214 protein-coding genes, 1 tRNA gene, 1 other RNA gene and 2 pseudogenes (1 of these 218 cut by a window edge) are annotated in these 226,447 nt (G+C 60.8%); 115 read left to right on the forward strand and 103 right to left on the reverse strand.

Annotated features, from left to right (window positions below):
- Positions 1–29: 29 nt before the first annotated feature.
- From tolB to ybgC, 6 genes are all read right to left on the reverse strand, one after another.
- Positions 30–1,334 (reverse strand): Tol-Pal system beta propeller repeat protein TolB, encoded by a 1,305-nt coding sequence (gene tolB / locus AB8B29_RS12505; RefSeq protein WP_037196610.1) that lies wholly within the window; start codon positions 1,332–1,334, stop codon positions 30–32.
- Positions 1,335–1,354: 20 nt separating this feature from the next.
- Positions 1,355–1,795, reverse strand: a complete 441-nt coding sequence (locus tag AB8B29_RS12510; RefSeq protein WP_051963446.1) for a cell envelope integrity protein TolA — start codon at positions 1,793–1,795, stop codon at positions 1,355–1,357.
- Positions 1,795–3,054 carry a hypothetical protein gene (locus AB8B29_RS12515; protein WP_037196509.1) on the reverse strand — a complete coding sequence of 420 codons (1,260 nt, stop codon included), beginning with the start codon at positions 3,052–3,054 and terminating at the stop codon, positions 1,795–1,797. Before AB8B29_RS12515 ends, AB8B29_RS12510 begins: the two co-directional genes overlap by 1 nt.
- Before the next feature lie 9 nt (positions 3,055–3,063).
- Positions 3,064–3,522, reverse strand: a complete 459-nt coding sequence (tolR, locus tag AB8B29_RS12520; RefSeq protein ID WP_037196507.1) for a protein TolR — start codon at positions 3,520–3,522, stop codon at positions 3,064–3,066.
- A gap of 26 nt (positions 3,523–3,548) precedes the next feature.
- Positions 3,549–4,271, reverse strand: a complete 723-nt coding sequence (gene tolQ, locus AB8B29_RS12525) for a protein TolQ (RefSeq protein ID WP_034476136.1) — start codon at positions 4,269–4,271, stop codon at positions 3,549–3,551.
- A 416-nt stretch (positions 4,272–4,687) separates the two neighbouring features.
- Positions 4,688–5,143 (reverse strand): tol-pal system-associated acyl-CoA thioesterase, encoded by a 456-nt coding sequence (ybgC, locus tag AB8B29_RS12530; RefSeq protein ID WP_037196608.1) that lies wholly within the window; start codon positions 5,141–5,143, stop codon positions 4,688–4,690.
- 136 nt (positions 5,144–5,279) lie between these two features.
- Between ybgC and AB8B29_RS12535 the strand changes: the two genes are divergently transcribed.
- The 3 genes from AB8B29_RS12535 to AB8B29_RS12545 are packed head-to-tail and all read left to right on the forward strand — an operon-like array spanning position 5,280 to position 8,292.
- Positions 5,280–6,500 (forward strand): NAD-dependent epimerase/dehydratase family protein, encoded by a 1,221-nt coding sequence (locus tag AB8B29_RS12535; protein ID WP_037196505.1) that lies wholly within the window; start codon positions 5,280–5,282, stop codon positions 6,498–6,500.
- Between the two features lie 14 nt (positions 6,501–6,514).
- Positions 6,515–7,363 (forward strand): glycosyltransferase, encoded by an 849-nt coding sequence (locus AB8B29_RS12540; RefSeq protein ID WP_051963462.1) that lies wholly within the window; start codon positions 6,515–6,517, stop codon positions 7,361–7,363.
- Positions 7,360–8,292 (forward strand): NAD-dependent epimerase/dehydratase family protein, encoded by a 933-nt coding sequence (locus AB8B29_RS12545; RefSeq protein WP_439006552.1) that lies wholly within the window; start codon positions 7,360–7,362, stop codon positions 8,290–8,292. The genes AB8B29_RS12540 and AB8B29_RS12545 overlap by 4 nt, the downstream gene beginning before the upstream one ends.
- Here the strand turns inward: AB8B29_RS12545 and AB8B29_RS12550 are convergent.
- The 8 genes from AB8B29_RS12550 to ruvC all read right to left on the reverse strand — a co-directional run bounded on the left by AB8B29_RS12550 (position 8,261) and on the right by ruvC (position 13,304).
- Positions 8,261–8,824 (reverse strand): DinB family protein, encoded by a 564-nt coding sequence (locus AB8B29_RS12550; RefSeq protein WP_113118525.1) that lies wholly within the window; start codon positions 8,822–8,824, stop codon positions 8,261–8,263. The genes AB8B29_RS12545 and AB8B29_RS12550 overlap by 32 nt on opposite strands.
- Before the next feature lie 12 nt (positions 8,825–8,836).
- The gene (locus AB8B29_RS12555) at positions 8,837–9,346 is read right to left on the reverse strand and encodes an NUDIX hydrolase (protein ID WP_173411176.1); all 510 of its coding nucleotides are present in this window, start codon (positions 9,344–9,346) and stop codon (positions 8,837–8,839) included.
- A gap of 5 nt (positions 9,347–9,351) precedes the next feature.
- Positions 9,352–10,254, reverse strand: a complete 903-nt coding sequence (locus AB8B29_RS12560; protein ID WP_037196501.1) for a metallophosphoesterase — start codon at positions 10,252–10,254, stop codon at positions 9,352–9,354.
- The gene (gene ruvB / locus AB8B29_RS12565; protein WP_037196500.1) at positions 10,255–11,295 is read right to left on the reverse strand and encodes a Holliday junction branch migration DNA helicase RuvB; all 1,041 of its coding nucleotides are present in this window, start codon (positions 11,293–11,295) and stop codon (positions 10,255–10,257) included.
- 153 nt (positions 11,296–11,448) lie between these two features.
- Complete coding sequence (gene ruvA / locus AB8B29_RS12570; RefSeq protein WP_037196499.1) at positions 11,449–12,063, reverse strand: Holliday junction branch migration protein RuvA; 615 nt, start codon at positions 12,061–12,063, stop codon at positions 11,449–11,451.
- A 12-nt stretch (positions 12,064–12,075) separates the two neighbouring features.
- Positions 12,076–12,495: a type II toxin-antitoxin system VapC family toxin gene (locus AB8B29_RS12575; RefSeq protein ID WP_037196497.1), complete on the reverse strand. Its 420-nt coding sequence runs from the start codon at positions 12,493–12,495 to the stop codon at positions 12,076–12,078.
- On the reverse strand, positions 12,473–12,736 hold the full coding sequence (locus AB8B29_RS12580) for an AbrB/MazE/SpoVT family DNA-binding domain-containing protein (RefSeq protein ID WP_037196495.1): 264 nt from the start codon (positions 12,734–12,736) through the stop codon (positions 12,473–12,475). The genes AB8B29_RS12575 and AB8B29_RS12580 overlap by 23 nt, the downstream gene beginning before the upstream one ends.
- 55 nt (positions 12,737–12,791) lie before the next feature.
- Entirely contained in the window at positions 12,792–13,304 is a 513-nt protein-coding gene (ruvC, locus tag AB8B29_RS12585; RefSeq protein WP_034503625.1) for a crossover junction endodeoxyribonuclease RuvC, read from the reverse strand.
- A gap of 194 nt (positions 13,305–13,498) precedes the next feature.
- Here ruvC and AB8B29_RS12590 point away from each other — a divergent pair, with 194 nt between their 5' ends.
- Positions 13,499–14,497, forward strand: a complete 999-nt coding sequence (locus tag AB8B29_RS12590; RefSeq protein ID WP_037196494.1) for an LLM class flavin-dependent oxidoreductase — start codon at positions 13,499–13,501, stop codon at positions 14,495–14,497.
- A 65-nt stretch (positions 14,498–14,562) separates the two neighbouring features.
- Here AB8B29_RS12590 and AB8B29_RS12595 read toward each other — a convergent pair whose 3' ends face one another.
- The 3 genes from AB8B29_RS12595 to AB8B29_RS12605 all read right to left on the reverse strand — a co-directional run bounded on the left by AB8B29_RS12595 (position 14,563) and on the right by AB8B29_RS12605 (position 16,561).
- Entirely contained in the window at positions 14,563–15,000 is a 438-nt protein-coding gene (locus AB8B29_RS12595; RefSeq protein ID WP_037196493.1) for a DoxX family protein, read from the reverse strand.
- A gap of 102 nt (positions 15,001–15,102) precedes the next feature.
- On the reverse strand, positions 15,103–15,564 hold the full coding sequence (locus AB8B29_RS12600; protein ID WP_037196492.1) for a tetratricopeptide repeat protein: 462 nt from the start codon (positions 15,562–15,564) through the stop codon (positions 15,103–15,105).
- A 22-nt stretch (positions 15,565–15,586) separates the two neighbouring features.
- Entirely contained in the window at positions 15,587–16,561 is a 975-nt protein-coding gene (locus tag AB8B29_RS12605; protein ID WP_037196491.1) for an MBL fold metallo-hydrolase, read from the reverse strand.
- 387 nt (positions 16,562–16,948) lie between these two features.
- Here AB8B29_RS12605 and AB8B29_RS12610 point away from each other — a divergent pair, with 387 nt between their 5' ends.
- Entirely contained in the window at positions 16,949–17,683 is a 735-nt protein-coding gene (locus tag AB8B29_RS12610) for a sigma-70 family RNA polymerase sigma factor (protein WP_081938724.1), read from the forward strand.
- A complete protein-coding gene (locus AB8B29_RS12615; RefSeq protein ID WP_047555372.1) occupies positions 17,680–18,483 on the forward strand; it encodes an anti-sigma factor family protein in 804 nt (267 codons plus the stop codon). Before AB8B29_RS12610 ends, AB8B29_RS12615 begins: the two co-directional genes overlap by 4 nt.
- Before the next feature lie 125 nt (positions 18,484–18,608).
- On the opposite strand, the gene AB8B29_RS12620 is transcribed toward AB8B29_RS12615, so the two are convergent.
- The 9 genes from AB8B29_RS12620 to AB8B29_RS12660 all read right to left on the reverse strand — a co-directional run bounded on the left by AB8B29_RS12620 (position 18,609) and on the right by AB8B29_RS12660 (position 28,920).
- On the reverse strand, positions 18,609–19,355 hold the full coding sequence (locus AB8B29_RS12620; RefSeq protein ID WP_037196489.1) for a YebC/PmpR family DNA-binding transcriptional regulator: 747 nt from the start codon (positions 19,353–19,355) through the stop codon (positions 18,609–18,611).
- A gap of 113 nt (positions 19,356–19,468) precedes the next feature.
- Complete coding sequence (locus tag AB8B29_RS12625) at positions 19,469–20,020, reverse strand: hypothetical protein (RefSeq protein WP_141694054.1); 552 nt, start codon at positions 20,018–20,020, stop codon at positions 19,469–19,471.
- 85 nt (positions 20,021–20,105) lie between these two features.
- Positions 20,106–20,948 (reverse strand): MBL fold metallo-hydrolase, encoded by an 843-nt coding sequence (locus AB8B29_RS12630; RefSeq protein ID WP_113118527.1) that lies wholly within the window; start codon positions 20,946–20,948, stop codon positions 20,106–20,108.
- A 238-nt stretch (positions 20,949–21,186) separates the two neighbouring features.
- Positions 21,187–22,011, reverse strand: coding sequence for a TIGR00282 family metallophosphoesterase (locus AB8B29_RS12635; RefSeq protein ID WP_034503611.1), 825 nt, complete (start codon positions 22,009–22,011; stop codon positions 21,187–21,189).
- 3 nt (positions 22,012–22,014) lie between these two features.
- Entirely contained in the window at positions 22,015–22,602 is a 588-nt protein-coding gene (locus AB8B29_RS12640; protein ID WP_037196600.1) for a 5-formyltetrahydrofolate cyclo-ligase, read from the reverse strand.
- 103 nt (positions 22,603–22,705) lie between these two features.
- Positions 22,706–23,383, reverse strand: a complete 678-nt coding sequence (locus tag AB8B29_RS12645; RefSeq protein WP_037196484.1) for an HAD family hydrolase — start codon at positions 23,381–23,383, stop codon at positions 22,706–22,708.
- 241 nt (positions 23,384–23,624) lie between these two features.
- Positions 23,625–25,022 carry a virulence factor gene (locus AB8B29_RS12650; protein ID WP_037196481.1) on the reverse strand — a complete coding sequence of 466 codons (1,398 nt, stop codon included), beginning with the start codon at positions 25,020–25,022 and terminating at the stop codon, positions 23,625–23,627.
- Positions 25,019–27,628, reverse strand: a complete 2,610-nt coding sequence (mprF, locus tag AB8B29_RS12655) for a bifunctional lysylphosphatidylglycerol flippase/synthetase MprF (RefSeq protein ID WP_037196479.1) — start codon at positions 27,626–27,628, stop codon at positions 25,019–25,021. Before mprF ends, AB8B29_RS12650 begins: the two co-directional genes overlap by 4 nt.
- A gap of 440 nt (positions 27,629–28,068) precedes the next feature.
- Complete coding sequence (locus tag AB8B29_RS12660; protein ID WP_037196478.1) at positions 28,069–28,920, reverse strand: helix-turn-helix transcriptional regulator; 852 nt, start codon at positions 28,918–28,920, stop codon at positions 28,069–28,071.
- A gap of 102 nt (positions 28,921–29,022) precedes the next feature.
- Between AB8B29_RS12660 and AB8B29_RS12665 the strand changes: the two genes are divergently transcribed.
- Together AB8B29_RS12665 and AB8B29_RS12670 are read left to right on the forward strand one after the other, a co-directional pair.
- Positions 29,023–29,841, forward strand: coding sequence for an SDR family NAD(P)-dependent oxidoreductase (locus AB8B29_RS12665; RefSeq protein WP_037196599.1), 819 nt, complete (start codon positions 29,023–29,025; stop codon positions 29,839–29,841).
- A 43-nt stretch (positions 29,842–29,884) separates the two neighbouring features.
- A complete protein-coding gene (locus tag AB8B29_RS12670; RefSeq protein WP_037196476.1) occupies positions 29,885–30,601 on the forward strand; it encodes an SDR family oxidoreductase in 717 nt (238 codons plus the stop codon).
- Between the two features lie 42 nt (positions 30,602–30,643).
- Here AB8B29_RS12670 and AB8B29_RS12675 read toward each other — a convergent pair whose 3' ends face one another.
- On the reverse strand, positions 30,644–31,081 hold the full coding sequence (locus AB8B29_RS12675) for a MarR family winged helix-turn-helix transcriptional regulator (RefSeq protein WP_037196475.1): 438 nt from the start codon (positions 31,079–31,081) through the stop codon (positions 30,644–30,646).
- 127 nt (positions 31,082–31,208) lie between these two features.
- Here AB8B29_RS12675 and AB8B29_RS12680 point away from each other — a divergent pair, with 127 nt between their 5' ends.
- Complete coding sequence (locus tag AB8B29_RS12680) at positions 31,209–33,008, forward strand: chloride channel protein (RefSeq protein WP_037196473.1); 1,800 nt, start codon at positions 31,209–31,211, stop codon at positions 33,006–33,008.
- A 71-nt stretch (positions 33,009–33,079) separates the two neighbouring features.
- Here the strand turns inward: AB8B29_RS12680 and ssrS are convergent.
- The 3 genes from ssrS to AB8B29_RS12695 all read right to left on the reverse strand — a co-directional run bounded on the left by ssrS (position 33,080) and on the right by AB8B29_RS12695 (position 34,012).
- A non-coding RNA gene (gene ssrS, locus AB8B29_RS12685) (6S RNA) lies at positions 33,080–33,238 on the reverse strand.
- Between the two features lie 69 nt (positions 33,239–33,307).
- Positions 33,308–33,685, reverse strand: coding sequence for a cell division protein ZapA (locus AB8B29_RS12690; protein WP_037196472.1), 378 nt, complete (start codon positions 33,683–33,685; stop codon positions 33,308–33,310).
- 51 nt (positions 33,686–33,736) lie between these two features.
- Complete coding sequence (locus tag AB8B29_RS12695; RefSeq protein ID WP_015341018.1) at positions 33,737–34,012, reverse strand: DUF4164 domain-containing protein; 276 nt, start codon at positions 34,010–34,012, stop codon at positions 33,737–33,739.
- Positions 34,013–34,412: 400 nt separating this feature from the next.
- On the opposite strand from AB8B29_RS12695, the gene tkt reads away from it, so the two are divergent.
- The 8 genes from tkt (at position 34,413) to AB8B29_RS12735 (ending at position 45,320) form a co-directional block, all read left to right on the forward strand.
- Positions 34,413–36,395: a transketolase gene (tkt, locus tag AB8B29_RS12700; protein WP_037196469.1), complete on the forward strand. Its 1,983-nt coding sequence runs from the start codon at positions 34,413–34,415 to the stop codon at positions 36,393–36,395.
- A 65-nt stretch (positions 36,396–36,460) separates the two neighbouring features.
- The gene (gene gap, locus AB8B29_RS12705) at positions 36,461–37,471 is read left to right on the forward strand and encodes a type I glyceraldehyde-3-phosphate dehydrogenase (RefSeq protein ID WP_037196468.1); all 1,011 of its coding nucleotides are present in this window, start codon (positions 36,461–36,463) and stop codon (positions 37,469–37,471) included.
- Between the two features lie 2 nt (positions 37,472–37,473).
- Positions 37,474–38,061, forward strand: coding sequence for a putative glycolipid-binding domain-containing protein (locus AB8B29_RS12710; protein ID WP_037196466.1), 588 nt, complete (start codon positions 37,474–37,476; stop codon positions 38,059–38,061).
- Between the two features lie 321 nt (positions 38,062–38,382).
- Positions 38,383–40,233: a potassium/proton antiporter gene (locus AB8B29_RS12715; protein ID WP_037196465.1), complete on the forward strand. Its 1,851-nt coding sequence runs from the start codon at positions 38,383–38,385 to the stop codon at positions 40,231–40,233.
- A 72-nt stretch (positions 40,234–40,305) separates the two neighbouring features.
- Entirely contained in the window at positions 40,306–41,508 is a 1,203-nt protein-coding gene (locus AB8B29_RS12720; RefSeq protein WP_037196464.1) for a phosphoglycerate kinase, read from the forward strand.
- Between the two features lie 212 nt (positions 41,509–41,720).
- Positions 41,721–42,746, forward strand: coding sequence for a class I fructose-bisphosphate aldolase (locus tag AB8B29_RS12725; RefSeq protein WP_037196462.1), 1,026 nt, complete (start codon positions 41,721–41,723; stop codon positions 42,744–42,746).
- A 233-nt stretch (positions 42,747–42,979) separates the two neighbouring features.
- Positions 42,980–44,242: a serine hydrolase domain-containing protein gene (locus tag AB8B29_RS12730; protein WP_047638950.1), complete on the forward strand. Its 1,263-nt coding sequence runs from the start codon at positions 42,980–42,982 to the stop codon at positions 44,240–44,242.
- A gap of 160 nt (positions 44,243–44,402) precedes the next feature.
- Positions 44,403–45,320 carry a PhzF family phenazine biosynthesis protein gene (locus AB8B29_RS12735; protein WP_113118529.1) on the forward strand — a complete coding sequence of 306 codons (918 nt, stop codon included), beginning with the start codon at positions 44,403–44,405 and terminating at the stop codon, positions 45,318–45,320.
- A gap of 48 nt (positions 45,321–45,368) precedes the next feature.
- Here the strand turns inward: AB8B29_RS12735 and AB8B29_RS12740 are convergent, their stop codons facing one another.
- A complete protein-coding gene (locus tag AB8B29_RS12740; protein WP_037196458.1) occupies positions 45,369–45,602 on the reverse strand; it encodes a hypothetical protein in 234 nt (77 codons plus the stop codon).
- A gap of 154 nt (positions 45,603–45,756) precedes the next feature.
- On the opposite strand from AB8B29_RS12740, the gene AB8B29_RS12745 reads away from it, so the two are divergent.
- The 3 genes from AB8B29_RS12745 to rcdA all read left to right on the forward strand — a co-directional run bounded on the left by AB8B29_RS12745 (position 45,757) and on the right by rcdA (position 48,133).
- Complete coding sequence (locus tag AB8B29_RS12745) at positions 45,757–47,031, forward strand: MFS transporter (protein ID WP_037196456.1); 1,275 nt, start codon at positions 45,757–45,759, stop codon at positions 47,029–47,031.
- A gap of 28 nt (positions 47,032–47,059) precedes the next feature.
- Positions 47,060–47,251: a DUF1192 domain-containing protein gene (locus AB8B29_RS12750; RefSeq protein ID WP_037196455.1), complete on the forward strand. Its 192-nt coding sequence runs from the start codon at positions 47,060–47,062 to the stop codon at positions 47,249–47,251.
- A 366-nt stretch (positions 47,252–47,617) separates the two neighbouring features.
- Positions 47,618–48,133 carry a protease adaptor protein RcdA gene (rcdA, locus tag AB8B29_RS12755; RefSeq protein ID WP_047638952.1) on the forward strand — a complete coding sequence of 172 codons (516 nt, stop codon included), beginning with the start codon at positions 47,618–47,620 and terminating at the stop codon, positions 48,131–48,133.
- Between the two features lie 164 nt (positions 48,134–48,297).
- Here rcdA and rpmE read toward each other — a convergent pair whose 3' ends face one another.
- On the reverse strand, positions 48,298–48,519 hold the full coding sequence (gene rpmE, locus AB8B29_RS12760; RefSeq protein WP_037196451.1) for a 50S ribosomal protein L31: 222 nt from the start codon (positions 48,517–48,519) through the stop codon (positions 48,298–48,300).
- A 123-nt stretch (positions 48,520–48,642) separates the two neighbouring features.
- Here rpmE and AB8B29_RS12765 point away from each other — a divergent pair, with 123 nt between their 5' ends.
- From AB8B29_RS12765 to AB8B29_RS12785, 5 genes are all read left to right on the forward strand, one after another.
- Positions 48,643–50,514: an ABC transporter transmembrane domain-containing protein gene (locus tag AB8B29_RS12765; RefSeq protein WP_376774234.1), complete on the forward strand. Its 1,872-nt coding sequence runs from the start codon at positions 48,643–48,645 to the stop codon at positions 50,512–50,514.
- A 109-nt stretch (positions 50,515–50,623) separates the two neighbouring features.
- Positions 50,624–50,812: a YegP family protein gene (locus AB8B29_RS12770; protein ID WP_037196448.1), complete on the forward strand. Its 189-nt coding sequence runs from the start codon at positions 50,624–50,626 to the stop codon at positions 50,810–50,812.
- Positions 50,813–51,054: 242 nt separating this feature from the next.
- Complete coding sequence (locus AB8B29_RS12775; protein WP_037196447.1) at positions 51,055–51,393, forward strand: YciI family protein; 339 nt, start codon at positions 51,055–51,057, stop codon at positions 51,391–51,393.
- Positions 51,394–51,398: 5 nt separating this feature from the next.
- Positions 51,399–52,631, forward strand: a complete 1,233-nt coding sequence (locus tag AB8B29_RS12780) for an RNA polymerase sigma factor (protein ID WP_037196446.1) — start codon at positions 51,399–51,401, stop codon at positions 52,629–52,631.
- A 94-nt stretch (positions 52,632–52,725) separates the two neighbouring features.
- Positions 52,726–53,298, forward strand: a complete 573-nt coding sequence (locus tag AB8B29_RS12785) for a hypothetical protein (protein ID WP_113118530.1) — start codon at positions 52,726–52,728, stop codon at positions 53,296–53,298.
- 26 nt (positions 53,299–53,324) lie between these two features.
- Here the strand turns inward: AB8B29_RS12785 and AB8B29_RS12790 are convergent, their stop codons facing one another.
- The 5 genes from AB8B29_RS12790 to AB8B29_RS12810 form a co-directional block, all read right to left on the reverse strand.
- Positions 53,325–54,356 (reverse strand): peptidoglycan -binding protein, encoded by a 1,032-nt coding sequence (locus AB8B29_RS12790; protein ID WP_037196444.1) that lies wholly within the window; start codon positions 54,354–54,356, stop codon positions 53,325–53,327.
- Between the two features lie 3 nt (positions 54,357–54,359).
- Positions 54,360–55,406 carry a MotA/TolQ/ExbB proton channel family protein gene (locus AB8B29_RS12795; protein ID WP_037196443.1) on the reverse strand — a complete coding sequence of 349 codons (1,047 nt, stop codon included), beginning with the start codon at positions 55,404–55,406 and terminating at the stop codon, positions 54,360–54,362.
- A gap of 130 nt (positions 55,407–55,536) precedes the next feature.
- Positions 55,537–56,337, reverse strand: coding sequence for an inositol monophosphatase family protein (locus AB8B29_RS12800; RefSeq protein ID WP_037196442.1), 801 nt, complete (start codon positions 56,335–56,337; stop codon positions 55,537–55,539).
- Between the two features lie 193 nt (positions 56,338–56,530).
- Positions 56,531–57,757, reverse strand: a complete 1,227-nt coding sequence (locus tag AB8B29_RS12805; RefSeq protein ID WP_037196441.1) for a tetratricopeptide repeat protein — start codon at positions 57,755–57,757, stop codon at positions 56,531–56,533.
- Between the two features lie 9 nt (positions 57,758–57,766).
- Positions 57,767–58,420: a thiamine phosphate synthase gene (locus tag AB8B29_RS12810; protein WP_037196598.1), complete on the reverse strand. Its 654-nt coding sequence runs from the start codon at positions 58,418–58,420 to the stop codon at positions 57,767–57,769.
- A 235-nt stretch (positions 58,421–58,655) separates the two neighbouring features.
- Between AB8B29_RS12810 and AB8B29_RS12815 the strand changes: the two genes are divergently transcribed.
- Positions 58,656–58,916, forward strand: coding sequence for an ArsR/SmtB family transcription factor (locus tag AB8B29_RS12815; protein WP_004117412.1), 261 nt, complete (start codon positions 58,656–58,658; stop codon positions 58,914–58,916).
- A 188-nt stretch (positions 58,917–59,104) separates the two neighbouring features.
- Here AB8B29_RS12815 and AB8B29_RS12820 read toward each other — a convergent pair whose 3' ends face one another.
- Positions 59,105–59,278 (reverse strand): YdcH family protein, encoded by a 174-nt coding sequence (locus AB8B29_RS12820; RefSeq protein WP_034503556.1) that lies wholly within the window; start codon positions 59,276–59,278, stop codon positions 59,105–59,107.
- A gap of 231 nt (positions 59,279–59,509) precedes the next feature.
- Here AB8B29_RS12820 and AB8B29_RS12825 point away from each other — a divergent pair, with 231 nt between their 5' ends.
- The 6 genes from AB8B29_RS12825 to AB8B29_RS12850 all read left to right on the forward strand — a co-directional run bounded on the left by AB8B29_RS12825 (position 59,510) and on the right by AB8B29_RS12850 (position 63,428).
- On the forward strand, positions 59,510–59,713 hold the full coding sequence (locus AB8B29_RS12825; protein ID WP_037196437.1) for a YdcH family protein: 204 nt from the start codon (positions 59,510–59,512) through the stop codon (positions 59,711–59,713).
- A gap of 19 nt (positions 59,714–59,732) precedes the next feature.
- The gene (purE, locus tag AB8B29_RS12830; protein ID WP_037196597.1) at positions 59,733–60,227 is read left to right on the forward strand and encodes a 5-(carboxyamino)imidazole ribonucleotide mutase; all 495 of its coding nucleotides are present in this window, start codon (positions 59,733–59,735) and stop codon (positions 60,225–60,227) included.
- A complete protein-coding gene (locus AB8B29_RS12835) occupies positions 60,224–61,282 on the forward strand; it encodes a 5-(carboxyamino)imidazole ribonucleotide synthase (protein ID WP_113118532.1) in 1,059 nt (352 codons plus the stop codon). The genes purE and AB8B29_RS12835 overlap by 4 nt, the downstream gene beginning before the upstream one ends.
- A gap of 152 nt (positions 61,283–61,434) precedes the next feature.
- The gene (gene ykgO, locus AB8B29_RS12840) at positions 61,435–61,560 is read left to right on the forward strand and encodes a type B 50S ribosomal protein L36 (protein ID WP_003542835.1); all 126 of its coding nucleotides are present in this window, start codon (positions 61,435–61,437) and stop codon (positions 61,558–61,560) included.
- 91 nt (positions 61,561–61,651) lie between these two features.
- The gene (locus tag AB8B29_RS12845) at positions 61,652–62,281 is read left to right on the forward strand and encodes a hypothetical protein (protein ID WP_047638954.1); all 630 of its coding nucleotides are present in this window, start codon (positions 61,652–61,654) and stop codon (positions 62,279–62,281) included.
- 106 nt (positions 62,282–62,387) lie between these two features.
- Entirely contained in the window at positions 62,388–63,428 is a 1,041-nt protein-coding gene (locus AB8B29_RS12850) for an alpha/beta fold hydrolase (RefSeq protein ID WP_052224184.1), read from the forward strand.
- Here the strand turns inward: AB8B29_RS12850 and AB8B29_RS12855 are convergent.
- Positions 63,394–64,347, reverse strand: coding sequence for a LysR substrate-binding domain-containing protein (locus AB8B29_RS12855; RefSeq protein WP_092573442.1), 954 nt, complete (start codon positions 64,345–64,347; stop codon positions 63,394–63,396). The two genes, AB8B29_RS12850 and AB8B29_RS12855, sit on opposite strands and share 35 nt — an antisense overlap.
- A gap of 114 nt (positions 64,348–64,461) precedes the next feature.
- Between AB8B29_RS12855 and AB8B29_RS12860 the strand changes: the two genes are divergently transcribed.
- The 4 genes from AB8B29_RS12860 to AB8B29_RS12875 all read left to right on the forward strand — a co-directional run bounded on the left by AB8B29_RS12860 (position 64,462) and on the right by AB8B29_RS12875 (position 66,892).
- Positions 64,462–64,854, forward strand: coding sequence for a tautomerase family protein (locus AB8B29_RS12860; RefSeq protein ID WP_037196427.1), 393 nt, complete (start codon positions 64,462–64,464; stop codon positions 64,852–64,854).
- A 5-nt stretch (positions 64,855–64,859) separates the two neighbouring features.
- A complete protein-coding gene (locus AB8B29_RS12865; RefSeq protein ID WP_047638957.1) occupies positions 64,860–65,255 on the forward strand; it encodes a cupin domain-containing protein in 396 nt (131 codons plus the stop codon).
- A gap of 2 nt (positions 65,256–65,257) precedes the next feature.
- Positions 65,258–65,830 carry a DUF4865 family protein gene (locus AB8B29_RS12870; RefSeq protein ID WP_113118533.1) on the forward strand — a complete coding sequence of 191 codons (573 nt, stop codon included), beginning with the start codon at positions 65,258–65,260 and terminating at the stop codon, positions 65,828–65,830.
- Between the two features lie 90 nt (positions 65,831–65,920).
- Positions 65,921–66,892 carry a threonine ammonia-lyase gene (locus AB8B29_RS12875; protein ID WP_037196595.1) on the forward strand — a complete coding sequence of 324 codons (972 nt, stop codon included), beginning with the start codon at positions 65,921–65,923 and terminating at the stop codon, positions 66,890–66,892.
- A 4-nt stretch (positions 66,893–66,896) separates the two neighbouring features.
- Here AB8B29_RS12875 and AB8B29_RS12880 read toward each other — a convergent pair whose 3' ends face one another.
- The 4 genes from AB8B29_RS12880 to AB8B29_RS12895 all read right to left on the reverse strand — a co-directional run bounded on the left by AB8B29_RS12880 (position 66,897) and on the right by AB8B29_RS12895 (position 70,616).
- On the reverse strand, positions 66,897–67,532 hold the full coding sequence (locus AB8B29_RS12880; protein ID WP_113118534.1) for a LysE family translocator: 636 nt from the start codon (positions 67,530–67,532) through the stop codon (positions 66,897–66,899).
- A 145-nt stretch (positions 67,533–67,677) separates the two neighbouring features.
- Entirely contained in the window at positions 67,678–68,559 is an 882-nt protein-coding gene (locus AB8B29_RS12885) for an NAD(P)-dependent oxidoreductase (RefSeq protein WP_037196420.1), read from the reverse strand.
- Between the two features lie 129 nt (positions 68,560–68,688).
- Positions 68,689–70,128: a pyruvate kinase gene (pyk, locus tag AB8B29_RS12890; protein ID WP_047555350.1), complete on the reverse strand. Its 1,440-nt coding sequence runs from the start codon at positions 70,126–70,128 to the stop codon at positions 68,689–68,691.
- On the reverse strand, positions 70,128–70,616 hold the full coding sequence (locus AB8B29_RS12895) for a DUF1036 domain-containing protein (protein ID WP_037196594.1): 489 nt from the start codon (positions 70,614–70,616) through the stop codon (positions 70,128–70,130). Before AB8B29_RS12895 ends, pyk begins: the two co-directional genes overlap by 1 nt.
- Before the next feature lie 202 nt (positions 70,617–70,818).
- Between AB8B29_RS12895 and AB8B29_RS12900 the strand changes: the two genes are divergently transcribed.
- The 3 genes from AB8B29_RS12900 to AB8B29_RS12910 all read left to right on the forward strand — a co-directional run bounded on the left by AB8B29_RS12900 (position 70,819) and on the right by AB8B29_RS12910 (position 72,370).
- Positions 70,819–71,613, forward strand: coding sequence for an N-formylglutamate amidohydrolase (locus AB8B29_RS12900; protein WP_113118536.1), 795 nt, complete (start codon positions 70,819–70,821; stop codon positions 71,611–71,613).
- A 28-nt stretch (positions 71,614–71,641) separates the two neighbouring features.
- Positions 71,642–71,947 carry a DUF1244 domain-containing protein gene (locus tag AB8B29_RS12905; RefSeq protein WP_037196416.1) on the forward strand — a complete coding sequence of 102 codons (306 nt, stop codon included), beginning with the start codon at positions 71,642–71,644 and terminating at the stop codon, positions 71,945–71,947.
- Between the two features lie 171 nt (positions 71,948–72,118).
- The gene (locus AB8B29_RS12910) at positions 72,119–72,370 is read left to right on the forward strand and encodes a DUF2312 domain-containing protein (protein WP_015341059.1); all 252 of its coding nucleotides are present in this window, start codon (positions 72,119–72,121) and stop codon (positions 72,368–72,370) included.
- A gap of 92 nt (positions 72,371–72,462) precedes the next feature.
- Here AB8B29_RS12910 and AB8B29_RS12915 read toward each other — a convergent pair whose 3' ends face one another.
- From AB8B29_RS12915 to AB8B29_RS12930, 4 genes are all read right to left on the reverse strand, one after another.
- Entirely contained in the window at positions 72,463–73,515 is a 1,053-nt protein-coding gene (locus AB8B29_RS12915; protein ID WP_167669536.1) for an NAD(P)H-dependent flavin oxidoreductase, read from the reverse strand.
- A gap of 66 nt (positions 73,516–73,581) precedes the next feature.
- Positions 73,582–73,842 (reverse strand): NAD(P)-binding domain-containing protein, encoded by a 261-nt coding sequence (locus AB8B29_RS12920; RefSeq protein ID WP_439006553.1) that lies wholly within the window; start codon positions 73,840–73,842, stop codon positions 73,582–73,584.
- Positions 73,843–73,974: 132 nt separating this feature from the next.
- Complete coding sequence (locus AB8B29_RS12925; protein ID WP_092573450.1) at positions 73,975–75,072, reverse strand: branched-chain amino acid aminotransferase; 1,098 nt, start codon at positions 75,070–75,072, stop codon at positions 73,975–73,977.
- A 191-nt stretch (positions 75,073–75,263) separates the two neighbouring features.
- Complete coding sequence (locus AB8B29_RS12930; RefSeq protein ID WP_439006554.1) at positions 75,264–76,526, reverse strand: flavin monoamine oxidase family protein; 1,263 nt, start codon at positions 76,524–76,526, stop codon at positions 75,264–75,266.
- A gap of 203 nt (positions 76,527–76,729) precedes the next feature.
- Here AB8B29_RS12930 and AB8B29_RS12935 point away from each other — a divergent pair, with 203 nt between their 5' ends.
- From AB8B29_RS12935 to copC, 5 genes are all read left to right on the forward strand, one after another.
- Positions 76,730–77,146 (forward strand): hypothetical protein, encoded by a 417-nt coding sequence (locus tag AB8B29_RS12935; protein WP_113118538.1) that lies wholly within the window; start codon positions 76,730–76,732, stop codon positions 77,144–77,146.
- Between the two features lie 232 nt (positions 77,147–77,378).
- On the forward strand, positions 77,379–78,746 hold the full coding sequence (locus AB8B29_RS12940; RefSeq protein ID WP_113118569.1) for a PepSY-associated TM helix domain-containing protein: 1,368 nt from the start codon (positions 77,379–77,381) through the stop codon (positions 78,744–78,746).
- 59 nt (positions 78,747–78,805) lie between these two features.
- Positions 78,806–79,303 (forward strand): copper chaperone PCu(A)C, encoded by a 498-nt coding sequence (locus AB8B29_RS12945; protein WP_051963438.1) that lies wholly within the window; start codon positions 78,806–78,808, stop codon positions 79,301–79,303.
- A gap of 49 nt (positions 79,304–79,352) precedes the next feature.
- Positions 79,353–79,946 (forward strand): SCO family protein, encoded by a 594-nt coding sequence (locus AB8B29_RS12950; RefSeq protein ID WP_113118570.1) that lies wholly within the window; start codon positions 79,353–79,355, stop codon positions 79,944–79,946.
- Between the two features lie 127 nt (positions 79,947–80,073).
- Positions 80,074–80,442 (forward strand): copper homeostasis periplasmic binding protein CopC, encoded by a 369-nt coding sequence (gene copC / locus AB8B29_RS12955; protein ID WP_113118539.1) that lies wholly within the window; start codon positions 80,074–80,076, stop codon positions 80,440–80,442.
- 82 nt (positions 80,443–80,524) lie between these two features.
- Here copC and AB8B29_RS12960 read toward each other — a convergent pair whose 3' ends face one another.
- The 6 genes and pseudogenes from AB8B29_RS12960 to AB8B29_RS12985 all read right to left on the reverse strand — a co-directional run.
- A complete protein-coding gene (locus AB8B29_RS12960; RefSeq protein WP_047555344.1) occupies positions 80,525–81,226 on the reverse strand; it encodes a polysaccharide deacetylase family protein in 702 nt (233 codons plus the stop codon).
- A gap of 11 nt (positions 81,227–81,237) precedes the next feature.
- The gene (locus AB8B29_RS12965; RefSeq protein ID WP_113118540.1) at positions 81,238–82,080 is read right to left on the reverse strand and encodes a glycosyltransferase family 25 protein; all 843 of its coding nucleotides are present in this window, start codon (positions 82,078–82,080) and stop codon (positions 81,238–81,240) included.
- 122 nt (positions 82,081–82,202) lie between these two features.
- Positions 82,203–82,820 carry a hypothetical protein gene (locus AB8B29_RS12970; RefSeq protein ID WP_052224186.1) on the reverse strand — a complete coding sequence of 206 codons (618 nt, stop codon included), beginning with the start codon at positions 82,818–82,820 and terminating at the stop codon, positions 82,203–82,205.
- 286 nt (positions 82,821–83,106) lie between these two features.
- Positions 83,107–85,050 carry a DUF882 domain-containing protein gene (locus AB8B29_RS12975; RefSeq protein ID WP_113118541.1) on the reverse strand — a complete coding sequence of 648 codons (1,944 nt, stop codon included), beginning with the start codon at positions 85,048–85,050 and terminating at the stop codon, positions 83,107–83,109.
- 175 nt (positions 85,051–85,225) lie between these two features.
- A pseudogene (locus AB8B29_RS12980) lies at positions 85,226–85,438 on the reverse strand (helix-turn-helix domain-containing protein); the annotation flags it as partial.
- Between the two features lie 104 nt (positions 85,439–85,542).
- Positions 85,543–86,794: pseudogene (locus tag AB8B29_RS12985) on the reverse strand (sigma-54-dependent transcriptional regulator); the annotation flags it as partial.
- Between the two features lie 218 nt (positions 86,795–87,012).
- Here AB8B29_RS12985 and AB8B29_RS12990 point away from each other — a divergent pair.
- The 9 genes from AB8B29_RS12990 to hemH all read left to right on the forward strand — a co-directional run bounded on the left by AB8B29_RS12990 (position 87,013) and on the right by hemH (position 97,142).
- Positions 87,013–88,860 (forward strand): M3 family oligoendopeptidase, encoded by a 1,848-nt coding sequence (locus tag AB8B29_RS12990; protein ID WP_112440676.1) that lies wholly within the window; start codon positions 87,013–87,015, stop codon positions 88,858–88,860.
- 280 nt (positions 88,861–89,140) lie between these two features.
- Positions 89,141–90,301, forward strand: a complete 1,161-nt coding sequence (locus AB8B29_RS12995; protein WP_037196401.1) for an aminodeoxychorismate synthase component I — start codon at positions 89,141–89,143, stop codon at positions 90,299–90,301.
- Entirely contained in the window at positions 90,286–90,927 is a 642-nt protein-coding gene (locus AB8B29_RS13000; protein WP_113118543.1) for an aminotransferase class IV family protein, read from the forward strand. The genes AB8B29_RS12995 and AB8B29_RS13000 overlap by 16 nt, the downstream gene beginning before the upstream one ends.
- Before the next feature lie 3 nt (positions 90,928–90,930).
- Entirely contained in the window at positions 90,931–91,215 is a 285-nt protein-coding gene (locus AB8B29_RS13005) for a YciI family protein (RefSeq protein WP_113118544.1), read from the forward strand.
- 190 nt (positions 91,216–91,405) lie between these two features.
- Positions 91,406–92,857, forward strand: coding sequence for a homospermidine synthase (locus AB8B29_RS13010; RefSeq protein WP_037196398.1), 1,452 nt, complete (start codon positions 91,406–91,408; stop codon positions 92,855–92,857).
- Between the two features lie 180 nt (positions 92,858–93,037).
- Positions 93,038–93,424, forward strand: a complete 387-nt coding sequence (locus AB8B29_RS13015; RefSeq protein WP_037196397.1) for a hypothetical protein — start codon at positions 93,038–93,040, stop codon at positions 93,422–93,424.
- 27 nt (positions 93,425–93,451) lie between these two features.
- A complete protein-coding gene (locus tag AB8B29_RS13020; protein ID WP_092573455.1) occupies positions 93,452–93,775 on the forward strand; it encodes a hypothetical protein in 324 nt (107 codons plus the stop codon).
- A 147-nt stretch (positions 93,776–93,922) separates the two neighbouring features.
- Entirely contained in the window at positions 93,923–96,010 is a 2,088-nt protein-coding gene (locus AB8B29_RS13025) for a 5'-nucleotidase C-terminal domain-containing protein (protein ID WP_113118545.1), read from the forward strand.
- 97 nt (positions 96,011–96,107) lie between these two features.
- Entirely contained in the window at positions 96,108–97,142 is a 1,035-nt protein-coding gene (hemH, locus tag AB8B29_RS13030) for a ferrochelatase (RefSeq protein ID WP_092573457.1), read from the forward strand.
- A 30-nt stretch (positions 97,143–97,172) separates the two neighbouring features.
- On the opposite strand, the gene AB8B29_RS13035 is transcribed toward hemH, so the two are convergent.
- Complete coding sequence (locus AB8B29_RS13035; RefSeq protein WP_047638973.1) at positions 97,173–98,081, reverse strand: S1C family serine protease; 909 nt, start codon at positions 98,079–98,081, stop codon at positions 97,173–97,175.
- A gap of 322 nt (positions 98,082–98,403) precedes the next feature.
- Here AB8B29_RS13035 and AB8B29_RS13040 point away from each other — a divergent pair, with 322 nt between their 5' ends.
- Positions 98,404–99,420 (forward strand): SPFH domain-containing protein, encoded by a 1,017-nt coding sequence (locus AB8B29_RS13040; RefSeq protein WP_037196393.1) that lies wholly within the window; start codon positions 98,404–98,406, stop codon positions 99,418–99,420.
- A 1-nt stretch (position 99,421) separates the two neighbouring features.
- Entirely contained in the window at positions 99,422–99,880 is a 459-nt protein-coding gene (locus AB8B29_RS13045; RefSeq protein ID WP_037196392.1) for an NfeD family protein, read from the forward strand.
- On the opposite strand, the gene AB8B29_RS13050 is transcribed toward AB8B29_RS13045, so the two are convergent.
- A complete protein-coding gene (locus AB8B29_RS13050; protein ID WP_037196391.1) occupies positions 99,881–100,876 on the reverse strand; it encodes a KpsF/GutQ family sugar-phosphate isomerase in 996 nt (331 codons plus the stop codon).
- 197 nt (positions 100,877–101,073) lie between these two features.
- Between AB8B29_RS13050 and AB8B29_RS13055 the strand changes: the two genes are divergently transcribed.
- Complete coding sequence (locus tag AB8B29_RS13055) at positions 101,074–102,606, forward strand: outer membrane beta-barrel protein (RefSeq protein ID WP_047638974.1); 1,533 nt, start codon at positions 101,074–101,076, stop codon at positions 102,604–102,606.
- A 119-nt stretch (positions 102,607–102,725) separates the two neighbouring features.
- On the opposite strand, the gene galU is transcribed toward AB8B29_RS13055, so the two are convergent.
- A complete protein-coding gene (gene galU / locus AB8B29_RS13060) occupies positions 102,726–103,613 on the reverse strand; it encodes a UTP--glucose-1-phosphate uridylyltransferase GalU (RefSeq protein ID WP_037196387.1) in 888 nt (295 codons plus the stop codon).
- 203 nt (positions 103,614–103,816) lie between these two features.
- Between galU and AB8B29_RS13065 the strand changes: the two genes are divergently transcribed.
- Together AB8B29_RS13065 and AB8B29_RS13070 are read left to right on the forward strand one after the other, a co-directional pair.
- Complete coding sequence (locus AB8B29_RS13065; protein ID WP_037196386.1) at positions 103,817–105,040, forward strand: lytic murein transglycosylase; 1,224 nt, start codon at positions 103,817–103,819, stop codon at positions 105,038–105,040.
- Between the two features lie 83 nt (positions 105,041–105,123).
- The gene (locus AB8B29_RS13070) at positions 105,124–106,317 is read left to right on the forward strand and encodes an SGNH/GDSL hydrolase family protein (RefSeq protein WP_037196385.1); all 1,194 of its coding nucleotides are present in this window, start codon (positions 105,124–105,126) and stop codon (positions 106,315–106,317) included.
- A gap of 27 nt (positions 106,318–106,344) precedes the next feature.
- Here AB8B29_RS13070 and AB8B29_RS13075 read toward each other — a convergent pair whose 3' ends face one another.
- Entirely contained in the window at positions 106,345–106,563 is a 219-nt protein-coding gene (locus tag AB8B29_RS13075) for a hypothetical protein (protein ID WP_047638975.1), read from the reverse strand.
- 12 nt (positions 106,564–106,575) lie between these two features.
- Here AB8B29_RS13075 and AB8B29_RS13080 point away from each other — a divergent pair, with 12 nt between their 5' ends.
- Entirely contained in the window at positions 106,576–107,325 is a 750-nt protein-coding gene (locus tag AB8B29_RS13080) for an aminoacyl--tRNA ligase-related protein (protein ID WP_113118546.1), read from the forward strand.
- 64 nt (positions 107,326–107,389) lie between these two features.
- On the opposite strand, the gene AB8B29_RS13085 is transcribed toward AB8B29_RS13080, so the two are convergent.
- Both AB8B29_RS13085 and gltB read right to left on the reverse strand, forming a co-directional pair.
- On the reverse strand, positions 107,390–108,844 hold the full coding sequence (locus AB8B29_RS13085; protein ID WP_037196383.1) for a glutamate synthase subunit beta: 1,455 nt from the start codon (positions 108,842–108,844) through the stop codon (positions 107,390–107,392).
- A gap of 177 nt (positions 108,845–109,021) precedes the next feature.
- Positions 109,022–113,746 carry a glutamate synthase large subunit gene (gene gltB / locus AB8B29_RS13090; protein ID WP_037196382.1) on the reverse strand — a complete coding sequence of 1,575 codons (4,725 nt, stop codon included), beginning with the start codon at positions 113,744–113,746 and terminating at the stop codon, positions 109,022–109,024.
- Between the two features lie 566 nt (positions 113,747–114,312).
- On the opposite strand from gltB, the gene AB8B29_RS13095 reads away from it, so the two are divergent.
- Positions 114,313–115,359, forward strand: a complete 1,047-nt coding sequence (locus AB8B29_RS13095; protein WP_037196381.1) for a threonine aldolase family protein — start codon at positions 114,313–114,315, stop codon at positions 115,357–115,359.
- A gap of 396 nt (positions 115,360–115,755) precedes the next feature.
- Here the strand turns inward: AB8B29_RS13095 and AB8B29_RS13100 are convergent, their stop codons facing one another.
- The gene (locus AB8B29_RS13100; RefSeq protein ID WP_047555326.1) at positions 115,756–116,613 is read right to left on the reverse strand and encodes a LysR family transcriptional regulator; all 858 of its coding nucleotides are present in this window, start codon (positions 116,611–116,613) and stop codon (positions 115,756–115,758) included.
- Between the two features lie 110 nt (positions 116,614–116,723).
- Between AB8B29_RS13100 and AB8B29_RS13105 the strand changes: the two genes are divergently transcribed.
- Complete coding sequence (locus AB8B29_RS13105; protein WP_047638978.1) at positions 116,724–117,734, forward strand: bile acid:sodium symporter family protein; 1,011 nt, start codon at positions 116,724–116,726, stop codon at positions 117,732–117,734.
- 137 nt (positions 117,735–117,871) lie between these two features.
- On the opposite strand, the gene AB8B29_RS13110 is transcribed toward AB8B29_RS13105, so the two are convergent.
- Together AB8B29_RS13110 and AB8B29_RS13115 are read right to left on the reverse strand one after the other, a co-directional pair.
- Positions 117,872–118,336, reverse strand: coding sequence for an Hsp20 family protein (locus AB8B29_RS13110; protein ID WP_037196378.1), 465 nt, complete (start codon positions 118,334–118,336; stop codon positions 117,872–117,874).
- A 350-nt stretch (positions 118,337–118,686) separates the two neighbouring features.
- Entirely contained in the window at positions 118,687–119,103 is a 417-nt protein-coding gene (locus AB8B29_RS13115) for a DUF2000 domain-containing protein (protein ID WP_037196377.1), read from the reverse strand.
- 132 nt (positions 119,104–119,235) lie between these two features.
- On the opposite strand from AB8B29_RS13115, the gene AB8B29_RS13120 reads away from it, so the two are divergent.
- The 3 genes from AB8B29_RS13120 (at position 119,236) to AB8B29_RS13130 (ending at position 122,232) form a co-directional block, all read left to right on the forward strand.
- Positions 119,236–119,715, forward strand: coding sequence for an Lrp/AsnC family transcriptional regulator (locus AB8B29_RS13120; RefSeq protein ID WP_037196376.1), 480 nt, complete (start codon positions 119,236–119,238; stop codon positions 119,713–119,715).
- 297 nt (positions 119,716–120,012) lie between these two features.
- Positions 120,013–121,080 carry a cyclic nucleotide-gated ion channel gene (locus tag AB8B29_RS13125; protein WP_113118547.1) on the forward strand — a complete coding sequence of 356 codons (1,068 nt, stop codon included), beginning with the start codon at positions 120,013–120,015 and terminating at the stop codon, positions 121,078–121,080.
- A 213-nt stretch (positions 121,081–121,293) separates the two neighbouring features.
- Positions 121,294–122,232 (forward strand): LysR family transcriptional regulator, encoded by a 939-nt coding sequence (locus AB8B29_RS13130; RefSeq protein ID WP_047555322.1) that lies wholly within the window; start codon positions 121,294–121,296, stop codon positions 122,230–122,232.
- Here AB8B29_RS13130 and AB8B29_RS13135 read toward each other — a convergent pair.
- On the reverse strand, positions 122,183–122,917 hold the full coding sequence (locus tag AB8B29_RS13135; RefSeq protein ID WP_047555442.1) for an SDR family oxidoreductase: 735 nt from the start codon (positions 122,915–122,917) through the stop codon (positions 122,183–122,185). The genes AB8B29_RS13130 and AB8B29_RS13135 overlap by 50 nt on opposite strands.
- A gap of 193 nt (positions 122,918–123,110) precedes the next feature.
- Here AB8B29_RS13135 and AB8B29_RS13140 point away from each other — a divergent pair, with 193 nt between their 5' ends.
- Positions 123,111–124,085: an alpha/beta hydrolase gene (locus tag AB8B29_RS13140; RefSeq protein WP_047555321.1), complete on the forward strand. Its 975-nt coding sequence runs from the start codon at positions 123,111–123,113 to the stop codon at positions 124,083–124,085.
- A 3-nt stretch (positions 124,086–124,088) separates the two neighbouring features.
- Here the strand turns inward: AB8B29_RS13140 and hisN are convergent, their stop codons facing one another.
- Both hisN and AB8B29_RS13150 read right to left on the reverse strand, forming a co-directional pair.
- On the reverse strand, positions 124,089–124,862 hold the full coding sequence (gene hisN / locus AB8B29_RS13145; protein ID WP_037196371.1) for a histidinol-phosphatase: 774 nt from the start codon (positions 124,860–124,862) through the stop codon (positions 124,089–124,091).
- Positions 124,863–125,214: 352 nt separating this feature from the next.
- The gene (locus AB8B29_RS13150) at positions 125,215–126,099 is read right to left on the reverse strand and encodes an N-formylglutamate amidohydrolase (protein ID WP_037196586.1); all 885 of its coding nucleotides are present in this window, start codon (positions 126,097–126,099) and stop codon (positions 125,215–125,217) included.
- A 284-nt stretch (positions 126,100–126,383) separates the two neighbouring features.
- On the opposite strand from AB8B29_RS13150, the gene cpdR1 reads away from it, so the two are divergent.
- The gene (gene cpdR1, locus AB8B29_RS13155) at positions 126,384–126,746 is read left to right on the forward strand and encodes a response regulator CpdR1 (protein ID WP_004117561.1); all 363 of its coding nucleotides are present in this window, start codon (positions 126,384–126,386) and stop codon (positions 126,744–126,746) included.
- Between the two features lie 84 nt (positions 126,747–126,830).
- Positions 126,831–126,905: transfer RNA gene (locus AB8B29_RS13160), tRNA-Val, on the forward strand.
- Between the two features lie 138 nt (positions 126,906–127,043).
- On the opposite strand, the gene AB8B29_RS13165 is transcribed toward AB8B29_RS13160, so the two are convergent.
- Positions 127,044–127,352 (reverse strand): hypothetical protein, encoded by a 309-nt coding sequence (locus tag AB8B29_RS13165; protein ID WP_037196369.1) that lies wholly within the window; start codon positions 127,350–127,352, stop codon positions 127,044–127,046.
- Positions 127,353–127,565: 213 nt separating this feature from the next.
- Here AB8B29_RS13165 and AB8B29_RS13170 point away from each other — a divergent pair, with 213 nt between their 5' ends.
- A complete protein-coding gene (locus AB8B29_RS13170) occupies positions 127,566–127,796 on the forward strand; it encodes a hypothetical protein (protein ID WP_037196367.1) in 231 nt (76 codons plus the stop codon).
- A gap of 85 nt (positions 127,797–127,881) precedes the next feature.
- Entirely contained in the window at positions 127,882–128,352 is a 471-nt protein-coding gene (locus AB8B29_RS13175) for a hypothetical protein (protein ID WP_037196365.1), read from the forward strand.
- 18 nt (positions 128,353–128,370) lie between these two features.
- On the opposite strand, the gene AB8B29_RS13180 is transcribed toward AB8B29_RS13175, so the two are convergent.
- Complete coding sequence (locus AB8B29_RS13180) at positions 128,371–128,619, reverse strand: hypothetical protein (protein ID WP_037196364.1); 249 nt, start codon at positions 128,617–128,619, stop codon at positions 128,371–128,373.
- Between the two features lie 407 nt (positions 128,620–129,026).
- Here AB8B29_RS13180 and AB8B29_RS13185 point away from each other — a divergent pair, with 407 nt between their 5' ends.
- The 13 genes from AB8B29_RS13185 to AB8B29_RS13245 all read left to right on the forward strand — a co-directional run bounded on the left by AB8B29_RS13185 (position 129,027) and on the right by AB8B29_RS13245 (position 152,036).
- Complete coding sequence (locus tag AB8B29_RS13185; protein ID WP_037196363.1) at positions 129,027–130,115, forward strand: DUF475 domain-containing protein; 1,089 nt, start codon at positions 129,027–129,029, stop codon at positions 130,113–130,115.
- A 294-nt stretch (positions 130,116–130,409) separates the two neighbouring features.
- The gene (locus AB8B29_RS13190; RefSeq protein WP_037196362.1) at positions 130,410–131,837 is read left to right on the forward strand and encodes a mannose-1-phosphate guanylyltransferase/mannose-6-phosphate isomerase; all 1,428 of its coding nucleotides are present in this window, start codon (positions 130,410–130,412) and stop codon (positions 131,835–131,837) included.
- A 181-nt stretch (positions 131,838–132,018) separates the two neighbouring features.
- Positions 132,019–135,339: a DUF2126 domain-containing protein gene (locus tag AB8B29_RS13195; RefSeq protein ID WP_047639034.1), complete on the forward strand. Its 3,321-nt coding sequence runs from the start codon at positions 132,019–132,021 to the stop codon at positions 135,337–135,339.
- 13 nt (positions 135,340–135,352) lie between these two features.
- On the forward strand, positions 135,353–137,770 hold the full coding sequence (locus AB8B29_RS13200; protein WP_047555317.1) for a circularly permuted type 2 ATP-grasp protein: 2,418 nt from the start codon (positions 135,353–135,355) through the stop codon (positions 137,768–137,770).
- Between the two features lie 4 nt (positions 137,771–137,774).
- Positions 137,775–138,656: a transglutaminase family protein gene (locus AB8B29_RS13205; protein WP_037196359.1), complete on the forward strand. Its 882-nt coding sequence runs from the start codon at positions 137,775–137,777 to the stop codon at positions 138,654–138,656.
- A 134-nt stretch (positions 138,657–138,790) separates the two neighbouring features.
- A complete protein-coding gene (locus AB8B29_RS13210) occupies positions 138,791–139,990 on the forward strand; it encodes a vWA domain-containing protein (RefSeq protein ID WP_037196358.1) in 1,200 nt (399 codons plus the stop codon).
- Between the two features lie 274 nt (positions 139,991–140,264).
- A complete protein-coding gene (locus AB8B29_RS13215) occupies positions 140,265–142,727 on the forward strand; it encodes a glycogen/starch/alpha-glucan phosphorylase (RefSeq protein WP_037196357.1) in 2,463 nt (820 codons plus the stop codon).
- Positions 142,724–144,931, forward strand: a complete 2,208-nt coding sequence (gene glgB / locus AB8B29_RS13220; RefSeq protein ID WP_037196355.1) for a 1,4-alpha-glucan branching protein GlgB — start codon at positions 142,724–142,726, stop codon at positions 144,929–144,931. Before AB8B29_RS13215 ends, glgB begins: the two co-directional genes overlap by 4 nt.
- A 26-nt stretch (positions 144,932–144,957) precedes the next feature.
- The gene (gene glgC / locus AB8B29_RS13225; protein ID WP_034503413.1) at positions 144,958–146,220 is read left to right on the forward strand and encodes a glucose-1-phosphate adenylyltransferase; all 1,263 of its coding nucleotides are present in this window, start codon (positions 144,958–144,960) and stop codon (positions 146,218–146,220) included.
- 3 nt (positions 146,221–146,223) lie between these two features.
- On the forward strand, positions 146,224–147,666 hold the full coding sequence (gene glgA, locus AB8B29_RS13230) for a glycogen synthase GlgA (protein ID WP_113118548.1): 1,443 nt from the start codon (positions 146,224–146,226) through the stop codon (positions 147,664–147,666).
- Positions 147,667–147,670: 4 nt separating this feature from the next.
- Positions 147,671–149,299 carry an alpha-D-glucose phosphate-specific phosphoglucomutase gene (locus tag AB8B29_RS13235; RefSeq protein ID WP_439006555.1) on the forward strand — a complete coding sequence of 543 codons (1,629 nt, stop codon included), beginning with the start codon at positions 147,671–147,673 and terminating at the stop codon, positions 149,297–149,299.
- Positions 149,300–149,509: 210 nt separating this feature from the next.
- Positions 149,510–151,480 carry a glycogen debranching protein GlgX gene (glgX, locus tag AB8B29_RS13240; protein ID WP_113118549.1) on the forward strand — a complete coding sequence of 657 codons (1,971 nt, stop codon included), beginning with the start codon at positions 149,510–149,512 and terminating at the stop codon, positions 151,478–151,480.
- Positions 151,481–151,547: 67 nt separating this feature from the next.
- Entirely contained in the window at positions 151,548–152,036 is a 489-nt protein-coding gene (locus AB8B29_RS13245; protein ID WP_113118550.1) for a MaoC family dehydratase, read from the forward strand.
- A 20-nt stretch (positions 152,037–152,056) separates the two neighbouring features.
- Here the strand turns inward: AB8B29_RS13245 and AB8B29_RS13250 are convergent, their stop codons facing one another.
- From AB8B29_RS13250 to AB8B29_RS13270, 5 genes are read right to left on the reverse strand one after another with little or no spacing between them, the layout of a single operon-like run.
- The gene (locus tag AB8B29_RS13250) at positions 152,057–152,605 is read right to left on the reverse strand and encodes a sarcosine oxidase subunit gamma (RefSeq protein ID WP_113118551.1); all 549 of its coding nucleotides are present in this window, start codon (positions 152,603–152,605) and stop codon (positions 152,057–152,059) included.
- On the reverse strand, positions 152,598–155,591 hold the full coding sequence (locus tag AB8B29_RS13255; RefSeq protein WP_113118552.1) for a sarcosine oxidase subunit alpha: 2,994 nt from the start codon (positions 155,589–155,591) through the stop codon (positions 152,598–152,600). The genes AB8B29_RS13250 and AB8B29_RS13255 overlap by 8 nt, the downstream gene beginning before the upstream one ends.
- Positions 155,588–155,953 carry a sarcosine oxidase subunit delta gene (locus AB8B29_RS13260; RefSeq protein ID WP_047638985.1) on the reverse strand — a complete coding sequence of 122 codons (366 nt, stop codon included), beginning with the start codon at positions 155,951–155,953 and terminating at the stop codon, positions 155,588–155,590. The genes AB8B29_RS13255 and AB8B29_RS13260 overlap by 4 nt, the downstream gene beginning before the upstream one ends.
- 15 nt (positions 155,954–155,968) lie before the next feature.
- A complete protein-coding gene (locus AB8B29_RS13265; protein ID WP_037196346.1) occupies positions 155,969–156,388 on the reverse strand; it encodes a hypothetical protein in 420 nt (139 codons plus the stop codon).
- Entirely contained in the window at positions 156,388–157,641 is a 1,254-nt protein-coding gene (locus AB8B29_RS13270; RefSeq protein ID WP_047638986.1) for a sarcosine oxidase subunit beta family protein, read from the reverse strand. Before AB8B29_RS13270 ends, AB8B29_RS13265 begins: the two co-directional genes overlap by 1 nt.
- Before the next feature lie 269 nt (positions 157,642–157,910).
- Here AB8B29_RS13270 and AB8B29_RS13275 point away from each other — a divergent pair, with 269 nt between their 5' ends.
- The 5 genes from AB8B29_RS13275 to AB8B29_RS13295 all read left to right on the forward strand — a co-directional run bounded on the left by AB8B29_RS13275 (position 157,911) and on the right by AB8B29_RS13295 (position 162,750).
- Complete coding sequence (locus tag AB8B29_RS13275) at positions 157,911–158,144, forward strand: hypothetical protein (RefSeq protein ID WP_156143635.1); 234 nt, start codon at positions 157,911–157,913, stop codon at positions 158,142–158,144.
- Positions 158,145–158,428: 284 nt separating this feature from the next.
- Positions 158,429–158,641, forward strand: coding sequence for a 30S ribosomal protein S21 (gene rpsU / locus AB8B29_RS13280; protein WP_003585885.1), 213 nt, complete (start codon positions 158,429–158,431; stop codon positions 158,639–158,641).
- Between the two features lie 137 nt (positions 158,642–158,778).
- Positions 158,779–159,654 (forward strand): tetratricopeptide repeat protein, encoded by an 876-nt coding sequence (locus tag AB8B29_RS13285; protein WP_037196343.1) that lies wholly within the window; start codon positions 158,779–158,781, stop codon positions 159,652–159,654.
- Between the two features lie 115 nt (positions 159,655–159,769).
- Positions 159,770–160,840 (forward strand): NAD(P)/FAD-dependent oxidoreductase, encoded by a 1,071-nt coding sequence (locus AB8B29_RS13290; protein ID WP_037196342.1) that lies wholly within the window; start codon positions 159,770–159,772, stop codon positions 160,838–160,840.
- 254 nt (positions 160,841–161,094) lie between these two features.
- Positions 161,095–162,750 carry a sensor histidine kinase gene (locus tag AB8B29_RS13295; protein ID WP_037196585.1) on the forward strand — a complete coding sequence of 552 codons (1,656 nt, stop codon included), beginning with the start codon at positions 161,095–161,097 and terminating at the stop codon, positions 162,748–162,750.
- Positions 162,751–162,782: 32 nt separating this feature from the next.
- Here the strand turns inward: AB8B29_RS13295 and AB8B29_RS13300 are convergent, their stop codons facing one another.
- From AB8B29_RS13300 to AB8B29_RS13330, 7 genes are all read right to left on the reverse strand, one after another.
- Positions 162,783–164,177: an NAD(P)(+) transhydrogenase (Re/Si-specific) subunit beta gene (locus AB8B29_RS13300; protein ID WP_037196584.1), complete on the reverse strand. Its 1,395-nt coding sequence runs from the start codon at positions 164,175–164,177 to the stop codon at positions 162,783–162,785.
- A gap of 10 nt (positions 164,178–164,187) precedes the next feature.
- Positions 164,188–164,586, reverse strand: a complete 399-nt coding sequence (locus AB8B29_RS13305) for a proton-translocating transhydrogenase family protein (RefSeq protein ID WP_037196341.1) — start codon at positions 164,584–164,586, stop codon at positions 164,188–164,190.
- Position 164,587: 1 nt separating this feature from the next.
- On the reverse strand, positions 164,588–165,751 hold the full coding sequence (locus AB8B29_RS13310; RefSeq protein ID WP_037196340.1) for a Re/Si-specific NAD(P)(+) transhydrogenase subunit alpha: 1,164 nt from the start codon (positions 165,749–165,751) through the stop codon (positions 164,588–164,590).
- A 112-nt stretch (positions 165,752–165,863) separates the two neighbouring features.
- Positions 165,864–166,088 carry an aa3-type cytochrome c oxidase subunit IV gene (locus AB8B29_RS13315; protein WP_113118553.1) on the reverse strand — a complete coding sequence of 75 codons (225 nt, stop codon included), beginning with the start codon at positions 166,086–166,088 and terminating at the stop codon, positions 165,864–165,866.
- 180 nt (positions 166,089–166,268) lie between these two features.
- Positions 166,269–167,024, reverse strand: a complete 756-nt coding sequence (locus AB8B29_RS13320) for an N-acyl amino acid synthase FeeM domain-containing protein (protein ID WP_037196338.1) — start codon at positions 167,022–167,024, stop codon at positions 166,269–166,271.
- 376 nt (positions 167,025–167,400) lie between these two features.
- A complete protein-coding gene (locus tag AB8B29_RS13325) occupies positions 167,401–169,704 on the reverse strand; it encodes an EAL domain-containing protein (RefSeq protein ID WP_113118554.1) in 2,304 nt (767 codons plus the stop codon).
- A gap of 229 nt (positions 169,705–169,933) precedes the next feature.
- A complete protein-coding gene (locus tag AB8B29_RS13330; RefSeq protein ID WP_037196336.1) occupies positions 169,934–171,040 on the reverse strand; it encodes a TRAP transporter substrate-binding protein in 1,107 nt (368 codons plus the stop codon).
- 292 nt (positions 171,041–171,332) lie between these two features.
- On the opposite strand from AB8B29_RS13330, the gene AB8B29_RS13335 reads away from it, so the two are divergent.
- Positions 171,333–172,121, forward strand: a complete 789-nt coding sequence (locus AB8B29_RS13335) for a gamma-glutamyl-gamma-aminobutyrate hydrolase family protein (protein ID WP_113118555.1) — start codon at positions 171,333–171,335, stop codon at positions 172,119–172,121.
- On the opposite strand, the gene AB8B29_RS13340 is transcribed toward AB8B29_RS13335, so the two are convergent.
- The 3 genes from AB8B29_RS13340 to AB8B29_RS13350 all read right to left on the reverse strand — a co-directional run bounded on the left by AB8B29_RS13340 (position 172,122) and on the right by AB8B29_RS13350 (position 174,773).
- Positions 172,122–173,090: a 2-hydroxyacid dehydrogenase gene (locus AB8B29_RS13340; protein ID WP_037196334.1), complete on the reverse strand. Its 969-nt coding sequence runs from the start codon at positions 173,088–173,090 to the stop codon at positions 172,122–172,124.
- 29 nt (positions 173,091–173,119) lie between these two features.
- A complete protein-coding gene (locus AB8B29_RS13345) occupies positions 173,120–174,142 on the reverse strand; it encodes a LacI family DNA-binding transcriptional regulator (RefSeq protein ID WP_037196333.1) in 1,023 nt (340 codons plus the stop codon).
- 118 nt (positions 174,143–174,260) lie between these two features.
- Positions 174,261–174,773, reverse strand: coding sequence for a MarR family winged helix-turn-helix transcriptional regulator (locus AB8B29_RS13350; RefSeq protein WP_037196332.1), 513 nt, complete (start codon positions 174,771–174,773; stop codon positions 174,261–174,263).
- Positions 174,774–174,859: 86 nt separating this feature from the next.
- On the opposite strand from AB8B29_RS13350, the gene AB8B29_RS13355 reads away from it, so the two are divergent.
- The 6 genes from AB8B29_RS13355 to AB8B29_RS13380 all read left to right on the forward strand — a co-directional run bounded on the left by AB8B29_RS13355 (position 174,860) and on the right by AB8B29_RS13380 (position 182,191).
- On the forward strand, positions 174,860–175,651 hold the full coding sequence (locus tag AB8B29_RS13355; protein WP_047555303.1) for a creatininase family protein: 792 nt from the start codon (positions 174,860–174,862) through the stop codon (positions 175,649–175,651).
- A gap of 141 nt (positions 175,652–175,792) precedes the next feature.
- Entirely contained in the window at positions 175,793–176,890 is a 1,098-nt protein-coding gene (locus AB8B29_RS13360) for a CobW family GTP-binding protein (protein WP_047555302.1), read from the forward strand.
- Positions 176,890–177,879 carry a WD40 repeat domain-containing protein gene (locus tag AB8B29_RS13365; protein ID WP_037196330.1) on the forward strand — a complete coding sequence of 330 codons (990 nt, stop codon included), beginning with the start codon at positions 176,890–176,892 and terminating at the stop codon, positions 177,877–177,879. Before AB8B29_RS13360 ends, AB8B29_RS13365 begins: the two co-directional genes overlap by 1 nt.
- A gap of 13 nt (positions 177,880–177,892) precedes the next feature.
- Positions 177,893–178,711: a serine O-acetyltransferase gene (gene cysE, locus AB8B29_RS13370; RefSeq protein WP_376774238.1), complete on the forward strand. Its 819-nt coding sequence runs from the start codon at positions 177,893–177,895 to the stop codon at positions 178,709–178,711.
- A 444-nt stretch (positions 178,712–179,155) separates the two neighbouring features.
- Complete coding sequence (locus AB8B29_RS13375) at positions 179,156–180,787, forward strand: phospholipase C (RefSeq protein ID WP_037196582.1); 1,632 nt, start codon at positions 179,156–179,158, stop codon at positions 180,785–180,787.
- Positions 180,788–180,808: 21 nt separating this feature from the next.
- Positions 180,809–182,191 carry a cytochrome-c peroxidase gene (locus AB8B29_RS13380; protein WP_037196328.1) on the forward strand — a complete coding sequence of 461 codons (1,383 nt, stop codon included), beginning with the start codon at positions 180,809–180,811 and terminating at the stop codon, positions 182,189–182,191.
- Here AB8B29_RS13380 and AB8B29_RS13385 read toward each other — a convergent pair.
- From AB8B29_RS13385 to odc2, 3 genes are all read right to left on the reverse strand, one after another.
- Positions 182,188–183,351 (reverse strand): GGDEF domain-containing protein, encoded by a 1,164-nt coding sequence (locus tag AB8B29_RS13385; protein WP_037196327.1) that lies wholly within the window; start codon positions 183,349–183,351, stop codon positions 182,188–182,190. The two genes, AB8B29_RS13380 and AB8B29_RS13385, sit on opposite strands and share 4 nt — an antisense overlap.
- A gap of 123 nt (positions 183,352–183,474) precedes the next feature.
- Positions 183,475–184,065, reverse strand: a complete 591-nt coding sequence (locus tag AB8B29_RS13390) for a GNAT family N-acetyltransferase (RefSeq protein WP_037196326.1) — start codon at positions 184,063–184,065, stop codon at positions 183,475–183,477.
- 96 nt (positions 184,066–184,161) lie between these two features.
- Positions 184,162–185,295: an ornithine/lysine decarboxylase gene (gene odc2, locus AB8B29_RS13395; RefSeq protein WP_037196325.1), complete on the reverse strand. Its 1,134-nt coding sequence runs from the start codon at positions 185,293–185,295 to the stop codon at positions 184,162–184,164.
- A gap of 528 nt (positions 185,296–185,823) precedes the next feature.
- Between odc2 and AB8B29_RS13400 the strand changes: the two genes are divergently transcribed.
- From AB8B29_RS13400 to AB8B29_RS13410, 3 genes are all read left to right on the forward strand, one after another.
- Positions 185,824–186,717 (forward strand): LysR family transcriptional regulator, encoded by an 894-nt coding sequence (locus AB8B29_RS13400; RefSeq protein WP_037196324.1) that lies wholly within the window; start codon positions 185,824–185,826, stop codon positions 186,715–186,717.
- A 90-nt stretch (positions 186,718–186,807) separates the two neighbouring features.
- Positions 186,808–187,467 (forward strand): DUF1007 family protein, encoded by a 660-nt coding sequence (locus AB8B29_RS13405; RefSeq protein ID WP_037196581.1) that lies wholly within the window; start codon positions 186,808–186,810, stop codon positions 187,465–187,467.
- Entirely contained in the window at positions 187,461–188,576 is a 1,116-nt protein-coding gene (locus AB8B29_RS13410) for a nickel/cobalt transporter (RefSeq protein WP_047555299.1), read from the forward strand. The genes AB8B29_RS13405 and AB8B29_RS13410 overlap by 7 nt, the downstream gene beginning before the upstream one ends.
- A gap of 12 nt (positions 188,577–188,588) precedes the next feature.
- On the opposite strand, the gene AB8B29_RS13415 is transcribed toward AB8B29_RS13410, so the two are convergent.
- From AB8B29_RS13415 to AB8B29_RS13425, 3 genes are all read right to left on the reverse strand, one after another.
- Complete coding sequence (locus tag AB8B29_RS13415; RefSeq protein ID WP_034505356.1) at positions 188,589–188,804, reverse strand: hypothetical protein; 216 nt, start codon at positions 188,802–188,804, stop codon at positions 188,589–188,591.
- A gap of 183 nt (positions 188,805–188,987) precedes the next feature.
- Positions 188,988–189,701 (reverse strand): tellurite resistance TerB family protein, encoded by a 714-nt coding sequence (locus tag AB8B29_RS13420; RefSeq protein WP_047555298.1) that lies wholly within the window; start codon positions 189,699–189,701, stop codon positions 188,988–188,990.
- A 130-nt stretch (positions 189,702–189,831) separates the two neighbouring features.
- A complete protein-coding gene (locus AB8B29_RS13425) occupies positions 189,832–190,470 on the reverse strand; it encodes a 2-dehydro-3-deoxy-phosphogluconate aldolase (protein ID WP_037196320.1) in 639 nt (212 codons plus the stop codon).
- A 159-nt stretch (positions 190,471–190,629) separates the two neighbouring features.
- Between AB8B29_RS13425 and AB8B29_RS13430 the strand changes: the two genes are divergently transcribed.
- The 3 genes from AB8B29_RS13430 (at position 190,630) to trhO (ending at position 193,037) form a co-directional block, all read left to right on the forward strand.
- On the forward strand, positions 190,630–191,115 hold the full coding sequence (locus AB8B29_RS13430; protein WP_037196580.1) for a CYTH domain-containing protein: 486 nt from the start codon (positions 190,630–190,632) through the stop codon (positions 191,113–191,115).
- Positions 191,093–192,004, forward strand: a complete 912-nt coding sequence (locus AB8B29_RS13435) for a CHAD domain-containing protein (protein WP_037196319.1) — start codon at positions 191,093–191,095, stop codon at positions 192,002–192,004. Before AB8B29_RS13430 ends, AB8B29_RS13435 begins: the two co-directional genes overlap by 23 nt.
- Positions 192,005–192,092: 88 nt before the next feature.
- A complete protein-coding gene (trhO, locus tag AB8B29_RS13440; RefSeq protein ID WP_047638992.1) occupies positions 192,093–193,037 on the forward strand; it encodes an oxygen-dependent tRNA uridine(34) hydroxylase TrhO in 945 nt (314 codons plus the stop codon).
- A 5-nt stretch (positions 193,038–193,042) separates the two neighbouring features.
- On the opposite strand, the gene AB8B29_RS13445 is transcribed toward trhO, so the two are convergent.
- The 3 genes from AB8B29_RS13445 to AB8B29_RS13455 form a co-directional block, all read right to left on the reverse strand.
- Positions 193,043–195,256 carry an EAL domain-containing protein gene (locus tag AB8B29_RS13445; RefSeq protein WP_047638994.1) on the reverse strand — a complete coding sequence of 738 codons (2,214 nt, stop codon included), beginning with the start codon at positions 195,254–195,256 and terminating at the stop codon, positions 193,043–193,045.
- Positions 195,257–195,366: 110 nt separating this feature from the next.
- On the reverse strand, positions 195,367–195,915 hold the full coding sequence (locus AB8B29_RS13450; RefSeq protein ID WP_047638997.1) for an NADPH-dependent FMN reductase: 549 nt from the start codon (positions 195,913–195,915) through the stop codon (positions 195,367–195,369).
- 160 nt (positions 195,916–196,075) lie between these two features.
- Positions 196,076–197,449 carry a GH1 family beta-glucosidase gene (locus AB8B29_RS13455; protein ID WP_047555294.1) on the reverse strand — a complete coding sequence of 458 codons (1,374 nt, stop codon included), beginning with the start codon at positions 197,447–197,449 and terminating at the stop codon, positions 196,076–196,078.
- Between the two features lie 259 nt (positions 197,450–197,708).
- Here AB8B29_RS13455 and AB8B29_RS13460 point away from each other — a divergent pair, with 259 nt between their 5' ends.
- Positions 197,709–198,113 (forward strand): DoxX family protein, encoded by a 405-nt coding sequence (locus tag AB8B29_RS13460; protein ID WP_037196311.1) that lies wholly within the window; start codon positions 197,709–197,711, stop codon positions 198,111–198,113.
- Positions 198,114–198,173: 60 nt separating this feature from the next.
- Here the strand turns inward: AB8B29_RS13460 and AB8B29_RS13465 are convergent, their stop codons facing one another.
- The 5 genes from AB8B29_RS13465 to AB8B29_RS13485 all read right to left on the reverse strand — a co-directional run bounded on the left by AB8B29_RS13465 (position 198,174) and on the right by AB8B29_RS13485 (position 204,511).
- A complete protein-coding gene (locus AB8B29_RS13465) occupies positions 198,174–199,361 on the reverse strand; it encodes a Gfo/Idh/MocA family protein (protein ID WP_047555293.1) in 1,188 nt (395 codons plus the stop codon).
- Between the two features lie 227 nt (positions 199,362–199,588).
- Positions 199,589–200,641, reverse strand: coding sequence for a sugar phosphate isomerase/epimerase family protein (locus tag AB8B29_RS13470; protein WP_047555292.1), 1,053 nt, complete (start codon positions 200,639–200,641; stop codon positions 199,589–199,591).
- Between the two features lie 258 nt (positions 200,642–200,899).
- Entirely contained in the window at positions 200,900–201,847 is a 948-nt protein-coding gene (locus AB8B29_RS13475; protein ID WP_037196308.1) for a substrate-binding domain-containing protein, read from the reverse strand.
- A 65-nt stretch (positions 201,848–201,912) separates the two neighbouring features.
- A complete protein-coding gene (locus AB8B29_RS13480) occupies positions 201,913–202,926 on the reverse strand; it encodes an ABC transporter permease (protein WP_037196579.1) in 1,014 nt (337 codons plus the stop codon).
- A gap of 61 nt (positions 202,927–202,987) precedes the next feature.
- Positions 202,988–204,511, reverse strand: a complete 1,524-nt coding sequence (locus AB8B29_RS13485; protein ID WP_092573478.1) for a sugar ABC transporter ATP-binding protein — start codon at positions 204,509–204,511, stop codon at positions 202,988–202,990.
- Positions 204,512–204,678: 167 nt separating this feature from the next.
- On the opposite strand from AB8B29_RS13485, the gene AB8B29_RS13490 reads away from it, so the two are divergent.
- Both AB8B29_RS13490 and AB8B29_RS13495 read left to right on the forward strand, forming a co-directional pair.
- Positions 204,679–205,704 carry a LacI family DNA-binding transcriptional regulator gene (locus AB8B29_RS13490; RefSeq protein WP_113118557.1) on the forward strand — a complete coding sequence of 342 codons (1,026 nt, stop codon included), beginning with the start codon at positions 204,679–204,681 and terminating at the stop codon, positions 205,702–205,704.
- A 12-nt stretch (positions 205,705–205,716) separates the two neighbouring features.
- Positions 205,717–206,073 (forward strand): VOC family protein, encoded by a 357-nt coding sequence (locus tag AB8B29_RS13495; protein WP_113118558.1) that lies wholly within the window; start codon positions 205,717–205,719, stop codon positions 206,071–206,073.
- Between the two features lie 40 nt (positions 206,074–206,113).
- Here the strand turns inward: AB8B29_RS13495 and xylA are convergent, their stop codons facing one another.
- The 5 genes from xylA to AB8B29_RS13520 form a co-directional block, all read right to left on the reverse strand.
- The gene (gene xylA, locus AB8B29_RS13500) at positions 206,114–207,424 is read right to left on the reverse strand and encodes a xylose isomerase (protein WP_047555288.1); all 1,311 of its coding nucleotides are present in this window, start codon (positions 207,422–207,424) and stop codon (positions 206,114–206,116) included.
- 222 nt (positions 207,425–207,646) lie between these two features.
- Positions 207,647–209,104 (reverse strand): xylulokinase, encoded by a 1,458-nt coding sequence (gene xylB / locus AB8B29_RS13505; protein ID WP_113118559.1) that lies wholly within the window; start codon positions 209,102–209,104, stop codon positions 207,647–207,649.
- A gap of 37 nt (positions 209,105–209,141) precedes the next feature.
- Positions 209,142–210,167: a LacI family DNA-binding transcriptional regulator gene (locus tag AB8B29_RS13510; protein ID WP_037196301.1), complete on the reverse strand. Its 1,026-nt coding sequence runs from the start codon at positions 210,165–210,167 to the stop codon at positions 209,142–209,144.
- A 152-nt stretch (positions 210,168–210,319) separates the two neighbouring features.
- Positions 210,320–211,927 carry a DHA2 family efflux MFS transporter permease subunit gene (locus AB8B29_RS13515; RefSeq protein ID WP_037196300.1) on the reverse strand — a complete coding sequence of 536 codons (1,608 nt, stop codon included), beginning with the start codon at positions 211,925–211,927 and terminating at the stop codon, positions 210,320–210,322.
- Between the two features lie 26 nt (positions 211,928–211,953).
- Entirely contained in the window at positions 211,954–213,174 is a 1,221-nt protein-coding gene (locus AB8B29_RS13520; RefSeq protein WP_037196299.1) for an HlyD family secretion protein, read from the reverse strand.
- Positions 213,175–213,335: 161 nt separating this feature from the next.
- Between AB8B29_RS13520 and AB8B29_RS13525 the strand changes: the two genes are divergently transcribed.
- The 3 genes from AB8B29_RS13525 (at position 213,336) to AB8B29_RS13535 (ending at position 215,849) form a co-directional block, all read left to right on the forward strand.
- A complete protein-coding gene (locus AB8B29_RS13525) occupies positions 213,336–214,022 on the forward strand; it encodes a TetR/AcrR family transcriptional regulator (RefSeq protein ID WP_037196298.1) in 687 nt (228 codons plus the stop codon).
- Between the two features lie 109 nt (positions 214,023–214,131).
- Positions 214,132–214,971: an AraC family transcriptional regulator gene (locus AB8B29_RS13530; RefSeq protein WP_439006556.1), complete on the forward strand. Its 840-nt coding sequence runs from the start codon at positions 214,132–214,134 to the stop codon at positions 214,969–214,971.
- 134 nt (positions 214,972–215,105) lie between these two features.
- A complete protein-coding gene (locus tag AB8B29_RS13535) occupies positions 215,106–215,849 on the forward strand; it encodes a TerC family protein (RefSeq protein WP_037196296.1) in 744 nt (247 codons plus the stop codon).
- Between the two features lie 34 nt (positions 215,850–215,883).
- Here AB8B29_RS13535 and AB8B29_RS13540 read toward each other — a convergent pair whose 3' ends face one another.
- The gene (locus AB8B29_RS13540) at positions 215,884–216,294 is read right to left on the reverse strand and encodes a hypothetical protein (RefSeq protein ID WP_047639002.1); all 411 of its coding nucleotides are present in this window, start codon (positions 216,292–216,294) and stop codon (positions 215,884–215,886) included.
- A gap of 364 nt (positions 216,295–216,658) precedes the next feature.
- Between AB8B29_RS13540 and gltX the strand changes: the two genes are divergently transcribed.
- Genes gltX through AB8B29_RS13555 form a run of 3 tightly spaced genes read left to right on the forward strand, consistent with a single transcriptional unit; the run spans position 216,659 to position 219,948 of the window.
- Entirely contained in the window at positions 216,659–218,116 is a 1,458-nt protein-coding gene (gene gltX / locus AB8B29_RS13545; RefSeq protein WP_037196294.1) for a glutamate--tRNA ligase, read from the forward strand.
- Positions 218,117–218,132: 16 nt separating this feature from the next.
- Positions 218,133–219,629 (forward strand): lysine--tRNA ligase, encoded by a 1,497-nt coding sequence (gene lysS, locus AB8B29_RS13550; protein WP_047555281.1) that lies wholly within the window; start codon positions 218,133–218,135, stop codon positions 219,627–219,629.
- A 34-nt stretch (positions 219,630–219,663) separates the two neighbouring features.
- Positions 219,664–219,948, forward strand: coding sequence for a hypothetical protein (locus AB8B29_RS13555; protein ID WP_037196292.1), 285 nt, complete (start codon positions 219,664–219,666; stop codon positions 219,946–219,948).
- Positions 219,949–219,989: 41 nt separating this feature from the next.
- Here the strand turns inward: AB8B29_RS13555 and AB8B29_RS13560 are convergent, their stop codons facing one another.
- Positions 219,990–220,829, reverse strand: coding sequence for a hypothetical protein (locus AB8B29_RS13560; RefSeq protein WP_047639003.1), 840 nt, complete (start codon positions 220,827–220,829; stop codon positions 219,990–219,992).
- Between the two features lie 193 nt (positions 220,830–221,022).
- Here AB8B29_RS13560 and AB8B29_RS13565 point away from each other — a divergent pair, with 193 nt between their 5' ends.
- From AB8B29_RS13565 to AB8B29_RS13590, 6 genes are all read left to right on the forward strand, one after another.
- Entirely contained in the window at positions 221,023–221,931 is a 909-nt protein-coding gene (locus tag AB8B29_RS13565) for a LysR substrate-binding domain-containing protein (RefSeq protein ID WP_037196290.1), read from the forward strand.
- 36 nt (positions 221,932–221,967) lie between these two features.
- Entirely contained in the window at positions 221,968–222,582 is a 615-nt protein-coding gene (locus AB8B29_RS13570) for a 3'-5' exonuclease (RefSeq protein WP_047639004.1), read from the forward strand.
- Between the two features lie 223 nt (positions 222,583–222,805).
- On the forward strand, positions 222,806–223,966 hold the full coding sequence (locus tag AB8B29_RS13575) for an ABC transporter substrate-binding protein (protein WP_037196286.1): 1,161 nt from the start codon (positions 222,806–222,808) through the stop codon (positions 223,964–223,966).
- A 229-nt stretch (positions 223,967–224,195) separates the two neighbouring features.
- Positions 224,196–225,182: an ABC transporter ATP-binding protein gene (locus tag AB8B29_RS13580; RefSeq protein ID WP_037196284.1), complete on the forward strand. Its 987-nt coding sequence runs from the start codon at positions 224,196–224,198 to the stop codon at positions 225,180–225,182.
- A complete protein-coding gene (locus tag AB8B29_RS13585; protein ID WP_037196283.1) occupies positions 225,179–226,153 on the forward strand; it encodes an ABC transporter permease in 975 nt (324 codons plus the stop codon). The genes AB8B29_RS13580 and AB8B29_RS13585 overlap by 4 nt, the downstream gene beginning before the upstream one ends.
- Positions 226,143–226,447 carry the start of an ABC transporter permease gene (locus tag AB8B29_RS13590; protein WP_037196281.1) on the forward strand. Its footprint extends 511 nt past the window's final position, so only the first 305 of its 816 coding nucleotides appear in the window; it begins with the start codon at positions 226,143–226,145; its stop codon lies off the right edge, out of view. The genes AB8B29_RS13585 and AB8B29_RS13590 overlap by 11 nt, the downstream gene beginning before the upstream one ends.

Here is a 226,447-nt window from a genome sequence, read left to right on the forward strand (position 1 = left end):
TTTGCGGCGATAACGTGGCAAGCGCCCCGTTACTCGAGAAGCGGCGACCAGGCCGGGTCGGAAGCAAAGCCCGAGGTCGGGATCTTCTGCTCGTTATAACCTGTCAGATCGATGGAATAGAGTTGCGGACCGCTGGAGCCGGCCGGTTCGCGGAAGAACATGATGACACGGCCGTTCGGCGCCCAGGTCGGGCCCTCATTGTGGAAGCCGGTAGTCAACAGACGCTCGCCCGAACCGTCCGTCTTCATGACACCGATCGAGAAGCTTCCACCGGCCTGCTTGGTGAAGGCGATGAGATCGCCCCGCGGCGACCAGACCGGAGTGGAATAGGAGCCATCGCCGAAGGAGATGCGGTGCTGGTTGGAACCGTCAGCATTCATCACGTAAATCTGCTGCTTGCCGCCGCGGTCGCTTTCAAAGACGATCTGGGTGCCGTCGGGCGAATAGGACGGCGAAGTGTCGATCGCAGCCGTCGACGTCAGACGAGTCGTGGTGCGCGAGCGCAGGTCCATCGTATAGATGTTGGCGTTGCCTTCCTGCTGCAGGCTCATGATCACGCGCTGCCCGTCCGGCGAGAAGCGCGGCGAGAAGGTCATGCCGGGGAAATTGCCGACCAGTTCGCGCTGGCCCGTCTGCAACTGCAGCAGATAGACGCGCGGCTGCTGGTTGGCAAAGGACATGTAGGTGACTTCCTGCCGGTTCGGCGAGAAGCGCGGCGTCAGCACCAGGTCGCTGCCATCGGTCAGCATGCGCGCATTGGCGCCGTCCTGATCCATGATGCCGAGCTGCGTCTTGCGGGCCGTCTTCGGGCCGCTTTCCGCAACGAAGACGACGCGGGTATCGAAATAGCCCTTCTCGCCGGTGATCTTCTCGTAGATCCCGTCGGCGATGATATGGGCGACACGGCGCCAATTGTCCGGCTGGGCATAGAATTGCTGGCCGACCATTTGACTATTGCCAAACGTATCCCACAGACGGAATTCGGCGCGAAGGCGGCCGCCTTCCTGCGTGACGCGACCCGTCACCAGCGCCTGGGCGTTGATGGCCGTCCAGTCCGGGAAGCGCGGCGTCGAGTCCGGATTGCTGATCTTCTCGATGAAGGCCTGCTTGTTGATCGGCGCGAACAGGCCCGAACGCTGCAGGTCGGCCGCAATCACACCCGAGATCTGCTGGCCGAGGCTATCATTCGACAGAAGGTCGGTGATGGCGATCGGCATGGGCTGGACATTGCCCTTGTTGATGTTGAGCTCGACCACGGCATAGGCCGGAGTGGCGAGTGCTGCCGTCAGGCCCGCCAGCACCAGCAGGAGACGAACGAGGGAGTTTCTGATCATATGTGCCAAGCCTTTCAGCATTAAAGCGCCATGTCGCCGGGTTCGAAGTTCAAGATAACTTCGACCGAACTAGTTTCATTGTCGAATTGAGCCCGTGGCAAACCCGTGAAAGGCGCCGCCCTGAGGACGGCACGCACCGCACTTGCCGCCACAATTTTTTGGGTCTTCTCCGGACCGCCACGCGCGACGACTTCCGGTTGACCCATAATCTTTCCATCGCGATCGAGCTTCATGCGGACCTCGACATGAACCGCATTCATACTAGGCAGGTCCGTCGGGCGGAGCCAATTCCTCGTAATCTTGTCGCGGATACTATCTGCAGCCGCATGCTCAAGCTGATGTTCACCAGCGCCGTTCGCAGACTGGGCCGATGCTGTCCCCGAGAACACGACAGCCAGAGCCATGAGCAAAGACGGAGCGATATGCGGACAGTGGTTCGTCGAATGCTGCAGTTCCTGCATCAGAGCCCCAAGTCCCTCGGATCGAAGTTGAGCACCAACTCGTTCCAACCATCCGCGCCGTCATACTTATCCGGTGGCAACAATCCTCCGGCATTCACTTCCTTTTGCAGATCAGATCGGCTTTTCATCACCGCACGCTCAGCCGCCCCTCTCAGGGCATTCTGCGTCGTGGCCGGTCCACCGCTGACGGAAACTTCAGGCGCGCCGATAATCTGTCCTGATTTGTCGAGACGAACGTGAACCTTGATCGTGACATCGCTCGCCCCTTCCATGCCTGGGATGACGTTCCAGTTTTTACCGATCAGATCGCGCAAACCGTCCTTCTGGCTCTGGCTAAGCTTACCACCGCCGAGCGACTTCATCCCGCCGCGCGAGGCAACCTGAGTTTCTGCCCCGGCAGAAGCCTGCTTGGACGACCTTGCAGCACCGCCCTTCGACGATGTGTTGTTCAGCATGGCCGCAATATCATTCTCGTTGAAATCGCTCTGGGTCGACTTGGATCCCTTGGCGGACTCACGCTTCTTGTCCGCGTCCTTCTTGCCGTCGTCAGCTGATTTTTCCTTGCTGATACTCTGGGTTGCGGTCTTGTCCGTCGGCTTGGCTTCGGCCACCTTCACGTCCGGCTTCGGCGTCGGCTTGACTTCCGGCTTCTGCTCAGCGGTCTTCGGCGGCGTCGGTTGCGGCTTTATGTCCGGTACGGGAACATTATTCGGCAGTTGGATCTCGGCCTGCTGCGTAGGCTGTTGGGCCGGCGGCGGTGTCGGCGTCGCATCCGCTTTCGGGGTCGGCGGCGTCGGATCGGTCTTCGGCGTGGGAGTAGGCGTCACATCCGGCTTTTGTTGCGGAACGGCGGCCACTTCCTTGGGCGCAGCCTCGGTTTCCTTCTGCTCAATCGTCTTGGCATCGTTCGGGCGTGGATCGTCCTGTGGAACGGGCGTGTCCACCTTCTTGGGCGCCAATGCCGCGGTATCGCTTTCCGGCCGCTTGGTCGGCACGACCGGATTCTTGATGTCGACGTTGTTCTCGCCAACGTTCTGGGCGTTAGCGACCTGGTCCTGCCTCGTCGTCTGTTTGCGCGAGACGTGATCGGTTACCGGTGCCTTCTTCTCGCCCTGCTGGAGCTGTTCTGCCGGCACGATATCGACATCCATCGCCGTGCTTTCCGGCGTCGCCAACGGCGCCGGTGCACTCAGCGTCACCATGGCGCCGATGAGCACCAGGATGTGAACTACCGCAGATGTGGCAAGACTGCGCTTCATGGCGATTGATCAGTGATCCGTTATCTGCTGCGTGACGAGGCCGATATTCTTGTAACCGGCTTCCTGGATGCGTGACATGACGTCGGCGATGACGCCGTAAGGCGCCTTGCCGTCGCCACGCACGAAGATGCGCTCGTTGTAGCCTGTCGTCGCGATCGCCTGCAGCTTGGCGGCAATGTCTGCTGCCTGGATCTGCGTTTCCTGCAAGAAGACCTGGCCGTCGGCCTTGATCGAAATGGTGATCGGCTGGGTCTGCGCGTTCAGCGCGCCTGCCTGCGTCTGCGGCAGGTCGATCGGCACGCCCGACGTCATCATCGGCGCCGCCACCATGAAGATGATGAGCAGCACGAGCATGACGTCGACCAGCGGCGTCACGTTGATATCGGAAATGGGGCCGCCCCGACCGCTGCCGCGACGGCTGCCCCGGCGGCCACCGCCGCCACCCTTGCCTCCAACAGACATTGCCATATGAGTTCTCCGGTTCTGTCCGCTACTTATTGTGCCGCTTGACGAGGCTGCAGCTTCTCATCGATCTGGCGCGAAAGAATGGCGGAGAATTCATCCGCGAAGCCTTCCATGCGCCCCGAAAGCTTGCCGGCATCGCCAGAGAACTTGTTGTAAGCGATAACGGCGGGAATAGCCGCGACCAGACCGATGGCGGTCGCCAGCAGCGCTTCGGCGATACCAGGCGCGACAACCGCAAGATTGGTCGATTTGGAACCGGCGATGGCCTGGAACGAGGTCATGATACCGACGACCGTGCCGAACAGACCGATGAACGGACCGGCCGAACCGATGGTGGCCAGAGATCCGAGGCGAGCCATCAGATGTTCCGATTCACGCGCCAAGGTAACGTCCATGGCCCGGTCGATACGCATCTGCAGGCCGATCGGCGACCGCGCGCCGCGCTCGAACGATTTCTTCCATTCCCGCATCGCCGCGACGAAGATGGCGCTGAGGCCCGTATTATTGCGCTCCGAAAGCGTCCGGTAAAGCTCTTCGAGCGATTGGCCCGACCAGAAGACCTGCTCGAAATGATCGAACTGCCGGCGCGCTCTCGCGTAGCTCAGATACTTGTCGATGACGATTGCCCACGTCCACACGGATGCGGCCAGAAGGCCGATCATGACAAGCTTGACCACCAGGCCCGCCTGCATGAATAGCGACCAGAGGGTGATGTCCGGTGTGGTGGCCGCTGCCAATGCTACTTGTTCCATTGATCCAAAATCCCCGAATCCAAACGCCCGGCGCTAGACCGGGCGGCTAAAAGTGATCTCACAAGAAATGTTTGGCAGCCGCCGCTGAACGCCCTGGTCAAGCCTTCCAAGCTTACAATTGCCTTCTTGCCGTCAAATTTGGTCAAAGGAAGGCGTGCACCGCACAAACTCCGACTTAACTAGTAAGACACTATTATGGTTAAAAGAATGTTAGCGTCGAAACATGAAGGATTTAACGGCGACGAAGGCTTATTCTAGCTCCTGGGAAGAAATGACAGGGCGAAACCGCCGGCAAACGCAGACAGATCTTGCGCCGCGAATTCCTTCACACAAAACTCAAGTTTTTGCAAGCACCGGCAGACAGTGGTCATATCTTTGCGTGCAGCCGCTTGCCCCACGAGACGTTGACTGCCTTGCTAGCCAGCGGATTGCGATGCCGAGAGCATCTGTGCCGCCAGCTTTTCCGGCAGCCGCCGCGGTCGCCCCTTCGCGTTGATTACGGCAATGATGACCTTGGCGGCGATCAGCAGCGTGTCGCCGCGGCGTATTTCCTGGGAGAGCACCATCTTCGCGCCGCCGGCTTTCTCGGTGACGGTGCGAATGAGCAGCACATCATCCATGCGGGCGGGCCCCTTGAAGTCGATCTCCATACGATGGACCACGAAAACAAGCCCTTCCTCGTCGGCACTCAAAAGCTCGCGCTGTTCCACACCGAGACAGCGCAGGTAGTCCGTACGGCCGCGCTCGAGGAAATGCAGATACCGCGCGTGATAGACGAGGCCGGAAAAATCCGTATCTTCGTAATAGACTCGCTGCACCAGCCGGTGGCTTCCGGCTTCCAGTTCCCCAGCTATCAGAAAGGGGCTGTTCATCGTTGCCGCATCTCCTTGTATGTCCGGCATCTCTTTGGCCGAAGTTCTGCCATCAAGCAAGCTTTGAACAATTGTCATAAACTCCGACTATCCGGAATGGTGCCGGCTAGCGGTTCGGCGCAGAAGGAAAAATCTCATGAAAATAGCGGTAATGGGTGGCGACGGATTCATCGGTTGGCCAACCTCGCTCCATCTCTCCGATGCCGGTCATGAGGTCCATATCCTCGACAATCTCTCTCGCCGATGGATCGATACGGAACTGGGCGTCCAATCCCTGACGCCGATGGATTCGATCCAGGAACGCACCCGCATCTGGCACGCCGAAACCGGCCGCCGCATCCACTTCAATCTCATCGACCTCGCCAAGGACTACGAGCTCCTGAAAACGTGGCTGGCCGAGCATCGCCCCGATGCGATCGTGCATTTCGCCGAGCAGCGCGCCGCCCCCTATTCGATGAAGAGCGACCGCCACAAGAATTACACGGTCAACAACAATGTCAGCGCCACGCATAATCTGCTGAACGCGCTCGTGGAACTCAATCTCGATGCCCATCTCGTGCATCTCGGAACCATGGGCGTCTATGGCTATTCCACGGTCGGCGCCGCCATTCCGGAGGGCTATCTGCCTGTTGGTATCGAGACGGCCGACGGGCGGTCCGTCAGCCAGGAGATCCTCTATCCGGCCAATCCCGGCTCGATCTATCACATGACGAAATGCCTCGATCAGCTTCTCTTCCAGTTCTACGCCAAGAACGACGGCCTCAGGATCACCGATCTGCACCAGGGCATCGTCTGGGGCACACATACGGAGCAAACCCGCAGGCATCAGCAGCTGATCAACCGTTTCGACTATGACGGCGACTACGGCACGGTGCTCAACCGCTTCCTCATCCAGGCGGCGATCGGCTATCCCCTGACCGTACACGGCACCGGCGGCCAGACGCGTGCCTTCATCCACATCCAGGACTCGGTGCGCTGCATCGAGCTTGCGCTGAAGAACCCGCCCCAACGCAACGCCCGCGTCGAGATCTTCAACCAGATGACGGAAACACATCGCGTCCGCGATCTCGCCGAGATGATCGCGAAAATAAGCGGCGCCGAAGTCGTCCGCCTGCCCAATCCGCGCAAGGAAGCCCCCGAGAACGATCTGATTGTCAACAACGACAAGTTCCTCAATCTCGGGTTGGCACCCATCACGCTCGAAGCCGGCCTTCTGAGCGAAATCGTCGATGTCGCCAAGAAGTACGCCTATCGCGTCGATCGCTCGCGTGTCCCGGCCGTCTCCGCCTGGACCAAGGATATCGCGGCGACTGTCAACCACGATCCCGAGGGCAAGAGATTGAAGTCCGTGTCATGATGCCGGGAAGCGAAATGCTGCAGGGACTTCGCTCGCAGACCCGCCCCCGCTCCGGCCAAGCATTCGTGACCCTCGTCACGAATGCCGACTACGCCGTGGGCGCTACGGCGCTGGCGCGGTCGATTGTTCGGACGCGCACGAAGGCCGATATCGTCGTCCTGCACACGGCAGGCGTCCACGAAGGCGATCTTGCCCCGCTCATCGCGCTCGACTGCCGGCTGATCGAGGTCGAACACCTGCCTCTGTCCGATACTTTCAACGAACGGCATGCGCGCGGCAATCTTCATGCCGCCGCTCCCTTCACCAAGGGCCGCAAGCCTTCCTTTCACACGCCGCTCGACAATTTCTGCAAGCTACGGCTCTGGCAGCTCATTGAATACGACACTTGTGTCTTCATCGACGCGGACGCCCTCGTGCTGAAGAATATCGACAGGCTTTTCGATTACCCTGAGTTTTCCGCCGCGCCGAATGTCTATGAAAGCCTCTCCGATTTTCATCGGCTGAACTCCGGCGTCTTCGTCGCCAAGCCGTCGCTTGCGACGTTTCAGGACATGCTGCAGCGGCTCGACCGCCCCGACGTCTTCTGGCGGCGCACCGATCAGACCTTTCTCGAGGCATTCTTCCCGGATTGGCACGGCCTGCCGATCTTCATGAACATGCTGCAATATGTATGGTTCACCATGCCGGCGCTCTGGGACTGGAACAGCATTTCGATCCTGCATTACCAGTATGAAAAGCCTTGGGAGGAGAACCATCCGAAGGCCGCGCTGCTGAGACCCTTGATCGACTTGTGGCATGGCTTCCATACCGGGCTGGATATGCCCGATATCGCGACGCTCGCAAATCCCAAAGAGGCTGCATGAAGGTTCTCATATCGGGCGGAACGGGTCTTGTCGGCCGATATATCGCCGAGGAGCTGCTGGCAGCCGGATACAAGGTTGCGGTCGCCGGACGAAGCGCGCCGCAGGCAGGTCTCTTTCCCCATGCTGTTTCCTTCGTGCCGCTGAGCCTCGACCCCACCGAAGACCATAGCCATGCTTTCGACGATGCCTATTTCTTCGTGCATGCGGCTTTCAGTCACGCGCCCGGCAAGTATCGCGGTGGCGAAGGAGAAGACCCCGAGGGGTTCCGGCAGCTCAATCTGGACGGCACGGTGAAGCTGTTCGAAACGGCGAGAAAGGCTGGCATTCGACGCTGCGTCTTCCTGTCGTCTCGTGCTGTCTATGGCGATCGGCTGGAGGGCGAGGTGCTGACGGAGGCAAGCAAACCGGCGCCGAATACGCTTTATGGGGAAGTGAAGCGCGATGCCGAACATGCGCTTTTCTCCCTCTCCGCTCCCGGTTTCGCGACGGCAAGCCTGAGGGCGACCGGCGTCTATGGCGACCTGCGTCCGAACAAGTGGGACGCTCTGTTTGACGATTATCTGAACGGCAAGCAGGTTCCCTCGCGCGCGGGAACGGAGGTCCACGGCCGCGACCTCGGCCGCGCCGTTCGGCTGCTGCTGGAGACCGAAAAAGGACGGATCGACGGCGAAGCCTTCAATCTGTCGGATATACTGACCGACACGCGCGAGATCCTCGGGCATCTGCAGCGGGCAACGAATTGTCCTCAGGCCCTCCCGGCCCCGGCGCCCGAGGGCGTCATAAGCGCCATGGATACGTCGAGAATTCGTGCGCTTGGATGGCAGAGCGGCGGAAAGGTGTTGCTTCGGCAAACGATCGAGACCTTGGCGAAGGCAATACCGCCGCGCCATGCCGCCATCAACGCATCAGCTTCGTCTCGTCCCAGCTGAGCTCCGTCAATTCCGCGCCCCTGAACCTCGCATCGTCGGCAACGATGAATTCATCGAGCTGCGGCGGCGCGACACTGGTTCCGGCCAGCATCGCATGCACCTGGCCGCGGTGATGAGTCTGATGCTGCAGCAGATGGCTCAGCACATCGTCGGCCCGCTCGCGCTGAATACGATCGCTGCGTTGAATGGCGACCGTCCGCGTCGCCGTCTCCGGCGTCAGGCCCTCGCAAAGCACCACCAGCCGGCGATCGACATCCGCCTGCTGCCTGGACAAGTCTTCAAGCTTGTCGAACGGCTCCTCGATGTCGAAGGCCCGCAGCCCCAGGGTGCCGCCTTCCAGCGCATCGACATAGAACCAGTCCACGGTCAGGATGTGATTGAGGGTCGATTTGATCGACGGAAAGAAGCTCGTCCGCTTCGCCTCGAACTCGCCCGGCTGCAGCGCCGCGCAGGCTCGATGCAACCGGATATTCGCCAACGCATTGTTGTAGGCGAGCTTGCGAAACACACGAACCGCATCGAAAGCGGACATCGGATATCTCCCCTAGGCCTTGTCGAGATCGCCGTCCCGCCAGACGAGATGACGCGGCGTCAGCGGCAGATCTTCGATTTCCTCGGCAATGAAATAGGGCGGAATATCGAGCGCCACCAGCGCCTCCCGCGTTGCCCGCACCCATTTGAATTCGAGATCGTTATCGCCGTCCCGTATGCGATGCACGATTTTATCCGGCTCGAACGGGAAGCCGTGGGGTAGGTCCATCAGGTAGTAGAGACCGAGTTCGTGCCAGTCGCGCTGCTCGTAGTGAAAGAAATTCTCCACGGACCAGAGAAGGCGCCCGACTGTCACATCGACGCCCAGCTCCTCGACCATTTCTCGCTGCAAGGTTTCCTCCGACGTCTCGCCGATCTCGGCGCGACCGCCAGGAAAGGTCCAGAATGTCTCGTGCTCGGCCCGGTGGACAAGCACATGCCCGTCACGAAAGCCGAGGCCCGCCACGCGCATCTGGAATCGCGAGCGGCCCGCATTCAGTCTGATAAGCTTGCGTTTCGACACGATCTTCATCCCACATCGATCACGACAATTTCCGGCGGCACGCCGAAGCGAACCGGCGCAATGGAGCAGCCAAGGCCGCCGGAAACGATGATATGACGCTCTTCCTCTGTAATATGGCCATGGACATATCTGTCGCCATACCGCGACGGCGTATAGGGTGACCAGCCGAAAATCCTCACCTGGCCGCCATGCGTATGTCCCGACAAGGTCAGCGACACACGCGAAGGCACATTGGGAAAGATATCGGGCTCATGAGCAAGAAGGATCACGGGCGCATCGTCTGCGACTTCCGCCAGGGTGCCGCCGAGATCATCCAGCCCTTTCGTATATGGGCGCTTCCAGCGCATGCTCCGTCGCAGGGCCAGCTGATCCTCGACGCCGGCAAGCCAGAACCCTTGCCCGTTCTTTTCCAGGCGCGCGGAACGATTGGAATAGACCTCGATGCCGACGCTGGCCAAGGCCCGGTGGCTGAAGGTTGGCCCATGACCCTTTCTCTGGGCGGCCGCGTCATGCCACCAGTCGTGATTGCCGATGACAGCATGAACCCCGAGCGGCGCCTTTAGCTTCGCCAGCTCTGCCGCCCAGGCCTGATGATCGACGCGAGCGGTGATGAGATCGGTCCCTGACGTGTAATCGCCGAGCAGGACGATGATGTCACCGCCGAGTTCATTGGCCCGAGTGCAGATCGCTGCAATGCGCTCGGCTGACATCCACGGTTCGCAGGCATGGAAATCGGCGAGCGCCACGATCCGCAGTTTGAGCCCCGGCGTCCATCGTGGCGGGGTCAACGCATAGCGGGTCACATTCAGGCGGACGACAGGCTCATATCCAAAGGCGTATCCCCCGAGTGCAATCAAACCGAATATGCTGCCGCTGAAGAGCTTCAGAAAGGCGCGACGGCCGAGCATTCAATCTCCCTCCTGGAACAACCGGAACTGCGCGGCCTCAAGGTCCTTGGGCGGCTGCATGCCGAGATGTTTCCAGGCGATCGCGGTCAAAACACGGCCGCGCGGTGTACGTTGTATGAAACCCTGCTGGATCATGTAGGGCTCGATAATATCCTCAATCGCATCGCGCGGCTCGGAAAGGCCGGCAGCGATGGTTTCGATGCCGACCGGCCCGCCACCGAAATTGACGGCAATCATATTGAGATAACGCTTGTCGAGCTGATCGAAGCCGACATTGTCGACGAGAAGCCGCGTCAAAGCCTCGTCGGCGATCTCCCGTGTCACCGCTTCGACCTTGGCCACTTCGGCAAAATCGCGCACGCGGCGCAGCAGGCGGCCGGCGATGCGCGGCGTTCCGCGCCCGCGCCGCGCAATCTCGCGTGCCCCTTCGTCGGTCATGCCGAGCCCCATCAGTCTCGCGCCACGCCGGACGATGAACTCAAGCTCCTCGACGGTGTAGAAACTCAAACGGACCGGAATGCCGAAACGATCCCGCAGCGGCGTCGTCAGCAGGCCGAGACGCGTGGTGGCGGCAACCAGCGTGAATTTGGCAAGATCGATCTTCACCGAGCGCGCTGCCGGGCCCTCGCCGATGATCAGGTCCAGCTGGAAGTCCTCCATGGCCGGATAGAGGATTTCCTCGACTGCCGGATTGAGGCGGTGAATCTCGTCGATGAAGAGCACGTCGCGCTCCTCGAGATTGGTGAGCAATGCTGCAAGATCGCCCGCCTTGGCGATGACGGGGCCGGAGGTCGAGCGGAAATTGACGCCGAGCTCCTTCGCCATGATCTGCGCCAGCGTCGTCTTGCCGAGGCCCGGCGGGCCGACAAAAAGCACATGATCCAGCGCCTCACCGCGTCCCTTGGCCGCCTCGATAAAGACCTTCAGATTGGCGCGCGCCTCCGCCTGACCGGTAAATTCGTCCAGCGATTGCGGCCTGAGCGTCGCATCAATGTCTTCGCCCCGCTTCTCCGGCGATATCAGGCGTGCGGCTTCACTCATGTCAGAGGTTCCATTCCCCATATGCGTTTCGCGGCTCTTTCGCCGATGCGGCATCAAGGCTTGCCGCGTTCAAAATAGTCCCGCACGAAAGAGCGTCGCAAGTCGATCTCCCGACTTTGAGACAATAGTAAGGAACGCGGAAGGTGCAAAGCCTCACCGCGCCAGTTCCTTGAGGCCGAACCGGATCAGCTTGGCGCTGTCGGCGCCCTCGCCGGCCAGTTTCATCGCGGCCGCAACGGCGTTGGCGGCCTGGTCGCGGGAATAGCCGAGGTTGGTCAGCGCAGAAACGGCGTCGGCAACGGGTGCGGCGGCAACTCCTTCGCCCAATTCCTGCTTCAAGCCGATATTTGCCGCCTCGCCGGCAAAGGCCGGCGCCTTGTTCTTCAGCTCGGTCATGATACGCACTGCAACCTTCGGGCCGACGCCCGGCGCGCGCGAAACGGCGGCGCGATCCTGCAGCGCGATCGCATTGGCAAGCTCGGCTGGCGTTAAGGTCGACAACAGCGCCAGTGCCACTTTCGCGCCCACGCCCTGCACTGTCTGGAGTATGTTGAACCACTCCCGCTCCAGTGCCGTCGTGAAGCCGAAGAGCCGGATCTGGTCTTCGCGGACATAGGTCTCGATGAAGAGAATGCAGGCTTCGCCGACAGAGCCGAGCTTCGACAGTGTGCGGCCCGAGCAGTAGGCGACATAGCAGACGCCGTGCACGTCCACGAGCACATAATCCTCGCCGAGCTCTTCGATTGTGCCTTTCAGCTTGCCGATCATGAATGATGTCCGTCAGGGATGGGTTTCAGGGGAGATGAGGTCGAGCGAAGGAAAGTGGGAACGGTAGCGCGAGGCATCCCGTGTCAGCAGCCTGTGTCTTCGCCACTCGGCATGGGCACCGATGAGAAAGTCCGGAAGGGTTCTCTCCCTTTGGCCACCGGCGAGCCGATAGAGACGATGCGCCTTGCCGGCTCGAAACGCAGCCTCGAAGGGTATGGCTTCGCGCTTCATGTCGAGCCAGGACAAGGCGACCGTCAAGTCCTCCTCGCTCAAAGGCGAAGCAGCGAGTTCCGACCAGACCACCGGGCTGATAACGAGATCACCCTCTCCGATACATTGTTTCAGCAACTTTGCCGACCATTGCCGCTGGGCCGATGCCGGACCGAGGATATCGATGAAGATGTTGGTATCAACGAGGGTCGACGTCGTCACGCGGACCTCTCAGAAACTCCATAAATTCGTCGGTTGTCATGCCGCCAAGGTCCATCGTACCCCCGACGCGCCCCAGCCAGTCGTCGAAATCGCGAATAGCCGGATCCGATGCCTCGGCGATCTTGACGAGCATCGCGCCGCTGCCCGAGGCGATAAAATCAACCTCCGAGCCCGGGCCGATGCCGAGCCTGTCTCGAATTTCCTTCGGGATGGTCACCTGACCCTTTTCCGTCACACGCATGGTAATACCTCTTCAGTAATACTTAGCGGCCAACCCGGAACAGGTCAAGAACAAACTACCCTGCCAATGCCGCCTGCCGCAGCCGGTTGGTGCCGCGATTGTGGGCGTGGCAAATGGCAATAGCGAGTGCGTCGGCCGCGTCATTGCCCTTGAACTCGACCTTGGGCATCAGGATCTTCAGCATCATATGGATCTGCTGCTTCTCGCCATGCCCCACGCCGATGACGGCTTTCTTGACAGCATTCGGCGCATATTCGGATACCGGCAAACCCGCGCGCGCCGGCACCAGCATGACGACGCCGCGCGCCTGCCCGAGCTTCAGCGTCGCCACCGCATCCTTGTTGACGAAGGTCTGCTCGACGGCAGCTTCATCCGGCTTGTAACTATGAACGATCTCCGCAAGCCCGTCGTGAAGCTGGCAAAGGCGAGAGGCGAGATCCATATCGCCGTCCGAGGTCACCGTTCCCGATGCTACGAAACGCAGAGAATTGCCAAGTATATCGATAACCCCCCAGCCGGTGCGGCGCAGGCCCGGATCGATACCGATGATGCGAATCGTGTTTTGCATGGGTCAACCTATCTTTCAGGCCGAAGATGTGCCAGCAAAATGTGAACAAAACAAAAACAAGCCACAGATTGCCGGCGGTTCCCGCCACGCTGAAAGCATCGTGACGAAATCGTGGCGGCAGGGTTTGGAATGAGGCCCCGGCGCTCCTACATGGTGGAAACACATCCTCCCTTTCACCACGCAGGTTTCTTGCCATGGTTCCCTTTTCAATCCTCGATCTTTCGCCCGTTGCCGAAGGCAGCACCATCCGCCAGTCCTTCGACGGTTCGAAGCGAATGGCGCAGAAGGCGGAGGAGCTCGGTTACAACAGGTTCTGGCTGGCCGAGCACCACGGCATGCCGGGCGTCGCCAGTGCCGCGACGGCTGTCGTTATCGGCCATGTCGGCGCGGCAACCTCGCGCATCCGCATCGGTTCGGGCGGCGTCATGCTGCCGAACCATTCCCCGCTTGTCATCGCCGAGCAATTCGGCACGCTGGAAGCCCTGTTTCCCGGCCGTGTCGATCTCGGCCTCGGCCGGGCGCCGGGCACCGACATGCGCACGGCGCAGGCCCTACGCCGCAACATCGATGCCGGCGCGCAAAGCTTCCCCAACGATATCGTCGAGCTGCAGCATCTGTTCAGCCCGGCCGACGAGAACCAGATCATTCTCGCCGTTCCCGGCCATGGCGCCAACGTGCCGATCTGGCTGCTCGGCTCCAGTCTCTACAGCGCCCATCTCGCCGCCATGCTCGGCCTTCCCTATGCCTTCGCCTCGCATTTCGCGCCGGAAGCCCTGCTTGACGCGGTCGCCATCTACCGGGAGCGTTTCACGCCATCGGCAACGCTCGACAAGCCCTATGTCATGGTCGGCGTCATGGGCTCGACGGCAGATACGGATGAGGAGGCGCAATACCATTTCACCTCTGCACAGCAGCAATTCGTCAACCTGCGCCGCAATGTGCGCGGCCCCTTCCCTCGCCCGCGCAAGGACATGGACGATTTCTGGACACCGATGGAAAAGCTGAATGTGGAAAACACGCTGCGCTATGCCGTGGTCGGTTCCCCGGCGACCGCCGAGGCGAAACTCCGGCAATTCATTAGGGATACCGAGGCTGACGAGGTCATCATTTCGATGCCGATCCACGATATCGAGGCGCGATTGAGATCGGTTGAGCTGTTCGCTACGCTTCCGAGCTTCAAGAAGGTGTCCTGACTTTCGAATGCGAACTATCCGGTGAGCCGATCTTCTGTGAGCGGCTCACCACGCGATCGACGAGGTCAGGATACGAGCCTCGTCTTCCAGTGGCGTCTGATCAACATATCCAACGACAGCTTGCCGGCGCCGGCGACGATCAGCACGAACATTCCACCCGAGATCGCCAGGTCCTTTTCGAAGTGCAAGAGTTCATTGTGACTGGCGAAGTTCGTGTGAAACAACAGCGCTGTCAGCAAGCAGAACAGGCCGAGACCGAATGCCGCCAATCGGGTCGTGAACCCGAGCGCAATGGCAAGGCCTGCAGCAAGCTGCACGGCGATGGTTGCAGTCGCGATAGGTGCGGCGACGCCGAGCTTTGCCATGGCTTCCAATGCATTATCGAAATGGCTGGCGAGTTCGATACCCTCTTCCAGAAAGAGTAACGACAGCAGCATGCGGCCGAACAGCAGTGCCATGTCCGCCATATTGACGAGAGCGGCACTCTCCTCTTCGTATTCCATGGATTTCCTCCTTCACAGCAACATCCGGGCGGTTTCCGCTCTCGGCGGCATCTCCACGACTTGGTCGAATGGAAATGCCGCCGGGTCAGTTGGGGCCGAGTTCTAGTTGCTTGCCTTCGCGGCGATCGCCTTGGTCAGATCATCCAGCTCCTCGCAGCCGCCGGGGCAAAGTTTGGTGAGTGTGGCAAGCTGTTCGCGAGCCTTGGGCATGTCGCCGGTTTCGACATAGAGTTCGCCGAGATATTCATGCGCGCCCTTGTGATCCGGCTGCAATTCCAACGCCTTGGTGTAGTAGGTCAGCGACGTTCGATAGTCCCCGGTCTTGCGCAGGGTAAAGCCCATCAGATTGTAGACATCGGCCTGCTGATGCTCCTCGGCGATATCGCGAAGCTCGGCAAGCGCGCCGGCATAATTCTTCGCATCGATCTTGGCGCGCACCGACGTCAGATCCGGCGCGTCGGTGGCCTCCATATTGTCGACGGCGAAGGCGACGCCGGCCGTTGCGGCGGGAATGACGATCACGGCGCACAGGCCGGCAATTCCGAGAATGGCATGTTTCAACATGGTCTTGCTCCTTCTTGGCCGCTCAGGCCTGGATGGTGGGGGTGAATCCGTAAGCGTTGCCGTCCTTTACGAAGGTACCGGAGCCGGGGAACGGAAAATGCGAGCCGCAAATCCTGATCTTGTCGGCAATAACGCGGTCGATCAGCTTGCGGCGGGTACCGACGGCCATCGGGCCGTCCTGGTCGTAGGCTCCCTGCCATTCGGGATGGGGGGCGAGCAGCGCCGGCACGTACATGATGTCGGCCGAGACCATCAGCTGCTCGTTGCCGCCATCGACGAGGAAGACCGAGTGACCGGGGGTGTGACCAGGCGCGGCCATGATGCGCACGCCCGGCGCGACCTCGGCGCCATCATCGACCAGCCGCCAGTTCTTCCACGTCGGAAAGACGGAAGCGATGCGCCTGCCCGCTTCCTTGCGCCCCTCCGCCAGCTTGTCGACGCGGCCTGGATCGGTCCACCAGTTGTACTCGGTGGCATTGACCACAAGCTCGGCATTGGCGAACACCGGCGCATTCGTTCCTTTTTCCATCAGGCCCCAGACATGGTCCGGATGGAAATGCGAGATCATGATCGTGTCGATTTTCTTGTAGTCGATGCCGGCGGCGGCCATGTTGGCCGGAAGATGCGTGGCATTGGTCTGCCACTGCCCGACGCCCGACCCGGCATCCATCATGATCTTTCGGCCACCGATATCGAGGACGACGACGGTCAACGGAATGGGCATGAACTCCGTCGTCAGGCCGGCCTTGGAAAGCGCCTCCTTGGTGTCATCGACGGAGGCGTTCTTGATGAAGGCCGGATCGTGCGGCTTGCGCCAGATGCCGTCATAGACGGCCGTGACGTCGATCGAGCCGACCTTGTATTTGTAGAAGCCCGTCGTCGGCTCCAGTGGGGTCGCGGCAAAGGCTTGCGGAATGAATTCGAGCTTCGACGACAGTCCGAAGGCTGCCGCAGCGGCGGCCGTCCCGAGCACGGCACGGCGGGTCATGTCAAACATCGCGATATCTCCTCAAGGTTATGGCTTTGGGGCCAGGCGGAGGGCGCTGCAGATTGCCGCCCCCGCTGAGGAAGAAGATCAGCGACTGCGGGCACTTATTCCCTGCAGCACGGAAGATTCATTCAAATAATTGAATTTAATAGGCTATTTTGGCTGGATGCCGAAAGCCCGGATCGCAATCCGCTGGGTGCAGAGCGCCCGAGTGCATGTCTTCGACTTTTTCGCATCCGATCGGGAATAAAACCCGAGCAAGTGCGATCTACGTCTTTAGGCAAGATTGCAAGCGCCGGACCCGAGGCTTACAGTCAACATCGGCGTTTCGCGGGGACCATGATGACAGACGCCCAGATTATAAGCGCGATTTCATTCGACCGCCGGTTTCACGCGATGAACTGGAGTCGCCCGCAAGCAAGCGTGATGCGCAGCCTGAAGCGGCTTCTCATCCGGTTGGTTGGCCCGTTTGCCGGACCGAAGGCGCACGGAACGAAGGAGGCTAGCTACTCCAGCCTCATGATGGTGGCCGAGACAGCAGCAAATGACGAACCGCGCCTGCATACAATCTCATCGTCGGACGAAACCATGCGCCGCTTCCAGCGCACGATCGTTCCGCATCTGGATGCCGCCTATAATTTCGCGCGCTTCTTGAGCAGGGATGCCGATGCCGCCCAGGATATCGTGCAGGAGGCATTCCTGCGCGCCTATCGCGGCTTTGGCGGCTTTCGCAATGGCGATGCCCGGGCCTGGACATTCACCATCGTCCGCAACTGCTATCACGCTTGGCTGCAGGAAGGGCGACGCAAGACCCGTTACGAACAGCCGATGACCGATGGCAATGACTCACCGGAGGATCCGCCGTCGTCCGACCCGGCCTCCGAGGAAGACACCCCTGAGGCGGCGTTAATCCGCAAGGCGGAAACGCTGCGGGTGCGCCAGGTCATCAACATGCTGCCCGATGCCATGCGCGAAGTCCTCGTCCTGCGTGAGCTCGAAGATCTTTCCTATAAGGAGATCGCCGAAATCATCGATGCGCCGATCGGCACAGTCATGTCGCGCCTTGCCCGCGCTCGCCGCGATTTCGGCGAAGCCTGGCGCAGCCTCGACGCGAAAGGGGCGGCGCGGTGAGCAACGGGGAACACAGTGATCACGGCGAATGGAGCGACCTACTGCATGGCTTCATTGATGGCGAACTCGATCCGGCCCACACCGCAAGTTTCGAGACGCATCTTGCGACCTGCCGAGAATGTGCCCACGAGATGGAAGAGGCTCTTATGGTAAAACGCCTTGCCGGCCGCGAAGGAGTGAAATGGCAGGCACCGGACGCCGTCCATGCACGCGTCCAGGCCGCGTTGGCGCTGGAACAGGTCATGATGGCACGCGCCGTGGCGGCAACGATCCAAACGGAGAACCCATGGCGTAGCTTCTGGCGGTTTGTCCGGCAATGGAGCTTTATACCATCGCTCGCAGCCCTGGCAGCCAGCCTCATGCTGGTTTTGAACATGCCGCAGCAGAGCCAAACGATCGAAGATCAGCTTCTTGCGAGCCACGTGCGCTCGATGCTCGCCGATCACCTGACCGACGTGCTGACCTCGGATCAGCATACCGTCAAGCCGTGGTTCAGCGGCAAGATCGATTTTTCTCCACCGGTGGTCGATCTGGCGGCACAGGGTTTTCCCCTTGTCGGCGGCCGCGTGGACTATCTGAACGGTCGGGTCGTGGCGGCGCTGATCTACCACCGGCACGGCCATATCATCAATCTCTTCATCTGGCCCGGCACGGCCACCACTCGCAGCAGCGCCGAGAAGGAGGGCTACAATTTCGCCGAATGGTATGCGGACGGGCTGGTCTTCTGGGCAGTATCCGATGTCAGCGCCACCGACCTTTCTGCCTTTCGTGATGATTTCTCGCGCGCCACCACACCCTAGAGCGTTTTGTTTCTTTACGCATTCCAGACGGAAAACCGCTTCGCATTTTTCCTGGAAATGCTCTAAGGCGCAAAAAAGCCAGCCGCATGGGCTGCGGCCGGCTTTTTGCAAGCAGTTTATCCGTATCAGGCCGAGAGCTTCGCCATCACTTCCTCGGAAACCTCGAAGTTCGAATAGACGTTCTGTACGTCGTCGTCGTCTTCGAGGCTGTCGATAAGCTTCATCAGCGACTGAGCCTTTTCTTCATCGACCGGCACATTGTTCTGCGCGCGCCAGATCGCCTTGACCGTTTCGGCCTCGCCGAGCGTCGCTTCGAGCGCCTTGGCGACTTCGTTCATCGCTTCGAAGCCGCAGATGATGGTGTGGCCCTCTTCGTCGCTCTCGACGTCATCGGCGCCGGCTTCGATCGCTGCTTCCATCACCTTGTCGGCGTCGCCGACTGTCGGCTTGTAGGTGATCTCGCCGACATGGTCGAAGGAGAAGGAGACCGAGCCGGTTTCACCGAGCGCGCCGCCTGCCTTGGTGAAGATCGAGCGGACGTTGGAAGCCGTGCGGTTGCGGTTGTCTGTCAGCGCTTCGACGATGATCGCCGTGCCGCCGGGGCCGTAGCCCTCGTAGCGGACTGCATCGTAGTTTTCGCCGTCATTGCCGGCCGCCTTCTTGATGGCGCGGTCGATATTATCCTTGGGCATCGACTGGGCCTTGGCGTTCTGGATCGCGAGGCGCAGACTTGCGTTCATGGTCGGGTCAGGCAGACCCGCCTTGGCGGCGACGGTGATTTCACGCGCCAGCTTCGAGAACATTTTCGAACGCACCGAATCCTGACGACCCTTGCGGTGCATGATGTTTTTAAACTGTGAATGGCCAGCCATGGCACCCCTGTTCACGTCTTTTGTTGGGAATGGCCGCCTTATAAGAGCGAAGCGGCCTTCATTCAAGCAAAAAGCCGGATAATGGCGTCGGTCGAGGCCTTCCGCCACTATTCCTACGGTTTGACGGCAAGCTTGCCTGCCCGAATATCCGCAACGGTTTCCATGGCCTTGTTCAATCCCTCGAGCGACGCGCGTTCGTCCTTGATTACGGGTCGCAGATCGGGCGACCAGTCATTGATGGCGCCAACGCGCGCTAGGAAAGTGCTACCGCTTCTCATCTGGTGAATGATCCGGCTTGCCGGAACGCAGCCCTGTGCATCCGTAGCAACCGCCGGATGGCTATCAACTCTGATCAAGGCAGTCATGCCCGGCGCATCATGCGACAAGAGGCAGACGCGTTGCGGTGTTGGTGAACTTCCGTAGTCGATGAACAAAGCCCCCGACAGGGACGTAATGCTGCAATTGCGTTTGTCAGTCATTGCATCGGTTGGGCATGACACGCTCCAACTGCCAGCGGCTAACAGATTTGCGCTTTTGCCGACAGAAACAGTTCCCTGACTGAATTTTTGGAGGCGATAGCCATCGGGCGTCGTGTTGACCGGGTTTGATGAGACGCAGCCCGATAGCGCTGCAGCTATTATTGTAGTCAAAAGAACCCGATTCATGCGCTTCCCCCAATGGTATGGCGCAATCAATCACGGCCAGCGGAAGTTGCATAGGTGAGTAGGATACATATCCCAACGAAAATCGTCACAGCCCCTTGAGCACATAGATCAGCGGCTTGCGCGGCAAGGTCTTCACCGACACCGTGACGCTCGGGGTCGGCGCGTAGGCGACGTCGAAGTCGGGACCGAACAGGGCCAGGAACTGATCGACCGGTGGACCCCAGCGATGCATGGGCAGGATCAGCGACGAACGCAGCCTTTTCACCACCCGGCTCATGCTGTCAGCCCCCATGGTCAAGCCGCCGTCGACCGGCACCATCACGACATCGAGCCGGCCGATCTCGGCATATTGCTGGTCGGTAAGCTCGAAATGCAGATGCCCCAGATGGCCGATGCAGAGACCGGCGACCTCGAAGATGAAGATCGAATTGCCGTTGGGCTCGATGCCGCCGCCCCAGGAGCGGATATCGGTCACCACGTTGCGGATCAGCGTGTCACCGACGGTCAGGTGGATCTTTGCCGGTTCGCCAGGCGTGTCGCTCCAGCCATGCAGCACATATTTGATCGTCGAGTCCGGCGTCAGCGTGTAGTGGCTCGGATGCGCCTTGTTCATCGTGACGACCTCAGGCGTATAGGGCGGCGGATAAGCGCCGCTATAATCCGTGGCGATGGAAACGCCGCCGGGCGTCTCGATGAAAAGCGTGGCGTGGCCGAGGAAGGTAATCTTCACATCGCCATTCACAGGATCGTCGGCGAGCGTCGGACCGGGAGGAGAAAAGCTGGCGAATGTCGCCTTGGGCAAGGATTGCGCGATCGCCTGGCACTGACTGGGCTGCGGGCGCGAAGGTTTTTGCTGAGCATTTGCCGTGCTCCAGCAGAAAACCAACGATAGGAAAAACGCGGCAAGGACAGGAAATCGCTGTAACATGCCATCCCCTCAAGCCAGATAGTAGCCGAAGGATGCGGCACGACCCGAAACAGGTCCAGCAACATTCAGGCACGATTGCTCACAATCGCGTCATCATATGCCGACGATGAATTATAGAGCGTGATGCCGAAAAGTGTATGCGGTTTTCGGATGACATCACGCTCTACTTCTTTGATTCTAGAGCGGATTCAGATTTTAGGTCGACCTGACCTAAAATCATCTGGCTCTAGTGCAGCGATCAGCGCCAGAAATCCGGAATGGTCTCCGCAAGCCGCGGGCCGAGCCGCAGCGGCGCGATCTTCTCAGCCAATCCCGTCGCGTCGGAAATCTCGACGCCGACGCCGCAGATGGTGGCAGGCCCGGAAGCCGCTTCGAACCGTCCCTTCGGCATCTTCGAGATGAAGCGGTTGAGCGGCTCTTCCTTTTCCATGCCGAGCGAGGAATCATAATCGCCGCACATGCCGGCATCCGACATGTAGGCCGTGCCACCGTTCAGGATCTGCGCATCGGCGGTCGGCACATGTGTATGCGTGCCAACCACGAAGCTGGCGCGGCCGTCAACGAAATGGCCGAAGCATTGCTTCTCGCTGGTCGCCTCCGCATGAAAGTCGAAGATGATGGCGTCCGCCTGCTCCTTCAGCGGGCAGGCATCGAGGATGACCTCTGCCGATTTAAAGGGATCGTCGAGCTCCGGATGCATGAAGACGCGGCCCATGATATTGGCAACGAGCACGCGGGCGCCATTGCGCGCATAGTAGATACCGGAGCCGCGGCCGGGCGTGCCGGCCGGATAGTTGGCGGGACGCAGGAACTGATCGTGGCGCTCGCAGAAAACGACAGCCTCCTTCTGATCCCAGACATGGTTGCCCGTCGTCACCACATCGGCGCCGGCATTGATTGTTTCGAGGAAGATGTCCTCGGTGATGCCGAACCCGCCGGCAGCATTCTCGCCATTGACGATGACGAAATCGAGCTTCAGATCGGACACGAGCCCCGGAAGGCGGTCCCATACCGCAGTTCGTCCGGTCTTGCCGACCATGTCACCCAGAAAAAGCAGCCGCATTCGCTATCCAATCGCTTCCGAAACGAAATTGAGTCCGCTCTCGGTCAAAATCGCGTCAAGACGGACATCATGCGGCTCAGCCGGTACTGATGGCACTTCTTGGCAATCGAATGCAATGCCGATGAGCCTCGGATTCAAGCCTTTTTGATGCAGACGGGTGATGGCGCGGTCGTAATGGCCGGCTCCGTAGCCGATACGATGGCCGGTACTGTCGAATGCCGAGAGCGGCACCAGCATGATATCGGGATCGAGCACTGCCGCATCAGGCCCCGGCCCGGAGGTGCCGAACCCGGTCGCAATGAGCGCTGCACCCGGCACGAGCTCGCGAAAGACGATGGTGCTCCGGTTGAGGATCGCGGGCACGCAAAGCCGCGCACCGCGCTCCCTGAGTCGCGCCATTAACGGCCTTATATCCACCTCGGACCGGATCGGCAGAAAACCGGAAACGATCGCTCCCGGCGCGACATCGATGGCATCGCCGCCATGGGCAGCCATGGCCAGTCCCATCTCGATGCGTTCATCGGCTGGAATGGCGTCACGCGCCGCCAGACGCTCGTTGCGATATTGGGCTTTCAGCTCTTTGGGGGTCATCGGATCTTCGCGATTTTCCATGATATCACGAAAACATAATGAGCCGGCGGCCTAATGCAATGCGCGAAAACGACATCTGGCGATGGTATGAGGCGAGCCGCAATCAACCACTCGTGCGCACGACGGACATCTTTCCGTCGCCATCCGGATGCGCGCGGACATTTTCATAGTTCAGCAGCGTCGAGTGGCCGGTTTCCACCGGATGGGAATGCGTGGCGGTGATCACCATCACATCGGCGCCGGCGGCTTCGCCTGCCTTGATGCCGGCCATCACATCCTCGAACACTAGGCAATCGGAAGTGCGCAGGCCAAGACGTTCCGCCCCGAGAATGTAGCACTGCGGGTCCGGCTTGCCGACCTTGACGTCCTCGGCGGTCACGATGAAGCGCGGCACCGGGATGCCGGCAGCGTCAAGTCGGGCCATCGCCAGGCGGTACGGGGAAGAGGTCACGATCGCCCACCGCTCCGGCGGCAGGGACGCGAGGAAATCGATGGCTCCCGGCAGTGCGACCACGCCCTCGACGTCGGCAATCTCCGCCTCCACGATGCCAGCCGACTCGGCAACCGGATCGACGCCGGGCAGGTTCAACTGGCCGATCGTATCGACACCGCGTTTGCCATGCATGGTCGGCATGAACTTTTCAACGTCCAGACCCTTGCTGCGAGCCCAATTGCCCCAGACGCGTTCGGCGGCTGCGATCGAATTGATGATCGTGCCATCCATGTCGAACAGGAAGCCGGAATAGGCTTTGGTGAAGGCGGAAGAGGATGCAGCGGACAAGGCAGGCCCTTTCTGGACGTGAAAACGAGCGGCCGGCGCAGCCGCGCCACTCGCAATATGTGCTTCATCCGCCTAACGACAGCCGCGGCAAGAAGCAAATGATTGCTGAGCAACGGGCGCAGGAAAAGCCCGTTCATTCGTTTCAACCGATGCGACATCGGAAGAAAGCGCTTGCATCACCATCGGCAGATGGCGAAACGGAAGCGTGCGACTGAAGAGATCAGCCGCACGCCTCGATCAGTTATTCGCCGAGGCGGCTCTTCAGACCATTGATGATATGGTTCGCCAGCGCCTCGTAGTCGTCATCGAAATGGTGACCGCCATTCATGGCAATGACTTCGGCGCCGGTGCCCTTCAGCAGCGGGCATCCGACATCCTCGTCGTCGTCCTTGCCGTAGACGCATTGCACCATCTTCGGATTGATCGACTTGAGGTCATTGATGGGATCGCCACCCTTGCCCTCGCTCGAAGCACCGAGCCAGCCCATGACCGAAATCACGTAATCGACCTTCTTCGACAGCGACAACAGGGACATCTGCACGATCTTGTCCTTGTCTGGCTGCTGCAGGCGGTTGTAGCTCGCCGGCAGCACATCGGCACCGAACGAATAGCCGATCAGCACGACATGCTTGACCTTGAAGCGCTTGGTATAGAACTGGATCATGCGCGCGAGATCGTTGGCAGTCTGTTGCGGATCCCGCTCCGACCAGAAATAGTGCAGCGAGTCCACACCCACGACCGGAATGCCCTGATCCTGCAGATAGCTGCCGACTTCCTTGTCGATGTCGCGCCAGCCGCCGTCGCCGGAATAGACGATCGCAAGCGTGTCCTCCGTCGGCGTGGTTTCCATGACATCAACGGGCAGGCCGAGCGGCGATTTCGCGCTGTCGATCGACTTCATCAGGTCCGCCAGCGAAGCCTCGAGCGTCGCATAGGTATCGTCGATCCCGGAATCCGTGGTCTGGACCTCGGGATGATCCTTCTGGATCTCCTCGACGTGATCGCGTCCATCCTTCGGAGCATTCGGCGTGAAGGTCACGAGAATCGGGTTCGGCAAAGCACCTTCCTGCAGGCCGAAGGACACCATGTCGCCATCGGTCTTCTTCTCGGCCGGCGTGCAAAGCTCTTGCTTCAGCCCGATGCCGGATGTCGGATCCACGGCAACCGTTCCGGCAACCGTGGCATCCGGGGTCTGCGCGGCTATCGTCAGTGCCATGGCGCCGCCTGCGCCGACGCCGGCGATGATCGGCAGCTGATAGGTGCTGTCGGCAAAGGAACGCTGCACCTGCTGGCTCAGTGATTCCAGATCCGAGACCATGTAGATGCAGCCATCGTTCTGGCTGACGTCATATTTGTTCAGCGAAGCCAGGAAGGACGGATAATCGATGCCGATGACCAGCGAGCCACTGGCGACGAGCTTGTCGGCAACCGCCTTCTCCTTGTCGCCCCAGCCTGCAACGTCGGAGATTAGAACAACCTCGCTCGTCACCTTGCCTTGCGGGCGCAGGATATGCGGCGGCGAAATCATGCCCAGATCGTATTTGGTATCGTCTTCGTCGGCCCGCGCCGAGCCTGAAGCAAGCAGACCCATCGTCAGCATGCATGTGAAAACCAATGATATTGCGTATTTCAAGATCATTTCCTCACGACCCCCTTTAGTCCGCCCCCGATGAGGAATGTGGCATCCATCAACGCGATCATGGGACTCACACCTCCCGAAACAGCCAGATAGCGGGGCTGCCATTCGGGATGGAATTTGGATTTGAAGGCACGAAGCCCTTTGAAATTGTAGAAACGTTCGCCGTGCTCGAACACGGTCCCTCCGACCCTGTCCCAAACCGGCGCCGACTCCCGTCTCGACATGCCCGAAAGCGGCGCCATGCCCAGATTGAATCGATAAAACCCCTGCTCCTTGAGGTATTCGAGGATCTTCACGAACAGAAAATCCATCGATCCCTTCGGAGCATCGGGCGAAAAACGCATCAGATCGACGGACCCCTCCTCCTTGGTTTCCGTCATCAGAATATTCGCAAAAGCGACGATCTTACCATCCTTTTTCAACACGCCGACCGGCTGCGAGCTCACGTAGTCCGGATCGAAAGCGCCCAGCGAAAAACCCTTTTCCTTGGCATTGTGATCTGCGAGCCACGTATCCGAAACATGCTCAAGCTGATCCATGATTTCGGGCACATGTTGAGGGTCGATAACGGCAAATTCTAGTCCGTCACGCACTGCTCTGCTCGCTGTTTGCCGAAGATTGGCCCATTTGCCGCCCTTCAGCTCGAAATTTGCGAGCTGAACCACCGCCAGTTCGCCAAGCTTGAAGGCACGCAGGCCGGCATCCGCGCAATAGGACAACAGCGCTGGCGAGATCTGATAGAAGACCGAGCGGCAACCGGCGGCACGGGCAGCCTCGACAAATCGCCAGATGAGATCGGGGAGTGCCTGACGTGGGCCGACGGGATCGAACAGCGCGATCCACGAACGGCCCTGCTTGCCATACATGATGAAGGCATCGCCCTTTTCGGAGAACATGATGCTCTTATCGCCCATGCGCACCAGATTGGCGTCGGCGACCCCCTGTTTCCGGACGATTTCGACGGCCCGTTCGACCGCATGGTCCGTAACCGGTTCCAGCCGCTTCGTCGCCGGACGCAACAGGCTGAAGATCGCGATCGCCGATGAAACAATGGAAATGCCGAGCACGGCGCGAAGGCCGCGCGGGGCCTCGTCTGCGAATTCAAATTGCCACCAGAGCTGATTGCTGTAGCCGACATCGCGGTAGACGAAGAACAGGATGACGACGGCGCCGATGCAGATGACGGCAATGGCCGTCAACCATCCGGCCGTGAGCGCTTGGCTCAGCAGAGATGCCGGGCGGGTGAACAACCGGCGGCTGACGACGAGGCTGAAGACGAGAAACGCCAGCAACCCGGCCTCGACGATGGCAATGGCCTTCAAGAGCGATAGCAGCAGTGCAAACACCGCCGAGAAGATCGACACCCACCAGGCACCGTCGAGACGCTGGCTGAGACCGCGCGCGGCAACGATCATGGCCACGCCCAGAATGCTGGAAAGGAAATGCGCGCTTTCGACGAGCGGCAGGGGCACATAGTCGGAAAGGACGATCAGGTTCTGGTCGGGCGTTGGTGTCACGCTCGAAAATACCAGCATCATGCCGAGCAGCAGCCCGAAAGCCGACAGCAGCTGTGGCATCAGCCTGCCACCGACACGGCGCATGCTGGAGGCAACCGGATGATCGACGAAACGGCGCAATTCCGCCACCGAGATCGCCGCGATCGCGATGACGAGCGGAATGACGTTGTAGATGACGCGATAGAGAACCAGCGAACTCAGAACGGCGTCCTCATTCACCGAGCTCCCGAGCCAGGCGATGATGATCGTCTCGAAAACGCCGAAGCCGGCTGGAACGTGACTCAGCACGCCGAGACCGACAGCGATGGCATAGATGGCCAGAAAGGCCGGCCAGGCGATCGCCGTTTCAGGCAACAACACGTAGAGCACAGAGGCCGATGCCGCGATATCGAATGCGGTCACCAGGAATTGCCGCGACCAGGTGCGCGAATCCGGCAGACGAACGGCGATCGGCCCAATGCGCACTTCCCGGCCGTTGCGGCCGATAAAGACGACGAAGGCAAGTGCCGCAAGAATGGCGACGGCAATCAGACGAAGCCACAGGCCGTCGACATTGATCAGCGGTCCGATCTCGTCGGCGATGACCAACAATGCGATGGCGCCGACGGCGGCAAGGCCGAGGCCGAAGGCAAGTGTTACGAAAGCGATGACGCGGGTGATATCGTCAGGCGACAGGCCGAGCCGCGTATAGGCGCGGTAGCGGATCGCGCCGGCGCTGAGCGCGCCGAAGCCAGCGGTATTGCCGACCGCGTAGGCGCTGAAAGAGGTCAGCGCCACATGCGGAAATGGCAGCCGCTTGCCGATATATTCCAGCGCGTTCTGGTCGTAATAGATCAGGGAGACGAAGCTCAGCCCCGTAAACAGCAGGGCGAGCAGGATGGAGGAAATCTTCGTCGTCGTCAGGGCATGCACGACGTCGTCGTAGCGCACTTCATTGGTGAGATCGAAGATTGCATAGGCGGCAATACAGAAGACGGCGACGGTCAGAACGGCGACGATCAGCGTGCGGTAGCGGTTCAGAAAGCCGCTGATACCGCCACGCTCTTCCAATTCTTCATCGGCTTTTTCCAAATCGATCGGCGTCGACATGTTCTACCTGTTTATCTTGACTTTCGCCCGGCCCGATTGCTCGGATATTCAGTAACAGCGACGATGCATCTTCGTATTGCCGTCTACACTTCTTTCGACAGGCCCGTTGTCACGCGAGCTCCCATCATTCTGAATTTAGGCAATTTTGGCGCAGGCCCCATTCCACCAGCGCTGGATCGGCCATTATTTAAAGGAATTTGTCATTCATCCCGAATTTTAGCTTATCCACACACAAAAGTGATCGTTGCATCCCACCTTAGGCGCAGCTCCCTATCAGGAAATTATAACAAGGTCACCTCTCCCCACGCGCCTTTCGAACGAACATATCGTCCCACCCTCACTCGCGCCCGCAACGCAAGTTTGCTTGAGCGTTTCAGGCTGATCATATGCAGCGCTGCCGAGCGACGCAGCCAGCCGAGATAAATGCGGGATCAGGCCTTCTAGTTCAGCCGCAGCAGCTCCTTCAGCTTCTCGTCGGTCCCGCCCTCAAGGGGTGTGTAGACGACCAGCTTCATATCCGTTCGATCGATAACGGCAAGCGCGGTATATTCAAACGTCATCATGCCCCCGTGCGGGTGGCACAAGCGCTTGTGGCCGGCCAGCGGCCGCTGCACCTCCTGCCTGGGCCACCAGGCGCGAAACTCCGGGCTATCTCGCATCAAGGTCGTTACCAGCCGCTCGAAATCAGGATCGCCGGCATAGCGGGCGCTATCGGCACGGAACATCGCCAGAGAGGTCGCCGCAACGCTCTCCCAATCGACCAGAAGCTGCCGATGCGTGGGATCGGTGAATACGCGATGTATTGTATTACGGGCATCGCCCTGCAACAGGCCATAATCCCCGAAAAGTGCCACAGCAGCCGAATTCCAGGCCAGCACGTCCCAGCGTCGGCCGAGGATATAGGCCGGCTGGCCGCTCAGGCTTGACAGCATCCGCCGCAAAGATTCGGGAACTTGTTCCGGTCCCTGCGATATCGTCTCTGTCGGCGGTCGATCGCTCAGGGCAAAGAGATGCCGCCGCTCGGCAGCATCAAGCCTCAAAGCGTCGGCGAGCGCCGACAGTACTTCAGCCGATGCGCGTACGTCCCGCCCCTGCTCCAGCCAGGTGTACCAGGTGGCCCCGACGCCGGCGAGAAGCGCCACCTCCTCCCGCCTGAGCCCCGGCGTCCGCCGGCGGAACCCGCCCGGCAGCCCGACGCCGGCCGGCGTCAGCTTCTCCCGGCGCGAGCGCAGGAAAGCACCGAATTCGCGGCGTCTGGCGGTGAGGACCGCCTCGTTCTGATGGATGTTCATCCATGCATCATAGCAGGATCGATACTAGGATAAAGCCGCAACTGTTTATCGCCTTCTCAAGCTGTCAAATATCGTCGCGGAAACGAAATGGAGGCGCCGGCGATGGACATGAGCGACAAGACGATACTGATCACCGGCTCGACTGATGGCGTCGGCAGGCGGGTCGCAGAACGGCTAGCCCTGACGGGGGCGATGGTGCTGGTGCACGGCCGCGACAAGCCGCGCGCAGAGCATCTGCTGTCCACCATTCGCGATGCGGGCGGCAAGGCGGCCTTCTACCCGGCCGACCTTTCGTCGCTGGATGATGTGCGCAGCCTGGCGGATGCGATCGAACGCGACCACACTCGGCTCGACGTTCTGATCAACAATGCCGGCATCGGCACCGGCGGCGGTAACGCAAAACGCGAGCTCAGCCGTGACGGGCATGAACTGCGCTTTGCGGTGAACTATCTCGCCGGCTTCCTGCTGACACGCCGCTTGTTGCCGCTGTTGAAGGCAAGCGGCCATGCACGCATCGTCAATGTATCCTCCGCAGGACAGCAACCGATAGACTTCCGTGACGTCATGCTGACCCGCGACTACAGCGGCGCGCGTGCCTATTGCCAGAGCAAATTGGCGCAGGTCATGTTCACCCTCGACCTTGCCGAGGAACTGGCCGGCTCGGGCGTTACCGCCAATTGCCTGCACCCGGCAACCTATATGGATACCACCATGGTGCGACAGGCCGGCGCAGCGCCGATCAGCACCGTCGATCAAGGTGCAGACGCCATTCTCAATCTCGTTGCCGGTTCCGACACCGAAGGCTCCTCCGGTCTCTATTACGATGGGCGACGGCCCTCCCGCGCCAATGCCCAAGCCTATGATGCAAGCGCCCGCGCGCGCCTGCGCACCCTCAGCCGGGATATTACCGGCCTCGCCTGACCTCATCAATTCCATCATCCACATTCAAAAAAGGAAACACGACATGTCCCACCAACATGCCGTCATTATCGGCGGCTCGTCCGGTATCGGCCTTGCAACCGCAGCCGATCTTCTCGAAAAGGGCTATCGCGTCACAATCACGGGTCGCGACGAGACCAAACTGCAGACGGCGGCGCAAAGCCTTGCGGGCGCGGTCGCGACCATCGTCATGGATGCCGCCGATCTCGACACTCTTCCCGAAGCCTTCAAGACAATAGGCCCTCTCGATCATCTCCTTCTGGCGCTCGGCGGCGGCAATGGCGGCGGCCCCTTCGCCACGGTCGATCTCGCCGACCTCAGGAAGGGCTTCGAGCAAAAGACATTGGCACATTTTGCCTGCGCTCAGGCCTGCCTTCCCTTTCTTTCGAAGGAAGGCAGCATCACCTTCGTCTCGGCCGTCTCTGCTCAAGCCGCCCTGCCAGGCACGGCTGGACTCGGCGCCGTCAACGCCGCCATTGCCGCGCTTGCGCCCATTCTGGCGGTCGAGCTGAAACCGATCCGGGTGAATTGCGTTTCCCCCGGCGTCGTCGACACGCCCTGGTGGGATTTCATCGGCGAAGATCAGAAGGTGCCGGTTTTTGCCGGCTTTGCCGCGCGCACCCCGGTTGGGCGCATCGGTCGCCCCGAGGACATTGCCCAGGCCATCGCCTTTCTGATCGGCAACGGTTTCACAACCGGCCACACATTGATCTGCGACGGCGGAATTCGCCTCGGCCAATGATGCCAATCGCGCCATTGTCGATGCCGATCGGCAATGGCGCTCTCATTCCCGACCGACATCCGCCTGAAGCCGTGTCAGGATCTCGATCAGCTTCGGCGCCATGTCGCGGATTTCGACAAGGTGGATGGCGCTCAGGCGGTGGAGGACATCCTCGGATTTTTGCGTCAATTGCAGCGTCTGGCGACGCTTGTCCGCAGGATCGGTATTCCTCGTGGCATAGCCGGCGTCGATCAGGCGGCCGACCAGCTCGGTGGCGGTATGAGGGGCAATCAGCAGCCGCTCGGCCAGCATGCCGATAGTCATCGCCTCGCCTGGGCGGCTCCCCTTGATGGCAAGCAATGCCTGGTGCTGCTGTGGCGGCAGGCCGGCCTCATGCGCCGCGGACGTGCTGAAATCCGTGAATTTGCGCAGTGTATAACGCAAGGTGGCCAAGGCCTCGTAATCCGCCTGCGACAAGGTCTTTTCCAAACTCTGCACCATCAAATCGTCCTTTTTTGCCGCAGCCGGCGATCTCAGTTGATTTATATCGCATTACGATATATTTGCCATCTCGATCCAGGGAAGCGGCTGAATGATGGCCGTGCACGCTTAGCACAGAAGGCAGCCAATGCAGGACACCGGCACTTTGCAAAATCACAGTCACGATTTCTCCGGAGGAGCCTCCCGCAAGGACAATGGCGATTTCACCACCGATAAGCGCGTCCTGCTGCTGGTGGCCATGGCGGTGGTGGTCGGCACTGGCAGCGCCCTTGCCGCCTGGGCGCTGATCAATCTCATCGCACTTGTCAGCAATGCCGTCTGGCTGTTCAAGATCAGCACGGAGCCATTATCCTTCACCACGGTGGCGCGCTCGCCCTGGATGGTGGCGGCACCCATCCTCGGTGGCCTCGTCATCGGACTGATGGCGCGCTATGGCTCGGAGAAGATCCGCGGCCATGGAATTCCGGAAGCCATCGAGGCCATCCTGATCGGCGGCAGCCGCATGTCGCCGAAAGTGGCGGTGCTCAAGCCGCTGTCATCCGCCATCTCCATCGGCTCCGGCGGCCCCTTCGGCGCGGAAGGTCCCATCATCATGACCGGCGGCGCCATCGGCTCGCTCTTCGCCCAGCTGTTCCATCTCAGCGCCGCCGAACGCAAGACGTTGCTTGTCGCCGGCGCCGCTTCAGGCATGACGGCCATCTTCGGAACACCCATCGCCGCCGTGATGCTCGCCGTCGAGCTGCTATTGTTCGAGTGGAAACCGCGCAGCTTCATTCCCGTCGTCGTCGCCGCCTGTGTGTCGATCATCTGGCGTCCGATGCTGATCAGCAGCGGTGCATTGTTTCCGGCGCATTTCGAGATGGCGCTTTCATGGTGGAGCATTCTGTTCGCCGTAGGCCTCGGCATCATCTCCGGCTTGCAGTCCGGCCTGCTGACGACCCTGCTTTATCGGATAGAGGATGCATTCGAGAAACTGCCGATCCATTGGATGTGGTGGCCTGCCCTCGGAGGCTTGGTGGTCGGCCTTGGCGGATTGATCGAGCCTCGCGCACTCGGCGTCGGCTATGACATCATCGCCGATCTGCTGCACAGCCGCATCTCCGCGGGCGCCGTCCTGGCGATCCTCCTGGTCAAGGCTGGCATCTGGCTGGTTGCTCTTTCCTCGGGCACGTCGGGCGGCGTATTGGCGCCGCTCCTCATTCTCGGCGGCGCGCTCGGCTGGCTGTTGGGTCTCGTCCTGCCGGGCGATCCCGGCTTCTGGGCGTTGCTGGGCATGGCGGCGATGATGGGCGGCACCATGCGTGCGCCGCTGACAGGCACCTTCTTCGCCGTCGAACTAACAGGAGACATGAACGCGCTGGTGCCTCTGCTTGCGGCCACGGTCTCGGCCTATGCCGTCACCGTTCTGCTGTTGCGCCGTTCCATTCTGACAGAGAAGATCGCCCGGCGCGGCCAGCACATCACCCGCGAATACGGCATCGACCCGTTCGAGCTGACGCGTGCCGCCGACATCATGATGTCCAAGGTGGATACCATGCCCGCGACCATCCGCCTGTCCGAAGCTTTGGCTCAGATGACCGAGCGACCGGATGCGCATCGTTTCTATCCCGTCGTCGAGAACGACGGGCGCTTGGTCGGCATGATCTCGCGCGCCGATGCCCTTCGTTGGCAGAACCAACCGGAACTGGGTGAACAATCACTTTATGACATGATCTCGGACAGCTCCATTCCGGTGGTGCATGCCGAAGACACGGTCGGTCGCGTTGCCGACGTGATGATACAGGCCGATACCGGGCGCGTTCCCGTCGTGGAAGCGCAAACCGGGAGGCTTGTAGGTCTCATCACTCGGAAGGATCTGTTGCGGCTGCGCAGCGCGGGAAATCGCGCAGAGCTCGAACGCGGAGCCTATCTGCGTTCACGAAGCTGAGGGAGGAGGAATGGCGTCGGCGGGGCACCAGAACCTCGCGGCGCCTTCTTTCGCTGACTGCAGAAAATTAAGAGCGATCCACGACGACCGATGGATGTTTACGATCCTGGGTGCCTACAAACGTAGGTGGGCGCCGTGTGTCTAAGCCCAGGGGCCTAGCCAGGGACAGCTCCCTTTGGATCGAGTATGGCCCCAGGGATTGTGGTTCCTGTCGGGAAGCGCAGACCGCACGTCCTATATAAGGCGGATTCCTGCATCGCACCAGTGGGTGCGAGCAGGCGGTTCGAGAAATATGATACTCAATTCGGCTCGGCGCTCGACCGGACCAGCAGTTTTTCGGTGATACCCTGAATCCGCGTCGTCACCTCGTCGATGACAGTGGCCAGCGTTTCATCGGCGCGGGTACTGGCGGCAAGCACAGTGTCGCGGTTGTTGCGCAGGTTCTCAAGTTCGGCTTCCAATGTCGAGACGCGGCGCGTCAGCTCCGACACCTCATCCATGATCATGATGCCGGCCATGACGGTCAGGCGCAGATCGCCAATCTCGCCGAACTGGCTCTTCAAATGCAGAACATAGCGGTCGAAACGATTGGCGAGATCCGTCAGATGCTCTTCTTGCCCCTCTTCGCAGGCCATCCGGTAGGCTTTGCCGTCGATCGTTACCGTTACCTGTGCCATTCGACTTTCCGATCATTGCCGCTGGTGGCGACGGCTGCGCCCCGTGAAGGATCAGCGGTCCAGCACGGCTCTTATGGTTTCCATCGCCGTAACAAGTCGGCGCGACACTTCGCGATTGACCTCCTCGAGCCGGTTCGCGCGGAACTCGGCCTGGTCCAGCTCCTGGGCGAGACGCGAGCGATCGGCATGGACCCGTCGGACCTCGCCTTCTATGTCGCTTTGCGCCCGCTCCCGTTCGAAACGTCCGTCGACAGCGCTTTCCAAAGTCGAAAGCGCCTGGCGCAACTGGGCGAGCGCCGCATCCACCGTTTTGCCTGAAGGTGTCATGCCTTTCGATACTCCGCGCAAGGCCCGAATCAAAACATCCGGCCACTTGTCTGATTTCGCAACAATATTCAACTTGGCGACTGCACGTCAATAAAGGCAGCCCTGCGGCAGGGGGCCTAATCTGTGGATGACTGACCCGTTTGCCGACGATACAGGCTTTGTCGCACGATTGTCGTCTTTTGTAAAAGTGAACGGGCAAATGTCAAAAAAGTGCGGCAGCCGCCCCGGATTGGGGCCTCGATTTATTGACTTGCTCGTCCCAACTGCTATGTCTCAGCCGCCTGAGGTGACGCTGAAAATGGAGTTCGGAGGAACGTCTCCCTTTCGCCCGCCTTTCAACCGGTGGCCTCCCTCCCAAGCGTGCGGCCATCCCCGAACCCGGAACATTGCGGAAAAACCCATGATCTCTCGCGAACAACACGACCGGATGGCAAATGCGATCCGTTTCCTTGCCATGGATGCTGTCGAGAAGGCCAATTCCGGTCACCCCGGTTTGCCGATGGGGATGGCGGATGTCGCCACCGTTCTCTTTAGCAAATATCTGCGCTTCGATCCGAAGAACCCCCATTGGCCGGACCGCGACCGCTTCGTCCTGTCGGCTGGCCACGGCTCGATGCTGCTCTACTCGGTTCTTTATCTGACCGGCTATCCTGACATGACGGTCGAGGAGCTGCAGCGTTTCCGCCAGCTCGGCTCCAAGACGGCCGGCCATCCGGAATATGGCCACGCCACCGGCATCGAAACCACCACCGGCCCCCTCGGCCAGGGCATTGCCAATGCCGTCGGCATGGCGATCGCCGAGCGCAAGCTGCGCGAAGAGTTCGGCTCGGAGCTGCAGGATCACTATACCTATGCCATGTGCGGCGACGGCTGCCTGATGGAAGGTATCAGCCATGAGGCGATCGCGCTCGCTGGCCATTTGAAGCTCAACAAGCTCATCCTCTTCTGGGACAACAACTCCATCACCATCGACGGCGCCATCTCGCTTTCGGATTCGACCGATCAGGTCGCCCGCTTCAAGGCCGTTCACTGGAACACCATCGAAGTCGACGGTCACGACCAGGCCGCCATCAGTGCCGCTATCGAAGCCGCCCACAAGTCCGACCGCCCGACGTTCATCGCCTGCAAGACCATCATCGGCTTCGGCGCCCCGAACAAGCAGGGCACCCACAAGGTCCACGGCTCGCCGCTCGGCGCCGAGGAAATCGCCGCGACCCGCGTCGCGCTGAACTGGCCCTATGAGCCCTTCGTCATCCCGAACGACATTCTCGGTGAATGGCGCGCCGCCGGCGAGCGCTCGGTCGGCACCCGCGAAGCCTGGGAAGGCCGCCTTGCCGGTGCGGAAGCGGGCAAGAAGGCTGAATTTACCCGCCGCTTCGCGCATGAACTGCCCGCCGGCTTCGACGCCGCCATCAGCGATTACAAGAAGAAGCTTGCCGAAACCAAGCCGACGCTTGCAACCCGCAAGGCATCGGAAGACGCGCTCGAAGTCATCAACGGCTTCATTCCGGAAACGCTCGGCGGCTCCGCCGACCTGACGCCGTCGAACAACACCAAGACCAGCCAGATGAAGTCGATCACCCCGACCGATTTCTCCGGCCGCTACATGCACTGGGGCATCCGCGAGCACGGCATGGCCGCCGCGATGAACGGCATCGCGCTGCATGGCGGTCTGATCCCCTACAGCGGCGGCTTCATGATCTTCTCGGATTATTGCCGCCCGCCGCTGCGCCTCGCTGCCCTGATGGGTATCCGCGCCATCCACGTCCTGACGCATGATTCCATCGGCGTCGGCGAAGACGGCCCGACCCACCAGCCGGTCGAACAGGTCGCCAGCCTGCGCGCCATCCCGAACTTCCAGCTGTTCCGCCCGGCGGACGCAACCGAAACGGCGGAATGCTGGCAGATCGCCATCAAGACGACCAACCGTCCGTCCGGTCTCGCGCTGACCCGCCAGAACCTTTTGGCGGCACGCACGGAATACAGCGAAAAGAACCTTTGCGAACAGGGTGCCTATACGCTGGCCGGTAACGCCGACGCCAAGGTGACGATCTTCGCTTCGGGTTCCGAAGTCGAACTCGCGGTCGCAGCCCGCACGGTCCTCGAAGGCAAGGGCGTCTCCACCCGCGTCGTTTCCGTTCCCTGCACCGAACTCTTCTTCGAACAGCCGGATGCCTACCGCAAGGAAGTGCTCGGCAACTCGCCGGTCAAGATCGCCGTCGAAGCCGGTGTTCGCGAAGGCTGGGACGCATTCATCGGTCCGGAAGGCGCCTTCATCGGCATGAAGAGCTTCGGCGCTTCCGCTCCTTACAAGGATGTCTACAAGCATTTCGGCATCACGACGGAAGCTGTGGTTGCTGCCGCCGAGGCAAAGCTTTCCTGAGGGCGCTGACAAGCGCTCTCAAATCCAATAGATAAACACCCTGAGTGAACGGGAGTGAATTTCAAATGACTGTAAAAGTAGCCATCAACGGCTTTGGCCGTATCGGCCGCAACGTACTGCGCGCCATCGTCGAATCCGGCCGCACCGATATCGAAGTCGTTGCCATCAACGACCTCGGCCCGGTCGAGACCAATGCCCACCTTCTGCGTTACGATTCGATCCATGGCCGTTTCCCGGCCGAGGTGAAGGTCGAAGGCGACACGATCATCGTTGGCGGCGGCAAGCCGATCAAGGTCACGGCGATCAAGGATCCGGCAACGCTGCCGCACCGCGACCTCGGCGTCGATATCGCAATGGAATGCACGGGCATCTTCACTGCCCGCGACAAGGCCGCCGCTCACCTGACGGCCGGTGCTAAGCGCGTCATCGTTTCGGCTCCTGCCGACGGCGCCGACCTGACCGTCGTTTTCGGCGTCAACCACGACCAGCTCACCAAGGAGCATCTGGTCATCTCCAACGCGTCCTGCACCACGAACTGCCTGGTGCCGGTCGTCAAGGTCCTCGACGACGCCATCGGTATCGACCATGGCTTCATGACGACCATCCACTCCTACACCGGCGACCAGCCGACGCTCGACACCATGCACAAGGACCTGTACCGCGCCCGCGCCGCAGCCCTGTCCATGATCCCGACCTCGACGGGCGCCGCAAAGGCTGTTGGTCTCGTTCTGCCGCACCTGAAGGGCAAGCTCGACGGCACGTCGATCCGTGTTCCGACCCCGAACGTTTCGGTTGTCGACTTCAAGTTCGTGTCCAAGAAGGCAACGACGGTCGGTGAAATCAACGAAGCCATCAAGGCTGCGTCGAACGGCAAGCTGAAGGGTATCCTCGGTTACACCGACGAGCCGCTGGTTTCCCGCGACTTCAACCATGATAGCCATTCGTCGATCTTCGCAACCGACCAGACCAAGGTTCTGGAAGGCAACTTCGTGCGCGTCCTGTCCTGGTACGACAACGAATGGGGCTTCTCCAGCCGCATGTCCGACACGGCCGTCGCGTTTGCCAAGCTGATCTGATCGTGCCCTTCCGCCCTCTCCTTCCGACGACAGTCCGCTGGCGTCCGATCGAAGGAGACGGGCTGGAACACGTGACGATCGCTCCGATCAACGACACAGCCACTGGCGCGGCCATTCGCGCCAGTGGCGTCATTATCGGCGGTCGCGGCGGTTCGCCCTACGGCGTCTTCTATCGTATCGACTGCGCGGCCAACTGGGCCGTTCTATCCTTTAGCGTCGAAACCACGGAGGGCCGGCGCCTTGCCCTGCTTTCCGACGGCAAGGGCCATTGGCGCACCGAAGACGGCCTTTCCTTGCCGCAATTCGACGGCTGTATCGACATCGACCTCTATGGTTCGCCCTTCACCAACAGCCTGCCGATCCGCCGGCTCGAGCTGACGCCGGAAGACGGAACGGCGAAGCTTTCCATGCTCTACATCCCCTTCGACAGTTTCGAGCCCGTACGCGACGGCCAGTACTACACCTGCATCGTGCCGGGAGCGCTCTATCGCTACGCCGCCGAGGACAGGGCCTTCACCGTCGACCTGCCTGTCGACGCGGACGGCCTGGTGATCGACTATCCGATCTATTTCAAGCGTGTCGACCTCTAATCCGCAGCCGCGATCGATCCGCGCATCTTCTTAAAAACATTTCGGATTTTTTCGCCTCCTGCCCTGCTATGGTCCAGATTTACCAATAAATTTCTGAATGGAATTTCCCCAGGGCGTTCCAAAGCCGCACGGCCGTTCTGGCGGTGCGCCTCACACCATGATGTCGCAGCCATCGGAGCGGATCTATATCCCAAGACCCTCCCCGAAAGGCATCCGTGTTTGCAAAATTGCATGGCGCGATAGCATGATGGACGATGGGGGAATTTTGAACGATCCGGGCTTTTGGTCCCAGCAGCGGCGCACTGGAAGGGGAAGAACAAGGTGGAGGCATTTTACGTCATCGTGCTGGTCAGCACGGTCCTGATCCTGATCGCGGCTTTCTCGAGCCTGCTCGCCTTCCGCTTCGGCGCCCCACTGCTGTTGCTGTTCCTGATGATCGGGCTTGCCGCCGGCACGGATGGGCTGGGCATCGAATTCTCCAACAATTATCTCGCCTATATCCTCGGCTCGCTTGCGCTTGCCATCATCCTCTTCGATTCCGGCTACGGCACACCGATCCAGGCGTTCAAGCTCGCAGCCGCGCCGGCGTTAACCATCGCCTCCGTCGGCGTACTCGTGACCGCAGGCCTGTTTGCCTTTGCCTCTACCTGGCTTCTCGGCTTTACCTGGCTGCAGGGCCTGCTGCTCGGTTCGATCGTCGCCTCCACCGACGCCGCTGCCGTCTTCTTCCTGCTGCGCATCGGCGGCATCAATATCCGCGACAAGGTGCGCTCCACGCTGGAAGTCGAATCCGGCACCAACGATCCGATGGCCATTTTCCTGACGCTGGCGCTGGTCGAGTTGCTGGCGAGCGGTGAAGGCTATGGCGGTATCAACCTTGCCATGCTGGGGGCGTTCATCCAGCAGATGGGGCTTGGCGTCATCCTCGGCCTGCTCGGCGGCATGATGATCGTCCTCATCGTCAGCCGCCTCGAGACCGATCGCGGCCTGACGCCGATCTTCGTGCTGGCGCTGGCGCTCCTCGTCTTCTCCTTTACCGGCGCCGTCGGCGGCAGCGGCTTCCTGGCCGTCTATGTCGCGGGCATCTATGCCGGCAACCGCAAGATGCCCGCCTCGGCCTCCATCAAGCGTTTCCAGGACGGCATGACCTGGCTGGCACAGATCATCATGTTCCTCGTCCTTGGCCTGCTCGCCACGCCATCGCAATTTCCCGCAATCGCCATCCCCTCGGTGGCGCTGGCCCTGTTCCTCATCTTCGTCGCCCGGCCGATCGCCGTCTGGCTCTGCCTGCTGCCCTTCGATTATACCCAGCGCGAGACCGGCTTCGTCGCCTGGGTCGGCCTGCGTGGCGCCGTCTCCATCCTGCTTGCGATCATACCGATCCTCGGCAATCTCGAGGCAGGCCAGACCTATTTCAACGTGGCCTTCATCGTCGTGCTGGTGTCGCTGCTCGTCCAGGGCTGGACCATCAAGCCCATGGCGCGCAAGCTCGGCCTCATCGTGCCGCCTCGCATCGGCGCGATCGATAAGGTCGAGGTCGACCTGCCGGGTACGGCCAGTCACGAGCTGCTTTCCTATCGCGTCGTAAAAGACAGCCCGGTTCTGCGCGGCGAGCGCATTCCGCGCTGGGCCATGCCTTCGCTCGTCGTGCGCGACGGCAAGTCGATGCGCTATCAATATGCCGGCCGCCTGCGCGAAAACGATGTCATCTATCTCTTCATCGCGCCCAGCTATTCGCGCCTGCTCGACCGCCTCTTCGCCAGCCGCGCGGCGGTCGATCCTGATGATGCCGAATTCTTCGGTGCCTTCTCGATCTCGCCGCTGCGCCCCGCCGCCGATCTCGACGCCGCCTATGGGCCGGGGCTGCTCAGCGAACAGGAAAAGGGCCTCACGATCGCCGAACTCATGCGTCAGCGCCTTGGCGGCAAGGCTGATTATGCCGACCGGGTGCGTCTTGGCGAAATCATCCTCATCGTTCGCGATCTCGATGAGAACGACCATATCCAATCCGTCGGGATGTCGTTGGAAGCCTTGGAACCGCCGGTCATCCTGCCGATTTTCATCAATCTGCACGATATTCTGAACGGCATTCGCAGCTTTATGCGCAGACGTCGCGAACGTGTGGGAGAGGCCGTTTCAACCGATTCCAATACCGGCAAAAACGACCCCTGACCGCCTTGCGTCTCCGATCATCCGTAGTATGGTCGGCGCACTTCACGCTACCAACAACATTGGATCCTCCCCATGGCAGCCTTCAAGACCCTCGACAATCTCACCGACATCACCGGCAAGCGCGTGCTCGTGCGCGTCGACTTGAATGTGCCGGTCAAGGACGGCAAGGTCACCGATGCGACCCGCATCGAGCGCGTCGCGCCGACGATTCTCGAATTGTCGGAAAAGGGTGCCAAGGTGATCCTGCTTGCCCATTTCGGCCGCCCGAAGGATGGCCCGTCGCCGGACCTTTCCCTTGGCCTCATCATCCCTGCGGTCGAGGAAGTCCTCGACCACGCTGTTCTCTTCGCCTCCGATTGCATCGGCGCGCCGGCTGCCGACGCGATCGCCAAGATGAACAATGGCGACATCCTGTTGCTGGAAAATACCCGCTTCCATAAGGAGGAAGAGAAGAACGACGCGGCCTTCACCAAGGCGCTTGCCGCCAATGGCGACATCTACGTCAACGATGCCTTCTCCGCTGCCCACCGTGCCCACTCCTCGACCGAAGGTCTCGCCCATCTCCTGCCAGCCTATGCCGGCCGCACCATGCAGGCCGAACTTGAAGCCCTGGAAAAGGGCCTTGGCAACCCGGTCCGCCCCGTCGTCGCCATCGTCGGCGGCGCCAAGGTCTCGACCAAGATCGATCTGTTGATGAACCTCGTGAAGAGGGTCGATGCGCTGGTGATCGGTGGCGGCATGGCCAATACGTTCCTTGCCGCCCGCGGCACGAATGTCGGCAAGTCGCTTTGCGAGCATGACCTCGCCAACACCGCCAAGCAGATCATGATCGAAGCCGCCACGTCCGGCTGCGCGATCGTCCTGCCGGAAGACGGCGTCGTCGCTCGCGAGTTCAAGGCAGGCGCCGACAACGAGGTCGTCGCCATCGAAGCCATCCCGGCTGACGCCATGGTGCTCGATGTCGGCCCCAAGTCGGTTGAGGCAATCAAGAGCTGGATCGGCCGCGCCACGACGCTGGTCTGGAACGGCCCGCTCGGCGCCTTCGAAATCGCCCCCTTCGATGCCGCAACCGTCGCGGCCGCCAAATACGCCGCCGAATGCACCAAGGCCGGCAAGCTGACCTCCGTCGCCGGCGGTGGCGACACGGTTTCCGCGCTCAATCACGCGGGCGTTGCCGATGATTTCACCTACGTCTCGACCGCAGGCGGCGCCTTCCTCGAATGGATGGAGGGCAAGGTTCTGCCCGGCGTCGCCGTTCTCCAGACGGCCAAGTAAGCGCGTTCGCACAAACGAGTGAAGAGAGCCGCGAAGGCGAAGGCTTTCGCGGCTTTCCTGTGAGTGCTAAGATAGGCTCCGAAACTTTCAAACGGTTGAAATCATTTCAATCGTTTCAATTAGTTAGCCAGCCATTTCCCTCCTTCTATACTTCTGTTATCGCCGATCTATATTGATCTTGTCGCCGACTGAAATCGCCTTGGAGAAACAAAATGAGCGAACGAATTGAAGACATTGCCGTGAAGATGGTTGCCGGTGGCAAGGGTCTCCTGGCGGCGGATGAATCTACCGCCACCAACAAGAAGCGCTTCGACACCATCTCTCTCGTTTCCACGGAAGAGAGCCGCCGCGACTATCGCGAGATGCTCTTCCGCTCCGACGAAGCGATGAAGAAGTACATTTCCGGCGTCATCCTCTATGAGGAAACCCTCTTCCAGAAAGCTGCGAACGGCACGCCTTTCGTCGATGTCATCAGGGCCGCAGACAGCATTCCCGGCATCAAGGTCGATATCGGCGCCAAGCCGCTGGCCGGCTTTCCCGGCGAAACCGTCACCGAGGGCCTCGACGGCCTCGCCGATCGCCTGGCGAAATATTATGACGCCGGCGCCCGCTTTGCCAAATGGCGCGGCGTGATCGCCATTTCCGACACGCTTCCGACCTTTGGCGCCGTCAAGGCGAATGCCCATGCGCTCGCCCGCTATGCCGCCCTTTGCCAGCAAGCGAAGATCGTTCCGATCGTCGAGCCGGAAGTGCTGATGGACGGCGAGCCCGGCACACAGAGCCTCGACCGCAGTGAAGAAGTCACTCGCTGGACGCTGCAGATCGTCTTCCAGGAGCTCGCGGAAGCCCGCATCAAGCTCGAAGGCATGATCCTGAAGCCAAGCATGGTCATTGACGGCAAGAAGGTCCGCAAGGCCTCCGTCGAGCAGGTTGCCGAGCGCACCGTCAAGGTGCTGAAGGAAACCGTGCCCTCGGCCGTTCCCGGCATCGCCTTCCTTTCGGGCGGCCAGTCGACCGAGGAAGCGACCGCCCATCTCTCCGCCATCAACTCCGGCTACGATCTGCCCTGGCAGGTGACCTTCTCCTATGGCCGCGCACTGCAGGACGCAGCGCTGAAGGCATGGGGCGGCAAGGCAGAAAATGTCGCCGCCGGCCAGCGCGCCTTCACCCACCGAGCCGAGATGAACTATCTCGCCGCCAAGGGCAGCTGGACGAAGGATCGCGAACAGGCTGCCTGATTTCGGCGAGTACCCGAACGAATCAAAAGCCCCGGTCACGACGTGACCGGGGCTTTTTTTGCGTTCGCACAATAGCCAACCGAATGCTCAGAACAGACCAAGTCACATCTGCCGCAATGACAAGAATAGGTTCGCTGTGATATCGGAAAATAACCGTGTCAAACGGCTGTAACGAAAGACCGGCACTAGGTTGTCCCGCTTATAATCAACGGGCTTAATAGAGGGGTTGCCATATGCTTGCCTGGCGCGGTTTTGTTGCTGTTCTTGCCGTCGCCTTAGTAGCCCAAATAGGCATTGCTCGTGCCCAGCAGTTGCAGACGGCTGTTCCCGTCTTTTCCCCGACCGGACCAGACGCAGTGGCCTACGGTGAGAAACTCGGTTATCCCGTCGGTCTGCCACTTAGCGAACAACGCAACATGATCGGCAACTTCAGTCACGCCGATCAGCTCGCGCCGACACACACGATCGCCGCCGCCGAGCATCCGCTACCGCTGCTGCGCGCCCCTTCCGAGATTTCGGTCAAGTTCACATTCGGCGCCGAAGCCGCCACCTTGTCGAAATATCTCGACACCAATCCCACCACGGGATTGCTGATTGCCCACAACGACACGATCCTGTTCGAACATTATCAATACGGCCGCACCGATCACGACCGCCTTGTCTCGCAATCCATGGCGAAAACATTGACCGGCATGATGATCGGGATCGCGATTTCCGAGGGTGCCATTCACTCCGTTGACGACACCGTGCAGACCTATGTGCCGGAGTTGAAGGGCACCGAGATGGGCAGCACGCCGATCCGCGCCTTGCTGCATATGGCCTCTGGCATTGCCTTCACGGAAAACTTCGGCAATCCCGACGACAACGTTCGGCTCAGCAATTCATTGCTCGGCCCGGAAAAGCTCGACCCCTATGCGGCCGTGTCGCGATTTAACAAGCGGGTCGCCGCTCCCGACACGGTCTGGCACTACAGCAATCTTGATACGGAAGGGCTGAGCCTGGTCCTGACCCACGCCACTCATATGACAATGTCGAACTATCTCCAGTCCCGGATATGGCAGCCGATGGGCGCGGAAGCCAGCGCGAATTGGCAGGTCGACAGCACGGGCCAGGAAGTCGGCTACTGCTGCTTTAGCGCGACGCTTCGCGACTATGCCCGCTTTGGCATGCTGCTTGCCCATGACGGTGCCTTGAACGGCCGACAGATCATACCGCGCCAGTGGCTGCTCGATGCAACGCAGCCGGTTACGCAAGGCTCGTTCCTTGCAGTCAATCAATTGCCGAACCCCTGGGGTTACGGCTATCAAATCTGGCTCATGCCTGGTCCACGCCGAACGTTTTTTCTGGACGGCCGGGCAGGTCAGCGCATCCTCGTCGATCCAACAACACATCTGGTACTTGTCCATACCGCGGTACGCGCGAAACCGGCCGATGCAGGCGGTGCCGAACTGGTCGAACTCTGGTCTAGCGTGCTCAAGCAGTTCCAGGGCAATTGAGGCGTCCATGCATGCCGCACCCTGGCATGGTGTAGGGTAAGGACCAATTCCCGCAGAAGAGGCCGATAGTGAACTTGTCATGGGCACAAGTTCGCGCCTTCAGCCATGATTGGGCAGCGGCTATATCCCTGGCAGTCCTATCAAAGCATCGGGAGCCGCCATGAACACCGTCGCCTATGTCACCGTCGATGTCTTCACGTCGGAGCGTTTCGTCGGCAATCCACTGGCCGTCATTCCCGACGCGCGCGGCCTCAGCGGCGATGCGATGCAGAAAATCGCGACCGAATTCAACTATTCGGAAACGACCTTCGTGCTGCCGCCGGAAAATCCCGATCATACGGCGCGCGTCCGCATCTTCACGCCGACAGCCGAAATTCCCTTTGCCGGTCACCCCAATGTCGGCACCGCCTTCGTCCTCGGCCGGCAGCGGGAGATCTTCGGAAAGCCCGTTGGCGACGGCTTGACCTTCGAGGAGGACGCCGGTCTCGTGGAGGTAACCCTGCTGCGTAGCGGCGATGACGTCACAGGTGCGAGCATACGCGCGCCGGGCAGCCTCAAGATCGGCGAGACGATCGCCAACGAGCTGATTGCGCGCTGCGTGCAGATCGAGCCGCTGTCGATCCGCAGGACATCGCACGCGCCGATATTTGCCTCCGTCGGCCTGCCCTTCGCCTTTGCTGAATTGGATAGCCTCGAAACACTCGGCAAGGCACGCCCGAATGCCGCTGTTTTCGCCGAGGCGGCCGCGCGGCACAAGGAAGACAAGACCGGATTCTCGCTCTTCCTCTATACGCGATCGGCCGAGAACCCGTGGCACATCCGCGCCCGCATGTTTGCGCCGCTTGACAATGTCATCGAGGACCCTGCAACCGGCAGCGCCTCCGCAGCCCTCGGCGCCTATCTGACCTCGCTGCTGCCGGCGCGCGATGCCGAGGTGAAAATCACCATCGAACAGGGTGTGGAGATGGGCCGGCGCAGTCTGATCGGCGTCGACGTCAGGAAATCTGACGGCATGGTAAATGATGTCTTTCTGTCGGGCAGCTGCGTCAAGATCATGCGCGGCGAAATCCTGCTCTGAAGAGAGGCACATCTGAGCTCGAAAGCCGATATCCGAGCCTGAAGGGCCTTAAAACGTCTCGTTGATGATCAGCGCAACTGTCCAGACGGCGAAGGCGATGATGGCGATCTTCCAGAAATCGACCCGACGCCTGAGGCCCGGCAGTCCCAGTGGCTTGATGACCTGCACCGCCATGGCGAGCAGCAGCAGCACCGCGATGACTTTTGTCACGCTATTTTTCCCCGTTTGCGCAAGAGTGAGCATAACCGCGACCAAAAACCGCTGCGCAGTTTTCTTGATCATGCTCTAACGTCATAGGACGGACATCTTTCCGCGCCAACAGACTGTTTCTACACGCCGATAGCGGCAATCCGGGACACAATCAATAGCGAAGACGGACAGGAGGGTATTCCTGTCTTATCGGTTCCTTAAACGGATCCGCATGAAGGTGGGGAGCATGAAAAGAAACATTTTGCCCGTATTGGCCCTGCTGTTCGGCACGCTCTTCCTGTTTACGGGAAACGGCCTGCATAGCCTGCTGCTGCCGGTACGCGGCACGGCCGAAGGCTACGCGACCACGACGCTCGGCCTGCTCGGCACGACCTGGGCCACCGGTTTCGTGCTGGGCTGCCTGACCGCGCCGAAGGTGGTCCGGCGCATCGGTCATGTCCGCGCCTTTTCGGGCTTCATCTCCGTCATCGCCATCATCGCGCTTCTGACCGGCATCGTCGTCGATGCGACCTGGTGGGTGGCACTGCGCGCCGTCACCGGCTTCTGCACCGCCGGCACCTCGATGATCATCGAAAGCTGGCTCAACGAGCGGGCGACCAACGAGAGCCGCGGCGCGATCTTTTCGCTCTATATCGGCATCACGCTGATCGGCGCGGTCGCCGGCCAGATGATGGTGCCCTTCGCCGACATCCATACGCCCATTCTCTTCATGATGTGCGGCATCTGCTATTGCATCGCCATGCTGCCGACCACGCTGTCGACCGCCGCCTCGCCGCAGCCGCTGAAAGCCGTCAGCCTCGACCTGAAGGCGCTCTACCGCAATTCGCCGGTGGCCTCGCTCGGCATCCTGCTTGTTGGTATCGCCAACGGTGCCTACGGCACGCTCGGCGCCGTATTCGGCGCCAATGCCGGCCTTTCGGATCGTGACATCGCGATTATGATGAGTTCGACTATCTTTGCCGGCGCCGTAATGCAATTTCCGGCCGGACGTCTTTCCGACCGCATCGACCGCCGCTACGTGCTGGCGGGCATGGCCGCCATCGCGGCCCTCGACGGCCTGCTGCTCTTCCTGCTGAAACCGAGCAGCCCCTACTTCCTCATCGGCATGGTGGTGGTCTACGGCGCGGTCGCCAACACGCTCTATCCGATCACCGTCGCCCACGCCAACGACTTCGCCGCGCCGGAGGACTTCGTCAAGGTTTCCGGCGGCCTGTTGCTGCTCTATGGCATCGGCACCATCATCGGCCCGACGATCGGCGGACCCGTCATGTCCTCCGTTGGCCCCTACTCCCTCTTCTTCCTGACAGCCGTCGCCCACCTGCTCATAACAGCCTATTCCATCTTCCGCAGTCGCCGCCGCGCCGCCAGACCCGCGGGCGATCGCGACGCCTACACGACGATGCCATCCGCCAACGCCCAGATGATCACGCCGGAGAGCATGTCACTCGCGCGAAGCGAGACTTCAAAAAAGGACGATATAACTGTAAATTACGGCACCTGATCCCTTTGCGGGAAAAGGAGGAGCCAAAATGAGCATTTTCGACGATGACCGTCCGCAGAAACCGTCAGTCCACGAGATCGGCAGCGATCTGTCGCTGCTGTCTGTCGACGAGCTGAAAAATCGCATAGCACTCCTGCAGAGCGAAATCGCCCGGCTGGAGGAGGAAATTGCCACCAAGGCATCCGGCCGCAAGGCGGCGGAGAATCTCTTTCGTTTCTGAAGCCCCGGCAGCGCAAAATCGAGGCGGCAAGATTTTGATCGCGATATGCTCAACAAAATATTAAGCTTTACGACTTATTACTATGATCATCCAGATTCGCTCTGGACTCAGACAGTTTCTCCACTTGGCGAATTGGTCTGATTTTTCTCCCTGTTTTACCTTGAGAGCCGCTTTTGCGGCTCTTCTTTTTTGCCATGTATCGGCCTCTTCGACGAAACTGTGGAGATTAACCCTTTCTTAAGAATCGCCTTGCGAATTTCAGTTAAAACCACCATCTTGAAGTCATAAAAGCAGATGCGGAAAGCTCTTAGGGACTTTACCGGCTTTTCCTGAACAAAAGTGTTGCGTGAAGCAGGGATTTATTCGATGTCGGAACTTGGGTTGAACACGATCAGCTTCGCTGGCCATGCCGCATCTTCGGCACAGTTCAGGGCGCTGTATGCCGAGGGCATGTCGCTGGTCGAGGAAACCGCCGGCTATCTGGACGGTCAGGGCCGGGCCGCCTCCAAGGTTCTGCCGCGCATGGCCTCCGTGCTCTATGCCGCAGAATCCATGCGGCTGACCACCCGCCTCATGCAGATGGCCTCCTGGCTGCTGCTGCAGCGCGCCGTCAACAATGGCGAAATGTCACGAGATCAGGTGCTGGCCGAGAAGAACAAGGTTCGCCTCGACGGCTTCAACGTGGACCGCACCGCACCCGGCTGGAGCGACCTGCCGGAATCCTTCCGCGACCTCGTGGAGCGCTCCCTTCGCCTGCAGAACCGCGTCGCCCTGCTCGACCGCGAGATCTACCGCCCGACCGAAGCCCCGATCGTTCCGGACAACCAGAATAGCGTCAAGGCACAGCTTACCCTGCTGCAGACCGCTTTCGGAAACAATTGAACCCATCGAGATATCGGTGACGGATTTGAACCGGTCGCGCCATGCGCGGCCGGTTTTGTTTTCGCGTCATAGCGAAATGATCGCGCCGCACCAGTCGGCCACTGCAGAACAACAAAAAAGCCCGGCAAAACCGGGCTCTTTCAAAACAACAAATCGCGAAGCGATTAGATGCCAAGACCGCCGAAGCGCTTGTTGAACTTCGAAACGCGGCCGGCGCGGTCAACCATCTGCTGGTTGCCACCCGTCCAGGCCGGATGGGACTTGCTATCGATTTCGAGATTCATGACAGCGCCTTCAGAACCCCAGGTCGAGCGGGTTTCATATTCGGTGCCGTCGGTCATGACCACTTTGATCGTGTGGTAGTCGGGATGGATGTTTGCCTTCATAACAATCTTCCTGTCATGGCAGGGTCCATTTGTCGCAAGGCATTGCGGCAACCGAACCGATTGAATAAATGAAGCCGCAGTCCGGTTAGGCCACGGCTTCCAATTAAGATGGCGTGCCTATACATGAAGGCTGCAGGGATAACAAGGGGCGAAAACGTCAAGTCCCTTGCTGATACGGGGATTGGAGACGACTTGTCGGAAATTGGCCAGGCAGACGAAAAAACCAACAGGTCTATCCGACCCCTTGGACGACTGGCGCCCTATCTCAGGCGATATCGGGGCATGGTGGCCGGAGCGCTCGTCGCTCTTGTCGTTGCCGCCGTTACGTCGCTCGCTCTGCCGATCGCCGTGCGGCGCGTGATCGATCACGGCTTCGATCAGATCGACCGCGGCCTCATCGACAGCTATTTCATCGCGATCATGGCCATGGCCCTGTTGCTCGCCGCGGCGAGCGCCCTGCGCTACTATTTCGTCATTTCGATCGGCGAGCGCATCGTCTCCGACATGCGCCGCGAAGTCTTCGATCACGTGACGCGGCTGTCGCCCTCCTTCTTCGACGTCAACCAGTCGGGCGAGATCGTCTCGCGGCTGACGGCCGATACGACGCAGATCAAGTCGGCCGTCGGCTCGACGGCCTCGGCGGCGCTGCGCAACCTCATCCTCTGTCTCGGCGCCATGGTGATGATGATCTTCACCAGCCCGAAGCTTTCGAGCATCGTGCTGATCGCGATCCCCCTCATCGTGCTGCCGCTTGTCAGTTTCGGCCGTTCCGTGCGCAAACGCTCGCGCGCTGCGCAGGATAGGCTGGCCAATGCATCGGCCTATGCCAACGAAACCATCGCCGCCAGCCGCACCATACAGGCCTATAACGGCGAAGAGGCAGCCTCCCGGCGCTACGGCGCGGCGGTCGAGGACGCCTATCAGGCGGCGCGTGCGGCGATCAAATCCCGCTCGCTGCTGACAGGTTTTGCCATCGCCATGGTCTTCGGCAGCATCGTTGCCGTTCTCCGGGTCGGCGCGCAGAACGTGCTCGATGGCACGATGTCGGCGGGAACGCTCGGCCAGTTCCTGCTCTATTCCGTGATTGCCGGCTCCTCGCTCGGTTCGCTGTCGGAAGTCTGGGGCGAGCTGTCGCAGGCGGCAGGTGCTGCCGACCGCCTTGGCGAGCTTCTTGCCGAAGTTTCGCCGATCGCCGCACCGGCCGATCCCCAGCCTCTGCCGCAACCGCCACAGGGCCGGGTGGAGTTCTCGGACGTTCACTTCTCCTATCCGTCAAGGCCGAATAGATCGGCGCTGCACGGACTGTCCTTCTCGGTCACATCAGGCGAAACCGTGGCGATCGTCGGCGCATCAGGGGCCGGCAAGAGCACCATCTTCTCGCTGCTGCTGCGCTTTTACGATCCACAGCAGGGCAGCGTCGCCGTCGACGGCGTGGATATCAGCCGCGTTCCACCGGAGGCATTGCGCGAACGTATCGCCATCGTCCCCCAGGACACGACGATCTTCGCCAGCTCGATCCACGACAATATCGCCTTCGGACGCCCTGGCGCCTCTCGCGACGAAGTGCACGCCGCCGCCATCGCCGCTCAGGCGGACGAATTCATTTCACGTCTGGAGCAGGGTTACGATACGCAGGTGGGCGAGCGCGGCGTCACGCTTTCCGGCGGCCAGCGCCAGCGCATCGCCATTGCCCGCGCCATCCTGAAGAATGCACCGGTTCTCTTGCTCGATGAAGCGACCTCCGCGCTCGATGCCGAGAGCGAAACGCTTGTGCAGAAGGCGCTGGAAGGCCTGATGAAAACGCGCACCACCCTCGTCATCGCCCATCGCCTAGCAACCGTCCTGAAGGCCGATCGCATTCTCGTGCTGGATCAGGGCCGCATCGTCGAGGAGGGCACGCATCAGAGCCTGATCCGCCACGGCGGCATCTATGCGAAGCTCGCACGCCTGCAATTCGATGCCGGGATCGAGGAGCGCATGCTCGTCGCGAAATAGCGCGAACCGGGTTAAGTCACCCCGCATACAACCTTATGGAAATAACTTTCAAGTTGAGCTAGATTTTCAACGTTATCCCGCGCTGACGCGATTCTAGGAGACGAGAACCATGTATAAATTTGAAGTCTACAAGGACAAGGCCGGCGAGTTTCGCTTCCGCTTCAAAGCCTCGAACGGCGAAACCATGTTCGGGTCCGAAGGCTACAAGGCGAAGGCTTCAGCCCTGCATGCCATCGAATCGATCAAGGCACATGTCGGCGGCGCCATCATCGACGACCAGACCACCGCTACCGCCTAAGACTTCGCGTCAAGCGCTTGCTGTAAAGACCGGCCGGTCGCCGTTTGGCGTGCCGGCCGTTTTTTTTGTTCTACGATAAATTTTGAGAACCCCTTCACGCCTGTCGAATTCGCCGCTGCTCGCGGCTCATTGTATCGAAGCGGCAGAAAGTCGCTTCGCCGGCAGCGCCGCATATTCTACAATTGAATTTTCAGATGCAGCGTCTGCCCGGCACCATCAACAGAGCAAATGGGAGTTGTCTCATGCAATACGCTTTGATCATCCGTGAATCGGCCGAGGACTTTAAGCGCCGCGAGGATCCAGCCTACAAGAACGGCTGGATTGCCTACACTCAGGCACTTGTCCAGGCCGGCATCATGACCGGCGGCGCGGGATTGACCGCGCCGGAAACAGCGACGGTCGTCCGCCGCCGCGGCGAAGACCATGATGTGCAGGACGGCCCCTTCCCCGAGGGCAAAGAGCAGCTCGGCGGCTTCTACCTGATCGACGTGCCGGATCTCGATGCCGCACTGGAATGGGCCGTACGGGTGCCGGTCTCCCAGCAGGGCTCGGTCGAAGTGCGGCCACGCTTGCAGATGTAATCGTCATGACCTCAGAGGCCCGACGCGCTGCCGAACAGGCGGCGCGTCAATCCTACGGCAAGCTGATTGCTTTTCTCGCTGCGCGCTTCCGCGATGTGCCGGCGGCGGAAGATGCCTTGTCCGACGCGATCACGGCAGCGCTGGCTACCTGGCCGGAACGCGGCATCCCCGACAATCCCGAAGCATGGCTGCTGGTTTCGGCGAAGCGTAACCTGCTTCGCCGAATCAGGCACGAGAACGTCAAGACCGCCGCCCGTGAGAGGATAATGATGGCCTTCGACGAGGCGGAGGAGCGCATGAATGCCGACAATCCGATATTTCCGGATGAGCGATTGAAGCTCCTCTTCGTCTGTACCCATCCGGCTCTGGATCGATCCGCTCATACGCCGCTGATGCTGCAAACCGTGCTTGCCATCGATGCCGCAACCATCGCCAAGGCCTTCCTCGTCTCGCCGCAGGCCATGAGCCAACGGCTGGTGCGGGCGAAGATCAAGATCCGCGACGCCAATATCCCTTTTGTCGTTCCGGACCGATCCCTGTTGCCAGATCGATTGGAAAGCGTGCTCTCGGCGATCTATGCCGCCTACGGGCTCGGCTGGGACGGGGTTGACGGCGAGACCGGCAAGCAGGGCCATCTCGCCGATGAAGCCATCTGGCTCGGCCGTACGCTGCTGGCGACCCTGCCGGAGGAGCCGGAAGCAGCAGGCCTCTTGTCGCTGATGCTCTACAGCGAATCCCGCCGCGGGGCCCGCCGCGATGTGAATGGGCAGTATGTTCCTCTCGACCAACAGAATACCGCCCTCTGGGATGCCGAAATGATCGTCGAGGCCGACAAGCTGCTGCGACTGGCCGGTACATTCGACCATCTCGGTCCATTCCAGTGCCAGGCCGCAATTCAATCCGTACACGCCGACCGACGACGCTCCGGCGTGACCGACTGGACGGTACTTGCCAAGCTCTATGACGCGCTTGTGCTCATGAAGCCGACTGTCGGCGCCCGCGTTAGCCACGCGGCCGTCACAGGCAGGGTGCAAGGTCCGGCAGCCGGATTACGTCATCTGAATCAGATGGCAGAGCGCGATATCAACAGCTACCAGCCCTATTGGGCGGTGCGCGCGCATCTGTTAGCCGAGGTGGAGGATACGAAGGAGGCCGTCGCGGCCTACCAAATGGCAATCGGCTTGAGCGAGAGCAATGTTATACGCGACTGGCTGCAGAAGAAGCTAATCGCCCTCTGATCGCACCTAGCTTATCGAATGCCTAGACGGCTCATTACAACCTAATGTAAACAATTCCATAGAAGGATACGACTCAAGCGAAGGGATAGGGAAAGTGCATCGACGCTCCTTTGTCACCGGATCCGGTGCTTTCATCGCGCTTGTTTCAGTCGGTTTTGGCAAAGGTTACGCCGCGATGACGAAAAAGGAGAACTTTCCGCCGGCTCCACAGTGGAAACCATCCTTTCGGCAGCCGACCGGCAAGATAATAGAGCGAATCTCATATTATTTGGACGGGAAGCGCGACTTTACAGTCTTCCGCAATGGCACCTATGTCGTGTTGAAGCAGGGATTAAGTGACAAAGATGCCAAGTCGTTCTCGCTGACGACCCTCTCCAACATCTTTAACTCTCATCCCGACATGAATCCGCTGTCGATGGACGATGGCAACATTCTGGTCCGCTACAATCAACCAGCCATGAACGTGGTGCTACGTGACGTCGCTCGGGCGCATTGGCCGGAAATAGAGAAGCATCACCTTGAGGGGCTAGCTGCATCGGAAGTGCTGATCACACCGCAAGGACCGAACAAGTTCGACGACTTCGGCAAGCAAGCACTGCTTGGCCGGGCCTATATGTTCATGGATGCAGCGGCTCCCGAGATCATTGAGATCCATCGAGCAAACTGATTGAGCCGGCTCTCGACCAACCTGCCCTACTTCTCCGTCAGCTTCAACTCGATGCGCCGGTTGGTAGCGCGGGCGTCCGGCGTGTCGCCGGGAGCGATCGGCTGGAATTCGCCGAAGCCGGCCGCGACGAGCCTGTCGGCGGGGACGCCCTGTGCGATCAGGAACTTGACGACGGCGATGGCGCGCGCGGATGACAGCGCCCAGTTATCCGCATAGCGGCCGCTGCCCGAGAGCGGCACGTTGTCGGTATGGCCGTCGACACGCAGCACCCAATTGATCTCCGGCGGGATTTCCTTCGCCAAGTCAATAAGCGCGGCCGCAAGCTTGGCCATCTCCACCTGCCCGGCCGGATTGAGATCCGCCGCACCCGACGGGAACAACACTTCGGACTGGAACACGAAGCGGTCGCCGACGATGCGGATGTTGTCGCGGTCGGAAAGGATTTCACGCAACCGGCCGAAGAAATCGGAGCGATAGCGGTTCAGCTCCTGCACGCGCTGCGCCAGCGCCACGTTCAATCGCCGCCCGAGATCGGCAATCTTGACCTGCGACGACTGATCCTTGGACTCGGACGCCTGAAGCGCCGCCTCCACCGCGGCGATCTGGCTGCGGAGAGCGGCAATCTGCTGATTGAGGAGATCGACCTGGCTCAGCGCCCTGACGCTTGCCTGCTTCTGCTCGTCGAGCTGCTGCGTGAGCGTGCCGACACGCGTCTCGGCCGCCTGACTATTGCCGGAACCGGCGGCGAGCAAGGCCTGCAGGCGCGAGCGCTCACTCTCCGCTGACGAAAGGGATGCCTGCAGGTTGGCGACCGAATCCTCGAGGTCCTGCTTGCCGTTCTTTTCCAATGCCAGTTGCTCGACCAGATCGTTAATACGACTGTTCAGGCGATTGAGCACCTCGTCGCGACCCGATATTTCGCGGCTCAGAATGAATTGGCCGACGACGAAGACCGTGAGCAGGAACATGATGGCCATCAGCAGCGTCGACAGCGCGTCGACGAATCCAGGCCAATAATCGACCGATCTCTGATGGCGTCGGTTGCGGGCGAGCGCCATGGTCTACTTGCTCCCGGTCTTCTCGACATGGCCGATACGATCGGCAAGGCGATCGAGCGTCCGGCGCATCGATTTCGCCTCTTCCTGCTGCGCCTCGATCCAGTCGCGCAGCATCTGCTGCTCGTTGCGCATGTTCTTGACCAGGCCCTGAATGCCCTCGGCGAGGTTCGCCATCGCCGTTACCGAACGCTGGCCACCGCCCTCTTCGGCGATCTTGCGCAGATAATCCGACAGCGCCCGCACATCCTCCGAAGAGGCCCCGGCTGCACCTTCGATAACAGGCGCCATATCGGAACCGACATCGGTGACGGAAGAAAGCCAATTTTCAAGTTCGGTATAAAAGCGGTTTTGCGCGCGGCCGGCCTGGAGGTCGAGAAAGCCGAGGATCAGCGATCCGGAAAGGCCGAGCAGCGAAGACGAGAAGGCCGTGCCCATGCCCACCAGCGGGCCGGACAGGCCGGTCTTCAACGCACCAAGAATATCGCCGCTGTTGCCCGAACCGACGTCGAGACTCTGGATAACATCGTTGATCGAGCCGATCGTGCCGATCAGACCCCAGAATGTGCCGAGCAGGCCGAGAAAGACAAGCAGGCCGATGAGATAACGCGAGGTATCACGCGATTCGTCGAGGCGCGTCGCAATGGAGTCGAGAATGGAGCGCAAGGTCGCGGTCGACAGCTGCATCGCGCGGCGATTGCCGAGCAGCGCCCGCATCGGTGCCAGAAGTCGAGGGCTACGACCGACCTTGTCGGCGGCATTGCCAACGGCGCGGAAGTGATTGAACCAGCGAACCTCTGGTCTCAGCATCAACACATGATTGAAGACAAGCAGGATGCCGACCGCCAGAACACCCAGAATGAGGCCGTTGAGGCCGGGATTATGCAGGAAGGCGACCTGGGCCTGCCGAAACAGGATGGCGACGATAAAACCGACGATGATCAGGAAAAGAATCATCGTCCAGAAGAAGGCCATGGGGCTTGAGAGCTTGTAGGCGTAGCCGCCCGACACGTTGTCGGTCGATCCAAGATCCGCCAGTTTCACATTTTCCATCACACGCTCCGCCGCATTTTCCGCAGGCGGAGACTAGAGCAACATTGTGCCGAATTGAAGAGACGGAAAGCACAAAACAGCCCGTTGGCAACAGACTGTTTCACCGCATGAAAGATGAAGAAAGACGAACTTACTTCGTCGGGATCGGCCGCTTGACGACTTCGGCGAGCGCCTTCTGGATGTGCTCGTTGCCGCAGATGATCGAGCTCGTGCCGAGCATATCGGTGCCGCCATCGAAATCGGAGACGAAACCGCCGGCTTCACGGATCAGCAGAATGCCGGCAGCCATGTCCCAGGCAGACAAGCCAACTTCCCAGAAACCGTCGAAGCGGCCGGCCGCCACATAGGCGAGATCGAGCGCTGCCGAGCCGATGCGACGGATGCCGGCGACTTCACCCATGACATGGCGCAACTCGACGAGGAACTTGCCGTGATTGCCGCGACCGAGATGCGGAACGCCGCAGCCGATGACGCAATCAGACAGCACGCGGCGCGAGGCGACACGCAAGCGGCGATCGTTGAGGAAAGCGCCACCGCCGCGCTCTGCGGTGTAGAGCTCGTCCGTCGCCGGATTGAAGATGACGCCGGCCACGATCTCTCCGTTACGCTCAAGGGCGATCGATACCGAGAACATCGGAATGCCATGCAGAAAGTTGGTGGTGCCATCGAGCGGATCGACTATCCAGCGATGCGCGCCGTCGGTGCCCTTGATCTCCTCGTCTTCTTCGCCGAGGAAACCGTAGGTCGGTCGCGCCTTCATCAGCTCATCGCGGATGATCTTCTGCGCCTTGAGATCGGCCTGACTGACGAAATCGCCCGGTCCCTTCACCGAAACCTGCAGGTTCTGCACTTCGCCGAAATCGCGGCTGAGTGACTTGCCTGCCTTGAGGGCAGCCTGAACCATGACATTGAGAAGAGCAGAACGGGCCATCGGATTTCCTTGGATAATGCAGAAGGTGCTGACCGGACCCGAAAATCAGGCCCCGGCGGAGCGGGAGCGTCAGCGCACATAAAAGATTGGCGGCCTCAAGACCATAAAATCGGGGGAATTTCAAGTGGCGAGGCTATGGCGCGTGCAAACAGACGCCGGGCGCCGCCGAATAAGACCGGATTCGGGCCTTCCGCTACCGCGCCCGGCGAAATCTATTGGCGGCGTCGATCGCCGCCTTCTGCTGAAAATCCTCGATGCCCTGGTAGAAATCCTCAAGCTCCGGATCCTTCAGGCCGGCGCGGCGGGAAATCACATACCAGGTCGCCGCGGCCACCGGATCCTGCTTCGTACCGATGGCATTGATATAGAGATGAGCCAGCTTGTTCTGCGCGACGACATTGCCGCGATAGGCAGCAACACGCATCCAGTTGAAACCGTTTTCGAGATCCTGCTTGCCGCCCGTGCCGTTGATCAGCCAGATGCCCATATCGAGCTGGGCGGTATCGAAGCCGGCATTGGCCGCGCGCGAAAGCCACTCCCGGGCCTGCCCCTTCTTTTCCGGCGGCAGGTCGGGCATATTAAGATAGAGCTGCGAAACTGCGTATTGCGCGTCGGCGATGCCCTGCTCGGCGGACTTCTCATAATAGGGAAGCGCCAGTTGCAGGCCCTTGATTCCGGGGTTTTCGGCCGTCAAAGTCTGCGCCCAGTTGAATTCGGCGGAGGCCTGCCCCGCCTCGGCCGCCTTCTTCATCCACTCATCCGCCTTCTTCTGGTCGCGCGGCACATCGCGCCCTTCCATCAGGATCAGCGCGTATTTGAACATCGATGTCTCATCGCCGCCCGCGGCAGCCTTGCTGTACCAGAAGGCGGCGTCCTTCGCATCGCGCTTGACGCCCAGTCCCTGCGACATCAGTTCGGCAATCAGGGTCTGCGCGGCGGGATCGCCCAGCTGCGCTCGCGGCAGGGCCTTCTGGAATGCGGTCAGATAGTAGCCGCGCTGGAACGCGCCGTAGGCATCGTCGACCTTGCCCTTGAAAGGCTTCTCCGGCGGCAGATCGGGCAGATTTGCGCCCATGCGGTCGAACACGCCGACACCCTCGGACGGCTTGACATCACCATTGGCCTTTGGCTCGGCACCCGGCTGGATCTTCTCGGTCTTGAACGTACCGGCTCCGGCATCCATGGGCCGCGTCACGATGCTGTCGTTTCGTTGCGGAGCGGCATCGTCCGGTACAGCCGAACCATCATCGGACTGTCCGTTGTCATCGACCCGCGCACCCTTGTCTGCCGGCGCCGTGACGCCGGGCAAAGAGGTATCCCCGGTTCCCGATTGCGCTGCAGCCAGCAATGGAAATGCCGCGAGCCCTACGGCGAGCGCGGCAAGAAAGACTTGATGGCGGAATCGAGGCTCAAACGACATGAATCGCTATCAATCCTCAAACCGTGGCGCTTTTTCGTCGAGCAGCGCATTCACTTCAGCGACGATTGAGGGGGCAGCAGCGGGATCGGCAAAAACCGCTTCGCGCAGCGCCACGAATTCGGCGCCGGTCAAAGCCACCTCAAGCGCCGATTTCGCATCGGTGCCCCCCATGACGATGCACGGAATCTCGATCATCGACGCCCACCATTCGCCGAGCGCGAGATTTTTCGGATGCGCCTCAGGCTTGATGTCGCCATCGAGCTTGCCGAAGAAGATATAGTCGGGGCGCAGTTCGCCAACCTCCAGCGCGTGGTGCCTGTCCGCCGCATTCCCGGCGCCGACGATGAGCTTCGGCACGAATTTCTCCACGGCATCCGTAAGCTCCGCGACGTTGCCTGTGATATGCAACCCGTCGGCCTTGACCCGGCCGGCCACGCGGCTATCGCCGGCGATCAGCGCCGCGCCACCCGCCGCCTGCACGATCGGCACCAGCTTTTCCGCGTGTTTCTGGAAAACGCCGTCATCCAGCCCGTATTGAGGGATGATCACCGACGCCACGTCCCCGCCCCTGAGTGCATCGGCCACAACCTTTGCCTGCTCTTCGATATCGGCAATATCGGGAACGATGAGAACGAGGCGGCAGCGATCTTCGGGCGCGGTCATGCGAGCTTCCATGGTTTCGGGTTTCATCGTCAGTGATAACGCACCCGGTTCGATAGTCGTGAGTAAATCCGTTAGCCCGGTCTGACAAGGGGCCGCGGTCGAAACTGGCGGTCTGCGGAAGATGCCATGCGTAATTAGCCGCTTGCGACAGCCGCTTTCTCGCTCGACACACACATTCTATCATGCAACGCACAATTGACTTGCCGCCCCTTGGTGTTTGACGTAGCTTTTCGGCATGTCGACCATGGACCCCTTCGCTGCCATCGCGGATCCGAACCGGCGCTATTTGCTGGAGGAGTTGCGTCGCGCACCCAAAACGGTCAACGAGCTGGCGCAGGGCCTGCCGATCAGCCGCCCGGCGGTTTCCCAACATCTCAAGGCGCTTCTCGACAGCAATCTCGTTTCCGTGACCAATGAGGGCACGAAACGCATATACGCCGTCAATAGCCGCGGCTTTGACAAGCTCAATCTATGGCTGGATCAATTCTGGGCCTGAAAGCTGACCCCGGCGACTTTGCGATCGACCGGAAAATTGCGCCAACCCTACACCTGACGCTATGACGCTGGCGCATCCGCTTTTTGCCGGTAGTGTTCATCGACCTTGGCCGGGCAATCGCTTCGGGATCTTACGATCCCCCTGTCTTACCCACCAAGATCGATGCTTTTAATCTTTGGAGTTTTGCGTCAGTGAACTGACGAACGCAGACGTTGGATTTCGTCCTTAACACGCAGCTTCCTGCGTTTGATGTCGGCTATTTCGGTATCATTGATAGAGGGAGATGTTCGTGCCACATGTAGCTCCTCCTCGAGAGCGACATGCTTCTTTTCGAGCGATTCAAGATGAGCTTGAACAGTCATATGACCCTTCCTTCCTCTTTAAGAGCTCTGACCATCCATTCGCCAGAGCTCTAGGTGTCAACCCTATCACTGTGCCATATTATCGAACCCTTGTCGAAGGCGAAAACGTGGCTTATGGGCGGCAAATTCGTGATGAAGGATAACTTCCCGTTATCGCTATTTGGTGATAGGAGCTTGCGGAATTCATGAGGCGGAGCGAATGCGATTCCGCGAGGTGCTGGGGAAATAAGCATGCCCGATCAGGAACAGGCAGAAATCAGGCTGGTCGTGGCGCGACTGCGTCAGGAACACGAGGATTTTGATGTCGCCATCAACGCCATGATCCAGACGGGCTGCGACGCCCTTCGTATCCAGCGCATGAAAAAGAAGAAGCTCGTCATCAAGGACAAGCTGACCAAGCTGGAAGACCAGATCATTCCCGACATCATAGCTTGAGGAGCACAAAGCGACGATGATGACCGAAAGACCGCCTGTCGCCATCATCATGGGAAGCCAGTCAGACTGGGAAACCATGAAGAATGCCGCAGACACTCTGGAAGCCTTGGAGATCACCTATGATGCGCGCATCATCTCCGCGCACCGAACGCCGGACAGGCTGGTGAGTTTTGCCAAGGGTGCGAAGGACGAAGGCTTCAAGGTCATCATTGCCGGCGCCGGTGGCGCGGCTCATCTTCCGGGCATGGCCGCTTCGATGACGCCGCTGCCGGTCTTCGGCGTGCCCGTACAATCACGCGCTCTGTCCGGCCAGGACAGCCTCCTTTCCATCGTACAGATGCCGGCCGGCATTCCCGTTGGAACGCTGGCGATCGGCAAGGCCGGCGCGGTCAACGCCGCCTTGCTTGCTGCTGCCGTACTGGCGCTCGGTGACGAAGAGATCGCCGATCGCCTTGATGAATGGCGCGCCCGCCAGAGCGCTGCCGTTGCCGAATATCCGATGGACGACCTATGACCGCAAAGACGATCGGCATCATTGGCGGCGGCCAGCTCGGCCGCATGCTGGCCATGGCGGCAGCACGCCTGAATTTCCGCACTATCATTCTCGAACCGCAGACAGACTGCCCGGCAGCACAGGTCTCCAACGAACAGATCGTTGCCGCCTACGACGATCCGGCGGCACTCTTGGAACTGGCAAAGCGCTGCGACGTCGTGACCTATGAGTTCGAAAACGTTCCGGTCACCGCCGCAGAGAAGCTTGCCCAGGAGGTCCCCGTCTATCCGCCGCCGAAGGCGTTGGAAATGGCGCAGGACAGGTTGACCGAGAAGCGGTTCATCAATGGCTGTGGCATTCCGACCGCCCGCTTCCATGCCGTCGACAACCAGAGCGATCTCGAAGCAGCACTTGCCGATTTTGGCGGCCAGGGCGTGCTGAAGACGCGCCGTCTCGGCTATGACGGCAAGGGACAGCGTGTCTATCGCTCCGCCGCCGACAGCGCCGAAGGCGGCTATTCGGCGCTCGGCAGCGTGCCACTCATTCTCGAAAGCTTCGTCTCCTTCGAGCGCGAGATTTCCATCATCGCCGCGCGCGGCCTCGACGGTGCGGTTGCGTGCTACGACCCGGCCGAAAACGTCCATCGCGACGGCATCCTCCATACCTCCACGCTGCCCGCTCGTATTTCCGACGCGACGGCAGCCGCGGCACGTGAAGCGGCCGAGAAGATTTTGACCGCACTCGGCTATGTCGGCGTTATCGGCATCGAGTTCTTCGCACTTGCCGACGGCAGCCTGATTGCCAATGAGATGGCGCCGCGCGTCCACAATTCCGGCCACTGGACGGAGGCGGCCTGCGTCATCTCGCAATTCGAGCAGCATATCCGCGCCGTCACCGGCCTCCCGCTCGGCAACCCCGTCCGCCATTCCGACTGCGTAATGACGAATCTGATCGGCGACGACATCCTTTCGGTCCCCGATTGGCTGCGCCGTGACGATGTGCTAGTGCATCTCTATGGCAAGACCGAGTCGCGTCCCGGGCGCAAAATGGGCCATGTGACGCAGCTTCACCGCTAACAACGCAGGGAAAAAGCCCTGACGTGGTTGACAGGGCCCAGGCGACAAGGTATTTGCTCCCCACCCTAAAGAGCGCGCCCTGAGCGCGCTTTTGATTGTTAAAAGACACGGGCGAATGTGACATTCCCCCTCGAACATCGCGGATCAGAAAAATGAAGATCAAGAATTCGCTCAAGTCGCTCAAGGCGCGCCACCGTGACAACCGTCTCGTTCGCCGCAAGGGCCGCATGTACATCATCAACAAGCTGAACCCGCGCTTCAAGGCTCGTCAGGGCTGATAAAGCGCGCGGCCTGATCCCTATGGATCCGGCGCTCAGTTTTAGTTGATCGCATCAAATTTGTTTTGATCTTCGACATTGGCGGGCTACTATGCCCGCCATGCGCGTTTTTGCTTTGTCATATCTAGCCCTGCCTATCCTCCTTGTCCTGAGTGCTGCCGCGCCACATGTGGCGATGGCTGACGATTCGAGTATCGTCGAAAGGAAGGATCCCGGTGATTCCTCAGGCAGCCTCTCGCCGAAACAGCGGCTCGACAATCTCTTCACGGCGTTGAAGCGCCAGCGCGATCCCGATCAGGCAAGCCTTATTGCAGATCAGATCAATACGGAGTTGAGCGATTCCGGTAGCGCGACGATCAATCTCCTGATGCAATGGGCCGACAAGGCCATTCAGGAAAAGCGCAATGCTGCAGCGATGGACTTCCTCGATCAGGTGATCGCGCTGAAGCCCGACTATGTCGAAGGTTGGAATCGTCGCGCGACGCTCAACTACGCCATCGGCGACTACCGCAAGTCGATGGAGGACATCAACCAGGTTCTGCGGATAGAGCCGCGCCATTTCGGCGCGCTGGCTGGCATGGCGGCCATCCTGAGCGAACGTGGCAATGACGAGCTGACCCTGAAGGCTTGGGAACGCTTCCTTGAGATATATCCAGCCAATCGATCCGCGCAGGAACAGGCCGGCAAGCTATCGGAAAAGATTGCCGGCAGCCGGACTTGAGGCGTAGGATGCGGCCGTACCCGTCGCCCGGATGACGCTCGAAAGAGAATGAAAAGCCGCGGGTTTGCGCTAGATTAGTGGCTTTCGATATTTGATGCGTGCCGCAATGATCGATTCTCTGTTTGCCACCGTTGCTGTGTTTCTTGTCTTGGGCGCCGGCTTCTCCGCCTACAAGACGCGTGCCATCGAGCGAGCCTATCCCAATATCGGCGAGCTTACGGATGTTGGCGGCTACCGCTTGAATGCCCTGCATGTGCCGCGCCCGGCCACATCGGATCTGCCGCCGCTGGTTTTCATCCATGGCGCCAGCGGAAACTTGCGCGACCAGTTCGAAGCTTTTGCCGCGCCACTCAAGGGCCGTGCGGAAATGCTGTTCGTCGACCGGCCCGGCCATGGCTATTCCGAGCGTGGCACTGCGGAAAACGCCCTGCCCTCCGGTCAGGCCGATGCCATCGCCAGGCTCATGGACAAACGCGGCATCAAGAGCGCCATCATCATCGGCCATTCCTTCGGCGGCGCGATCGCCGCCGCTTTCGCCATGCGACACCCGGAGAAGACTGAGGGCCTGCTCTTCCTGGCGCCCGCGACTCATCCATGGCCCGGCGGCGTCGACTGGTACTATACCCTCGCCGCCATGCCCTTCTTAGGTTGGCTCTTCACGCACATGTTCGTCATCCCGATTGGCCTGCGCCGTGTCGAGAACGGCACGCTCAGCGTCTTCCACCCGAATGAGCGGCCGGCCGACTATATAGCGAAGACCGCGCCGGAACTGGTGCTGCGCCCGCAAACCTTCCGCAACAACGCGGCCGACGTCGTCAATCTCTTCGGCTATGTCTCCGCCCACGCATCGCGTTATCGCGAGATCAAGGCGCCCACGATCATCATCACCGGTGATAGCGACGATATCGTCCTGGAGAAGCTGCATTCGCGCGGCCTGGCGCGCGATATCCCCGGCTCCGAGCTCATCACCATCCGCAATCTCGGCCATAAACCCGATTACGTGACCACGGATGTCGCGATCGCCGCCATGGAGCGGCTGGCAGGTCAGCCGCGCGACCTGCAGAGATTGGCGGCGCAGGCGGAAATCCGCATCGCCCGCCTCAAGAGCGAACCTACCCCACCGTCTCAGGCCGTGACGACATCGTAACCGGCGCATCCGCGAAGGTTCGACCCTGCGGCGTGGCTTCAACCGTTTGCCGCACCGCCTGCAGGATGATCGACGCCAATCGATCCGTCGCCGGGCTTGCCTCCGCCTCGGCACGATGCAGCACGAGATCGAGCTTGGGCAGCAGAGGCAAACCGGCCTCGCCTGGGGACAGTTGCCTTACCTTGTCGGGCAGGCCGAGTGGCGTGCGTATCGTCAGGCCGAGGCCTGCCGCCGTTGCCGCCCAAAGCCCTCCGAGGCTCGGGCTGACAAAGGAAATCCGCCAGCCGATGCCGGCACGGTCAAGCATTTTCGTGGCGATGGATCGCAAGAGACAGGGCGCCTCGAGCGATGCGAGGGGCAGAGGTTCGCCGCTGCCGGCGTGCCAATGCACGGCACCAAGCACCGGACCGACCCAGCACATTGGCACTTCGGCAATGCGATCCGAATGCGCGGTGCGAAAGCCGTCACTCCATGCAAGCGCCAGATCGAGCTTGCCGGATGTCACCCGTTCGACGAGTTCCGCATTGCGCACCACCCGCGCCTCGATACGCACCTTCGGATGGGCGCGTGCAAAGCGGCCAAGCACATCAGGCAGCAGGGTTTCGCCGAAATCCTCCTGCAGGCCGAGCCGCACCCAGCCCTCCAGTTCAGCGCCGTGGATCGCCGTCGCGGCCTCGTCATTCAGGTCCAGCAACCGTCGTGCATAGGCAAGCATGGTCTCGCCGGCCTCGGTCAGCGCCAGCCCGCGCCCGGCCTTGCGAAAGATCGGCGTGCCAGCCTGCTCCTCCAGTTTCTTGAGCTGGGCGCTGATCGCCGACGTCGAGCGGCCAAGGCGGTCTGCCGCCTTGGCGAAGCTGCCTAGCTCCATGCCAGTGACGAAGCTGCGCAGGACGTCGAGGTCGAAGATGATCTTCCGCATGGCTAATCGTCCATATTTTTGGGATCATAAGTCCTAAATTATCTGATTTTAAGGATGATTATCTAGTGGCATTCTGTGCTCGTCAAGTGACACAGAAACAGGAGCATCCATCCCATGCCTTTCACCCGCATCACCCTCCTCCGCGGCAAGTCGCCCGAATATCTGAAGGTCCTGTCCGATAATTTTCACCGCGCCATGGTCGAAACCTTCGACGTACCGCCCGCGGATCGCTTCCAGGCAATCCATCAGCTGGAGCCACACGAGCTGGTCTTCGACCGGACCTATCTCGTCAACGGCCAGCGCTCGGACGATTACATCTTTTTCGATATAACCATCGGCAAGCCGCGCAGCACGGAGGTCAAGAAGGCTTTCTATCGCCGGCTCGTCGAACTTCTCGGCGACGCACCAGGTGTTCGCCCCGAGGACGTCATGATTGCCGTGACATCCACGACGCGCGAGGATCTGTCCTTTGCTGATGGCATCGCGCAGATGATCGAGCAGGTCTGACAACGATGGACCAGACGACGCCTAGCCAATCGCCCGCAATCCATCGCGCCGGCACGGTCGTCCAACGCTCGCCGGATGGCATTGCCAGCGCGCCCTTCTGGGTGGAAATGCTGGTCGAAAACAGCGAGGACGGCGGCCTGACCGCGATGCGCTGCACCATCGAACCCGGCGTCATGACCCGCTGGCATACGCACCCGCACGGACAGATCCTTTACGTTCTGTCCGGCGTCGGGATCGCCGAACGCCATGGCGGTCCCGCTGAGGAACTGCGCGCCGGCGATTGCATCACCTTCGCGCCGAACGAACGCCATCGGCACGGTGCGGCACCGGAAAGCACCTTCGCCTATATCAGCATCCAGGCGGCGCAGGATGGTAGCGCCGTGACCTGGCTGGAGGAATGACGATGATCGCCATGCAATACAACTTCTCCCTGCCCGCGGATTACGACATGGCGATCATCGACCGCCGTATCCGCGACAAAGGCCCCTTGCTCGACAACCTGCCGGGCCTGAAATTCAAGGCCTATCTCACCGCCAGGAGAGGCGATGCGGTAACGGCGAGCCGGGAAAATCTCTATGCGCCCTTCTATATCTGGCAAGAAGAAGAGGGTCTGAGCGACTTCATCTGCGGCCCGGGCTTCGTGGCCGTGAGCGAGAGTTTCGGCCGGCCGCAGGTAAACACCTGGATCGTCTGGCGCGCCGATACGTCATGGGACATCCGCAGTGCCCGCTTCGCCACGCGCGAGGTGGTCGCAATCGAACCGCACGTGCCGCTTGCCGAGCTTCGCCAGCAAGAGAGTGATGCGGCCTCTGTGGCGATATCGCTGGGAAACGCCCTCGCCTCAATCGTCGCCTTCGAGCCGACACATTGGACGCTGGTGCGCTTCCGGCTGCTGGCCGAGCCGCCCGCGGAGGCATCGCGACCAGGCGTCCAGGCCTATAATGTCGGCCATCTTTCCCTGCCAAGCGCGAGCTGAAGTGTCACGGAGACAATCTCCCTGTTCCAAAGGGAAGCGGGGAGCTTTATGGATGGCGGGTCTTTCTTACAGCAGAAGAGTGATCCCTCCATGGTCGATATTGCTATGATCGAAGCCGCCCGCGTTCGTCTCGGCGGCCGCGCCCGGCGCACGCCGCTTCTCTCCTCGCCTTTCCTCGACGAGATCGCCGGACGCCGACTGTTCGTGAAGGCGGAATGCCTGCAGCATTCCGGATCCTTCAAGTTTCGCGGCGGCTGGTCGGCGGTATCTGCACTGGAGCCATCGGTGCGCGCCAGGGGCGTCATCGCCTTCTCGTCCGGCAACCATGCCCAGGGTGTGGCGCTGGCCGCACGGCTGCACGGCATTCCCGCCGTCATCGTCATGCCGACGGATGCTCCCAGGCTGAAGATCGCCAATACCCGTGCCTTCGGCGCCGAGGTCGTGCTCTATGATCGGATCAAGGAAGACCGGGACGAAATCGGCGCACGCCTCTCGAAGGAGCGCGGCCTGACGTTGATCAAGCCCTTCGACGAACCGCAGGTCATCGCCGGCCAGGGAACGACCGGTCTCGAAATCGCCGAGCAGGCCGCCGAGGAAGGCATCGAGGTCGCGAGCGTGCTCGTCCCTTGCGGCGGCGGCGGTTTGACGTCGGGTATCGCGCTGGCACTCGAATCCCGCGCGCCAAGCTTCAAGGTCCGCCCCTGCGAACCGGAGAATTTCGATGATACCACCCGCTCGCTGGCATCGGGCAAAATCGAGCGCAACGCCGCGCTGCAAGGCTCGATCTGCGACGCCATCATCACGCCGCAGCCGGGCAATATCACCTTTCCGATCCTGAAGCGCCTCTGCGGCGCCGGCCTTGTCGTCACGGACGAAGAAGCGCAAAAGGCCATGGCGCTTGCTTTCACACGCCTGAAGATCGTCGTGGAGCCAGGCGGCGCCGTCGCGCTGGCCGCTGCCCTCTTTCATGGCAAGGATATCGACGGCGATGTCGTAATCGCCGTCACCTCGGGCGGCAATGTCGATACCGAGGTGTTCGAGGCGGCTCTCAGCCGGCGCTAAACCCTCAATTTACAGCACGGCGATAAAGCGCCAGCGAACCGGCCAAAGCCAGAAGCGCGCCGCCACAGGCGCGCTCGAGCCACTTCGCTCCCTCCGACTTCAGCACCCGTACGGCCTGCGAGCCGAAAACTGCATAGCCGAACATGATCGCGAAATCGAGCGCGGCGAAGATGGCGCCAAGGATCATATACTGCTGCATCTGTGGCGCAGCGGGATCGATGAATTGCGGCAGGAAGGCCGAGAAGAACAGATAGCCCTTGGGATTGGTCACCGCGACCATGAAGCTCTTCATGCCGATCGCAAAGGCCGTTCCTCTCGGCTGGTTTGCACTTGCCTGCAAGGTCCCGTCGATCGTCCCCTTCGAGCGAAGCATCATGATGCCGAGAAAGGCGAGATAGGCCGCGCCGACCCATTTCAGGGTTGAAAACCAAAACTCCGAGGCAGCAAGCAATGCACCGAGGCCTACGGCAACGGCGCTGATCAGAACCGCGTCGGAAAGAACAGCACCGACCATGCCCGGCAAGGCGCGTCGCACCCCAAACCGGGTGCCGTTCGTCAGCGCCAGAAGCACGGTCGGGCCTGGCGTCACGATACCGATGAAGGAGACGGCGGCGAAGGCTAGCAGCGTGGTGAGATGCATGATTTCCTCCCCTTTAAGAGGGGAAGGTTGCATGTGGTGCGGCCCTTATCAAGGGGTTGCTTGAAAGAGACTTTCGGTCTGCCGCGCCTGCAACTGCACGCTCCACAAACTCGGCTACCGACGGCGGTAGCCTTCAGCTCGTTAACTACTCCACCAATCCCGCATCCTTGGCAGCCAGCGCGCCGATCGCCGACCAGTCGAGCTCCTCGCCGCCATGGGCAAGCAAGGTCAGGAACCGGTCGCGCAGCAGGCTCGCAAGCGGCAGCGGCACATTCAGCGCCTCGCCGGCGGCCAATGCCAGCCGGATATCCTTCTGGCCGAGCGGCGCGGTGAAGCCGGCGGGCTTGAACTTGCGGTCGGCAATCAGCCCGCCATAGGTCTTGTAGACAGGCGCGTTAAACAGCGTCGACGTCAGCAGATCGAGGTAGGCATGCCTGTCGACGCCACCCTTCTCGACCAGCGCCATGGCCTCCCCAAGCGACTCGATGACCGAGGCGATGAGGAAATTGCCGCTGAGCTTGACGAGATTGGCAGCCTTCGGCTCTTCGCCAAGAACGAAGGTGCGCTGACCGATGGCCTCGAAAAGCGGCGTGACCACCTCTATGGCATCGGGTGAGCCGGCGGCGGCAACAAACAATTTCGCCGCGGCTGCGGCTTCCGGCCTGCCGAAAACCGGCGCGGCAACAAAGCGCTGACCGGCTGCGGCATGTTCTTTCGTCAGCCGCTCGGACATGCCGACGCTGATCGTGCTTGCGGAGATATGGACGGCTCCCTTGCCCAGGTTCGCCAACACGCCACCATCGCCATAAACGACGGCCGAGAGCGCATCGTCGTGGGCAAGCATCGTAAAGACGGCTTCACCGCCACAGGCATCCTCGACCGTCGCAGCGACCTTCGCGCCTTCCCCGGCCAAAGCCTCGGCCTTGTCCCGCGAGCGGTTATAAACCGTCACCTCATGGCCAGCCGTCAAAAGATTGGCTGCCATGGCGCTGCCCATCTGCCCTAATCCGATAAATCCGACTTTCATTGGCATATCTCCTTATCAATCTGCCTGCCTTGGGGTGATTGCAGGCAATTTGGCTTCAAGAAAAAACCCGCCGTCTTGCGACAGCGGGTTTCGGATGTTTCAGGTGCTGCCGTGATCGGATGCCGGCGATCACACGCCGGACTGGCCGTCCGAACCGATATAGGCAATGCGCAGCATGTTGGTGGCGCCGGGCGTGCCGAGCGGCACGCCGGCCGAAATGATGATGCGGTCGCCAGGCTTGCCGAAGCCTTCTTCGGCAACGATGCGGCAGGCATTGTTGACCATATCGTCGAGATCGGTCGCGTCATGGGTGACGACGCAGTGCATGCCCCAGACCACGGAGAGGCGGCGGGCAGTCTGGATGATCGGCGACAGCGCCAGGATCGGAACCTGCGGGCGCTCGCGCGAGGCGCGCAAACCGGTGGTGCCGGACGACGTGTAACAGACGATGGCGGCGAGCTTCAGCGTTTCGGCGATCTGGCGGGCGGCGAGCGAGATCGCATCGGCGCCGGTCGCTTCCGGCTGGGCGCGCTGGGCGTAGATGATACCCGGATAATGCGGTTCGCGCTCGATGGTGCGGGCGATGGAAGCCATCGTCGACACGGCTTCGACAGGATAATCACCGGATGCGGATTCGGCCGAGAGCATGACGGCATCGGCACCTTCGAAGACGGCCGTTGCAACGTCGGAAACTTCGGCGCGGGTCGGAACCGGCGAGGAGATCATGGATTCCAGCATCTGCGTCGCGACGACCACAGGTTTGCCGGAGCGGCGGCAGGCGCGGATCAGCTGTTTCTGGATGCCTGGAACGGCTTCGAGCGGCATTTCGACGCCGAGGTCGCCGCGTGCCACCATCAGTGCGTCCGAAAGCTCGATGATTTCCTCGATGCGCTCGACAGCCTGCGGCTTTTCGATCTTCGACATCAGGCCGACGCGGCCATGCGAGATCTTGCGCACTTCCGTCAGGTCTTCCGGGCGTTGGATGAACGACAAGGCAACCCAGTCGACTTCGTTGGTGGCGAGAACAGCGTCGAGGTCGATACGGTCCTTCTCGGTCAAAGCGCCGACGCCAAGCAGCGTATCGGGCAGGCTGACGCCCTTGCGGTCGGAAATCTTCGTGCCGGAAATGACGGTCGTGACGATGCTCTTGCCGTCGCATTTTTCAGCGCGCAGCGCCAGCTTGCCGTCGTCGATCAGCAGGCGATGGCCGGGCTGGACCGATTCCAGGATTTCCGGGTGCGGAAGGAATACGCGAGTGTTGTCACCGGGCGTATCCTGATTGTCGAGCGTGAAGGTCTGGCCGGGCGTGAGGTCGACCTTGCCATCAGCAAACTTGCCGACGCGCAGCTTGGGACCCTGCAAGTCAGCGAGAATGCCGATCGGACGGCCGCAACGGCTCTCTACGGCGCGAATGCGCTGGATCAGCATGCGCATCACGTCATGGCTCGCATGGCTCATGTTGATACGGAATAGATCTGCGCCTGCCTCATGAAGCTTCTGGATCATCTCCTCGGAAGAAGAGGCCGGACCGAGCGTGGCGAGGATTTTGACTTTTCGGTTGCGTCTCATCAGTTCTGGCTTTCTTGGCTGCCCGGGGGCTCGGAGAGCTGAACCATCCAGCTCGCCTGGCGTCCCGTGTCGTATTCCTTGAATCCCATCTTCTGGTAGCCACGAGCGTAGCAGTCCTTCACACCTGGGATTTTAAATTCATTTTCCGCTACGCACATTTCGACGTCGCCAACCCAGCGACCGCCGCGAGCCGCGTCTTCTGCGTAGAGGTAATAATAGCGGGATTGAAGCGGTCCTTCGACCAAGGTGGCGCAGGTGGTTGCCGGAACCTGCCACCATCCCTCGGTCACCCAGCCCTCCTTCGCGCGATAACCGATCGCCACACCCACGAGATTCTGCGTACCATTACAAACGCGGAAGTCTGCATGAGCCGCACTCGGCATAAAGAAAAACGGCGCGGCGACGGCGAGGATGAGAAACGCGATTCGGGCGAGCGGCCCTGACCGCTTAACGAAACGTGGCGCTACTTGGCTGGACACGGCTTCCAATTGGCTCCCGGTTATTCGTTGTTGCGTCTTCTTGCGCCGCCATCCCATGAATGTCAACGCAACTCTAATCGATTATATTTTCTTCACGGGATGGTGACGGCACCCTGCGCCCTCTTCATCCGATCGAAGCCGCGAACCTTGCACCTTCCATCCGCGCATGCAATCAAACAAAGAGTTGAAAATATAATAAACGACAATCTTCATGACCGATTTCAAGTCTTTTGAATTCATATCCGGCAATCGTGACAAAGGCATGGTCATTCTCGGCGATCATGCCATGCGGCATCTGCCCGCGCGCTATGGCCGCCTGGGATTGCCGGAAACCGCGTTTTCCCGACACATAGCCTATGACATCGGCATCGAGGGTCTTTGCCGTCATCTCTGTCAAAAGCTGGACGTACCGGGCGTCCTCGGCGGCTTTTCCCGCCTGCTGATCGATCCGAACCGCGGTGAGGACGACCCGACCCTGATCATGAAAATCTCCGACGGCGCGATCATTCCAGGCAATCATCCGATCACGGACGAAGAATGGAACTACCGCATCGAGGCTTTCCATCGGCCCTATCACCGCGCCGTCGACGAGACGATCACGTCGGTGGCCGAGGCGACCGGCAAGGCACCGCTGGTGCTGTCGATGCATTCCTTCACACCCGCCTGGAAGGGCGTCGCGAGACCCTGGCATGCGAGCGTGCTCTGGGACAGCGACGATCGCGCCGTCACCCCGCTTCTTGCAAAGCTCGGCGCCGATACCAATCTCGTTATTGGCGACAACGAACCCTACGACGGCGCATTGCGGAACGATACCATGTTCCGCCATTGCATGATGACCGGTATTCCGCATGCTTTGCTGGAGGTCCGCCAGGATCTGATCGGCGATGAGGCCGGTATCGTCGAATGGGCCGATCGGCTGGCACGGATCTTTGCCGAGATGAATGCCGATCCGGCGCTGCACGAATACAAGCGATATCAGTCGCGCACTGGTCCTTACGAGGCATGACGCAGCGAGCGAATCGAGGAGAAAAGAGATGAGCGCACTCACCAAGGAACAGCAGACGGAACTCGAAGCCGCCGCCTTCCGCCACCTCGTGGCGCACTTACGCGAACGCAGCGACGTTCAGAATATCGACCTGATGAACCTCGCCGGCTTCTGCCGCAATTGCCTCTCCAACTGGTACCGCGAAGCGGCCGAAGAAGCGGGCCTTCCCGTCAGCAAGGACGAGTCGCGCGAGATGGTCTACGGCATGCCTTATGAGGACTGGAAAAAGCTGCATCAAAACGAAGCCTCGGCTGTGCAAAAATCAGCTTTTGAGCAGAACAAGCCGAAAGAATAACACCGCTTTGGCCAAGACGGCTTGACCTTCAGCTCCATTCGCGGCAGTTCAACTGCCCTATCGAATTCGAAATCCCGCGCAAGCCCTGAAGCGAAGTGCCCTATCGGTGACCTACCGATCCCATTCGCGACCGGCTTCGAGCGACCCTTTAGGACCCTTTAGGAGAAGTGCATGGAAGAGAACAGCGTCGAGAACGTGGCCGCGGCGGAACTGCGTCAATTCATCGAACGGATCGAACGCCTGGAAGAAGAAAAGGCCGCGATCGGCTCGGACATCAAGGATGTGATGGGCGAAGCCAAGGGACGCGGCTACGACACCAAGGCGATCCGCACCATCATCCGCCTTCGCAAGAAGGACGCGAACGAGCGGCTGGAGGAAGAATCGATCCTGCAGACCTACATGGCCGCACTCGGCATGGAATGATCAGGGCTGGTTTCAGCCTGGTGATATGATTTTGGAGCCGGCTTGCCGGCTCCAATGCTTTTTAGGCACACGGATCGCGAAATGCAGCGGCTCTATTGCGTAAAAAGACGGTCGATCAGCGCGGCAGTGCTTCCCTGCCAAAGATCGCCCTTGCCGGTTCCGGCCCAGAGGGACAGGAAGTCGGCCGATCCTTTCGCCGTCGATGCGCCCCGAATATCCCGCGTGAACTTGTTCTGCGCCGGAAAGGGGAGAATGGCTGCGCCCTTCGTCTCCATTTCATTCATGAAGCGATTTTCGAGGCCGCGGGCAAAACGACCGGAAAAGGCGCGTGTCGTCCGCGTCCTGCGCTCCGATGTTTCCAGAAGTCTGGCGCGATAGGGCGCCGATGTTCCGGCTTCCGTGCAGGTAAGGAAGGCGGTGCCCATCTGCACCGCTTGCGCCCCCGCCTGCAGGGCCACGCGGATATCGCCCGCCGTCATGATGCCGCCGGCTGCGATCAGCGGCACGCGGATCTTTCCGACGCTTTGTGCCAGAAGGTCGCGAAGCCCGATTTCTGGGTCCGGAGCATGGGCATCGAATATGCCCCGATGTCCACCGGCCTCGAAGCCCTGCAGCGTGATCGCGTCGACGCCGCTGTCTTCGAGCGCCCTCGCCTCCGCGAGCGTCGTCGCAGTGCCAATCAGCGGAATCCCGGCCTTCCTTGCCTCCCGGACATGATCGGCAGATAGCAATCCGAAGACGAAGCTGAAACATGCAGGCTTTACCCGCAGCACGGCTTCGAACTGCGCGTCGAAATCCTCTTCGTAAGGGGCGCTAAGCTGCGGCGCAGGCAGCTCCAGCTCCGCGCGATAGTGCGCCGTCGCAGCTGCCGCTCGCTCGACCTGATCCGCGCCGACTTCGGGTATTGAATGAGGAATGAACAGGTTGATGGCGAACGGCTTGTCGGTTTGCTGGCGCACCTGGGCGGCAAATGCCTCGATGGCTGCCGCGTTGTAATAAGCGCCTCCCATGGCCCCAAGCGCTCCCGCAGCGGAAGCGGCCGCGACGAGTTCCGGCGACGAAGGACCGCCCGCCATCGGCGCGACGATCAGCGGATGCTTCAATCCGAGTTTGTGAAAAAGATTGCTGTCCATAGGAGCAGACATGTCCATCTTCCTTTCAGCTATGCCCGTTTGAGTCTCAATCCAACATAGGCATCGCACGGCGGTTTGTTAGGAGCGGCCAAGCACCGCGATGCGGGCCTCGAGCACGGACATCATATCGAGCCGGCCGTTGCCGAGCTCGACACTTGCCACCACAGCCGCGCCTGCTGCCCGCAGCGGATCGGCCGCCGCCGGCGAGCGGTTCCACACGGCGAGCCTCGTCCCGGCCCCTGCAAGATTGAGTGCCATCGGCTGGCCCATGACGCCGAGACCGACAAAGCCGCTCCCCTCGCCTCGCTCGGCGCCGGGATGTTCGCTTGCGTTGGTCACCGTAGCGACTCCGATGTTTCGGGTGATTATGCGGTCTCACATGTCAGGGCTCGGCGGAATTCCTTCTCCCGCCGAGTATCGATCCAGGGCCTGCTCAGAGCTCGGCACGGATCATGCGGCTACTCCGGCGGCTCAGAACAGCCGGTCCAGCCACTCATGCTTGTCAGGCGCCCGACCGAACTGGATGTCCGTCAGTGCCGCCTTCAGGCGCAGCGTTACAGGGCCGGCATTGCCGTCGCCGATGGTGAAGCCGTGACTGCGGCCCTTCAGCTTGCCGATCGGCGTCACCACCGCTGCAGTACCGCAGGCAAAGGCTTCGCGCAGGCGCCCGCTCTCGGCATCCGCCTGCCATTGATCGATGGCATAAGGCTCCTCGCGAACTGTCAGGCCCATGTCGCGACCGAGCTTGATCAGCGAGTCGCGCGTGATGCCCGGCAGGATCGTGCCGGTCAGCGGCGGCGTCTGCAGCGAACCATCGTCGAAGACGAAGAAGATGTTCATGCCGCCGAGCTCTTCGATCCAGCGCTTTTCGACAGCATCGAGGAAGACGACCTGCTCGCACCCTTCACGCTGGCCTTCGGCGAGCGCGGAAAGGCTTGCGGCGTAATTGCCGCCGCACTTGGCAGCACCGGTGCCGCCAGGGGCCGCACGGGTGAAATTCTCGGAAAGCCAAAGCGTGACAGCCGACGCGCCGCCCTTGAAATAGGAGGCGACCGGGGAGGCAATGACGCAATAGAGATAGTCGGTCGCGGGCCTTGTGCCGAGCGCGGCCTCCGAGCCGATCATGAATGGCCGGAGATAGAGCGACGCGCCCTCGGCGGTCGGGATCCAGTCACGATCGATCTTGACCAGCTCACGCACGGATTCGACGAACAGATCCTCGGGCAAGGTCGGCATGGCCAGCCGCTCGGCCGAATTGTGGAAACGTCGCGCGTTGGCGCTGGGGCGGAAAAGTGCCGCTCCGCCATCGGGCAGATGGTAGGCCTTCATGCCTTCGAAGATTTCCTGCGCATAGTGAAGCACCACGGTCGCGGGATCGAGAGCCAGCGCCTTGCGCGGCTCGATCTTGGCGCTGTGCCAACCGCGATCCTGCGAATAGCGGATCGTCGCCATGTGATCGGTGAATATGCGTCCAAAGCCCGGATTCTGCAGCAGGGTCTCCCGCTCGCTAGCCGTTGCTGGGCTTGGATTTTTCTGAATGTCGAACGTTAATGCGTCGCCGTTACTCATGGCTCCTCCAATGCTTCATTTGTCGCGACTTTCGCCGCCCATCTCCCGAGAGAAAACCTAAACCAAATCGGGTGGTATTTGATTGCGTTTACGCCTGTTGCCGCGCAAGTTTAAGAGCGCTTCGCATAAATTTGCGAGACGAATCGTTATTTTTCGCTCCGAAGCACCTTATCCCTTCTATCAAGCGGGGATCACAATGCTTTCGCGACCGCTTCGGCCGCGACAACCCCACTTTCATAGGCGCCGTGCGCGGTCGAATATCGCGTCCGCGAGCAGGCCTCCCCGGCAAAGAACAGACGATCGTTGCAGGGCGCGGCCAGAACGCCGCGCAGATCCGAAGCACCGGGTGTCGCATAGGAATAGGAACCGCCGACAAAGGGTTCGCTCGCCCAGGCTGACATGACGAGAGGCGATAGTTTGGCACCGACATCCGCACCGAAAACGCGCTTCAACTGCTCCACAGAGAAGGCGAAGGCGGCTTCCATGCCCTCCCGTTCGAGATCAAGCGCGAGATCGGCGGCAAAATAGGCTTCGATGACAGGCGCGCCGAACGGCCTCAACTGATAAGCACCCGTGCGCCGGCTCTCCCGCGACCCCATGACATGCGTATCCTCCGGAAACATGCCAGGTTCGGACACATGGATGAAAAGCTTGTCCGCCAATCCGAGAGGCAGGCGCGAGGCCGCTTCGATCTTCTCCGGAAGCGGCGGCCGGAAATCGATCCGCTCGGCGGCCAGGACATTGGTGGAGACAGCCACGATAGCAGCCCTCGCCTTCAGCTCGCCCTTGCCCGTCGAAAGCACGACATGGCCAGCGCCGCTGTGGTCGATACGGCTGACTTCTACGCCGAGAATGGTCGGCACGGGTAGGCCATAGGTGGCCACAAGCGTGCCGTAGCCCTGCCGCACGCGCCAGTCGGGGCCGGGACCGGGATCGTAGCGTCCGAGATCGATCACCGAAGACTTGGGCAGTTCCGCCCCGGTCATAAACGCGCCGACCGCATAAAGCCGCTCGATCCACGGATCATCAGGCGCGAGCATGGTCGAGAGATCCGCGTCGGCAACGCCTTCATAGGCGTCGACGCGTTCGAAGAATTCGGCAACGGCCTCTGCCGCTGCCTTCACCCCTGGCTCCTTGCCTTCCAGCTGCCGGCTACCGTCGCTCCAGGGTGCGGGCGTGCGATCGACCGTCAGGCCGATCTCCTCGGTAATCTTTGTCCAGGGATTGGTACGCGCGCCGTGCAGCCAGCCGCAGCCGAGATCGAGCCCTGCTCCTTCAGCGCCGAAGGGATGGATCGTTCGCGCGCGACCGCCGACACGATCGGAGGCTTCGAGCAGCACGATCGAAAGGTCGGGGCGAAGCGATTGCAGCCGCCGGGCAGCTCCCACGCCGGCGGCGCCTGCGCCGATAATGGCAACGTCGACATCGCCACCCCGCCAGGATTCGATGGGCATTCCATTTCCTTTTCGCACAATCACCAGAAGGCGAACCGGCTGCAGGACGATGCACGACGCAGAGCCCCGCCCGTTAGTCGGCTCAGACTTTCCAACCAATCTGTAGCTGACCTTCGCGCGGCATGTAAACGGGCACTGCAGCGGCCATACCAAATTGCCGCATTGAGCTGCGGCGGCGAATGTCGTAGGTGCTTTGGAAAATGATGGGGAGAACCGTGCGGAAGCGAAGCTTTGGGACAACGCAATGGCTGGTGCGCATTCTTTGCGCCGTCGCATTGCTGTCCGTCGGCTTCGCCCATCGTCCGGCTGCTTCCAGCACCGCGGAACCGAGCCCCGTCGAGCTTGCCCAATACCGCCTGCCTGATGGTACCCTGCCCGTCCTCTGCGTCACCGAAAAGACGCCTGACGGCAAGGAGCATAGCAAGGCCTATATGCCGGGATGCGAGGCATGCCGCATTTCCGCCGCCGCCCTGCTTCCCGCGCCGCCGATCGATATCTGCGAACATCTCGCTTTTGTCGGAGGGGATGTCATCGTCGCGAAAGACGAGGTGTTCCGCCGGCAACTCTATCCGCCAAATAGCGGCCCACGCGCTCCCCCTGCTCTCCAAGCCCTTGCCTGAGTCTGCGTTGCGGCCAATGCCGTAACGCTTGTCGTCAACGGCGGCCGAACCACGCACGAGAGCTGCTCGTGCCGGCTGCGGGTGAGATGTCCCCTTGCAGATGTCCCGAAACACGACGGATCTCTTCATTGTCCGCTCCGCAAGCGACATCGGCGCAGGCCACCGCTCCCGCAGACAGGCATCCTTCTCGAAAGGGATCATTCCGTGCCGCCAGCTCTTCGGAGAGTTCCTCATGTCTGCCTTCACCGCGGCCGAGCCCACCGCAACCACATCGGACCATATCTCGCTCTATCGAGCGATCTGGCGCTGGCATTTCTTCGCCGGTCTGCTCGTCATTCCCTTCCTGCTCAACCTGGCGATCACCGGGTCCATCTATCTCTTCAAGGATCAGATCGCCGACACCTTCTATGCCCATCGCAACATCGTTGCCGATACAGGCCCGATGCTGCCGCCGCAAAAGATCGTCGATGCGGCGCTGGCCGCAATGCCGGGCGCCACGGCGACATCCTATCGCGAAGCTGCGGCGGGAGATCGCTCCGTCTTGGTGACCGTATCGAAAGGTGGTCAATCGACGCTCGTCTACGTCAATCCGCACAACGACGACGTGCTCGGCTCGGTCGGCTCGAAAGAGGAATTCAGCTGGGTCGTCAAACGCATCCATAGCCTCGAATATTTCGGGACATGGACCAACCGCATCATCGAAATCGTCGGTGGCTTCGCGCTGATCCTCGTCGTGACGGGCATCTATCTCTGGTGGCCGCGTCGCCAGACAGGCGGCATCCTCACGGTTCGCGGCACGCCGTCCCGCCGCGTCTTCTGGCGCGATCTCCATGCCGTGACCGGCGCGGTCGCTGGCATCGTCATCTTCTTCCTCGCCTTCAGCGGCATGCCCTGGTCGGGCTACTGGGGTGCCAATGTCAATGCGTGGCTGACGTCTAACGATCTCGGCTATCCCGCGTCCCTCTGGGACGACGTGCCAAAATCGACGAAGGTTACGCAGGATGTGGTCAACCGCCCCGGCTGGATTGTCGAGAATGCCCCCGTGCCGCTCTCCGGCGTGGCAGCGGCGTCAAAGTCCATCGGGCTGGACAAGGCTGTGGAGATCGCCCGGGGACTGGGCATAGCCGCCGGCTTCAGCATGGCCTTGCCCTCCGACGAAACGGGCGTCTTCACCGCCTCGATCTTCCCCAAAGATCTTTCGAAGGAACGTACCGTTCATATCGACCAATATTCCGGCAAGCCGCTGGTCGATCTTTCCTTCGATCAATATCCGGCGTTCGGCAAGGCAATCGAATGGGGCATCAACGTCCATCAGGGACAGGAATGGGGCCTCTTCAACCAGCTGCTGATGCTGGCGACCTGCGTTGCCATTGTTCTCAGCTGTGTGACCGCAGTCGTGATGTGGTGGAAACGCCGGCCCGCCGGTCGTCTCGGCGTACCGCCCATGCCGCCCCAGAGGTCCGTCTACATCGGATTGTGGCTGATCGCGATCGCCTTCGGCGCCGCCTTTCCGCTGACGGGTCTCGCCGTCGTCGCCATGCTGCTGGCCGATCAGGCTGTCATCCGCTTTGTGCCGCCGCTGAAACGCTTTTTCTCATGAAAGGCTGCACGGCAGGGCCTGCCGCGTGACAGCATTCAAATCCCAGGAGGAAACCGATCATGACTCGATTTACCAGCCATTTCGTCGCCGCCAGCCTCTGCCTTGCCGCTCCCGGATTGGCTTTCGCCTCGGAGGTAACGCTTGGAAATCTCAAGATCGCCGCTGCCTATGTGCGAGCCATGGTGCCGGGCGCCGAGGTCGGCGGCGGCTACGTGAGCATCACCAATTCCGGCAGAACCGACGACCGGCTGATCGCAGCCAGCTCGTCGAGAGCTGTCAAAGTCGAGGTCCATGAGATGAAGATGGACAAAGACGTCATGGTCATGCGCCAGCTTGCCGGCGGTCTGCCGCTGCCCGCCGGCAAGACCGTCGACCTGAAGCCCGGCAGCTATCACCTCATGTTTATGGATGTCATCGATCCGTTCAAACAGGGCGAGACGATCAGAGCGAGATTGACCTTCGAAAAAGCCGGCTCCATCGATGTCGATTTCCCTGTGGGTTCGGCGGTCGCCAGCAAGGCGGACAACGGAGGCGAGCATGCCAACGCAGCTGAATGAACGGCGTGGCGGCAGCCGCGCCTCTCTTCGCGCCAAAGAGGAAAAGGCGATGTTCACGAAGGAATGGTCGGTCCCCGCGATCCTGACGGTCTTCCTGCTGAGCGTCTGCGGCTTGATCGCCTACTTCACGTGGAGCCTGATGCCACCGACGAAGGCGGCTGAGGACCATATCGGCGGCGCCTTCAACCTCATCGACGACCGGGGCCAGCCCGTTACCGCACAGGCGCTCAAGGGCCATCCATCGCTCATCTACTTCGGCTACACCCATTGCCCGGACGTCTGCCCGACCACGCTGTTCGAGATGGCCGGCTGGCTGAAGACGCTCGGCCCGGAAGCCGACAAGCTGAAAGCCTATTTCTTCTCCGTGGATCCTCAGCGCGACACGCCGGAGGTCATGCACAAATACACCGGCAATTTCACCGATCGCATCATCGGCGTCACCGGCGACCCGACGGAAATGCAGAAAGCCATCAAGGACTGGCGCATCTATGCCAAAGAGGTGCCTTCGCCCGATGGCGACTACACGATGGATCACACCGCCTCGGTCCTCCTCGTCGATGCCGACGGCAGTCTGCGCGGCCTGATCGCCTACGGAGAGGACAAGGACGTCGCTCTGCAAAAAATCCGCAGCCTTCTGAAATGAGCGGCCGCAAGCCGCTCCGCACATTCCCCTAGGCAGCAATCCGAACGGGATATTCCAGGCGACATCAGCCGCCGCCAGAACCTGCCGCAGGCCCCCTGCGGCGTCTCAACCCAAAAGGAAGACCGACATGCCCCGGATGAAGAAGCTTCTCCTCATTGCGGCCACGGCCAGCATCGCTCTCGCAGGCCAGGCCTTCGCGCACGCCCATCTCAAGTCCTCCGTTCCCGCCGCTGACAGCACCGTCAAGCAGGCACCTTCGGAACTCGACCTCACCTTCAGCGAAGGCTTGAACCTGAAGTTCAGCGGCGTGACAGTGACCGGCCCCGACAAGACGGCCGTCAAGACCGGCGCTGCCACGCTGATGGATGGCGACGCGACGCTGATGGTGCCGGTAAGCGACAAGCTTTCCTCCGGCAAATACACCGTGCAATGGCACGCGCTGTCGACAGATGGTCATAAGACCAACGGCAGCTACAGCTTCACCATAACGCCGTGATCCATTATCCCCGGAGCGATTTGACAGCCCGCTCCGGGGACGAAAGCCAGACACGGCAAATGGACATGATAGACGTTGCCAACTATCCGAACACGCATTTCCTGACGAAATGCAGCCAGCTGTCGTTGCGCCGAACGGTCACCCGCGGCAGGCCGAACGGATCGTCGCTCGGACGCGCCCTGCCTCGCCGCGTCGTGGTCGCCGCATTATAGCCCGCCTCATAGGTCAGCACCCGATCAAGCGGCGTCTCGTCGCCATAGGGAAAGCAGAAGGACGAGACGCCCTCGTCAAGCAGATCCTCAAGCAAACCGCGCGAATGCGAAATCTGGCGACGCGCCTCCTCCATCGGCAATTGCGGAAGATGGACGTGGTCAAGCGTGTGCGAGCCTACTTCGTGCCCGAGACTGCTCCACCGGCGCAGTTGCTCAACCGACATGCAAGGGGCGGGCGCCACGCCAAGCGGCGCGTCCCAGGTATTGCCGCCGCCGATCTGGTTCACGACCACGAAATTCGTGGCAGTGAAGCCGAACTCCTGGAGCACCGGCAGGGCATTCTCATAGACGTTCAGGTAGCTGTCATCGAAGGTGATTGCGGCAACCTTGCCGGCCTTCGCTCCCGTGATGTAAGGCAGCGCCTCACGCAGCGACAATCCCTGAATTCCAAGCCTTTTCAGCCATTCCATCTGGCGATGGAAAGCTTCCGGATGGACGACCATGCTTCTGAACGGCGCCTTGCGCGAAGGCGGCACCGCAATCTGATGATAAGCGAGGATTGGAACGGCCAAGTTTGATCTTCTCAGATGGAGCGGCGCGAACGCAGCGCAATTCTCGCACGATATAGCGGCCGCAGCACCTCCCTGGAAAGCCTCTCCATCAACGTCTTGCGGCTCTTGATGGTGCTTCCGCCAAGCTGCGAGGATATCTCATGTACACCACCAGGCAAAACCGCAAGCGGGGATATTTGCGTGAACCAGCTCATCTGCACGGTCGTATCGACCGGCCGGTCGAAATGGGTGGTAGCGCTGAGCAGACGAATAGCCGCATCACGGCTCACAAGCTGCGCCACCATGCCCAGACCGATGCGATCGGGCTGGATGACGCTGGTCTGGCCCTGGCTCAGAATGCACTTGCCATGTTCCTTGCCCATCCGGAAAGGGAAGCGGACGAACGCACGCGGCTTGAGACAAGCCTTGGCGGCTGCAAAGGCGGCATGAAAGGAGTCATCGATGTCCACATCGTCTTCGAAGATCAGGCCGGCATCGATGCCCTGCTCGACAATGGCAGTCCATGCCTTCCGATGCGACAGGAAGCATGCGATCTCGCCGATGCTCAGGGCAAAGGGATAATACGGCTTGTGCAGTCGCCGACGATACACCCGCTCTATCTCGGCGTCGGTCAAGGCGCTACCGTCGACCGCCTCTATGATTTCGCTCGGAACCGGAAGCTTCGCCGCGAGCCTTTCGACCTGTGGCATGCGGTCGCGAGCGCGATCAAGATGGATGATGAAGCCGCGGATGACCGGTTGGTTCGGCTCATCCAGGATGGCGCCAACCGGATTGGGAACGTGATCGAAGTCGAATCCCGCATGAGATCTTTCGAGCGGCATCGCCGAAGACGGGCTGAATTCGTGAGTTTGCATAAGAGATACCTCGGTGTCGTCTGTCACGAGGCTGTAGCAATCGTGAATGAGCGCGGGCTTAGGCAAACCTGAGGCCAAACTGAAAACTATTATTTTCAATCATTTGCATGGTGAAGGCGGCGCTAGACGAGCACGCTCACGCGACCGCTTGCGATCCTGTCTTCGACCCAGCTGCGTTCGTTGAGCCAAGCATGGCGTTTCCATCCCTCCCAGCTGAATCCGCACAGTTTCACGTCCCATTCGCGGGCGGGCAACAGCGAAAGAACATATCGGATGCCAAAGAAGCCGGTGCTGGGGAAAACCTCGCACATCCTGCGTTCCGGCACGCCGAGCTCCGAGCAGCCGTCGATGTAGAACTGGGGTGGCATTACCCGAATCTCCTTGCCGGCGGCGCCGACCAATTCGATCGTTCGCATCGTCCAGTCGCTGCGCCTGCCCTTCAGGCGCGAGAGGAAATTAGGCTTTGGGTGATATTTGCGGATGATCTCGGGATGATAGGCAAGCACGACCTCTTTCGCGGCCTTGAATGTGGCGCTTGCCAGAAAATTCGGATCGGTCAGTCGACGCTGCATCGGCTTGCTCGAGGCCGCGAGCATGAGAATATCCGTGCGCGAGCCGCTCATGCCGATAGACGCCTTGGGCTCGTTGAAGCGCATTGCAAATTGCGCACTGTCCACAATCTCAGACAGGTCGCGAGTAAGCTCGCCATTGCCGACGATGATTGCCGTCTTTCGGTTCAATTGTGAATATCCAGCCCTTTTCAGCCTGTCGGCCTAACCTCGCCGAATGACGCGAAACTGAGCAGTGGATGACGCGGGAATGAATAATCTCTGACACGAACCTGAAAGTCGACGTACTGTCACCCGCGGGCAACAGCGGCGTTGACTGCAGCTATCTCATCGATACGTCGGTGCGGGATTGCCCCGCCGATGCCTTGCGGATCGACGGCCCTCGATCTGATGTCATGCTTGAGATTGAATGGAAGCCGAACAGGCTTCCAAGATCGCTGAGCGGAGAGACCTCCGCCTACTCGACCGAGTTGAACTTCTTCACCTGAAGGAAGTTCACAGCCGAACCGCTGAAGCGTTCCGGATCGATGGAAGCCGTCTGCACCTTGAAGCCATCGGTATAGACAGCCGTCGGCTGGGCGCGAAGGGTCGGGCTCACGAAACGCGGCGCCTTGACCGGGCGGTTAATGATTTCGACGCGGGCCTTGGCAATCGCCCACTGGGAAATCATCTTCTCGGTCAGCTTCGGTTCAGTCGTCACCGTGGCCCGGCCGGCATCAGCTTGGGCTGCGTCCTGCTTGTTCGGACGGCCTCCCTTGGCCGCGATACCGACGGCAATCGCGCGCTCCTGCGGCACCGGTTCGAAGCTGTCATTGAAGCGACGGCTGCTGGCCTTGACCTCATTCTGGATCGGCGCCAGCGCGGCCACCTGCATCGGCATGCGTTGCGCCGGCCGCTGCTGCGGCAGAACCGCCGCGATCGCCTGCATGGCATCATTGCCGGCAGCCACACCATTCGCAGGGGCAACCTGATCCTTGGATGCAACATTGTTAAGCGGCGCACTCACCGGGACCGCAGCACTCGGATCCGGCCGATCGGGGCGGCTCTGCTCAAGAGCTGCGATGACGGACGGAGAGAGCGTACCCGCATCTGCCTGATCGTCGATCGCTTCCTGATCGGCATCCGCAGAGGCCAACAGGCTTTCGGCAACTTCGGGGCGCTCTGCCGGGACAGGGACGGCGGCGACCTGGCCGCTCATACCGGCGTCGACGGAGGCCGCCTCGGCATCGCCAGGGACGCGGCGGTCAAGCAAGGACGGCACGGGCACGCGATAGGAACGAAGATCGGCATATTGCTGCGACTGATCGTCCGCAGTCGGCATGGCCGCCGCAAGCGCATCCTGAGCGGCGTTATGCGACGACGACGATACGAGAGCGGAAGCAACGTCGCTGCCAGCAGGCTGATTGCCGAAGGCCGGGCGAACCTGCGGAACCGGAGCGTTTATGCTGGCAACCTGAACCTGGGCGGGCGCAGGGGCCGCGCTATCGTCACCCTCGTCGGCCGCGGACGGAGCCGGCTGGCTCTTTCCAGAAACCGAAGCAACAGCCACCGGCGCCGCGCCCTCATCTGCATTGTCCTCCGCCTCATCCGCACCGCCACCGCCAAAGAGACGGGCGAAGAAACCACGGCGAGACGACGAGGAACTGGCGATCTGGATATCGGACGACATGCGGCGCTTATAATCGGCAACGGCCTCCTGATAGCCCGGCAACGGTCGACCATCAGCAGGGATATGCATGGTCTTGCCATCCGGGAACAGGCGAACGAGATCCTGGCGATCCATGCGCGGCCATGCGCGCACGCCGCCGACGTCCATGTGCACGAAGGGCGAACCCGAGGTCGGATAGTAGCCTACGCCGCCCTCCTGGAGCTTCATGCCGAGCTCGCGCAGCTTGGTGAGCTTGACGTCCGGAATATAGAAATCCATCGCGTTGCCGAGCATATGCTGGCTCTTCTTGGCAACGCCCGTATGGGCCGATCGCGTGCGCAGCATCTCGTTGGTGCCCGGCGAACGGAATCCGCAGACGACGTAGATGAATTCGTGCGAACCGCTTTCGCGGTAGACTTCCCAGATCAGGTCGAACAGGCGCGGATTCATCTTGGTCGGCTGGTTCTTACGCCAGTCGCGCAGGATACGGTTCAGCTTTTCCAGACCGTCCGGATCGAACTTGCCGTTGCGCTTGTAGGTGATGACGGCCTTTTCGCCGGTATGGACGTAATAGATCTTCAGGCTGCGGGTTTCGCCCCCTGCCTGGGAAGGAGTGCCGACGAAAACAGGCGTGGAAACAGCCAAAGCAAGGAGGCCAACGGCTGCTACCTTGGCCACCTTGCTAAATAGATCAGAGCACGCAGAATGCCAGCTCAAGCTATTGCGCTTGGTATTTCCACTCAGATTCGGCAATTCGATCCCCGTCCGACAGACAATGTCGCATCGTGTTCCAAATGGCTGTCAATTGCGGTGACACGATGGCAAAAATGCCACACATGGTCGCCCTCTTCATACATGGTGAACGATGCACTAACAAGTGCTTTACGACGGGTAACAAAATATGCTTGCCTAAATGTTAAGTCAGTGCTCATGCAGCGTTTTTTTGCGGATCATCCGGATCTATCCCGTAATCCTTCAACTTCCGATAGAGAGTTGAGCGCCCGATTCCGAGTTTTCTTGCTACCTGACTCATCTGGCCCCGATAGAATTTGAGGGCAAATCGGATCAGCTCCTCTTCGACATCTGCCAGTTTTCTGACGTCTCCGGATATGTTGGTACTGACGATGACGTTGTCTGAAGCAGTGGCGGACTCATCGACCGCAGGAAGCGGTAAGGTTGCAGTTGTAGCCGGTGAAAAGGCGCGCACGCCGCGCTCGCCTCTCTCGCCAACGGCCTCCATCTGCGAATTATCCACAACTAAGGTTGGATGCTCGGCGGCAAAATAACCGGGCAGTTGAGCGGCGATCTGCGGGAAGTCCGTGTCCTGCAGCTCCGATCCTTCGGCCAGGACGACGGCGCGGAAGACGGCGTTTTCGAGCTGGCGGATGTTGCCCGGCCAGTCATAGGCCGTCAGCAGAGCGAGCGCGCTGTTGCTGATCGAAAGCGGATAGTCGAGCTTCTGTTCGAGCGCAAAGCGATCGGCGAATGCGCGCGCGAGATGCGGAATATCCTCCTTGCGACGACGCAGGGCCGGCATGGTGATCGGGAAGACGTTGAGGCGATAATAGAGATCCTCGCGGAAGCGCCCGGCCTTGACCTCTTCGATCAGGTCCTTGTTGGTAGCGGAGATCAACCGGACATTCACCTTCTGCGCGACGCGCGCGCCGACCGTCTCGATTTCCCCCTGCTGCACGGCGCGCAGCAGCTTGACCTGGACTTCCAGCGGCAGGTCGCCGATCTCGTCGAGGAACAGCGTGCCGCCGTCCGCTTCCATGAACTTGCCGACATGGCGCTCGGCCGCGCCCGTGAACGCGCCCTTTTCATGCCCGAAAAGGATGCTCTCGACCAGATTGTGCGGGATGGCACCGCAATTGACCGTTATGAACGGCTTGCCGGCACGATCGCTGGCGGCCTGGATGGCACGCGCCACGAGCTCCTTGCCAACCCCGGATTCGCCTTCCAGCACGACTGGAATGTTCGATTGCGATGCACGATGCGCAAGATCGATCACCCGCATCATCGCAGGACTTGCCGAGACGATGTCGTCGAACGTGATCGCGCTCGAGCGGGACCTGCGCCCGGCGCGGGCCTTCGCCTCGCGCTGATCGAGCTTCAGGGCATTGACGATCGAAGCCGAGATGCGCTCGGGAGACACGGGCTTTACGACGAAATCGAAAGCGCCGGCCCGCATGGCCTGCACCACGGTGTCGATACCGCCCTGTCCCGTCTGCACGATGACGGGCAGGTCGATACCCATGTCGTTCAGAGCGCCCAGAAACTCGATGCCGTTCATTTCGGGCATCATGAGATCGAGCACGATCACATTGATCTGATCGCTATTGCGCTTCAGAACCTCAAGGCCAAGGCGGCCATTCTCAGCCAGATGAGCAACGTGTCCGTGTCGCTCGATGGCATTCTTCAGCAGACGACGTTGAATCGGATCATCCTCAACAACGAGAACCTGCGCGCCCCCCTTGGCGCTATTATAAACGGTCATTGGTGCCTCACTTCATGCGAAACCTGACGCGAACATTCGCAGAAAGGCTTGAACATGAAGTTTTGCCAAACCATCGCATTTTAATCATTATGACGAATGTACTATCGCCTATGGTTCAACCGTCCGTGCGGGGAAATCAGGCTTGCAGCGTGCTTTCCAGCCGAATAGACACGGACGAACCGGATGTTCCGCAATAAAATGCAGAGGAAATATCGCCCATGAGCCCGACCGCGCTCCATCAATCCCTTAATTTTTCCGCGAGCCAGGCCGCCGCCGGCAGCGCGCTCGGAGACCTGCCCGCCTGGAAGCTCAGCGATCTCTACCCTTCCGCCACGTCGACCGCCTTCACCGGCGATATGGAAAAGGCCGGCAAGACGGCGGTCGCCTTCGAAGAGAAATGGAAGGGCAAGCTTACGGATGCCGCCAGCAAGACCGGCGATGCCGGCATCGGAGCTGCTCTGAAGGAGTATGAGGCGCTTGATGATATCATGGGCCGGCTCGGCTCATTTGCCGGCCTTACCTATTTCTCCAACACCAGCGATCCCGCCAACGGCAAGCTCTATGGCGATGTGCAGACGCGGCTGACGGACTACGCCGCCCATCTCCTGTTCTTCCCGCTGGAACTTAACCGCATCGATGATGCCGCGATGGACGCCTGCATGGCGAACGACCCAGCCGCCGGCCACTATCGCCCCTGGATCGTCGACCTGCGCAAGGACAAGCCTCATCAGCTCGAAGACAGGCTGGAGCAGCTGTTCCTGGAGAAGTCCATGACCAGCGCCGCTGCCTTCAACCGGCTGTTCGACGAGACAATGGCGGAGCTGCGCTTCGAGATCGACGGCGAGAAGCAGCCACTCGAAGTCGCGCTGAACATGCTGCAGGAGCAGGATCCGGAAGCGCGCCGCAAAGCGGCCATGGCGCTTGCCGAGACCTTCAAGGCCAACCTGCGCACCTTCACGCTGATCACCAACACGCTCGCTAAGGACAAGGAAATTTCCGACCGCTGGCGGGGCTTCGAGGATATCGCCGACAGCAGGCATCTGGCCAACCGCGTCGAACGCGAAGTGGTGGATGCGCTGGCGGCGGCCGTGCACGAGGCCTATCCACGCCTTTCGCATCGCTATTACAAGATGAAGGCCAAGTGGCTCGGCATGGAGCAGATGAATTTCTGGGACCGCAACGCGCCGCTGCCGGAAACGCCCAACGCCCTGATCCCCTGGAGTGAGGCGAAGGAGACCGTTCTTTCCGCCTACGGCAAATTCGCCCCCGAAATGGCCGCTATCGCCAAGCGCTTCTTCGATGAGGAATGGATCGACGCGCCGGTACGCCCAGGCAAGGCGCCCGGCGCCTTCGCCCATCCAACCGTGCCGTCGGCGCACCCCTACGTGCTCGTCAACTATATGGGCAAGCCGCGCGATGTCATGACGCTGGCGCATGAACTCGGCCACGGCGTGCATCAGGTGCTGGCGGGCGGCCAGGGCGCGTTGATGTGCCAGACGCCGCTGACGCTGGCGGAAACCGCCTCCGTCTTCGGCGAGATGCTCACCTTCCGCGCCCTTCTCGACAAGACGACCGATAAGCGCGAGCGCAAGGCGATGCTCGCCCAGAAGGTCGAGGACATGATCAACACGGTCGTGCGCCAGATCGCCTTCTACGAATTCGAGCGCAAGGTGCATACCGCCCGCAAGAATGGCGAGCTGACCGCCGAGGACATCGGCGAGCTGTGGCTCTCCATCCAGTCGGAAAGCTTAGGGCCGGCGATCAGGATATCCGAGGGCTACGAGACTTACTGGGCCTATATCCCTCACTTCATTCATTCGCCCTTCTATGTCTATGCCTATGCCTTCGGCGATTGCCTGGTGAATTCGCTCTATGCCGTCTATAGCAATGCCGAAAAGGGCTTCCAGGAGAAGTATTTCGAGCTGCTGAAGGCCGGCGGCACCAAGCATCATTCCGAACTCTTGAAGCCTTTCGGCCTCGACGCCACCGATCCGTCGTTCTGGAGCAAGGGACTGTCGATGATCGAAGGGCTGATCGACGAGCTGGAAGCGCTAGATAAGAACTGAAACTCCGCCTGCTCGCAGGAGCAGCAGGCCAGGCAGGTCTGCCATCGCCGTATCCTCGCGCATGGCCCCTCACCCCGACCCTCTCCCCGCCGATGCGGGGAGAGGGAGCTGCGGCAGCAGCCTTCGCATCATTTTGGCACGAATGGTGCGGCAAATGCCGGATCGGTTCCCTCTCCCCGCTTGCGGGGAGAGGGCTAGGGTGAGGGGCCGGGCGCCTGGTTGCGGCACGCACACCCAGCCTGACAATCGACATAACGAGAGCCCGATAGAAACCCGTCCAATGGCCGATGCCCGACCCTACGTCCTCTTCAGGGACGACAGCACAGGACAGGTGATGGTCTTTGCCGAACCGGCTGAGATCATCACGGCCCGGACGCGCGCGGAATTCTTCCGCGCGCTCGATCGGATGCAAAAGGTCAGGCAACAGGGAAAATGGCTGGCGGGATATATCGCCTATGAAGCCGGCCATCTCTTCGAGGAAAAGCTGGCGCCTTTTGCCGAAGACAACCGGGAAACGCCGCTGCTCTGCTTCGGCGTCTTCGAGGCTCCCGCAGCCGGCGATCATCCTCTCGGCCAGCCGACACAGCGCCTGGAAAACCAGGAATTTTTGACCGAGCCGAAGGCCGCCTGGGATTTCCCTATATATAAAGAGAGATTCGACAGGCTGCACCGGCATATCCGCCTGGGCGACTGCTATCAGGCGAACCTGACCATGCCGATCCGTGCCCGCTGGAACGGCGACGCCAGGGCCGCCTTCTGGTCGCTGATCGAACGACAGCCTGTGAAATATGGCGCGCTCGTCGATCTCGGCGGACCGATCATCCTGTCGCGCTCGCCGGAGCTTTTCTTCCGGACCGACGAAGAGGGCTGGATCGAAACCCACCCGATGAAAGGTACGGCCAAGCGCGGTGCTGACGCAACGGAAGATGCCGAGATCATCAGCGCCATGCTTGCCGACGAGAAGACGCAGGCCGAAAACCGCATGATCGTCGATCTGCTGCGCAACGATATCTCTCGCATCACCGAAGTCGGCACGCTCGATGTGCCCAGGCTCTTCGAAATCGAGACCTATCCGACCGTGCACCAGATGGTCAGCCATGTGCAGGCCAAGCTGCTCCCCGGCATGTCAATCCGCGACATCCTGACCGCACTCTTCCCCTGCGGCTCGATTACCGGCGCGCCGAAAATGCGGGCGATGGAAATCCTGCACGAGCTCGAGGACGGCCCGCGCGATGCCTATTGCGGCGCCATCGGCATGATCTCGCCGACGGGCGCCATGCGCTTTTCGGTGGCGATCCGCACGATCACGCTTTTCGAAGACGGCCGGGCGGTGTTCAATGTCGGCGGAGGTATCGTCTTCGATTCGACAGCGGAAGCGGAATATGAAGAATGCCTCCTGAAGGCGCGTTTCGCCGTGGGGGACCGATGGATCGACCGCTAGAGGACTTTTCCCTGATCGAGACGCTGCGTTACGAACCGGATGCCGGTTTCATCCGCCTGCGTCTGCACCTCGCCCGGCTGCAACGCTCCGCGCGCCGTCTCGGCTTTTCCGCTCCCAAGAGCGTACTCAGCAAACTCGAAGATGCCGTTGCCGGTGCATCCGCGCCCTTGCGGGTCAGGCTGACGCTGGATCGCGAGGGGCAGGCGGCGGTAACGACAGCCGCCTTCGCATCGTTGCCGCCCGAAACGATCTGGCGCGTCCGCATCGCCGCAACGCGGCTCGATTCCACCGACAAGCTGCTGCGCGTCAAAACCACCCGCCGCTCCGTCTATGAGGCCGCACGCGCCGAATATGGGCCCGACGAAGCAGACGAGGTCTTGCTGCTGAATGAGAAGGGCGAGGTTTGCGAGGGTACCATCACCTCCGTCTTCCTCGAGGATAGCCCGGACGCGTTGCGCACGCCGCCCATTTCCTCAGGCCTGCTTGCCGGCGTATTGCGCACCGAGCTCATCTGCCAGCGCAAGGCCCGTATCGGCCGCATCCGGCCCGAGGACCTGCAAGACCGCACGCTTTATGTCGGAAACTCCCTGCGCGGCCTGATCCGCGCGCAACTCATATGGAATTGATGCATGCTCATTCTCTCGCTCACCTACCTCAAGGGTAACGACGAAGCCGACAAGTACATGGAGCCGCACATGGCCTGGGTGAAGGAGGGATATGCCAAGGGCTGGTTCCTCGCGTCCGGCCGCAAGGTGCCGCGCACCGGCGGCGTCGTTTTTACCTGCGGCGATCGCGCCGAACTGGAAGCCTATGTGGCCGCCGACCCTTTCACCATCCACGGAATAGCATCCTACGAGGTCCAGGAAATCGCCCTCACCACCGTTGTCGACGGATTGGAGGCCCTGAAGGCCTGATCGACCGAAGGCAACAAACTCGTCGCATATGGCGTGTATGGTGCCCTTATCTTGACTTTGCCCGGCTAACCCCGAACAGCTCTTTATTGTGACATCAAATTATGATTAGAGCCCTTCACCTCGCGTTCTCGCGCAAACTCTGATGAATTTCATGAACCGAACGGCGTCCTGCCTTTCGAAGGAGACAAGAATGACGGAACAGAACTATCCGGTATATGCCGAAATTACCGGTCCGATCGTAATGATCGGCTTTGGCTCCATCGGCCGCGGCACGCTGCCGCTGATCGAGCGCCATTTCAAATTCGACAAGAGCCGGATGGTCGTCATCGACCCGCGTGAAGAACCAGCCGACATGGAAATCCTGGCAAAGCACGGCGTCCGTCATATCAAGGAACATGTCACCAAGGAAAACTACAAGGAACTGCTGAAGCCGCTCCTGACGGAAGGTGGCGGCCAGGGTTTCTGCGTCAATCTCTCGGTCGATACCGGCTCGCTCGATCTGGTCAAGCTGTGCCGCAAGCTCGACGTGCTCTACATCGACACCGTCGTCGAACCCTGGCTCGGCTTCTATTTCGACAAGAGCCTGAAGAATGCCGACCGCACCAACTATGCCCTGCGCGAAACCATGCGCAAGGAAAAGGCGAAGAACCCGGGCGGCACGACGGCCGTTTCCACCTGCGGCGCAAACCCGGGCATGGTATCCTGGTTCGTCAAGCAGGCGCTCGTCAACCTCGCCAAGGATATCGGCCTGAAGTTCGAAGAGCCGGACCAGCATGACCGCGAAGGCTGGGCCAAGCTGATGAAGAAGGTCGGCGTCAAGGGCATCCATATCGCCGAGCGCGACACGCAGCGCACCAAGCATCCGAAGCCGCTCAACGTCTTCTGGAACACCTGGTCGGTCGAAGGCTTCATTTCCGAAGGCCTGCAGCCGGCCGAGCTCGGCTGGGGCACCCATGAAGAATGGATGCCGAAGAACGCCAAGAAGCACAAGAAGGGCTGCCAGGCGGCCATCTATCTGGAACAGCCGGGCGCCAACACCCGCGTTCGCACCTGGTGCCCGACGCCAGGTCCGCAATACGGCTTCCTGGTCACGCATAACGAATCCATCTCGATCGCCGACTTCTTCACGGTTCGCGACAAGGACGGCGACGTCACCTTCCGCCCGACCTGCCACTATGCCTACCATCCCGCCAACGACGCCGTGCTTTCGCTGCACGAAATGTTCGGCAATGGCGGCACGCCGCAGCCGGTTCATCACGTTCTCGACGAGGACGAACTGGAAGACGGCATCGATGAACTCGGCGTCCTGCTCTATGGCCACGACAAGAACGCCTACTGGTACGGTTCGCGCCTGTCTCTCGAAGAGACCCGCCGCATCGCTCCCTACCAGAACGCGACCGGCCTGCAGGTAACCTCCGCCGTTCTCGCCGGCATGGTCTGGGCGCTGGAAAACCCGACCGCCGGCATCGTCGAAGCCGACGAGATCGACTACAAGCGCTGCCTCGAAGTGCAGCTGCCCTATCTCGGTCCGGTTGAAGGCCACTACACCGACTGGACGCCGCTCGACGGCCGTCCGGGCCTCTTCCCGGAAGACATCGACACCAAGGATCCCTGGCAGTTCAGGAATATCCTGGTTCGCTAACAGAAACGGCGTTCGCAAGGCGCAACGCTCGAATGCCCGCACAGGTCGTGCGGGCATTTTTGTTACGCAAGCGGGATAAATCAAGCAGTTGCGTTCTCAAGCCTTGCTTTAACCCAATAGCCGCGCCATCTTTCTCGCAACCGATACGACAATAGACCGCCTTCATCGCGGGAGATATTTATGAAGATCAGAACCGTGCTTTCCCTCGCAGCCGCTACGGCAGCCTTGTCCGCCTGCGTCGATTTCGGCGGATCGAGACCGCCGCCGATGGCGATGAACCCCGGCGCGCAGCCACGGGCGAACTCGGTGGAAGGCAGTTGGGCGGATTCGAACGGTCTGAGTTCGACATTTTCGGCCGGCCGTTTCGAGACGCACACGACCGACGGCACAAACCAGCAGATGGCCTCCGGAACCTACACGACCGACGCTTCCGGCGTCGTCCAGATCAATCTCTATTCGAACATCAAGCGCACCAGCTCCAAGGTGAACTGCTTCATGGCCAACCCCGGTCAGCTTAACTGCACTTCCGAGACCGGCGGACACTTCTCCCTCAACCGCCAGGGCTGAACAGGCCCGGCGGACGGATAAGACGTCATGCACCGTATGATGGTGCTCTATCTGGCCCTCATCGCAGCATTGCCTTTCGCCGTCCTGGCCGCGATTCTCCCCGTCAACAGCTACCGGGCTCAAGGTAACGAGGCGCTCGACTGTGACGGGCCGATGAGTGTCCTCATCTTCGCGCTGCCCGTCTTGCTGATCTATGGTGCCGGCGCGATCCAGCTTTATCGGGTCAGGCGTCGGCGTTTTCATCTCGCTGCGGCGCTCTGCTGCCTGCTTGTCTTTTGCGCTGTCGGCTGGAATAGCGCGACGGCATCGCTGGAATCCTACGGAGACGCCTCTATCGAAGCATGCTCTTGATCTGACGGCTCATTTCGTTGCTTTGTAAAATCCTAATGAAGCCCACAGCTTTCGCTTGCGCTCGCTCCGCCATGATGAAAACATCGACGTGGGGGACCGCCTTGGGGCATAGGCGGGCCGGATTGTAAGGACGAACAGGAGAGACAGATGAAGCAGCCCTTCGGAGTGGGTCTTTTGGCCGCCGCGGCATTGGCGCTCAGCACCAGCACAGCCTTCGCGGACTATCAGCTCAACATCCTGCACTTCAACGATTTCCATTCGCGCGTGGAGTCGATCAACAAGTTCGATGCGACATGCTCCGCGGCCGAGGAGGCCAAGAACGAGTGCTTCGGCGGGGCAGCGCGGCTGAAGACAGCCATCGACCAGCGCCGCGCAGCACTTGCCGGCCAGAATGTCGTGGTGCTCGATGCCGGCGACAATTTCCAGGGCTCCCTGTTCTATACGACCTACAAAGGTGCGGCCGAAGTCGAATTCCTCAACGATATGAAGATCGACGCCATGACCGTCGGCAATCATGAGTTCGATGATGGCGAGGGGCCGCTCGCCGCCTTCCTCGACAAGGCGCAATTCCCCGTCGTGACTGCCAATCTGGTAATTGACGATCAGTCGAAGCTCGGCAACCGTATCAAGAAATCGATCGTACTCACTATCGGCGGCCAGAAGATCGGCATCGTCGGCGCAGTCACGACCGAAACGCCCGAACTCGCCTCGCCCGGTCCGCATGTGAAGATCACCGACGATGCCGCCGCCATCAGCGCCGAAGTGGACGCGCTGAAGTCTCAGGGCGTCAACAAGATCATCGCGCTCACGCATGTCGGCTATCCCCGCGACGTCGAAAAGATCGGCAAGATCGCCGGCGTCAGCGTCGTCGTCGGCGGCCACTCGCATACGCTGCTGTCGAACACGGATCCGAAGGCAGCCGGGCCATATCCGACCATGGTCGACAATCCGGCAGGCTATAAGGTGCCGGTCGTTCAGGCGGCGTCCTACAGCAAGTATCTCGGCGATCTCGTCGTCACCTTCGATGACAACGGCGCCGTCAAGGGCGCCAACGGCGATCCGATCCTGCTCGACTCCTCCATCAAGCCCGATCCGGCGATTGCCGCTCGCGTGCTGGAAATGGCGAAGCCGATCGAAGAGCTGCGCAAGAAGATCATCGGCAGCTCGCAAGGCCCGATCGAAGGCGCTCGGGAAATCTGCCGCGTTCAGGAATGCTCGATGGGCAATCTTGTCGCCGACGCCATGCTCGACCGTACCAAGGGCCAGGGCATCAGCATCGCCATCCAGAACGGCGGCGGCTTGCGTGCCTCGATCGGCGGCGGCGATGTCAGCATGGGTGACGTGCTGACCGTATTGCCCTTCCAGAACACGGTCGCGACTTTCCAGCTCACCGGCGCGAACGTAAAGGCCGCATTGGAAAACGGCCTCAGCCAGATCGACGACGGCGCCGGCCGTTTCCCACAGGTAGCAGGCCTCAAATACAGCTTCGACAAGTCGAAGCCGCCGGGCAGCCGGTTGGTCTCCGTAGAGGTGCAGGAAGGTACTGAATTCAAGCCGCTCGATCCCGAAAAGACCTACGGCGTCGTCAGCAACAATTACATGCGCGCCGGCGGCGACGGCTACACGGTCTTCGCGAAGGACAGCAAGAATGCCTATGACTTCGGTCCCAACCTGGAATCGGTGGTTGCCGACTATCTTGCCGCACACAACCCTTACAGGCCCTACACGGACGGCCGCATAACCCAGATCGCCGCAGCACCGGCTGCCGCCCAGCCCGAAGCGGCCAAGCCGGCCGAAACCCCGCAGCAGGCTGCGCCGGACCAAAAGCCCGCTCCGACACCCGCCGCTAGCAGCGCGGCAGCACCCAGCGCTACGCCGCCGGCCTCCTCGACACCCTCGGCGACAGCGCCCGCCGCCACCACGCCGGCAAAGCCTGCGGACACCCCATCCGCTCCGGCAACCTCGACGCCTGCTGCATCGGCACCTGCGACGGAAGCCCCGGCAACGTCAGCACCGGTGACGACGGCTCCGGCGACAGCCGCGCCGGCAGCCGAGGCCAGCGAAAAGCCGAAGACACCGGCAATCCACGTCATCGTCGCCGGCGACACGCTCTGGGATCTCGCCAAGACCTACTACGGAAGCGCCAAGCAATGGCACAAGCTTCTGGCCGCCAACCGCAATCTCAAGCCGCACCATCTCCCGGTCGGCGAAAAGTTGAGAGTCCCAGCCAAGTAAGACGATTTGTCTCGCGTGAGAGAGCCGGTCCGGGCTTTTCCGGGCCGGCTTTTGTTCCTATGTGAAGGACTTCGTTTCGTTAAAAGGAATTCAATCGATGACAGCAGACCTGACCACCTTTCCGCCCGATCACCCCAGCGTGAAATTCGGCAAGGTCGGCGTGCTGCTTGTCAACCTCGGAACACCCGACGGGACGGACTACGCCTCGATGCGTCGCTACCTGCGCGAGTTCCTGACGGATCGTCGGGTCATCGAATGGTCCCGCTGGAAATGGTATCCGATCCTGTTCGGCATCGTCCTCAACACCCGACCGCAGAAGGTCGGCAAGGCCTACGAGACGATCTGGAACAAGGAAAGAGATGAGAGCTTCCTTCGTACCTATACGCGCAATCAATCGGATCAGATGGCGGAACGCCTACAGGATCTACCCAATGTGACCGTCGACTGGGCCATGCGCTACGGCCAACCCTCGATCGGCGACCGCATCCAGGCGCTCAAGGATCGGGGCTGCGAGCGCATCGTACTCTTTCCGCTCTATCCGCAATACGCCGCCGCAACGACGGCAACCGTCAATGACAAGGCGTTCGAGAAGCTAGCGAAGATGCGCTGGCAGCCGGCACTCCGCACCGTGCCGCAATACCACGACGACGACACCTACATCGAGGCGCTCGCCAATTCCGTGACCCGGCATCTTTCAACGCTGGATTGGCAGCCCGAGAAGATCCTCGCATCTTTCCACGGCATACCCATGTCCTACTTCAAACTGGGCGATCCCTATTATTGCTTCTGTCAAAAAACAGGTCGCCTGCTGCGCGAGAAACTCGGGCTTACCGAGGATCAGTTCATGGTCACCTTCCAGTCCCGCTTCGGTCCGGAGGAATGGCTGCAGCCCTATACCGACAAGACGGTGGAACAGCTTGCCAAGGACGGCACCAAGCGCATCGCCGTGCTCAATCCCGGTTTTGTTTCGGACTGCCTGGAGACATTGGAAGAGATCGCCGAACAGGCGGCCGAATCCTTCCATCACAATGGCGGCGATAAGTTCACGCACATCCCCTGCCTCAACGACAGCGAGGACGGCATGAAAGTGCTGGAGAAGGTTGTGCGGCGGGAACTGCTCGGCTGGGTCTGACCGATCGCCGGGGAATCCCGGCGATGGCCTCTATTGCAGCTGCGGTTTCTTGAGAAAGCTGCCGCGGTCGGCGGATTTGATGCGCAACCAGGCCTCCCGGCCATTGCGCAGCACCCGCATCGGGATCTCGGCGCCGGCCGGCCCACTCTCCCATATCTTCCGATAGAAATCGGCCAGCCCATCCACTTCCGCGTCGCGGATCTCCGAGATGACGTCGCCGCGGCGCAATCCCGCCTTGGCCGCCGGACCGCCTTCGGTCACGCTCATGACAACGACCTCGCCATTGCTTTCGGCCGAGAACGCACCAAGCCAGGGCCTCGGCGGTTTGTTGACGTGCCCTCGCTTGATTAGATCGTCCAGAATGGGCAGCAGCAGGTTGATCGGCACGACCATGTTGATATCGGCGCCTTCGCCATTCTGGGTCGCCATCTGCAGATGCAGCGAACCGACACCCAGAAGCTTGCCCTCCTCGTCCACCAGCGCGGCGCCGCCCCACGACGGATGCGCCGGCGCAATGAAGATCGCCTCGTCGAGTAGATACTCCCAGTAACCCGCGAACTCCTGTTTGGCGACAATCTTCGCCTCGACGAACTGGCCGATGCCGTCTGCGATCACCACTGGATCGCCGATCTCGGCCTTTTCGGCATCACCGAATTCCAGCGCGGGCACGTCGAGCGGGCCAAGCGCCTGCACCAGGCCAAATCCCGTTTCCTGGTCGTAGGCAAGCGCGTGTGCCGGCACCACACGACCGCTATTCGTCGTCAGCCAGACTTCCTCAGCCTCCGTGATGAGGTAGCCGATCGTCAACACCAGCCCGTTCCCCCGGATGACGACTCCGTTGCCTTCCCTGCGGGTGCCGAGCGTCGTCGCCGTGAAAGCGTCTTCCGGAATTGAGGCATGCACGGCCACGACCGACCGTAAGGTCCTATCGATATTCATAGCTTCACCCTGATGATGCGCAAAGGTTGGGCCCGAAAGGCTGTGTGGCAGCGGAGCCGGAGATTTCTCCATTAAAGTATGAATATCAACCGCCGGAAGCAAGACCCGGATCGCGATTGATTGATCGGGCCAAAACAATCTCAGACACACCGGATCGTGTTGTTGGGCGACCCATTCCTCCCTTGTCGAGAACATGCTAACCCACCACATCTGATTGAGTTGCCGTCATGCGTTTTCGACCGAACGTACGGAGAACGATGCGGCAGCGCTTTACGTGACGCGAGAGGCCCGCATACCGTGGGCGCCTCCATGGAGGAATTCAATGGTAGTCGGTGGTTTCAGCATCTTCGTGGTTGCCCTGGTGGTCTTGGTCATCCTGGTGCTGTTTGCGGGGATCAAGACGGTGCCACAGGGCTATCGTTATACAATCCAGCGCTTCGGCCGCTACATCCGCACACTGGAGCCGGGCCTCAATCTGATCGTGCCCTTCATCGAGACGATCGGCGTGCGGATGAACGTTATGGAGCAGGTGTTGGCCGTGCCGACTCAGGAGGTCATCACCAAGGACAACGCCAGCGTCTCTGCCGATGCGGTCGCCTTCTTCCAGGTGTTGAACGCGGCGCAGGCCGCCTATCAGATCACCAATCTCGAAAGCGCGATCCTCAACCTCACCAAAACCAATATCCGTTCGGTCATGGGTTCGATGGACCTGGATGAGCTTCTTTCCAACCGCGACGCCATCAACGAGCGGTTGCTGCGCGTGGTCGACGAGGCTGTCGAGCCCTGGGGCATCAAGGTGACGCGCGTCGAAATCAAGGACATCCAGCCGCCGAAGGACCTGGTTGACGCCATGGGCCGACAGATGAAGGCCGAGCGTGAAAAGCGCGCCCAGATTCTCGAAGCGGAAGGGCTCCGTGCCGCGCAGATTCTGCGCGCGGAGGGCGCAAAGCAGTCGGCCGTGCTGCAGGCGGAAGGCCAGCGCGAGGCGGCGTTCCGCAATGCCGAGGCACGCGAACGCCTGGCGGAAGCGGAAGCCAAGGCGACCCGCATGGTTTCCGAAGCCATCGCCGAAGGCAATGTGCAGGCCATCAACTACTTCGTCGCGCAAAAATACACCGAAGCCCTGACGGCAATCGGCTCGGCCAGCAATTCGAAGATCGTGTTGATGCCGATGGAGGCCAGCTCCCTCATCGGCTCGCTCGGCGGCATCGGCGCCATTGCCCGCGAAGTCTTCGGCGACAATGGCAACGGCGATGGTGCGCCGCAGCCTTCGAGGCCTCGGTCAGGCGCCGTTCGTACCACGCCCTCGGTCAATCCACTGACGCCCAGGGAGAGCTGAGATGTTCGATGATCTCGTCGTGGAGCTCGGCCCCTGGAGCTGGTGGCTGCTGGGATTGGTGCTGCTTGCCGCCGAGTTGGTATTGCCGGGCTTCTTCCTCGTCTGGATTGGTCTGGCTGGCATCATTGTCGGGGCGCTGTCGCTGCTGTTCTGGGATGACGCCTTCTGGGTCTGGCAGTTGCAGTGGCTGGTCTTTGCGGCCGTTGCCGTGATCGTCGCCCTCCTCGGGCGCCGCTATTTCTACAACAACAACCAGGTCACGGACGAGCCCTTCCTGAACCAGCGGGGCGCAAGCCTTGTCGGACGCACGGCAACGCTCGGCGAGCCCATAGCCGAAGGCCGTGGCCGCATCCGCCTCAACGACACCTATTGGACAGTCAAGGGGCCCGATTTGCCGGTTGGCACACGTGTCATTATCGTCGCCAGCAATGGCCGCGAACTTACGGTCGAACCGGTCTGATCAGGCAACCCCGATCCGCAACAGGTCGTGGAAATGGACGATGCCGACCGGGCGGCGCGCATCGTCGATGACGATCAGCGCCGAGATGTTGTGGCGATTAAGCACGGCCATCGCGCTGGTCGCCAGCGTCGTTTCCTTCACCGTCTTCGGATTGCGGGTCATCACCTCGTCGACGAGCATGTCGGCAAGGCTGGTGCCGAGATTGCGGGCGATATCGCCATCGGTGACAATGCCGCAGAGGCAGCCGTTTTCATCGATGACGCCAACGCAGCCGAACCGCATTTGCGACAAGGTCATTGCCGCCTCGGGCATGCCCGTGCCGAGATTGACCAGCGGCACGCGGTCGCCCTTGTGCATGATATCGGCCACATGCGAGAGGCTGGCACCGAGCTTGCCGCCCGGATGGAAAGTGCGGAAATCCTCGGCTGTGAAGCCGCGCGCCTCCAGCAGCGCCACGGTCAGCGCATCGCCGATGGCGAGCTGCAGCAGCGTCGAGGTCGTCGGCGCCAGCCCATGCGGGCAGGCTTCCTGCTCCTTCGGCAGCAACAGAACAACGTCCGACTCGCGCGCCAACGTCGAGGTCTCGCCCGCGGTAATGGCAATCATCGGGATCGAAAAGCGCCGGGAATAGGCGATGATGCCGCGCAACTCGGCGCTCTCGCCGCCCCAGGACATGGCGACGATGACGTCATCATGCGTGATCATGCCGAGATCGCCGTGATTGGCCTCGACAGGATGCACGAAAAAGGCCGGAGTTCCGGTGGAAGCGAGGCTGGCGGCGAGCTTGTTGCCGATATGGCCGCTCTTGCCGACACCGGTGATGATGACGCGGCCGCTGATATCGCCGATGATCTCCACCGCGCGGCTGAACGGACCGGCCAAACCAGCGGCGAGTGCACGTTCCAGCGCCTCAAGGCCCCGTCTCTCAGTCTCGATCGTTCGCATCGCGGATTCGATCGCACCGTTCTCGATGAGTCTTACAGCTCTCTTATTCATGAGGGAGGCCTAACGCTTTTCTGCAAATCTGTCCACTGAAGATCGACTTTTGCCACCGCGACCGGCAGGCCGGGCGGCCTCAACAATATTACTGGCGGAATGCTCTCCACGGCCCTTTGGCAACCAAGCGTTAACCACGCAGCTTTACACTTGGGTAAGGATTTAAGGCATTTCCAGTAAGGTCAGATATAGGCAAAATGGGCATCGGCAAGAACAAGGCGGGTAACGGCACCCTCCGGCTGACGGCATGGGCGACATCCGCCATGCTCGGCTGGAGCGTCGCATTCGCCGCGCCGATGTCGGCCGACGCGCAATCGCTGTCCCCAGGCCAAAATCCGGACGACACCCAGACGATATCACCGGGCACGGACGCGACATCCGCGTCACCGACCGACCCGACGGCCGCGTCCTCGAGCAATACGCAACCGACGCCATCGACGAATCAGGCACCAACTGCTGCGGATGCGCCGCCCAATATGCGCCTTCGCCTCGACAGCGTCGATCCGACCACCACAGGTTCCACGCTCGACACAGATCTGCGCCGCGTCAACCTGCCCGAGACCAGCGTCGACGGGCTGAGGGCACGCCAGCATCCGGATCGCGAGGATGCGCAGGGCATATCGCTCGGCACATTCACCCTGCGCCCCTCCGTCAACCAGTCGATCAATATCGAGCAAGACCGCACCGGCTCCACCAAGGACGACCGCACCTTCCTGCAAACGGACCTGCGCAGCACGCTGACATCGGATTGGGACCGGCATGCGCTGACCATAACAGGCGAAGGCGTTTGGCAGAGAAACATCAGCGGCACCGGCGAGGAAAAGCCGACGGTCAGCCTCAATGCCGACCTGCGCCTCGATCTTCCCGCCGATACCACCGCCCACATCACCGCCGGCTACCAGTTCTCCCGTGAGGACACCAGCGATCCGAACGCCATTGCCGGCGCCACGAAACAGTCGGCCGTCAACCAGTTCACCACGGGACTGTCGCTGGAGCGCGACTTCGGCCTGCTGCGCGGCACGACTGCCGTGGAGCTGACCCGCACCGCCTATTCCGATGCCGTGCTCTCGGATGGAACCCAGGTTACGCTCAGCGACCGCGACCAGACCGCCGGCACATGGCGCGGACGCATCGGCTACGAGCTGTCGCCGGCCATCATCCCCTTCGTCGAAGCCGATCTCGGCCGCGCGGTCTACGACCAGACGCGCGACAGCAGCGGATATGCCCGCTCGAACCAGAGTTACGGCGGCAAGGCCGGTGTCGAGCTCGACCTCGGCGATAAGATGAAGGGCGAGCTCGGCTTCGGCTACCAGCACACGCAATTCGACGATTCGCGCCTCGCCTCGATCGATTCGCCGACAATCGACGGCAATTTCGCCTGGTCGCCGCAGCGCGGCACCGATGTCAGCATCGGTCTTTCGACCACGGTCCAGCCCTCCACCACAGCCGGCGAAAGCGGCTACACCGCCTATCAGATCACCAGCACCCTGAGCCACCAGCTGCGCGACGATCTCACTGCAAAGCTGACGGGCGGAACGATCTGGCGCGACTATCCTTCCATCAGCTCCTTTGCCGACGAGACCGAATACGACGCCGCATTCGGCCTCACCTGGGGGATCAACCGTTACCTCGATCTGACCAGCAATGTCGGCTATCAGCTGACCTCGCGAAAGACCGGCGACGACACCCGCCAGCTACAGGCAGGTGTTGGATTGACAGTGAAGCGCTGATCACCACCTGAACCGTTCGTCGCAGCGTGTCTTGCGTTCACTCCCATCTTGTCATCCGAAACGAAATGAGGCCCGGCACATGCCGAGCCTCAGCTCTTTGTTCTCAACGATTTAAGAACTTATTTCAGGGCCGTAATCAGCGCCTTCAGTTCATCCTCGATGGTCGGGCGGATATCTGCGCGCGCGAGCGCAAAAGCGACGTTGGCGAGGATGAAGCCATCCTTTGCACCACAGTCGAACGTCTGGCCCTGAAAGTGATAACCCGCGAAATCCTGCTGCTGTGCCAGCTTCAGCATACCGTCGGTCAACTGGATTTCATTGCCGGCGCCACGCTCCTGGCTTTCCAGGATACGGAAGATTTCCGGCTGCAGGATGTAGCGGCCGTTGATGAAGAAGTTGGACGGGGCCGTGCCCTTGGCCGGCTTTTCCACCATTTCGGTGATGCGGAAGCCGTTGCCGATCGTTTCGCCGACACCGACGATGCCATACTTATGGGTCTGATCCGGAGCGCACTCTTCAACGGCGATGACATTGCCGCCGCTGGTCTCATAAAGCTCGATCATGCCCTTCATGCAGCCCTTTTCGGCCCGCATGACCATGTCGGGCAGCAGCAGCGCGAACGGCTCGTCGCCGACGATCTCACGGGCGCACCACACGGCATGGCCGAGGCCGAGCGGCTCCTGCTGACGCGTGAAGCTGGCCGTGCCGGCTTTCGGCAGCAGGCCGTTCAGCAACGACAGCTCTGCATTCTTGTTGCGTTGGCGCAGCGTATGCTCAAGCTCGAACTGAATGTCGAAGTAATCCTCGATCACGTGCTTGCTGCGGCCGGTGACGAACACGAAATGCTCGATCCCGGCTTCCATCGCCTCATCGACGACGTACTGGATCACCGGCTTGTCGACGACGGTGAGCATTTCCTTCGGCACCGCCTTGGTCGCCGGCAAGAACCGCGTCCCCAGTCCGGCCACCGGAAATACTGCCTTACGAACTTTTTTATGCTGTCCCACTCATACCTCCTGGGCATTCACTAGCCTGGCGCCAAGCCATTCTCAGGGTCAGTAGAATAAATTTGCTACTGTTTTGCAAATAATGACTGACCCCGGCTTCCATGGTAAAGAATTTGTTGACTTCGTTCTTCTAGTGTCACGCTTGGATGAACGCTAAGAGCTTCGCCGCACCGAAATCCAACGATCGATGGACAAGGCTGTAGATGACCCCAAACCGCAAAAACTCCCTTCGTGGTCTCGCTCTGGCGCTCGCGTTCGCTGCCTTCGCGGGACTTGCTCCCGTTAACGCCAATGCTGACCCGGGGTTCCAAAAATGGATCGCGGGCTTCTACACGACCGCCGCAAAGAGCGGCATTACACCATCGACCTATCGCGATGCATTCGCCGGCGTGACGGACCCTGACCCCACGGTCCTTGAAAAAGCGCAGTACCAACCGGAATTCAAGTCCCAAATCTGGGATTACCTCGACTCCCGTGTCAATCCCTATACCGTGGATATTGGCCGGAAGATGGCGGTTAAATATGCGTCCACGCTCCGCTCGCTCGAGCAGCGCTTCGGCGTGGATCGAAATATCATGCTCGCCATCTGGTCGATGGAGTCGAACTACGGCGCAGTTCTCGCCAAGAACGATCGGCTGCATTACGTGCCCCGCGCGCTGGCGACGCTTGCCTATGCCGATCCGAAGCGCGCCAACTATGCCAAGAAACAGCTCATCGCAGCGCTGAAGATCCTGCAGAAGGGTGACGTGTCGCGCAAGGAGCTGAACGGCTCCTGGGCTGGCGCCATGGGCCATACGCAGTTCATCCCAAGCAGCTATCTGCTCTATGCTGTCGATGCCGACGGCAGCGGCCATGCCGATATTTGGAATTCCATTCCGGATGCGCTGGCGACGACGGCCAACTTGCTTGCCAAGAACGGCTGGGAGACCGGGCGCACATGGGGCTACGAGGTGGTCGTGCCATCTGGCGGCGGCGCACAGGCCGGCAAGACCCACACGATCGCCCAATGGGCCGCTCTCGGTTTCGTCCGCCCCAATGGCAAGGGCTTCCGTCAGACCTCCGACCGCGCGCAGCTGAAGATGCCCGGCGGGCCGGATGGCCCCGGCTTTCTGATGACCGGCAACTTCTTCACCATCAAGCGCTACAACGCATCCGACAGCTATGCAGTAGCCGTTGGCCTGCTTGCCGATCAGATCGCCGGCTATGGCGGCATGCAGCAATCCTGGCCGCGACCGAGCGGGGCGCTGAACGTGCAGCAAAAATTCGAGCTGCAGACGCGGCTGAAGCAGCTCGGCTATTATGACGGCGTCGTCGACGGCAATTTCGGATCCGGCTCGAAGGCGGCCATCTCCGCGGTTCAGCAGCGCATCGGCATGGATGCGGATGGCGAACCGTCCATGAACCTGCTGAACGCGCTGCGCAAATAGGCGGCCGCTATCAGCGCGATCTTGAACCGCTGGACGGAAGATACTTCCTCATGCGACCATGGGGCGTGAGCGGAAAAGAAGCTATGATCAAACGACCTGCCCGCGCAACCATGGCAACCGCAAGGCTTATTCTGACAGCGCTCCTTGCCGCCATCGTCGCACTCGGCTGCCTGCCGACGGCGGCTGAAGCGCAGGAGCGGCCGCGCAGAAACCTGTTCGACATGCTGTTCGGCACCCGCGAACCCGACTATACCGACCAGTCCGTCGACCAGCCGCCGCCGCGGCGAAAGATCCAGCCGCGCAAACGGCCGACGCCGCCGCCACGTCAGCCGGTGGCGGTCCAACCGGAAACACCTCCGGCGGCGGAAAAGCTGCCCGATGCCAAAACCATCCTCGTCGTCGGCGACTTTCTCGCCAGCGGTCTCGGAACCGGACTGGAAGATGCCTTTTCGGCCTCGCCCGGTGTCGTCATCCAAACGCGCGGCAATGTCGCTTCGGGTCTCGTTCGGCAGGACTACTACAACTGGCCGCAGCAATTGACAGGCATGATGGACCAGCTGAAGCCCACAATGGTCATCGTCATGCTCGGCGCCAACGATCGCCAGCAGATCATCGGCGACGGTCTCAACGAAAAATACGGCACGGACCCGTGGTTCCTCGCCTATGAAGAGCGCGTGCAGCAATTTGCCAAGCTGGTGACGAGCCGCCACATTCCGCTGCTCTGGGTCGGTCTGCCCTCCTTCGGCTCGGACCAGCTGACGGCAAGCGCGGTCAAGCTCAACCAGCTCTATCAGAGCCAGACGACAAGCGTCGGCGGAGAGTTCATCGACATCTGGGACGGCTTTACCGACCAGAACGGCGAGTTCATCGTCACCGGCTCCGACATCAACGGCCAGCAGGTGCGGCTCAGAACCGCTGACGGTGTCAACCTGACCGCGGCAGGCAAGCGCAAGGTCGCCTTCTATGTCGAGAAATCGGCACGCCGGCTGCTGGGCGATCAGGCAAGCCCCGATATCACCCGCCTCGATACCGGCAATCCGTTGCCGGCGCAGCAGGCCAACCTGCCTCCGACTGAGATGGAGAAAATCACCCGCATCCCGCCGATGAGCCTTTCCGACCCAGACCTTGACGGCGGCGCGCAGCTCCTGGGCGGCACGCCTGCACCGGCTTCCACGACACCATCGCCGCGGGACCTCCTGGTCGAGAAAGGCCAAATGGCGCCGGCGCCTGCAGGCCGCGTGGATGACTACAGGTTGCCGGGATCGGCCGCGCCGTGAGAACCTTCCGCATAAGTGCGTCCACGACTAGGCCTGTTTGACAATATCGCAGCGCACCCCTAAAAAAACGTCATGAGCACCAACCGCGCAGATCAAATCGATCATGACAGCACCTGCTTGCAGGTTGTGATTTTGCGCGCTTTCTCCGGTCGAGGTCTCCGCGTCCAGTCGTGACGGCCGGAGGCATTGGTCTGTCCGGCGGCTGCTGGACGTAAAGCCCTTGCCCAAAACATCAACGTTGCCCATGGAGAATGGCACGTGCTCAATATCTACAACGTAAATTCGCTCGTTCATTGGGAAGAGCGGGATATCCGGTTGCGCGACGATCTGGTCCGGTTCTTTTCCGATGAAATCAGCAGCTTCCTGCGATCGGTCAACCCCGCCTGGGATGTCCGAAGGGTGGAAGCCCCGACCCTTATGCCGCGCCGCCTCGTTTCAGATGCCTATTCCCAGGAGGACATATGGGTGCAGGAACGGGTCTCAAAGACTGAGACCGAACTGTTGCTGCGGCCGGAGACAACCGCGTCAACCTATGTCTACATGCAGCATCTTCTTGGAAATCACTCCAGAACACGCCTGCCATTATGCATCTGGCAGGCTGGAAAATCCTACCGCCGGGAACAGGATCAACCGACCAAGCATGTGCGGCTCAAGGAATTCTGGCAGCTCGAATTCCAATGCGCCTTCACTGCCGACAGCGGCAACGATTACCACGCAGCCTGCCTGGAGCCGGTCCGCCGCATGATCGGATCGGTCATCCATCTGCCGACCAGAATCGTTCCTTCGGACCGCCTGCCGGCCTACTCCGAGGTCACGATGGATATCGAAGTCGACAACGACGATAAATGGATGGAGGTCTGTTCGATCTCGAAGCGCACGGATTTCCCCCAACGCTATCGCAGCCACGCCAGAAAGGGGCCTGCGATAGACCTTGATGTGAGAGTACTCGAGATCGCCATCGGGCTCGATCGCTGCATCTACAATTGGAACATTGCGGCAAGCCGATAAGAATGAAGGCCGGGTTCATCGCGAACCCGGCCTTCTGATAATCGCACCAAAATATCGGTGAGGCTTACCGCGGCAGAACCGTCGAGCCCATCAAGGCCTCATCGATCGCGCGCGCCGCCTGGCGGCCTTCGCGGATCGCCCAGACCACCAGCGACTGGCCGCGGCGAACGTCGCCGGCGGTCCAGAACTTGTCGACGGAGGTCTTGTAGTCCTTGTCGTCGGCGACGACGTTGGTCGAACCGCGCTTGTCGGTGTTCAGGGTCAGCTTGCCGTCGAGTTCCTTGAGCACGCCGTCGGTGAACGGTCCACGGAAACCGATGGCGATGAAGGCAAGATCGGCACGGATGACGAATTCCGTCCCGGCGATCGGCTTGCGGCGCTCATCCACTTCGCAGCACTTCACGCCGGTCAGCACGCCGTCTTCGCCAACGAATTCCAGTGTCGCGACCTGGAATTCGCGAACCGCACCCTCTGCCTGCGAGGAGGAGGTGCGCATCTTCGTGGCCCAGAAGGGCCAGACGGCGAGCTTGTCTTCCTTTTCCGGCGGCTGCGGGCGAATGTCGAGCTGGGTGACCTTGACCGCACCCTGGCGGAATGCCGTGCCGACGCAGTCCGATGCGGTATCACCGCCGCCGACGACGACGATATGCTTGCCGCCGGCAAGGATCGGATCGGCAGGCCAGCCGACGCTGTCGATGTTTTCGCGGCCGACGCGGCGGTTCTGCTGCACGAGGTAGGGCATGGCGTCATGCACGCCGGCAAGCTCGACGCCGGGAATGCCGGCCTCGCGCGGCGTTTCCGAGCCGCCGCAATAGAGCACGGCATCATGATCGGCCAGGAGCTGCTCGACCTTGACGTCGACGCCGACATTGACGCCGCAATGGAAAGTGACACCCTCGCCCTTCATCTGCTCGACGCGGCGATCGATGAAGTTCTTCTCCATCTTGAAGTCCGGGATGCCGTAACGCAGCAGACCGCCGGGCTTCGACTCGCGCTCATAGAGATGAACGTCGTGGCCGGCGCGGCCGAGCTGCTGGGCGGCGGCCATGCCGGCAGGGCCGGAGCCGATGACGGCGACCTTCTTGCCGGTATGCACGGTTGCCGGCTGCGGGCGGATGAAGCCGAGCTCATAGGCCTTGTCGGCAATCGCCTGTTCGACGGTCTTGATGGCAACCGGCGCGTCTTCCAGGTTCAGCGTGCACGCTTCCTCGCAAGGGGCGGGGCAGACGCGGCCGGTGAATTCCGGGAAGTTGTTGGTCGAATGCAGGTTGCGGATCGCCTCTTCCCAATTGTTGTTGTAGACGAGGTCGTTCCAATCCGGGATCTGGTTGTGCACCGGGCAGCCGGTCGGGCCGTGGCAATAGGGAATGCCACAGTCCATGCAGCGAGCCGCCTGTTTCTGCACTTCCGGGTCCGACATGGGGATCGTGAATTCACGGAAATGCCGGATGCGATCAGACGCCGGCTGATACTTGCCTACCTGCCGGTCGATTTCCAGGAAGCCTGTTACCTTGCCCATGCTTTCGTTTCCTCACTCAAAAAGTGGAGCCGATGGCTCCCGTGCCTGAGGGTAAGTTCCGTTCCCTGTCCGGCACTGTAATTCAAATCCGATTCCGCTGTTCGACAGTTGCGATCGCCCAAGCGGCGACCGCAATGCGAGGCGAAACCCTCGACTGGCTTAACGAGCCGGGGCGGATTACTCCGCCGCCACGCCCATCCGGCTGCGCTCCATTTCCTCGAGGGCACGGCGATACTCGACCGGCATGACCTTGCGGAATTTCGGGCGGTAGTCGGCCCAGTGATCGAGAATTTCCTTGGCTCGCGTCGAACCGGTGTAGTGGAAATGGTTCGAAATCAACTGGTAGAGACGCTCCTCGTCGTGGCGCGTCATGTCACCCGAAACGTCGACGCGTCCCTTATGCATGAGGTCGCCGCCATGATGATGCAGCTTCTCCAGCAGTTCGTCCTCTTCGGGAACCGGTTCCAGTTCGACCATCGCCATGTTGCAGCGGCGCGCGAAATCGCCGATTTCGTCGAGCACATAGGCCACGCCGCCCGACATGCCGGCCGCGAAGTTGCGACCGGTTTCGCCGAGCACGACGACGACGCCGCCAGTCATGTATTCGCAGCCATGGTCGCCCACGCCTTCGACGACGGCGATCGCACCGGAGTTTCTGACCGCGAAGCGCTCGCCCGCGACACCGCGGAAGTAGCACTCTCCTTCGGTTGCGCCGTAAAGCACGGTGTTGCCGACGATGATCGAGTGCTCGGCCAGGATCTTCGAATTCTCCGGCGGACGGATGATGATGCGGCCGCCCGAAAGACCCTTGCCGACATAGTCGTTACCGTCGCCGATGAGGTTGAAAGTCACGCCGCGCGCCAGGAACGCGCCGAACGACTGGCCGGCGGTGCCTCTCAGCGTGACGTTGATCGTGTCTTCCTTCAGGCCGCGATGGCCATAGCGCTTGGCAACCGCGCCCGACAGCATGGCGCCGGCCGAACGGTCGACATTCTTGATGCCGACCTCAAAGGCGACCGGCGTCTTGGAGGACAGAGCGGGCTCGGCCTTCTCGATCAGCGTGCGGTCGAGAACATTGTCGATCGGGTGCTTCTGCGCTGATGTCCAGTAGGTCTCTTCCTTCGGCGCGTCGACCTTGTGGAAGATGCGGCTGAAGTCGAGGCCCCTCGCCTTCCAGTGGGCGAGCATGTCGTCCTTCTCCAGAAGCTCGGAAGCGCCGATGATGTCGTCCAGCTTGGTAACGCCAAGCGAGGCGAGAATTTCGCGCACTTCCTCGGCGACGAAGAAGAAGTAGTTGATGACATGCTCCGGCGCGCCCTTGAAGCGCTTGCGCAGCACCGGATCCTGGGTGGCGACGCCGACCGGACAGGTGTTGAGATGGCACTTGCGCATCATGATGCAGCCGGCCGCGATCAACGGCGCGGTGGCGAAGCCGAATTCGTCCGCGCCGAGCATCGCGCCGACGATGACGTCGCGACCGGTCTTCAGGCCGCCATCCACCTGCAGGGCGATGCGCGAGCGCAGCCCGTTCAGCACCAGCGTCTGCTGGGTTTCGGCAAGGCCGATTTCCCACGGGCTGCCGGCATGCTTCAGCGAGGTCAGTGGCGAAGCGCCGGTGCCGCCGTCGAAGCCGGCGATGGTGATATGGTCGGCGCGCGCCTTGGCAACGCCGGCGGCAACCGTGCCGACGCCGACTTCCGAGACGAGCTTGACCGACACCGCCGAGGTCGGGTTGACGTTCTTCAGGTCGAAGATGAGCTGCGCGAGGTCTTCGATCGAGTAGATGTCATGGTGAGGCGGCGGCGAGATCAGGCCGACACCCGGCGTCGAATGCCGGGTCTTGGCGACGGTCGCATCGACCTTGTGACCGGGCAGCTGGCCGCCCTCGCCGGGCTTGGCACCCTGCGCCACCTTGATCTGCAGCACGTCGGCATTGACCAGATATTCGGTGGTCACGCCGAAGCGGCCGGAGGCGATCTGCTTGATCGCGGAGCGTTCCGGGTTCGGCGAGCCGTCGAAGAGCGGCATGTAACGATCGGACTCTTCGCCGCCTTCGCCGGTGTTCGACTTGCCGCCGATCCGGTTCATGGCGATCGCCAGCGTCGTATGCGCCTCGCGGCTGATGGAGCCGAAGGACATGGCGCCCGTCGAGAAGCGCTTGACGATATCGATAGCGGGCTCGACTTCATCGATCGAAATCGGCTTGCGGCCGAGCGTTTCCGCACCCTTGATCTTGAAGAGGCCGCGGATGGTGTTCATCCGGAGGGCCGACTGGTTGACCATCTCGGCGAACTCGCGATAGCGATCCTCGGCATTGCCGCGCACGGCATGCTGAAGTGCTGCCACCGCATCCGGCGTCCAGGCATGGCTTTCACCGCGCATGCGGAAGGCATATTCGCCGCCGATCTCAAGGGTGCTCGCCAGCAGCGGATCACGACCGAAAGCGGAGTTGTGGCGAGCGACGGTTTCCTCGGCGATGGTTTCAAGACCGATGCCCTCGATCATCGTCGCCGTGCCGAAGAAGTACTTGTCGACCAATTCCTGCTGCAGGCCGATCGCATCGAAGATCTGCGCGCCGCAATAGGACTGGTAGGTCGAAATGCCCATCTTCGACATGACCTTGAGGATGCCTTTGCCGACCGCCTTGATGTAGCGGTAGACGACTTCCGTGGCGTCCACTTCCTTCGGGAATTCGCCGCGCTGATGCATGTCGAGCAGCGTGTCGAAAGCGAGATAGGGGTTGATCGCCTCGGCGCCATAGCCGGCGAGCAGGCAGAAATGATGCACTTCACGCGGCTCGCCGGTTTCGACGACGAGGCCGACCGAGGTGCGCAGCCCCTTGCGGATCAGGTGATGGTGCACGGCGGCCGTGGCCAGCAGCGCCGGGATCGCGATGCGGTCCGGCCCGATCTGCCGGTCGGAAAGCACGATGATGTTGTAGCCGCCGCGAACGGCGGCTTCTGCCCGCTCGCAGAGACGGTCGAGCATCTCGGGCATGCCTTCGGCGCCGCGCTCGACGTCATAGGTGAAATCGAGGGTCTTGGTGTCGAAACGGTCTTCCGTGTGGCCGATCGAGCGGATCTTTTCGAGATCGCCGTTGGTCAGGATCGGCTGGCGGACTTCCAGGCGCTTGGCGTTGGCCATGCCGGTATGGTCGAGCAGGTTCGGACGCGGACCGATGAAGGAGACGAGGCTCATGACAAGCTCCTCGCGGATCGGGTCGATCGGTGGGTTCGTCACCTGCGCGAAGTTCTGCTTGAAGTAGGTGTAGAGCAGCTTCGGCTTGTCGGACATGGCCGAGATCGGCGTATCCGTGCCCATGGAGCCGATCGCCTCCTGCCCGGTCGTCGCCATCGGCGACATCAGGAGTTTGGTGTCCTCGAGCGTATAGCCGAAGGCCTGCTGGCGGTCGAGCAGCGACACGTCGCGGCGAAGCGCGCGCGGCTCCACTGGCTTCAGGTCTTCGAGGATGAGCTGCGTGCGCTTGAGCCAGCTCTGATAAGGATGCTTGGTGGCGAGCTCCAACTTCACTTCCTCGTCGGAAATGATGCAGCCCTTTTCCATGTCGATCAGCAGCATCTTGCCCGGCTGGAGGCGCCACTTCTGGATGATCTTTTCTTCGTCGACCGGCAGCACGCCGGCTTCCGACGCCATGATGACGCGATCGTCATTGGTGACGAGGTAACGGGCCGGACGCAGGCCGTTGCGGTCGAGCGTCGCGCCGATCTGCTTGCCGTCGGTGAAGGCGACGGCGGCCGGGCCATCCCACGGCTCCATCAGGGCGGCATGATATTCGTAGAACGCCTTGCGCTCCGGCGCCATCAGCTGGTTGCCGGCCCAGGCTTCCGGGATGAGCATCATCACCGCATGCGCCATGGAATAGCCGCCGCGCACGAGGAATTCGAGCGCGTTGTCGAAGCAGGCGGTATCCGACTGTCCCTCATAGGAAATCGGCCAGAGCTTGGAGATATCGTCGCCGAACAGCGGCGAGGATACCGACGCCTGGCGCGCCGCCATCCAGTTGACGTTGCCGCGCAGCGTGTTGATTTCGCCGTTATGGGCGACCATGCGGTAGGGATGCGCCAGCTTCCACGACGGGAAGGTGTTCGTCGAGAAGCGCTGGTGCACGAGGGCGACCGCCGACTCGAAGCGCGGATCGGCCAGATCCTTATAATAGGCGCCGACCTGATAGGCGAGGAACATGCCCTTGTAGACGATGGTCGAGCTCGACAGCGAGACGGGGTAGAAGTTGCTCTCCTCGCCCTCGTATTCCGCATAGATGCGGTTGGAGATCACCTTGCGCAGCGTGAACAGGCGACGCTCGAACTCCTCGTTCGTGCCGGCATCGCGACCGGCGCCGATGAAGACCTGTACATGATGCGGCTCGGTGCCGGCGATATCAGGCGCCTTCGAGAGCGAGGAATTGTCGACCGGCACGTCGCGGAAGCCGATCAGCTCCTGGCCTTCCTCGGTGACGACCTGTCTGATGGCATTCTTGAAATGCTCGATCAGCGTCTCGTCGCGCGGCAGGAAGAAATGACCGACGCCATATTCGCCCGCCTTCGGCAGGGTGATGCCCTGCAGGGCCATTTCCTCGCGGAAGAAGCGGTCGGGAATCTGCACGAGAATGCCCGCGCCGTCGCCCATCAGCGGATCGGCGCCGACGGCGCCGCGATGCGTCAGGTTTTCAAGGATGAACAGGCCGTCGCGCACGATCTGATGCGACTTCTCGCCCTTCATATGCGCAACAAAACCGACGCCGCAGGCATCGTGCTCGTTGCGCGGATCGTAGAGGCCTTGCTTCCGTGGGATGCCGGCGGCGCGTTTCGACGTTTTGGCCGTAGCGACAGCATTGGCTGCAGCGGTCTGGTCAAAAGTCATGGACGGCGTCCTGTTCGTCATCGTCTTCCCTCCGGTAAGGCCCGCGTCGCGGGCGCTCCTTCGTCCCGCGCGGTCCGTTTCCGGGGCCGACGCGCGACAGCGCTGTTGCATTGTGAAGATCCGGTCGCGAACACCGGGCCTCGTGGTGGAGCCCGTCGTCAGCGTTCCGCGCCTTGCTATTCCACCGCCGCCCTGCCCGCCGCCTCGAAGGCTTGAAAAGGCATGCTCCCGATAACTATAGCTCTAAATCCCGACATCGTCAGGACCCTCCGGCGCATCTTCGGCCTCGGCGGCCAAAATAGGACAGCAACCCTGTCCTAATTCATCAGCTCTATGCCAGAAAGCTTAAGCCTTCGCAAGAGCAAAACGGCAAAAATTCGTCAGCGAACGACGTAAGATTGCCCTTGTTGCATAATTAGAGCAATAAAGTTTCGCTGCAGCGCATCATTTTATTTGTTGATTGCGTAGATCAATTTCTGTGATGCATTCTTCAAGAGGACGCTCTTGATAGGCAGTTGCATTGGCGTAATGTCCGCCCGGCCTTATTTATCCTTCCTTCAATTCAATCCTTCATCTGGTGCACATCCATGTTCTTTGCCTCCGATAATTGGGCTGGCGCCCATTCCAAGATCGCCGAACGCCTCCTTGCCGAGTCGGGAGGGTTCGCTTCCGCCTACGGCACGAGCGACCTCGATCAGCGGGTAGAGGCCAAATTCGCGGAGATCTTCGAGCGCGAGGTTGCCGTCTTCTTCGTCGCGACAGGCTCTGCCGCCAATTCATTGTCACTCGCCAGCGTCCAGAAGCCGGGTGGGATCACCTTTTGCCACAGTGAGGCGCATGTCGCCGAAGACGAATGCGGTTCCCCTGATTTCTTCAGCGCCGCACGGCTCGCAACGGTCAAGGGTGCTGCCGGCAAGATCGACCCCGAGGCGCTTGCCACCAAGATTGCCCGTTTCCCGCAGGATGCCGTTCATCATGGCCGCGCCGCGGCGGTGACGATCACCCAGGCAACGGAAATCGGCACGGTCTATTCGCTCGCCGAGATCGATGCCATCGCCTCGGTCGCCAAGGCGAACGGCCTGCCGCTGCATATGGATGGCGCACGCTTCGCCAACGCCTTGGTTGCGCTCGACGCCAGCCCGGCTGAGATGACATGGAAGCGCGGCGTCGACATCCTCTCCTTTGGCGGCACCAAGAACGGCTGCTGGTGCGCCGAAGCGATCGTCTTCTTCAATCCAGAAAAGGCGAAGGAGATGCATTTCATCCGCAAGCGTGCCGCCCAGCTCTTCTCGAAATCGCGCTTCATCGCCGCTCAGTTCGATGGCTACTTCAAGGACAATCTCTGGCTCGACCTGGCCCGTCATTCCAACGGCATGGCCGACCGCCTGCGCGCCGGCATCGAAAAGGCGCCTGCGGCACGCCTCGCCTGGCCGACGATTTCGAACGAGGTCTTCGCGATCGTGGCCAAGTCGGCCGCCAAGACTGCCGAGGACAAGGGTGCGAAATTCTACGAATGGCCGATCCCGGAATCGCAGCCCGAACTGGTCGGCAAGGATGAGACGCTGATCCGCCTCGTCACCAGCTTCGCCACAACTGAGACCGACGTGACGGATTTCCTCGCCTGCCTCGCTTGACGGCGGGGCAAAGAAGAGCGCCGGAACCGGCCTCGGGCCGGGCGGCGCTCAACAGGGCGCCAGAAGCTTAGTTCCGATTCCGATGCGCGAACATCGTAAGGGTCGGCGGATCGTCGCGATCGGACCTCGCGGCACGATGGACGACCACCGTCATTGCCATGACGCAAGCGACAAGTCCGGATATGAAGATGGCACCATATAGCGGACGGGCTGATGTCCTTGTCCGCTGCCACTTACAGTGGCGACGGAAGCTGACGTTGGTCTGAACCGGTGTGGCTCAGGGACAGGGCATGCAGGAAGAGACGCAACAGCCGGCGAAATAAACCCAGCAAAGGCTTGATCTTATCCGCATGATCGGCCGCGGCTTTTACAATCGTGCCGGTAATGTCGCGATCGTCACGTCGATCTGAGTCCCCTCACCTTCGCCAGAATATCCTCCGACAAAGCATTGACCAGAAGTTGATTCGCACCCTTGCGCGGCACAAGCACGAACTCCACGTCCTCCAGGGCCGGCAGCCAACCCGGGGCAATCTCGGTCAACCCGGCCGGCGCCATGCTGCGGGGCTGAACGAGAACGCCCATTCCGGCGCGGGCCGCCGCCGTCAGGCCGCTGAGGCTGCCGCAGGTGACGACGATCCGCCAGGGCACCTGCTGCCGGCGCAGTGCTTCCAATGCCACTGCGCGCGTGACGCTCGGCGCGGGAAAGGCGATGAGCGGCAGCGGTGCCGCAAGCTTGCGAATGCGCTCGGGATCGCGCGCCAGCCAGATCAGCGGCTCGCGATAGACGAGCTTGCCCCTGACATCGCCGAGACGACGCTTGGCAAGCACCAGATCGAGATCGCCATTGTCCTGCATTTCATAGAGCGTGCCGCTAAGCGCGACGGTCAATTCCAGATCGACCGAGGGATGCGAGCGGACGAACTCCTCCAATACGTCGGGGAGCTGGCTGGTGACGAAATCCTCGGAAACGCCGAGCCGAAGGCTGCCGCGCAAGCTGTTGCCGGCGAAAAGCTGGCGCACGTCCCCTTCGATCGACAGCATCTGACGCGCATGCCCAAGCAGCGCCTCACCATCGCCGGTCAGGACCACACGATGCGTATCGCGAGCCAGCAGCTTGCGGCCGAGCTCTGCTTCGAGCCTCTGGATATGCTGGCTGACCGTCGACTGGCCGAGCCCGAGCCTTTCCGCCGCCAGCGTGAAGCTACCCATCTGCTCCACGGCAACGAAACTGCGCAACTGCGTGAGGTCGAGCATCCCGCTTATCCCATATTGCGATAACTGTTATTCCTTGCATCGTGGATCACAATAGGTCTATCTGCAAGGACTAATCATTAAGACTTGCAATTGCGATCGGGGTTGGCACGATGCGCCGCTTTCTTCCAGACACCTTCACCATGCTGCTCGTCCTGACGGTCGCGACCGCATCCTTCCTTCCCGTGCATGGGGCGAGCGCCCACTATTTCGGCATCGCCACCAACTTTGCCATCGGCCTGCTGTTCTTCCTGCACGGCGCGCGCCTTTCGCGCGATGTCGTCATCGCCGGTCTGCTGCATTGGCGGCTGCATCTCGTCATCCTGCTGACGACCTTCGGCATTTTCCCGCTGCTGGTGCTCGCCATAGGCCAGGTCGTACCGAACAGCATTCTGCCGGTATCGCTCTACACCGGCATGCTGTTTCTGAGCGTGCTGCCCTCGACCGTGCAGTCGTCCATCGCCTTCACGTCGATTGCCGGCGGCAACGTGCCGGCCGCCATCTGCTCCGCGTCCGCCTCGAACATCTTCGGCATGTTTCTGACGCCGCTGCTCGTCGGCCTGCTGTTTTCGGTGGGTGGCCAGGGCGGCTTTTCCTGGGATGTGCTGTGGCAGATCATGTTGCAGCTGCTCGCCCCCTTCATCGCCGGCCAGTTGCTGCAGCCGTGGATCGGCGATTGGATCCGCTCGAAGAAGAAGATCCTGATGCCGGTCGATCGCGGCTCGATCCTGATGGTGGTCTATTCGGCCTTCAGCGAGGCCGTGGTCGAGGGGTTGTGGCATACCTTCTCGGTGCTCGACATCGCCACCGTTATCGTCGCCAATATGCTGCTGCTGACTACGGTGCTCTGCATCACCATGTTCGGCAGTCGCGCACTCGGCTTCTCCAAGGCCGATGAGATTACCATCACCTTCTGCGGCTCGAAGAAGTCGCTGGCGAGCGGCGTGCCGATGGCCAACGTAATCTTCGCCGGCCAGGGCATCGGCGCCATCGTCCTGCCGCTGATGCTGTTCCATCAGATCCAGCTGATGACCTGCGCCTTCCTTGCCCAGAAATATGCCGATGCGGCCAAGCGGCGCGAGACCGCGAAGGCCGAGGCAACGGGGGCGACGAACGCCGCCTGACGTCCCCCATATCCACTCCAAAACAAAAGCGGCGCCCCGATGGAGCGCCGCTTCTTTTTTTGATCTTGGGAGGATCAAAGGCGTGCCGGCTTAAGTCCGTCAGCCCGGGCATGACGGTCGACGACCGTCAGCCTGTTTTAGTTGATGTGAGCCTCGATGGCCTTCGGAGTTTCCACCGGATCGGCCGCAATCGAGATACGACGGGGTTTCATCGTTTCCGGAAGGTTGCGCAACAGATCGATGTGCAGCAAACCATTCTTCAGCGAAGCCGCCTTGACCTCGACATGATCGGCGAGCTGGAAGCGACGCTCGAAGGCGCGCTTGGCGATGCCGCGATAGAGATATTCGCTGGCTTCAGCCGGCTCTTCGCTCTTTTCGCCCTTGACGTGAAGGACGTGGGCATGAGCCTCGATGCTCAGTTCCTTTTCATCGAAACCGGCAACGGCCATGGTGATGCGATAGGTGTTTTCACCGGTGCGCTCGATATTGTAGGGCGGATAGGTCTGAGCCTGATCCGGCTGGGCAAGAGTATCGAGCATGGTGAACAGGCGGTCGAAACCGACGGTGGAACGGTAAAGGGGAGAAAAGTCTACGTGACGCATGGAGTCCTCCTGTGAGCGACAATTGCGATTCTGAACTTGCCCCATGGCCCCGCTTCTGGCGGCCTCGGGACGGTTTTGCGAGCCCGTTTGGCACCCGCAGACTGGAGATGGTGATCGCCTCTCGGGAGTTCAAGACCCCGCTCAGCCGCCCGAATCTTGGCAAAAAACCGTCGTGAACCGCAGATGAACACCCGGTTCGGAACCCGTTCAGGCAGGCGAGCCTATCAATAACACCGTCGGATACACCATCATCCGATGACTGAAGTGTATCGTCCCTTCTTCTTCAGTCCTTGCTCGGCCGGCGCTGCGGATCTCTCTATCCCGCAAGCCGGCCTTTTTTCTTTCCACCACTACCGCAACAGCTTCAGCGAACCCGTCAGCGATTTCACCCATTTCGATGGACCGGCTATTCCCAGGCCATCGATGGTCTCCCCGGCAAGGTCACGACCGGGAAACGTTGCCTCATATTCCCTGTAATCGTGAAGCGACCGTGCGAAGGCTGGAAAGGGAACGATTGCCCGTTCTTCCTGCTGAGTGAGCGCCTTCAGCAGCAGCGACCGGATAGTATCGGCATCCGCCTGCAGCATCGGTACAGGCATGTTTGAGCTAATGTCGATAGTGCGATCCTCCCTATCGGTCAGAGACTGCGCCGCAAGACCGGGGAACCTTGCCCCCAGCCCAATCGCGATGGCGCTGGCGGTATTGGCGATCAGCCCGAGCGGCAGATCCGGGTTGATGACGATGGCGATACGGATATCGGGAAGCATTGGTACCCTGCTGTTGTTGGCGGTGTCTGCTCGCAGAATATCTCGTCTATCGCGGACAATCTTACCTTTCATTGCCGAAAATTGGCCTTATGTGGTATATCCTACCTATACTGACAGACTCTAAGGTGACCTATGCCTTCCACGCTTGAACCCATCGACCTGCGAATCCTCGGCGCGCTACAGAAAGACGGACGTCTGACGAACCAGGCACTCTCATCCGAAGTCGGGCTTTCCACATCGCCCTGCTGGCGGCGCGTGCGCCAGCTTGAGGAAACCGGAGTGATCCAGGGCTACACGGCGACCCTCGACAGGCGGCAGATCGGCCTCGGCGTCCTGGCTTTCATCAGAGTGAAGATCGACAGCCACAGCGAGGCCGAAGCCGAGGAATTCTCGCGCGATGTCCTGAAGCTGAGCGAAGTGGTGGCGTGCTACAGCATCGCCGGAGACGCGGATTTTCTGCTGCAGGTCGTCGCCGCTGACCTCGACAGCTACGCGGATTTCGCCATGGCGGTCGTCCGCCGGCTGCCGCGCATCAAGGAGATGCAGACGACGTTCGTGCTCAAGGAAATCAAGCCGTTCAAGGGGTTTCCGCTGGATGTCGGACAGCAATAAAGGCCCAAGACATGGAATGCTGGGCGCCGCAGGGAGGCGATCGCTCGTCATGCCGGGAAAAGCAAAAATCTATCGCAATTCCCCGAACTACTCGCGCTGCCTCACGATCGCCGGAACCGGCATAGTCTTCCGCGATTCCAAAGAATGTCCAAAGCGATCGAAATCTGATTGAAAAGACAACCACAATTGCTCGTTTCACTGGTCAAGACCTGGCTGCTATGCATGTTCCGCCAGCCCTTTACGTTTGGACCGAAGCCATCCTATTCTAGAAAAGTGGCAGCCCACCCGGGGTATTGAATGTCGGCGCTCCGTTTTTCGAAGATTTCCGCATCGCTGAACGCGCTGTTCGTTGCAATCGGTCTGTTGACCGTGGCTGCACTTACGTTGCCGAACATAACGGGACAGACCAGGCTCATCTTGGAAGTCCTGCTCGCCGGCATCTGGGCTGCCTACGTACTGCAATTGATCGAGACGCTGATCATGCAGCGGATGAGAGACGTTCGCGGCAGGGCATTGGAAATCACGGTCGACGTGCTTGCCGTTTTAGTCCCTGTGGCCGCATTCTTTTTCGTCGGCGGCCGCGACCAAAGCCTCTATTGTGCCATCTGGCTGCTGAAGCCGCTGCGCGGCTCAACCTTCTTCCGGCTGCTGGGCAGGGTCCTCACCAAAGAAGCGCGCAATCTGATCGGCGTTACCTCGATCTTCGGCATCGTTCTGTTCGGCGCGGCGCTCGCAGCCTATATCATCGAGCGCGACGGCCAGCCTGACAAGTTCGGCAGCATCCCCCTGGCGATGTGGTGGGCGGTGGTCACGCTGTCGACCACCGGCTATGGCGACGAGATTCCGCAAAGTTTCGCCGGTCGCGTCCTTGCCGGGCTGGTCATGATGAGTGGAATCGGCATCTTTGCGCTGTGGGCCGGCATCCTCGCCACCGGCTTTTATGAAGAAGTGCGTCGCCAGGACTTCGTGCGCAATTGGCAGTTAGTTGCCGCAGTGCCGCTGTTCCAGAAGCTTGGTTCGGGCGCACTCATCGAGATAGTGCGAGCGCTGAGACCTCGCGTCGTGCCGGCCGGCGCCATAATCTGCCGCAAGGGCGAGACTGGCGACCAGATGTTCTTCATCGTCGAGGGCCGGGTCAGCGTCGCCACACCGAACCCTGTGGAGCTCGGCACCGGCAGTTTCTTCGGCGAGATGGCGCTGATCAGCGGCGAGCCCCGCTCGGCGACCGTCAGCGCCGCGACTGAAGTCTCACTGCTGTCGCTCTATTCGTCGGACTTCCAGATGCTGTCGAGCAGCAGCCCGGAGATCGCCGACATCATCCACAAAACCGCTCTCGAACGACGCGGTGCGACACCGAAAACCTGATGCAGACGACGTTGTGACAAAAACGTAGTTGCAAGTGTCGTAGGTGCCAACGCCCAAGAAATTTCGAGCAACGGATAGCCCGGACCCACCGTTGACTTTTTGCGATCATTTCGTGACGTGTTGACGCTGACACAAGCGATATGGCAGCGTCGTCTGTATTGCGTCTCTCGTCATTTGATGGCGCCTATTCCGACCTTAATTGGGCACGGCTCGATGCATCCTAGACTACTCAAGACATTCCTCGCGGTCGCCCGGAACCGGAGTTTCACTCGCACAGCCGAGGAGGTCCATCTCGCCCAATCGAGTGTGAGCGATCAGATCCAGTCGCTCGAAACTGAACTTGGAGCGGCGCTCTTTATCCGGTCGAGATCGGGCTTGGAGCTGACAGCGGCGGGCGAAACATTAAGACGCTATGCCGAAGAAATTCTGACGGTTGCGGACGAGGCGCGCGCGGCCGTCGAGGCAGCCGCCGGGGTTGCGGCTGGGACGGTGACGATCGGCGCGCTGGAGACTGTTGCTTCCATGAGGCTTCCGCAATGGTTATCGACTTTTCAGAGCGGTCATCCTGATATCAATCTACGAGTGAAGGTCGCCGGCAGCGGCGATCTGTTGCGAAAGCTCGAAGACGGCGAGATCGACATCGCCTTCTGTTTTGACAAGGACGGTCTCGATGAAGGCCTGGCGAAGCGAACTATATCGGCAGAGCCGTTGATCCTCATCATGCCTCCCCAGAAGGAAGCCGCGCCGAAAAGAGGCGACTTGTCCACGCTTGCCTCCATGAGCTTTGTGGCAACAGAGGTCGGCTGCGTCTATCGACACCTGCTCGACAAGGCATTTGACGCGGTAGGGATGGCGGCACCGAAGCTCGCTGCGGAAGTCGGCAGCATCGGCACGATTGCGCGGCTCGTTGCTGCCGGAACCGGCGTCAGCCTGGTTCCGCGACTTGCCGTCGCCGACGCACTCGATCGTGGCGAAATCAGCGAGATGCCTTGGCCGGGTCCAATGCGGACAGCGTCGCTTGTGATGATTTGGCGGCGCAGGCGTATTCAGCCGCCGACCCTGAAACTGCTGCTGGCGACCGCAAGCGACAGTTTCGCGCCGGCTAAACCAGCCGATGCCCGCCCTCGACATGCAGTATCGTCCCCGTTGTAAAGGCATTGCCCATCAGGAAGCTGATGGCATCGGCGATGTCTTCCGGTTGTCCCACCCGCCCAACCGGCAGTCGTTTTGCCATGGCGCTCAGGGTCTCGTCTTTCTTGTCGCCGGCAACGAACGTCCAGATGGGCGTGTCGACCCAGCCAGGCGAAACAGCATTCACGCGGATCGGCGCCACCTCGACGGCGAGCGCGCGAACCAATCCTTCCAGGCCCGCATTGACCGCGGCAACGACCGATCCCCGCGCCGCCGGACGATAGGCCGCGATACCGGATGTGAAGGTGATGGAGCCGGCAGGGGAGAGCACGGGTACGCCATATTTCGCGAGCAATAGCGGTCCGTAGAATTTACTTTCCACGACCTTTTGCGCTGCCCTGAGATCCAGTGAAGGCAGCAACTCATAAGCACCTTCGATATCGGCGGCTGTGCTGACGATGTGATCGAGTCGACCGACCCGCTCAAATAGATCGGCGACTTGGCCCTCTTGCGTGATATCGGCGGCGACAGTGGAGAGCGCCGCACTTTGCAGTTCCGCGCCGGTGCGTTTAAGTTTGTCCTCGTTCCGTCCGACGATGATGACCTCGGCGCCGATGGCGAGCGTGCGTCTTGCCAGCGCCAGGCCCATTCCGGAGCTGCCGCCGACAATAAGAATTCTTGAATTCGCGATTTCAGCAATTGCCATGGCTTTCATTCCCACAGGTGATGACTATGGCTGAGAATTCGCAGAGAGGCGCAAGGAGAGGAAACGGAGAAAAACGATAGTATCATCGGAAACGCCGATGGAGGGATATCGCGGCCAACAAAGCTGTTGCAATTCCCCCAACCTGCGCTATCCCCTTGAGGTGAGCCATTTGTCAGCGAGGCGCGACATCGCAATGGATTCGATCCTCTATTCCACGGCAGACAATCCGGTGCCGGAGAACCGCACCGAGGGGTTCTTCGAGAGTTTCGACGGGCGCAAGCTGCGCTACGCCGTTTTCCGCTGCGAGCAACCGGTCGCCAAGGGCACCGTCGTGCTGCTTCAGGGACGCAACGAGTTTATCGAGAAATATTTCGAGACGATCCGCGATCTCACGGCCAAGGGCCTATGGGTGGCAACCTTCGATCTTCGCGGCCAGGGCGGCTCGGAGCGGTTGTTGAAGGATCCGCTGCGCGGCCATATCAGGCGATTTTCGGATTACGAACATGATCTTACCGCCTTCCTCGACAAAATCGTTCTGCCGGATACGCGCCTGCCCTTCTTTCTTCTCGCGCATTCGACCGGTGGCCTGATCGCCTTGTCCGCAGCGCCAAGGCTCGCAACCCGTATTGAACGCATGGTGCTGTCGGCTCCCTTTATCGGGTTGACCGGCCACGGCGTCTCTCCGGGCCTTATCCGCTTTCTTTCCGGTGCGGTCAGCGGCGTCGGGCTCGGACGGGTGCAATTCAGCAAGAAATTCAAGGAACGGCCTTTCGGCGAGAATCCGCTGACCACCGACGAGCAGCGCTATCGGCGCAACGTCGGCATTGGCGAGGCCTATCCGCAACTCAGCCTCGGCCCGCCGACGGCGCGCTGGCTGTCGCAAGCCTTCCATGCAATCGAGCGCGTCAACAGGCCCGAACACCTGTTTTCGATCCCCATTCCGACCGTGCTGATCGCGCCGACGCGAGACGGCGTCGTGCCTTATGTCGATCAGGAGCGGCTGTCGCGCTATTTTCGCGCAGCACAGCTTGTGCCCATTCACGGCGCCAAGCATGAAATCCTGCAGGAGCGGGATATTTATCGCAATCAGGCCCTTGCGGCCATCCATGCGTTCATTCCCGGCAGCGATGCGGAAACCACTGCCTATGAGGTGGAGGCGGAAGCCTAGCGCTTATCGAGACAGGATAGCGCGCGCCTGGTCATACACGGCGCGGCTGCCTGCCGCGATGATCGTGCCGCCCATTTCCGGCCGGCCGCCATCCCAGGTGGTGATGATGCCGCCAGCCTGCTCGATGACGGGAATGATGCCGCCGACATCATAGGGCTTCAACGAATTTTCGATGACGAGATCGACGTGACCGGCGGCGAGCAACGCATAGGCGTAGCAATCCGTGCCGTAGCGGAAAAGGCGGACCTGGCTCTCGATCTCGCGATATCTGGCAAGCTCCTCGCCGACGAAGAGATGCGGCGAAGTCGTGAACAGGATCGCGTTCGACAGGCTGCCGCAATCGCGGACCTCGAGTCGCCTTTCGCCGTCGGGGCCTGAGTAAGTCGAGCTGTTACCATCGGCGAAATAACGCTCGCCGGTAAAGGGCTGGTCGATCAGGCCCATGATGGCGCGGCCGTTCTTCTGCAAGCCGATCAGCGTTCCCCAGACGGGCACGCCCGAGATGAAGGCGCGCGTGCCGTCGATCGGATCGATCACCCACACATACTCGCGATCGAGACCGATACTGCCGTGTTCCTCGCCCAGGATGCCATGATCGGGAAACTCAGCCTCGATCAGGGAACGAATCGCTACTTCGGCGGCACGATCCCCTTCGGTCACCGGATCGAAGCCCCTGGCTTCCTTGTTGACCACATCGACGCCGGCGCGGAAGCGCGGCAGAGTTTCGGCCTTGGCCGCCTCGGCCAGACGAGAGAAGAACGTGTGATCGGGAAGCATGGTCAATCCGATTAAGTGACGGGATGAGCGATCCATAGCGCATATAACTCCTGAAGCAAACCGGATGATGACGCAGTGGGCGCAATGCCTGTCAATCGGGCAAAATTTCAGAATTTGCCTAAATATTTTGCACCGCAATAAAATGCTTGACATTTGTGCAGTGCGGGATCAATATCCAGCTACAGTCTTTTGACTGTAAATACCCTCCTTGGGTGTTTCCTCCCTAGACTTAGCCGCGCCACGAGCGCGGTTCTTTTTTTGTCGGGGTTATTTTGTCTCATGGGAACGGCGCGACCAACGCGGGGCGATATCTTGCCATCCTTAGCGTGCCGAATGGGCGGGAGAGATGCCCCTATTCCGCCGCCAGCGCCGGATCGCCCGTGTAGGATTCCACATGCTCGGCCATGCGCTTCATGAAAAGCGTGATGGCGGATGCGACCTGATCGAAATCCGGGCGCTTCTCCAGCGTCACCTCGTCGACGTAGAGCGAGCGGTTGACCTCGATCTGCAGGGCATGGAGCCCGCGGGAGGGACGGCCGTAATGCTCGGTGATAAAGCCACCGGCATAGGGCTTGTTGCGCACGGCATTGAAGCCGAGTTCTTCGAGGATCTGCATGGCGGCGCGCGAAAGTTCCGCCGATGCGCTGGTGCCGTAGCGGTCACCGAGAATGAAATCCGGCCGCGCATTGCTGCCGGCGATGCGGATATTGCCCGGCATGGAATGGCAATCGACCAACACGCCGAAGCCGAACTTGACATGCGTGCGCGCGATCAGTCGCCGAAGGGTGGAATGATAAGGCTTGTAGATGGTGTCGATGCGCTTCAGCGCATCCTCCACCGGCACCCGCCGGGCATAGATCTCCATATTTTCCGCGACGATTCGCGGGATCGTGCCGAGACCGCCGGCAACCCGCAGCGAATTGATGTTGGCATAGGATGGCAATGCGCCGTCGAACATGCGCGGATCGAGCTCGTAGGGCTCGCGATTGACGTCGATATAGGCGCGCGGAAAATTGGCGAACAGCAGCGGTGCGCCGAGAGAGCTCGCCGCCGAAAAAAGCTCATCGACGTAGTGATCCTCCGAGCGGCGGATGGCGATGCCCTGCAGGCGGGATTGAGCGATGAAATCGGGGGGATAGATGCGGCCGCTATGTGGCGAGCTATAGACAAACGGTATCGTCTGGGAGACGGGCTCCAATACTTCGTAAATCTCGAAACTGCGCATTTCTGCGGACATCAACGTCTTTACCATGTCAACAACTTGTCGCAGTAATCATGTTGCCAGTTGCATGCCTGCAAGTCCATAGTAACTTAAGCAAAATGGCCTTAATCCAAAGCGCCGTAACCGAAATCTCCGAATGCCCGACCAGCGGAAACGCAAAGCGTTTTCGTGGGATGCACTCACGCCTCGAATAAACAGGGAATGCCGCATCCGGCCGGTATTCACGGCTTGTTTACGGCAGAGCGCTAACCTAAACGCTGGACGAGTCCAACAAGACAAGATTGATTAGCGAAGAGATGATGACCCAAAAGATACTTCTTGCCGAAGACGATAACGACATGCGTCGCTTCCTTGTGAAGGCGCTCGAAAAAGCCGGCTACAAGGTCTTGTCCTTTGACAATGGAGCAAGCGCATACGACCGGCTGCGCGAAGAGCCGTTTTCGCTGCTTTTGACCGATATCGTCATGCCGGAAATGGACGGCATCGAGCTGGCCCGCCGCGCCACCGAGCTCGATCCCGACCTGAAGGTGATGTTCATCACCGGCTTTGCCGCCGTGGCGCTGAACCCTGATTCGAAGGCTCCGAAGGATGCGAAGGTGCTTTCCAAGCCTTTCCACCTCCGCGAACTGGTCGACGAAGTCAACAAACTCCTTGCCGCCTAAGGCTTCCGGCGGTCGCGTCACAAAACCGAAAAAAAGCCTATTGACGGCAACCAAGGTTTTGTGATCTATGCGCCGCCATCGGATGGGCGTGTAGCTCAGCGGGAGAGCACTACGTTGACATCGTAGGGGTCACAAGTTCGATCCTTGTCACGCCCACCATCCTAATTCGCTGAAAAGCAAGGCCTTTCGAGCAATCGAAAGGCCTTTTTAGTTTCGCTTTGTCGAGCTGGGCTCATCTTGTCGCGGCGCCTGCTTGTCCCAAGCAATGTTCCGCCAGCCGAATTGACCTGTCAGCCGTCAGCGATCCAGAAAATTCCGGAATACCGCCGTTGTCGGATAGGCATAGGCGCCGCGATCCACGAAGCTGTGGCGATAGAGGCAATCTCTCAGCGCCAGCCAGTAGAGGGTGCTGTTCGGGTCCGGCGACCCGCGGTGCCAGGAATAGGCCTCGGGCTCGCAATAGTTGAGAGCCTTGTTGTATTTTGCCAGCAGCACCGGATCACTGTCGACTCGGACGCCGTGGTATGTCTGATAATTAGAAGGCGCCTCGCCCGCGGAGACGCATGCCAGGCTCAAAATCGCCCCCAGCGCTAACATCATTCTCATGTGCTTTAATCTCCTGCTTTTCGCGTCTCGAATATTCGAGCGCAAGCCCGAGAATAATCACCTTTTTACAGATAGCCAATCACATGCTGCTGTCCGTCATGGTTGCGGTCGCCCGGGATCCGTCGGGGCGATTTCCCGCCATAAGCCGCTTGACTTCCGGCCGCGCCGTCATCCTACTGTCACACTAACGCATCGATCATACGGGAGGATGAGATGACGGTGGTGAAGCGGCAGTTCTATAAGAACCACAAGCCTAATGGCGACGAATATATGTTCCACCTTGCCCGCGACTCCGAAAGCGGCGAAGTCTTCGTGATCCGCCAGGCCGACTACACCGTCGATGGTGGCAGCGAGAAAGCCATGAGCCTCTACGAGTTCCTGGCCGGCGGCGGTAATCGGCAGAAAGCCCTGCTGCAGTTGATCGGCTCACTCGTGCCGGAATGACGGCAAGCGCGCCTGCGCATCGCGGCTTCGGGTTGACTGCCACATTTTGATCGGCAAACCTATAGGGGCTTAAAAGGAGCCCCTTATGCGATTCGCATGCATTGCTTTTGGATTGACGGCGCTGGCCGCTACGTCGGCTGCGGCCGTGGAAAATTTTCCGGCTCAGGGCGTCACCGCGGTCAGCGGAAAATGTTCCAAGCTCGTGGTTGGCAAGCTCGACGTCAGCAAAGGCTGTAAGACCGAGGTCGCCAGCGTGACGGGGCCGGACGGCATAGTGACTTTCATTTTCACATCCGGCGGCAAGATGCTCGGCTTCCAGGGCAACGGCGGCGGCATCAAGCCCGGCAGTCAGAAGGGCACGGCGCAGTTGCCGATCGAGGTCATCTCCACCGGCGCCGGCAACAAGATGTCAGGCCAAGTCGAAGCCAAGGGCACCTGCACCTTTGGCAATCCCTATTCGGGCAAGCCGGTCACCATCGAATGCTCGGCAAAATCGACTGAAATGAGCTTCAACGGCAGCTTTACGTCCGATGGCAAGACGCCACGTCACAAATAAACAGTCGGCGGCGGCCTATTAGTGCGAACCGCCTTTTCGCTTGTTGCCATGATTGGCATCGGCTGGCGCTTCGCGCGAGAGATCGGCGCCGTTGACATGGGCGGGAACATGCACGTCCTCTTGCGTCACGGGGTGCAGCGTCAGATCGACCTGGTGCGGCGGCAATACCTGCGCCTGACGCAGCGTATTCGACCGCGCCTTCTTCTGCCGTTCCGTCAGTTCCGGCTTCGGCTCCCGTGCATTTCGTTGGATGGGATTGGGACTCATGGACGTTTCTCCTGTCGGTCGCTGTTATCCAGACACTAGAAGCCGCCTGGCAGATGGGACAAACATGCCCGAAGGTCAAACGCCGCCTTTCCCGTTTGGTTCCCCGAATTCTCAATTAGCGGGAGCAATAGTCTCGACCGCGATTTCAACCCTTGACGTGCGTCGCGACTTCACTAACTATGGGTTATCTCCGCGCCTTCTGACATCGGCGACGGATTGAACTTTGGTGCCGGGCCCCTCTGGCGAGAGTTTTTACGGCGCTCTCGCGATGTCGGTACCGCCTGCAGATGAGCCGGCGGATTTCTTCTTATGAACAGCTTGACCATGCGTTATCCGCATGCCGTCTCCGGCGTGTGGCTGCGCGCTCGATCCGGATATCGTCATTTCGTCTGCCGCGAGGTGCGCTCATGACGCCGCCCGCAGCCTCCAAATCCGTGCTCGGCTATTTCGGCTGGGCTTTCGCCGTCACCTTGGGCGGCCTTGCTCTCGGCGCCCTGCTGGGCTGGAACGCCACCGGGACGTTCGGCGGCCTTGCCACGGCCTTCTTCATCTGCGCGGTGCTGGCCGTATTGGAGATCTCGCTCTCCTTCGACAATGCCATCGTCAACGCCAACAAGCTGAAGGAAATGACCCCGGTCTGGCAGCATCGCTTCCTGACCTGGGGTATCATTATTGCCGTCTTCGGCATGCGCATCGTCTTTCCACTGGCAATCGTCGCCATCGCGGCCCACATCAACCCGTGGGAAGCGCTGAAACTTGCGGCCGCCGAACCGGAACAATATGCGCGGATCATGCAGGATGCGCATCTCGCCATCGCCGCCTTCGGCGGCACGTTCCTGATGATGGTTGGCCTCACCTACTTCTTCAACCATGAAAAGGACGTGCATTGGATCAGTTTCCTGGAGAAGCGGATGGCGCATTTCGCTACCATCAAGGGCGTCGAAATCGCCTTCGTGCTGATCCTTGTTCTCATCTTCAGCTCCCTGCTCGACGGCAATGAGTCGACGACATTCCTTCATGCCTCGATCTATGGTCTCCTGACCTTCCTGCTGGTCGAGGTTCTCGCCGGATTTCTCGATGCCTCCCAAAAAACGATGAGCGCAGCCGCAAAGGGCGGTTTCGGTGCTTTTCTTTATCTGGAAATCCTCGACGCGAGTTTCTCGTTCGACGGAGTGATCGGAGCCTTCGCACTCACCCAGAACCTGTTCATCATCGCCATCGGTCTCGGCATCGGCGCGATGTATGTTCGCTCCATGACGATCATGCTGGTGGAGAAGGGCACGCTCGCCCACTATCGCTACCTCGAGCATGGCGCCTTCTATGCCATCCTGATCCTGTCGGTGATCATGTACATGCAGACGCTGATGCATATCCCCGAAGTCATCACCGGCCTTGGTGGTGCTGCCTTGATCGGTGTCTCTCTCTGGTCGTCGATCCGCTACAACAAGCGCAACGGCATTGCGCATGATGAACGGAGCCACAGGGCGAAGGCGTAGCGCGCAAGCGATGGCCGCCGCCGCATCTCGAGCCGGTTGGCGGCCATATTTCGCAACGTCGAAGCCCTTTCGAGGGCTTTCGCTTCGATATCCGGGACCATGGCCCTGCGTGCGTTCATCAGAATTTCCACACGAAGATCGCCGAATGTTTGCGATCACAGCAGATAGGCCTAGCGTTTTCTGCGAAAATATCGCAATGGCGATAGAAGTTGTCCAAGAAGCGTGAGCGAGGAACGCAAAAGTTGCGATCTTTCGCGATAAGCTCCCGAATGAAGTGTCTAGGAGAGGCAGAGCATGGCAGCCAAAATCGTTCCGGTGATCATGGCAGGTGGCAAGGGCACGCGTCTGTGGCCGCTCTCGCGCGCCTCCGCCCCGAAGCAATTCATCCAGTTCATCGGCGACAGAACGCTGTTTCAGAATACGCTGGAACGCGTTTCGGATCCGGAACTCTACGAAGCGCCGATCGTCCTCACCAACGAGGAGTTCCGCTTCCTCGTCGCCGAGCAGGCACGCGAACTGGACCTTAAGCTGGCCGCCGTGCTGTTGGAGCCGGTCGCCCGCAATACGGCTGCCGCCGTCGCCGCCGCCGCCGCACTCATCACCGATCTTTTCGGCAAGGACGCGATCATGCACGTCCTCGGCTCCGACTATGAGATCCACGCCAACGCGACCTACTACGACTGCGTGCGCCTGGCTCGCGATACGGCACTCCAGGGCAAGCTCGTCACCTTCGGCATCACACCGACCGAGCCCGCGACCGGTTACGGCTACATCGAAAGCGGCAAGGCGCTGCCGACCGGTGCCCATGCCGTCAAGCGCTTCGTCGAGAAGCCGGCGCTGGAAAAAGCCCAGGAGATGGTTGCAAACGGCAGCTTCTACTGGAACTCGGGCATGTTCATGTTCTCGGCTGCCCAGCTTCTTGCCGAGATGAAGGAATATGCACCCGATGTCGAAAAGGCCGCCAGCAAGGCCGTTTCCAAATCGACACGCGATCTCGATTTCACCCGCCTGGATGCAGATCATTTCTCCAAGAGCCCCGATATCTCCATCGACTATGCGCTGATGGAAAAGACGGCCAATGCAGCCGTCGTACCCTCGCCCTTCACCTGGTCCGATCTCGGCAGCTGGGATGCAGTCTGGAAGGTCGGCAATCGCGATGAAAGCGGCAACGTCTCTGCCGGTTCCACGACGCTGGTCAACACCAAGAACTCGCTCGTGATGTCGCACAGCCTCCATATTGCCGTGCAGGGCCTTGAGGACGTCGCCGTTATCGCCAGCGAAGACGCCGTCTATGTCGGCCATCTCAAGGATAGCCAGGAAGTCGGCAAGCTCGTGAAGCTCTTGGCGAGCGAAAAGAAGACCGCCAAGCTCACCGAGACGCATCCGACATCCTATCGCCCCTGGGGCGGCTATACCTCGGTGCTGAACGGCGAGCGCTTCCAGGTCAAGCGCATCTTCGTGCTGCCGGGCAAGAAGCTGTCGTTGCAGAAGCATCACCATCGCTCCGAGCACTGGATCGTCGTCAAGGGCACGGCGGAAGTGACTGTTGGCGAGAACGTGCAGATGCTGCGCGAAAACGAATCGATCTATATCCCGCTTGGCGAAGTGCACCGCCTCTCCAACCCCGGCAAGATCCTGCTCGAACTGATCGAAGTGCAGACGGGCTCCTATCTCGGTGAAGACGATATCATCCGCCTGGTCGACGAATTCGGCAGAAGCTGAATTCCCGCAGTAAAACAAAGATTTCGAAACGGCGGGCGCAAACCCGCCGTTTTTATTTTGGTATTGTGCGACAAGACTTTGGCAGTCCACCGAGATGTCTTGCATTCTCTCGCTGCATTGCACACACTGCCTTTGGGAACAGCAACCACCGCACAACGATGCGGGCAAGGCAAAGAGACATATGGCGATCAAGGCAAGCATCTATCATCTCACCCATTACAAATACGACAATCCGATCCGCCTCGGCCCTCAGATCATTCGCCTGAAACCTGCATCTCATTCCAAGACCCGCGTTCTCAGCCACTCGCTGAAGGTCACGCCGTCAAATCATTTCGTGAACCTGCAACAGGATCCCTACGGCAATTACCTCGCCCGTTTCGTCTTTCCCGATCCGGTGACCGAGCTGAAGATCGAGGTCGACCTCGTTGCCGATATGACCGTTTACAATCCCTTCGACTTCTTCGTCGAAGAGGAGGCCACAAAATGGCCCTTCGCCTATCCCGAGACGATCCGCGAGGATCTGTCGATCTATATGACGCCGGAAGAAACCGGCCCCCGCCTGCAGGCCTTCCTCGACACGCTCGACCGCTCCGAACAGCCGACCGTCGACATGATCGTCGGCATCAATGCAAGACTGCAAAGAGAGATCGGCTACGTCATCCGCATGGAAGCAGGCGTCCAGACACCGGAGGAGACCCTGGAAACGGCGAAAGGGTCCTGTCGCGACTCGAGCTGGCTGTTCGTTCAGGTTCTCCGCCATCTCGGCCTCGCCGCCCGCTTCGTTTCCGGCTACCTCATACAGCTCAGGCCGGACCTTAAAGCGCTCGACGGCCCGTCCGGCACCGAAGTCGATTTCACCGATCTGCATGCCTGGACGGAAGTCTATCTTCCCGGCGCCGGCTGGGTCGGCCTAGACCCGACCTCGGGGCTGCTCACCGGCGAGAGCCATATTCCGCTCGCCGCCACGCCGCATTACCGCAATGCCGCTCCGATCTCCGGCGGCTATTTCGGCGAAGCCAACACCGAATTCGATTTCGACATGAAGGTCGTGCGCGTCGCCGAGCATCCGCGCATCACCAAACCATTCTCCGACGAAAGCTGGGATGCGCTGAATGCGCTCGGCAATCAGGTCGATCGCATTCTCAAGGAAGACGACGTGCGCCTGACCATGGGCGGCGAGCCGACTTTCGTCTCGATCGACGATTTCCAATCGGAGGAATGGAACACAGCCGCCGTCGGCCCGACCAAGCGCGACAGGGCGGATCAGCTGATCCGCCGCCTGCGCGATCGCTTCGCGCCCGGTGGCTTCCTGCATTACGGCCAGGGCAAATGGTATCCGGGCGAAAGCCTGCCGCGCTGGACCTTCTCGCTCTACTGGCGCAAGGACGGCAAGCCTGTCTGGCAAAACCCGGCCTTGATCGCGCAAGAGACCGCCAAGACCGGCGCAACTGCGGACGATGCTGGAAAGCTTCTGAGCGCAATTGCCAAGGAGTTGGCGATCGACCCCGACATGGTGCTGCCGGCCTATGAAGACCCGGCCGAATGGATCATCAAGGAAGGCAGCCTGCCGGAAAACGTCGACCCGTCCAATTCGAAACTGAAGGACCCGGAGGAGCGCAGCCGCATCGCCCGCGTCTTCGAGCGCGGCCTGACGACGGCGACCGGCTATGTTCTTCCCGTGCAGGCCTGGAATGCACGGGCCTCGGGCACGCGCTGGGTCAGCGAGAAATGGCGTACGCGCCGCGGCAAGATCTACCTAGTGCCGGGCGACTCGCCGATCGGCTACCGCCTGCCGCTCGGCACCCTGCCCTATGTGCCGCCATCGCGTTATCCCTATATCCATACCGTCGACCCCTCCATTCCGCGCACGCCCTTGCCCGACGTCATCGTGCCGGCGGGCCGCGCCATGCCGGAAGCCTCGTTCCAGGCCGACGAAAGCGGGCAATCGCGCGTCGAACAGACGCTCGGCGATATCCGAGGTGCTGTACGCACGGCCATCTCGGTCGAGCCGCGCGACGGCCGGCTGTGTGTCTTCATGCCGCCGACCGAAGGGATCGAGCAGTATCTCGAACTTTTGGCTGCCGCCGAGAATGCGGCTGCTGAGCTCGGGCTGCCGGTGCATATCGAAGGCTATCCGCCGCCGCAGGACGAGCGCATCAACGTCATCCGCGTCGCACCCGATCCCGGCGTGATCGAGGTCAACGTCCATCCCGCATCGAGCTGGCAGGAATGCGTCGACATCACGACGGCGGTTTACGAAGAGGCCTGGCAGACGCGTCTCGGCACCGACAAGTTCCTGATCGACGGCCGCCACACCGGCACCGGCGGCGGTAACCATGTCGTGGTCGGCGGTGCCAATCCGAACGACAGCCCGTTCCTGCGCCGTCCTGACCTGCTGAAGAGCCTGGTGCTGCACTGGCAGCGACACCCCTCGCTCTCCTACCTCTTTTCCGGCCTGTTCATCGGCCCGACCAGCCAGGCCCCGCGCATCGACGAAGCGCGCCACGACAGCCTCTACGAGTTGGAAATCGCGATAGCCCAGGTGCCGGCGCCCGGTCATGGCATTCCGCCCCTGCCCTGGCTTGTCGACCGCCTGTTTCGCAATCTTCTGACCGATTCCAGCGGCAACACCCATCGCTCGGAAATCTGCATCGACAAGCTGTTTTCGCCGGATGGCCCAACGGGGCGCCTCGGTCTGGTCGAGTTCCGCGGCTTCGAAATGCCGCCCAATGCCCGCATGAGCCTTGCCCAGCAATTGCTGGTGCGCGCCCTCATCGCCCGCTTCTGGCGCAATCCGATCGACGGCAAGTTCGTGCGCTGGGGCACGACGCTGCACGATCGTTTCATGCTGCCGCACTATGTCTGGCAGGATTTCCTCGATGTGCTCGCCGATCTCCGTGAAAACGGCTTCGATCTGCGTTCCGAATGGTTCCAGGCGCAGCTGGAATTCCGCTTTCCCTTCTGCGGCGAGGTCGAATACGAAGGCAACAAGCTGGAACTGCGCCAGGCGCTGGAGCCTTGGCATGTGCTGGGCGAGGAGGGCGCGATTGGAGGTACAGTCCGATACGTCGACTCGTCGGTGGAGCGCTTGCAGGTACGGCTCGAAACCAGCAACCCCACGCGCTACACAGTGTCCTGCAACGGGCGCCCGATGCCGTTGACGTCGACAGGCGCCTCGGGCGTTTCTGTCGCCGGCGTCCGCTATAAGGCATGGCATCCGGCTTCGGGCCTGCATCCGGTTTTGCCCACCGATACGCCACTGACCTTCGACATTTATGATACATGGTCACGCCGTTCGATCGGCGGCTGCATCTATCATGTTGCCCATCCGGGTGGCCGGAACTATGACGTTTTTCCCGTCAACGGCAACGAGGCCGAAGCGCGACGCCTTGCGCGATTCGAACCTTGGGGGCATACGGCTGGCGGCTACGGCCTGCGGCCGGAGGCGGTATCGGCGGAATTCCCGCTGACGCTCGACCTCAGACGGCCGGCGGGAATTTGAAGCGGAAATATGCATGGCTAGAAAACCGGCAGCGGAACGGCGCAACGAGGTAAAGGCTGGCATCGGCAACGATCCGGCCTTTGCCTACAGCGCGCTGCCCGGCGTTGCCGACGAGATGGTCGACAATACCGGCGCCGTGCGGCCGGTCTGGCAGAACCTGCTGTCAGCGCTGAGCCGCATGTCGGAACAGGAGCTGATGGAGCGTTTCGCCCGCGCCGATCGCTACCTGCGCGATGCCGGCGTTTTCTATCGCGCCTATGGAGCGACAGGCGTCAGCGAGCGCGAATGGCCTATTTCCCATATCCCGGTGCTGATCGACGAGCGCGAATGGCAGACGCTCTCCGAGGGCCTGCGCCAGCGCGCCGACCTGCTTGAAGAGGTCATTGCCGACATCTACGGCGACAACCGATTGGTAAACGAAGGTCTGTTGCCGCCGGCCCTGATCGCCGGCAATCCGGAATTCCTGCGGCCGCTGGTCGGCGTCACGCCTGCGAACGGTCACTATCTGCACTTCCTGGCCTTCGAGATCGGCCGCGGTCCTGACGGCAACTGGTGGGTGCTGGCCGATCGAACCCAGGCGCCGTCCGGCGCCGGCTTTGCGCTCGAAACCCGCGTTGCCACGACCCGCGCCTTCTCGGACATCTATGCCGAAACCAGGGTGCACCGCCTCGCCTCCTTCTTCGGCGCCTTTCGCGATGCCTTGCTTGGCGACAAGCACGGCACTGAAGGACGCGTCGCCGTTCTGACGCCGGGCCCGGCCAACGAAACCTATTACGAACACGCCTATATCGCCCGTTATCTCGGCTTCATGCTGCTCGAGGGCGAAGACATCACCGTCGTCAACGACCAGCTGATGGTGCGCACCGTGGCCGGGCTGCGGCCGATCAGCGTACTCTGGCGCCGCCTCGACGCCTCCTACGCCGATCCGCTGGAGCTCAATCAGCACTCCCATATCGGCACGCCGGGTTTGGTGGAGGCGCTGCGGGCGCAGACCGTCTCAATCGTCAACGCCCTCGGCTCCGGCATTCTCGAAACCCGCGCCCTACTTGCCTTCATGCCCACCATCTGTCGGCATCTGCGCGGCGAAGAGCTGAAACTACCATCGATCGCCACCTGGTGGTGCGGCCAGAAGAGCGAGCGCCAGCATGTCGCGACCAATATCGAGAAGATGGTGATCGGCCCGGCCTATTCCCGCATGCCCTTCTTCGACGACAGCGGCCAATCGGTGCTGGGCTCGACGCTGCGCAGCACCGCCCGCGACTCGATCGCCGACTGGCTGGCGACCGACGGTCACAAGCTGGTCGGCCAGGAAGTCGTCACCCTTTCGACGACGCCGGCCTGGGTCAACGGCAAGCTGATACCGCGGCCGATGAGCTTGCGCGTCTTCGCCGCCCGCACGGACAACGGCTGGCAGATCATGCCGGGCGGATTTGCCCGCATCGGCAGTGGTGATGATGTCGCCGCCATTGCCATGCAGGCGGGCGGCTCGGCCGCCGACGTCTGGATCGTCTCCGACAAGCCTGTGGAAGCCCACACGCTGCTGCCGGCGGAAGAGACCTTCACCCGCAACATGCCGGGCAGCCTGCCGAGCCGCGCAGCCGACAATCTTTTCTGGCTCGGCCGCTATATCGAGCGGGCCGAGGGGGCCTTGCGCATCCTGCGCGCCTGGCATGGGCGCTTCGCCGAAGCCGCCGATCCCAACCAGCCGCTGCTCGCCGACGTCACCGCGTATCTGGCCGCCATCGACATAGACACCGAGAAAGCCGTACCGGAAAGCCTGCTGCGCAACATCGACAGCGCCGTCTACTCGGCCAGCAACATTCGCGACCGCTTTTCCCCGGACGGCTGGCTGGCGCTGACCGATCTTGCCAAGACCGCCCGCCGTTTCAAGGAGAGGGTGAAGCACGGCGACGACGCCAGCCACGCCATGACGATCCTCTTGCGCAAGCTTGCGGGTTTTGCCGGCCTCGTGCACGAGAACATGTATCGCTTCACCGGCTGGCGCTTCCTGTCGCTCGGGCGCTATATCGAGCGCGGGCTGCACATGACGCGGCTTCTCGGCCATATGTCCGGTCCCGAGGCGCCCGATGGCGCGCTCGACATGCTGCTCGAAATCGGTGACAGCGTCATGACCCACCGCCGCCGCTACAACGTCAACACAGCGCGCCTGACGGTGACCGACCTTCTGGCGCTCGATCCGCTTAACCCACGCTCGATCCTCTTCCAGATGAACGAGATCCACCGCGAAGTGGAGCAATTGCCGAACGCCTTCGTCAACGGTCAGATGTCGCCCTTCTATCGCGAAGCCATGCGGCTGCATTCGGGCCTTGCGGTCATGACGCCGGAAACGATGACCGGCGAGGTCTATCAGCGGCTGGAACGCGAGCTGGAACGCCTCTCGGACCTGCTGGCCCGAACTTATCTCGGATGATGTGATGCTATACGACCTGTCGCTGCACATGGGCTATATCTACGACGCGCCGGCCAGCGGCGCGCGTCACATCGTGCGTTTGCTGCCGCTGTCGCTGACCAACCGTCAGCGGCTGATCGCCGGCTCGCTGAAGGTTACGCCGCATCCGGACGAGCAATCGAATTTCACCGATTTCTTCCAGCATTCGGCAACATCGATCCTGGTGCGCGATCCGCACGAGAAGCTTGATATCCGCATGCAGGCGCGCGTTCAGGTGGAGAGCCAGCCCGTCGCGGCCGACTTCTCGCCCTTGCTCGCCAAACTGCCCGATGAGGTCAGCGACTGCTGGTCGGTCGACCCCTCCTCGCCGCACCATTTCCTCGCCAGCAGCCCCCGCCTGCCCGAAACAGGCGAAATCGCCAGCTACAGCAGGCAATGGAAGACGACGAACCTGACGACCATGCAGATCGCCCATGCGATCTGCTCCCAGATCCACAAGGATTTCGTCTACGATGCGAAGGCGACCACCGTCGATACCACGCCCAAGGAGGCCTTCCGCCTGAAACGCGGCGTCTGCCAGGATTTCTCGCATGTGATGATCATCGCGCTGCGCAGCCTGGGCATCCCGGCCGGCTACGTCAGCGGCTTCCTGCGCACCATCCCGCCGCCGGGCAAGGAGCGGCTGGAGGGAGCAGACGCCATGCATGCCTGGGTGCGCGTCTGGTGCGGAGAAACCGCGGGCTGGATCGAGCTCGATCCGACGAACAATATTCCCGCCGGAACCGATCATATCGTCGTCGCCTATGGCCGCGATTATTCCGATGTCGCGCCGGTCATCGGCGTGCTCAAGGGCTATGGCAGCCAGAAAACCGTCCAGGCCGTGGATGTCGTTCCGGTAAAACAGTAATAAACCAAGCCAAAATGAGACCGATCCGGCAGTTTGTTAAATTTCGAACTGCCGCTTAAACGGTCGCCTAATATTTGTGACCGATAGTCCCGCCCATTCTTGAGGCCTTTAACTCTCTCCAACAGGCGGACATGATGATCTCCGGTTCGGATAAACTTCGCACCTTAAAACAACTTCTACGTGATAAGGCGGGAAACTTCGGCATCCTTACAGCGATTGCGGTGCCGGTGTTGGCCGCTGCAGGTGGCGTCGCGATCGATGTCACAAACATGTCGCTATCGCACAGCCAGCTCCAGGAAGCTACGGATTCCGCCGCGCTTGCCGCTGCAACGGCGCTTGCCGAAGGCAGCGCCACGACGACGACCGCCAAGGATCTCGCTAACAATTTCGTCCTCGGCCAGATGTCGAACTATCTTGCCGGGGATACGAACACCACGAATGCCCTCAAGGCAGGGACTTCGACCACCATTACGTCGAGCAGCAACTCATCCGGTGGCACCAGCTATTCCGTTGCCGTCAACGCATCCTACAATTTGTCAGTGAACGGCATGAGCCAATTGCTCGGCCTGCATGCGATGACCATTTCCGCATCGAGCTCTACAACCAGCGGAACTGCAGTTGAGAAAACCGCATTGTCGATGGAGATCGCGCTCGACAAGTCCGGCTCGATGCTGCTGAACACCAACGTCATCGATACAACACAGACCAGCTGTATCCAATATTATACTGACGGAATCTACCTATATCAGTATTCGAAGCCCAAAAGCCCTTGCTATATCAAGAAGATCGCAGCTTTGAAGACGGCGGTCGGCACTCTGCTCGACCAGCTCGATGCGGCCGACCCCAGTTCGCGATATGTCCGCACGGCGGCCATAGCATGGAGCAGCCAGGTCGATAGCTCCAGCACACTTGCCTGGGGGACGAAGTCGACCCGCAACAATGTCATTAGCGGGCTGAATGCCGATGGCGGCACCGAGTCCAGTGCACCGATGACATTGGCGTATAACAGCCTCATTGCACCCGCCGAAGCAACCGAACAAGCCAAGAAGGGCAATACGAAATTTCAGAAATTCATCGTCTTGATGACCGATGGAGAAAACAATGCCACCAGTTCGGATCAGAAGACACTAGACACATGCACGACGGCAAAAGCTGCCGGCGTACAAATCTATACCGTCGCCTTCATGGCGCCGACTCGTGGTCAAGATCTCTTGCGGAGTTGTGCATCGAACTCCTCCAATTACTTTGATGCACAACAAATGTCCGATCTCCTCGCGGCCTTCAAAACCATCGGCGCGCAGGCATCGAAACAAACTACGCTCCTAACGAAGTAATAGGTGCGCCGCTTGATTCACAAGAAAGCCGCCCAGATTGCTCTGGAGCGGCTTTTTCTTGTCGATCAATCTGTCGATAAGAGCCGGAAAAACAATCGAAATCAAGTCCTTTCACCGCCTCGGAAGCGTTGGCTCGCTATTTTCGCATCCGCGTCATTCACCTGTTGCAACTGCTTTACATCGGTGCGTAAAGTGATAGTGAAACGGAAAGGCAATTTGCTTTATTCAGACATAACACTCTGAATATAAAGCACAAATGGCGAGAGTTGATAGTATGAATAACTTGACGAAGGCCGATCTCCCCGTTCCAGCGCCCCGCAGTTCCCGCCCTGAAATCCTCGCGGAAGAAATCATCGAACGCCTGACCTACCGCATCGGCAAGGATGCGAAAGTGGCCAAGCCGCACGATTGGCTGACCGCGACGATCCTCGTCATTCGCGACCGCGTTATCGACAGATGGATGGAATCGACCCGCAAGGTCTATGAGACCGGCGCCAAGCGCGTGTACTATCTATCTCTCGAATTCCTGATCGGCCGCCTGATGCGCGATGCCGTCTCCAATCTCGGCCTGATGGAGGAAATCACCAACGCGCTGGCTTCACTCGGCGTCGATGTCCGCGTCATCGCCGGCCTTGAGCCGGACGCCGCGCTCGGCAATGGCGGCCTTGGCCGTCTGGCCGCCTGTTTCATGGAATCCATGGCGACCGTCGAAGTGCCGGCCTATGGCTATGGCATTCGTTACGTGCACGGCCTGTTCCGTCAGCAGATGGCCGACGGCTGGCAGGTGGAATTGCCGGAAACATGGCTCGCCCACGGCAATCCCTGGGAATTCGAACGCCAGGAAAGCTCCTATGAAATCGGCTTCGGCGGCGGTGTCGAAACAGTCAGCGGCCATGACGATCAGCCTCGCTATGTGTGGAAGCCGGCCGAACGCGTGATTGCTGCTGCATTCGATACGCCCGTCGTCGGCTGGCGTGCTAAGCGCGTCAACACGTTGCGTCTCTGGTCGGCTCAACCGATCGATCCGATCCTGCTCGACGCCTTCAATGCCGGCGACCACATCGGCGCGCTCCGGGAGAGCAACAAGGCCGAGAGTCTGACGCGTGTTCTCTATCCGGCCGATGGGACGCCCGCCGGCCAGGAGTTGCGCCTGCGCCAGGAGTTTTTCTTCTCGTCGGCCTCGTTGCAGGACATTATTCGCCGCCATCTGCAGCAATATGACGATCTGACCAATCTGGCCGACAAGGTCGCGATCCAGCTGAACGATACGCATCCGGCCGTCTCCGTCGCCGAAATGATGCGCCTGCTGGTCGATATTCATGGCTTCGAATTCGACAAGGCCTGGGATATCACCCGCAATACCTTCGGCTACACCAATCACACGCTTCTGCCGGAAGCGCTGGAAAGCTGGCCCGTGCCGCTGTTCGAACGGCTCCTGCCGCGCCACATGCAGATCATCTACGCCATCAACGCCAAGATCCTCGTCGAAGCCCGCAAGGCCCGCAATTTCAGCGACTCGGAAATCCGCTCGATTTCATTGATTGACGAGAACGGTGACCGGCGTCTGCGCATGGGCAATCTCGCCTTTGTCGGTTCGCATTCGATCAACGGCGTTTCCGCACTGCACACCGACCTCATGAAGGTCACCGTCTTCGCCGACCTGCACAAGCTCTATCCGGACCGCATCAACAACAAGACGAACGGCATCACGCCGCGCCGCTGGCTGATGCAGTGCAATCCCGGCCTGACCGGCCTCATTCGCGAGGCCATCGGCGATGAATTCCTCGACGATGCCGAGAAGCTGAAGCCACTCGACAAGTTCGCCCGGGACAGCGCCTTCCAGGAGAAATTCGCCGCCGTCAAGCGCGCCAACAAGGTGCAGCTTTCCAATCTCGTGGCCAGCCGGATGGGCATCAAGCTCGATCCGAATGCAATGTTCGACATTCAGATCAAGCGCATCCACGAATACAAGCGCCAGCTCCTGAACATTATCGAAACCGTAGCGCTCTACGATCAGATCCGTTCGCATCCCGAGCTGGATTGGCAGCCGCGCGTCAAGCTCTTCGCCGGCAAGGCGGCGCCGAGCTACCACAATGCAAAGCTCATCATCAAGCTGATCAACGACGTCGCCCGCGTCATCAACAATGATCCGTCGGTGCGCGGCCTGCTGAAGGTCGTCTTCGTGCCGAACTACAATGTCTCGCTGGCCGAAGTCATGGTTCCGGCCGCCGATCTCTCCGAGCAGATTTCGACCGCGGGCATGGAAGCCTCCGGCACCGGCAACATGAAGTTCGGCCTCAACGGCGCGCTGACGATCGGCACGCTGGACGGCGCCAATGTCGAAATGCGCGACAATGTTGGCGAGGACAACATCGTCATCTTCGGCCTCAAGGCGGACGAAGTCGCCAGCCTGCGTAGCGACGGCCATGACCCCCGCGCCGTCATCGAACGCTCGCGCGAGCTGTCGCAAGCGCTTGCGGCCATCGCGTCGGGCGTCTTCTCTCCCGACGACCGCAATCGCTATACCGCCCTGATTGAGGGCATCTACAGCCATGACTGGTTCATGGTCGCCGCCGATTTCGACGCCTATGCCTCCGCTCAGCGCGAGGTCGATATACTCTGGGCCGATCCGTCCGAGTGGTATGCCAAGACGATCAACAACACCGCTCGCATGGGCTGGTTCTCCTCCGACCGGACGATCCGTCAATATGCCAAGGAAATTTGGAGAGCCGGATGAAAAAGCCGAAAAGACCCGCTGACGGCACAAGCTTGAGGGACATTTCGGCAGACGAAATTGCTGCAATTCTCGCAGGCACGCATTCCGACCCGTTCGCCGTTCTCGGCGTGCATCGGACGGATGATGGGTTTGTGGCCCGCTGCTTCATTCTTGGCGCCGAGGCCGTGACCGCCATGGCACTGGACGGTTCCGTCATCGGCGAGCTGGATTGCCTTGATCCGGCGGGCTTCTTTTCCGGCGATGTGAAACTTACCAAGCAGCAACCGGTGCGCTATCGCGCCCGGCGCGGCGATGCCGAATGGGCGGTGACCGACCCCTACAGCTTCGGCCCGGTTCTCGGACCGATGGATGACTATTTCGCTCGCCAGGGCACACATTTGCGGCTGTTCGACAAGATGGGCGCCCATCCCATGAAGCATGAGGGCGTCCAGGGCTTTCATTTCGCCGTCTGGGCGCCGAACGCCCAGCGCGTTTCTGTCGTCGGCGACTTCAATAATTGGGATGGCCGTCGGCACGTCATGCGCTACCGATCGGATTCCGGCATCTGGGAGATCTTTGCGCCGGATGTGCCGGCCGGAGTGGCCTATAAGTTCGAAATCCGCGGTAAGGACGGCGTTGTGCTGCCGCTGAAGGCCGATCCCTTCGCCCGCCGGAGCGAATTGCGCCCGAAGACCGCTTCCGTCACGGCCAACGAATTGACCCAGGTCTGGGAGGATGCGGCCCATCGCGAGCATTGGGCGAGCGTCGACCAGCGCCGTCAGCCCATCAGCATCTATGAGGTCCATGCAAGCTCCTGGCAGCGCCGCGACGACGGTTCCATGCTGTCCTGGGACGAGCTCGCCTCGCGCTTGATCCCCTATTGCGTCGATATGGGCTTCACCCATATCGAGTTCCTGCCGATCACCGAGCATCCCTACGATCCGTCCTGGGGCTATCAGACCACCGGCCTCTATGCACCAACGGCCCGTTTCGGCGAGCCGGAAGGTTTTGCCCGCTTCGTCAACGGCTGCCACAAGGTCGGCATTGGCGTCATCCTAGATTGGGTGCCGGCGCATTTCCCGACCGACGAGCATGGCCTTCGCTGGTTCGACGGCACGGCGCTCTATGAGCATGAAGACCCGCGCAAGGGTTTTCATCCCGATTGGAATACGGCGATCTACAATTTCGGCCGTACCGAAGTTCTCTCCTATCTCGAGAACAATGCGCTCTTCTGGGCGGAAAAGTACCACCTGGACGGTTTGCGCGTCGATGCCGTTGCCTCCATGCTCTACCTGGATTATTCGCGCAAGCACGGCGAATGGATCCCGAACGAATATGGCGGCAACGAGAACCTCGAGGCGGTCCGTTTTCTCCAGTCGATGAATGCGAGGGTCTACGGCGCGCATCCGGGCGTCATGACCATTGCCGAGGAATCCACCTCCTGGCCGAAAGTGTCGCAGCCGGTCCACGAAGGCGGCCTCGGCTTCGGCTTCAAGTGGAACATGGGCTTCATGCACGACACGCTGAGCTATCTCTCCCGCGAGGCCGTGCATCGCAAGTACCACCACAATGAGCTGACCTTCGGCCTGATCTATGCCTTCTCGGAAAACTTCGTCCTGCCGCTCTCCCATGACGAAGTGGTGCACGGCAAGGGATCGCTGATTGCCAAGATGGCCGGCGACGACTGGCAGAAATTCGCCAACCTGCGTGCCTTCTATGCCTTCATGTGGGGCTATCCCGGCAAGAAGCTGCTGTTCATGGGTCAGGAATTCGCACAGTGGAGCGAATGGAGCGAAGAGCGTGCGCTGGATTGGAACCTGCTGCAATATCGCATGCATGAAGGCATGCGGCGCCTCGTGCGCGATCTCAACTTCACCTATCGCAGCAAACCGGCATTGCATGCCCGCGACTGCGAGGGCGATGGCTTCGAATGGCTGATCGTCGATGATTTCGAGAATTCGGTCTTCGCCTGGCTGCGCAAGGCACCCGGTGAAAAACCGGTTGCGGTCATCACCAATTTTACGCCAGTTTACCGCGAGAATTATACGTTGCGCTTGCCGGCGGAGGGGCGGTGGCGTGAAATACTGAACACCGATGCCGACATTTATGGCGGCAGCGGCAAGGGGAACGGCGGGCGTGTCCAGGCCGTCAACGCGGGCGGAGGCGTACAGGCGACGATAACGCTGCCTCCGTTGGCGACCATCATGCTCGAACCGGAATTTTGAGATCATTACCGACAGGGAGGAATAAAATGGTAGAAAAACGTTTCCAGCCGCTGGCACGCGACGCCATGGCCTACGTTCTTGCCGGGGGTCGAGGCAGCCGATTGAAGGAACTCACCGACCGCCGTGCGAAGCCGGCCGTCTACTTCGGCGGCAAGACCCGAATCATCGATTTCGCCCTGTCCAACGCACTCAACTCCGGTATCCGCCGCATCGGTGTCGCCACCCAGTACAAGGCGCACTCGCTGATCCGCCATATGCAGCGCGGCTGGAACTTCTTCCGGCCCGAGCGAAACGAAAGTTTCGATATCCTGCCGGCCTCGCAGCGCGTGTCGGAAACGCAGTGGTATGAAGGCACGGCCGACGCGGTCTACCAGAACATCGACATCATCGAGCCTTATGGCCCGGAATACATGGTCATCCTCGCCGGCGACCACATCTACAAGATGGACTATGAATGGATGCTGCAGCAGCACGTCGATTCTGGCGCTGATGTCACCATCGGCTGCCTCGAAGTGCCCCGCATGGAAGCCGTCGGCTTCGGCGTCATGCACGTCGACGAAAAAGACCAGATTATCGACTTTGTCGAGAAGCCCGCTGATCCGCCCGGCATCCCCGGCAATCCGGATTTCGCGCTGGCCTCGATGGGCATCTACGTCTTCCACACGAAGTTCCTGATCGAATGCCTGAAACGTGATGCCGCCGACCCCAACTCCAGCCGCGACTTCGGCAAGGACATCATTCCCTACATCGTCAAGAACGGCAAAGCCGTCGCGCACCGCTTCGCGCAATCCTGCGTCCGCTCTGATTTCGAGCGCGAGGCCTATTGGCGCGACGTCGGCACGATCGACGCCTACTGGCAGGCCAATATCGACCTGACCGCCGTGGTTCCGGAGCTCGACATCTATGACAAGTCCTGGCCGATCTGGACCTATGCGGAAATCAGCCCGCCGGCCAAATTCGTCCATGACGACGAGGACCGCCGCGGTTCGGCTGTTTCCTCCGTTGTCGCCGGCGACTGCATCATTTCCGGCGCGAGCCTCTACAACAGCCTGCTGTTCACCGGCGTGCGCGCCAACTCCTACTCCAAGCTGGAGGGAGCCGTGGTGCTGCCGAGCGTCAAGGTCGGCCGCCGAGCGCAGCTCAAGAATGTCGTCATCGACCATGGCGTCACCATTCCGGAGGGCCTGATCGTCGGCGAGGATCCGGAACTGGACGCCAAGCGCTGGCGCCGCACGGAAAGTGGTATCTGCCTGATCACCCAGACGATGATCGACAAGCTGGATATCTGAGGCATGAAGGTCCTTTCGGTTGCATCCGAGGTTTTCCCCCTGATCAAGACGGGGGGCCTGGCCGATGTGGCCGGCGCCCTGCCCATTGCACTGAGACCCTATGGTGTCGAAACCAGGACCCTCATCCCGGGCTATCCCGCGGTGATGAAAGCCATTCGCAACCCAGTGGTTCGCCTTGAATTCACCGATCTGCTCGGCGAACAGGCGACCGTGCTGGAAGTCGAGCATGGCGGCATTTCCTTCCTCGTGCTCGATGCGCCGGCCTACTACAGCCGCACCGGCGGACCCTATGTCGATGCCACGGGAAGGGATTACCCCGACAACTGGCGGCGTTTCGCCGCCTTGTCGCTGGCCGGCGCAGAAATCGCCGCCGGCCGATTGCCCGGCTGGCAGCCGGATCTGGTGCATGCCCATGACTGGCAATCCGCCCTGGTGCCGGTCTACATGCGCTACTATCCGACGCCGGAACTGCCGAGCGTACTCACGATCCACAACATTGCCTTTCAGGGTCAATTCGGCCCCAGCATCTTCCCCGGCCTGCGCTTGCCGGCGCACGCCTTTTCCATGGAAGGCGTCGAATATTACGGCGATGTCGGCTTCCTAAAGGGCGGCCTGCAGACGGCCCATGCGCTGACCACCGTCAGCCCGTCCTATGCCGAAGAAATCCTGACGCCGGAATTCGGCATGGGTCTCGAGGGCGTCATCGCCAGCAGGGCGAACAGCCTCCACGGCATCGTCAACGGCATCGATGACGACATCTGGAACCCTGCGACCGACGCGATGATCGCGCAGACCTATAGCGCCGCGACACTCAAGGACCGCGCAGTCAACCGCGAGCGCGTCATCGAATACTTCGGGCTCGACCACGATGATGGGCCGATCTTCTGCGTCGTCAGCCGCCTCACCTGGCAGAAGGGCATGGATCTTCTGGCCGGCGTCGCCAGCGAGATCGTTCACATGGGCGGCAAGCTCGCCATCCTGGGCGCCGGTGATGCGGCGCTGGAAGGCGCGTTGTTCGCCGCAGCCGGCCGCCATCGCGGCCGCGTCGGGGTGTCGGCCGGCTATAACGAGCCGATGTCGCATATCATGCAGGGCGGTTGCGACGCGATTATCATCCCCTCGCGTTTCGAACCCTGTGGCCTCACGCAGCTTTATGGCTTACGCTATGGCTGTCTGCCGATTGTCGCGCGTACGGGCGGGCTCAACGATACCATTATCGACGCCAACCACGCCGCGCTGCAGGCCAAAGTCGCGACCGGCATTCAGTTTTCGCCCGTCACTGCCGGAGGGCTGCTGCAAGCCATGCGCCGTGCCATGCACCTTTTCCAGGATCGAAAGGTCTGGACGCAGATGCAAAAGCAGGGCATGAAATCCGACGTATCCTGGGGCAGAAGCGCAGAACGCTACGCCGCTCTCTACTCCAGTCTTGTCTCGAGAGGCGCTTAACCCGATGATTAAAACCGTATCCACCACCCCCTACGCGGATCAGAAACCCGGCACCTCGGGCCTGCGAAAGAAGGTTCCCGAATTCCAGCGGCCGAATTACGCGGAAAACTTCATTCAATCGATTTTCGATTCGCTCGAAGGCTATCAGGGCAAGTGCCTGGTCATCGGCGGCGACGGCCGTTACTACAATCGCGACGTCATTCAGAAGGCCATCAAGATGGCCGCCGCAAACGGCTTCGGCAAAGTGATGGTCGGCAAGGGCGGCATCCTCTCGACGCCCGCTGCCTCGCACATCATCCGCAAGTACAAGGCGTTCGGCGGCATCATATTGTCGGCCAGCCACAATCCCGGTGGCCCGACCGAAGATTTCGGCATCAAGTACAATATCGGCAATGGCGGCCCGGCGCCGGAAAAGATCACGGATGCCATCTACGAGCGCTCCAAGGTCATCGACAGCTACAAGAAATCGGATTTTCCGGACATCAATCTCGACCGCATCGCCCGCGAAGATATCGGCGGCATGATCGTTTCTGTCATCGACCCCGTCGAAGACTACGCTGCCCTGATGGAGGAGCTGTTCGATTTCGGCGCCATCCGCAACCTGATCAGCCTCGGCTTCCGCCTCTGCTTCGATGCGATGAGCGCGGTCACCGGGCCCTATGCCAAGGAGATCTTCGAGATCCGCCTCGGCGCGCCCGATGGATCGGTGCGCAACTTCCTGCCGCTGCCCGACTTCGGCGGCCATCACCCTGACCCGAACCTCGTCCACTGCAAGGAGCTCTACGACGAGATGATGGGCGACGATGCGCCCGACTTCGGCGCGGCATCGGATGGCGACGGCGACCGTAACCTGATCATCGGCAAGGGCATCTACGTCACGCCGTCGGACAGTCTGGCGATCCTCGCGGCCAACGCCAACCTCGCGCCCGGTTATTCGCACGGCATCGCCGGTATCGCCCGCTCCATGCCGACCAGCGGTGCTGCCGACCGCGTCGCCGAAAAGCGCGGCATTGGCATGTACGAAACCCCGACCGGCTGGAAATTCTTCGGCAACCTGCTCGATGCCGGCATGGCGACGATCTGCGGCGAGGAAAGCTCGGGCACCGGCTCCAACCACGTTCGCGAAAAGGACGGCCTTTGGGCTGTGCTGCTCTGGCTCAACATTCTCGCCGTGCGCGGCGAAAGCGTCGTCGATATCGTCACGCAGCATTGGGCCACCTACGGCCGCAACTATTATTCCCGCCACGACTATGAAGGCGTCGACACCGATGCCGCCAACGGCCTGATTGCCGCGCTGCGCGAGAAGCTGCCGACCCTGCCGGGCACGAAGTATGGCGATCTCACTGTTTCCGCCGCCGACGACTTCGCCTATCACGATCCGGTCGATAAGTCCGTCAGCCAGCATCAGGGCATCCGCATCCTGTTCGAGGGCGGCTCCCGCGTCGTCTTCCGCCTGTCTGGCACCGGCACGACGGGCGCGACCCTGCGCGTCTACATCGAACGCTACGAGCCCGACCCGACCCGTCACAACATCGAGACGCAGGAAGCGCTCGCAGACCTCATCACCGCAGCCCAGGAAATCGCTGACATCAAGGGCCGCACCGGCCGCGACGCCCCGACTGTTATCACCTGAACCTACGGATTAAGCCCCTTCTCCCCACATTTGCGGGGAGAAGGTGGCCGGGAGCCGCCGAATGAAGTGAAGCGGCGACTGGTCGGATGAGGGGCCTTCTCAAAATTCGCCGCGAACGCAGAACTTGCCGGACGCTCTGCCCCTCACCCCAGCTCTCCCCGCAAGCAGGGAGAGGGAACCATCTCTAGCGATCCGGAAAGCCCGCCAGACATGTCAGAGCCGACAATCCGCTGCCTTGGCGCTACCCTCACCGAAACGGGCATTGAATTTGCCGTCTGGTCCAGACATGCCGAACGGATCGAATTTTGCCTGTTCGATGCCGAGGGCAAGAAGGAAATCTCGCGCCTGCCATTGACCCGCGACGGCGACGAGCATCGCCTTTTCGTCAAGGGTGCCAAGGAGGGCATGCGCTATGGCCTGCGCGCCCATGGCACATACGATCCCGACCAAGGCTTGTGGTTCGATCCGTCCAAACTGCTGATCGATCCCTATGCCAAGGAGATCGACCGGCCGTTCCGATACGATTCGCGCCTCGGAACCTTCGGCGAAGACACGCAGGATCTCATGCCAAAGGCGATCGTCTCACGCGATGTCACTGTTGCCCCGTCCAAGCCGCTGTTTCAGCCGGGCGGCCTGATCTACGAGATCGCCGTCAAGCCGTTCACCATGCTGCATCCGGACGTGCCGGTGGAAAAGCGCGGCACGCTCGGCGCCCTCGCCCATCCCTCCATCATCGCCCATCTCAAGCGCCTCCAGGTGAACGCCATCGAGCTGATGCCGATCACCGCCTGGATCGACGAACGGCACCTGCCGCCGCTCGGCCTCACCAACGGCTGGGGCTACAATCCTGTCGCCTTCATGGCGCTCGACCCGCGTCTCGTGCCCGGCGGTATCACGGAGTTGCGCGAGACGGTCGCGGCCCTCCATGCCGAGGGGATCGCAGTCATCCTCGATCTCGTCTTCAACCACACGGGCGAAAGCGATCGCCAGGGGCCGACCCTATCGCTGCGCGGCCTCGACAACCCAACCTATTTCCGTCATCTGCCGGATCAGCCCGGCACGCTGGTCAACGACACAGGCACCGGCAATACCGTCGCCTGCGACCAGCCGGCGACGCGCAAGCTCATCATCGACAGCCTCCGCCATTTCGTCCAGCACGCCGGCATCGACGGTTTCCGCTTCGACCTTGCCACGGTGATCGGGCGCGGCACCAAGGGGTTCGATCCCGAAAGCATGACACTGCGTACCATGCTGGCGGATGAGGTGCTGCAGGATCGCATCCTCATCGCCGAACCCTGGGACATCGGTCCCGGCGGTTATCAGCTGGGGAATTTTCCAGCACCTTTTCTCGAATGGAACGACCGCGCCCGCGATGATCTCCGCCGCTTCTGGCGCGGTGACAGCAGGATCGGCGATCTGGCGACGATCCTTGCCGGCTCCTCCTCCATCTTCGGCCGCGACGGCCGCACGCAGACGCGCAGCGTCAACTTCCTCGCCGCCCATGACGGCTTCACGCTGATGGACCTCGTCTCCTATGCCGAAAAGCACAATGAAGCCAACGGCGAGAACAACCGCGACGGCCACAACGAGAATTTCTCCTGGAACAACGGCGCCGAAGGCAAGACGGACGACCAGACCATCCAGAACAAGCGCCGCGCCGACATCGAAGCGATGCTTTCGACGCTCTTTGCCACGCGCGGCACGATCATGCTGACGGCCGGCGACGAAGGCGGTCGCAGCCAGCAAGGCAACAACAATGCCTATTGCCAGGACAATGCCATCACCTGGATGGACTGGAACACGCTGGATGAGGAGCTGATCGGCCATACGGCGTGGCTTGCAGGCCTGCGCCGCCGCTTCAGCGCCTTCAGCGATATGGACTTCTTCAAGGGAGACGGCGACATCCTCTGGTTTTCCGCCGCTGGTACGCCGATGTCCGTGCCGGACTGGGATGCACCGGCAGCCGACGTGCTGGGCATGGCAATCGAGACGCAAGACCAAGAAGCCGGTCGGCCAGTGCGACTCGCCATCCTCCTCAATCGCGCAGCCGACGAACTCCACGCCACGCTGCCACCATCCGAAAAAGGCGATTGGTCGCTGTTGAGCCCGTCGGGTGAACCATCAGCCGGCGAGCAGATCACGATCCCCGCCCGCTCCGTCAGTTTCTTCATCGAATTTTGACCCGGTTGCACTTTCTGTCCCAATTCGCCAGAAAGGGCCATTGACCCCTTAGACTGACGAGGATGGAATGCCCGGCGATATCTCGCTTGTTGAAATTATGAAATGTGTGGGAACGGAGATCGGCATCTCCGATTGGCTCGCGGTCGACCAGACTATGATCGATACCTTCGCCGACGCGACGCATGATCACCAGTTCATCCACGTCGATCCCGAGCGCGCTAAAGCGGAAACGCCCTACGGCGGCACCATCGCGCATGGCTTTCTGACGCTCTCGCTACTCTCGGCGCTGAACTACAGCGCCCTGCCCAAGATCCGCGAGCAGACCATGGGCATCAACTACGGCTTCGAGAAGATCCGTTTCATGTCGCCGGTCAAATGCGGCGCGCGCGTGCGCGGCCGTTTCATGCTCGCCGAAACCCGGCTGCGCGGCGCCAATATGCTGATGCTAACCTACGATGTGACGGTCGAAATCGAGAACGAACGCAAGCCGGCCCTCACTGCGACATGGACAACCATATCGCAGTTCGATCCGAAAGATCGGCCGGAAGAAGCCTGACCAGCCGGGATGCGGAGCCCTTAAAGGCTCGCATCCTCCGCCGCTTCGGCCAGAAGGCCGAAGGCATAGTCAGAGAAGGAGCGCCAGACCTCGACGCGGAACGTTTCCTCGTCGAGCCGCAGCAGCACGACTTCGACCTTGCCGAACAGCGTGCGCGAGCAGGCGCCGACCGGGAAAGCCTGCAGCGAAAGATCCTGCGGGCAGCCGCCCGAAAGCGTTGCTTCCGCGCCGGGGCCGGACACGATCACGGCGGTATTGCGATGCGAGACATCGACTGCCGAGTGCAGCACGCCGGCCGAGGCCGCAAGGCCGACCAGATCGGCGCCGTTCTCATCGATGACGAGCCATTCGTCCGGGCCAAGCCAAAGGGCATGACGCCCGTTGGCGCTGGCAGAAGTCTTCGGCCGGTTCGGCATTTGCAGGCCGAGCGCCTGCGAAAGGTCGCCGATGGAATCGCTCGGCGCGCGCAGCGAAATGCGGCTTGCGGGCGCGGCAGGCGTCAGCCTGACGGTGGCGGAACCGCCGTGGCGGCCGGCGAGCGGCAGTTTACGGGTTGCAAGATCAACCATTGATCCGGCCTCCTTCCTTGTCAAAGAACACCAGATCCGTCACCTCGACTGATATCGTCTTGTCGGGCATCGGCACATAGAGCGTCTTGCCCAGGCGATCGCGGCCGCCGGCGACCAAAGCGAAGGCGATGGAGCGGCCGAGATTTTCCGACCAGTAGGCTGAAGTGACATGTCCGAGCATGGTCATCGGCTTCTGCTCATTGGGATCGGCGACAATCTGCGCGCCTTCCTCCAGCACCACCTTCGGATCGCGAGTGACGAGGCCGACGAGCTGCTTGCGGCCGTCCTTGATGAGATCAGGCCGCTTCAGGCCGCGGATGCCGACGAAATCCGTCTTCTTCTTGGAGACGGCCCATGAGAGACCGGCATCGTCTGGCGTCACCGTGCCGTCGGTATCCTGACCGACGATGATATAGCCCTTTTCGGCGCGCAGTATGTGCATGGTCTCGGTGCCATAGGCGCAGGCGCCCAGCGGCTCGGCCCGCGCCCAGACGGCTTCCAGAACCGACTGGCCGTAATCGGCCGGCACGTTGATTTCATAGCCGACCTCACCGGTAAACGAGACGCGGAACAGCCGCGCCGGCACGCCGCACACCTTGCACTCGGCCACGCTCATATGCGGGAAGGCCTCGTTGGAAAGATCGAGCCCCTCGACCAGCGGCTCGATGATCTCGCGCGCCTTCGGACCCTGCACGGCAATGACAGCCCATTGTTCGGTCGTCGACGTCAGCCAGACTTTCAGATGCGGGAATTCCGTCTGGAGATAGTCTTCCATGTGATGCAGCACACGCGGTGCGCCGCCGGTTGTGGTGGTCACGTGGAAGCGGTCGTCTGCCAGACGTCCGACGACGCCGTCGTCATAGACGAAACCGTCCTCGCGCAGCATGATGCCGTAGCGGCAGCGGCCGGGCTTCAGCGTGTCCCAGGCGTTGGTGTAGATCAGGTTCAGGAACTCCGCCGCATCCGGCCCGACCACCTCGATTTTGCCGAGCGTCGAGGCATCGAACACGCCCGCCACCTCGCGCGCCGTGCGGCATTCGCGGTCGACGGCCTGATGCATGGTTTCTCCGGCGCGCGGATAGAACCACGCGCGCTTCCAGTTGCCGACATCCTCGAAGATTGCGCCATGCGCCTCTTCCCAGGCATGCATCGGCGTCTTGCGGGCGGGATCGAAAAGAGACCCGCGCGAATGGCTGATCAGCGTGCCGTAAGTGACCGGCGTATAGGGAGCGCGGAAGGTGGTGAGACCCACCTGCGGGATATCCTTGCCAAGCATTTCGGCGGCGATCGCCAGCCCGTGCATATTGGAAAGCTTGCCCTGGTCGGACGCCATGCCGTTGGTGGTGAAGCGCTTGATATGCTCGATGGAATGCATGCCCTCGCGCACGGCAAGGCGGATATCCTTGGCGCAGACGTCGTGCTGGAAATCGACGAAGGCCTTGGCATTGGTGTCCGGTCCTGCGCCCTCGGCAGCACCGATCATGCCACCGGTCCATTCGAAAGCCTGCTCCGCCTGGAGCTGGATCTTTTCCCCGCCACTTGCTCCGGCTGCGCGCGCCATGAGCTCGCCGGCGGCAAGTGATTCCTCGATTGCCGCCTGCAGCCCGTCGGTGCCGTTGCATGCGCCGACGGAAAGACAATCCTGGACATAGGTGCCCGGCAGGAAACGCTGCTTATCCGCATCGAACTTCAGCTTGCCGCGCGATTGCGAGAACAGATGCACCGACGGCGTCCAGCCGGCCGAAACCAGCAGCGCATCCACGGCGATCTTGCGAGAGCTGGAGCTGCCATTGCGCGCAACGGTCATGGACGAGACCCGCAGCTTGCCGGCCGTATCGACAACAGCATAATCAGCCATGACCTCGATGCCGAGCCGCTTTGCCTCGGCAACGACTGCCTCGCCCGGCCGCACCCGGCTGTCGACGATGGCAACGACTGAGACACCGGCGCGCTTGAGATCGAAAGCGGCTTCGTAGGCCGAATCATGCGCGGTATAGACGCCGATCTTGGCACCGACGGCGACGCCATAATGGTTGAGAAAGGCGCGCGCGGCCGATGCCAGCATGATGCCCGGCCGGTCGTTGTTCGGGAACACCATGTGGCGTTCGATCGCGCCCGTCGCCAGGACGACGCGCTTGGCGCGGACCTGCCACAGGCGCTCGCGCGGCAGGTTGCGGCCCGGCTTCGCCAGATGATCGGTCACCCGCTCGGCAAGCCCGAAGAAATTGTGATTGTAGTAGCCGAAGGCCGTCGTGCGGGTCAGCACCTCGACATTCGGCATCGCCTTCAGCCTGGCAACAATCTCCTGCGCCCAGGCATAGCCCTCGACGCCGTCGATCTTGACGCCGGTATCGAAGCGCAGCGCGCCGCCCGCTTCCGCCTGCTCATCGCAGAGGATGACCTTCGCGCCGGCTTCGGCAGCGGCCAATGCCGCCGAGAGGCCGGAAATGCCGGCGCCGACGACCAGCACGTCGCAATGGGCATAGCGGCTGGCATAGTGATCCGGATCCTCTTCCGTCGGCGCGACGCCAAGGCCGGCAGCGCGACGGATGAAGGGCTCGTAAATGTGCTTCCAGGCCGCCTTCGGCCACATGAAGGTCTTGTAGTAGAAGCCGGCGGCAAAGAAGGGCGACATCAAATTGTTGACGCCGCCGATATCGAAGGCGAGCGACGGCCAACGGTTCTGCGACTGCGCCTTCATGCCGTCGAACACCTCCTGCACGCTGGCGCGGACGTTCGGCTGGCGCCGGGCCGCATCGCGGGAGATGTCGAGCAGCGCATTCGGCTCCTCGGCTCCGGCCGACAGGATGCCGCGCGGGCGATGATACTTGAACGAACGGCCGACGAGATGAACGCCATTGGCAAGCAGTGCGGAGGCGACGGTGTCGCCTTCGAGCGCCGTGTAGCTTTTGCCGTCAAAGGTGAAGCGGGCGGTTCTGGCGGGCGTCAGACGCCCCTTGCCCGCAATACGATTGGCGCCGCTCATTCAGCAAATCCCTCTTTTTGTGCCGTCTGTTCTTGTTCGCTCTGGCTCGGGGCTATCGGCTCGGATGCGCCCGGCAGAAGCGTTGAAGGATCCGGCTTCGGCTCGCCGGCCTTGTAGGTGCGGTAGAAATGGTCGCTCACCGTGTCGCGCGCCGCATTGAAGAAGCGGCCGCAGCCATGGATATGCCGCCAGCGTTCGAAGATCAGGCCCTTCGGATTGTCGCGCAGGAAGAAATATTCCTCGAATTCCTCGTCAGAGATTCCGGCGATATTGGCCGGCCGCACGATATGCGCGTCGCCGACGTTGCGGAATTCGAGTTCCGAACGCTCTTCCTCGCAATAGGGGCAGTAAATCAGCAGCATCGTTTTCTACCTGTGTTAAAGCTCGGAGCCGGAAAGGCTTGTACCGGGTGGCTGCGCGCAAAGCTGCCGTCCCATGGTGACGAAAGGTGTTATGCGCTTCAGCAGCGCCTCCAGCGACCCGTAGGGTTTCAGCACGTTGGTCATCCCCAGATTGATCAGACTCATGCCCAGCAGATCCGTGTCGACTTCGAAAGCCCTCGTGGCCGCCGGCGTCTGTTCCGGCACGAAATAAACGGCCGGCTTGTTCAGCACCTTGACGCAGGCAAGCACGCCGCTTTCGGCCACGAACGGCCAATCCGCTTCGTCCTGTGCCTTGTGGATCACCTGCATGCGAACATCCCCGGCCCCCGGAAAGAGATCGCTGACCTTGGTCACGATCGTCCCTGCCGGAAGCGAAAATCCCGCCGCAAGAACGATCCCGACCGCCGCCAGCATCAATGCGCCACGGCAGCCGCTGCCGCCTCGTCGATCAATCGGCCAGTGCGGAAACGATCCAGATTAAGCCCGGCATTGAATTTGTGCGGCTCGTCGCGGGCAATCAGATGCGCAAACAGATTGGCCGAACCCGGCGTTGCCTTGAAGCCGCCCGTGCCCCAGCCGCAGTTGACATAGAGCCCCGGCACCGGTGTCTTCGACTGGATCGCGGACCGATCCGGCGTGTTGTCGACGATGCCGCCCCAGGAGCGCATCATCTTCACGCGCCGGAACATCGGGAAGAGTTCGCAGATCGCATCCAACGTGTGGGTGATGATCTGCAACCCGCCCGTCTGGCTGTAGGAATTATACTGATCCGTGCCGGCGCCGATAACGAGCTCGCCCTTGTCGGACTGCGAGATATAGGCATGCACCGTGTTCGACATGACGACGCAGGGGAAGATCGGCTTCAGCGGCTCGGAGACCAGCGCCTGCAATGGGCTCGACTGCAGCGGCACACGCACGCCCGCCATCTGCATGACAACGGTGGTATGACCGGCTGCGGAAACGCCGATCTTCTTGGCACCGATGAAGCCCTTGCTCGTGTCGACACCGGTCACGCGGCCGTCCGACCCGCGGCGGATGCCGGTCACTTCGCAATTCTGGATGATATGCACGCCGCGATCCGACGCCGCGCGGGCAAAACCCCAGGCGACCGCATCGTGCCGCGCCGTGCCGCCGCGACGCTGCAGGGCGGCGCCATTGATGGGGTAACGCGCGGTGCTGGAAATATCGAGCGGCGGACAAAAGGCCTTGGCCTGCTCCGGCGTCAGCCATTCATTGTCGATGCCGTAGAGGCGGTTGGCGTGGATATGCCGTTTGAACGATTGCTGGTCGTGCACATTGTGCGACAGCATCATCACGCCGCGGGGCGAATACATGACGTTGTAATTGAGATCCTGAGACAGCCCTTCCCAGAGCTTCATCGAATGCTCGTAGATGTGCATGCTCTCTTCATAGAGATAGTTCGAGCGGATGATCGTGGTGTTGCGGCCGGTATTGCCGCCGCCGAGCCAGCCCTTCTCGATAACGGCGACATTGGTGATGCCGTGCTCCTTGGCGAGATAATAGGCCGCGCCCAGGCCATGACCGCCGGCGCCGATGATGATGACGTCATACTCCTTGCGCGGCTCCGGCGAGGTCCATTGAGCCTCCCAGCCCTTGTGAGCCCGCATCGCTTCCCTTGCCACGGCAAAAACCGAGTATTTACGCATTCGCCCTCAACTCCTTCAGGCATGACGCCCTTGTATGGGCCTTACAAATCGCAAATCAAAAACCGACACAACGGCTCTTTTGCGACGCATTCAGGACCGGCTTTCGACACGGTTAAAATTGGAACGCGATCGAACGGCCAACTTATCGTTTGTTAGCAGCTTTATTTGCGCTGCAGATGGCAGATCTTTACATGGCCACCACGGCCATCGCTACGCCAGACGCATCCTTCCTTCGGCGGCTTGCGATCGTAAAGATGAATTCGCGCCCGATGCTTGCTGTCGAAGGTCTGATTCGAGAAATCGTGACCGCCGATGCGGACATTGTTTCCAAGACGCACCTCACCGGCTCCAGCAGGCCCAAGCGTTGCGACAAGAACCGCAAAGCCGAACATCAACGCCGCAATCGGCCTTCCGGCGGCAGCGAGGTCATGAAAGTCATGCAACGATTCCCCTTGTGCGCAGGCGGCGGCCGAGATCGGGCAATCGCCATGGCGCGCAAATGACTGTGATCCAGAATCTTCGCACAAGCATGTCAGTGTCGCAAAACATTGCGAGTCAACTCCATATTCGATAGGCGCGACGAGGCGAGGAAGATATTCCCGGCTCAATTCAGCACTCGACAAGCCGCTTTTTACCCGGCAAACTCACGATCTGGCTAGACTTTGACAAACCGATCTGCTATCTCGCCTAACCAATCGCAAGGCTACGGCTGCGCGAACGTTATTTTTTTGCCTCCTGGCGCCGCCGTCGCCGCTGGCATTAACCAAACCAAAGGAACGTGATTCTCGTGCAGGTACTTGTCCGCGATAACAATGTCGACCAGGCTCTCCGCGCTCTCAAGAAGAAGATGCAGCGCGAAGGCATTTTCCGCGAAATGAAGATGCGCGACTACTACGAAAAGCCGTCGCAGAAGCGTGCTCGTGAGAAGGCTGAAGCTGTTCGTCGTGTTCGCAAGCTGGCACGCAAGCGCGCGCAGCGTGAAGGCTTGGTCGCACGCTAATCGTCGTCTTTTCGACGTTTTCAGATGTATGTGTGGCGGGGGCGAGTCGTTCGCCGCCGCCTTTTTGATTTATTCTGCGTACAAATCGGATTAGATCAGAACAGCCTGATATGACGCATGGGAAAGCGAACCCGATAATGGCAATCACGACTACCGAACGGCTCCGTACTTCGAACCTGCTCTTTTTTGTTTCGAAGCGCGCCGCCGCACTGCCAGCTTTGGCGATTCTTGCCGCAATCAGCCTATCCGGCTGCCAGACTGCTTCCACCGATAACGTGATCCGCATCGACAAGGCGCAGGGCTCCTCGGAGAATATCGCTTCGCTGACCTCGGTCATCAATGCCAATCCACAGGATCCGGAAGGCTACAATGTTCGCGGTACGGCCTACGGCCGCGGCGGAGATTTCAGCCGCGCGCTTGCGGACTTCAATCAGGCGATACAGCTCAATCCGAAGTTCTATCAGGCCTATGCCAACCGCGCGCTTATCTACCGCAACATGGGCAAGCTGCCGGAAGCGGTCGCGGACTACAATGCCGCGCTGCAGATCAACTCCAACTACGACGTCGCCTATATCGGCCGGGGCAATCTCTATCGCCAGTCAGGTCGCGACGACGACGCGTTCAACGACTATTCCAAGGCGATCAGCTTGGGAACGACGGATGGCCGTGCCTTCAACGGCCGCGGCGTGATCTATCAGAAGCGCAATCAGCAGGATAAGGCGATCGACGATTTCTCCAAGGCGATCTCGCTGTCCCCGAACTCGCCCGAGCCCTACAACAGCCGCGGCATTTCCTATCTTGCACAGAACGACGACGACAACGCCTTCGCCGACTTCAACCATGCGATCGATCTTGACAACAAGGTCGCCCAATCCTGGGCGAACCAAGCCTTCGTCTACGAGCGCAAAGGCGACAAGGCGAAAGCCCGCCGTTCCTACCAGCATGCCGTCAACCTTGATCCAAACTACCAGCCGGCCAGAGATGGCTTGGCGCGCGTGGGCGCCGGCTCCTGACATAGCCGCATAGCAATGAGACGTTGAGCCGCCGACGATCCTTCGTCCGGCGGCTTTTCTTTGCGTCATCGAACGCCTAGTCTCGAATATCTCCCCATCCAAACGAGACCACGACATGCCCTCCCCCCAGAAAATCATCGTTATCGGCGCTGGCATCATCGGCGCCTCCATCGCCTGGCATCTCCAGCGCAAGGGTGCGTCCGTCACGACAATCGCGCAAAAGATTGGCGGCGAGGCAACACCGAATTCCTTCGCCTGGATCAATGCCAGCTGGGGCAATCCCGAGTTCTATTTTCATTTCCGTCACCGCTCGATGGCCGAATGGTCGCGGCTTGCGGCGGATCTGCCCGGTCTGCCACTGTCCTGGTGTGGCGGATTGTGCTGGGATATGCCGGAGGCCGCACTGGATGCCTATGCCGCGCAACATCATGGTTGGGGCTATGGCATACAGCCGGTCAATCGTGCGACGAGCGTCATGATCGAGCCGAACCTCGCCACCCCACCCGACTATGCGTTGCATATCGCCGAGGAAGGCGCCGTCGAGCCCGTTGCTGCAGCCGAGCTGCTGCTGCAGGACGCCGGTCGTCATGGCGCCGGGCTTCTGCACGGTGTCGAGGTGACAAGTCTATTGACTGAGAACGGCAGGATCGCCGGCGTCGAGACAAATGAAGGGCCGATGCACGCCGATCATGTCGTTCTTGCCGCCGGCGCCGGCACGGCAGCAATTGCCGCATCGGCCGGCATTCATGTGCCGCTCGAAACGCCGCCTGGTCTGATCGTTCATTCCCGCCCCACGCCGAAACTGCTGAACGGCCTGGTGATGGCTCCGGAACTTCACATGCGCCAGACGATGGAAGGCCGGATTATTGCCGGCGGTGATTTCGGCGGCACCGCTCCCGGCGACAATCCACAGAAAGCCGCAGGCGAGCTTTTCGCCAAGGTGAAGGCGGCATTGAAGGGAGGCGATGCGTTGGAACTCGATTTCCATACCATCGGCTATCGTCCGACACCGAAAGACGGCCTGCCCATCCTCGGCGGTGTCGACGCCAGGCCAGGGCTCTATCTTGCGGTCCTTCATTCCGGCGTCACGCTCGCGCCGCTCGTCGGGCTGCTGGCAGCGGAGGAAATCCTCGATGGCAAGGAGGTTACGGAACTCTCCCCTTTCCGACTATCGCGCTTCGCCTAAGGCGGACGATGGGGCGCGGACGCGCAACCACAACGATGCATCACCGCCCCGTAAACGCCCGGGATTATTTACGATTTCACGGCAATGAATTTTCAGATGTTGCAAGGCAATTTGCCGAGCCCTAACATGGGTGCCCTGAGAGTATGTAGCTCAGGGTCTAGGCATGGGGGCGCTTGGCATGATGACCGGAACCGTTATTCTTGCTTCCGCAAGCGCTCCCGATCGTCATCGAGGTACGATCGGTTGATCGCACCATGAGGAAGCTGCATTTCCCGAAGGCGTCGATTGGGGCTTATCTGATCGCCATCGCACTGGCGATTGCCTTGCCCATTCTCGCCTTCGTCGCGCTGCTTTTGGTCCAGCTCGAAAACAATGAACGCGATGCATTGAAAGGCGACACCGTTCAGGACGCCCAGTCTTTGGCCCGCGTGATCGATCGGCAACTGCAGGATATGGCGACGACCCTGCGGCTGCTCTCCTCTTCGCCTGAGTTGGAGCACAACGATATCGAGACCTTTTTCACCAGGACGGAGACGGTGTTGCGCACCGATGCGCTTTTCGTCCTGCTCCTGGAAAAGGATGGCCAACTTCGGTTGAACACACGCTGGCCGCTCGGCAAGCCGCTTGGCAAGACGGGCAACATCGCCGCGCTGCAATCGGCGCTGGACTCCGGACGCATCGAGGCGTCCGATGTCTTCGTAGGCCCGAACGCCCGTCGATGGGTCTATAACGTCACCCTCCCGCTCGATCATTCGCCGGCCGGCGCCGCATTGGCGATAACCCAGGATGCGGATCAACTCGCCAAGCTCATCACGACGGAAGCGCTCCCCCCGGGCTGGTCGGCCGCGGTCCTGGACAAATCCGGCCATGTCGTCGCCGCCGGCGGCCCGACGATCCTTTCCCCCGGCGATACATTCAACAAGGATATTCTGCCCAAATTGATCGCTTCCAGCGGCGTCTATCAGGATGACAAGGTCCTGCCGCACTCGCTGCTCGGCTATGCGCAGATCTCCGGCTGGTCATGGAAAGCGGTCGTGTGGGGGCCTGTCATCTCGGCACAGGCATCGCTGATGAGCACATGGCGTTTCCTGATTTATGGCGGCGTCACATTGCTGCTGGTCGCGCTGATCGCCGTCTATGCCCTGGCGCGCCAGGTGCGCATAACCATACAGAGCATCGCCGACATGGCGGATCGCATGGGCCGGGGCGAGATCGTGTCGCCGATCGACAGCAGTGTCGTCGAGGCCAATCAGGTGGCCGTCGCGCTTTCCAACGCGTCCTTCGACCGCAGCGTCACCGAAGACCGGCTGCATTTCGTCATGCACGAGCTCGTCCACCGCACCAAGAACCTGCTGGCGCTCGCCCAGGCGATGACCCGCCAGCTCGCACGCCAGACAGATAGCGTCGATACCTTCCAGCGCGCGGTCGCCGACCGGCTGGAAGGATTGGCGCGCTCGATAGAGGTCCTGACCAGCGAGCAATGGTCCGGCGTCTCGCTGCGCCGCGTGATCGACATCCATCTGGCGACCTTCCTGCAAGGGCCGCAACAGCTCGACGTAAAAGGCAACGATTTCCTGTTGAAGCCCGAAGCGGTGCAGAATCTCGGCTTGATCCTGCACGAGCTGGCAACGAATTCGGTAAAATACGGAGCGCTCTCGGCCCCCGAGGGCAAGATTGCCATCGAATGGACGAACGAGCCAGGTGAGACCGGACCGATGATCCGGTTCGTCTGGACTGAAAGCGACGGCCCGCCGGTCAAACCACCGACCGAGACCGGCTTCGGCACGACGGTCACGAAAGCCCATGCCGCCGCATCCTTCAGCGGTCATGTCGAGATCGATTTCCGGCCCGCTGGCCTCGTATGGATACTCACCGCCCCGCGCGCCACGATGGAGCGCAAGCGAACATAGAACGGGTTACGATCGGGAATGGGGTGTGAACGTTACTCGTTCATAGCCTTGACGATCTCTTCCGTCACCTTCTTGGCGTCACCAAGCAGCATCATCGTCCCGTCCTTGTAGAACAGGGTATTGTCGATGCCGGCATAGCCGGAGCCGAGGGAGCGCTTGACGAAGAGGCAGGTCTTGGCCTTGTCGACGTCGAGGATCGGCATGCCGTAGATCGGCGAGGTCTTGTCGTCGCGCGCGGCCGGATTGGTGACGTCGTTGGCACCGATGACATAGGCGACATCGGCCTGCGCAAATTCGGAATTGATGTCCTCGAGCTCGAACACCTCGTCATAGGGCACGTTTGCTTCGGCGAGCAGCACGTTCATATGGCCGGGCATCCGTCCGGCGACCGGATGGATAGCATATTTCACTTCGACGCCGTGCGCCTTCAGGCGATCGGCCATCTCGCGCAGCGCATGCTGGGCCTGGGCAACCGCCATGCCGTATCCTGGCACGATGATGACCTTTGAGGCATTCGCCATGAGATAGGCTGCATCCTCAGCCGAGCCGAGTTTGACGGTCTTGTCGGAATTATCGGCGCCGCCCGACACGCTTTCACCACCGAAGCCGCCGAGAATGACCGAGACGAAGGAGCGGTTCATGCCCTTGCACATGATGTAGGACAGGATCGCACCGGAGGACCCCACAAGCGCGCCGGTGATGATGAGCGCCAGATTGCCGAGCGTGAAGCCGATGCCGGCGGCCGCCCATCCGGAATAGGAATTCAGCATCGACACGACAACAGGCATGTCCGCCCCGCCGATCGGCACGATCAAGAGCACGCCGAGCGCCAGCGACAGGACGACGACGGCCCAGAAATCGAAATGGCTTTCGCTTACCGCAAGGCCGATGATGAAAAACACGATCAGGATAAGCAGGGCGGCATTGATGATGTGCCGGTATGGCAGCAGGATCGGCTTGCCGGACATGCGCCCGTCGAGCTTCAGGAAGGCGATGATCGAACCGGTAAAGGTCAAGGCACCGATGGCCACACCGATCGCCATTTCGATGCGGGCCTCGGTGTGGATGGATCCGATATTGCCGATGCCGAAGGAGGACGGCGTATAGAGCGCCGACGCCGCCACCAGAACCGCCGCCAGGCCGACCAGCGAGTGGAAGCCGGCCACGAGCTGCGGCATCGAGGTCATTGGGATGACACGGGCAATGTAGGCGCCCGCTCCGCCGCCGATGGCGAGGCCGAGAACGATCAGCACGAAGCCGCCGAAGGACGGCGTCGCCAGCACCAACGTCGTGACGATGGCAATGCCCATGCCGATCATGCCGTACAGATTGCCGCGCCGGCTGGTTGCCGGATGGGAAAGGCCGCGCAGCGCCAGAACGAACAGGACGCCGGAAACCAGATAGAGGAAAGCCGCGATATTGGTCAGCATGCCGCCCTCACTTGTCTTTCTTCTTGTACATCGCCAGCATGCGCTGGGTGACAAGGAAGCCGCCGACGATATTGACCGAAACGAGCACCAGCGCCACGAAGCCGAAGCCCGTGGCCAATCCGCTGGCGGAAATACCGACCGCCAGCAGCGCGCCGACGACGATAACGGAGGAGATGGCGTTCGTTACCGCCATCAGCGGCGTGTGCAGGGCCGGCGTCACCGACCAGACCACATAGTAGCCGACGAAGATCGCCAGCACGAAGATCGCGAACTGGAAGACGAAGGGATCGATCGCCCCGCCGGTTGCGGCGCTGGCCGCCTCAGGCGCTTGTGCCGCAGCGGTCATGACGGCGGTAACGGCATCATTCAGTTGCTGGAGTGCCCGATCCATTGCTTGGCTGGCCATTTCAGAGATCTCCCTTCTTGACCGTCGGCTGGTCGGGATCGACGAAATTCGGGTGCACGACTTCGCCGCCATCGGTCAGCATCGTCGCCTTGATCAACTCGTCGGCGCGATTGAGGCCGAGGCTCTTGCTGTCCTTGTCGACCATCGTTTCCAGGAAGGTGACGAGGTTCTTGGCATAGAGAGCCGACGCGCTCGCCGGGATCCGGCCGGCCATGTTGGGATATCCGACCACCCTGACGCCTTCGACATCGGCCACGGCGCCGTATTCAACGCCCTCGATATTGCCGCCGCGTTCGACGGCGAGATCGACCGCGACCGCACCCGGGCGCATGGCCTTCAGCATGTCGCGACTGACAAGCCGAGGGGCAGGACGTCCAGGGATAAGCGCTGTTGTGATGACGATATCCTGCTTGGCGATGTGATCCGCGACCAGCGCTGCCTGCTTGGCCTGATATTCCCCGGACATTTCCTTGGCGTAGCCGCCGGCGGTTTCGGCGGCCTTGAACTCCTCGTCCTCGACAGCGATGAATTTCGCGCCGAGCGAGGCGACCTGCTCCTTGGCTGCCGGACGCACGTCGGTGGCCGACACCAGAGCACCCAGCCGCCTTGCCGTCGCGATCGCCTGCAGACCGGCAACGCCGGCGCCCATGACGAAGACCTTTGCCGCCGGCACCGTACCTGCCGCCGTCATCATCATCGGCAACGCTCGGTCATAAACGGCGGCAGCCTCGATGACTGCCTGATAACCGGCAAGGTTTGCCTGCGACGACAGGACGTCCATCGACTGCGCGCGCGTGATGCGGGGCATCAGCTCCATGGCGAAGCTCGTCAGCCCGGCGCGCGCCATCTCGACAAGGGCCGCCTCGTTGCCATAGGGATCCATGATGGCGATCACGATCGCGCCGGTCTTGTAGCCGGTCATCTCCTTGCTCGTCGGTCGCCTGACCTTGAGAATGACATCGGCCCGCTTGGCATCCTTCACAGCGCCGATGCGCGCACCGATGGCCTCGTATTCGCGGTCCGGAATGCGCGAGGAAGCGCCCGCACCGGCTTCGATCACGACGTCGAAGCCGAGGCTTCTCATCTTTTTCACTGTCTCGACGGACGCCGCGACGCGCGCTTCCTCCGCCACGCTTTCCTTGGCCACGAAAACCAGATTACCCAACGACAACACCTCGCATCAAACGGCCGCACGCCCAAATGCGGTGGCGTGACAGCCCGCAGAATTACGGGAAGGCTCGAGCCAGATAGGCCCGGCGTCGATCAGCGCTGGAATGTCAGCGCAACAGGATAATGCTGGCGATGGAAAGAACGATGAAAATGAGGACGCCACCGAGGAAGCCGGCATGGCCGAAGAAGCTTGCCGCCATGGCGATCAACAATGCGGCAATGATCGCAGATCCGACCCGGGCGCTCGAGAGGAAAAGATTATAAGTCTTCTCATGCTCCTTGTAGTCCATAGGAGCACCGGTTTCAGCGGGTCCGGTATTATGTTCGGCCATTCAAAAATCTCCCCTCGATGCGCTCCTCCCGAAAGACCCGACAACAGACGGGCGGTTGGAGTTCGTCCTCAAAAGCCACGGCATCTCGTAAGGAGATGCCGCAGCCGAATTTCCTCTACCGAGGGGTTACACAAAGCGACGAAAAATGCAATGCACGAGAAGGTCGCATCAGCGCGCAGGCTAGCCGAATTGCCCGCGAATATCACGCCGGACGCCGCTTGCCAGTCTCGCGGTCGGCAGAATGGTCAAGGGAGGCGAGCCGGTATCCTCGCCGCGGGAAAACATCATGCGTCGCTCGCATGGCTCGGAATCGAAGAACGGATATCGCTGCATCAGCTTGCCGCGGATCTCCTTTGATCGAGATGCCAGAAGCGTCAATTCGAAACCATAGGTCTTGGTCATGCGGGGCGGAACGACCGTATCGGCGTAGAACACACGCTTGTAAAAGGCCGCATGCGCCGGACGAATATGCTGCATCACCCTGTCGGTGTCGAAATAGATGGCACCCACGATCGCCGGTCTCAGCGTCAGGTAGGGCAAGGCCGGCAATTCCAGCTCGAAATCGGGGTCGACGGCAAAGCGTGCCGGGTCGATCAACGTCATCCCGGCATCGAGGAAGGCATGAATTTCGTCCGGGAAAATACCGGTTGACTGGCACACGCGATGATCCGGCGTGACATGGTGTATCCGCACCGTGCTCACCAGCTCCTCGTAATAGTAGACGCCGAAGATATAGGCATGGTCGTCGAAGTCTATGTCGTCGATCAGGTTCTTGGCCGCCACGGGCAAGACTGCGTGCGCCTTATAGGCCTTGTAACGCAGCCGCGCGACATCCTCCATGTCCTCGCTGCTTTCAATTCGGCGGTATTCTACGTGATCGAGCACCTCCATCAGCTTGCCGGCAAAGCCGCTTTCTTTAATACTCACATGAGTCATGGTTAATGTTCCGTTATGATTAACGGACCATTATTGGTATTAAGAGAAAAATTGATCAATGTTTGTTTCAAATTTTCATTAACTATTCGTTCATAAAGGTTAATTTTTCAACGAATACCGGTATAGATTCGAATATGATCAGGTTCTGAATATTGCATTACTGCTATTCATGAAGGTGCGCATGCGGCCACCAGAACCATCCTATGAAGGCACAGGCCTGATATTCGTGGAGGCAGTCAGGTGACTGTCAGCTCTGGTCTGATGTGGAAAGAACGACGTGAATGGCATGCACCGGCGGGGCGGTGAGACACGGTCGTTACTATGCGCCTTTCAGGGCAGGTGCTTCAGCGACGCGGTCTGAAAAGCTTCGACCGCCTCACGCGACATTGTCCTGCCGCAGGGCCGGCTGCCGGCGGCTGAGGCTGTCGACCATCTCGGCGACTTGTTCGCGCGACACGGGAACAGAGAACACATAACCCTGGATGATGTCAGCCAGGTTCTTCTCAACGACTAGCGCCAGTTGCTCGAGCGTCTCCACACCCTCGATCACGATGTGGAGGCTGAGGGCGCGGGAGAGATCGACGATGCCGCACAGCAGCTTGAAACGACGGCTGTCGGTCGTGATGTCGCGGACGAAGGAGCGATCGATCTTGACGACATCCACGGGCAGCGAATCGAGATAGCTAAGGCTGGAGAAGCCCGTTCCGAAATCATCGATGGCGACCGTGATGCCTCTGGCACGCAGATCGGCAAGAATGGACCGGACTGTCGCCACCTCGTCCATCAGGCAGCTTTCCGTGACTTCGAGATGCAACCGTGACGGCTCCAGCCCCGATGCTTCCAGTGCATCCATGACGATATCGACGATGTCGTTGCTGCGCAGATCCTGTGCCGAGAGGTTGACCGACACCGACACTGGCGCTGGCCATGAAACGCAATCGCGACAGGCCTGGTTGATCATGAAGCGGGTGATACCGCCAACGATGCCCATCTCCTCGGCGATCTGCACGAAGATGTTGGGAGGGATGGAGCCCTTCTCCGGATGAATCCATCGCGCCAGGGCTTCGCAGCAATCGATGCGGGAGCCATCCGGCGTGAACATGGGCTGATACACCGCCTGAAGGCGGCCGGCTTCCACCGCCTCGCGCAGATCCTCCTTCAGCTTTTGCCGCTCGACGTAGCGCGCATCCATCTCCTCTTCGAAGGCGGTGCAGCCACCCTTCATCCGCAGCTTGGCATCGAACAGGGCCAGGTCGGCCTTGATCTGCCATTCCTCCGAGCGGAATTCGCGGCTCGACATGGTCACGTAACCGCCGCTGAAGGAAATCCGAAAGCTGTTGCCATCCACATCGTAAGTGCCCGTCACCGCGGCATGCAACGCCTGCACGCAGCTCCCCACGTCCGACGTGCCATCCTCATTCGGGAAAAACAGCACGAACTGATCGCCCACCAGACGCGCGGCAAGCGCCGTGGTGCCGGCAAGCTCCTTCAGACGCTCAGCGATGGCGACCAGCAGACGGTCTCCGGTCACATGCCCCTTGGTGTCATTCACATGTTTAAAGTCGTCGACATCGAGAACCAGGATGCCGATCTGGCTTTCTCTGGTGCGAGCGGCAAGCTGCTCCTTGACCAGCTCGACGAAATATTCACGGTTCGGCAAGCCCGTCAGTGGGTCGTAGCGCACCATATGCAGGATCTTGCGCTCCGCCCGGATACGCACTGTCACATCCTCGAAGATCAGGATGACGACACCGTCGGCGCGACGGCTGGCCGCGAACTCCAGAAACTGATCCTCATTGAACTGAATGAGCGTGCGGGAGAGCGAACCGCTGACGAGTTGCGCCATCTGCCGCTGGATCAATCCAGGCAAGGAGCCGTCGATGAATGCATGACGCGCACCATACCGCAGCACGACGTCGAATTCGCAATCCTTCAGCTGCTCCTGATGTGTGAAATTCAGGAGTTCGCATGCCTTGCGATTGACCACGAGGATACGGTTATGGGCATCCAGCATGAACAGGCCATGCGTCATATTATTGAGCGCGGTGTCGAACCGGTCGGCAATCTGCGATATCTCGCGCGACGCGATGACATTCTTATAGAGAAACTCGCGCACGCCGTTTGCCATCGCGCGCGTCGTCAACCCGAAGGGAACGAGCATGATGGAAACGATCGCCTTATAGAGCTGTTGCGACATCAGGCAGGCGATGATGATCGGCAGGCAGCATGCCAGGGTCTGGAGGTCGATCGCTTTCTGGGAACCATAGTTGCGGCCGACGATCGACACCATCGACGCCATGGTCACCGCGATGCAGATGAATTCCGCCAGCGGATCCTGCACGATCAGGATGGCATAGCCGCTGCCGATGCCGAGAATGGACGCGGTTGCCGCAGCACCGATCACATAGCGGGTTTCCCAACGAGCGATATCGGCACGCGCGAAGCTGTGCTTGTCGGCGGCATCGAATAACCAGAAGGAGTACATGCGTAACGCAAAGACAGCGGCAAAAGCCAGGCACAGAACGATATATATATTTGCACGCGTACTCAGGAAAACGATGACGTATGTCAGGATGTGAACGAACACCCCCGTAAACAGCGTTTTACGGTTTCCGAAAAGCGAACTGACGAACGACAGATAAACATCTGTCGGTACGGTGTCCGGGCTTGGAGGCTTCATTCAGAGTTCCCCTGATGCGGCGGACACCCTAGGTGAAACGTTTTAAAATTTGATTGCCCAAATAGGATGCATCCGGGCGAATTTACCAATCATGCCGGTAACTTACGCTGATTTAAAGTTGCACACCACATCGTATTCGCGCATTCACCTAACGATTACTCTACCCGCAATATATGTTTCAAGTCACTCATGAAAAGCAGAGTATTACCGAGGGCTTAAACGACATCGATCAAAGTTTGCCCGCCCGCTGCTGGATCATCATGAACGTATCGAAAGTATATTCCGAGAGCTGCATCCAAAGATAGGCATCCTTTTTATAGGCTACCTGATCCTCATAGATACGTTTGAAGTAGGCGTTCGACTTTGAAAGATCGGCGTACAATCCGCTGGCCGCCTGAAAACAAGCTTCCATGATCTCCTGGCTGAAAGGACGAAGCGTCACGCCCTGCTGCACGATATCCTTCAGCGCGTGGGGGTTCTTGACATCATATTTCGCCAGCATGTTGGTGTTGGCGAAGGCACAGGCATCGGCCAGGATCGCCTGATAGTTTTTCGGAAGCGCGCCCCATTTTTCCAGATTGAAGAAGGCGTGCACGACAGCACCGCCCTCCCACCATCCGGGATAATAGTAGTATTTGGCGATCTTCTGCAGCCCGAGCTTCAGGTCGTCGTAGGGGCCGACCCATTCGGCGGCATCGACCGTGCCCTTGTCCAGCGCGTCGTAAACGCCACTGACGGCAATGTCCTGTTGCGGTATCACGCCGATCTTCTCGATCACCTTGCCCGCAAGGCCCGCGATGCGCATCTTCAAGCCCTTTAGATCATCCAGCGTATTGATTTCCTTGCGGAACCAGCCGCCCATCTGCGCCCCGGTATTACCGGCCGGGAGGCCCATTATGCCTTGCGTGGCATAGAACTCGTTCATCAGTTTGTTGCCGTCGCCCTGGTAGAACCACGCATTGGTAAGCCGGGCATTCAGGCCGAAGGGAATGGCCGTGCCAATGGCGTAGGTCGGGTCCTTGTTCCAGAAATAATAGGAACAGGTGTGCGCGGCATCGACCGTGCCGGCGCTCACCGCATCGGCAGCCTGCGCGCCAGGCACGATTTCGCCGGCTTCATAGGTCTGGATGACGAAATTGCCGTTTGTCGCGTCGGAAACATGCGCGGCGATATCCTCGGCACCGCCGTAGATCGTATCCAGGCTCTTCGGAAAGGACGATGTCATCTTCCAGGTGATCTTGGGATATTCCTGGGCCAGGGCCGGGCTCGCAAGCGCGGAGGCGGCAGCACCCGCGCCAACTGCTCCTGCCCGCCTGATGAAGGAACGGCGATCCATTGAAATCTCCCATACGGACGGCATTGCTGGGGAACGACGTTCCCGGTCATGGCGCAAGGCATGGAACTAACCACGCCGCACACGGTCTTTCAAGTTTGCTTTCGCATCGCATTATGGCGATTCCTGTACATCCTCATGACGAACGGAAACAAAGCCTTATCGAAACCGCTCCGCGTTGCCGGCCGCGCGCTCTTCGCGTAGATTTGCAGCCGGGATAATCCGCCCTCGGATTGACATCATGATCATTCAGGGGTCTCAACGAATAATCGTTTCGCATCTTCCGGAGCCTTGAATGTCCAGACCGATCATCGCCATTCCCGCAGACATCCGCGAGTTCGACGGCGCGACCTGGCATGCGGTGCAGGAACAATACGTCCAGGCCACCGTCAAGGCTGCGGGGCTGATGGCGCTGATCGTCCCGGCGCTGGAAGCAGAGAATGATGCGGACGCCATTCTGGACCGCGTCGACGGACTGCTCGTCTCCGGCTCTGCCAGCAACGTTCATCCATCGCTCTATGGCAAAGAGGCTCTTGAGAGCGACGGTCCTTTCGATCCGGCACGCGATGCGACATCTTTGCCGCTCATCCGCCGAGCCATCGATCGCGCCATTCCCATGCTTGCCATCTGCCGCGGCATTCAGGAACTGAACGTCGCCCTCGGCGGCACGCTTGCAAGCGAGATCCACGAACAGCCGGGCATCTGGGACCATCGCAAGCCGCAGAATGTCGATCGCGATACGATGTATTCCATCCGCCAGAGCGTTTTCGTCAAGGAAGGCTCCTGCATCGCCCGCGTCGTCGGCCCGGGCGAAGTGCGGGTCAACTCGCTGCATCGCCAGGCGATTGCCGATACGGCCCCGAGACTGCAGGTAGAGGCTCTGGCCGAAGACGGCACGATCGAAGCCGTCTCCGTCATCGGCGCGAAGGCCTTTGCCGTCGGCGTGCAATGGCATCCGGAATATTGGGCGGAAACGGACTCGCCGTCGCGCAAGCTCTTTGTGGCATTCGGCGACGCCGTGCGCGACTATGCTGCGAGCAAGGAGCGGCTCGTCGCCGCTTCTCATCAGCAAAAAGCCGTTTGATCAGCCGCGCGGCTTGACCGGAGTTTCCGGCACCGGCGTCAGCGGCTTGCCCTTTTCGAACCACTCGATGATGTTGTCGGCGACGAGATCGGCCATAGCGTCGCGTGTTGGCACAGAGGCGGAAGCCACATGCGGCAATAGCGAAACGTTCGGCAGCGTGAGATAGCCGGCCGGAACGTTAGGCTCGTCGTAAAACACGTCGAGGCCGGCGGCGCCGAGCGTTCCGTTGCAGAGTGCCGCGATCAGGGCGTCGTCGTCGACGGACCAGCCGCGACCGACATTGATGAACACGCCTCGCGGTCCAAGCGCCGAAAGGATCTCGGCATTGATCACCTTATGCGTTTCCGGCGTCTTGGGCACGATGGAGATCAGCGTATCCACCGATTGAGCCATCTCCTTCAGGGTCGGATAGTAGTCGTAGGGCAACGAGTCGCGCGGCGAGCGCGTGTGATAGCCGATCTTCACCTTGAACGGCTCAAGCCTTCTCGCGATCTCCATGCCGATGCGGCCGAGACCGTAAATGCCGACTCGGCGTCCCTTCATCGAGAAGGGCGAGAGCGGAAAGGCACCATCCTTCACCCAGCGCCCATCGCGCAGCCAGCTTTCCGCTTTCGGAAATTGCCGCAGCGTGTTCAGCAGAAGAGCGATCGCCGTGTCGGCAACTTCATCGTTCAGGACATCGGGCGTGTTGGTGACGACGATCCCCTTCGAGGCGGCATGCTTGACGTCGATGCCGTCATAACCGACGCCGAAATTGGCGATGACTTCGAGATGCGGAAAGGCATCGATCCAGGCGGCATTCACGCCACCGGCGACCGCAATGCCGCGCACACGCGCCGCGACGTCCGCATCGACCTGAGGCCCATCGGTGCGATCGACGGAGACGACCTCGAATTGCTTCCCAAGCCTTTCAAGAACACGCGGGTGTATCTTCCCCGGAACGAGGACGGTAGTGCGATTATCGGACATGGATCTTCCTCTTGAGAAACGGTTCGGCGCTACTGGCGAGCTTTGTAGGGCGTCGTCGACTGGCGGATGCGCATTTCCGGCTTGATAAGATGAATACCATCCGGCTCATGGCTTCCCGCTAACCTATCCAAAAGTGCTCGGGCTGCAAGCCTTCCGACCTCGGCCTGGCCGTTCCACACGGTGGTCAGCGCAGGCGTTGCGATCGCCGCCTCCTCCAGGTCGTCATAGCCGGTGACCGAGATGTCCCGTCCCGGCACGAGACCCGCGCGGGAAATGCCGTTCATGAGGCCGATGGCGACCAGATCGTTCCAGCAGACCGCCGCGGTCGGCTTCTGCGGCAGCGACAGGAAATGCACGGCTGCCTCGAAACCGCCCTGCTTGGAGCGCGCGCCGGGAATGCGCAGATCGGGATCGACTTCGATGCCCGCCTTGCGCAGCGCATTGACATAGCCCTGATAACGGTCGCGCCCGGTCGAGGTCTGGTCCGTGCCGCCGATCATGGCGATGGTGCGATGGCCGAGGCTGATCAGGTGGTTGGTCGCAAGCGAAATTCCGTAGCTGTCGTCGCCGCGAAAGGTCGGCAGATCCAGCGCCTCGATCTGGCGCGCCACAAGGATGGCCGGCATGCCGTTTTCTTCCGCCAGCTCGAAATCTTCGGGCGGCGTTCCAATCGCCGGCGACATGATGACACCGTCGCCGCCGAGTTGCAGCAGCGTCTCGATGAAGGTCCGCTGCTTCTCGACCGAATCATAATGGTTGGAAAGGATGAAGGTGTGGCGGCTGCGGTCGAGCTCGCTTTCGATCGCCTTGAGGATTTCCCCGTAAAAGGGGTTCATGATGTCGTGAACGACGACGCCGATGATCCCGGACCGCGATGTCCTGAGACTGGCCGCGCGACGGTTGTAGATATAACCCAGCGCGCGAGCCTGATCCTTGATCTTTTCGCGCGTGTTGGTCGCGACCAGCGGACTGTCGCGTAAGGCTAAGGATACCGTTGCTGTTGAAATGCCAAGCGTTTCCGCAATCGTCGAAAGCTTTATCTTTTGCGCCACGCGCACCCTCCCCGTGAAACGCAGCCATATTCACATTCCGTCGTTTAGCGATTCCGGAATTTAAAATATTTAATTAAAAGGTTTAATCACGTCGTGCAACTTGAATTCTCGGGGATTCTCAAAATTCGTCTTCGTCCTCGTCGTCATCCCCGGCCTGGAGATTGCTTTCGATCGCCTTGAGCAGGCGCACGAGCGAGCGGATGTCCTTCTCGGAGAAGCCGCGTGTAGCGAGTTCGTCACAACTGGCCGCCGAGCTTTCGATCTCGCTGACGCTGTTGCGCCCCGTTTCGGTAAGATAGACCTTGGTCAATCGGGCATCCTCGGCATCCGGCCGCCGCTCGACGAAGCCCTGCGCCTCCATGCGGCCGATCGTACGCGTCATCGTCGGCGCCTTGACGCCGAGCTTCTGCGCCAGCGATCCGGCGGGTAAGCCATCGCTTGCAGCGAGCGCGAGAATGACGCCATCCTGCCCGGCATAAAGACCGCTCGCCGTAAGGCTCCGCGTTATCACCGTACGCATCGACCGCGCCGCCTGCGTCAATGCTGGCGACAGATCGGCAAGCGTGTAGTCGCGGTGATCCTTCTTTTTACCTGACTTACTTTTCTTCCCGACCTTGTTCTTCTTACCCATCGTGATTCCGTTGACCTTTTCGCCGATGCGCCATCACGCTATGACATTGCGCAGGTTATTGACATAAACAAGAGGCACACCCTCAGATGGCGCATCCTTTGCCATGTTTCGACGACAATGATGGGACATTGACGCCGCGGGAGCGGGCAAACTGGATCGCCGTGCTGCCGCTTGGCGCCTATGAGCAACACGGCCCGCATCTGCCCTTCGAGACCGACACGTTGATCGCCGAAGGCATCGTCTCGCGTCTGAAGGTCGCCCTGCCCGCCAATTTACCCGTCACCTTCCTGGCCGTCGAGCCTGTCGGCTACTCCGTCGAGCATATGGACGTCGCCGGTTCGAAGACCCTGGCCTTCGACGAAGCCATCTGCCGCTGGCTCGGCATCGCCGAGCGGATGAGCGGGCTCGGCATCCGCAAACTCGTCATGCTCAATGCCCACGGCGGAAACTCACCGCTCATGACCATCGTCGCGACGGAAGCGCGCGTGCGCTTCGCCATGCTGGCGGTGGCAACCAGCTGGACCCGCTTCGGCATTCCGGACGGACTGATCGCGCCTGATGACAAGGCCATCGACATTCACGGCGGCGATATCGAGACTTCTGTCATGCTTGCCCTGCATCCTGAAAAAGTCGATATGTCGAAGGCTGCGGATTTCCCATCCCTGCAGTCCGACTATATGCAGCGCTTCAAGCACTTGCGAGCCTATGGGCCGCATGCATTCGGCTGGAAGATGTCCGATCTGAGCACTCAGGGTGTCACCGGCAATGCTGGCGCCGCCACAGCGGAAAAAGGCGAAAGGCTGATTGCGCATGCGGTGCAAGGGCTTGTCGAACTGCTTGAGGATGTCGACAGCTTCGATGTGACGACGCTGACCTGACCACGCGGCCCAATCTCCTGATCCCAAACCTAATGTGATCTTATAACATACAAAAGCCTTTGAACTGACGTTGCCAACTCCTTATATGGAACCCGATCAATGTCCGCTCCCCGGGGCAACCTTCCATATTTCGAGGCTCCCATGACCGAAACAGCCACGCAAAAGCCCATTCCCGTTACCGTTCTCACCGGCTATCTCGGCGCCGGCAAGACGACGCTGCTCAATCGCATCCTCTCCGAAAACCACGGCAAGAAATACGCCGTCATCGTCAACGAGTTCGGCGAGATCGGCATCGACAACGACCTCATCGTCGAGTCGGATGAAGAAATCTACGAGATGAACAATGGCTGCGTCTGCTGCACGGTGCGCGGCGACCTCATCCGCGTCGTCGAGGGCCTGATGCGCCGCCCTGGCCGCTTTGACGGCATCATCGTCGAAACGACGGGCCTTGCCGATCCGGTTCCCGTCGCCCAGACCTTTTTCATGGACGACGACGTCCGCGCCAAGACCGAACTCGACGCCGTCGTTGCGCTTGTCGACGCCAAGCACCTGCCGCTGCGCTTGAAGGACAGCCGCGAGGCCGAAGACCAGATCGCTTTTGCTGACGTTGTCGTCATCAACAAGTCCGATCTCGTATCGCCGGCCGAGTTGGCCCAGATCGAGGACATCGTCCGCGCGATCAACCCGGCCGCCCGCGTCTACAAGACGACCCGCTCCGGCGTCGACCTCGCCCGCGTGCTGAACCAGGGTGCCTTCAATCTGGAACGGGCTCTCGAAAACGACCCGCATTTCCTCGAGCACGGCCATGACGACCATGTCTGCGGCCCGGATTGCGATCATGACCATCACGACCATGATCACCACCATCATGGCCACGACCATCACCACCATGATCATGACCACGACCACCATAGCCACGCCCCTTCGCCCATCCACGACGTGACCGTGCAATCGGTGTCGCTGCGCGGCGGCGAGATGAATGCGGAGCGCTTCTTCCCCTGGATCCAGAAGATCACGCAGACTCAGGGGCCGAACATCCTGCGCCTCAAAGGCATCATCGCCTTCAAGAACGATCCGGAGCGCTATGTCGTCCAAGGCGTGCACATGATCATCGAGGGCGACCATCAGCGTGCCTGGAAGGATGGCGAAAAGCATGAGAGCCGCCTGGTCTTCATCGGCCGCGAACTCGACCGCGAAAAGCTGGAAGCAAGCTTCAAGGCTTGCGAGGCGTCTGCCTGATGCCGACTGTCGCTCCGCTTGATATCGACGGCCACGTTCTGGCCGTCGAATTTTTGGGGGACACCCCCTTCTTCGCCAGCGCCGCCGGCGCAATCCATCGCCTGGAAGGTGGAGACAAGGTCACCGAGGCACATCGGGGCATGCTGACCTGCATTCGCGACCCCCATAGCGACAGCCTGATTTCCGGTGGCGAGGACGGTAAAGTCCTGCGGATTGCGGCCGATGGCAGTGTGACGGTTCTGGCCGATGTCCCGCGCAAATGGATCGGGCAGATTGCCGCCGGTCCGCAGGGTGCGGTGGCCTACTCCTATGGAAAGAGCACCTTCGTGCGGCTGTCCGACGGCACGACGAAGGAGTTTCCGGAAGAACGCACGGTCGAAGGCATCGCCTTCGCTCCCAAGGGCTTGCGCATCGCCGTCGCCCGCTACAACGGCGTGTCGCTTCACTGGATCGGCATGAGCGCGCCGCCGGTCAATCTGGAATGGAAGGGCGCCCATACCGGCGTCACCTTCTCGCCGGACGGCCAGTTCATCGTGACAACCATGCAGGAAAACGCCCTGCATGGCTGGAAGCTGGATGCCAAGCCAGGCGCCGAAGCCAGGCACATGCGCATGACGGGCTATCCCGCCAAGGTGAAATCCCTGTCCTGGTCCAACAAGGGCAAATGGCTCGCCTCTTCCGGCGCGCCGGCGGCGATCGTCTGGCCTTTCCAGGGCAAGGACGGACCGATGGGCAAGGCGCCGCTCGAGCTCGGCACCCGCGCCAACATCATGGCGACCTCGGTGAAGTTCCACGCCGCCGAGGATATTCTCGCCATCGGCTTCATCGACGGCATGATCCTGGCGGTCCGTCTTGGCGACGCCAAGGAAGCGCTCTTGCGCCGGCCGGGCAAGGGTGCGATCACATCGATGAGCTGGAGCAAATCCGGCAAGCTGCTCGCCTTTGCCTCCGAGGCCGGCGATTGCGGCGTCGTAGACGTTTCCGGTTGAACAGAAAGACAGGATCATGCCTCAGTCGGGAACGGCAATTGCCGGAAATACCCCTGCCCCAGCCGAAAACGTCTGGGATGTGATCCGCCGCGAGGCCGCCGAACTCGCTGAGCGCGAGCCGACGCTCGCCCCGCTGCTGCGAGCACAGATCCTGGCCAGCCGCTCGGATGCAGACAGCCTTGCCAATGTGCTCGCCGCACGGCTTTGCGTCGTCCGGATCGAGCACGACGATCTGCTTTCGCTGCTGTCCGGCGTGCTGGCGCGGCATGTCGCAATTCTGCAAGCGACGGAGGCCGATCTCGTCGCCGTGCGCACCCGCGATCCCGCCTGCACGACCTATCTGCATGCGCTTTTGAATTTGAAGGGCTTTCACGCCCTGCAGACCCACCGCATCGCCCATGCGCTCTGGACCGAAGGCCGCACCGAAATCGCCAGCTGGCTTTCCAATCTCGTCTCGCTCGTCTTCGGCCCGGATATCCATCCGGCGGCCAGGATCGGTTCTTCCATCATGCTCGATCATGGCTCCGGCATCGTCATCGGCGAGACAGCCGTGATCGAGGATGAGGTTTCCATCCTGCAGAACGTCACGCTTGGCGGCACCGGCAAGGAAAGCGGAGACCGGCATCCGAAGATCCGCCACGGCGTGATGATCGGCGCCGGCGCCAAGATCCTCGGCAACATCGAAGTCGGCGCCTTCAGCAAGGTGGCGGCGGGCAGCGTGGTGGTGAAGCCCGTCCCGCCCCACTGCACCGTTGCCGGCGTCCCGGCCACGGTGGTGCGCATCCACCCAGCCGACGAGATCCCGGCGGAAACGATGGATCAGAATATCTAATTCTAGTTTCCGAGCCATCGTGGCCACCCGTCCTTCGAGGCTCCGCCCCCTTCGACAGGCTCAGGGGGCTGCGCACATCGGGATAAGACAGGGTGAGTTCGGAGCCACGACAAACGATTGAGCCTTCTTTGCCTCCAAGTGGGGAAGAACTAGCCCTCATGGTGAGGAGGTCCACGGGGCCGTCTCGAACCCCGAGGACGGGTGATCAGCTGCCTCCCCGCCCGTGACATAAGGTAGCATCGCCAGCGCCCTCATGTCTCGCCAGCATACAAACCTCTCCGTCATCTCAGCAAAATCAGCCGCCCAGCCGCACCCCTCACGCGGTGCAATCCTCCTCCCCTTCATGGAACTGTCATACTCCGTTGATAGCTCGAAAGAGTTCTCTATGCCCGGCGCGGCGCAACAAGCGCCGGAGCAATGCCCCCACTCGAAGAGGATATGACGATGACCAGTCTTTCGCGTCGCGCCGCCCTTGCAGCCGGCAGCGCGCTTACCCTTATTTCGCTCTGTTCCACCGCCGGCGCCGCCGATATGGCGCCCGCGCCGAATACCGCAACGCCGATCAAGCACCTGGTGGTTATTTTCCAGGAAAACGTCTCTTTCGACCATTACTTCGCGACCTACCCCAAGGCCGCCAACATCGCCGGCGAGCCGGAATTCAAGGCCGCCGACAACACGCCGACCGACATCAACACGCTGGCAAATGCGGGCCTGCTGGACAACAATCCGAACAAGACCAACACGGCGAACGGCGCCGACGCCGCAGCCCCCTTCCGCCTCGATCGCACGCAGGCGGCCACCCAGTCCCAGAACCACGGCTATACTGCCGAGCAGGCCGCCTATAACAATTTCGCCATGGACCTCTTTCCGGCCAATACCGGCAGGGGCACCAAGGGTGCGGCCGGCGCCTTCGGCACGAAGGGCCAGGTCATGGGCTATTATGACGGCAACACCGTCACCGCCCTCTGGAATTACGCTCAGCATTACGCACTGAACGACAATTCCTTCTCTACCAACTTTGGCCCCTCGACCCCCGGCGCCCTGAACCTCATCTCCGGCCAGACCAACGGTGCCATCCTGCCGCCCGGCTACGCGCTGGAAAGCGACGGCACCTATTCGAAGGGGCGCATCGTGCCCGATGGCAGCGGCGGCTGGACCGCGATCAGCGATTTCGACCCGACAGGCGACGTCTGCTCGACCGGCCAGACGGCCCTGATGTATGGCAAGAACATCGGCGACATGCTGAACGAGCACAAGATCACCTGGGGCTTCTTCGAAGGCGGCTTCGACCTGACGTTGACCAACCCCGACGGCACGACCGGCTGCAAGCGCGCGACCACCTCGACCGTCACCAAGGTCAACTACACGGACTACATCCCGCATCACCAGCCGTTCCAGTACTACGCCTCGACCGCCAATCCGACGCATGCGCGCCCGTCCTCCGTGGCCGCGATCGGCACCACGGACGCCGCCAACCATCAGTACGACACAACCGACTTCTATGCGGCGCTGAAGAACGGCAACATGCCGGCCGTCAGCTTCCTGAAGGCGCCTGCCTATCAGGACGGCCATGCCGGCTATTCCGACCCGCTCGACGAGCAGGAATTCGTGACCCAGGTGGTCAACACCGTCCAGGACTCGCCGGACTGGAAGGACACCGCCATCATCATCCTCTACGACGACTCCGATGGCTGGTATGATCACGCCCATGCAGTCGTCAATCCGTCCAAACTCGGCGTCAAGGGCTATGACGTGCTGACCGGTGGCGACAGCTGTTCGACCGGCACGCCGCTGCCCGGTGTCAACGGTCAGCCGGCCCAGGGCCGTTGCGGCTACGGCACGCGTCAGCCGCTGCTGGTCATCTCGCCCTACTCCAAGGTCAACTTCGTCGATCACACGCTGACCGACCAGACCTCGGTCATGCGTTTCATCGAGGATAACTGGATGGGCGGCGCCCGCCTTGGCGGCGGCTCATTCGATGCCATCTCCGGCTCGCTGAAGGCCATGTTCGACTGGTCCAAGGGCGATACGCCGAAGCTGATCCTCGATCCGAAGACCGGCAACCAGGCCTCTTGATGCACAAAGGGGGGGACGGAAATGCCCTTGCAGATCGACCGCCGTCTCCTGCCCTTCATCGCACTCGCGGGCCTATCGCTCGCGAGTGCGGCCATTGGCGCGGCAAGCAAGCCGGTCGCCAATGCTGCCGCCACGGACGGCTATGACAGCCCGGCGCCGCTGAGTGCCGTCGCCCAGCTCGGCAAGCAGCTCTTTTTCGATCCGACGCTATCGGGCGGCGGCCAGATGTCCTGCTCCACCTGCCACGATCCCGGCAATCATTATGCGCCCGCCAACGATCGCGCCGTGCAGCTCGGCGGCCCGCATCTCGACCAGCCGGGCATCCGCACCGTGCCGAGCCTCGCTTACAAGATGTCGACGCCTTCCTTCTCGGTCGGGGCTGAAAGCGCTGCCGACGAGGCTGCCGAAGCCGCGCCGATGACCGAAGCTTCAGGCGTAGCACTCGCCAACGCGCCGGCGGCCATAGCCGGGCCGCTGACGGCGCAAGCCGTCGTCAAGGCCGATTCGACCGCTCCGGATCTAGTGCCGCAAGGCGGAATGTTCTGGGATGGACGCGTGGATTCGCTGGAAGAGCAGGCTTTGCAACCGATGATCTCACCGTTCGAAATGGCGAATGTGGATGCGGCCACCGTCTATGCGAAGCTGAAGAAAGGCTACGGCAAGGACATCTCCGCACTCTTCGGCAAGAATATCCTCGACGATCAGGACATGACAATCGCCGAAATCGGCTTCGCCCTTGCCCGCTACCAGATCGAGGAGCCGTCCTTCCATCCCTATACGAGCAAATATGATTATTACCTTCGCGGCAAGGCCGTGCTCACGGATGCGGAAGCACGGGGATTGAAGCTGTTCGATGATCCGAACAAGGGCAATTGCGCCTCGTGTCACCTCGACAAGATGACCGGCGACGGACAGATGCCGAACTTCACGGATTTCGAATTCGAAGCCCTGGGAGCGCCGCGCAATCCGGCCATTCCGGCCAATGCCGATCCGAACTACGACGATACCGGCATTTGTGGCCCGCTGCGCAATGACACCTATTCCGCCCAGCCGCAGAATTGCGGGCTGTTCAAGACGCCGACATTGCGCAACGTCGCCGCTCGCCACGTCTTCTTCCACAATGGCGTCTATCGCACGCTCGAGGACGTGACGCGCTTCTACGTCAAGCGCGACACCAATCCTGAGGAGATCTATCCGAAGGATGCCGGTGGCAAGGTGATGAAATACAACGATCTGCCTGAGCAGTACCGGGCCAATATCGACGTCATCGACGCGCCGATGAACCGCAAGCTCGGCGACGCACCGGCGCTCAACGACGTCGAGATCGCCGATGTCATCGCATTCCTGAAGACGCTGACGGACGGTTACGACCCTGCGAAGGAAAGTGTGAAGGCGGCGAATTAAGCCGCTTTTTCAACGGCTTCTTCGGGCTGCGTCTGAAACTCGACGCGATCCCGCCCGTTGCGCTTGGCGCGATAGACGGCTTCGTCAGCTCGTTCCAGGAGCCGTTCGAGGCTGTTGCGGCCCTCGGCAATACCGATCGACAAAGTCGGCGAGATCTGTAGGTCGCTTTCCCGCGACATGGCATCGGCGAAGGCTGCACGAATGCGTTGCGCCAGTCGCACCGCCTCGTCCGCCGTGGTGTATTCGACGACGAGCACGAATTCATCCCCGCCCTGACGTGCCACGATCCCTCGGACGCCAAGCTGCGATTTCGCCACCTGCACGAAGAGACTGAGGATGCGATCCCCCACCGCATGGCCATGGCTGTCGTTGAGCGTTTTGAAATGATCGACGTCGATCAGGAACACGGCAACGGGCAGCCTTCCGGCCAGCCGCGTATAGGCGCTGGCAAGACCGCTGCGGTTCATCGCGCCGGTCAGAGGATCGTGATGGGCAAGCTCGATCAGCTTGTTACGGTTGCGTTCGGAAGCCATCAGAACAATGGTAATGCCGCGCAGGCAGATGAAAACCGCGGCCGTCAGCGCCAGCCATTGATCGCCGCTGGGTTTGTCGAACAGGCCGTCGCCACCCAGCCGGCCCAGGAGGGCAAGCGTTGCCCGTCCCGCAAAGATCAACGATGTCGGGGCAAAAAGGCCAACGAGGATCCAGCCGGAAACCAAAGTCTCGCGCCGGACAAGCCTGTATCCCTCGCGCATGATCGCGAGATCACAGAAACTGAAGACGAAGGAGAGATAGGCGATGCGCGGCAAATAGCTGGCGCCGTCATCGAAAACGAGAAACAAGGGCAATGAGCCGATGGCGATGACGGCAGCATAGCCCCGTAAATTGATGTGTTTTCCGGCAAAGATCTTGATAGCCGCGAGCAAGGCTATGTAACCCGCCAGCGTCAGGCTGTTCGCCACGCCGACCGTTATGAAATCCGGAGCGATATCGCGCAAGGCAACGCCGAGAGAGCCAAGGCCCAACAGCACATTGCTTCCGCCCCACCACAGAGGCCAGCGTTCGAACCGTCCCGTCGCAAACGCGAGAAGCTGCACGCAGCCCAGCACAAGACAAGCGAAACCACAGACAACATAGATCGTCCGCAGATCCAGCACCATGATGACGTCGTCCCTTGTCGACCCTCTGAGAGTTCGAGGATACGACAGGCCGCTTGCGGTTCTCTTAATTCAACATAGCAAATTGAGGCTGTCTCGCTGCGGTTTGCGAGGCAGCCTCGCATCTCAGGCGGCTCTTGCGACAGGCGGCTGGGCCAGCTTGCGACCACTGGCGACGATCATGCCGGCAGCGCCGTTGAGCCAGCCGTCCTTCAGTTCGAGGGCGAGGAAGCGCTCGCGCTGGAACGGGCCTGGCATCACCAGATGGCGGGTCTTTTCGGCAAAGAAGCCGAAACGCTCGTAATAGGGTGCATCGCCGACGAGCAGGATGGCGCCATGGCCGCGCTTCTTGGCTTCCAGGATGGCGGCGCGCATCAGCGCCGAGCCCATACCCTTGCCTTCATACGCAGGATCGACGGCCAGCGGACCGAGCAGCAGCGCATCGACCGGACGGGTCTCGCGATCGACGCCAGCTTCGACGTTCCATAGGCGAACCGTGCCGATGATGTGGCCGGTGCGATCGCGCGCGACCAGTGCCAGACCTTCGGCCGGAACGCGGCCCCGGCGCAGCTTTTCCGACGACTTCTTGCGGCGGTCGGCGCCCATGGCGCGATCGAGCAGATTTTCGCGAGCAACGACGTCGCCTGCGTTTTCCAGGTCGAGTGTGAAAGTAGTGGGCGCAAAGAATGCGCGGACAGAATCAAGAACAGCGGCCATCTCGGCCTCCCGTTGCCCAATACCGTTATCAGCGGTGGTGACAAATAATTGTGAGGGTGCCGCCCCGGCTGATTACGGGGTCGGCAAAGTCAGACCTTAGATGATGTAGGCCTTCAGCGGATCGAAACCGTTGAACGCCACAGCCGAATAGGTCGTGGTGTAGGCGCCGGTGCCTTCGATCAGGACCTCGTCGCCGATGGTGAGCGTCACCGGCAGCGGATAGAGGTTCTTCTCGTAGAGCACGTCAGCGGAATCGCAGGTCGGGCCGGCGATGACGCAGGCTTCCATCTCGTCGCCGTCGCGCTCGGTGCGGATCGGGTAGCGGATCGCCTCGTCCATGGTTTCGGCGAGACCGCCGAACTTGCCGATGTCGAGGAAGACCCAGCGAGCGGCATCATTGTCCGACTTCTTCGAAATCAGGACGACTTCAGCCTTGATCACGCCGGCATTGCCGACCATGCCGCGGCCCGGCTCGATGATCGTGTGCGGGATCTGGTTGCCAAAATGGGCGCGCAGAGACGCAAAGATCGCCTTGCCATAGGCTTCGGCAGACGGAACGTCGCGCAAATACTTGGTCGGGAAACCGCCGCCCATGTTGACCATCTGCAGGTGGATGCCCTGCTTGGCCAGCGAGACGAAGACGCGCTTGGCATCGGCAAGAGCCGCATCCCAGGCATCGACCTTGGTCATCTGCGAGCCGACGTGGAAAGACACGCCGTAGGATTCCAGACCCAGCTGATGGGCATAGACGAGCACGTCGACAGCCATCTGCGGGACGCAGCCGAACTTGCGCGACAGCGGCCATTCGGCGCCTTCGCCATCCGTCAGGACGCGGCAGAACACACGGGCGCCGGGAGCGGCACGCGAAATCTTCTCGACTTCCTCGTGGCTGTCGACGGCGAAGAGGCTGATGCCGAGCGCATGCGCACGGGCGATATCGCGCTCCTTCTTGATCGTGTTGCCAAAGGAGATGCGAGCAGCCGTCGCACCGGCGTCGAGCGCCATTTCGATTTCGGCGACGGACGCGCAATCGAAGTTGGAGCCGAGGCTTGCGAGCAGGCGCAGCACTTCCGGAGCCGGGTTGGCCTTGACGGCATAGTAGATGGCGCTGTCCGGCATGGCATGACGAAAGGCACGAAAATTGTCGCGGACGACATCGAGATCAACCACCAGGCAGGGACCGTCCGGACGTCGGGTAGCGAGAAAGTCGCGAATACGTTGCGTGGTCATGTCAATTCCCTTTCAATTCCAATAGCTCCGGGGAAAACCCAGAGGACAAAGGGCGACGCTCATTCGCTCAGGAACCAGCCGGTGGAGACCCCGGTACCGTGCAAATGCGCGAAGCGCGAATGATGAACGAGTGCCGCAAGCGGCGCTAATTCGCTTTGTCTGCCATGGATTGGAGGGATTATCCCAACCGCACTTCCGGCAATGAAGGTGTGCCTCTTCAGTAACCCCGGCTGATGGAAAGCCGGGAGAGAACAAAAAGGCCCGCACCGTCGTTGCTTTAGATGTCCTCGCATTTTTCGGTTGGCCGAAATAGCGACTGGAGGGGTTAGTTCCAGGTACCTTACCGATTTTCTCACCACATCGAGGATCGGCGGACACCCACGGGCACGTGCGACTTTGGGCTGATCGGGAAATAGGTATATTCGCCGTCATAATCAAGAAAATTTTTCACCCGCGTCCTAAAAAAATAATTGAACAAACCGGCGGGTTTTGTTCAACATCCGGCAACAATTAACGGGAGACTTCACCATGGACACGTTGACCCGGATTCGCGCCTTTATCGACGTGGTCGAAGCCGAAGGATTTTCAGCGGCCGCGCGCAAGACCGGCCGCTCCAAGGCGCTTCTCTCCAAATATGTCCGTGAGCTCGAAGACGAGCTCGGGGCGCTGCTGCTCAACCGCACCACCCGCCAATTCTCCATGACCGAAGCCGGCCACACATATTATCGCACCGCCTCCGACATCCTGAAGGAGATCGACAATCTCGCCGACCTCGTTCGCGAGAACAACCAGCAGCTCAAGGGACGGCTGCGCGTCTCGGTGCCGCGCACCTTCGTCGATGCCGAGGTCGGGCAATCACTGATCGATTTCGCCAAGGAAAATCCCGACCTCGCACTGGAAATCGCCGCCGACGACCGTTTCGTGGATCTGATCGAGGAAGGCTTCGATGTGGCCGTCCGCATCACAAAGCTCGAGGATTCCGGCATGATCGCCCGCAAGATTTCGGATTTCCGCGTGCATCTCTGCGCAACCCAGGAATTCCTCGATCGCTATCCGGCCTTGGAGCACCCGACCGATCTTGCACGAGTGCCTTTCATCATCGACAGCAACAACCGTTCGCAAGGCAATATTCGCTTCGTCGATGCCGACAGTACCACCTTCAACGTCGCCATCACCGGCACGCTCGAGGTCAACAGTCCGCATGCGACTTTGCGAGCTGCCCTGAACAGTCTCGGCGTTGCCGTCGTTCCGGATTTCATCGGTCGCAAGGCGATCGAAAGCGGCCAATTGTTGACGCTGTTCAACGATTATCTTCCGACCGATCGCGGCATCTATGCGGTCTATCCGCATCGCCGCTATCTCCCGGCCAAGGTGCGTATGTTTGTGGACTACCTGCATAACTGGTTCCGCAAGAATGGCTGAGCGGCGCAGACGGGCCGGCCGGTCCCAATTCCGTCTTATTTTCTGACCAGAAGTCGAAGTGAATCAATGCTCGCGAAACATATCGGACGCATGAGAAAATCCACGATTGTCCACACTGTCGCCCTCGCCGGGGGTCTGCTGCTCGCGCCCGCCGTGGTGTCGGCGCATCCGCATATTTTCGTGGAAGCGCGCCTGGAGGTTCTGGCCGGGCCGGACGGCAACGTGCAGGAATTGCGCAACGTCTGGCGCTTCGATGAGGTGTTCTCCTCCTCCGTGCTGATGGACTTTGACAAGAACACCAATCTGAAGCTCGATCCCGACGAGCTGAAGGAAGTCGGCAAGACGGTGCGCGATTCCCTCGCCGAGTACGAGTATTACACGAACCTGACGCTCAACGGCAAAACGATCAAGGTGGCCAAGCCTGACGTCATCAATGTCGATTATCGCGATGGTCAGCTTCTGATGTTCTTCGCCGTCAAGCCGTCCGAGCCGATGCCGCTGACGAAGGGCAATAAGCTCAGCTTCGGCATCTACGACCCGACACTCTACACATCGATCGACTTCCCGACCGACAAGGAACTGGTGACGGAGGGCGACGCCTTCAAAAGCTGCACGCACCAGGTCGTCCGCCCCAATCCGGACGAAGTCATCGCCGAAAACAAGACGACATTGACGGATGCCTTCTTCAACGATCCGACGGGAACGACCATGTCGAAGCTCTTCGCAACGCGGATAGACGTCCAATGCTGATTTCGAAACCATGGCGGTTGCTTCCAGTGGCAATGCTTGCCCTTCTCGCGGCAGCGGGGCTCGCGCATGCCACGGGATCCCCGCTGGGCATCGGCACGGCCGAACCGAGCTTCCAGCCGACGGGCGGCCCGCTGGCGCCCATCTTCCTTTATGTGAATTACGAGCAGCAGGCTTTCTACCGGGCTCTCACCAAATCGATCGAAGCGATGCGCCAGGACCCCTGGCAACTCTGGACGCTGATCGGTCTCTCCTTCGCCTATGGCATCTTCCACGCGGCCGGCCCCGGCCACGGCAAGGCGGTCATCTCCTCCTACATGGTCGCCAATGAAATCGAGCTGAAGCGCGGCGTCGCCATCTCGTTCGTCTCCGCGCTCATCCAGGGCGTCGTCGCAGTCCTCGTGGTCGGAGCCGCTTATTTCGTCCTGCGCGGCTCCGGCATCACCATGACGATGGCCACCAACGCCATGGAGATCGCGAGCTTCGTCATGGTCATCCTGTTCGGCGGCTGGCTTCTGTTTCGCAAGCTGCGCACGATGATCCGCAACAGGGCACAGTACCGCAAGGTCCAGCTGGCGACCTCCGCGGGCCCGATCGGCCTGGCGCTTTTCGAAGACGCCGCAACCGGCACGGGCCCCGCCAGAAGCCTTTCCCGCAGCCGCGCAGCTGCCATGCCTGCCGCCGACGGCTATCAATGCTATGACCCCGCTCACGCGACAGGCGACGGCGCCTTCTGCGAGACCTGTGGCCATGCGCATCTTCCCGATCCGAAAATGCTGTCGAACGAGCAGTTCAGCGCCCGTGAAGCAGTGTCGGCGATCATCGCTGTGGGTTTGCGGCCTTGCTCCGGCGCGCTGCTGGTCATGACCTTTTCGATGCTGAACGGTCTCTATCTCGGCGGGCTGCTATCGGTGCTCGCCATGTCGATCGGCACGGCGCTCACCGTCTCGCTGCTTGCCATCATCGCCGTTTTCGCGAAGGGTACCGCCGTGCGTTTCGCCGGCCGCGGTTCGAAGCTTTCGACATGGGTCGGCGATGGCATCGAAATTTTCGGTGCCTTGCTGGTCATCTGCACCGGCGTCATCCTCCTCGGCGCCTCGTTGCAGACCTGACGGGAACCGAACCTACAGGCCCTTGCGCCTTTGATAGCGAGCCCTGAGCCAGAACACGAAGAAGAAGGCCAGGATGACCAATACGCCGAAGCCGGTGCCGAGCCATGGCGAAATCGTTCCGAGCCAGACGATGACGTTCGGCATGAGATAGAGCACGGCTGTTGCGACCAGCAGAATAATACCGGCGGCGATCGCCGCCGAACGGGTGTCGCTTTTTCTGTCCGTCAAATCGCCGATCCCTAGCGCGCCGTGAAATGTTTCGGCGAAGGCTTAGGCCAGCCGCCGATGAAAGGCAACGGTCCCCAGAGCAATTCCAGCAAAAGTGCGCTGCGGCTTTCCGTCCGAAATTGCGTAAAAACAATAGCATAGAGCGGTAAAGCGATCCCATGAAACGCTTTACCGCGCTGTCCGTCAGAGTTGCACTTTGGCGCCCGCAACCGTCGCCTCGATATGATCGACCAGCGCATCGGCCAGGCCGAGCCGCCCGGCAAGCAGATCGAGATAGCCGCGCTCGGCCCTGGAATCCGGCTCGATTGCGAGGCGCGAGGCCGTGTAGACCTGCACTCGCTGCTCCTCGGTCTGCGCCGAGGCGACGATGGCGTCGAGATCGACGGGGTTGGCAAGCTCGCGCTGGAAGAAGGCTTCCGCCTCGGAGCCGACGCCGGCCTCCTGCACCTTGCCGAGAATGCGCTGACGCTCCGCGTCATCGATATGGCCATCAGCGCGGGCAGCTGCGATCATTGCCCGGACCAGGGAGAGCGCAAAATCATTGCTCGCGACTGCAGGTGCAGTGCTGAAGCCGGAGTTCGACGGCGGCGGCAGGAATTGCGGCTCGGCCTGCGGAACCGATTGCGGCGCCGGCTGCGGCTGATTGCCGTCCCTATAATTCTTGTAGGCCTGATAGCCGAGCCCGGCGATAGCGGCGAGGCCGCCGAGTGCCAGCGCATTGCCGGCGACCTGGCGCCCGGTTTTCGTGCCGAGCAGCACGCCTGCGATGGCGCTGGTCGCCATCGGGTTATCCCTGGCGAGATTGATTGCCTGGGTTGCCTTGTCTTTCACGCTTCCTTGCATTCCTGGAACCTGCGACCCCAGGAATTGGTCAAGAAGCTTGCGGGCGTCGATCATCTGAATGGTCCTCCGTCCTTTTGATGGTGAAAGGGAGATAGGAAGCGCAACCGCAAATACAAATCCGCGACAAAGAAAAAGGCGCGCATGAAGCCATGCACGCCTTTGAAATCGATGGGAGAGAAATCGTTCAGCCCTTGAGGGCTGCGGCCTCGGCTGCGAGCTTGGTGATCCCGGCCCAATCGCCGGCCATAACCAGCTCTTTCGGCGCGACCCACGAGCCGCCGACGCAGATGACGTTCGGCAGCGACAGATAATCATGCGCGTTCTTCAGCGAGACGCCGCCGGTCGGGCAGAAGAGCGTGCCTGATAGCGGCGAGGACAGAGCCTTGAGATAGGCGGCACCGCCGGCCTGTTCGGCCGGGAAGAACTTCAGCACTGTGTAGCCCTCCTCGCGCAGGGCCATGACCTCGCTTGCCGTGGCAGCGCCCGGCAGCAGCGGCACATGCGAGGCGCGGGCGGCATCGAGAAGCTCCTGCGTCGTGCCGGGGCTGACGATGAACTTGGAACCGGCTTCGACGGCCGCGTCCCACTGGGCGACGTTCAGGATCGTGCCGGCACCGACTTCGGCGCCCTCCACCTCTTCGGCGACGGCGCGGATGGCGTCGAGCGCGCCGGCGGTCCGCAGCGTGATCTCGATTGCCTTCAGGCCGCCGGCAACCAGCGCCCGGGCAAGCGGAACGGCCGATTTCGCATCATCGACGATCAGCACGGGAACGACCGGCTGCAATTTCAGAACGGAAAGAAGCTTCTTGGTTTTCTCGCCCATGGTCGGTGCGCTCCCTTAAAACGATTGAAATCCGGCCTTCGAATAGCCTTCCCGAAGGTGCTTGTCGAGACAAAAGCTCGCGTTAGATACGACGGGTAGGAAATCGCCAGAACTTGCTATAGTCTACTCTGATCTGTGCCGGTGGAGCATGTCAAACGCATGGCAAAAGAGATCGAGCGGAAGTTTCTGGTGCGCGGCGATCACTGGCGTGATTTCGTCTCCGAGAAGCTTATCCTGAGACAAGGCTATATCGCCTCCATGGACGATCGTTCAGTGCGCATAAGGCTGACGAACGACAAAACGGCGACCCTGACGATCAAGATCGGCAGGTCGTTGACGCGTGACGAATTCGAGTATGAAATCCCTATCCCCGACGCGGAGGAATTGCTGGGAACGGCAATCGGCCTTGTCATCGAGAAGACCCGCCACAAGGTGCCTTTCAAGGGATTTGTCTGGGAAGTGGATGTCTTCCGCGGCGCCCATCGCGGCCTTGTGATCGCTGAGGTCGAGATGGAGGACGAAAGCGATGCTCCGGAACTGCCGGACTGGATCGGCCGCGAGGTGACCGGCGAATACCGCTATTCCAACCAGGCCCTCGCGACGCAGTTCGAACAGGAATACGATGAGCTATCGCATACGGCCTGACCGGCCCCTTGATGACGAGGTGCAAAGGGTCGCCGCGCATCAACTCGGCAAGGCGATGGCCGTCCTGACGGACCGACCGCAAGGCCTGCACGAAGCAGTGCATGCCGCCCGCAAGAACATCAAGCGCGTGCGCGGCCTTTATCGGTTGATCGCCCCGCGCGCGCGCGAATTTCAGCAGCAGGAGAATGACAGGCTTCGGGACATGGCCCGTACGCTCTCAGGCGTGCGTGACGCCACGGCGCTGATCGAGGTCAGCCACTATCTGCAGGCGACTGCGACGTCCGAGGACGAGCTTCACGCACTCGCTCGCGTCACCGAGGTCCTGACAACCCGGCGTGACCGCTTGTCAGAGGCAGAGACCGACCTTGAGGACAAGGCACAGGCGGCAATCGCCACCTGTGGCGAAGCGATCCAGGCGCTGAAAGGTGCCTCCTTCGAGAGCGGCCGGCGCGACACCGCCCGCCTTTTCCAGAAAAGCTGGCGCAGGAACGGCGACAAGGCCATGCAGGCACTCTCCGAATGCCAGGGCGAAGCTGCCCATGCGGAGAGCTTTCACGACCTGCGCAAACGCAGCCAGGACTGCTGGATGCACCATATGCTGCTGCGGGATGTCTGGCCGGCGGCCATGCATGCCAAGCAACTCGAGGCCAAGGCATTGGTCGACGTACTCGGCCGCTATCTCGACCTGTCGATACTATCCGGCGTCGCGGACCGCGAGCCGCATCTTTTCAATGGAAGCGACGACCGCGCACGTTTGCTGGAAGCGATCATCTCCCGTCAGCAGACTGCTCGCGAGGAAGCGCTGAACAGGGGCCGCTGGGTCTTTGCCGACAAGCCGGAGCGCGAGGCGCGAACGATCAAGCGACTTTGGCTAGAGATGGCGGAATGAAGCATTTGCTACGACATTATGCCGATCACGCAGGGCTTCCGTGTAAATCCTGATTGCCTGCTGACGCACAAAATTGTATTTCCCCCGCATGACAGACATCCTTTCCAGCCCACGGCATGAGGCGACCGGCGCATTCCTCGTTGCGGCGCTCTACCATTTCGTTTCCTTTCCGCGCTTCGAAAGCCTGCAGGAGCCGCTGCTTGCGCTCTGCGAGGCAAACCGCGTCAAGGGCACGCTGCTGCTCGCGCACGAGGGGATCAACGGCACCATCGCCGGCACGGATGCCGCCATTGGCACCGTGCTCGGCTTCCTGCGGGCGCAGCCGGAATTTTCCGGCCTGGAGCACAAGGAAAGCCGTGCGTCGAAAATGCCTTTCGTGCGCATGAAGGTGAAGCTCAAGAAGGAGATCGTCACCATGGGCGTCGAAGATATCGACCCCACCAGGGTCGTCGGCACCTATATCGCGCCGAAGGACTGGAACGCGCTGATCTCCGATCCCGATACCATCGTCATCGATACCCGCAACGATTACGAGACGGCCATCGGCGTCTTCAAGGGCGCGGTCGACCCGAAGACGAAGACCTTCCGCGAATTCCCCGAATGGGTGCGCCAGAATACCGGCCTGCACAACAAGCCGAAGATCGCCATGTACTGCACCGGCGGCATCCGCTGCGAAAAGGCGACCGCCTTCATGAAACAGCAGGGCTTCGACGAGGTGTTCCATCTCAAGGGCGGCATCCTGAAGTATCTGGAGGAAGTGTCGCCGGAAGAGAGCCTGTGGGAAGGCGCGTGCTTCGTCTTCGACGAACGCGTCTCCGTCGAGCATGGCCTGAAAGAGGGCAATCACAAGCTCTGTCACGCCTGCCGCCAGCCGATCACCGCGGAAGAAGTGACATCGCCCTTCTACGAAGCGGGCGTCTCCTGCAGCCATTGCTATCATCAGCGTAGCGAGGAAGATCGCGAGCGCTATCGCGAAAGGCAGCGGCAGATCGCGCTCGCCCGCAAGCGCGGGCAGGAGCATATCGGCGGCTGACGATCTCAGGCGGCGGCGACACACTCTTCATCGAGGGCAGTCGCCATCTGCGCGGCAAGGCGCTTGCTGATTTCGGCCTCCGGCATAGGCTTTCCGTAGAAATAGCCCTGCAACTCGTCGCAGCCGAAGCCCTGCAGCGCCCATCCCTGCTCTTCCGTCTCGATGCCTTCGGCGGTGACGGGAATGTCGAGCGAGCGGGCCAGCGCCACCGTCGCCTGCAACATCTCGCGGGCGCTGCTGTCCTCCAGTATATTCATCGTCATCGAGCGATCGATCTTGATGCGATCGAAACCGAATTGGCGCAGATAGCCGATGGAGGAAAAACCAGATCCGAAGTCGTCGAGGGCCACCTTGACGCCAAGCGCCTTCAGCCGCTCGATCGACCGGCGGGTGCGCTCCGGATTTTGAATGATGTAGCCCTCGGTGATCTCCAGCGTAACGCGATCGGCTTCGATGGCCGCGCTGTTCAGAACGTTGCGAACATAGTCGGCGAATGCGGGATTGCGGAATTGCCCCGGCGAGACGTTGACGGCGATCCGCAGGTCCGGCCAGCGCCGTGCCGCCTCGCAAGCCTTGCGCAGGACCAGCAGCCCCAGCGCCTCGATCAAGCCGCTGGTTTCGGCAACGGGAACGAAGTCATCGGGCGGAACCGGCCCATGACCGGGCCGGTTCCATCGCACGAGCGCCTCGACACCGATCATGTCGCAGCTCGACGCATCCACCAGCGGCTGATAGGCGACGGTCAGCTCCTCCATTTCGATCGCGCGGCGCAGATCGAGCTCCAGGGCGTTGCGTTCCTCGCGATGGGCGTCCATGGCCGTCTCATAGCAGGTCATGCGGGCGCGGCCGGCTTCCTTGGCCTTGTACATGGCAAGGTCGGCGCGACGCACCAGCTCCTCGCGGTCGATCCGACCTTCCGGTGAGCTGGCGATACCGATGCTGGCACCGACCACCACCACCCGCCGGCCGATTTCCAAAGGCTCCGAAAGAAAATCCAGTACCTGTTCCGCCAGCCGCAGCGCCGGCGCATCGTTGAGCTCCCGGGTCGGAAAGGCAATGGCGAATTCATCGCCGCCGAGCCGCGCCAGTGCCGCATGGGGCGGAACGAGCACGCCCAGGCCTGCAGCCACAGCGCGAATGAGCTGATCGCCGGTGCCATGCCCATAGGAATCGTTGATTTCCTTGAAGCCGTCGAGATCGAGATAGAGAAGCAGAACATTGCCGCCGTCGCCGCGCGCCTGCTCGACCAGGCGGTCCACATCGAGGCGCAGCCCTTCGCGATTGAGAAGGCCGCTCAAGCGATCCCGAAGAGAGCCCTGTCGCGCCTGGACCTCCTCCGCGCGCAACCGGCGCCCCGCCAGCGATCCCAGAATGAGCAGCACGACGAAGAACAGCCCGACCAGACCGAGCGCGCCGAGCACCAGCGGACGGACCTGCTGATAACTGAGGTCACCCGGTTGGCGCGAATTCCAGATCAGCCGTCCCAGCGACATGCCGAGCGGATCGACTATGGAAACGGCATAGCGCACGACGGTATCCGGCGGCACCAGCTTGAGACCGCTGATGACATAGGTATTGGACAGCATCGTGATCCTGGCGGCATCGAGATAACGCACGAGGATCAGGTAGCGCCGCTGGCCTTCGGGCACGGGAATACGGCCGGATCTTTCCCGGATCGTCGCGGCAGCGGCAGCGGCAATGCCGTTGCTGGTCATGATATAGCCGCCCGCTTCGGGCACTCCGGTCACACGCGTCATCCGGGCCTGGTCGACCAGAGCCCAAACGGCGGTGCCGAGAATGCCCTCGATTCCCTCCGTCACCAACTCCCCATCGTGATAGGCGACGATCGGCTTGTTGTTGTCATCGACGATGACGGCGATATCGAACAGGGCGCCATTGGAGGATATGTCGCCGTAATTGCCGGCGATCCAGCCTTGCTCGTCCTTCCCGTAGATACTTCTCGCGGCATCATTGCGCGCGGAGTGATCGTGCAGCGTCGCCTCGAGCTGTCCTTGAAAGGTCTTGAGCGCGCCGACAGTCGTTTCCCAGGAACGTTCGTCATCCAGCTTATTGGAGTAATCGGCGACGCGACCGATCGCGGTAAGCACCATCAGGGTCACTACGGCAACGACGACTGCGAAAGAAATCAAAACGGCCGTCACGATGGAATGACGACCGATGTGCGTACCTCGCCCTAATGACTGTAAAATTGCGCCCAACGCCTTTTCTCCTTGGCATGGAAGTCTGCCGTCAGGTCTTCAACAAACGGTTAAGGCGAGTTCGAGATCCCTACAGGACGGAGTTATATGTCTGCCGCTGGCGATAGAATTCACGCCTCTGTGCAAATCGCCTCCGCGAAACGGCTGAGACTGGCCTGCAACAGGCCGCTTTCGCGCGCCTGCGACAGAATTGCCGCCTGCGCCTCATCGCCCTTGCCAGCGGTCGGTAAACGCAAAAAGGCATCCGACACGATGCGTAGCGACATGGTCTGCAGCACGTCGGCAAGTTGTTCCAGCACAAGGTCGCCGCGATGAGAGGCATGCGCGAACATCATCGGCTTGAACGGCACCTCGTCGCGCGACACCAGCCAGTCCAGCGCATTCTTGAATCCGCCGGGAATGCCATGGGCATATTCGGGGCAGGAGACGATCAAGCCATCGGCTTCGCCGATCTTCCCGGCGAATTTTGCGACGACAGGCGGCGTCCTCTCGCCCTCGTCATCCGGATTGAAGATCGGCAGGCCGGCGATCAGATCGCAGATTTCGATGGTGATGCCCTCGGGGCATGCGAGCCGCAGGGCTTCCAGCAGCCGGCGGCTGGCCGAAGCCTGCCGCTGGCTGCCGCAGAGTGCATAAAGGAAAAGCGGGCGAGAGCTCATGCGCTAGACCTAACAGGCTTCACCGATTCGGACGATAGCTACCCCCTTGAGGGGGAGGGTCGGACCAGTGGTCAGGGGTGGGGCGACCATTGCGGACACCGGAGGTCACCCCCACCCGCGCGTTCCGTGCGACCTCCCCCCAAGGGGAGGCAGAACCGCATCAATCCGCCTTGTGGTTGCCCTTCGGGAATTGGGCGGCGAGCTCTCGGTACCATTTGCCGCTTTTCTTCACCGTGCGCACCTGCGTCTCGTAATCGACATGCACGAGGCCGAAGCGCATGCGATAACCCTCAGCCCATTCGAAATTGTCCATCAGGCTCCAGGCGAAATAGCCGCGCATCGGATAGCCGTCCTTGATGAGATCGGCGACGATGCCGAGATGCTCGATGTAGTAATCGAGACGCGGCTGATCATCGACCTCGCCTTTGACGATCCCCATGTTGTAGCAGGCGCCGTTCTCGGTGATGTAGCACTCCGGCAGCTCGTAGCGCTTGTTGAGATCCTCGACGACGTGCTTCAGGCCCGGCGCGTAGATTTCCCAGCCGATATCGGTCTTCACGTCGCTGACCGGCGGCGCTTCCTTCGTCCACGGGAAATCGCCGCTCTTGGAAGCGTCGTCGAAGACGCGCATCGGCATGTAGTAATTCAGGCCCCACCAATCGAGCTTCTGGTTGATGGTCTTGAGGTCGCCATCCTCGATGACAGGCATGCGGTCGCCGAGCGCCCCGACGAAATCCTTCGGATACTCGCCCTTGAAGATCGGATCGAAGAAGGCGCCGTTGTGGAACTGATGGGCGCGCTCGACCGCAGCCAGATCTTCGGGACGGTCAGAACCCGGCAGGATAGAGGCTGCGTTGAGCACGATACCAACAGGCACCTTCGGCGCCACGGAACGGATCGCCTCCACGCCGAGACCGTGGGCCAGGTTCATATAGTGCATGGCGTAGAGTGCCGCCTGCATGTTGCGCTCGCCCGGCGCATGGACGCCGTAGAGGTGGCTCAGCCAGACGATGCACCACGGCTCGTTGAAGGTGGCGACGGAATCCAGACGGTCGCCGAGGCGTGCCATGACGGTCTTGGCGTAGCGCTGGAAGGCATGCGCGGTCGACCGCGCCGTCCAGCCGCCGTCGCCGGCAAGCGTCAGCGGCAGATCCCAATGATAGAGCGTTGCGAAGGTCTTGATACCGCGGGCCTTGCAGCCGTCGACGAGACGATCGTAGAAGTCGAGGCCTGCCTCGTTCACCGGGCCGGTGCCGTCGGGGATGATGCGCGGCCAGGCGATCGAGAAGCGATAGGCTTCGACGCCCATCTCCTTGATCAGATCGAGATCCTGCTCCAGCCGGTTATAGTGATCGCAGGCGACATCGCCATTCTGGCGCTGAAAGACGCGGCCGGGCATGTTGGCGAAGGCGTCCCATATCGAGGGCTTGCGGCCATCCGCCTTGGTGGCGCCTTCGATCTGGAAAGCGGCGGTGGCGACGCCGAACGTGAAATCGCCGGGGAAGCGATCGGCAAGAAGCTTCGGATCGATCATGATGAAAATCCCGTCTGTTATAGGCTTCGTTGGCTGCGGTTTAGCCAAGCCGCGTGACAAAGTACAGTGCCGATATCAAAGAGCTGCAACGTTACAGACCCTGAAAATGCGAGCCGGCTACCGGTTTTTCGGAAGATTGCTCCGACTGGCGCCAGAGCCTTTCGGGTGGTCCGATAACATCAATGTCAACAGTCGTGACTTGTGTTTTCGACCTGGATCAATTGAGGGTAGCAGTCATTTCCCAAACGGAAGGACCGAAATGCTCCCTGTGCTCCACTCTCTCCACCCTTATCTGCTGAGCCTCCTGCGCATCGTCTCGTCGCTCGTGCTGTTCAGCTATGGAACGCAGAAGATCCTGCATTTTCCCGCCGCTCAAAACGTGCCATCCGCCTGGTCCTTGCCGTGGATTGCCGGTCTGCTCGAGCTTGTCCTCGGCTTTCTCGTTCTGATCGGCTTCCAGACACGGATCGCTTCCTTCGTGCTGTCAGGCCTGATGGCTTTCGCTTATTTCCTGCGCCATGCGCCGCAGAGCTTCTATCCCGCGCAAAACGGCGGCGTCTCCGCCATTCTCTTCTGCTTCATTTTCCTGTTTCTCGTCGGCGCCGGCAGCGGCCCGTTCAGTGTCGACGCGCTGACAAAGCGCAAGCAGGAACTTGCCGCCTGAACTGCGATTTCTCCATGAGTTCGAGGCGGCCTACGCCGCCTCGAACAAGAAGCTCGAACCCTACAGCTTGATCCAGGCGCCATTGCGCTTCGAGGAGGCAACGCAAGCCTCGACGAAAGCAACACCTTTCACGCCGTCATCGACGGTCGGATAGATCACGGCGGGATCGACGGCCACACCCTTCTTGCGGGCGTTGATGGCGCGCGCCGCCTCGGTGTAGATCGTGGCGAAGGCTTCGAGATAGCCTTCCGGATGGCCGGACGGGATACGCGAAACACGGGCCGCAGCAGCTCCCGAGCCGGCGCCATTGCGGGTAATCAGCCGCTTCTGCTCGCCGAACGGCGTGTACCAGAGATAGTTCGGATCCGCCTGCGTCCATTCGAGGCCGCCCTTGGTGCCATAGACCCGGAGCTTCAGGCCGTTCTCATGGCCCGGCGCCACCTGGCTGCACCAGAGCATGCCCTTGGCCGGCTTTTCCGAACCCTTGGCCTTAAAACGCAGCAGCAGATGGGCATTATCATCTAGACGTCGGCCTTCGACGAAGCTGTCGAGATCGGCAGCAAGGCTGTCGAGTTCCAGGCCGGTAACGAAGGAGGCTAGATTATAGGCATGCGTGCCGATATCGCCGGTGGAACCGCCAGCGCCGGACTGTGAGGGATCGGTGCGCCAGGCCGCCTGCTTCTGGCCCGACTGCTCGATATTCTCCGTCAGCCAGTCCTGCGGATATTCCGCCTGCACGATGCGGATATCGCCGAGCTCGCCATTGGCGATCATCTCGCGCGCCTGCCGGATCATCGGATAGCCGGTGTAGTTGTGTGTGAGGATGAAGAGCGCGCCGCTCTCGTCGGCCACCTTCTTCAGCTTCTTGGCATCGGCAAGATTGGATGTCAGCGGCTTGTCGCAGATGACGTGGATGCCGCGCCTCAGGAATTCCTTGGCGGCATCGTAATGGACATGGTTCGGCGTCACGATCGAAACAGCCTCGATGCCGTTCTTCAGCTTGGCTTCGCGGATCGCCATGTCACGATAGCTGGAATAGGTGCGGGTCGGATCCAGCCCGAGATCGCGCCCGGAAGCAATGGCCTTTTCCGGCGAGGACGACAGCGCGCCGGCGACGAGATCGAACTGATCGTCAATGCGTGCGGCGATGCGGTGCACCGCGCCGATGAAGGCGCCAGCACCTCCGCCCACCATGCCAAGCCGAATGCGCGGCTCCCGCGTCTGTTCCGATGATCCTTCGATTGCCATAAGGCTCCTCCTCAATGAAATGAATTGTTTGAACGCGATCGCTTGCCGCAATCGTCCCCTCTCCCCGCCTGCGGGGAGAGGGTTAGGCTGAGGGGCTACCGCGGGTCCGGCAAACTCTGCCGTCGCGATGGATATCGAGAAGGCCCCTCATCCGTCCTCTCTCGGCTTCGCCCCGCTCAACCGTTCGAGTCCACCTTCTCCTCGCTTTGCGGGGCGAAGGGGCTTGATTAGAGCCCCAACATGCGCCGGTTGGCTGCCTGATCCGTGCCGCTGCCGGCGAAGTCGTCGAAGGCCTTCTCGGTCACCCGGATGATATGCGCCTTGACGAACTCGGCGCCTTCGCGTGCGCCGTCCTCGGGATGCTTCAGCGCGCATTCCCATTCGACCACGGCCCAGCCGTCGAAATTGTTGGCGGTCATCTTCGAGAAAACAGCGCCGAAATCGACCTGGCCATCGCCGAGCGAACGGAAACGGCCGGCGCGCTCGACCCAGCCCTGATAGCCGCCATAAACACCCTGACGTCCGGTCGGATTGAATTCCGCGTCCTTGACGTGGAACATCTTGATCCGGTCCTTGTAGATGTCGATGTTGTCGAGATAGTCGAGACACTGCAGGACGTAGTGCGAGGGGTCATAGAGCATGTTGGCGCGCGGATGGTTCTTCACGCGCTCCAGGAACATCTCGAAGGTGATGCCGTCATGCAGGTCTTCACCGGGATGGATTTCGTAGCAGACGTCGACGCCGTTTTCGTCGGCATGGTTGAGGATCGGCGTCCAGCGGCGGGCAAGCTCTTCGAAAGCGGTTTCGACGAGACCGGCCGGGCGCTGCGGCCAGGGATAGATGAAGGGCCAGGCGAGCGCGCCTGAGAAGGTGGCGTGCGCCTTGATGCCGAGATGCTTCGAGGCCGTCAGCGCCATCTTCACCTGCTCGACAGCCCATTCCTGCCGCGCCTTGGGATTGCCGCGCACCTCCGGCGCCGCAAAGCCGTCGAAAGCCTCGTCATAGGCCGGGTGGACAGCGACGAGCTGGCCTTGCAGATGGGTCGAAAGCTCCGTCACTTCGACGCCGTTCGAACGGGCAACGCCGGCGAATTCGTCGCAATAGTCCTTGGATGTGGCCGCCTTCTTCAGGTCGATGAGCTGGCCGGCCCAGGTCGGAACCTGTACGCCGATATAGCCGGCATCGGCCGCCCATTTGGTGATCGAATCCCATGAGTTGAACGGCGCCGCATCGCCTGCGAACTGGCCGAGAAACAGGCCGGGGCCCTTGATCGTCTTCATCCGTAATTCCTCCCTAATCGCGTTCTGTAAACGTTTCCGAAGCCTTTCGAACCTCTATTCGAGGTGGTTTTGACACCGTTACCTCAAAAAACATAGGGTCGTTTGGCTGAAAGTCGAATGCCTCGTGACCTAATCACGGCCCGCCGCCGACGGCAAGAGGTACGTGCCGCAAAAATCGCCGCCCAGTGCGAAACGAAGCGGCAGCTGCATAGAAAACGCCCGCCGGAACCGGCGGGCGCATCCGTTCAAATCAACCGATCAGAAGGGTGAATCGGCGAAGTAGAAATCCTTGGCATTGTCCTTGGTGACCAGGGTCGCATCCAGGATGTAATTGCCGCGAACCGGAACCTGATTGTAGAAGTTGGCGGCGGTCAGCTCCATGGCCGTCCCGACCATTGCCGGTGGGTAAAGCACGTCGACCGGGATCAGCTTGTCGCCGTCCATGACCTTCTTGACCATGTCCTTCGAGCCGGCGCCGGCGATGACATACTTGATGTCGGTGCGCTTGGCCTGATCGATCGCCTGCAGCACGCCGACGGCCATGTCGTCATCCTGGCACCAGACCACGTCGATCTTCGGGAACTTCGTCAGATAATCCTGCATGACCTTGAAGGCGTCGTCTCGATTCCAGTTGCCGTATTGGCGGTCGAGAACCTTGACGTTCGAGCCGGCAATACCCTTGTCGAAACCGTCCTGGCGCTGCTGATCGATCGGGATCGGCAGACCGCGGATGACGACGACCTGAGCGTCCGGCGTATTCTTCTTGATATATTCGCCGGCGGTCTGGCCGAGCGCCGGATTGTTGCCGGCGACATAGAGGTCGCGGACGGAATTGTCGTTGTTGCTCGGCGCACGGTCGACAAGCGTCACGAACTTGCCCTTGTCCTTCACTTCCTTGATGGCGTTGACGAGAGGATCAGGGTCCGAAGGCAGGATCACGAGCGCATCGATGCCCTGGGTCTCAAGGTCCTGCACGGCATTTGCCTGGCTTGCCGCATCCGGCGAGGTCTTGACGATGACGGTGAGCCCCGGATGCTCCGCCATCAGCAGCTTGGCGACACGCTCGGCATGAAAGACGACGCCCGAGGTCCAGCCATGATCCGCCGCCGGAATGGAAACGCCGATCGTCACCTTCTTGTCCTCGGCATGCACCGTGCCGGCCAGAGCGGCGAGCACGACGGCCAGACCAATTAGTCTTTTACGCATGATTTATCCTCCCAGATAGAAACAGGGCCTTGTCCTGATGACCGGGCGCCCCTTGACCCGGTTATTCATGATTTGCGAGCAAGCGAGCGCTGAACCAGCATGGCGATGATGATGATCGCGCCCTGGATGGCACTCAGCAGATACTCGCTGATGAAATTGGAAAGCAGCATGATATTGCCGACCAGCTCGAGGATGAAGGCGCCGCAGATCGTACCCCACACCCTGCCCGCACCGCCCTTCAGCGCCGTGCCGCCCACGACGACGGCGGTGATCGCCTGCAACTCCCAGAGGATACCCGTCGTTGCCGAGGTGGAGCCAAGCCGTGGCACGTAGAGAAGCACGGCAATCGCCACACACAGACCCTGGATAACGAAGGCGACGGTGCGGACGCGATTGACCGCCACGCCGGAATAACGCGCAACGTCGCGGCTGGAGCCGACGGCGATGACATGCCGCCCGTAACGGGTGCGATAAAGAATGAAGGCCGCGACGCAGGTGACGACAAGGATGACCACGATCGGCACCGGCACACCGAGAACGGAGCCGTAATAGGCGGGCTTGTAGAGCGCCTGCAGATTCGCCGGGCGCAAGGTGATCGCGCCGCCCTGCGACAGCCAGGTCGTCAAGCCGCGGTAGACGCCCATTGTGCCCAGGGTCGCGATGAAAGGTTCGATCTTGCCCATGGTCGTGATCAGGCCATTGGCCAGGCCGCACAGGACACCGGCGATGATCGAGAACAATACCGCGGCCGCCAACATCAGGCTGGGATCGGCGATGACGCCCGAGTTCATAAAGAGGATCATCAGGCTCGCGACGAAGGCGACCATCGCACCAACGGACAAATCGAGATCGCCGGCCGAAATGACGAAGGTTGCCCCCACCGCGATGATCGCAATAAAGGCGCATCTCGTCGCGACATTGGTAAGATTGGTCATGCCGATGAAATTCGGATTGACCAATGCGCCCACGATCAGAAGCAGCACCAGCGCCGCAAACGGTGCGACTGCCCGCAGATCGACATCCCGCCAGGATCGGCCCCGTCTGCCTGTCTTCTCGCCGCTATCCTCGCCCACGCTCATATCCAAAACCAACCTCCCGTCCCATTATTGCTGGGAATTCACCCATGCCTTCGCCGCCCGTTCAGGCGGCCGTCTTTTTCTTCAGGCCCGCCGCATACCGCATGATTTCCTGCTCGGAGATCTCTTCGCCCTCGAGCACGCCGACGATCCGGCCCTCTCGCATCACGGCAACCCTGGTGCACAGCCCGATGACCTCAGGCATCTCCGACGAAACCACGATGATCGAATGGCCGTCGCGCGCCAGCGCCGAAATGAAATGATAGATCTGCTGCTTCGTGCCGACGTCGATGCCGCGGGTCGGCTCGTCGATGATGATGATCTGCGGCTCGGTCTCCATGACCTTTGCCAGCAGCAGCTTCTGTTGATTGCCGCCTGACATGCGGCCGGCGACGATATTTCCATCGCGGACACGGATATCGAAGCGACGGCGCGCCCGCGCCAAGGCGTTCGCCTCGCTCGTGGCGCTGAGATAGCCGAACTTGCCGTGCCGATCGAGAGATTGCAGGGTAAGGTTCGCCGTCATGCCTGAGTTCAGAAGCAGGCCCTTGGATTTGCGGTCCTTGGTCATATAGGCAAGACCGGCGTCGATCGCGGCATGCACATCATGCGGCGGCACGGGTTGCCCATTGGCGATGACTTCACCGGCGGCACGCGAGCGCAGACCGACGATCGCCTCCATCAATTCGGTACGCCCGGATCCGATCATACCGGAAAAGCCGAGTATCTCGCCCTTGCGCAGCTCGAAGCTCGCATCGCGGACATAGCCCGTCGAAACGGAATTCACGGCGAGCACGACCTTCTCATCGACATCGGGCTCGTTCTTGGCAGGATAGAGGCTGGAGAGTTCGCGCCCGACCATCAATTGCGCAATCGATTCACCGTCGAGCAGTGAAGTCGGCGATGTCTTTACCCACTGGCCGTCGCGCAAGATCGTGACCCGGTCCGTCAATTCCATGACCTCGTCGAGCTTATGGGACACGAAGACGAAACTCGTCCCCTGGTCGCGGAGCTTGCGGACCTGCTTGAACAGGAAATTGGTTTCCTCCCGCGACAGCACGGCGGTCGGCTCGTCCATGAAGACGATCCTCGCATCGCGGCTGATCGCCTTGGCGATCTCCACCATCTGCTTGTCGGCGATCGAAAGCGTGCCGATCAGGGCATTCTCGTCGACATGCGAACCGAGGAGATCAAGCACGCGCCGCGTCTCGGCGCGCATATGCTTGCGGTCGAGCACGCCGAAACGCGTGACCTCGCGGCCGAGAAACAGGCTCTCGGTCACGGTCAGATGTTCGGCGAGATTGAATTCCTGGTGGATGATGACGATGCCGAGCGCTTCGGCGGCGCCATTCGGCGGCAGCTTCACCGGCTGGCCGTCGAGCAGGATTTCGCCGGAGCTCGGCTGCTCGAAACCTGAGAGAACCTTGACCAGCGTCGACTTGCCGGCACCGTTTTCGCCCATGAGCGCATGGATTTCGCCGGCACGGAGATCGAAGTTGACGCTGAACAGCACCTGCACGCCGCTGAAGGATTTGCAGATTCGCCTCGCGGACAGCACAACAGCACCGTCGACGGCCTCCGAACTCATGGCTTCCTCCCTTGCGGCTCCACCCGCTTTCCATGCTATGTAAACCTTTACATATAACGTGTAAAGGTTTACATCTTTGGATATTGCACAATTTTTCGCGGTCGCCTTTGACCTCCACGGAAGTCTGTGTAGTGTCCGGTGCGAGACGAGACCCAAGGCAGAGCGCAGTGTCGAATTCCACGCCCGCAACCATCGAAGACGTCGCCCGAATTGCCAATGTTTCGATCGCAACGGTCTCGCGGGCAATCCATATGCCGGAGAAAGTCGCCAACTCGACGCGGCTGAAGGTCAACCAGGCGATCGCAGTCACCGGTTATACGACCAATGCCATGGCGCGCAGCCTTCGGCTCGGCCGCTCGAACATGATTCTGGTGGTCGCACCTGACATCGGCGACCCCAATTTCTCTAATATTCTCATCGGGCTGGAGAACGAGGCGCGTTCGCACGGCTACGGCATTCTGATCGGCCACACGCAGAACGACGCCCAGCGCGGACTGGAATATCTGAAATTCCTGAATTCCAACCAGGCGGCGGGTCTGATCCTGTTCACCGGCATCCTGCCCTTCGGACATCAGACGATGACGGCACGGCTGCCGCCGAGCGTCGGCGTCTTCGAGCCGGTCTTCAATGGCGGCATCCCCTATGTGGGCGTCGACGATATTGCCGGCGCGCGCAAGGCCGTCGACCTCTTGATCGCCGAAGGCCACCGGAAGATCGCCTTCATCGGCGATTCCCGTACCCGCCTCGCCTACAGCCGGCGGCGCATGGGCTACGAGGCCGGGATGGATGCCGCCGAAATCAGCGCCGATCTCCGCATCGTTTTCGAAGGCGACGGCACCATCGAGAGCGGACGGCTGGCCGTCGAGCAGCTTTTCATGCGCGACACGCTGCCGACAGCCTTCATGTGCGTTAACGATCAGACTGCGATCGGCGTTATGATTGGCCTCAAGGCGCGCGGTTACGACATTCCCGGGGATTTTTCGGTGACCGGCTTCGACGACGTGCCGCAAGCCGTGTTCATGACGCCGTCGCTGACGACGATCCGCCAGCCGCGCACCGCCATCGGCAAGCATGCCATGGCGCTTCTCCTCGAACTCCTGTCCGACGGCCAGCCGGCCGAGACGGAAATTCTGCTCCGGCCGGATCTGGTGGTACGCAACTCGGTCTCGGTGCCGTCGCGTATCAGGCGATAGGGATGCGAGGCGATGCCGCTCGGCAGGATCACCCTTTATGTCCGCGATGTGGAAGCGACGATCGGCTTTTACGAGAAGCATTTTGGGTTCAAGCCGCTCCGGCAGGAGGGCGATCGGATTGTCGAGCTGCTGGCGCAGGATGGTGGCGCCAATCTGATGATCCATCTCGCAGGAAAGGCTCAAAAGATGGGCCAGGTGCTGGTGAAACTGGGCTTCGACGTGGAAGATGTCGAAACCTTCCGCGCCAAATGCGCTACCGAGGGACTTGAATTCGGACCTCTGCATCAGGCCGACGGCTATGTGTTCGCCAATGCCAAGGACCCCTCTGGAAATCCCATAGCTATTTCCAGCCGCGCATTCAGGCGGTAGCCCGAGAGGCGATGAGTGATCGCCTCTCGGATGTCGTCGATCAAACGTAGCGGTTGACGATATTCTCAAGCAGTTCCTGCTTGCCGGATTTCGGCTGCGGATTGATATCCTTGGCCTCGACCCACTGGGCGATCTGATCGAGCGAATATTCGCCGCGAAGCAGCTTCTGGCCTTCGGCCGAATCCCAGCCGGCGTATCGGTCGGCGAGCGGCTTGGAGAGCGCCTTGTCCTCGATCATCTTGGCGGCGGCCTTGAGACCACGGGCGCAGCAATCCATGCCGCCGATATGGCCGATCAGCAGGTCTTCCGGATCGAGCGACTGACGGCGCAGCTTCGAGTCGAAGTTGGTGCCGCCCGACTTGAAGCCGCCGCCTGCCAGGACCTGATAGTAGGCGAGCGTCATTTCCGGAACATTGTTCGGGAACTGGTCGGTATCCCAGCCGGACTGGTAGTCGTTGCGGTTCATGTCGATCGAGCCGAAGATGCCGAGCGCGTTGGCAAGTGCCAGTTCGTGCTCGAAGGAATGGCCAGCGAGGATCGCATGGCCCTGCTCGATATTGACCTTCACTTCGTTTTCGAGGCCGTTCTTCTTCAGGAAGCCGTAGACGGTCGCGACGTCATAATCGTACTGATGCTTGGTCGGCTCCTGCGGCTTCGGCTCGATCAGGATCGTGCCCTTGAACCCGATCTTGTGCTTGTATTCGACCACGAGGTTGAGGAAGCGGCCCATCTGGTCCAGCTCGCGCGACAGATCGGTATTGAGCAGGGTTTCATAGCCTTCGCGGCCGCCCCAGAGCACATAGTTCTCGCCGCCGAGCTTGTGAGTCGCGTCCATGCAGGTCTTCACGGTCGCAGCCGAGAAAGCGAAGACATCCGGATCCGGATTGGTCGCTGCGCCCGACATGAAGCGGCGGTTGGAGAAGAGGTTCGCCGTACCCCACAGCAGCTTGACGCCGGTATCGGCCTGCTTCTGGGCGAAGTAATCGACGATCTCATTGAGGTTCTTGGTGTTCTCGGCGAAATTCTTGCCTTCCGGACGCACGTCTGCATCGTGGAAGCAGTAATAGGGCGAGCCAAGCAGGGTAAAGAATTCGAAGGCGACGTCAGCTTTCAGCTTGGCGGCTTCCATCGTGTCGTTGAACCAGGGGCGAAGGAAGGTCTGGCCGCCGAAGGGATCGCCGCCCGGCCAGGTGAAGGTGTGCCAATAGGCGACGGCAAAGCGCAGATGGTCTTCCATGCGCTTGCCGGCAACAACCTCGTCCTTGTTGTAGTGGCGGAAGGCCAGCGGATTGGTGCTGTCGGGGCCTTCATATTTTACCTTGCTGATGTCGCCGAAAAATCCGGTGCTCATGATCTGTCTCCTTGGGTTGGTTGTTCAAATGTTGTTGTTCGTGTCGTGTCGCTTAGCCCTTCACCCTAACCCTCTCCCGCCTGCGGGGAGAGGGGATGACCTCTGTATCCTCTCCGAGCAAATCGTTAGGGACGAGCAGTAGCTGCCGCTTTCCCCTTCTCCCCGTCAAAACGGGGCGAAGGTGCCCGACAGGGCGGATGAGGGGCATTACGCCACGGTATTTCAATGCGCAGACAACGGCTTGATCGCCGGATAGAGCGCCCGATAGCGCTTGTAGGCATCCGCATAGGCATCGCTCAGCAAAGCAACCGGTTCGATCGTGCCGGCCGTCCGCGGCGGCGTGCAGACCGCAACCGGATCGGCGCCGGTCGCCGCGATCAGGCCGAGACGTGCCGCACCGAAGGCAGCTCCGAAATCGCCGTCCGCCGGCAGATCGACGGGTACGCCGAGCGCGGTGGCGATCGAGGCCAGCCAGTAGCGCGACCGCGAGCCGCCGCCGATTGCGGTGACGCGCGCGATATCGGTGCCGGCCGAACGCAACGCCTCGAGATTGTCGCGGATGGCGAAGGCGACGCCTTCGAGCACGGCCTGGGTCAAGACGACGCGGCCGCTTTCATGGCCGAGACCGATAAAGGCGCCGCGGATCGTCGCATCATTGTGCGGCGTGCGCTCACCGGAGAGATAGGGCAGGAAAGTGACGCTGGAAGGCGCTTTCAGCGTCTCGCCAAGCTCGCCAGTAAGGTCTGCGGCGGATTTGCCTGTCACGCTCGAATGCCAGTTCAAAGCATCGGTCGCAGACAGGATGACGCCCATCTGATGCCAGGTGTTCGGAAGCGCATGGCAAAAGGCATGAACGGCGCTTTCCGGCTTCGGCAGGTAGGAGCCGTTGGCAGCAAAGAGCACGCCGGATGTGCCGAGCGAAACGAAGGCGGCGCCATGGCTCACCGTGCCCATGCCGCAAGCCGAGGCCGCGTTGTCCCCTGCCCCGCCGGCGACGACGACATCGCCGCCAATGCCCCATTTCGACGCCAGTTCGCCACGCAGCTTGCCGGCGACTTCGGTGCCCTCGACCAGTGTCGGCATCTGCTTTTCATCGAGGTTGGTTGCGGCCAGCAGCTCGGAAGACCATTTGCGCTTGCCGGTGTCGAGCCAGGAGGTGCCGGCGGAATCGGACATTTCCGACATGTGCTCGCCCGTCAGCCAGAGACGCAGATAGTCTTTCGGCAAAAGCACCCAGCGCACTTTGGCGAAGATGTCGGGCTCATGCTTGGCGACCCATGCCAGCTTCGGGGCGGTGAAACCCGGAAAAACGATATTGCCGGTCAGCGCGCGGAAACGCGGGTTGGCATCGAGCGCCGCCGCCTCATGATAGCTGCGCGTATCGTTCCAGAGGATGCAGGGCCGCAACACCTTGTCGTCGGCGTCGAGCAATGTCGCGCCGTGCATCTGGCCGGAAAGGCCGATGCCGCGCACGGCAGCCAGCTCCTTCGGATGCGCCGCCTTCAGGCCGGCAACCGCTTGCTCGGTCGCACGGATCCAGTGCGCCGGCTCCTGCTCCGACCAGCCGGAATGCGGACGCGATACATCGAGGTCGCCATTGGCGGAACCGATGATCTTCTGATTGCCGTCGATCAGCATTGCTTTGACGCCGGACGTTCCGAGATCGAGACCCAAATACATCAGATGCTACTCCCTATGTTCTGCCGCTTTCGAATGATCAGGGCAGATTGTCCTTCAAGAAAATGTCGAGACGTATGCGCTCCTGGTCGGCGATGACGCTTTGACCATCGGCCTTCGCCTTCATGACGCGAATGGCGCTGCGCACTTCATGACCGGCATCCTGGTTGAGAACGGCATCGACCGTGCCGTCCATCAGCGCGGCCCGCGTATGCTGTGTCAGCTCGTGCACGACCACCGTCAGCTCCCGCTTGGGCCGGACGGCCTTCAGCGCCGCGATCAGCCCTCGATTGCCGGCGCCGAGGCTGTAGACGCCGATGATGTCCTTGCTTGCCGAAAGCGCCTTGGACACGAGCGATCTGGCAAGCTCCGGATCGTCTCGCCCCTCGAGCACGGGCAGCAGCCGCAACCTCGGAAACTCCGCCGCCATGACGGCCGAGAACCCTTCCACGCGCTCGCGATGGTCGCGCACCAGCATCGAGCCTGCAAGAACGGTGATATCGCCCTCGTGGCCGCCGAGAAAACGGCCGAGCAGCCGGGCAGCAGTCCGCCCCGCTGCGATATTGTCGATGCCGGCATAATGATGCCGGGTGGAATCGGTGAGATCTGAGACCAGGGTGACGACGGGGATTCGCTTGGATACGAGCCGATCGACCGCAGCCCGCACCTCCGGCGCATCCGTCGCCACCAGGGCGACGCCGGCGATATCCTGCCCCTGAAGGGCATCGAGTGCCGCAACCAGCGCCGATACGTCGAAAGCCGGTACCTCTACGATGCGGATTTCCGTGCGCTCGAAGCTCGAGCGCAACGTCGCGTGATGCACTTCGGAGCGGAGCCCGTGCATAAAGGAATTGTCGCCCGTCGGAAGGATGAAAACGAAGGGATAGACGCGCCCCTTGGCCAGATTGGCGGCGGCGACATCGCGGACATAGCCGATCTGGCGGATGGCCGCCTCCACCTTCTCCCGCGTCACCAGCCGCACGCCCGGCCGCTGGTTCAGCACGCGGTCCACGGTGGCGAGGCTGACGCCCGCAGCGGCGGCGATATCATGCACAGTCGGTCTCATCAGCTCCTCCTGCTGAAATCCTTACTGCGATTTCTGATGTACGTAAATCAGAAATTTTCGACGGCCCGATTTTCCTGTCGTTCGCCCTCCTGAAACGAAAAAAGGCCCCTTGGAGCGAGGGGCCTTACATTGATGCTGGCATCGCGGCGAGGTCAATGGCCTCCGCCGCCGCCGCCTCCCGGTGCCTTCGGCTTGCTGAGCATGAGGACGCCGAGGATCATCGCCAGGAACAGGATGGTGAGCATCAGGAAGATATCGCTGAAGGACATGACGATTGCCTGTTGCGTCGCCATGTTGACCATCTGTTTCAGCGCAGCCTGCTTCCCATCCAGGCCAGACGCGCTGAAGTTGGCGGCCATGTTGTTCAGCTGAGCGACGGCAGCCTGGTTGCCCCAATGGATATTGTCGCGCAGGTTGAAGTAATGCTGATCCTGCCTGTCCGTCAGCAGCGTATTGATGATCGCAAGACCGACGGCGCCGCCGAGGTTACGCGTCAGGTTGAACAGGCCGGAAGCCCCGCGCATGCGGGCGGGCGGCATGGTTCCGAGCGCGATATTGTTGATCGGCACCATGCAGAGCATCAGTCCGAAACCGCGCAGGATCTGCGGGATCAGCAGTTCCCAGAAATCCCAATCCGTCGTCAGATGCATCATGATGTAGGTGCCGGCCGAGAAGCTGGTGAAGCCGATGATCATCAGGATGCGCAGGTCCAACTTGCTCGACAGGAAGCCGGCAAGCGGCGCAGTGAAGAACATGGTCAGGCCCGAGACGAACATAGTCTCGCCGATCTGCAGCGAATCGTACCCACGAATACGGGCAAGATAGAGCGGGTAGATATAGGTCAGACCATAGAGGCCGATGCCCATCACGAAGGAGAACACCGAACCGAAGGAGAAATTCTTGTTGGTGAAGGCCTTGAGATCGACCACGGGGAAATCCACCGTGAAGGCGCGGTAGAAGAAAATCACAGCTGCGATGGCAGACGCGATGGCACCGGCAACGATGTAATTGTCGTTGAACCAGTCGTTGGTGTTGCCTTCCTCGAGCACATATTCCAGTGCGCCCAGGAAAACGCCCATCGAAACCAGACCCCACCAGTCGAATTTCTTGAACAGCGATAGTTCTGGCTTGTCGAAATCGATGTAGTTCCAGGTGACGATGGCAACGATGATACCAGGTGGAATATTGACCAGGAACAGCCAGTGCCAGGAAAAGGCATTAGAGAGATAGCCGCCGACCGTCGGGCCGATGGTCGGCGCCAGCGTCGCGATCAGGCCGATGATCGGCGAGACGACATTGCGCTTCGACGGCGGGAAGATGGTGAACGCCGCCGCAAAGACCGAAGGGATCATGCCGCCGCCGATAAAGCCCTGAAGAGCGCGATAGACGATCATCTGGTCGATGTTGGTGGCGGTCGCGGCGAGCGCGCTCGCCGCGGTGAAGCCGGCGGCCGAGATCGCGAACAGGTAGCGCGTCGAGATGATGCGCGCCAGCGTTCCCGACAGCGGAATCATGATGACTTCGGCGATCAGATAGGCTGTCTGCACCCAGCCGATCTCGTCCGAGCCTGCGCTGAGGCCGGCCTGGATTTCGCTGAGCGAGGCCGAGACGATCTGAATGTCGAGGATCGACATGAACATGCCGAGCACCATCGCCAGGAAGGCGATGAGCTTTCTCGGCTCGATATGATCCACCGCCGGTGGCGCGGCGGGCCCGGCCGCGCGTGGGGGCGACCCGGCTGTAGTGCTGGCGGACGACATGGCGCGTCTCTCCCGAGCTTGATCGCTTACTTTTCCGGTGCCGTGCGGGTATCGACGTCGACAACGACGCTGAGGCCTGCGCGCAGACGACCGGTATCGAGCGCATCCTGTGGCAATGCGATGCGAACAGGCACACGCTGGATGATCTTGGTGAAATTACCGGTCGCATTTTCTGGCGGCAGGAGCGAGAAGACCGAGCCGGACGCCGGCGAGATCGACTCGACGGTGCCGACGATCGGATGATCGCCATAGGCGTCGACGTGAACATTGACCTTGGAACCGGGAACCAGGTGCTGGATCTGCGTTTCCTTGAAGTTGGCATCGATATAGAGCTGCCGGGTCGGCACGATCGCCATCAGCTTCTGTCCGGGAGAAACAAGGTCACCTTCCTGAACGGAACGATTGCCGACGACACCGTCATAAGGCGCCTTGAGCACGGTGAAGGACAGGTCGCGGGCAGCTTTGTCACGAGCAGCCGCGAGACCCTTGATCGTGCTTTCGGCCTGGCGGCGCTGGGCCTGCAGCAGGTTGATATTGGCTTGCGCGGAAGCGATGGCGGCATCGCCACCGACCAGGTTGGCCCTTGCTTGGTCGAGCGCGATGTTAGCGCTATCCAAGGCGGCCGTGGTGCCGACCGACTTGGACTGCAGTTCCGCAGCGCGCGTCTGGGTGATCTGGGCGCCACGAACAGTGGCTTCCAGGGCAACCTTCTGCGCCTGCGACTGGGCAAGAGCGGCCTGGCCGGCGGCAATTTGTGCATCGATGGTGTGGAGCGAAAGCTGTTCGGTGTCGTACGAGGCTTGAGCCTGCTCCAGCGCCAGCTTGTAGTCACCGTCATCGAGCGTGGCAAGCACATCGCCCGCCTTAACCAGCTGGTTGGCGACGACGTTCACCTTGGCGACATAGCCGGTAACCTTCGGCTGGATGGTCGCAATATCACCTTCGATATAGGCATCGTCGGTGGAGACCATGAAGCGGCCCGTCGTCCACCAGTCATAACCGTACCAACCGCCGGCTGCGAGGGCCAGGACAACGATGATCGGCATGGCCAGGCTGCGCCGCTTCTTTGCCGGCGGCGGTGGGGCCGCGGGAGCCGGAGATGCGGGCGCAGCCTGGGCCGGAGCCGGATTGCCGCGCGTTTCGGCAACGGGAGCATCGGCAGATGCGCCGACCTCCTGGGCTTCCGCTCCGGCATCAGCGGGCTCATTCACGATGCGCGCTACATTGTTACCATGACTTGACGACATTGCCCTACCACCGGAATTCTGGGTAAAATAATCGAACCGAACGGTTCAGTTCAATTGACATAGAGCCTTTTTCACTCCATATCAAGAGATATCGAACTGCATGGTTCGATTATTTGACGAGTCTGTTTAAGATTCATAAAAATGATCGATTGAAGGAGACGATGAAACACGAACCGCAAAATGCCATTGCACTCGACGCGCCAGCGCCTGCATCTGGTGGGCGTTGGGCCGCTGGCGAAGATCCGGTCAAACGTCACCAGATTCTAGAGGGCGCCAAGCGCGTCTTCATGAAGATGGGGTTTGACGCGGCGAGCATGAACGACGTTACCCGTGAGGCCGGCGTCTCCAAAGGCACGCTTTACGTCTACTTCGCCAATAAGGAAGACTTGTTTTCCGCGATGATGGACAGCGAGCGCGCTCATTTCGTCGAGTTGGTGCGTACCGTCCTTGCCGACGAAGCGGATGTCGCTTCCTGTCTTTATGAATTTGGCATGGTATTTGGGACGCATGTTACCTCGGACAAGACCATCAGCGCCATGCGCACGGTCATCGGCGTGCGCGCACGCATGCCCTCGCTCTGTCAACGCTTCTTCAGCGGCCCGGAAAACCTGCGAACCGTGTTGCGCGGCTTTCTCGAACGCAAGGCTGCGGTAGGCCAGGTGAAGATCGACGACTTCGATATGGCCGCGCGGCAGTTTCTTGAGATGGCAAGCGGCGGTTACTTCAAATTACGGCTGTTCGGCGACATGGACGTCCCTCCTTCGAAAGAGGAGATCGACTACGTCGTGCGCGGTGCCGTGCGCGTCTTCCTTGCCGCTTATGGCCCCAATCGCCGGGATCAAGACTGACAATCTTCCCAGTTGCCAGCGAGCGGAGGCACGCCAACTCCGCAATGGCGATCAAGCGTCGCGGCCGCCATGCGGCTATGACTGGTCCGGCAACCAGGGGAGTTAAGCATTGAGCGCGATCGGAAGAGCGATATGGTTTATCGAAAGCCACTTTGCATCCGACATCTCGCTGGACGAGATCGCCGAAACGGCCGGTCTGTCGCGCTATCATCTGTCGCGCGTTTTCGGGATGACGACAGGCCATTCGATCAGCGGCTATATCCGTAGCCGCCGCCTCAGCGGGGCAGCGCTCGCCCTGATCGACAGCTCCTCCACAATTCTCCAGGTTGCCCTCGATGCCGGCTACGGCTCGCACGAGGCTTTCACCCGTGCCTTCCGCGAGCAATTCGGCATGACGCCGGAAAACCTGCGCAAACAGGGGCACGTTCGCAACCTCGCTCTACAGGAGCCGATCAGGATGGACGACACCCGCCTTCCCAAGCTCGATGCCCCGCGCTTCGAGACCCGCCCCGCAATGTTGCTTGCCGGCCTTGTGGAAACCTATGCCTATGAAGCCACGCAGGCGATCCCTTCGCTCTGGCAGAAGTTCAATCAGCATTTCGGCCACATCCCGGGCCAGGTCGGCAATGTCGCCTATGGCGTCTGCACCCAGGCGGACGAGGGCAGCGAAGGCTTTCGCTATATGTCCGCCGCCGAGGTCACGGGCACCGACGGCCTGCCCGAAGACTTCACGACGATAAGACTGCCGCAGCAACGCTATGCGGTTTTCACCCATCGCGGCCATATATCGGGCATTTCCGCCACCGCGCATCAGATCTTCGGCGAATGGCTTCCGCAATCAGGCCATCAGCACGGCGGACCCCCCGACATGATGGAGCGCTATGACGATCGCTTCGATCCGCGTACCGGCATGGGCGTGACCGAGATCTGGATCCCGCTCAAGGCGTAGATGCGCCCGCCGCCATGAAAATGACGGCGGCGCTTGTCTTGTACGGACGGCGACGCTCCTTACATTACGGCCATTCTTGACAGGCCGGGCTGGGGGTCAGCATCGGCATATGCTGACCAAAGGGGAAATAATCTATGGATATTGTTGGGCTGGTGCAGGATCCGAGTGCGTGGGTCGCACTCGTCACGCTCGTGGTCATGGAGGTGGTGCTTGGCATCGACAACCTCATCTTCATCTCGATCCTGACCAACAAGCTGCCGGCGGAACACCGCGACAGGGCGCGCAAGATCGGTATCGGCCTTGCCCTTGGCATGCGTCTCGTCCTGCTCGGCACGGTCGCGTGGATCGTCCAGCTGACGACGCCCGTCTTCGAGATCTTCGGTCAGGGCTTCTCCTGGAAGGACATGATCCTCATCGGCGGCGGCCTCTTCCTGGTCTGGAAGGCGACGAAGGAGATCCATCACAACGTCGATCCTCAGGAACAAGGCGAGGATTTCATCGCCAAGTCGACGACATCGACCTTCGCTTCCGCCATCGGTCAGATCCTGCTGCTCGACCTGGTCTTCTCGATCGACAGCATCATCACCGCCGTCGGCATGACACAGCACCTGCCGATCATGTTCATCGCCGTGATCGCCGCCGTTACCGTGATGCTGGTGGCCGCCAATCCGCTCGCCAACTTCATCGAGAAGAACCCGAGCATCGTCATGCTGGCACTGGCCTTCCTGCTGATGATCGGCACGACGCTGATTGCCGAAGGCATGGGTGTGCATGTGCCCAAGGGCTATATCTACGCCGCCATGGCCTTCTCCGCTCTCGTGGAAGTGCTCAACATGCTGGCGCGAAACCGCCGGAAAAGGGCATCCGGCAGCCATTGAGGACAAGACCCGCACCCCGAAACGGGTGCGGCGTTCACTCCTGAACGTGGACGTCGACCCATTCGCCGGTGTCGCCGCGCCCATAGATATCGACCTTGATCCAGACATTGCCGCGGACGATGAAGTTCCCGGCATCATCGGCGATATTGCCGCTTGCCAGCATGGCTTCAAGCTTCTGCCGGTTTGATGGCAGCGAGAAGAAGCTGTCGCCCTGATCGCCGCGGTCGCGGCGGCGGTAGGCGTGATAGTTCGCGCGATCCTGACGGATGATCTGCCAGGGCAGCGTCAGACGCTCCCCCTTCGAGTTGTATAGGTCGTCGCTGCCGATATAGGCACGATAGGACTCGATCAGCTTCGCCGAACGGTCGCGCGTAATCGTCGATTGGGCCGCGGCGGGACCGAAAACGGCGGCTGCCAATATGAAGCTCAAAATCAATCTCTTCATTGTTTCCTCGCGGTGATTGATTGAAGACCTATTCCGTCACTGCCCCAAAAATTGCAAATAAAATTCAGCGAGCGACCCTGTTTTATCCCGATAGCCTTATGAGGGGTAAAGAGGCATCATGACTTTGATAGGTCGGCTCGAATCGTCGCGCCGTACTGTCCCTAGCATATTACCCGGTTGATCTTGCGGCGCAGTTTCCCTTGACGTCATCCATTGAATATGGCCTAAGGCCAGCCATACGGAAAACGCGGGACTGAAGCGGCAACACGCCCTTTTCCGACCGTTTTCCTGATCCAGATACACATCTTCGGCTGGACAGCGCTTGTCCCGAGCGCGGCCCGGCCTTTTATGACGGGCAAACAAAATGACCACTTCAGGCGTTCGCGTCCGCATCGCACCCTCTCCGACAGGCGAACCGCATGTCGGCACCGCCTATATCGCGCTGTTCAACTATCTCTTCGCCAAGAAACATGGCGGCGAGTTCATCCTGCGCATCGAGGATACCGACGCGACCCGCTCCACCCCGGAATTCGAGACCAAGGTGCTCGACGCGCTGAAATGGTGCGGCCTGAAATGGTCTGAGGGACCCGATGTCGGTGGCCCCTATGGCCCCTATCGCCAGAGCGACCGCAAGGATCTCTACAAGCCCTACGTTGAGAAGATCGTCGAGGCCGGCCACGGTTTCCGCTGCTTCTGCACACCCGAGCGCCTGGAGCAGATGCGCGCCGCCCAGCGCGCCGCCGGCCTGCCGCCGAAGTATGACGGCCACTGTCTGAACCTTTCGGCCGAGGAAGTCTCGACGCGCGTTGCCGGCGGCGAGCCGCATGTTGTGCGCATGAAGATCCCGACCGAGGGCACCTGCAAGTTCCATGACGGCGTCTATGGCGACGTCGAAATCCCGTGGGATGCCGTCGACATGCAGGTCCTGCTCAAGGCCGACGGCATGCCGACCTATCACATGGCCAACGTCGTCGACGACCATCTGATGAAGATCACCCATGTGGCACGCGGCGAGGAATGGCTTGCCTCGGTGCCGAAGCATATCCTGATCTACCAGTATCTCGGCTGGGAGCCGCCGGTGTTCATGCACCTGTCGCTGATGCGGAATGCCGACAAGTCGAAACTGTCGAAGCGCAAGAACCCGACCTCGATCTCCTATTATACGGCCCTCGGCTATATCCCCGAAGCGCTGATGAACTTCCTCGGCCTGTTCTTCATCCAGATCGCCGAAGGCGAAGAGCTCTTGAGCATGGATGAGCTTGCCGCAAAGTTCGATCCGGAAAACCTCTCCAAGGCCGGCGCGATCTTCGACATCCAGAAGCTCGACTGGCTGAACGGCCGCTGGATCCGCGAAAAGCTGTCGGAAGAAGAATTCCAGCACCGGGTGCTGACCTGGGCGATGGAAAACGACCGCCTGAAGGAAGGCCTGAAGCTGTCGCAGTCGCGCATCACCAAGCTCGGTGAATTGCCCGACCTCGCCGGTTTCCTGTTCAAATCCGACCTCAACCTCGATCCCTCTGCTTTCGCCAGGATCAAGTCGACGCCGGAGGAGCTGCTGGAAATCCTGAACACGGTGCAGCCCGACCTCGAAAAGATCCTCGAATGGAATGTCGAGACCATCGAAGCCGAACTGCGCGCCATCGCCGACCGCATGGGCAAGAAGCTGAAGGTCATCGTCGCGCCGCTCTTCGTCGCCGTCTCGGGCTCCTCGCGCTCCCTGCCGCTTTTCGATAGCATGGCGATCCTCGGCCGTTCCGTCGTGCGCCAGCGGCTGAAACTTGCCGCCCAGACCGTTGCGACCCTCGTCGGCCCGAAGAACTGAACCGGACTTTAAAACCATGAACGACAAGACCGAAGCCTCCGCCCTCTCCTCCGACGCAACGGAAGTTCGCCGCCAGAAGCTGAAGCTGCTGCGCGAACAGGTCGGCGACGTCTATCCGGCGCATTTCCACCGGACCATGACCAATGCCGAACTGGCTGCGAAATACGAAGGCCTGGAGCCGGATACGGAAACCGGCGATGTCGTCACCGTTGCCGGCCGCGTCTATTCCTCGCGCAACTCAGGCATGTTCATGGATATCCACGACGCCTCGGCCAAGATCCAGATCTTCAGCCACAAGGACGTGACCGGCGAAGAAGCCCGCGCCTTGCTGCCGATGATCGATATCGGCGACATCATCGGCGTCACCGGCGTCGTCCGCCGCACCAAGCGCGGCGAGCTGACGATCAATGCGCAGCAGATCACCATGCTGACCAAGTCGCTGCTGCCGATGCCGGAAAAGTGGCATGGGCTTTCCGATATCGAGCTGCGCTACCGCAAGCGCCACCTCGACATCATGACCAACGAGGAATCGAAGCTGCGCTTCCAGCAGCGCAGCCGCATCGTCTCCGGCATCCGCCGCTTCATGGAAAATGACGGCTTCATGGAAGTCGAGACGCCAATGCTGCATTCGGTCTATGGCGGAGCGACAGCCGAGCCGTTCAAGACGCATCACAACACGTTGAAGCTCGACATGTACCTGCGCATCGCGCCGGAACTGTTCCTGAAGCGTACTCTGGTTTCAGGCCTCACCGACAAGGTGTTCGAGATCAACCGCAACTTCCGCAACGAAGGCGTCTCCACCCGGCACAATCCTGAATTCACCATGATGGAGTGCTACTGGGCCTACGCCGACTACGAGGACATCATGGACCTCGTCGAGCGCCTGTTCTCGACGCTCGCCATGTCGATCCACGGCAGCACCGAATTCGCCTTCGGCGACAAGCAGATTTCCTTCAAGGGCCCGTTCCGTCGCGTGCCGATGCCCGATGCCGTCAAGGAAGCGACCGGCATCGATTTCCTGGCGATCAAGACCGACGAGGAAGCCCGTGCCGCCTCCAAGGCTGCCGGCTTCGCTGTCGAGAAGGACGCCACCTGGGGCGAATGCCTCGCCTTCATCTTCGAAGAAAAGGTCGAGGGCACGCTGATCCAGCCGGCGCATGTCACACATTTCCCGAAGGACATCTCGCCCTTCGCCAAGGAAGTGCCGGGCGAGCCGCGCCTCGTCGAACGCTTCGAAACCTATTGTAATGCCTGGGAGCTCGGCAACGCCTTTTCCGAACTCAACGATCCGGAAGAGCAGCGCGCCCGCATGGTCGAGCAGCTCGAGCAGGCCCATGCGCGCGGCGAGAAGCAGAAGGAACTGGATGAGGAATTCCTCGACGCCATCGACCAGGGCATGCCGCCTGCAGGCGGTCTCGGCATCGGCGTCGATCGCCTGATCATGCTGCTCACCAACTCGCCGTCGATCCGCGACATCATCCTCTTCCCGGCGCGTCGCGCCAAGGCGGATTGAGACAGTTTCGCCCTCAGAAAATCAAAGGTGAACCATGACCGAGAAAGAGACATTGGCCGCGGATGCCGACAGCGAGCAGCAGCGGCTGGCCGATCTTGCGGAGATCGGCGATATCGATCTGTCGCAATACGCGCCGGGAACTTTCGGCTGCCACGAGGCGATGCACACGACGTCGCTCATGCTCGACATGACCGACGATCACTTGCTGCAACACCCCGCCATCGTCGCAGATCCCGAATTCTACCGTCTTGCCGGCGAAGTTCACGAGGCGCTCTTCGCGCTTTACCAAGCTATTGGCGAGAAGCATCTGGCGGATTGAGGGGTATTCTCCTTCCGCTCACGGCGCAAAGCCAGCTTAGATCAGTTCGTTACCGGCGAGCGTCGTTCGGCAGCACCCGTCATGGTCGGATCGAGCCCCGGTGAGGGGCTCTTTTCCTTGTCGCTGGCATCGGCGCCGATGAATTCGCCATTCTTGTCATATCCGGGCTGCACGTTGCCGGTCGACTTCGGCTCCGGAGGAGCCGGCTTCGCTTCCCGCTCTTCCGTCTTGGCAGACGCCTTTTCTTCGGCGGCGATCGCTGCCTTGACCTTATCCTTCTTGGCATTGCCGCCAGCACCGGCGTCGGCCGCCAGCGCATTGTCACAATCGCTGTAATCCTTCAATCCGGCCAGTACTGCATCGATATCCTCGACGGGCATCGTGATCTCCTCGCCGTAAAACAAGCCAGCGGTGCTTGCGCCGCCATTGTAATAACGGGCTGTGACCGGCTCTTCGACACTGCCTTCGGTAAGTTTGTCGGGATGCGGGACGTAGACGACATCGGCACCCAGCGCCCGACCGCGTATGTCGGATCGAAGCGACGGCCCATTCTTGTCGAGAACCACAACCTGAACGAGATCGGGCTTTTGCTCCTGGTATACGGCTTTAGCGACACGAAGCGCCGTTCTTACCCGGGTCAAACCATCGGTCGGATCGGTGCGGATATATTTGCGCACCCAGAAGCGATTTTCCTTGCGAATGGTCACGAGATTGACGTCGGTGCACTCCAACCCGTTGGGCGAAGGCGACATAAAACCAAGCAGTCTGTCTTTGCCGATACAAAGCGCGAAAACGCCGGAGGAGCCTATGAGAAAGGCCACTCCGCCGATTATGACGACAAGCTTCCGGGGAATCCGGAAAATGTGCAGTAAGGCGCTCACGCCAACTGCTCCCGCATAGACCGCTCCAAGGCAACAAAGATGATCAACCCTCACGTTAGGGAAATGGCGTTTCGGAATACTTAAAGCAGAAGCGAAACTTGCAACTCTGACGGCATCGACACAAAAAAGGTCCGAACTTTCACAGCGATGGCGACGCTTGCCTTCGGTGCCGCGCACATGCTCTAACGGCAACATGGCGTTCACCTTGAGACAGCTGCAATACTTTGTCGCCGTGGCGGAACAGGGCTCGATCACCCGCGCCGCGCAGAACCTGTCTATCTCGCAATCCTCGGTCACCGAGGCCCTGAAGGAGCTGGAAGGCGACCTCGGTGTCGAGCTGTTCGACCGGCATCCGCGCGGACTGTCCATCACCCATAACGGCCATCAGTTCCTGCGTCATGCCACGAAGATTCTGGCGACCGTTTCCGATGCCCGCACGAGCTTTTCCGGCCAGCAGAATGCAGCCGGCGGCACGCTGAACATCGGGGTCACATCGCTCGTCGCGGGCTATGTCCTGTCGGATCTCCTGGCGCGCTACCGTCGTGCCTGCCCCGGCGTCGAGGTCAGCGCCATCGAAGACAATGGCGGCTATCTGGAACATCTTCTGGTTGGTGGCGAGCTCGACGTCGCTGTCATGGTCATTTCCAACCTGCGCGACCGCATGGCCCTGCAGGCCGAGATCCTTGAAACGTCGCCCTACCGGCTCTGGTTGCCCATGGGCCATCCGCTCGTCTCGGCCGACATCATCAGCGTCGCCGATATCACCCGCGAGCCGCTGATCATGCTGACCATCGACGAGATCGAGGAAAACACCGGCAAGCTGCTGACCGCGCTTGGCGCCCGCCCTCACGTCGCCTTCCGCACACGCTCGGTCGAGGCGGTGCGCAGCCTCGTTGCAACAGGCGCCGGCGTGGCGCTGCTGCCGGACCTCGTCTATCGCCCCTGGTCGCTCGAAGGCGACCGCATCGAGAGCCGCGACGTGTCCGGCTCGTTGCCGGTCGTGCAGGTCGGCATGGTGTGGCGCAAGGGATCAAGCCTGCCGCAGGCCGCCCGGGACTTCGTCGGCGTCGCGGAGAGCATGCGCTCCGGGCGCCAGAGATAACGCAACGCCAATCATTGCGAAGGAAAGGGACCGATTATGAAGAACGCAATCATATTCGACTGCGAATTTCTTTGTCTTGAAGGCTCGCAACGCAGATTCTGGTGCGCGGCCCATGATCCCGATCCGGTCATCGCTGAGATCGGCGCCGTCAAGCTGGGGCTGGAAGGCGATTTTCCTATTTTGGGCACCTATAAGGCCTATGTTCGCCCGATCGACAGATTTGGCAACCAATATGCGCTCGACCCGTTCTTCACCACGCTGACCGGCATTACCGACGAGAATATCAAGGCCGAAGGAGTGGCCTTGCAGGATGCGCTTGCTGGCCTCGACAGCTTCTCGGACGGCGCCCGCTTCTGGTCCTGGGGCAAGGACGAACTGAACATGGTGGCGATCAGCTGCTATGTCTCCGGAATTCAGCCTCCAATTCCCGCCCACCGGTTCGACAATGCCGTCAAGCTCCTGATTGCGGCGGGAATGCCGATCGAGGATCTGGCGAAGACGCCGAGCAACAAGCTTGCCGACTACTATGGCGTGGAACATCCGCATTTACAGGGTCATGACGCGCTCGACGATGCACTTTCGGTGTCATATACCCTGCAACACCTTATGAAGGCTGAACATTTGCGGCCTGAAGTCTTCGACCGCAACTAGCAGCGCCGCGCTTTAACTTGGTGCATATGGAGTGCGATCGCCTCTCAAGCAGGCCATATTCCCCCTCACCTACGGTCACACACGAAGCAATCGGAATTTCCGATATCGACTTTCTGATAAATGAATTTGCGAATGCGGCGAAATCAGATCACCTTTTCTTCCGGGAACAAAAAGCCAGCTACTGGCTCCGCCAATATCAAGGCTCAAAAACCGGGAGAGTCCGATGAAGCATCTGCTGAAATCATGCACGGCTGCATTCGCATGCTTAAGTTTCGCCACGCAGGTCATAGCTGCTGAGCCGCTGAAGACGCTCGGCAAGGGCGAAGGCGCCGTCAGCATCGTTGCCTGGGCCGGCTATATCGAGCGCGGCGAAAGCGACAAGAATTACGACTGGGTCACCGGTTTCGAGAAGGAAACGGGCTGCAAGGTCAGCGTCAAGACCGCCGCGACCTCGGACGAAATGGTCGCCCTGATGAACGAAGGCGGCTTCGACCTCGTCACTGCCTCCGGTGACGCATCGCTGCGGCTCGTCGCCGGCAAGCGCGTCCAGCCGATCAACACCGACCTGATCCCGAGCTGGAAGACCCTCGACGACCGGCTGAAGAATGCTCCCTGGAACACGGTGAACGGCGTCCATTACGGCGTTCCCTATCTCTGGGGGCCGAACGTGCTGATGTACAACACCGACGCCTTCAAGGGTGAGGCACCGAAGAGCTGGAACGTCGTTTTCGAAGAAACGACCCTTCCCGACGGCAAATCCAACAAGGGCCGCGTCCAGGCCTATGACGGCCCGATTTATATCGCCGACGCCGCCCTCTATCTGATGGCTCACAAGCCCGAACTCGGCATCAAGGACCCGTACGAGCTCAACGAAGATCAATACAAGGCCGCCCTCGACCTGCTGCGCGGCCAGCGCAAGCTCGTCAGCCGCTACTGGCATGATGCGATGATCCAGACCGACGACTTCAAGAACGAAGGCGTTGTTGCCTCCGGCTCCTGGCCGTTCCAGGTGAACCTGCTGCAGGCCGACAAGCAGAAGATCGCCTCGACCTTCCCGGATGAGGGAACGACCGGATGGGCCGATACGACCATGCTGCATGCCGACAGCGAACATCCGAACTGTGCCTACATGTGGATGGAGCATTCGCTCCAGGCCAAGGTTCAGGGCGACGCGGCAGCATGGTTTGGCGCCGTGCCCTCGGTTCCGGCCGCCTGCAAGGGCAATGAGCTGCTGACCGACAGTGGTTGCGCCACCAACGGCTACGATCACTTCGACAAGATCAAGTTCTGGAAAACCCCTGTCGCGAAATGCGGCACGCAGGGCGAATGCGTGCCCTATCATCGCTGGGTCTCCGACTATATCGGCGTGATCGGCGGGCGGTGACGTCTCTTCTTCCCCAGCGGGGAGAAGATGCCCGTCGGGGCAGATAAGGGGGCGAGGAGCGAAGCGACGAACGTCCTGAGCGATAAACGAAGGACAGCTTATGCCGCGCTAGCCCTCATCCGACCCTTCGGGCCACCTTCTCCCCGCTGGGGAGAAGGAGAAGTGTCTCCGCCAAGCGCCCTTCGAACATCAAGCCGGCGCAAGACATAACCATTTTGGGGAGAAACCAATGACCGCCGTTCGTTTCCAGCAGGTGTCGCGCCATTTCGGCCAGGTCCGCGCTGTGGATCGCGTCGATCTGGAGATCGCGTCCGGCGAGTTCTTCGCCATGCTCGGCCCTTCCGGTTCCGGCAAGACCACCTGCCTCAGGCTGATTGCCGGCTTCGAGCAACCCACAGGCGGCCATATCGAGATCTTCGGCGAGACCGCCGAAGGCGTGCCGCCTTACCGGCGCAACGTCAACACGGTCTTCCAGGATTATGCGCTCTTCCCGCATCTGAATATTCTCGACAATGTCGCCTACGGCCTGATGGTCAAGGGTGTGGGCAAGGCCGAGAGGCTACGCGCCGCCGAGCAGGCGCTGGAACTGGTGAAGCTGCCAGGCTATGGCGCCCGCCGCCCCGGTCAGCTCTCCGGTGGGCAGCGCCAGCGCGTGGCGCTTGCCCGCGCCCTTGTCAACAAGCCGAAAGTCCTGCTCCTCGACGAGCCGCTCGGCGCGCTGGACCTGAAATTGCGCGAGCAGATGCAGGAGGAGCTGAAGGGCTTGCAACGGGCACTCGGCATCACCTTCGTCTTCGTCACCCATGATCAGGGCGAAGCGCTTTCGATGGCCGACCGCGTTGCCGTCTTCAACGATGGTCGCATCGTGCAGCAAGGCACGCCGCACGACATCTATCAACGGCCGAAGACTCGTTTCGTCGCCGATTTCGTCGGCTCTTCCAACGTCATTGCCCCTGAGATGATGTCGTCGCTCGGCGGCGAGCGGCGTTGGGCGAGCCTGCGCCCGGAAGCAATACGGTTGACTGAGGAGAGCGGCGTGGCAGCGACCGTGAAAGCGATGAGCTTTCTCGGCGCTGCTACCCGCCTCTCGGTGGAGGCGAATGGCGCGCACCTGCATGTAACCGTGCCCGCCGGCCAGCCGACGCCGGATACCGGCACTTCCGTCCGCCTCGCATGGCTACCCGCGGATGTGCACTACATGGATGATGCCGCATGAACGCCGCCGCCTTCCCAGCCTCGTCAGCGCAAGCGCCGGCCTCGATCCTGCCGAGCCGTGGCGGCTTCTTCGGCCGCCTCTCGGATCTCTTCTGGCGCCGTCCGCGACTGCTGCTCTTCCTCATGCTGACGCCGCCGCTGCTCTGGCTCGGCGTCATCTATATCGGCTCGCTGATCGCGCTCTTGCTGCAGAGCTTCTTCTCGATCGACGACTTCTCGGGAATGGTGAACTACGAATTCACGCTCTCGACCTATGCGCAGCTGCTGAATTCAGCCAATTTCGATATCATCGTCCGCACGGTGGTCATGGCCGCCCTCGTCACGTTAGCCTCCGCCTTCGTCGCCTTCCCGATCGCCTATTATGCGGCGCGCTATGCCCAGGGAAAATGGAAGGCGCTGTTCTATCTCGGCGTCATGCTACCGCTCTGGTCGAGCTATCTGGTGAAGGTCTACGCCTGGAAGCTGATCCTCGCCAAGGAGGGCATCCTCACCTGGATCTTCGACAAGCTGCATCTGGGTTGGCTGCTCGACGGCGTGCTCGCTTTGCCCATCATCGGCGGCAATTCGCTGTCGGTGAGCTATATCGGCACCTTCCTGGTCTTCGTCTATATCTGGTTGCCCTATATGATTCTGCCGACGCAGGCTGCTCTCGAGCGCGTGCCGGCCAATCTGCTCGAAGCCTCGTCCGACCTTGGTGCGACGCCGAATCAGACCTTCCGCACCGTGCTGCTGCCGCTGGCGCTGCCCGGCATCGTCGCCGGCTCGATCTTCACCTTCTCGCTGACATTGGGCGACTACATCATCCCGCAGATCATCGGCTCCTCGCGCCTCTTCATCGGCCAGGCCGTCTATGCGCAGCAGGGCACCGCGGGCAACGTGCCGCTTGCCGCAGCCTTCTCGGTTGTGCCGATTGTCATCATGGCCATCTATCTCTGGATCGCCAAGAAACAGGGAGCTTTCGATGCGCTCTGATCGCGGCCAACGCGCCTCCCTATCGTTGAAGACAGCCGCTGCCGGCGGCCTGCTCTTCCTGCATCTGCCGATCCTGCTGATCTTCGTCTATGCCTTCACGACCGAGGAGAAGAGCTATCAGTGGCCACCACCCGGCTTCACGCTGCAATGGTTCGGCATTGCCTGGAACCGGCCGGACATCTGGTCGTCCCTGGCGCTCTCGGTGCAGGTGGCGACCATCGCGACTGCCATTGCGCTCGTGCTCGGCACGCTTTGCGCCGCCGCCGTCAGCCAGACCAAGTTCTTCGGCCGCGA

Origin of the sequence: Rhizobium sp. 11_C7_N12_5 (assembly GCF_051811145.1) — a bacterium.
GTDB classification, from domain to species: domain Bacteria; phylum Pseudomonadota; class Alphaproteobacteria; order Rhizobiales; family Rhizobiaceae; genus Rhizobium; species Rhizobium lusitanum.

Excerpts from the sequence above, each read along its gene's own strand:
- tolB (WP_037196610.1), bottom strand. The coding sequence starts at position 1,334 with ATGATCAGAAACTCCCTCGTTCGTCTCCTGCTGGTGCTGGCGGGCCTG.
- AB8B29_RS12510 (WP_051963446.1), bottom strand. The coding sequence starts at position 1,795 with ATGCAGGAACTGCAGCATTCGACGAACCACTGTCCGCATATCGCTCCG.
- AB8B29_RS12515 (WP_037196509.1), bottom strand. The coding sequence starts at position 3,054 with ATGAAGCGCAGTCTTGCCACATCTGCGGTAGTTCACATCCTGGTGCTC.
- tolR (WP_037196507.1), bottom strand. The coding sequence starts at position 3,522 with ATGGCAATGTCTGTTGGAGGCAAGGGTGGCGGCGGTGGCCGCCGGGGC.
- tolQ (WP_034476136.1), bottom strand. The coding sequence starts at position 4,271 with ATGGAACAAGTAGCATTGGCAGCGGCCACCACACCGGACATCACCCTC.
- ybgC (WP_037196608.1), bottom strand. The coding sequence starts at position 5,143 with ATGAACAGCCCCTTTCTGATAGCTGGGGAACTGGAAGCCGGAAGCCAC.
- AB8B29_RS12535 (WP_037196505.1), top strand. The coding sequence starts at position 5,280 with ATGAAAATAGCGGTAATGGGTGGCGACGGATTCATCGGTTGGCCAACC.
- AB8B29_RS12540 (WP_051963462.1), top strand. The coding sequence starts at position 6,515 with ATGCTGCAGGGACTTCGCTCGCAGACCCGCCCCCGCTCCGGCCAAGCA.
- AB8B29_RS12545 (WP_439006552.1), top strand. The coding sequence starts at position 7,360 with ATGAAGGTTCTCATATCGGGCGGAACGGGTCTTGTCGGCCGATATATC.
- AB8B29_RS12550 (WP_113118525.1), bottom strand. The coding sequence starts at position 8,824 with ATGTCCGCTTTCGATGCGGTTCGTGTGTTTCGCAAGCTCGCCTACAAC.
- AB8B29_RS12560 (WP_037196501.1), bottom strand. The coding sequence starts at position 10,254 with ATGCTCGGCCGTCGCGCCTTTCTGAAGCTCTTCAGCGGCAGCATATTC.
- ruvB (WP_037196500.1), bottom strand. The coding sequence starts at position 11,295 with ATGAGTGAAGCCGCACGCCTGATATCGCCGGAGAAGCGGGGCGAAGAC.
- ruvA (WP_037196499.1), bottom strand. The coding sequence starts at position 12,063 with ATGATCGGCAAGCTGAAAGGCACAATCGAAGAGCTCGGCGAGGATTAT.
- AB8B29_RS12580 (WP_037196495.1), bottom strand. The coding sequence starts at position 12,736 with ATGCGTGTGACGGAAAAGGGTCAGGTGACCATCCCGAAGGAAATTCGA.
- ruvC (WP_034503625.1), bottom strand. The coding sequence starts at position 13,304 with ATGCAAAACACGATTCGCATCATCGGTATCGATCCGGGCCTGCGCCGC.
- AB8B29_RS12590 (WP_037196494.1), top strand. The coding sequence starts at position 13,499 with ATGGTTCCCTTTTCAATCCTCGATCTTTCGCCCGTTGCCGAAGGCAGC.
- AB8B29_RS12595 (WP_037196493.1), bottom strand. The coding sequence starts at position 15,000 with ATGGAATACGAAGAGGAGAGTGCCGCTCTCGTCAATATGGCGGACATG.
- AB8B29_RS12600 (WP_037196492.1), bottom strand. The coding sequence starts at position 15,564 with ATGTTGAAACATGCCATTCTCGGAATTGCCGGCCTGTGCGCCGTGATC.
- AB8B29_RS12605 (WP_037196491.1), bottom strand. The coding sequence starts at position 16,561 with ATGTTTGACATGACCCGCCGTGCCGTGCTCGGGACGGCCGCCGCTGCG.
- AB8B29_RS12610 (WP_081938724.1), top strand. The coding sequence starts at position 16,949 with ATGAACTGGAGTCGCCCGCAAGCAAGCGTGATGCGCAGCCTGAAGCGG.
- AB8B29_RS12620 (WP_037196489.1), bottom strand. The coding sequence starts at position 19,355 with ATGGCTGGCCATTCACAGTTTAAAAACATCATGCACCGCAAGGGTCGT.
- AB8B29_RS12625 (WP_141694054.1), bottom strand. The coding sequence starts at position 20,020 with ATGAATCGGGTTCTTTTGACTACAATAATAGCTGCAGCGCTATCGGGC.
- AB8B29_RS12630 (WP_113118527.1), bottom strand. The coding sequence starts at position 20,948 with ATGTTACAGCGATTTCCTGTCCTTGCCGCGTTTTTCCTATCGTTGGTT.
- AB8B29_RS12635 (WP_034503611.1), bottom strand. The coding sequence starts at position 22,011 with ATGCGGCTGCTTTTTCTGGGTGACATGGTCGGCAAGACCGGACGAACT.
- AB8B29_RS12640 (WP_037196600.1), bottom strand. The coding sequence starts at position 22,602 with ATGACCCCCAAAGAGCTGAAAGCCCAATATCGCAACGAGCGTCTGGCG.
- AB8B29_RS12650 (WP_037196481.1), bottom strand. The coding sequence starts at position 25,022 with ATGATCTTGAAATACGCAATATCATTGGTTTTCACATGCATGCTGACG.
- mprF (WP_037196479.1), bottom strand. The coding sequence starts at position 27,628 with ATGTCGACGCCGATCGATTTGGAAAAAGCCGATGAAGAATTGGAAGAG.
- AB8B29_RS12660 (WP_037196478.1), bottom strand. The coding sequence starts at position 28,920 with ATGAACATCCATCAGAACGAGGCGGTCCTCACCGCCAGACGCCGCGAA.
- AB8B29_RS12665 (WP_037196599.1), top strand. The coding sequence starts at position 29,023 with ATGGACATGAGCGACAAGACGATACTGATCACCGGCTCGACTGATGGC.
- AB8B29_RS12670 (WP_037196476.1), top strand. The coding sequence starts at position 29,885 with ATGTCCCACCAACATGCCGTCATTATCGGCGGCTCGTCCGGTATCGGC.
- AB8B29_RS12675 (WP_037196475.1), bottom strand. The coding sequence starts at position 31,081 with ATGGTGCAGAGTTTGGAAAAGACCTTGTCGCAGGCGGATTACGAGGCC.
- AB8B29_RS12680 (WP_037196473.1), top strand. The coding sequence starts at position 31,209 with ATGCAGGACACCGGCACTTTGCAAAATCACAGTCACGATTTCTCCGGA.
- AB8B29_RS12690 (WP_037196472.1), bottom strand. The coding sequence starts at position 33,685 with ATGGCACAGGTAACGGTAACGATCGACGGCAAAGCCTACCGGATGGCC.
- AB8B29_RS12695 (WP_015341018.1), bottom strand. The coding sequence starts at position 34,012 with ATGACACCTTCAGGCAAAACGGTGGATGCGGCGCTCGCCCAGTTGCGC.
- tkt (WP_037196469.1), top strand. The coding sequence starts at position 34,413 with ATGATCTCTCGCGAACAACACGACCGGATGGCAAATGCGATCCGTTTC.
- gap (WP_037196468.1), top strand. The coding sequence starts at position 36,461 with ATGACTGTAAAAGTAGCCATCAACGGCTTTGGCCGTATCGGCCGCAAC.
- AB8B29_RS12720 (WP_037196464.1), top strand. The coding sequence starts at position 40,306 with ATGGCAGCCTTCAAGACCCTCGACAATCTCACCGACATCACCGGCAAG.
- AB8B29_RS12725 (WP_037196462.1), top strand. The coding sequence starts at position 41,721 with ATGAGCGAACGAATTGAAGACATTGCCGTGAAGATGGTTGCCGGTGGC.
- AB8B29_RS12730 (WP_047638950.1), top strand. The coding sequence starts at position 42,980 with ATGCTTGCCTGGCGCGGTTTTGTTGCTGTTCTTGCCGTCGCCTTAGTA.
- AB8B29_RS12735 (WP_113118529.1), top strand. The coding sequence starts at position 44,403 with ATGAACACCGTCGCCTATGTCACCGTCGATGTCTTCACGTCGGAGCGT.
- AB8B29_RS12740 (WP_037196458.1), bottom strand. The coding sequence starts at position 45,602 with ATGATCAAGAAAACTGCGCAGCGGTTTTTGGTCGCGGTTATGCTCACT.
- AB8B29_RS12745 (WP_037196456.1), top strand. The coding sequence starts at position 45,757 with ATGAAAAGAAACATTTTGCCCGTATTGGCCCTGCTGTTCGGCACGCTC.
- AB8B29_RS12750 (WP_037196455.1), top strand. The coding sequence starts at position 47,060 with ATGAGCATTTTCGACGATGACCGTCCGCAGAAACCGTCAGTCCACGAG.
- rcdA (WP_047638952.1), top strand. The coding sequence starts at position 47,618 with ATGTCGGAACTTGGGTTGAACACGATCAGCTTCGCTGGCCATGCCGCA.
- rpmE (WP_037196451.1), bottom strand. The coding sequence starts at position 48,519 with ATGAAGGCAAACATCCATCCCGACTACCACACGATCAAAGTGGTCATG.
- AB8B29_RS12765 (WP_376774234.1), top strand. The coding sequence starts at position 48,643 with ATGAAGGCTGCAGGGATAACAAGGGGCGAAAACGTCAAGTCCCTTGCT.
- AB8B29_RS12770 (WP_037196448.1), top strand. The coding sequence starts at position 50,624 with ATGTATAAATTTGAAGTCTACAAGGACAAGGCCGGCGAGTTTCGCTTC.
- AB8B29_RS12775 (WP_037196447.1), top strand. The coding sequence starts at position 51,055 with ATGCAATACGCTTTGATCATCCGTGAATCGGCCGAGGACTTTAAGCGC.
- AB8B29_RS12780 (WP_037196446.1), top strand. The coding sequence starts at position 51,399 with ATGACCTCAGAGGCCCGACGCGCTGCCGAACAGGCGGCGCGTCAATCC.
- AB8B29_RS12790 (WP_037196444.1), bottom strand. The coding sequence starts at position 54,356 with ATGGCGCTCGCCCGCAACCGACGCCATCAGAGATCGGTCGATTATTGG.
- AB8B29_RS12795 (WP_037196443.1), bottom strand. The coding sequence starts at position 55,406 with ATGGAAAATGTGAAACTGGCGGATCTTGGATCGACCGACAACGTGTCG.
- AB8B29_RS12800 (WP_037196442.1), bottom strand. The coding sequence starts at position 56,337 with ATGGCCCGTTCTGCTCTTCTCAATGTCATGGTTCAGGCTGCCCTCAAG.
- AB8B29_RS12805 (WP_037196441.1), bottom strand. The coding sequence starts at position 57,757 with ATGTCGTTTGAGCCTCGATTCCGCCATCAAGTCTTTCTTGCCGCGCTC.
- AB8B29_RS12810 (WP_037196598.1), bottom strand. The coding sequence starts at position 58,420 with ATGACCGCGCCCGAAGATCGCTGCCGCCTCGTTCTCATCGTTCCCGAT.
- AB8B29_RS12815 (WP_004117412.1), top strand. The coding sequence starts at position 58,656 with ATGTCGACCATGGACCCCTTCGCTGCCATCGCGGATCCGAACCGGCGC.
- AB8B29_RS12820 (WP_034503556.1), bottom strand. The coding sequence starts at position 59,278 with ATGACTGTTCAAGCTCATCTTGAATCGCTCGAAAAGAAGCATGTCGCT.
- AB8B29_RS12825 (WP_037196437.1), top strand. The coding sequence starts at position 59,510 with ATGCCCGATCAGGAACAGGCAGAAATCAGGCTGGTCGTGGCGCGACTG.
- purE (WP_037196597.1), top strand. The coding sequence starts at position 59,733 with ATGACCGAAAGACCGCCTGTCGCCATCATCATGGGAAGCCAGTCAGAC.
- AB8B29_RS12835 (WP_113118532.1), top strand. The coding sequence starts at position 60,224 with ATGACCGCAAAGACGATCGGCATCATTGGCGGCGGCCAGCTCGGCCGC.
- ykgO (WP_003542835.1), top strand. The coding sequence starts at position 61,435 with ATGAAGATCAAGAATTCGCTCAAGTCGCTCAAGGCGCGCCACCGTGAC.
- AB8B29_RS12845 (WP_047638954.1), top strand. The coding sequence starts at position 61,652 with ATGCCCGCCATGCGCGTTTTTGCTTTGTCATATCTAGCCCTGCCTATC.
- AB8B29_RS12850 (WP_052224184.1), top strand. The coding sequence starts at position 62,388 with ATGATCGATTCTCTGTTTGCCACCGTTGCTGTGTTTCTTGTCTTGGGC.
- AB8B29_RS12855 (WP_092573442.1), bottom strand. The coding sequence starts at position 64,347 with ATGCGGAAGATCATCTTCGACCTCGACGTCCTGCGCAGCTTCGTCACT.
- AB8B29_RS12860 (WP_037196427.1), top strand. The coding sequence starts at position 64,462 with ATGCCTTTCACCCGCATCACCCTCCTCCGCGGCAAGTCGCCCGAATAT.
- AB8B29_RS12865 (WP_047638957.1), top strand. The coding sequence starts at position 64,860 with ATGGACCAGACGACGCCTAGCCAATCGCCCGCAATCCATCGCGCCGGC.
- AB8B29_RS12870 (WP_113118533.1), top strand. The coding sequence starts at position 65,258 with ATGATCGCCATGCAATACAACTTCTCCCTGCCCGCGGATTACGACATG.
- AB8B29_RS12875 (WP_037196595.1), top strand. The coding sequence starts at position 65,921 with ATGGTCGATATTGCTATGATCGAAGCCGCCCGCGTTCGTCTCGGCGGC.
- AB8B29_RS12880 (WP_113118534.1), bottom strand. The coding sequence starts at position 67,532 with ATGCATCTCACCACGCTGCTAGCCTTCGCCGCCGTCTCCTTCATCGGT.
- AB8B29_RS12885 (WP_037196420.1), bottom strand. The coding sequence starts at position 68,559 with ATGAAAGTCGGATTTATCGGATTAGGGCAGATGGGCAGCGCCATGGCA.
- pyk (WP_047555350.1), bottom strand. The coding sequence starts at position 70,128 with ATGAGACGCAACCGAAAAGTCAAAATCCTCGCCACGCTCGGTCCGGCC.
- AB8B29_RS12900 (WP_113118536.1), top strand. The coding sequence starts at position 70,819 with ATGACCGATTTCAAGTCTTTTGAATTCATATCCGGCAATCGTGACAAA.
- AB8B29_RS12905 (WP_037196416.1), top strand. The coding sequence starts at position 71,642 with ATGAGCGCACTCACCAAGGAACAGCAGACGGAACTCGAAGCCGCCGCC.
- AB8B29_RS12910 (WP_015341059.1), top strand. The coding sequence starts at position 72,119 with ATGGAAGAGAACAGCGTCGAGAACGTGGCCGCGGCGGAACTGCGTCAA.
- AB8B29_RS12915 (WP_167669536.1), bottom strand. The coding sequence starts at position 73,515 with ATGTCTGCTCCTATGGACAGCAATCTTTTTCACAAACTCGGATTGAAG.
- AB8B29_RS12925 (WP_092573450.1), bottom strand. The coding sequence starts at position 75,072 with ATGAGTAACGGCGACGCATTAACGTTCGACATTCAGAAAAATCCAAGC.
- AB8B29_RS12930 (WP_439006554.1), bottom strand. The coding sequence starts at position 76,526 with ATGCCCATCGAATCCTGGCGGGGTGGCGATGTCGACGTTGCCATTATC.
- AB8B29_RS12935 (WP_113118538.1), top strand. The coding sequence starts at position 76,730 with ATGGGGAGAACCGTGCGGAAGCGAAGCTTTGGGACAACGCAATGGCTG.
- AB8B29_RS12940 (WP_113118569.1), top strand. The coding sequence starts at position 77,379 with ATGTCTGCCTTCACCGCGGCCGAGCCCACCGCAACCACATCGGACCAT.
- AB8B29_RS12945 (WP_051963438.1), top strand. The coding sequence starts at position 78,806 with ATGACTCGATTTACCAGCCATTTCGTCGCCGCCAGCCTCTGCCTTGCC.
- AB8B29_RS12950 (WP_113118570.1), top strand. The coding sequence starts at position 79,353 with ATGTTCACGAAGGAATGGTCGGTCCCCGCGATCCTGACGGTCTTCCTG.
- copC (WP_113118539.1), top strand. The coding sequence starts at position 80,074 with ATGCCCCGGATGAAGAAGCTTCTCCTCATTGCGGCCACGGCCAGCATC.
- AB8B29_RS12965 (WP_113118540.1), bottom strand. The coding sequence starts at position 82,080 with ATGCAAACTCACGAATTCAGCCCGTCTTCGGCGATGCCGCTCGAAAGA.
- AB8B29_RS12990 (WP_112440676.1), top strand. The coding sequence starts at position 87,013 with ATGAGCCCGACCGCGCTCCATCAATCCCTTAATTTTTCCGCGAGCCAG.
- AB8B29_RS12995 (WP_037196401.1), top strand. The coding sequence starts at position 89,141 with ATGGCCGATGCCCGACCCTACGTCCTCTTCAGGGACGACAGCACAGGA.
- AB8B29_RS13000 (WP_113118543.1), top strand. The coding sequence starts at position 90,286 with ATGGATCGACCGCTAGAGGACTTTTCCCTGATCGAGACGCTGCGTTAC.
- AB8B29_RS13005 (WP_113118544.1), top strand. The coding sequence starts at position 90,931 with ATGCTCATTCTCTCGCTCACCTACCTCAAGGGTAACGACGAAGCCGAC.
- AB8B29_RS13010 (WP_037196398.1), top strand. The coding sequence starts at position 91,406 with ATGACGGAACAGAACTATCCGGTATATGCCGAAATTACCGGTCCGATC.
- AB8B29_RS13015 (WP_037196397.1), top strand. The coding sequence starts at position 93,038 with ATGAAGATCAGAACCGTGCTTTCCCTCGCAGCCGCTACGGCAGCCTTG.
- AB8B29_RS13020 (WP_092573455.1), top strand. The coding sequence starts at position 93,452 with ATGCACCGTATGATGGTGCTCTATCTGGCCCTCATCGCAGCATTGCCT.
- AB8B29_RS13025 (WP_113118545.1), top strand. The coding sequence starts at position 93,923 with ATGAAGCAGCCCTTCGGAGTGGGTCTTTTGGCCGCCGCGGCATTGGCG.
- hemH (WP_092573457.1), top strand. The coding sequence starts at position 96,108 with ATGACAGCAGACCTGACCACCTTTCCGCCCGATCACCCCAGCGTGAAA.
- AB8B29_RS13035 (WP_047638973.1), bottom strand. The coding sequence starts at position 98,081 with ATGAATATCGATAGGACCTTACGGTCGGTCGTGGCCGTGCATGCCTCA.
- AB8B29_RS13040 (WP_037196393.1), top strand. The coding sequence starts at position 98,404 with ATGGTAGTCGGTGGTTTCAGCATCTTCGTGGTTGCCCTGGTGGTCTTG.
- AB8B29_RS13045 (WP_037196392.1), top strand. The coding sequence starts at position 99,422 with ATGTTCGATGATCTCGTCGTGGAGCTCGGCCCCTGGAGCTGGTGGCTG.
- AB8B29_RS13050 (WP_037196391.1), bottom strand. The coding sequence starts at position 100,876 with ATGAATAAGAGAGCTGTAAGACTCATCGAGAACGGTGCGATCGAATCC.
- AB8B29_RS13055 (WP_047638974.1), top strand. The coding sequence starts at position 101,074 with ATGGGCATCGGCAAGAACAAGGCGGGTAACGGCACCCTCCGGCTGACG.
- AB8B29_RS13065 (WP_037196386.1), top strand. The coding sequence starts at position 103,817 with ATGACCCCAAACCGCAAAAACTCCCTTCGTGGTCTCGCTCTGGCGCTC.
- AB8B29_RS13070 (WP_037196385.1), top strand. The coding sequence starts at position 105,124 with ATGATCAAACGACCTGCCCGCGCAACCATGGCAACCGCAAGGCTTATT.
- AB8B29_RS13075 (WP_047638975.1), bottom strand. The coding sequence starts at position 106,563 with ATGGGCAACGTTGATGTTTTGGGCAAGGGCTTTACGTCCAGCAGCCGC.
- AB8B29_RS13085 (WP_037196383.1), bottom strand. The coding sequence starts at position 108,844 with ATGGGCAAGGTAACAGGCTTCCTGGAAATCGACCGGCAGGTAGGCAAG.
- gltB (WP_037196382.1), bottom strand. The coding sequence starts at position 113,746 with ATGACGAACAGGACGCCGTCCATGACTTTTGACCAGACCGCTGCAGCC.
- AB8B29_RS13095 (WP_037196381.1), top strand. The coding sequence starts at position 114,313 with ATGTTCTTTGCCTCCGATAATTGGGCTGGCGCCCATTCCAAGATCGCC.
- AB8B29_RS13100 (WP_047555326.1), bottom strand. The coding sequence starts at position 116,613 with ATGCTCGACCTCACGCAGTTGCGCAGTTTCGTTGCCGTGGAGCAGATG.
- AB8B29_RS13105 (WP_047638978.1), top strand. The coding sequence starts at position 116,724 with ATGCGCCGCTTTCTTCCAGACACCTTCACCATGCTGCTCGTCCTGACG.
- AB8B29_RS13110 (WP_037196378.1), bottom strand. The coding sequence starts at position 118,336 with ATGCGTCACGTAGACTTTTCTCCCCTTTACCGTTCCACCGTCGGTTTC.
- AB8B29_RS13115 (WP_037196377.1), bottom strand. The coding sequence starts at position 119,103 with ATGCTTCCCGATATCCGTATCGCCATCGTCATCAACCCGGATCTGCCG.
- AB8B29_RS13120 (WP_037196376.1), top strand. The coding sequence starts at position 119,236 with ATGCCTTCCACGCTTGAACCCATCGACCTGCGAATCCTCGGCGCGCTA.
- AB8B29_RS13125 (WP_113118547.1), top strand. The coding sequence starts at position 120,013 with ATGTCGGCGCTCCGTTTTTCGAAGATTTCCGCATCGCTGAACGCGCTG.
- AB8B29_RS13130 (WP_047555322.1), top strand. The coding sequence starts at position 121,294 with ATGCATCCTAGACTACTCAAGACATTCCTCGCGGTCGCCCGGAACCGG.
- AB8B29_RS13135 (WP_047555442.1), bottom strand. The coding sequence starts at position 122,917 with ATGGCAATTGCTGAAATCGCGAATTCAAGAATTCTTATTGTCGGCGGC.
- AB8B29_RS13140 (WP_047555321.1), top strand. The coding sequence starts at position 123,111 with ATGGATTCGATCCTCTATTCCACGGCAGACAATCCGGTGCCGGAGAAC.
- hisN (WP_037196371.1), bottom strand. The coding sequence starts at position 124,862 with ATGCTTCCCGATCACACGTTCTTCTCTCGTCTGGCCGAGGCGGCCAAG.
- AB8B29_RS13150 (WP_037196586.1), bottom strand. The coding sequence starts at position 126,099 with ATGTCCGCAGAAATGCGCAGTTTCGAGATTTACGAAGTATTGGAGCCC.
- cpdR1 (WP_004117561.1), top strand. The coding sequence starts at position 126,384 with ATGACCCAAAAGATACTTCTTGCCGAAGACGATAACGACATGCGTCGC.
- AB8B29_RS13165 (WP_037196369.1), bottom strand. The coding sequence starts at position 127,352 with ATGAGAATGATGTTAGCGCTGGGGGCGATTTTGAGCCTGGCATGCGTC.
- AB8B29_RS13170 (WP_037196367.1), top strand. The coding sequence starts at position 127,566 with ATGACGGTGGTGAAGCGGCAGTTCTATAAGAACCACAAGCCTAATGGC.
- AB8B29_RS13175 (WP_037196365.1), top strand. The coding sequence starts at position 127,882 with ATGCGATTCGCATGCATTGCTTTTGGATTGACGGCGCTGGCCGCTACG.
- AB8B29_RS13180 (WP_037196364.1), bottom strand. The coding sequence starts at position 128,619 with ATGAGTCCCAATCCCATCCAACGAAATGCACGGGAGCCGAAGCCGGAA.
- AB8B29_RS13185 (WP_037196363.1), top strand. The coding sequence starts at position 129,027 with ATGACGCCGCCCGCAGCCTCCAAATCCGTGCTCGGCTATTTCGGCTGG.
- AB8B29_RS13190 (WP_037196362.1), top strand. The coding sequence starts at position 130,410 with ATGGCAGCCAAAATCGTTCCGGTGATCATGGCAGGTGGCAAGGGCACG.
- AB8B29_RS13195 (WP_047639034.1), top strand. The coding sequence starts at position 132,019 with ATGGCGATCAAGGCAAGCATCTATCATCTCACCCATTACAAATACGAC.
- AB8B29_RS13200 (WP_047555317.1), top strand. The coding sequence starts at position 135,353 with ATGGCTAGAAAACCGGCAGCGGAACGGCGCAACGAGGTAAAGGCTGGC.
- AB8B29_RS13205 (WP_037196359.1), top strand. The coding sequence starts at position 137,775 with ATGCTATACGACCTGTCGCTGCACATGGGCTATATCTACGACGCGCCG.
- AB8B29_RS13210 (WP_037196358.1), top strand. The coding sequence starts at position 138,791 with ATGATCTCCGGTTCGGATAAACTTCGCACCTTAAAACAACTTCTACGT.
- AB8B29_RS13215 (WP_037196357.1), top strand. The coding sequence starts at position 140,265 with ATGAATAACTTGACGAAGGCCGATCTCCCCGTTCCAGCGCCCCGCAGT.
- glgB (WP_037196355.1), top strand. The coding sequence starts at position 142,724 with ATGAAAAAGCCGAAAAGACCCGCTGACGGCACAAGCTTGAGGGACATT.
- glgC (WP_034503413.1), top strand. The coding sequence starts at position 144,958 with ATGGTAGAAAAACGTTTCCAGCCGCTGGCACGCGACGCCATGGCCTAC.
- glgA (WP_113118548.1), top strand. The coding sequence starts at position 146,224 with ATGAAGGTCCTTTCGGTTGCATCCGAGGTTTTCCCCCTGATCAAGACG.
- AB8B29_RS13235 (WP_439006555.1), top strand. The coding sequence starts at position 147,671 with ATGATTAAAACCGTATCCACCACCCCCTACGCGGATCAGAAACCCGGC.
- glgX (WP_113118549.1), top strand. The coding sequence starts at position 149,510 with ATGTCAGAGCCGACAATCCGCTGCCTTGGCGCTACCCTCACCGAAACG.
- AB8B29_RS13245 (WP_113118550.1), top strand. The coding sequence starts at position 151,548 with ATGCCCGGCGATATCTCGCTTGTTGAAATTATGAAATGTGTGGGAACG.
- AB8B29_RS13250 (WP_113118551.1), bottom strand. The coding sequence starts at position 152,605 with ATGGTTGATCTTGCAACCCGTAAACTGCCGCTCGCCGGCCGCCACGGC.
- AB8B29_RS13255 (WP_113118552.1), bottom strand. The coding sequence starts at position 155,591 with ATGAGCGGCGCCAATCGTATTGCGGGCAAGGGGCGTCTGACGCCCGCC.
- AB8B29_RS13260 (WP_047638985.1), bottom strand. The coding sequence starts at position 155,953 with ATGCTGCTGATTTACTGCCCCTATTGCGAGGAAGAGCGTTCGGAACTC.
- AB8B29_RS13265 (WP_037196346.1), bottom strand. The coding sequence starts at position 156,388 with ATGCTGGCGGCGGTCGGGATCGTTCTTGCGGCGGGATTTTCGCTTCCG.
- AB8B29_RS13270 (WP_047638986.1), bottom strand. The coding sequence starts at position 157,641 with ATGCGTAAATACTCGGTTTTTGCCGTGGCAAGGGAAGCGATGCGGGCT.
- AB8B29_RS13275 (WP_156143635.1), top strand. The coding sequence starts at position 157,911 with ATGCTTGCTGTCGAAGGTCTGATTCGAGAAATCGTGACCGCCGATGCG.
- AB8B29_RS13285 (WP_037196343.1), top strand. The coding sequence starts at position 158,779 with ATGGCAATCACGACTACCGAACGGCTCCGTACTTCGAACCTGCTCTTT.
- AB8B29_RS13290 (WP_037196342.1), top strand. The coding sequence starts at position 159,770 with ATGCCCTCCCCCCAGAAAATCATCGTTATCGGCGCTGGCATCATCGGC.
- AB8B29_RS13295 (WP_037196585.1), top strand. The coding sequence starts at position 161,095 with ATGAGGAAGCTGCATTTCCCGAAGGCGTCGATTGGGGCTTATCTGATC.
- AB8B29_RS13305 (WP_037196341.1), bottom strand. The coding sequence starts at position 164,586 with ATGGCCAGCCAAGCAATGGATCGGGCACTCCAGCAACTGAATGATGCC.
- AB8B29_RS13315 (WP_113118553.1), bottom strand. The coding sequence starts at position 166,088 with ATGGCCGAACATAATACCGGACCCGCTGAAACCGGTGCTCCTATGGAC.
- AB8B29_RS13320 (WP_037196338.1), bottom strand. The coding sequence starts at position 167,024 with ATGACTCATGTGAGTATTAAAGAAAGCGGCTTTGCCGGCAAGCTGATG.
- AB8B29_RS13325 (WP_113118554.1), bottom strand. The coding sequence starts at position 169,704 with ATGAAGCCTCCAAGCCCGGACACCGTACCGACAGATGTTTATCTGTCG.
- AB8B29_RS13330 (WP_037196336.1), bottom strand. The coding sequence starts at position 171,040 with ATGGATCGCCGTTCCTTCATCAGGCGGGCAGGAGCAGTTGGCGCGGGT.
- AB8B29_RS13335 (WP_113118555.1), top strand. The coding sequence starts at position 171,333 with ATGTCCAGACCGATCATCGCCATTCCCGCAGACATCCGCGAGTTCGAC.
- AB8B29_RS13340 (WP_037196334.1), bottom strand. The coding sequence starts at position 173,090 with ATGTCCGATAATCGCACTACCGTCCTCGTTCCGGGGAAGATACACCCG.
- AB8B29_RS13350 (WP_037196332.1), bottom strand. The coding sequence starts at position 174,773 with ATGGGTAAGAAGAACAAGGTCGGGAAGAAAAGTAAGTCAGGTAAAAAG.
- AB8B29_RS13355 (WP_047555303.1), top strand. The coding sequence starts at position 174,860 with ATGGCGCATCCTTTGCCATGTTTCGACGACAATGATGGGACATTGACG.
- AB8B29_RS13360 (WP_047555302.1), top strand. The coding sequence starts at position 175,793 with ATGACCGAAACAGCCACGCAAAAGCCCATTCCCGTTACCGTTCTCACC.
- AB8B29_RS13365 (WP_037196330.1), top strand. The coding sequence starts at position 176,890 with ATGCCGACTGTCGCTCCGCTTGATATCGACGGCCACGTTCTGGCCGTC.
- AB8B29_RS13375 (WP_037196582.1), top strand. The coding sequence starts at position 179,156 with ATGACCAGTCTTTCGCGTCGCGCCGCCCTTGCAGCCGGCAGCGCGCTT.
- AB8B29_RS13380 (WP_037196328.1), top strand. The coding sequence starts at position 180,809 with ATGCCCTTGCAGATCGACCGCCGTCTCCTGCCCTTCATCGCACTCGCG.
- AB8B29_RS13385 (WP_037196327.1), bottom strand. The coding sequence starts at position 183,351 with ATGGTGCTGGATCTGCGGACGATCTATGTTGTCTGTGGTTTCGCTTGT.
- AB8B29_RS13390 (WP_037196326.1), bottom strand. The coding sequence starts at position 184,065 with ATGGCCGCTGTTCTTGATTCTGTCCGCGCATTCTTTGCGCCCACTACT.
- odc2 (WP_037196325.1), bottom strand. The coding sequence starts at position 185,295 with ATGACCACGCAACGTATTCGCGACTTTCTCGCTACCCGACGTCCGGAC.
- AB8B29_RS13400 (WP_037196324.1), top strand. The coding sequence starts at position 185,824 with ATGGACACGTTGACCCGGATTCGCGCCTTTATCGACGTGGTCGAAGCC.
- AB8B29_RS13405 (WP_037196581.1), top strand. The coding sequence starts at position 186,808 with ATGAGAAAATCCACGATTGTCCACACTGTCGCCCTCGCCGGGGGTCTG.
- AB8B29_RS13410 (WP_047555299.1), top strand. The coding sequence starts at position 187,461 with ATGCTGATTTCGAAACCATGGCGGTTGCTTCCAGTGGCAATGCTTGCC.
- AB8B29_RS13420 (WP_047555298.1), bottom strand. The coding sequence starts at position 189,701 with ATGATCGACGCCCGCAAGCTTCTTGACCAATTCCTGGGGTCGCAGGTT.
- AB8B29_RS13425 (WP_037196320.1), bottom strand. The coding sequence starts at position 190,470 with ATGGGCGAGAAAACCAAGAAGCTTCTTTCCGTTCTGAAATTGCAGCCG.
- AB8B29_RS13430 (WP_037196580.1), top strand. The coding sequence starts at position 190,630 with ATGGCAAAAGAGATCGAGCGGAAGTTTCTGGTGCGCGGCGATCACTGG.
- AB8B29_RS13435 (WP_037196319.1), top strand. The coding sequence starts at position 191,093 with ATGAGCTATCGCATACGGCCTGACCGGCCCCTTGATGACGAGGTGCAA.
- trhO (WP_047638992.1), top strand. The coding sequence starts at position 192,093 with ATGACAGACATCCTTTCCAGCCCACGGCATGAGGCGACCGGCGCATTC.
- AB8B29_RS13450 (WP_047638997.1), bottom strand. The coding sequence starts at position 195,915 with ATGAGCTCTCGCCCGCTTTTCCTTTATGCACTCTGCGGCAGCCAGCGG.
- AB8B29_RS13455 (WP_047555294.1), bottom strand. The coding sequence starts at position 197,449 with ATGATCGATCCGAAGCTTCTTGCCGATCGCTTCCCCGGCGATTTCACG.
- AB8B29_RS13460 (WP_037196311.1), top strand. The coding sequence starts at position 197,709 with ATGCTCCCTGTGCTCCACTCTCTCCACCCTTATCTGCTGAGCCTCCTG.
- AB8B29_RS13465 (WP_047555293.1), bottom strand. The coding sequence starts at position 199,361 with ATGGCAATCGAAGGATCATCGGAACAGACGCGGGAGCCGCGCATTCGG.
- AB8B29_RS13470 (WP_047555292.1), bottom strand. The coding sequence starts at position 200,641 with ATGAAGACGATCAAGGGCCCCGGCCTGTTTCTCGGCCAGTTCGCAGGC.
- AB8B29_RS13475 (WP_037196308.1), bottom strand. The coding sequence starts at position 201,847 with ATGCGTAAAAGACTAATTGGTCTGGCCGTCGTGCTCGCCGCTCTGGCC.
- AB8B29_RS13480 (WP_037196579.1), bottom strand. The coding sequence starts at position 202,926 with ATGAGCGTGGGCGAGGATAGCGGCGAGAAGACAGGCAGACGGGGCCGA.
- AB8B29_RS13485 (WP_092573478.1), bottom strand. The coding sequence starts at position 204,511 with ATGAGTTCGGAGGCCGTCGACGGTGCTGTTGTGCTGTCCGCGAGGCGA.
- AB8B29_RS13495 (WP_113118558.1), top strand. The coding sequence starts at position 205,717 with ATGCCGCTCGGCAGGATCACCCTTTATGTCCGCGATGTGGAAGCGACG.
- xylA (WP_047555288.1), bottom strand. The coding sequence starts at position 207,424 with ATGAGCACCGGATTTTTCGGCGACATCAGCAAGGTAAAATATGAAGGC.
- xylB (WP_113118559.1), bottom strand. The coding sequence starts at position 209,104 with ATGTATTTGGGTCTCGATCTCGGAACGTCCGGCGTCAAAGCAATGCTG.
- AB8B29_RS13510 (WP_037196301.1), bottom strand. The coding sequence starts at position 210,167 with ATGAGACCGACTGTGCATGATATCGCCGCCGCTGCGGGCGTCAGCCTC.
- AB8B29_RS13515 (WP_037196300.1), bottom strand. The coding sequence starts at position 211,927 with ATGTCGTCCGCCAGCACTACAGCCGGGTCGCCCCCACGCGCGGCCGGG.
- AB8B29_RS13520 (WP_037196299.1), bottom strand. The coding sequence starts at position 213,174 with ATGTCGTCAAGTCATGGTAACAATGTAGCGCGCATCGTGAATGAGCCC.
- AB8B29_RS13525 (WP_037196298.1), top strand. The coding sequence starts at position 213,336 with ATGAAACACGAACCGCAAAATGCCATTGCACTCGACGCGCCAGCGCCT.
- AB8B29_RS13535 (WP_037196296.1), top strand. The coding sequence starts at position 215,106 with ATGGATATTGTTGGGCTGGTGCAGGATCCGAGTGCGTGGGTCGCACTC.
- AB8B29_RS13540 (WP_047639002.1), bottom strand. The coding sequence starts at position 216,294 with ATGAAGAGATTGATTTTGAGCTTCATATTGGCAGCCGCCGTTTTCGGT.
- gltX (WP_037196294.1), top strand. The coding sequence starts at position 216,659 with ATGACCACTTCAGGCGTTCGCGTCCGCATCGCACCCTCTCCGACAGGC.
- lysS (WP_047555281.1), top strand. The coding sequence starts at position 218,133 with ATGAACGACAAGACCGAAGCCTCCGCCCTCTCCTCCGACGCAACGGAA.
- AB8B29_RS13555 (WP_037196292.1), top strand. The coding sequence starts at position 219,664 with ATGACCGAGAAAGAGACATTGGCCGCGGATGCCGACAGCGAGCAGCAG.
- AB8B29_RS13565 (WP_037196290.1), top strand. The coding sequence starts at position 221,023 with ATGGCGTTCACCTTGAGACAGCTGCAATACTTTGTCGCCGTGGCGGAA.
- AB8B29_RS13570 (WP_047639004.1), top strand. The coding sequence starts at position 221,968 with ATGAAGAACGCAATCATATTCGACTGCGAATTTCTTTGTCTTGAAGGC.
- AB8B29_RS13575 (WP_037196286.1), top strand. The coding sequence starts at position 222,806 with ATGAAGCATCTGCTGAAATCATGCACGGCTGCATTCGCATGCTTAAGT.
- AB8B29_RS13580 (WP_037196284.1), top strand. The coding sequence starts at position 224,196 with ATGACCGCCGTTCGTTTCCAGCAGGTGTCGCGCCATTTCGGCCAGGTC.
- AB8B29_RS13585 (WP_037196283.1), top strand. The coding sequence starts at position 225,179 with ATGAACGCCGCCGCCTTCCCAGCCTCGTCAGCGCAAGCGCCGGCCTCG.